Raw genomic sequence first — 228,120 nt, forward strand, 5'->3', positions numbered from 1 at the left:
GGATGTCACGGATGCGTCCGAGGCAGACGGCGTACACGCTGTCCTGACAATCAAGGATCTGGAAGCTGCCGGCATGGATATCTCTATGGCGGCGACGGTGTTGCAGAACCGAGATGGCAGCGAAGGGGCCAAGCCGTTGCGCCCCATGCTTGCGAAGGACCGTGTGCGTTTCGTCGGGGAACCTGTTGCGGTGGTGATCGCCGAGACGATGAACCAGGCGCGTGACGCCGCAGAGCTGATCATGTTCGAGGTAGACGATCTGCCCACCCATATGACGCTGGAGCGTGGCGGCGAGACGCTGCATCCAGAAGCGCCGGACAATATGGCATTCGACTGGGGCATGGGGGATGAGGAGGCCACGCAAAAGGCATTCGATGCGGCGGCAAAAACGGTCAGCCTGAACGTCGGAGACAACCGTATCATCGTCAACGCGATGGAGCCGCGCGGCTGTTATGCTGAATGGGCCGACGGCAAGGTGCATGTTTCCAACAACGGGCAGGGCGTTTGGGTGCACAAAGGCAACCTCAAACGCGTGTTCGGGCTAGATGACGACCACGTACAGGTGACCAACCCCGATACGGGCGGTGGTTTCGGCATGAAGGCCGCGGCCTATCCCGAATACTTCTCGGTTGCGCAGGCGGCGCGGGCCTTGGGGCGTCCGGTGCGCTGGATGTCGGACCGGACCGAAGCCATGCTCAGCGACAATGGCGGGCGCGATCTGACCTCGCTTGCGGAATTCGCCTTTGACGAAAACAACAAGATCACGGCCTACCGCGTCCGCACCAAATGCAACCTCGGGGCCTATAACAGCCAGTTCGGCCAGCCCATTCAGGCGCTCCTGTTCAGCAAGGTTTTGATGGGGGTCTATGATGTGCAGACCACGTGGCTGCAGGTCGAAGGCTATTACACCAATACCGTTCAGACCGACGCCTATCGCGGTGCTGGCCGGCCCGAAGCGATTTATGTGCTGGAGCGGCTGATGGACCGCGCAGCGCGCGAATTGGGTGTCGACCCGTGGGAGCTGCGGCGGATCAACTTTATCAAACCCGAACAGTTTCCCTATACCTCAGCCACGGGCGAGCAGTACGATGTAGGTGAATTCAACCGCTTGCTGACCCGCGTCGCGGTCGAGGCGGATCACGATGGCTTGGCCGCACGCAAGGCGGCGGATGCGGCAAAGGGGCTGCTGCGCGGGCAGGGGCTTTGCTATTACATCGAAAGCATTCTTGGCGATCCGGCAGAGGGGGCCAAGGTCGAGTTTAATGCCGATGGCACCGTGTTTATCTATGTCGGCACCCAGTCTAACGGGCAGGGGCATGAAACCGTCTATGCACAATTCCTGTCGGATCAGACGGGCATTCCGGCAGAGCTGATCCACGTCATTCAGGGCGATAGCGATCTGATCAAACAGGGCGGCGGCACTGGTGGGTCGCGCTCTGTCACCACGCAAAGCACGGCGACGCTGGCTACGGTGGCCAAGATGACCGATGCGTTTACCGCCTTTCTCTCTGAGGAAATGGGTGTGCCTGCGGCGCAGATTAGCTTTGACGACGAACGCTTTCGCGCAGACGGGTCGAACATGACGCCCACCATGCTGGAGGTCGCCGAGATGGCGCGCCAGAAGGGCCGCGACGATCTGCTGGTGCATCACGAACGCGCAACCCTACCGGGGCGCAGCTATCCCAACGGGGCGCATGTATCCGAGGTTGTGATTGACCCCGAAACAGGCGTTGTGACCGTGGACCGCTATACGGTGGTGGATGATTTCGGTAATCTGATCAACCCGATGCTGGCCGAAGGTCAGGTCCATGGCGGGGTGGTGCAGGGCATTGGCCAAGCCATTCAGGAACATGTCGTCTATGACGAAGACGGCCAACTGCTGACGGCCTCGTTCATGGATTATGCGATACCCCGCGCGGCGGACGTGCCGTTTGTGTCGTTCAACTCTGAACCCGTGCCGTCGACCGCAAACCTGATGGGGATGAAGGGCTGCGGCGAGGCGGGAACCGTCGGTGCATTGGCGGCCGTGTCGAACGCGGTACAAGATGCGTTGTGGGACCGTGGCGTGCGTCAGGCCGACATGCCGTTCACGCCGCATAAAGTGTGGACCTTGCTGAACAACAGCGCAATCGCAGCAGAATAAGCTTGGTTGCATCGGGGCGGGCCAGACGCCCCGATGCCTTCGTCTTAGGTGGCGATCTTCATCACGATACAGGTGGTCGAACCGGTTGCGTAAAGCTTGCCATCCTCGACCCCGCGAATTTCGCCATGCGCGACACCGGTGGAACGACCCACGTGATCGGTGGTGCCGATGCAGTCAATCTGCATGCCCAATGGGATCGAACGCAGAATGTTAATCTTGTATTCCAACGTCGTATAAACCGATCCGCGCGGAACTTTGGTCATTACGGCGCAGGCCATCGCGGAATCAAGCAAGGTACCGTACCAGCCACCATGCACGGTCCCCATGGGGTTGGTCACGTTGAACTCGGGCGTGCCGCGAAACACCGCGCGGCCCTCGGCCACGTCATGCAGCGCATAGCCCAGGGTGCCGCCAATGGGCGGGCCGGGATTGGTGCCGTCCAGAATTTTCTGCATGAACTCCAGCCCGCTAAGCGCAAGCGCTTCGGACTGGCTCAGTAGATCTTGGGGTGTTTCGGCAAGGCGTGGCATAAAAAAATCTCCGGCAGTTGCGTGCCGGAGAAGACTGTTCTGTTCTTGACCCAAGGGCAAGTTGTGCGGTGGTTTTACGCCACGTCGGACAGCGATGTTTGCGCCGTCACCCCAAGGGCACGACAGACGGCGCGGGTCAGTTCCGGCCGGTTGAGCGTGTAGAAGTGCAGATTCTCGACACCTTCCGACACCAGCTCGCTGCACATTTCGGTGCATAGCGCGGTGGACAGCAGGTCATGACGGTCATCGCGGATCGCGGCGGCATAGGCTTCGTCTAATGCTGCTGGCACGCTGGCCCCGCAGCGGGTGGCAAAGTTGCGCGCCGATTTCCAGTTTGTCACCGGCATGATGCCCGGCGTGATCGGTTTGGTGATGCCTGCTGCCGCGCAGGCATCGCGGAACCGCAGGAATGTTTCGGTCTCGAAAAAGAACTGGGTGATCGCCTCGTCCGCGCCCGCGTCGAACTTGCGCTTTAGCCATTCGACGTTTTGCGCCTGATCCGGGGATTCGGGATGCGGTTCGGGGTAGGCACCGACGCGCAGGGTAAACTTGCCGGTATTTGCAAGCGCCTCGATCAGTTCGACACTATCTGCAAAGCCGTCGGCATGGGGGGTAAAGGTCGCTGCACCGTTTTCGGGATCACCGCGCAGGGCGACAATATCGGTCACGCCGATCTCGGCAAAACTATTGGCGACTTCCAGCGTCTCGGCCTTGCTGGCACCCACGCACGTCAGGTGGGCGGCGACGGGCAGCCCGGAGGTGCGGCGCAAAACATGGGCCGAATCATGGGTCAGGTCACGGGTAGATCCGCCCGCACCGTAGGTGACGGAAAAGAAACGCGGAGCCAGCGGTGCCAAGGCCTGCGCCGTATCCCAAAGACGGAACGACGCGTCCACGGACTTGGGCGGGAAGACTTCGAATGAAACGGCGGGGCTGGTCATTTTTACGATCCTGTTTTTAGCTTTCAACTCTTGTCGCACAGATGTGGTTGTGAAACAAACTCATAACTTTCATCTTCAACATGAGGAACGCCTCATATGCATATTGAGTTCCGTCACCTGCGCACCATTCAGGCGATTCACGAGGCCGGCGGGCTGGCCCGCGCAGCAGAGACAATGAACATCACCCAATCAGCCTTGTCGCATCAGGTAAAGGGCTTGGAAGATCAGGCTGGCGTTGAACTTTTCGTGCGCCGTTCCAAACCGCTAAAGCTGTCGCCTGCGGGGTTGCGGTTGCTCAAGTTGGCGCAGCAGGTCTTGCCGCAGCTAGAAGCCGCACAGGCGGAATTCATGGGGTTGCGGGCGGGCAGCACAGGCCGGATGCATATCGCCATTGAATGTCACGCCTGTTTCGAATGGCTGTTCCCTGTGCTTGAACAATTCCGCAAAAGCTGGCCCGATGTGGATGTCGATATCCGCCCCGGGCTGGCCTTTGACGCTTTGCCTGCCTTGCTGCGCGAAGAGGTGGATCTGGTGGTCTCCTCTGATCCCGAAGACCTGCCGGGCGTGAAATTCGTCGAGCTGTTTGATTACAAGGCAGTCTTTGTCGCCTCCAGCACGCATCCCTTGGCGCAGAAGCCTTTCGTTGAGGCGGCGGATTTCAGGGGCGAGACGCTGATCACCTATCCGGTGGAACGCACACGTCTTGATGTGTTCAGCCAGTTGCTGATCCCCGCCAAAGTCGAACCGCTGGCGATCCGGCAGGTGGAGCTAACGGCGGTGATCCTGCTGCTGGTGGCATCAAACAGAGGCGTGTCGGTGCTGCCCGATTGGGTCGTGCGCGAAGTGAAATACAGCAATGATTACGTCACCCGCCCGCTGACCGAGAACGGCATCACCCGCAGGCTTTATGCGGCTGTTCGCGAGGATGATCTGGAGAAGCCGTTTATGACCAAGCTCTTGGGGTTGGCGGGCGAAGAGGCGCGAAAGCTGCAACGGGCCTAGTCGGCGCTGCCCTTAGCGGTGGAGCCGTGGGTCGAGCGCGAAGTCTTCTTGCACTACGTCGTCGTAATGACTGGCCGTCTTTTGCGCGTCAAAGATCAGGTTCCAGCTGTGGCGCGAAACGGTGGACGGGATCAGCACAAACAGGTGATCGCGTAGCAGCGCGTCGCCAAATCCCTTTTGCCCCGCACCATGGGCACCGGGCACCAGCCAGTTCGGGTTGGGGACATCCGCGGCTTGCACCACATGCACCGTCGCTGGGTCGATCACACGGCCTGATGTCAGCACGTGATGCGCGGTGTCCAGCGCCTTGAACCCCTTGTGCACGGCAACCTCGAGGATCGCGGTGGCAGGGTCTAGCGCGGTATAGACAGCCCGCACGCCGGGGCTGTTCCAGCGCCCGCCCACACGGTATGCGCCTTCGCCGCTATGCCAGGTAGGTGCATGCTGCCGTTGATCCAACCGCCAAAAACGCAGTGCGCCTGACCCGAGGGGCGGCGGCAAAGGCGTCAAGCGTAGACCCCGTACTCCATCCGGGTGAGGGCGTTTTCAACGGCTTCGGCCCCCGCGGCCGACGACAGCAGGTCAATCGGACGCCGGTTGTCCAAGCTGATGGCAGGGGCCAGCATCCACGCCTCGGCGGCATCTTGATCGCCTAGAACATCGGTCGCCTGCGCCAGCAGTTCGGCAAAGCGCCACGCTCGGCTGCTTTGCTCGATGGAGAGACGGTCCTTGCCCTTGTCGGCTTTCTTGCGCTGAAGCGTGCGCAGGCTCATACCGATCGCTTTGTTCAGCGCGTCGCCCGAGGACAGCACCGACACAGTATCGACCAGATGCAGCAGCGCCTTAGAAGAGATGCCTTTGACAATCACATCATGCGCCTCAAGCGAGTTGCGCACCGTCTGGTTGATCACCTTGCGCCCGCCCAGCAGGTGGAACGCACGCAGGGCACCATCTGCATCGACATCGATCAAGGGGATTGCATTTTTGTCGGATTGAAAGGCGGTCGCACCCATAGCTGCACTCCTTTTCGTCATGTGTCGTAAAATATATGACACGTGACGCCGTGTTTTTCAAGGGGGCAGGGGGTTGTTCGCCGTAGGTACAAAAGGGGGCAGGGGCGCGTGCGCCCCCGCCCGACTGGTGTTAGCCGACCTTAACGATGGCCTTGCCTTGGTTGCCGCCGGTCAACAGGTCCATAAAGGCTTGTGGGGCGTTTTCGAGGCCCTCGGTGATGTCCTCTTTCACCGCGATGGAGCCATCTGCCACTTTGGGGGCGACTTCCTTGAGGAAATTGGGGAAGTTGTTCCAGTGGTTTGAAATGATGAAGCCATTCACGCTGAGGAAGTTCACCAGGATCGTGCGCCACAGTTTCGGCGCGGTCAGCGCCTCTTCGGCAGCATTCGCGCCCAATCCACCGGCGTTATACCATGCGATCATACCGCAGATCGGAATACGCCCGTGCGGATTCATCATCGGGATAACGGCTTCAAGCACTTTGCCGCCGACGTTTTCAAAGTAGATGTCGATGCCTTTGGGGCAGGCGTCTTTAAGCGCGGCACGCAGCGATTTCGCGTCATCATAGGCGCGGTGGTCGATGCATTCATCAAAACCGAAGTGGTCTTTGGCCATGGCGCATTTGTCCGCGCCGCCCGCGATGCCCACAACACGCAGCCCGTGCGACTTGGCGATCTGGCCAACCATAGACCCGACGGGGCCGGTTGCAGCGGCGACGACAAGTGTTTCACCCTCCTTTGGGCGACCATATTCCATCAAACCTTGCCATCCGGTAAACCCGGGCATGCCCAAAACGCCAAGCGATGTGGTGATCGACACTTGATCAGGATCGACTTTGCGCAGCTGGTTGGCGGGCAGGACGCCGTGCGTGGCCCAGCCCAGCATACCGAACGCATGGTCACCCGGTTTGAAATCGGGGCTGTTAGAGGCAATGACCTCTCCGACCGAACCGCCCTCCATCGTGCCGCCGACCGGCACCGGCGCGGCATAGGATTTCGCGTCATCCATGCGGCCCCGCATGTAGGGGTCAAGCGACATGTATTTAATGCGGACCAGCACTTCGCCGTCGCCGGGTGTGGGCACAGGGCCCTCTTCGAGGCGGAAGTTATCGGCCGTCGGGGCCCCGTCAGGGCGCGATGCAAGCACAATTCGTTTCATCTGGTCGGACATTTTGCTTTCCTCCTTAGCAATGTTTCTGGCACGTTATATGTTAATCGAAGGCAGACAAGAGAACCGTGCGCGCCACGTTGCGTCAGATGATGCTGCCCCCTTGGCAAATGCCGTATGGGGGCTTATACGCACGGCCTGATCCATCAAAGGACACGGAAATATGGTTGGCAGTGCAAATCTAAACATCATGATCAAGGCGGCCCGCCGTGCGGGGCGCGGACTGGTCAAGGATTTCCGTGAGGTCGAGAACCTTCAGGTGTCCATGAAAGGTGCCGGCGACTTTGTCAGCCGCGCTGATATTCAGGCCGAACAGACGCTGAAAGCCGAACTGATGAGCGCGCGCCCGACCTATGGCTGGTTGGCCGAGGAAGGCGGCGGCGAAGAGGGGCAAGACCCCACACGCCGCTGGATCGTCGACCCGTTGGACGGCACCACCAACTTTTTGCACGGGCTGCCGCATTGGGCGGTCTCCATCGCGCTAGAGCATAAAGGCCAGATCGTTGCTGGCGTGGTATTCGACCCCGCCAAGGACGAGATGTTCTTTGCTGAAAAGGGTGCCGGTGCGTGGATGAACGAAGGACGTCTGCGCGTCTCGGGCCGTTCGCGTATGATTGAATCGATTTTTGCCACCGGACTGCCTTTTGCCGGTCGCGCAGATTTGCCAGATACCTTGCGTGATCTGGGCCGCATCCTGCCGGTCTGCGCCGGTGTGCGCCGTTGGGGCTCTGCCGCGCTGGATCTGGCCTATGTGGCCGCCGGTCGCTACGATGGCTACTGGGAGCGCCGGTTGAACAAATGGGATCTGGCAGCGGGCATGTTGATCGTGCGCGAAGCGGGCGGCATGGTCGAGCCGCTGAACCCCGAAGGCAACATTCTGGACGATGGTGAAATCGTCTGCGCCAACGAGGCGCTGTTCAGCGGATTTGCGAAAATCGCTCGCGGTTGATCCGGTTGCCGGGGGCATAATGCCTTCGGCGAGGATTTATACCATTTGGAAGCATCCGTCGGCTATTTGTCTGACGGGTGGTTTATGCCGTCGCTGTAGGGGATCGGTTCCTGCGTCCAGGGCGTGGCCCCTTCGATACACCCCAGATTGACCCCGCATTGCGCCGGGTCGGATCGTCGCTGGTGGTACATATAGATGCCGCAAATTTTACAGAAATAATGCTTCGCCGTATGGGTGCCCCAGGTGTAGAGCGTCAGATGTTCTGCGCCTTTGGTTACCTTGAGCGCACTGGTGATCGCCGTGACGGCCGGTGCCGCGCGGCGTCGGCAGAAGGAACAGGTGCAGCGCGCGGCAGAGGCCAGCCCCTCTGGCAAGGTGGCGGTCAGGGTGACGCTGCCGCAGTGACAGGTCGCGCTATGGGTGCTGGCGGTCATTTGCGTCTTACCTTTGGGATGCGGCTGGCACTGGCGGGATAGGTTGCTTGCGGATGCGGCGGGTGCCCATCGGTGGTCGACCAGAATCGCGGCCCACCCAACCGTAGCCAAAGCGGTATCGTAAGAACCATCCCCACGATAAACCCGCCAGCATGGGCCCAATAGGCCACGCCGCCGACGGTGGGGTCAGCCCCGACGCCGCCGATAAACTGCATCCCCAGCCACAGGCCCAGCATGATCCATGCGGGGATCGGGAAGATACGGAAGAACACAATAAAGATAATCAGGATGTCGACTTTGGCTTTGGGGTACAGCAAGAGGTAGCCGCCCATTACACCTGCAATCGCGCCCGATGCCCCGACTGTCGGGACCGGCGAATAGGGGGCAGAGATCACATGAGCCAGCGCCGACAGCAGGCCGCAGGCGAGGTAGAACAGCAAATAGCCGCCGTGGCCCATTTCGTCCTCTATGTTGTCGCCGAAGATGTAGAGAAACAGCATGTTACCGGCCAGATGCATCCATCCGCCGTGCAAGAACATAGAGGTGAAGATGCCGGTATAGCCGTCCCCCGTAGTGACGCGGCCGGGGATCAGCGCCCAGTCGAAAAAGAAGATGTTGAGCGCACGGTTGTCGCTGAACAGCCCGACATAGCTGAGGAAAACGCCAATATTCACCGCCATCAGCAGGTAGGTGACATAGGGCGTGCGGCCGGACGGGTTGTGATCGCGAATGGGGAACATGGGCTGACCCTTAGCCATTGCGCGGGTGTGGTCAAGGGCGGGCGTCGGAACGCCCGCCCTTGGGTCAGATCAGCCGGCTGCCCCCAACAGCTGCGCGTTCCCGCCAGAGGCGGTGGTGTCGACGCAGACGTGACGTTCTGCGCGGACGCGGGCGGTGTCAGGCAGTCCGCGCAGGAGCGGAATGATCGGCCCGTCGCGTTCAGACAGGGCCTGTTCCAGTTTGCGCGCGGTCGCCTCGTCGCCCCACCACAGTACACCACCATAGGCTGGTCCATCGGTCAGCGCCGTCGGGTCGATGCTGCCCGGAAGCGCGACCGCATTGCCGCCAAGGGCCGTGACCGCGCGGGCTTGCTCGGCTGCGGTGTCTTTGCCCGGGCCCATACACAGCAGCGCCGGACGCGGCAGGGTGCTGAGCCGGTTGGATTCGCCCGTGGGCCCCGGTAGGGTGATGGTTTCGAGGAAGGCTCCGCTGTGATCCGGCAGACGGGGCAGGTCGCTTTGTGTGCTGTCCCATGTTTCGTCTACCACCTTGAGGTCGGGCGCGCTGAAGCGGGGCAGGTAGTTCGGCCCGCCGGCTTTTGGCCCCGTGCCTGAAAGACCTTCGCCACCAAAGGGCTGGCTGCCGACGATCGCGCCGATCTGGTTGCGGTTGACGTAGATGTTGCCCGCCTCGATCCGTTCAGAGATATGTTGCACACGGTCGTCGATCCGTGTGTGCAGGCCAAAGGTCAGCCCATAGCCCGTCGCATTAATGGCATCGACGACCTTGTTCAACTCGGTCGCCTTGAAGGTGGCGATATGCAAAACGGGGCCGAAGATCTCGCGCTCCAGGTCGGCGATGCCCTTCACGCGGATCATTGTTGGCGCGATAAAAGTGCCAGCCGTCGGCGCGGTAAGCTCGGCGATAACCCGACCATCGGCGCGGGCGGCGTCGATATGCTCGGCGATGCCTTTTTGCGCGGTCTCATCGATCACCGGCCCGACATCGCTCGAGATGTCCCAAGGGTTGCCCATAACCAGTGCGTCCATCGCCCCTTCGAGCATTTCGATCACGTCTTCGGCGATGTCTTCCTGAATATAGAGGCAGCGCAGGGCAGAGCAGCGTTGCCCCGCCGATTGGAACGCGCTTTCGACAATGGATTGTACGGCCTGTTCGGGCAGGGCGGTGCTGTCGACGATCATGGCGTTCAGGCCGCCGGTTTCCGCAATCAAGATCGCGCCGGGATCGCAATGTTCGGCCATGGCAGAGCGGATGCGCAGCGCCGTGTTGGTCGAGCCGGTAAAGGCCACCCCGTTGATCCGCTTGTCCGAGGTCAAAGCCGCGCCGACCTCGCCGCCACCGGGCAGCAATTGCAACGCGTGGCGGGGGACGCCAGCGTCATGCAAAAGGGTTACCGCAAGGAAGGCGATCAGCGGTGTTTGTTCGGCTGGTTTGGCCAGCACCGCGTTGCCCGCAGCCAGTGCCGCGCTGACCTGCCCGCAGAAGATCGCCAGCGGGAAATTCCAAGGCGAGATGCAGGTGAAAAGGCCAGCGGGCGGCGTGTTGGTCGCTTGCTGTGCGTAGTAGCGCAGGAAATCCACCGCCTCGCGCAGTTCTGCCACGCAGTCGGGCAGGCCCTTGCCGGCCTCGCGCGACAGCAGGGCGAAAATCTCGCCGTAGTGCGATTCCAGCATGTCTGCCGCGCGTAACAGGACTTCGCGGCGTTCTTCTAGCGGGGCGTCCCACACGGCGGCGTTGTCCAGTGCTTTGGTCACGTCCGCCTCTGAGGCATTACGCACCGTGCCGGGGCTGCGACTGGAGGCAGCGGGGTTGATCAAGCGCACGGCTTTCTTGGGCTTTGCCTCACCGTTCAGGAGGGGCACTGCGGCCCAGCGGTGTGCCTTCCACGGGGCACGGGCAGATTCGATGACATCCAGCGTCGGCGTGTGCATCAGATCGAACCCTATCGAGTTCACGCGCGCAGGGGCGTAAAGTTCGGGGCCGGTCGGGATGTGCATGCCGCTTTCGGCAAGGCTGTCGAACGGATCAGCGGCGACGACCTCGGGGGCGACGTCTTCATCGACGATCTGGTTCACAAAGCTCGAGTTTGCGCCGTTTTCCAACAGGCGTCGCACAAGATAGGCCAGCAGATCGGCATGTGCGCCCACGGGGGCGTAGACGCGACAATGGGTACCGTGTTTCTCCATCACGATGTTGTGCAGAGTTTCGCCCATGCCGTGCAGACGTTGGAATTCGAACTTCGCTTTATCGTCGGCCATGTGCAGTACAGCAGCGACCGTATGGGCGTTATGGGTGGCGAACTGCGGATAAATCCGGTCGGTCATGTTCAGCAGTTTGCGTGCATTGGCGATATAGGACACATCGGTCGCGGCTTTTTGGGTGAAGACGGGGAAACCTTCGACGCCTTTGACCTGTGCGCGTTTGATCTCGGTGTCCCAATATGCCCCTTTGACAAGACGGACCATCAGCTTGCGGTCATGGCGGATCGCCATATCGTAGAGCGCGTCGATCACCACGCCTGCGCGAGGGCCATAGGCTTGTACCACGATGCCAAAGCCATCCCAACCCGACAGCGCGGGTTCGGACAGGACCTGTTCGATTACATCCAGCGACAGGCCCAGACGATCGGCTTCTTCGGCGTCGACGTTCAGGCCCATGTTGGCGGATTTCGCCAGCAGGGCAAGCGCCCGCAGGCGCGGGACCAGATCGCGCATGACAGAGGTCTCTTGCGCCACCTCATACCGCGGATGCAGCGCCGAGAGTTTGACTGAGATGCCGGGGTTCTTGCGGCTGTCTTTGTGAATGCAGGCGGTCGCGATGGCAGAGATCGCACGGCTATAGCTCAGGTGGTAGCGCTTGGCGTCGCTTTCGGTGCGGGCGGCTTCGCCCAGCATGTCGTAGCTATAGGTATAGCCCTTCTTCTCCATGCCCTTGGCGCGTTCCATTGCGGCATTGATGTTTTCGCCCAGAACGAACTGCCGGCCCATTTCCTTCATCGCGCGGCTGACAGCGGTGCGGATCACCGGTTCGCCCAGACGTTTGATAGCAGCCCGCAGGTGGCGCACGGGGCCGGGTTGGTCATCGTCCAGCACGCGGCCGGTCAGCATCAGCGCCCATGTCGACGCGTTCACCAATGGCGAGGTGGAGTGCCCCATGTGACGCCCCCAATCGGACGGCGCGATCTTGTCCTCGATCAGCGCGTCGATGGTTTCGGCATCGGGCACGCGCAGCAGGGCTTCGGCCAGACACATGAGCGCGACACCCTCGTCGGTAGACAGACCGTATTCGGCCAGAAATACTTCCATGATACCGGGGGAGGTGTGGCCCCGGATGTCACGCACGATCTGTGCAGCGTCTTTGGTGATCTTGACCCGTTCCTCTGGCGACAGATGCGCGTTGCGCACCAGTTCACGCAAGACGTTGTCTTGGTCGGTGTAGGTGCCTGCGTCGATCTGGTGGCGCAAAATAGGGGACGAATCGCGTGCCATTAGGTACTCCAATTAACAATTGCAGTAGAATAGCGCGTGAATAGTAGTATTAGTTCCTGATTCCGGCCAGATTGGTGGGTAAACCGCTTTATTATTGGGCCTTTTACGTGACAAACGACGACTTCAAAATGGACCGCTTCGACGCGGCGATTCTCTCGGTTCTGGCCGAGGACGGTCGCATCAGTATCACCGATCTCGCAAAACGGATCGGCCTGTCCAAATCCCCCACCCAAGCGCGGCTAAGGCGGCTGGAAGACAGCGGCATAATTCTGGGCTACCGGGCCCTTTTGGACCCGATACGCCTGGGACTGGATCACGTCGCATTTGTCGAGGTCCGTTTGGAAGACACCCGCGAAGTCGCTCTGCGGGCCTTCAACGAGGCCGTGTCCCGTGTGCCTGAAATCGAACAGGCGCATATGATCGCGGGCAATTTCGATTATCTGCTGAAAGTGCGCACGCGTGATATGGCGGCCTACCGTCGATTCCTGGGCGAAACAGTCACCACGCTGCCCTATGTCGCCAACACGTCGACCTATGTTGCGATGGAAGCGGTCAAAGAAATCATGCTTGCGGATAAGACCTGAACCATTCTCTTTCATGATGCGATCTGACGTTTGCACCGCCAAGACAGCATCTGACCATTTACACCGCCCGCAAGCTGGCTATTGTGCGCGTCGATGCGGGCGTGATGGAATGGTAGACATACCAGACTTAAAATCTGTTGGGCCTTGTGCCCGTGTGGGTTCGAGTCCCACCGCCCGCACCATCTTTTATTGCTAACCCACTAATAAGTGGCAATATTTTTTGATATAGCCAATTTCTATCCCCCCTGTAGTCCACCCTCGTGCAGTTGCATTAAGCGATGGCCGCTGGACAAACGCCTTGGCGATCAGCGATACCGAAGAGACGAATGTTAGAGCGGGGGCTAGTTACCTTCGATAGCAACTGTCTATTGTCGTTCTTTGAAGATTTAAAGTATCTAGCTGGCGCTAGAAGGCAACTAGATGTACCCAAAAGCGACATTTTTATTTCTTTCGTCGGGTTTGTAGATTTGAAGAAGCTAAATTCAAAAGCACGCAACTGGCTAAGGGTTAGAGCTCTTAATCAGAAACGGCGCAAAGCCAACCCTCAACAAAAGCGGCCTCTTAGCCCAAGCGCAAAGAAACAATACCACGCTCAATCGGTTCAGATATGGCAAGGCGGAGAACCTGAGAGGGCAATTTGCACAGCCAAGCCAGTGAGAGCGCCGGCACATCTCTCGTTTCAGAACAATGGTGCAAGGACGACAGAATTCCTCACACGCACACGAAGACACGGCATGTTGTCCAATAAGGCCCGGAATGAAAGCTTCGTGACACGCAGTTCCCCGAACTCGATGGCAAGAATCGCTGGCTATCTCGATTTTTCGAGCATTGCGCATATATCTACAGGAGCGGCGGTTGTGCTGACTGCGGATTATGAAAGGCTCTCTAGGTTGCTTGGCGAAGTCCCTCCAACGATTGATCTGCCGAAATGGTCGCCTCAGGTTGTCACCCGCCTGCATCAAATCGGATTTTTCAGCATTTTGGGGCACCTCCCTCAAATTGAAGCGCGCCTGGTTGAAGATGGGCCAACACTTACGATGCGGATTCTAAGCGCAACAAAAGCAGAAGGTTTTGAGCAGGTCGACAGCGCCCTTCAAGAGCTGTGCAAATTTCTGCTCGGAGACGATGGCTACACCGTTGCCGACCTAGACGACACCATCGTTAAAGTCCTGACTTCAATCAGCGAAGCTATTACAAACGTTACTCAACATGCCTACCCGTCAAACCATCAATATGAGCACGAACATGTGGAAAGGTTCTGGATCGCAGCTACGTCCAATCGGATTGATAAGACGTTAACCGTTGTTGTGTATGACCAAGGGGCATCAATTCCAGTGACCTACCCCAAGCTCAACCGTGTAGATAAGGTGCTGCGATTTTTAGAGCGCGCAATTCGTAGAAGGCCAGAGTTTGCATATCAAAACGATGGTGCTTACATCAGAGCGGCGATGAGGTATGGTGGTTCCAGGACCGACAAGCCATATAGAGGCAAGGGTTTTCCTCAGATGTATGAGATTTTGCAGTCCGTGGGTAAAGGAAGCTTGAGTGTGCGGAGCAGGGGTGGATGGTGTCGGCGCGCTCCCGATGGCCGGGTGCGGTCAGGGTCTCTTACATCATCTATTGGCGGAACGCTGATTGAGTGGAAAATTGACATGTCCGCAGAGCTGGCGGTAAAGGAACGATGATGATTGATATGGCAAGAGAGTTTAGCCCTTATCCTTCGGGGCGAGTGCCCGATGACGGCGAGTTCAACGGACAAAAGTTCCGGCGTGAGTACCTTATGCCCGCCATTGTGAAAATTCTAAATGGCGATATCGAAGACACTGAAATAGTAATCGATATCGACGGTGTTCGCGTCTTCGGATCATCGTTCCTTGAAGAAGCCTTTGGTGGCTTGGTTCGGGAAGATGAAATTGATTCTTTGCGCGCTATCCCTCTGCTGCGGATCAAGCGGACAAAGGCGGGCCTCCAGATGTACGAGGACGACATCAAGGATCACCTCACTACAGCTCTTGAGGCCGCCAAAGCCAAGCCACACTAACCAACGTGACCGAGGGCTTAATACTTACGATTTTTGGGGCCGCCGTTGGTTGGTTTCTTAATCAATACAAGGTGGTTGTCTCTGAGAACGCTAGCCTGATTAAATCCCATATCGCTGATATTGAAGGTTTCGCGGATGCCGCACAAGTTTATTGGCTAACTGAACCTGAGAATTTGCGGGATGAAAAAGTTCTTTCAGCGAAACTTAAGGCAAAACACGCGGCAATTTCTATCTTTCATGGTGAGGCCGAGAAGCGTTTAACCATTGAGCGACTGCGACAGTATCAAATGCTACAGCTCAGGTTGTTCAAGGTTTCGACGGGAGGGAGCTTTGAAACTGCGGGCCGAAAAATTGATCCAATTCGTGCCATTGAAGCCTACGAAATCAGCGCACAGCTGATCCACATATTGCGTTTTGCTGCGAAAGAACAAGTTTCACTTAGAGCGTTGCTCTCGACGCTCTATTATAAGGTGACGGGCAGACCGTAATAAGTTTACGCTTCGATAGCCTCTACGTGTTGAAGTTTTTGTCCGCTAACGTGATCGAGCAATCACCATAGGCGGTTCGCCTGGAAACGACGTCAGATCAAACCACTTAAACCGCCCTCCGTCCGCCTTGCGCACGCATGGAAATCTGTGAAGAGTTCAAACAGTTGCGATTACGACGGAAATCACAGATTTACACGTCCCGCCCCCCGTATGGGTACAACTAGCTTTGTTTATCTTTAATGATGCGTCTCGGACGACTTAAGTTGGAAGACGCGGATGTAGTAGTCCCGAGCCTCATCGGTAAACCCATACATCTCTATGTACTTGACTAAAGCGGCCTCTAACAGCTTGATGCGCTCAGATTCACCCATTCCGGTTGCCTCCCTTTGTTGCTCACGTTGAGTGTCAAAAGTTAATACGCAGTTAAAAATTCAATGTGAACCAGGACGTGCGGTATCGGTTTCGCCCAGCTAGGGCGACAAAATTCAGAGGTAGTAGGCTACGAAAAATGCGGCCAACCACAGAAGTCCGACAGCCGCTGCAAACGCGATGCGCTCGTACACCCATCGACGTGACTGCCGCTTTGTTTTTTCATCATCCTTAGCCTTAAGACGCAAATGGCCCGCTTCAATGCAATGGCAAGGGGGCTACGTTGAAGACTGCCGACTTACCAAATGCATATGCTATGTTGAGCCGAAGGGACTAGGTAACCGCTAGACTAGTTGATCCCATCGAATATCGTTAGGATCTGTTTGGCTAAGGTAGCCACTTCAAAGGGCTTGACGATAACGCCGAGCGCTCCTGCTTCGAATAGCTCCTTGTTTTTGTCGACGCCTGCCCGGGCGGTTACGAAGATAGCTGGTATTTTGGAGTAGCCCTCCAGGCTTCTAATATTCTCTAACGTTTCTACGCCGTTCATGTTCGGCATCATAACGTCCAACAGTAGGAGATCCGGCTTGAATGCTTCCACTGCGCTCATCGCTTCAATGCCGGAAGCGCAGCTCAGGACCTCGAATTCGCCTGAAATTTTTAATGAAAGTTCGACCAACTCTCGTATGTCGTCGTCATCTTCGACGTGGATCACCTTGATCATTAAACATCCTCGAAACCGGTTATTTGTTAAAACCCTTAGCGGTCTTCCAAGGCTGTAGATAGTGCGTTGCGGCAATTTTTCCAGACGACCTTTGCATATGCTTTGGGCAAGCATCCTCAATATAAAAACTCAAGCAGAATAACGACATAGGGCCAACATTCGAATTTGATGCATGGGAGTTTTTTGCTATGGCTGAATCTCGGGCTAATGTTGCGAAGCTGCGATTGAAGACGCTACCACCAGCGGAGGATCTGCTGGAAAAGACCTCACATCGAACCACTTGAATCTGGACCCGTCCGAATTCTTCTGGTCACCCATCACTATCTGGGCTTGGTTCACGCTATTGCGGATAAGCCCAGCGCGAAAAGCCCTCAAGTCGATCAGTGACCACGATTCCAAGCATGATTGATCAGCGCTTGAATGGCCGTAAAACATCCAGTCCCCGTTGCCGTTCACGATTTTGGAAAGCTCGGTCTGTCTGCCAGACGCTACAGCTGAGCGGACGGTGAACTGGTGGGGATACCGGCGAGCATAGCCAGGACGACGCACACGGGCCGCTACGCGCATGTCACGAGCATCCAGCATCATGAGGTCGGTAGCTTCCATGTGGTCAAATGGGTCTGGGGAGGTTTCCAAGAGGTGCCCGCCGATTAGCTGCTTTATCTCAGGCAGGAACCTGTCAGACCAGTTTCTGTTGGTGGCATAGCAATTCATCTTTCACAGTCTCCAATGCGGCCCCCACCGCGATGCCCGCGCCTCGTGATTGAAGCGCGGGCGAATGTGTATGATTCAAGATTCAGGTTAGCTTTCGCGTGGCTTAGCAGCGACGTATTCGGCGCGCTTACGCAGATAGTCAGCAACCGTTTTTCGTGCCTGAGTGTATTGTTCGCATTGAATCCCACCGGCGCTATCGATTTCGGCCCACTCAAGCATTGCTGCGGCGTCGCTATGGGAGGACGGGCAGCCATTCGCAATCTCTTCGCCGACGGCCTCTATCTCATCTTCTAACGAAGCAAACTCGCCAGCATCGTCGTCACCTTCAATTTTTGAAATGCTGACCCTTAGAGCTTTCCAGTGAGCGAGGCGGCTGGCAATTTTCTGATCAGGATCAGTGTAGAACTGTTCAACACCGGCTGCTTTTTCCAGCTTTTCCATATCGTCGAACATACCTTCAGCGATACATCCCATTGTCCCGAATAGTTCGGTATACCCAGCCTTCTGCAAATCCACAGAAATAGAGGTGTCGCTTGCGGCCATTCCCACACGCGCCAACGAATAAAGGCGGTTAATGCCTGTCACCAAGCGGCTGTCTGGCGTGTCAGGCAAATCAATGTCTAAAAACGAACGTGTCATGCGCTGGTTCCTTCTTCAAAATTCGTGCTGTCAAGCGCACCGGCAAGGACATCAGCGGCTTTCACGGATTGGCCGCAGAGAGTGTAAATCGCGTTGTGCAGGTGGCTGGATTCTGTTGTCTGATCGATCAAGATTTCCAGCCCTTGCAGCAACCCGTGCAGTACCGTCGCAGCATCCTGCATATCTTGGCGGGTTTTGAGTTCTTTCGTGGTCATGATGTAGTCCTTTCATTTGGGTTCAGATGGCTGTGTCGCCTACACCTGTCTTGCTTGCGCAGGGTGCTGTCTGCTTTGACAAACCACCGCATCCAGTGTGCTCGAAGAAAACGTCGGATAATTGGTGATACGAAAAGTTAAGCTGCTTGCGAAACCCGTCGATCACGAGAAGCAGGCACAATCTGACGTACCTGATCATTTTGTTGAGCTGCCCTTAAAGCCGCCCGCAGCACGCCAATTCGAGCATAGTCCGCCTGTGCCCAGCGCTCTTTGCCTTCGAGGGCTGCGATTGACTCTTGAATGCGAGACTCCTGGGGAGAAGCTTGCTCCTGCTTTTCCCGCAGCGCCTCCATAGTGCGGCTGTGCTTGGCATTGGCCCATGCGGCTTTCAGCGCCCGACGCATAATCACTCGAAAGCCGTATAGCGCCACGTTGGCCTTACGCACGATTTCCCAAGCTGCGGTCATAATGGCTTTGCGGTCGTATGTCATTTAGCGCCCCTTTATTGCATTTGGCTCCTATGTGAACTAATATGGGTCATATAAGATCCAATGTCAACCATATTGGGTCACAATAGAACTAAAATAGGTCACTTATATGCTTACAGGCTCACAAATCAGGATGGCTAGAGGCTACGCGCGACTCTCTGTTAAGGGGCTCGCGGACCTATCGGGCGTGGCTGAGTCGACTATCAAGCGCATGGAAATGGTCGAAGGCTCACCTTCGTCATCGGGCGCTAATCTTGAAAAAGTTCAGAAGGCTTTAGAGGATTGCGGGTTGCAGTTTTTAGAGAAGGGCGCATCCGCATTTGGCCCTGGCGTAGCTTCTGCCGCTGACAAAGAGTAATTTTTCAGGCCATCCATGGACGAGCGCATTTTGGGCGCGCGCTGCGATTTGTTATCCATTCTTGGATAGCCAATTACATTCTGCGCAAGTTGCCTTGGTCGGATGTTTGGTCATCTCTACCCGTTACTCCCTAAAGTCAGTACGACAACACCGGAGGAATGTAACACAACATTGGAAGCTAATTTCCTCCAATGTTTCGATACTTTTCTCCGGTGTTCTTCTAACGAGATGCGAGAAATGTGTTACGCATCAATAACTGAGGGCAGTGTCAGTCCCTGCTTATCCCATCAGTTTCTTAGTGAACTTCACAAGTCTTTCTGCTTGGAAGGCCACAGATTTCTTCCCGATGTCGCTCAGATCACCAGGTGTGCAGGAGTACCCATAAGGGTTTCCCCCGTCCTCAAACTTAATTGGATCGGCGTAGCCTGGTGGCACAATGATCGCCCCCCAGTGCATCGCAGTCGTGTAGACGGACTGAATCGTCATTTCCTGCCCACCCTGCGGATTCTGTGCGGATGTGGTCGCGGTGATAGTTTTGTTTGCTAGAGCGCCATTTTGCCATAGTGGCCCCAGAGTATCCACGAACTCACGGAACTGACTGGACGGCACCCCAAACCGGGTTGGCACAGAGACGAAATATCCGTCTGCCCATTCCATATCATCCGGCGTCGCTTCCGGTATGTCTTCCATATTTTCAAGCTGATCCCGCCAAGCATCTTGCCCGTTGACCACCTCGATTGGAGCCGTTTCTTTGCACCGACGCAACCTTACCTCGGCACCCGCAGCTTCGGCAGCACGGGCGGCTTCTAGTGCGACACCGTGATTGGTGCCATAAGTCGAATAAAATAGAACTGTGATCTTAGGCGTCATGTGGGTTCCCTTTCGCAGTTACCTCGTTGAAAACTGAAAGGTGTTCCGAATTGTTCCGCCGGTTACTCACCGAGACCGCTTTTAGCTGCTAGCCACAACAATCACGGGCGAATGCCCTGCGGCGCTTCTGGCGGGCTAATATGGTGCTTCTAGGCAGACCGACCCTCAGACCCTATGTTGTAGCCAAACCCAACAAGGATACTCATGATGCGACACCAGCTAAGTCAGTGGCTTCGGGACAAATCATATTCGGCACCGGCATCCACACCCTATTGGATAGCAGCAATCTATGCTGCCTGGATCTGGGCAGTCTGGTACTTTGATTGGGGCATACACCTCTGGTAACTAACCCTTGGGTAGGTAGGCTTCATATTCGATCCTGCATACGCTTTTCGCCTCATTCACTCCGGCTTGGATCTCGGCAACCATCGTGTCTGGCCCCAGCTCGCCCAGCGCCTCGTAGATGTTCCAAGTCAAGAATATCAGATATTCATCAAAAGAGTTGCAATGCTTGGCGATATCCTGCCCCGTAGGGTCAGCAGCCAAAGCTTCTGCGGCCTGACGGATAGCATCCACCCGATCAGGCCGCATTGGTCGTTCGAAAGGCTCTCTGCCTGAATGCCTCATTCTACTGAAGTACCAGATAGCGCCCGTACCACAGCGCTTTGCTCACCTTCTGAACCATAAGCGGGCATGACGGCTTTTTGTGCCAACAGAGCGGCTATAACACTACGCTCAAGGTCGTTAACGGCTTTCTTGGGTAGAGGCTTACCATTGCGGATTAGCTCGCCCAGCGCCGCAATTTTCTTACGAGCGCCTCGCTCACCCAGATATTTAGCAGCTTGTCCGGCGATAGCTGGTGCAATGAAAAGAGGGTTCCCTGTTGCGCCCGCTGCACCTGCTGCACCAGTAAAGCCGCCAAGCGGCAGTGCACCGGAGGTCGGAGCCAAGCGACCGATAAGCCGCAAAGCATTCTGAGTTGGTGTGCCGTCTGCGATATCCCGCATGGCTTGCAATTCAGTTTCATTGAACCCTCTTCGCAACTTCGGGTTTTCCAGCACCCTGCGTACATTCTGCCGGATTGCGTTAATTTCATTGCCTCCAGTTCCGGTAGTGGCAGCACGTCGAAGCCCTTTCGCAACCAAGCCGGTATCCTCAGCTTCGAACAGTTGAGACTTGTGAACACGGCGCGACTTTTCGCGAGCGCCTGTCAAAGCAGCCACGACCTCATTTGCTCTATTCGTTCCGGTAACATCTCCAGGCTGCAGCTGATCTAGATGATTATCAATCGCATCTTTCATCATCATGCCAAGGCGGCGCTCTCCTGCCTCGTTCGATCCTGCTACGTTGTCACCAATCCACTGCCTTGCTTCGTCTACCTCTGCGATGCTGGGCGGACGCTGTCGCATATCGCCAGCCAGTTCTTCTGCTGCAATGGCGGCTTTGGGGTTCATACGTCTAGTTGCGGGGCGCGTTCCAAATGCACTCTCAATGCCAGCGGCTAGAGCATCCGAAGATTTGGGGCTGAGTGTAGCACCAGATTCCCGTACGGCTTCATAGCCCGCGCTACTTTGCGCCTGTAGCTCATCAAGTGTGGGAGCCTTAGGGCTGGGCCGCATCGCACGACTGGCGGCAACTGGAGACATACCCCCTAGAAGCGACGCAACGAGATCAGCCGTATCGCTTTCGGGCGCTATTTCACGTGATGCTTGCCCCGCAATGCCCGATCCAAGCGCACTTGCGACCTCTCCACCAGCGACAGCGAGAGGTGCCTTGGCTCCGCGAAGCATGATACCTCCTGGTACCGCCATTGCACCCACTTCCGTGCCGACACGCCTACCAAACCGCTGGGCTGCATTCTGCGGCTGAATTTCTGAGATAGTTGGCGCGAGGATGTCTCGGAACGTGTCGCTACCGCCAATCGGATTTTCAATGGGCTGGAAGTCTGTCCCAATCAAGGCGTTCAGGCCCTCTTTGCCAGCATTAATAGCGCCGGTCATCAAGTCCACAGGGGCTCCGAAGATGCCAGCAATGCCTTCGTTGACACCGCTCATAGTCTGCTCTGTCATATTGGTTTTCGAGCGACGCGCTTTTTCACGCTTGGCCTTCTCTAATAAGGCTGCTTGCATCGCAGGATTACGCGCTCCTGCTTTTTGACTAGAAGCAGCTTGTGCCGCTGTACGATATGGCTCCAGCGCTTTCTCAATATCTTCGATTGCCATACCAGGGGGGAACTCCACGACACCCAGTCCTGGCACCTCAACGGCTATAGGCTGCGCAGGTGCTTGCCGTTGCAACTCAGCCTGTTCGCTCAGCGCTTTTCGACGCCGAGCGTTTGCCAATGCGCGTGCCCGTTCCCTATCACGAGTTCTTGCTGTTGATGTCGCCAAATCACTCATCGTACCGTCCCTTTTCCACTGCCAATTCTATCTCAAAATCCTTACTTCCCAAAGCTTTAACTTCACTATTCCACTTTGAGATGACCGCTTCACCGGGTCCGACTTCCCCCTGAGCAACCGCCTTACATCGGGTCTCAAACTGGTCGAATGTTTCGGCGCTCTGTCGCTCCACAAAAGCGCCAGCATGTGGACCAGTGACAATCGTGGCTTTCCAAATCTCACCCTCGACGCCGCCACTTTTGGCTTCGAAAACAGTTCGAAAGAACACGATAAGGTACTCCGAGCCGCCGGACTTCTGCTCCATAGCTTCGAGCCGTCTTTTGATATTCATTTGATTGCCTCCAGTGCGACGATGCGGCGCTCAATTTCTGTGGTTTCCAACGTGCGGCGAAACTGCTCAACCACTGCCATGACAGTCGCTGCCTCAAGCGGGGTGACGTCACCCTCTGCAATTGCTTTGAGGATGGCTCGCGCAGCCTTGGCTGCATCCTCTGCCGTTTCTATCTCTGGCAGGGCAAACGAAACCGGCGCATCCTTGCGGGCTGGTGCGATCCGGTCGAGGCATAGGCGCAGAGCAGTGACATCGCCTTCTAAAGCCTTGTCGATGGCTGCTTGTGTCAAAGCCTCCTGCTGGCCCTCTAGCATCGCCTCAATGGCCTGCGTGACCTTGTGGCGTGCGCCTCGTGGCCTGCCGGGATTTCCAGACGCAAAGGTGCCGTCCGGATTGCGCTCATCCGTTTTTGATCCGTTTTTACGGTCCTTCATGGGATTGCTCCTATGCGTCTTGCTGCTTCGATGGTTTCTGAATGGGGCCTTTGAACCTTGGCCACCTTCTCAGCACTTCCAGCACATGCCACTGGTGGCGTGCTAAATGGTTGAACGTTGTCTGCCGCAGGTTTGCCCGTGTAGTCTTTTTCTTTTCTCGTTTCAGTTTCGTCTAAGTGTTGTGTCGTCTTAGTGTCGTATGCCCCCACGGTGTGGGCAGGGTGGCGGCAGGGTGCCTCAAGGTAATACTGCAGAGAGGGAATGAGCGAGCACAGTTCGACCTTAACTGCGCGGTTTTGGCCGTTGAGTTGATCCGCCAGCGCTTCGTGTAAGTCGTCCTCGTAGTTGTGGCGCATCCCTGACAAGAAGGGCTTGAACACTTCGCGGAGCTTCGACCATTCCACACTTTCGGGCTTCCACCGCTGTGCGCGTTTGATTGCGCCGACTGTGAACTCTGCTGCTGACTCCAGTATCATTTCATCAGGCGCGTTGAGATCCGCATAGTCAGCCGCAATGGAGGCCATACGGCTAGCGTTTTCGGGGGCATTCTTCTTGAGAAACCAGCTATGAATTCGAACGAAGTCTTCATCTTCATCGAAAGATAGCAGGCCAATTTCGGCCATCTTGTGGATAGCAGAATCGAGCTCCGATACCGAAAGGTCAGCATCATCTGCCCAAACGGCCTTAGGATACCGAAAGAGGCCGATGTATCCACCCAGCGGCGTGAGGTGGGCACAAAGATACGCCCACCTTTCCTTATGGTTGAGCCGCCGCAGCTTCCGAGAGTGAGGCAGTGTGGTTTCAATTTGGGCGAAAGTTTTGGCCACTACACGCCCTCCCCATAGTGCAGGCCAGCGACTAGGCGGGCCTGGGTTGCGGTCAGGCCGTAGAGGCGCTGCAAACGGGCAATCTGGATTTTGAGGGCCATAATCACGCTGCACCCCCACCAATGCGACGGACATTGCCGTTGAGGAAATACACACCGAACTTGGCGCGGTCTGTCGCCGTGTCGTTTGAGTACATCTCCTTCGTGATCGGTACCCCGTAGTCACGGCGCAGGATACACACCCGGTCGGAGATGCGCACAGGGCTGGCGCAGTAGACGGGCTGCTGCATCAGGGCGTCGAGAATGATGCGGTTGCCCTTTGCAACGGTGATCACCTTTACGGTCCCGTTATCCTCAGCAATTTCATAGCGGGCAGGAGCAGTGCCGGTAGGCATATCGCTCCAGCGCTCTACGCGAAGCGCATTCGCCGGGGGACGGTCAGTCGGAATGAGGTTTTTGGTGATAATGCTCATACATACGGTCCTTGAATTTTGGACCAAGCGCAGCTAACATTCGAATAGTCCGCCAAGACTGTCGAATGATTAGCACCCCTGCTTGATCCTTTGGATTCGGCGGGGGTTTGCATTAGGCGGCTTGCTGTTGGGATGCGGCAATCGCGTTATCGACTTCGCTTTCCACCCAATACAGGCGGCTCCCGATTTTGATGGGTGCGGGAATGCGGTTTTCGTCGACATCCCGATAGATGGAGGACCGCGAGCGGCCGCCCATTTTGTCTGACAGTTGGTTCAGGTTGAGGTATTTCATGCTTCACCTTTTGTTGTCGTGGTGAAGCAAATTTGCGCTTTAGTTAGGGATGATCGTAGTCAGTTTAATTCGCCATCCCTGAGGGTATGTCCTAGGCGAGACAGGGCGCTCTTGGTTGCTGTAGCCTGCGGCGAGAAATCCGGAATTGCTCGCTTTCCCAACAACGCATCGATGACTGGGCTTCGAATTCCAATAAGGTAGCCGTGAGAAGCGTAATACTCTCTAAACGCTGTCTTTTCTCGGATCACCTTCCCAACTTGATTTTCGGATACCGGCATATTGAGTGCGGTATAGGCCGCCCAAATGGCCTGCGCGGCAGAAAATTTAGTATCGCTGAAGCGCGGCACGTTTAATGCTTTTTTCATCCATTCTGCCAATATGACAAAAAGGATGTCCCTCTCTCTCACGTTTCTCATTCCACCATCTGGGGGTGGGCCAGCAAGAGAATCCAATTTATCTGCGACAATCATTCTGATCGGCTCTGGAACTGGGTAGCCCAGAAGAATGTTCAATCTCGCGATAGTCAAAATGTACTCATGTGCTCGCTTTACGGATACAAACAACTCTCGAATTTTTGTCGCACCCTCGGCGGTCATTTCATAGCCGATCACTTCTTCACGGCCGTCCCCACGCCGCTGATGAACTGCTGTGAAAGCTGCGACCACCTCACTGAGTGCCGGGTCTAGTTCGGGAATACTAACCCGCCCATCTTTCGTGTAGTGACCTATCACTTCGGTAGCAAACTTCACCGCTTGAACTTGGTTATTCGACAAAGCTCGAGACTTCATGTTTGCACCCCTCTGCAACTCACATGCCGAACCCCCTTGCACTGCCTGTCAGCCTTTCTTTCGGCACATGCAGAGCCCGTAACTGTGCAGTAAGCCGTTTGCGCACCCATCCAGAATAAGACGCTTAGTATTCGTCTATCGAAACTGCTCATCGCAACGCCCCTCAATCCAGCTATGCACAACGCTCTGCCGCCAGCCAATGGCCCGAATGCCCAGCTTGGTGGCCTTCGGGAAATCATCCCGGTTCATCATCCGGTAAATCGTGGACCTGCTTAGACCTGTCACCTCCTGAACGTCTCGGCAGCGTAGAATTTTATCAGTCATCTTTATCTCTTTGTTTAATGAATGATGCCATTCGTAGCAGTAAATGGTTTCAACAAGATTTAAGGTACGGGAATCAGGCAATTTTTATCACCTCGCTGGCGTTCCTGCCTGTGACGTGATCCGCCCAGCGCGTCATTAAAGGGCGGCGACGTTCTAATAGGTCTGTTCGACGGTAGGAGCGCTCGACCTTGTTGCCGACCACGTGAGCCAGTGACGTTTCGACAACCACTTCCGGCATGTCGGTCGTCTCCACGCACCACGTTTTGAAGCTGGACCGGAAACCATGAGGGCGGGCCAGCAACTCTCTCCGCTCCATGTGACGGCTCATTGTTGCGTCCGAGATTACACCCTTACGAACGCTTGGAAATAGGAAGCCTTCCCGCGATAGGGGCTTAGCCAACTCAATGACCTGTAAGGCTTCGTCAGAAAGAGGCACCCGGAAATCGGTAACCAGCCCGTGCTGCCCTTTCATATTAGCCGCAGGGATAGTCCATACGTTCGCCTCAATTTGATCTAGGTGGCAAAAGCGTACTGGATACGAACGCACGGCAGTTAGGATCAGCAACCGCAGGGCAAGGTGTGTGGGCGTCTGCTCGGGCAGGCTCGCGTAGAAGGCTGGCACCTCAGGCCAAGGCATGTAGGGGATGTTCTTCGCTTTGTGGCGGGTCTTGCCTAACAGCGCGCTCGCTTTCATGGTTGCTTGCAAATCCACGTTGAGACCCATCGCCGCCGCATGTTTCAGAGTGATGTTCAGTCGGTTCATTGCTTTTTGAGCAGTGTCGGCTTTCTCATGCCAGATAGGGGCGAGAGCATTTTTGATATCCTGTTGGTCAATTTCCTCGACGGGAACCTTGCCAATTTTGGGCAGCACATGCAGTTCGAGTGGCGAGAACCAACGACCGGCTTTCCCATCAGCCTTAAGCTGTGACTTGCGGGCCTCGAACGCTTCAAGCGCGACAGCCTCTAGCGTGTGATCCTTTTTGGCGGCAAGCCGACGTTGCTTGTCGCGAACCTTGATCGGGTCTTTGCCGTCACGGACCACTGCGCGCCACTTCTCTGCTGTTTCTCGCGCTTCTTTCAGACTGACAGTTTGAAGATTTCCAATTCCCATCTCACGCCGCCGCCCGTGGATGGTGACGCGTAGCACCCATTGAGCGCCCCCGTCCTCACGCTTGACGAGCCACAGCCCGCCCCCGTCCGAGTACTTGCCCGGAGGGGCTGTTCTGACCTTGGCCGACGAAAGCTTATGAAGTGCTGGCAATTTCTATCCCCCTCGCAATCCACCCCTATATCTAGCATGACATGGGATCGAATGAAACAGGATGATACAATCAAGGTTAATAAAAACAGAAGGTTGGAAAAAAAATGGTACAGGATGACGCTAGATGATACGTCAGTTCAATGCCCACCGCCCGCACCACCCTGTAAATAATATATTTTACTTGCTTGCACGGCGAACTATATTCACACCGTAGCCGATTAAAGCGGTTTTTCGAGTGTGATGTGGGCCATTGTTGCCGTACGCCCAAGAATTATGGTAAGCGGCGAAAGTTAACGAGGAGTTCCCATTGGACGACGAAACGCAGCTACGCGCGACTATTCAGGATCATGCCGCCTATTTGCTGGGCTCGCATGATTTCCAACATGACATTGATATGCTCGCGGGCAGTGAAACGGTTGGGACGCTGCTGGAAACGGTGATGTTGGCCACCAACATGCGGTTTGCCGCTGTGGCACGTGTGACGGCGGACCGATGGGTGGCCTGTCGCACGGTGGACGAGGTGAATTTTGGCCTCTCGGCTGGGGACGAGATCGGGATCGATCAGACTTTTTGCCAGTCGGTACACGAAACCTCGGAAAAAGTCCTGTTTAACAATGTCGCAACGGATGATGTGTATCGTAATCACCCGATCGCGGCGCAGTTCGGCATCGTCAGCTATGCTTCTATTCCTATCAAACGCAGCGATGGGACTTTCTTTGGCACACTATGTGCGATCGACACCGAACCTCGCGACGTAAAGAACCCCCGCGTGGTTGCGATGCTTGAACTTTTCGCGGACACTATCGGCCGCAGTCTCGAGACTGAAGAACGTCTTGAGGCGCAAGAACAGCTGGTCGAACACGAGCGCCAGATGGCCAAGATGCAAGAGGAATTTGTCGCGGTTCTAGGGCACGACCTGCGCAATTCAGTTGCAGCAATGAATGCCGGCGTACGCCAGCTTGACCGCGAGCCACTGTCGGATAAAGCGCGAAAAATTCTGCCGTTGATGGGCTCCTCGATCCACCGCATGAGCGAGCTGATCGAGAACATCATGCTGCACGCCAAGGCACGGCTTGGCGGTGGTATCCGTATCTCGGCGACGCCTGACGCGCCCCTGTATGACGCGTTGCATCAGATCGTCGAAGAGGTGCGCGCCACTGTCCCCAATCATGAAGTGACGGTAGATTTGCAATTTGACCGACCTGTTAGCTGTGACGCCCCGCGTGTTGCGCAGGCGGTGTCGAACCTGTTGTCCAATGCCGTGCGCCACGCTGATCCCGGGACTGAAATCGCAGTATGCGGGCGCGTTAGTGATGCAGAGGTAGAGATTACCGTGTCAAATCATGGCCGGCCGATCCCTGACGGACTGCGGCAGAAGCTGTTCCAGCCCTATCAGCGCGGCGATGATACTGCCGGAGAGGGGTTGGGCCTTGGCCTCCATATCGCGTCGTCGATTGCGATAGCGCATAGCGGACAGGTCGATGTGACCTGTGAAAATGGCGTCACGACATTTATTTTCCGTCTGCCGTTGCTCGCCGCCTAAACAGGGCGCGGGTCGGGGCCGCTTTGGGAAATACGAAAAAAGGCCAGCGCACTGCGCTGGCCTTTGCCATTTTCAAAGTGTCGTGCGTAGGATCAGCTGCGCACACCTGCGAATTTCTCCGCCCATTCATCGCGCTGTTCATCCGTGATTTTTGCGAACAGGACTTCGGGCACTTCAAAGCCGTGACCGGGGGCCAACTGTGCCAATGCGGCGGGCACATCGTCGGGCCATGCTGCGTTTTCAACCTTCATGCTCTCTAGCATGCTTGCCGCGGCGGTGGGGATGAAGGGGGCAGAGAGCACGGCATAAAGCGGGATCAGGTTCAGCGCCAGACGCACCTGTGCCGCCGCTTTGTCAGGGTCCGTCTTAAAGGTCGTCCAAGGGGCCTGCGCCTGCAGGTATTCGTTGCCCGCGGCCCAGATCGCGCGCAATTCGGCGGCGGATTTACGGACCTCCATCGCCTCCATCGCGGTTTGATAGCGGGCAACACGTTCGGTCAGATCCGCGATCAGCGCATGTTCCTCGGGGCCGTATTCGCCCGCTGAGGGGACGTCTTCGCTGAACTTCGAGCGGCAGAATTTGGTGATGCGGCTGATAAAGTTGCCCAATACATCCGCCAGATCCTTGTTCACGGAAGACTGGAAATTCTCCCATGTGAATTCGGCGTCCGAGGTTTCGGGCGCGTGGGACAGCAGCCACCAGCGCCAGTAGTCCGCCGGCAGGATTTCAAGCGCCTGGTCCATGAACACACCGCGCCCACGCGAGGTCGAGAACTGGCCGCCGTCATAATTGAGGTAGTTGAAGGATTTGATGTAATCCACAAGCTTCCACGGCTCATTCGACCCCATGATCGTCGCGGGGAAGCTAAGCGTATGGAAGGGGACGTTGTCCTTGCCCATGAACTGGGTATAGCGCACGTCGTCCGCGCCCTTGTCGGTACGCCACCAGCGTTCCCAATCGGTGCCTTTTCCAGCGTCGACCCATTCCTGCGCGCAGGCGATGTATTCGATGGGCGCGTCGAACCAGACGTAGAACACCTTGCCCTCCATGCCCGGCCAATCAGTGTCGCCGCGTTTGACGGGCACACCCCAGTTCAGGTCGCGGGTGATGCCACGGTCCTGAAGACCGTCGCCATCATGCAGCCATTTCTTCGCGATAGAGGTGGTCAGCACGGGCCAGTCGGCCTTGCTGTTGATCCATGTATCCAGTTTGTCCTTCATCTGCGACTGGCGCAGAAACAGATGCTTGGTCGCGCGCATCTCGAGGTCGGTGGCACCGGACACGGTAGAACGCGGGTTGATCAGGTCCTCGGGGTCGAGCTGTTTGGTGCAGTTGTCACACTGGTCGCCGCGCGCGTCTTCAAAGCCGCAGTTAGGGCAGGTGCCTTCGACATAGCGGTCGGGCAGGAACCGCCCGTCGGTTTCGGAATAGATCTGCCGCTGTTCGACTTCTTCGATCAGGCCTTGGTCATACAGGGCTGCGGCGAAATGCTGGGTCAGCACCTTGTTTTGCGTGCTGGATGACCGGCCAAAGTGATCGAACGACAGGCCGAACCCGTCGGCGATGCGGGCCTGCACCTCGTGCATTTCCGCGCAGTATTCAGCGACCGGCTTGCCCGCCTTGGCCGCAGCCAGTTCCGCCGGCGTGCCGTGTTCATCCGTGGCGCACAGGAACAGCACTTCGTGGCCGCGCCCGCGCAGATAGCGAGCATAGAGGTCCGCGGGCAGTTGGCTGCCCACAAGATTACCCAGATGTTTGATCCCGTTGATATACGGGATGGCGGAGGTGATAAGGTGGCGCGTCATGACTTGGACCCCGAAACTGCTTTTGCACGTCTCTAGCGCAGCGGCGGGGCAAGGGCTAGGGGGCGTCGCGTTCGCGGCTGCGGCGCATCAGGCGCCCAATGGTGAAGGACGTGCGCGGCGCATAGACATAGGGGGTGCGTTTCGCCGCTGTGGGGCGCGCGCGCATGCGGGTCAGACCGAACAAGACCAGCAGACCATGCCCGACCGAGATCATGGTAAACAGCGCCGCGGGGCCAAAGCCTTCGATCAATACCGAGGCCAAATAGGGTGCAAAGATCGCCCCCACGGCAAACCAGAACATCAAGGCGGCTGACAGCTCTACCCGTTCGGAACTGCTGGCAAAGTCATGGGCGTGGGACGCCGCGACGGAATAAATCGGAAACGTTGTGAGGCCAAAGAAGGTCGCGGCAAGGAATACCGCCTGCGTGCCCATGCCAGCAGACATGACCGTCACCGCGCAACTTACCATCGACGCCGCCGACAACCAGATCAGCACCCAGCGGCGGTCGAATTTATCGGCCAGCCAGCCAACGGGAAATTGCGCCATCGCGCCCCCGAGCACGAAGGCTGACAGAAACCACGCGATCTGACCGGCGGTCAGCCCGACCTCTTGCCCGTAGATCGGCCCGACCATCCGGAAAGATGCGCTCGACAGCGCTGCGACGACCACCGCAGCGACGGCCAAGGGGGACCGCTGGATGGCCAGCTTGGGCCGCAACCGTCCCTTTTCAGGGGTTTCGGGTTGGGGCAGGCGTGTCAGCACCAGCGGGATCAGCGCGGCACAACACAAGATCGCCAACAGGTTATAAGACACATAGGATGCAGGTGCGAGCACGCCGATGATCATCTGTGCCGCCAGTGACCCGCTGGTGTCGACAACGCGGTAGGCCCCCATGGTACGGCCGCGCGTCTCATTGGTGACTTTGGCCTGCAACCAAGCCTCAACGACCGTGTAACACCCTGCAACGCAGAATCCCGAGGCGACCCGCATCAATGCCCAGGCATAGGGGTCCAGCACCATCATATGTGACAGCAGCCCGATCGCCCCTGTTGCGGTAAAGGCTGCAAAGGCGCGGCTGTGGCCGACACTGCCCAAAAGACGCGGTGCGCCCCAGCAACCCAGAAAGAACCCCACGAAATGCGCCGACCCCAACAGGCCGATCTGTTGGTTGGTAAAGCCCAGCTGGATGCCCGACAGCACGTCCAATGGCCCCACACCGCCCGACGACAACTGTAGCAAAATGACAGATAAAAAGAGAGCGGCGAAGGAAATGAGAAGGCGCATATTTTGCTACTCTGTTCTCTTTTGCAGGCGAAACCAACGGCCAAAACGATGTCTGTGCGACAATTTTCGTCATCGGGCCTTTGCGCGGCTCCCGTGCCTCTAAAATGACCTTGCGGTGGCAGTGCGGAACAGAAAGGTTAGGCGCAAAGCTAAACGAGGAATTCCGATGCAAAAGAACACACTTGGCCACACCGGTATCGAAGTGACAGATTTCTGTCTGGGCTCAATGACTTGGGGGACGCAGAACACCTCTGACGAAGGTCATGCCCAGATCGAACGCGCGCTTGATGCGGGGATAAATTTTATTGACACCGCCGAGATGTACCCCGTTAATCCGGTCAAAGCCGAAACCATTGGCCGCACCGAAGAGATCATCGGCGAGTGGATCGCAAAGACCGGGCGTCGCGATTTTGTGCTGGCGACGAAACACTCGGGCGCGGGGGCACCGGTACGCGACGGCGCGGGGATTTCATCTGACACGATCCGCAGCACGCTTGAGGCGTCATTGAAGCGGATGAACACCGATTACGTCGACCTTTATCAGTTTCACTGGCCCAACCGTGGCAGCTATATGTTCCGCAAGAACTGGGACTATGACCCCTCGTCGCAGAACCGCGCAGAGACGATGGCCCATATGGAAGACTGCATGGGCGCGCTGCAAGACGAAGTGACCCGCGGCACCATCCGCGCCTTCGGGCTGAGCAACGAAACCGCTTGGGGTCTGACCCAATGGGTGAATGCAGCGGAGCGGACAGGCGGCCCGCGTCCGGTCTCTGTGCAGAATGAATATTCGCTGTTGAACCGCATTGCCGATAGCGACGTGGCAGAGACATGCCACAACGAAGAGATTGGCATGCTGTCCTACTCTCCTTTGGGGGCAGGTCTGTTGACCGGCAAGTACCAGAGCGGCGCGATACCCGAAGGGTCGCGGATGGCGATCAACGGGGATTTGGGCGGGCGCAAGACAGACCGCGCGTTTGCTGCCGTAGAGGATTATTTGCAGATTGCGCAGAAACACGGGCTGGACCCGGTTCAGATGTCGATGGCGTTCGCGCGGCAACGGCCCTTTATGGCGTCGGTGATCTTTGGCGCGACGTCGCTTGACCAGCTTGACGTTATTCTGGGGGCCATTGACTTGCATCTTGATGACGAGGTGATGGCCGATCTGGATGCCGCCCACAAAGCCCATCCAATGCCCTTCTGAACCAACGCAGCCCCAGCCCCGATACCATAGGAGATTTCGATGCCGCCTACCATGAACAAGGACGTATTCATCACGTGTGGCGTATCGGGGTCTGGGTGCGGTCTGTTTGTCGGGCATGAAAGCCTCGGCCCAACGAAAAGGCCCGCTACATGAAGCGGGCGCTTTGGGCGTTGGCCCTGCTTGCCGGGTGCTCTGCTCCTGCGCCCGAAACGGCGAAAGGTCTGCGCGACACCAAGGCGCTGATCGGGGCCACCAGCCGCTATGATGCGGCTCGCTTCAAGGGGGCTTGGGTGGTGCGCGATAGCTTTGGCGACGGCGTGGCGCAGGTCGCCTTGGTCGAGACAACCAAAGGGCCGGCGTTCCAATTGTGCGCGCAGACAGGGTGCCCTGACGGCGGTACCCTTTGGCTGGCGCAGCAACAGGGGCAGGGGCGGTATGCGCTGTCCCTTGCTGACGGTACCACGCGTGCGCTTTGGGTACTTTGGGTCGACGAAGGGTTCCGCACGGCGGTGGTCGGAAATCCGGCTGGAGACTTCGGCTGGATTCTCGACCGCAGCGCCACGGGCGGCGCAGACCGGATCGCGGCAGCCCGCGAGATACTGGACTTTAACGGCTATGACACGGGTCAGCTTGGGATGCCGCGATGACCCCGATAGGCTGGCAGGAACAGGCGTGGGTGGCGGTGTCCTTTGGCCCGCGCATCACACGAGGGCTGGAATATGGGCATGGGTGATACGATGCCTGACCTGTGGGTCCTCGTGACGCTCGCCGCTGCGGTGTTCCAGACCGGGCGTTTCATGCTGCAGAAATATCTGGCCACCGCGACATTGTCGGCGGCGGGGGCGACGTTCTCAAGGTTCCTGTATTCCGCGCCATTTATCGTGCTGGGCCTTGCGGCCTATCTGATGCTCAGCGCGACGCCTTTGCCGGCCCTAGGTCCGGGGTTCTGGGTGCACGGGCTGATGGGGGGGATGGCGCAGATATTGGCGACCGTTTGCGTCGTGCTGTTGTTCAAACAGCGTAACTTTGCTGTCGGGATCACGTTCAAGAAAACCGAAGTTATCCTGACCGTGCTGGTCGGATGGGTCATTCTGGGCGAGGGCGTCAGCGCCACCGGCTTTGCCGCGATTGCCCTAGGCGTGGTGGGGTTGCTGCTGCTGTCCGGCGGTGCCGAGGCAAAAGGCTTTCACCTGCGCGACTTGCGCAACCGCGCGGCGGGGCTGGGGGTTGCATCCGGCGCGTTGTTCGCCGTTTCCGCTGTGTCCTACCGCGGGGCGTCGCTGGCGGTGATGACAGAGCAGCCTGTGCTGCGCGCGGGGGTGACCCTTGCGGCGGTGGTTATGATGCAATCGGTCATCATGGCCGTTTACCTGCGCCTGCGCGAGCCGGGTCAGATCCGCGATGTCTGGCGCGCGCGCCGTGTCGCGGTCTGGATCGGCCTCACGTCTATGGGTGGATCGCTGTGTTGGTTCATCGCCTTCACGCTGCAGAACGCGGCCTATGTCAAAGCCTTGGGGCAAGTGGAGCTTATCTTGAGTGTTGCGGCCACTACGCTGTTTTTCCGCGAAAAGATCAGCACCCGCGAAGCTGCGGGCATGGCTGTGCTGATTGCGTCGATCCTGATGCTGGTTGTGGTGGCCTAGGGGAAGCGCAGGGGGCGCTGCTTAGCTTGGCAACGGGCGGCCGCGCAGTCGCAAGAACAGGCTCTCTTCGTCGTTGTTCTTGAAATACGGCACGGACGCGGGCGGGTCAAGCTGCCGCGCGCGGGCCTCGACTTCGGCCAGCACCACCTCGGTGATGAAGGGCATGTCGAATTTGCGCGCGTCCGACAGGGCCACCCATTGCAGATGCGAAAGCTCGTCACAGGCGTCGTCGAAATTGTCCAGATCGGTAGCGATATCGTCGGCATCGACCAGAAAGAAACGCGCGTCAAAGCGGCGCGGACGGCCGGGAGGCGTCAGCGCGCGGAAAACAAATTGCAGCGGGGCCGCGTGGGGCAGGTAGCCGCGCTGTGCAAAGGTCAGCCAATCGGCAGGGGGCGTGCCCTCCCATGCGCCTTTTTGGCCAAGGATCAGGCCGGTCTCTTCCCAAAGCTCGCGGATCGCGGCCACCACCAAGGCATGTGCAAGGCTGCCATCGGCGTCTTCGGCCAGACGGTTCTGGCAGGTTTCATCCACCATGCTGGCCAGCGTCACCTGCGCATCGCCCAGATCGACAGCACCGCCCGGAAAGACGAATTTATTGGGCATGAAGGCCGCCGTCGCACCGCGTTGCCCCATCAGGATCCGCGGGGCGGTGTGCCGGTCGCGGATCACAATCATCGTGGCTGCGTTGCGGATTTTGCTTTTATCGATGGTCATCGCCTTGCCCCATGTCCTGTTTTTCTAGCGGGGCTTTTGGGGTCCCGGTCAGCTGGTGCTGCCGAACCCGCCCATGCGCTTTGCCCATTGGAAGCCAATCATGGCCCCTTTCATTCTAGGCAGAAGGTAGAGGGACAATCCGACGCAGCCAACCGAAAAGATTGTAAACAGCGTCAGCGGCTCGGGGCGCCAGACCACAAAGGCGATGTGCAGCCCCGGGGCCAGTAGGTGCCCGACAACGAGGATCGTCAGATAGGCCGGACCATCATCGGCGCGGTGGTGGAACAGCTCTTGGCCGCAGACGGTGCAGGTATCATTGACCTTCAGATAGCTTTTCAGCATCGGACCGGCCCCGCAGTTGGGGCATTTACGCCGCCAGCCGCGCAGCAGAGATTTCTTCATGCTGCGTTCATCGGTGTCTACGTGAGGCATATCTATGGTCTGGTCAGTCATCTTGGCTTCCTTGTTCGCATCCTACATGCGGCCAAAACGCCCCGAAATAAAGGGATCTTGGGGCAGTTGCGTCGCCATGTCGCAAAGCCCGTGCAGGGGTGCCCAAAACTTTTTCACATTTTTTGCGACGGAATGTCGGGCGGCTGTCGTTTGAACCGGTATCGCCACGCTGAAAACGGTGGGCGTTAGATAGATCACCAAAGGAAGAAACAGATGACAAAACGAGCAAATCTTCAGATCGCACTCTTGAGCGGCTTGATCGCATTGGGCGGCACGACACTGGTCGCGCAGAATGCGGATAAGGCAGAGGGCGGCAAGCAAAGCCACTTTGTCCAGTTGGACACCGACATGAACGGTGAAGTCACTGCCGAAGAAATGAAAGCCCAGGCTGCGGCACGTTTCGCTGCTGCTGACGCGGATGGCGACGGCTTCCTGACACAGGATGAACTGGCCGCCGCAGCCAAGGCACGCCACGCCGAGCGCAGCCAGCGCATGCTGGAGAAGCTGGACACCGACGGCAACGGGTCGCTGTCCGCGACCGAGCTTGAAGCCATGGGCGAAGGTAAAGGCGACCGGATGGCCAAGCGTCACGACAAGATGATGAAGCGCATGGACGCCGACAAAGACGGTAAGCTGTCGATGGAAGAAATGGGCGGACGTCACAACCCCGAGAAGATGATCGAAAAGCTGGACACCGACAAGAACGGATCGCTGAGCGCCGAGGAATTTGCCAAAGCCCGTATGGGTGGCAAGCATCATGGCAAGCGCGGCGGTCATGACGGCAAAGACGGGCACGGCAAACCCGGTAAACACATGAAGCACGACAAGTCTGATGACAGCGACGCGTCTGCAACGGAATAAGGCAAGCATGCGGGCGCGCTTGAATGGCGCGCCCGCAAACGCTACCATCCGGTTCGATGGATATGCTCGATACTTCTGACGCTGACAGTGCAGACGACCCCGAACGCGCCTTGCTGCACCGCTATGTGCAGGGGGATGCAGCGGCGGCGCGTCTGTTGACGGTACAGTTGACTCCGCGCATCTTTGGTCACGCCTTTCGTATGTTGGGCAACGCGGCAGAGGCCGAAGACGTGACCCAAGACGCGCTGATGCGCCTGTGGAAGATCGCACCGGACTGGCGCGACGGCGAGGCGAAGGTGACCACGTGGTTATACCGTGTAACCGCCAACCTGTGCACCGACCGCCTGCGCAGACGCGGCCGTGGTGTCCCGCTCGAGGATATCGCCGAACCCGCCGACCCGAGCGAAAGCGCAGAGGCACGGCTGCAGCGCACCGCGCGCGAGGATGCCTTGCAAGCGGCGCTGGACAGATTGCCCGAGCGGCAGCGGCAAGCGGTGGTGCTGCGCCACATAGACGGGTTGGCGAACCCCGAGATCGCGACCATTCTGGATGTCGGGGTCGAAGCGGTTGAAAGCCTGACCGCACGGGGCAAACGGGCATTGGCGAAACTTTTGGGCGCAAGACGTGACGCCTTGGGATACGATGATGACAAAACGTAATATGGATACGCTAGAGGCGCATTTCGAGGCGGCGCGGGCCACCCCGCCGCAGATGCCTGCGGGCATGATGGACCGTTTGATCGCCGATGCACTGGCGGCACAGCCTGTCCCCGCAATAGGGGGCTGGCGTGGTTTTTGGCGCGCCATTGGCGGCGCACCTGCCTTGGGCGGGTTGGTCGCGGCGACGGCTGTCGGGTTCTGGATCGGGGTCGCCCCGCCAAGCGGCCTGCCGGATATCGCGACGCAGATCATCACCGGCGGCGACGCTTACATCGTTGCCGATATGACGTCGCTGGACACCTACGCCTCAGAGCTGACGGCGTTCGGCTGGGACTTGGACGAGGGATAGAAAATGGCAGGCTTTGCATTCAAAAGCACGAAGACACTGCGATGGGCCTTGGGGCTGTCGCTGGGGGTGAACCTGCTGGTGCTGGGGCTGGTTGCGGGGGCGGCCTATCGCTTTGACGGGCCGCATGGTGGCGCGATGCGGCACATGCGCGACTATGGCACGCCCTACGTCATGGCGCTGCCCGAAGAACGCCGCCGCGCCGTCTTTGCCGATGCGCGCAAGGGGCGCGAGGATAAATCCGTTAGCCGTGCCGCACGCCGCGCATTGTACCAAGACGCACTGTCCGCCATCCGCGCAGAGCCCTTTGACCCCGCAGAAGCACGCCGCGTGCTGGACCTGCAACGCGACGCCACGCTGACCGTGCAGCAAACCGTTCAAAACGCGTGGTTAGCCGAGCTGGCCGAGATGTCAGCGACCGAGCGTGCAGCCTATGCCGATCGTGTCGAGGAAATGCTCAAGCGCGGCAAAAAAGGCAAACACGACGGCGCAAAGCCTCCGAAGGCCGGTCAATAAGCTGGCAACCGGCCCCGGTAGTCAGGGCTTGCCGTGCGGGATTGCGTGGCGCGGGCTTGCCAAATGCGCGCCCGGCGCGGTAGGCAAGGCGACCCTAACGAAAGTCGCGGCCCATGCTCTCTGAATTCACCAACCCAAACGAAGTTCTTGCCACTACGCGGGCCTCCTCTGGGCGGCGGGCCATTGGGTTGACGGCGCTTGGGATACTGGGGCTGTTCCTGATCTACGTCGCGTTCACGTCGTCGCCCGGTTTCGGGTGGCAGGTGTTTTTGCTGGCAATGGGGGGGCTGGCCCTTTGGATGGCCGACAAAATGCGCCGTGCCACCGCTGGCGCAATCGAGCTGACCCCGACCGAATTGCGCGACACCGACGGCACAGTGATTGCGCGGGTCGAGGATATTATCGGGCTGGATCGCGGTGTGTTTGCCTTCAAGCCGTCCAACGGCTTTTTGCTGCGGACCAAAGCAGGCACTGGCGGTGATCGGGTCTGGCGTCCTGGTCTGTGGTGGCGCATCGGTCGTCGCGTCGGCATTGGCGGCATGACACCCGGCAATCAGACCAAGTTCATGTCCGAGATCATTTCCGCCATGATGGCAGAGCGCTCTTGAGATAGAAAAAGGCCCGCAGGCAGATCGCCGCGGGCCTTATTCTTTGCTGTGCTGCCGGAATTTACGCCCCGTCTGAATAGAGAACCCAAGGGGCATAACGTGGGCGGGTAAAGACGAAGTTCTTTACCTCTTGCACCGGTAGTCCGATGTTGAAGGGTGGTGAAAACGATGTCCAGGTTTCGGTGATGGTGATATATTCCCCATCTTCGAGCTCGGGGATGCGGTTTGTCCAGCTGGTCACATCTGCCTGGGTCGCGTCCGTCAGATTGCCTCGGGCGCGTGACCAGTGCAGCAAGAAACGCTTGTTCGCTTGGTCATATTTTGCCGAGGTGATCCGCACCGTCGCCGGCCCGGAAGAGCGCGTCATATAATCCAGCAGATCCCGAACACCGTCCATATATGCGGTGTCCATTGGCAATGTCTCGCGCGAGATCATGTCGCCGATGGTATAGGCCGCTTTTTGGTTGGTGTAGTACTCCTGATAGGTCTGGAAAAAAGTGAACATCGCCAGATAGACCCAAAATACCATGGGCATGATGATAACGGCCTCGATCGAGGCGCTACCGTCTTGGTCGCGCAGAAAACGCGCCAGTACACGGCGTTTGAAATAAGAGGTAACCATTAGCTTGGCTCCTGAACAAAGGAGGATACGGCGTACATGCTGCCTTGACCGGCGCCGTCGGTCTCGAACTTGAAGCCCATGGCGCTGCCCGGCAGCATCGGGTCGAATTTAACGCAGGCCCGCAGCAGCATCAGCTGGTGCTGCGCCCCAAGGCTAAAACCACGCTCGGGCTCGACGGGCATCGATTTATCGACGCAGTCGGGCGCTGCATTCATAGCGGCAAAGTTGCGCGGATCGACCAGGACCATTTCAAGGCGCAACGTATCTTTGCAGTCGCCGATATAGCCGACACTGTCGCAGATCATCGTCTTGATCAAGTCGTGGGTGACCGTCGCGCGGGTGTTCAGCCGGATATACCGCACCGCAGTCTCGAGCCCACGGTTCAGGTGGAACTGGCGCAGCGAATATAGGCTGACCTCGACCGAGGCGAGGAACATGCCAAAGATCAGCGGAAAGAGAATGACAAATTCGATCAGAACAACCGCGCCTTCCTCGCCCCGGCGGAACCGGCACAGCGCTTGTGAAATGCGGGCGATCATTGGGTCAGCCTCAGCTGGTTGATCTGGCGGGCAATGGCGCGAAAGGCCTCGGAAAGCTCGACCCCTTCCACTCGGAAGAAGTGACTGGGCGAGGACGCGCAGTTTTGCATCGCGGGGACATCGTCGTCATGTACCTCAAAGCCGATGGTCCAGATCACAATGCGCTTTGCTTTGGCCGCATCACAGATGTTCGACAGCAAGGTATTGCCCAGCGATTTGTTGTACTTTTGATAATAGAAGTAACTCCAATAGCGATAGTCTACCTCATTGCGGAGGTACCACCACAGATTGTATTTATTCCAGTGAACATATTCGCTTTCGCTGTCGTAATAGTTGCTGCGGATGCGGAAGGAATTATCATTCGCACCGTCGGTCATCAGAATGACGGTCTTGAGGGTCTCTGGGTCATCATAGCTGGCAGGTCGGTTGTAAAATTGGCCGTCCACATGGCCAGCGTTCACCAGCGCGTTGTTGATGTCACGGAACGATGGATCCAGCATCGTCGCCGCCCATTTCATCCCGAGGAAAATCGACGTACCCGCGCGTGGTACAAGTTGGTTGATCTGGCTCTTTAGTGTAAGGCTGTTTTGCGAGAAAGGGGCGATGCGTTCATAGCTGTAGCGTGGACAGATCGTGTCGTCGCGGTAGTTGTTGCGACCGTCATAGTTCCACTGGAAATGCTGCATCTGGTCGTGCGTCGTGCTGGTATTCAGCGCGGCCGAGTTGAATTCATCGTCGGCGAATTCCAGGCAGTGAGAGTAATCGTGTTTCTTGTTCACACGCATGCGATCCAGGATCATAGGACCTGCGTTGACCTGTTCGGAGTAGGGGATCATCGAAACAGAGATCAGGTCTTCGTTCTCTGTTTTCAGCACCGTGTCCAAGAAAATCCCGGCGGCGTTTTTCAGCTCGCTCAGGCGGTTGTTAAGAGCCATCGACCCCGAGATATCGAGCACGAGAGAGACTTCGACCTTCGCAACGCGTTCTTCGGCCTGACTGTGCGCGGGCACATTGAGTGTCGGGAAGCCGAAGCGACCGATGAACTGCGTGTCCATCTCCTTGGACGCGTCAATGGTCACGGTGCGATAGTTCAACCCGTCGTCAACCACGACATTTGAAAGAAAATCGGTCATACCGGATTTTGCAAAATAGTCTGCAACCACGGCTTTGGGGTCGCGCATCTGGTCCAGATCGGCGGCGGCTAGAACGGCACGGTCAGAGACGGCTTGCAGGCGCGAACGTTCCATTTCGTGGCGCATGAAGTCAAGTTGAATGCCGCCCACGGCGACCATCATCATGATCATAAATAGCGCGAGGATTGTGACCAGCCCATCGTCCTCACGGGCAAACCGCGAAAGGCGATTGCGCAATGGGAGGGCGACCCAAGTATTCACGGTATTTTTGACCGTCATGTCCACGTCCTTTTTGGTGCGATCCCTGCGACAAGAGGCGTATAGGCGGATCGGCGTTGACGACAGATATGCGGGCTGAAGGTGGCTGAAATAGGGCGAAATACGTTTAAAAAAGTGTATACTGAAGCCGTTTTGAGGGCACATACCGGCACGACAGGCCAGCTGAATGCCATGGTTGAGCGCCTTATCTGGATTGATCCGCGGTCAATGAGGCTAAGACACCACGAATAAAAGTTTTCAAACTGATTAAAATATGTGCAAAAACTTTGGAAATTGGTGATTTGCAGCTTTGCTTGGCGCAGGTGCTATGTTCAATAGGCGAGGCGATGAACTGGCCCGGTTAAGGGTCGCAGAGCCAAATTAGGAGCGTAGAATGAACCCCGGAACCGAACCGAGCTTTCGCGATAGTGTCGACATCATGTTTAACCGGGCGGTTGCCCTGATGGACCTTTCGCCGGGTCTTGAGGAAAAGATTCGCGTGTGTAACGCGACCTATACGGTACGTTTCGGGGTGCGGTTGCGCGGGGGTATCCAGACCTTCACCGGCTACCGCTCTGTTCACTCCGAGCATATGGAGCCGGTCAAGGGCGGCATCCGCTACAGCCCCGGCGTGAACCAGAACGAAGTGGAAGCGCTGGCGGCGTTGATGACCTATAAATGCGCGCTGGTCGAAGCGCCGTTTGGGGGCTCCAAAGGTGGGTTGTGCATTGATCCGCGCGACTATGATGAACACGAGCTGGAACTGATTACCCGTCGTTTTGCCTATGAGCTGATCAAACGCGACATGATCAACCCGGCGCAAAACGTACCCGCCCCCGACATGGGCACCGGCGAGCGCGAGATGGCTTGGATCGCGGACCAGTACAAACGTATGAACACCACGGATATCAACGGGGTAGCCTGTGTGACGGGCAAGCCGATCAACGCAGGCGGCATCCACGGCCGCACTGAAGCGACGGGCCGCGGCGTACAATATGCGCTGCATGCGTTCTTCCGTGATCCTCAGGGCATGGCAAAAGCGGGCCTGGGCGGTGAGCTGGACGGGAAACGCGTCGTCGTGCAGGGCTTGGGCAACGTAGGCTATCATGCCGCCAAGTTCCTGAGCGAAGAGGATGGCTGCAAGATCACCGCGATCATTGAACGTGATGGCGCGTTGTTCGATGACCGTGGTCTTGATGTGGAAGAGGTGCACCGCTGGATTTCCATGCACGGCACGATCAAGGGCTATCCCGATGCGCCCCTTGAGGAAGATGGTGCCAAGCTGCTGGAAGCGGAATGTGACATCCTGATCCCTGCGGCGATGGAAGGGGTGATCAATCTGACCAACGCGCATAGCATCAAGGCCCCGCTGATCGTCGAAGCCGCCAACGGCCCTGTAACCGCCGGTGCCGATGATATCCTGCGTGCAAAAGGCGTGGTGATCATCCCTGACATGTACGCCAACGCTGGCGGTGTGACGGTATCCTATTTCGAATGGGTCAAGAACCTGAGCCACATCCGCTTTGGCCGGATGCAGCGGCGCAACGAGGAAAGCCGGCACCAGCTGCTGGTGGACGAGCTGGAACGTCTGAGCGCCGATAGCGGTGTCGGCTGGCAATTGAGCCCGAACTTCAAAGACAAGTATCTGCGAGGTGCAGGGGAGCTTGAGCTGGTCCGCTCCGGTCTTTACGATACGATGAGCGACGCCTACCGGTCGATGGCGGAAGTCTGGCACAGCCGCGATGATGTCGACGACCTGCGCACCGCCGCCTATCTGGTCAGCATCGGCAAAGTCGCTGCCAGTTACCGCGCCAAGGGGCTGTAAGCCACGCGCGGCCAGGTGCTCGCCACGAAAAGTTCCCCGAGGGCCGCTGTGAGGGTGGCCTTCGGCAAAGACGCGCCAGACTGTTCGGATGCGCGCTGCGGAAAACCGCTCGGATACTTGTATTCCACCCGGCGCTGGCTAGGTTTTTACGCAATAGGCAGCCCGCCACCCCTCGAGAGCGCCATTTCTATTGGTCGTGCGCAGGGGAACTGAGGTGGTATCGCCAACAACATTAGGAGATGTGACGATGAAATTTGGTAAACTTATGATCGCCGCGGCGCTGGCCGCTTCCAGTGCACCAGCCTTTGCCGCAACGAGCGCGGAGACCGATTGTCAGTATCAGGCGGATGTCGTCCAGGCTGTGCGCCAGGCGCGCATCGACCGCGTGAAAGAGCGTGAGGTACCGGACCACATTGCGTCCCAGAATCCGCAGTGGCCGGATCGCTACGACGCCGTTGTGCCGCTGGTTGCGCCTTGGGTGTATGAGATGAAAATGCGTGACGTGAAAAAAAATGACCTGTCTGCTGCTTGGAACGAGATGTGTCTAGGCCAGTGACGGGGCCGGAGCGCGATCCATAGTGCTGACGCATCTGTTGGGGCGGTGACAAGGGGGCCAGCCCCCATCGCCCTGACGGGCGATCCCCTCGGCGTTTATTTGGCAAAATGAAGCCGGCATTGGAGGCTTTGGGTTCTGGACTTTGACCCTCGCGACCCAATATAAAACCGTATGAGCCTGCCCCCTGGATTTTTGGATGAACTGCGCAGCCGTGCCAGCCTGTCACAGGTGGTAGGGCGCAAAGTGTTGTGGGATGCGCGCAAGTCCAATCAGGGCAAGGGCGACATGTGGGCTCCGTGCCCGTTTCATCAGGAAAAATCAGCCAGCTTCCACGTCGATGACCGCAAGGGATTCTACTATTGCTTCGGATGCCATGCCAAAGGGGATGCGATCTCTTTTGTGCGCGAGACCGAGAATGTAAGCTTTATGGAGGCGGTCGAGATTTTGGCGCGTGAGGCAGGAATGCCCATGCCCAAACAGGACCCGCGCGCGCAGGAAAAAGCCGACAAGCGAACCCAGTTGGCCGAGGTAATGGAACTGGCCGTGCAGTATTTTCGGCTGCAGCTGCGCACGGGGGCGGCCAGTGCTGCGCGCGATTATCTGGCAGGCCGCGGTCTGACGCCGCAGGCGCTGGAGCAGTGGGAAATCGGATTTGCGCCGGATCAGTGGCAGGGACTTTGGGATCATCTAAAGGCCAAGAATGTCGAGGACGCGCTGATAATGGGGGCAGGGCTGGCGAAGCCTTCGTCCAAAGGTGGGCGGCCCTATGATACGTTTCGGGGCCGGATCATGTATCCCATCCGCGATGCGCGGGGGCGGGCGATTGCCTTTGGCGGGCGGGCGATGGACCCCAATGACAACGCCAAATATCTGAACTCCCCGGAGACAGAGCTTTTTGATAAGGGCCGCAGCCTATACAACGTGCGCGATGCCCGGACAGCTGCAGGGCAGGGCAAGCCGTTGGTCGTCGCCGAAGGGTATATGGACGTGATTGCGCTGGTGCAGGCCGGATTTGGTGCGGCCGTTGCCCCCTTGGGAACGGCGATCACCGAGAGTCAGCTACAGATGTTGTGGCGCATCTCGCCCGAGCCGATCATCACGCTGGATGGTGACACGGCCGGCCAGCGGGCGGCCATGCGGTTGATCGATCTGGCGCTGCCGTTATTGGAGGCGGGCCAATCCTTGCGCTTTGCCGTGATGCCCGATGGAAAGGATCCCGACGATCTGCTGCGGGCCCATGGCGCACCCGCCTTGCAAAAGCTGCTGGATAACGCCATGCCGATGGTGCGGCTGTTGTGGCAGCGCGAGACAGATGGCCGCGTTTTCGACAGCCCTGAACGCAAGGCCGGCCTGGACAAGGCGTTGCGCGAAAAAATCATGATGATCAAAGATCCTTCGATTCGCAGCCACTATGGCCAAGAGATCAAGGATTTACGCTGGCAGCTGTTCCGCCCGCAAAAGGCCAAGAAAGACTTTAGCCCTGTGGCGCGTGCGTCCGGTGGGGGCAAGTGGGCACCCCCACCGCAAGGTCCGTCGCCAAGTGCGAAATCCTCTATTCTGGTGACTGCAGCCGGTCTAGGCGCGACAGAGCATCTGCGCGAAGCGGTGATTTTGATGGCTTTGCTAAACTGCCCGCAACTGGTTGAAGAATTTGAAAACGGCTTGGCCACAATGCGCTGTCAGGACTACGACCACGGGCGTATTCGGGACTTGATGCTGCGCCATGTGCATCAGGACCCTGCGGTGTTGCGCGAAAAGATTTACGACGCCCTTGGCGAGTACGCACTTGAAAATATGCTGGCGCAGCGCCACGTAGCCATCACGCCCTGCATCCGAAGCCCCGGCAACCTTGAGAAGACGCGTATGACCGTCGCCGAGGAGCTGGGGAAGCTGGAAGCCGTGCGTGGACTGGATGAAGAGATCGCCGATGCGGTCGAGGATATGACCGGCATGGCCGACGAGGGGCTGACATGGCGGTTGGGCGAAGCGGCGCGCAATGCCGATCGTGCGCAACGTAGCGGGCAGGAAGATACCGCTGAATACGACATCGCTGAAAACGGTGCCCACATCAGCCGGGACGAACGCAGCGCATTTGATGCTTTGCTGGGGTCGATCCTGAAGGGTGGCACGAAAGAGAAAAAATGAACCCGGCGTGGCTTTTTCGCCGGGATGTCTAACAAAATACAGGGTAACGGGTTTAAGAATCACCCAGAACCCCGCATGATTCGAATAACCGAATCACGTCACGTGATTCGCACCCATTCGCTGGAGGAAATTTCATGGCCGCCAAAGACACGAACGAAGACGCGAAGTCTGACGACCAGGATGCCGGCCATTCGCTTGATATGAGCCAAGCCGCCGTCAAAAAGATGATCGGCGAAGCCCGTGAAAAAGGCTATATTACCTACGATCAGCTCAACACCGTTCTGCCGCCCGATCAAGTAAGTTCGGAGCAGATCGAGGACGTGATGTCGATGTTGTCCGAAATGGGCATCAACGTGATCGAAGACGAAGAAGCCGAAGAAGAAGACGCCAAGGGTGGCACCGAAGTTGCCACCACGGAAAGCACGCGTGATGTGGCGCTGTCCGCTGGCACGTCCGAAAAGCTGGACCGCACGGACGACCCCGTACGCATGTACCTGCGGGAAATGGGGTCCGTCGAACTGCTCAGCCGTGAGGGCGAGATCGCCATCGCCAAGCGGATCGAGGCAGGCCGCAATACAATGATCGCGGGGCTGTGTGAAAGCCCGCTGACCTTCCAGGCGATCACGATCTGGCGCGACGAACTTTTGTCCGAAGACATTCTGCTGCGCGACGTGATCGACCTTGAGGCGACATTCGGCACCCAGATGGGCGACGAAGAAGAAACGACTCCGGTCGTGCCTGTCGGCGGCACCGAAACAAAGCCTGCGGAAAGCACCAGCGAAGTCGATGCAGATGGCAATCCGATCTCGAATGATGACGACGACGAGGATGAAGACGAACAGGCGAACATGTCGCTGGCCGCGATGGAAGCCGCGCTCAAGCCACAGGTGCTTGAGGCGTTGGACATCATCGCCGACGATTACGTCAAGCTGAGCCAGATTCAGGACAGCCGTATTTCGGCGACCCTGAACGAGGATGGCACCTTTTCGAAGGCCGATGAGGAAGAATACCAGCGCGTCCGGTCCGAGATCGTGCTGCTGGTCAACGATCTGCACTTGCACAACAACCGTATCGAAGCCCTGATTGACCAGCTGTACGGCATCAACCGCCGTATCATGCAGATCGACAGCGCGATGGTGAAGCTTGCTGACCAAGCGCGCATCAACCGCAAGGAGTTCGTCGACAGCTATCGTGGCTACGAACTGGACCCCAACTGGATGGAGCGGATGGCCGAAAAGTCCGGTCGCGGTTGGCAGATGTTCATTGAACGCTCATCTGAAAAGGTTGACGAGCTGCGCACGGATATGGCGCAGGTTGGTCAATATGTCGGTCTTGATATCTCTGAATTCCGCCGCATTGTGCAGCAGGTTCAGAAGGGCGAAAAAGAGGCCCGTCAGGCCAAGAAAGAAATGGTCGAGGCAAACCTGCGCCTCGTGATTTCGATCGCTAAAAAATACACCAACCGCGGCTTGCAGTTCCTTGATCTTATTCAGGAAGGTAACATCGGTCTGATGAAGGCCGTGGACAAGTTTGAGTACCGTCGCGGCTATAAATTCAGTACCTATGCGACATGGTGGATCCGGCAAGCGATCACGCGGTCCATTGCGGATCAGGCCCGCACCATCCGTATCCCAGTGCATATGATCGAAACGATCAACAAGCTGGTCCGGACCGGTCGTCAGATGCTGCACGAAATCGGCCGCGAGCCGACGCCGGAAGAGCTGGCAGAGAAGCTGCAGATGCCATTGGAGAAGGTCCGCAAGGTGATGAAAATCGCCAAGGAGCCTATCTCCCTTGAAACGCCAATCGGCGATGAGGAAGACAGCCAGCTTGGCGACTTCATCGAAGATAAGAATGCCGTGCTGCCATTGGACAGCGCCATTCAGGAAAACCTCAAGGAAACCACGACACGGGTGCTGGCATCGCTGACCCCGCGCGAAGAACGTGTTTTGCGGATGCGTTTCGGCATCGGCATGAACACCGACCATACGCTTGAAGAGGTCGGTCAGCAGTTCAGCGTGACGCGTGAACGTATCCGGCAGATCGAGGCGAAGGCGCTGCGCAAGCTCAAGCACCCAAGCCGGTCGCGCAAGCTACGGTCGTTCCTCGATCAGTAAGCTGTTCAATCGCAAACAATATAGAAGGCGGGTGTTTCGGCATCCGCCTTTTTTCATGCGGTTAGGCCATACTCTCAAAGCTGTGAATTTAAATCCACGCCGCGCACCCTATCTGTGTCCTAGCCGCCAAACAGGAACCGCCATGAAACGTCTCGCCCTCGTCGCCATTTTGTCCACGATGCCAATGGCCGCTGTCGCGCAGCCCTTTACGGCGGTGAACCGGTTGCAGGTTATTTCGCTGTCGGGCACGGCCTTTGAGGTGATCGAGGATCATGGAGAGGGCGCGCGCGGCCTGTGGTGTGCCGCTGCCGAATATGCCGAAGACCAGCTGAGTGCACGGACAGCAGACCAGATCTACCTCAAGTCGCCGCGAGGTCCCTCGGCCAGCGGCGCTGGTCGCGTCGGTGCCGTCTTTACACTGAATGACGCCGAGTTATCCGAGGCCGCATTCAAATCTTATTCAGTCTCGGTCCGCAACGCGGGGCAGACCCTGCCGGTTGGCCACGCAATCCAGTTCTGCAAGGACTACATCCTTGAGCTGAAAGACTTTTGATGAACAGGAATGACATTATGAAAACCTTCAAAACAGCGCTTCTGATGGCCTCTTTGGTCGCGGGACCTGCTCTTGCGCAGGGCTATGTGCCAAATGAACGGCTGACCTACACGCCGACGGAAAATGGTGTGCGTATCAGCGGTAGCACGGGCTTTGGTGCGCGGGGGCACTGGTGTGCGGCCGCGGGTTACGCTGGGGACCAGATGGGAGCCGCGGATCGTCAGACGCTTTATGTCAGCGAACCGCGCGCGCGTGGTTTTGGCGGCGATGGTGGCGTGACCTTCACGCTCGATCCGACAGGGCTGACACCGTCGCCGGTGGTGATACTGGGCGGATCGCTGACCAAGGCCGGATCGGCGATGACCATCAGCCACGGCATTACGCTGTGTGGTGGTTTGCAATCGCCCGGCAGGTAAGGCTAGCCTGACGCCAAGGCGATAGCCCAAGCGGAAGGCAGGCAGGATGAACAGCGAACTTACAGTCCACACACGCGGGCAGGGGCTGTACGAAATAACCAGCGATGTGATTCAGGCGCTTTCGGGTCAGCGGTCCGACGGGCTGCTGACGTTGTTCGTGCGACATACCTCTGCCTCACTGCTGATCCAGGAAAATGCCGATCCCGACGTGCAACGCGACCTATTTGCATATTTTGCACAGCTGGTGCCGCCTGCCAATGATCCCTCGATGTCCTATCTCCGGCATACGCTGGAAGGACCAGATGACATGCCCGCGCATATCAAGGCGGCAGTGATGCCCGTCACGCTTAGCATCCCTGTGGTCGCAGGGCGCATGGTGCTTGGAACATGGCAGGGCATCTACCTGTTCGAACACCGCGACGCGCCTCATAGCAGGCGCATCGCGGTACATTTCGCCTGAGCTTAGCCCACCGGCATCAGATGGATTTCGCGGACCGCTGCATGGGGCGGTGCCTGCAGCGCGTGCAGTACGGCAGATGCAACATCCTCGGGTTTCAGCTTATCAGGCTTGGCCTCGTCAAAGAACGGCGTGTCGACCATTCCCGGAGAAACGACCATGCAGCGCCCGCCCCATTCGGCCATTTCGTCGGCAAGGTTGCCAGCAAAACCATGGATGAAGAATTTAGTCGCGCCATAAATTGACCCCTTGATGTGGCGGCGTCCCGCGGCTGATCCGGTTACGACATATTGCCCTGTCGTTTTGCGCAGGTAGGGCATCGCAGCATGGGCGGTATAAAGCGCACCCATCACGTTCAGATCGACCATCGCCTTCCAATCATCGGGGTCGCCCTTTTCGGTCCCGCCGGGTGAGGTGCCGCGTCCCGCATTTGCGAACACCGCGTCAATCTGACCGAACTTCTGCGCAAGGCGGCTCATGGCCTGTTCCTGATCGTCATAGCTGGTCGCGTCTCCGGTCAGCACCAGCGCCTGATCCCCGATGTCACGTGCGAGGTTTTTCAGCTTATCCTCACTGCGGGCAAAAAGCCCTACGTTCCATCCTGCCTTGGCTGCAGCCTGTGCGGTGGCCGCGCCGATCCCGCTGGAGGCCCCTGTGATAAATAGCGTTTTGGTCATGTCGTTTTCCCTTCAGATTTATCCTGTTCCAGGCCTAACGCCTGGGCACAGGCGAAGTTCACGCCAGTTTCGCTCAATACAACATATAGACGGCCATTTCGCCCCTACCCAAAACCTCGCGTTGGTCCTATAGTTTTGGGGAGTGGGGTCGTTTGGACCCCTATTGAACAGGTTTAAGATAAAGGGGACCGGCCATGCGCTGCCCGTTTTGCGGAAATATCGACACCCAAGTAAAAGACAGCCGCCCGGCCGAGGATCACGTTTCAATCCGCCGCCGCCGTTTCTGTCCCGCCTGCGGGGGCCGGTTTACAACCTATGAACGGGTGCAACTGCGCGATCTGGTGGTCGTTAAAACCTCTGGCAAGCGCGAGGATTTCGACCGCGACAAGCTGGAACGTTCTATCCGCATTTCCATGCAGAAACGCCCGATTGATCCCGAACGTATCGATCAGATGATCAGCGGCATTGTGCGCCGTCTTGAAAGCATGGGTGAAACAGATGTCGGGTCGAAACAGATCGGCGAGATCGTGATGGAGGCCTTGGCCCGCATCGATACTGTCGCCTATGTGCGGTTTGCCAGCGTCTACAAGAACTTTCAGGCGGCAGATGATTTCGATAAGTTCGTGCAGGAACTGCGGCCCGATACCCCTGCGGACGAATAAGTATGTCTGACGACGCGCGCTTTATGGCGCTGGCCTTGTCGCTGGGCCGGCGCGGGCAGGGGGCTGTCTGGCCCAACCCCGCCGTGGGCTGCGTCATTGTGCAACAAGGCCGCATCGTCGGACGGGGATGGACCCAGCCGGGCGGCAGACCCCACGCCGAACCCGAAGCCCTGCGGCAAGCGGGGCCGGCGGCCAAGGGCGCGACGGTCTATGTCACGCTCGAACCCTGCGCCCATACCGGCAAGACCCCGCCCTGCGCCGATGCGCTTGTGGCAGCTGATGTCGCGCGCGTTGTGATCGCCTGCACAGACAGCGACCCGCGCGTCAGCGGCAAGGGCATTGCGATCTTGCAAGCGGCGGGCATCTCGGTTGACGTGGGCGTGCTCGCGCATGAAGCCCGCGCCGATCACATGGGCTTTTTCCTGCGTATCAATGCAGGCCGTCCGATGGTGTCGCTTAAACTCGCCAGCAGCTTTGATGGTCGTATCGCCACCGCGACAGGTGAAAGCCAGTGGATTACAGCCCCGCCCGCACGCCGTGCGGTACATGCGATGCGCAGCCGGCATGACGCGGTCATGGTGGGCGGCGGCACGGCGCGACAGGATGATCCCAGCCTGACCGTGCGCGACCTTGGCGTCACCCGACAGCCAACACGGATCGTTGTGTCCAATGGCCTGGACATACCCCTTGGCGGCGCATTGGCAAAAACGGCAGGCGACATCCCTTTGATCCTTTGCCACGGCTCCAAAGCGCCGACAGAGCTGATCGAGGCCTGGAAAAGCCTAGGCGCCACGTTGATCGCCTGTGCTAGCAGGATGGGCCAGATCGATGCCGATGATATGCTCCAGCAACTCGGTCAGCACGGTCTGACACGCATCTTTTGCGAAGGCGGCGGTGGGCTCGCCGCAACGCTGTTGCAGGCTGGTTTGGTGGATCAGTTGATCGGGTTCACAGCAGGGCTCACGCTCGGGGCTGACGGGCTGCCAGCCATCGCGGCGCTACAGCTGCGACACCTTGCACAAGCCCCGCGGTTCACCCTGACGGAAACGGCGCGCATCGGCCCCGACCTCCTCCACATCTGGGCCCGCGCCGACGCGCCGGCCTAGACCGCTTCCAAATGGTTCAAACTCCCGGGGGTACGGGGGCTGGCCCCCGTAGCGCTACCCGCGCCGCCACAGATGCGCCTGTGTGGCGAACACCCCTTGCAGCTTGGCCAGCAGACGGTTCGTCACCCCGCGCCGTGGCACGTCGCCCGCTGCCAGCCGCTCTACCACGACCTCGACAGGGCATGCTGTGCCGGTACGCGGATCGAAATAGCGCGGATAATCAATGAGCGCTGCATGCACCACCCCTTCGAGGGTGACACCGGCCCCCCGTCGGGTGGGGATCGCGCCACGGTCCTCGGTCAGGCCCCAGCCGGCATAGAAAGGAGCCCCGAGGGTCACCACCTTGATGCCGCGCAACAGGGCCTCGAACCCTAGAAGGGACGTCATGGTCCAGACCTCGTCCACATGCGCCAACAGCGCAACGGGATCAGCGTGGGTCAATACGCGGTCGGCCAGCCCTTCGGCATCGATGGCACCGGGACGCAGACCGGCCTCTACGTCGGGGTGCGGCTTATACAGGATCACCGCGTCGGGATGTGCGGCACGTGCGCAGGTGAGCAGCGCCAAATTCGTCGACACATCCCCCGTGCCGGTCAGGATAGAGGCATCGTTCTCGACTTGCCCGGGCACCAAAATACGCCGTCCGGCAGGCAGGTCGGCGGGCATGATATCGCCGCCAAGGTTATACTTGCTGAGCCCCGCATCGCGTAGCGCAGCGATCAGCCGCGTGGCGCGGCGGGACTGGTCAGAGCGCAATTTAGCGCGGGCGACGATGTGGTTTTCCAGCCGGCTGGGTTTGCGGGGATCATAGTAGATACCCAAATCGTCACAGACCAGCGACAGCGGTGGCACCAGATCCGCCCCCAAGCCCCGTGACCGCAAGAACCCGTCCTCTACGCGGACCGCACCAGCGTGATCCTTTGTCGCCTTGGAGGCCCAGACCATCCACGGCTTGCCCGCCGCACGCGCCGCGTCGGGATTGTTTCGATAGGTGACAGGTGACCAGCGGCCAAAAAAACGCTGGAGCGGCTGGCGTTTCCACAACCTCATATCCGAGGCGACCCAGCCGCGATGGTCTTCGCGCCAAGCGCGGGTCTGAGCGGCCATCGCCTCTATCGCGGTTTCAATGTCACACAGGCAATCGCGGTGAGGGTCATACCACTTGGGATACAGGATCATCGTCCCTGCAAACAGCTGCGCACGGGTCAGCACCCGTTGGCGGCGCTGTACGGGGAATTCGTCCTCGGTCAGGCCCCAGCCTGCATAGAAGGGTTGCCCGAACACCCGTGGTTTATGGCCTGCGAAAATCGCCTCGAACCCCATTTGAGAAGAGACGGTATAAACGCGCACGGCCCCTTCGAACAGCGTCCAAGGGCTGATCGGGGCGGTCAGCAGGGTGATGCGGTCATTGGCGTCTTCGGGGCCAAAGTGGCCAGAGCGAAAGCCCGCCGCGGTTTCGGGGTGGGTCTTGATGATGATCCGCGCGCCGGGGTTTTCCTGCTGTGCAAAGACAAGCATTTCGAGAAACCGCGACCGGTCCGCCCCCGACGCCGCGACAGAGGCGTCCCCAAGAGTTTGGTCGATCACCAGCACATATCCCGGATCGGGGGCGGGGTGGGTTGGATCAAAGCCGCTGTATTTGGTCAGATGCGCTTCGGCTATCCGGTGGATGGCACCGCGGGCGCGGTCGAGCAGAGCTGTATCATCGAGCGGATGCGCGGTCAGGATCTCTTCGAGGTCAGAGGGCTGTTTGGGGTCAAAGTGCAACCCTTTATGGTCTACCAGTAACCCCAGTGGCGGCTCGCCCGCCCGGCCGGGAAACAGCGACCGGAGCAATGCGTCTTCGACGCGCACCACAGGCAGATCACGCTTTGCGGCCACGGCCAGCCCACGGTGGGCTGTGCCCGCGTTGCCCCAGACAGCGATGGCGTCACCTACGCGCGGCATTCCCAGATGCAGGCTATAGCCCGACAGCTGCAGAATGCGCCGTACCCTGCGGTTGGTGATGAACCCGCCGTTAAACACAAAAAGCCGCCGGTCCTTTGCAGGGCCGGCGGCGGGAGTATCGTATATTTCAGGCCCTAAAGCCATCTTTGCAGATCAGTTGCTCGACGCGAGCGACGAGAGGCTGTTGACCGAGCTGGCCGACCCCGTGATCGAGGAGATGACTTTGCTCCATTGTGTGAAGGGCGCTTCGGTGACGTAGAGCGTATCGCCGTCGCGGATCACGAAGTCACGTGCCATGAACATGCCGTTGGGCTTGGTCAAGTCCAGCACATAAATCATGCGCTGTGCGCCTTGCAGATCGTTGCGCCCCAAGACCTGTGCCACGACAGGTTCGGGTTCGTTGCGGAAGACGAAAACACCTGTGGGGTCTGCGGTGCCTGCGTTCAGGCCGCCGACTTGGGCGATGCCTTCGAGAGCCGACAGGTTCTTAGTTTCAAAGGGGACTTTTTGTTGTGCACCTGTAGCACCAAGCGCCACAAAGGACCGCGTGTCTTCCTCGATCAGGATGCGATCACCGCCGCGCAGTGCAATGTCGAGCTCGGGGTGGTTGTACAGGTCTTCCAGCCAGATTTTGCCCTTTTGGTTGCCCCGCAGTACCGTCACCTGCGCGATTTGCGGCGTGATGGTCACGCCGCCGGCACGTGCCAGCATGGTGGCGAGGGTGCGGGTCGGGCGTTCAATGGCATAAACGCCCTGCGCGCCGACAGATCCCACAAGCGACACCGTCGCCCCATCACCGGCCAGACGGCGCACCTGTACCTGCGGGTCGGGAGTCTGCTCTGACAGTTTGTTGGTGATGATACGGCGGATCGCTTCGGGAGAGTTGCCAGCGGCCTTGATCCGACCCGCGTAGGGCACGAAGATAAAGCCAGAGCCGTCAACCTGCACTTCTTCCAGCACGGTGGCGTTTGCGCCCTGTGCCGCTAGCAAGCCGTCGTCGACGTTTTCCCAGATTGTCAGCCCCAGCGTATCACCCGGATTAATCGTGTCCGACCCAAGCTGGCCTGCGTGAATAAACCCCGAATTAAATCCAAGCGCCGGTGCGACAGCCGTCGCACGGGTCACACGGTCATTAACGGCAACGACGAAAGCGTCACCTTGCTTTTGGACCGATCCTGCATAGATTTGACGTTTGTTCGGACCAACCTGCGGAAGACCACACGAAGATACCACGGCCATAGCCGCCAATAATGCGATGGGACGCGCCCACCTGAAGGGTACGGATTTCACTGCCCGGTCTCCTCGACCTATTCTTACTCTGCCTCGAAATCGCCGATTATTTCGACGTAATTATCATCGGCTTAGCGCAGTTTGGATCGAAAAGCTACTGTTGCGGCAAAAATCTGTCAGGTGACGGCTCGCAACTGTTGCCGTGGTGCCGCGGTCCCCAGTTCCAGCGCGTCATAAGGGTCTTCGGGGGAAAGCATCATATCAACGACCTGACGCAGAAGCTGAGTGCGCGCGCGGGCGGCATAAAATCCGCCGGGCACCTGCGAGGTTTCTAGCAAATACCGGCGATAGTCCTTGTAGGCCTTGTTGTCCGGGCGGGATGCGGCGGCAAAGAAATCGGTCAAGGGCTGGTTGGATACGAATTCGGGCTTTGCATAGACGGCGCTGCCAAATACCTTGAGAGGTATACCACGCCAGAGCACCTGTTGCCCCGCGGTCGAGTTCACGGTGATCGCCGTGCGCGCATCATTCAGAAGCTGTGCCAGTTTGCCGCCCCGCACGAAATGCACGCGGTCGGCTACGCCCAGATCACGTGCGACGCGCTTTACCACACGGCGCAAGGGGGCGCGGCCGTCTTCCAACGGATGGGCTTTGACGACAAGATGGTGGTGGCGTGGTGCGCCTTTGGCAAATCCCTCGAGCACGACGGTCAGAAAATCGGTCATCGTCTCGAACGGGGAATGTTCCTGAAACGAGCTGTCGTGCTCCAGTTGTAAAAGCGCGAGATGATATGGAAACCCGCCAAGCCGGATGCGCAGTGTCGCAATCAGCCGGTCCAGTGCCAGCGCAGGCATCAATAGCAACCTTTTGAGGTAAAGTTGGAACTCCTTGATCACTGGCAAGCTGCGGTGCGGGCGAAAGTTGCGATACGCGCCGTTTCGAAACAGCACAAACCAGTGATACAGCGCCCCGTAAAAAACATGTTGGCGCATATCGCCCCAGTGGCCGGGGGGGAGGGGGGCCTCCATATCCGAATTGGCCAGTGCGACCTGCATCTGTTCGATCGACATCTCCATTAACCGAGAATTGCCGTTCGATCCGCCCCGTTCATAAGTGACCCAATAGGGGCGCATGTACCCTTCTTCAAAGACATGCACGGTCAGCCCGCGTGCCTTGGCTTGGGCCACGGCTTGGGCGTGGATCGGACGGGTGTCGCCGTATAGCACGATATCTGTGACACCTTTGTCGGCGAGCAGCGCAACAAAGGTGTCTTTCCACGTGTCAGCCGTACCGCGAAACGGAATATAGCTGCGCGGGTGGAACCAGAAGGCCCGATCGCCTGCATTGAACCCCACGCGCCAGACCTGCGCACCCGCCAGACGAAGCATCTTGCCCAGTCGGTTAAAGAAGGGGCCATGCGGCCCTTGCAGGAAAAGGAAGACCCGGTCACGGGGTGCTGCGGCGTTCATGGTTAGCTTTCAGTTTACCTTGTTCATCACACAGACAAACACCTGATACCGGCGAAAATGTGGCGTGTCTGTGGACTTGTCATGCTGATGGCAGAGGTCTACTTCGGTAGCGATCACTATAGAAGAGGCACGCGCATGTTTACAGGTATTATCACGGATATCGGAAAGATCTCCAAGCTCGAACAGCAGGGGGATCTGCGTGCACGGATCGAAACGGGCTATGATACCGACGGTATAGACATGGGCGCGTCGATCGCGAGCGACGGCGTCTGTCTGACGGTCGTCGATCTGGGTCCCGATTGGTACGAGGTGCAGATCAGCGCGGAGACCGTGGACAAGACCAACCTTGGCGCATGGGAGGTCGGGCGGAGGCTAAATCTTGAACGCGCTCTGAAGGTCGGTGACGAATTGGGCGGGCATATTGTGTCGGGCCATGTCGACGGCGTCGCCGAAGTGGTGGCGCTGCGCGACGAGGGCGACAGCACCCGTGTGACCCTGCGCGCGCCCAAAGATCTTGCCAGGTTCATTGCGCCCAAAGGATCGGTCGCATTGAATGGTACATCGCTGACCGTGAACGAGGTCGATGGCTGTGATTTCGGGATCAACTTCATCCCCCACACCAAAGAGGTCACGACCTGGGGCGATGTTGCCGTGGGGGACCGGATCAACCTCGAGATCGACACATTGGCACGCTATGTGGCGCGGTTGGCAGAGATGTCCTGATTGCCGCTGCTCTGCTTGCACGCACGAACGGCGGGCGAATCCCTTTGCTTGGCAGGGGACTTAAGCATGTTTTGTCGCCGATAGCGCTGCACGTGCAGGGCAGGGGGCTGGCGCGGCGGGTTGCTCTTACAGCGATGAACGCAGGGCACAGCGCTGGCTGATGGTGCGGATTTGAGTTTATTTGGCAAAATGAAGCACGGGCGGGGGCTGCCCCGCTCTGGCAAAGACGCGTGGGGTGGGGTATGTGCCTTGGCAACAAAGAGTGAGGTGAGCCCATGCAATTTGAAACGCCCGGACCCGTCGAGGCTGAATTGGCGGATACCATCGCGCCCATCGAAGAGATCATCGAAGAAGCCCGTCAGGGGCGTATGTTCGTGTTGGTCGATCACGAGGACCGCGAGAACGAAGGCGATCTGGTGATCCCGGCGCAGTTTGCGGACGCTGATGCGATCAACTTTATGGCCACCCACGGGCGGGGTTTGATCTGTCTGCCAATGACTGAAGAACGCGTCAATACTTTGGGTCTGCCAATGATGGCGGTGAATAACTCTGCCCGTCACGAGACGGCTTTTACCGTGTCGATCGAGGCGCGTGAGGGCGTGACCACCGGGATCTCGGCTGCGGATCGGGCGCTGACGGTCAAAGTCGCCATAGACGAAGACAAAGGTGCCGTTGATATCGCCACACCGGGGCACGTGTTTCCGTTGCGGGCACGCGACGGCGGGGTCTTGGTGCGGGCTGGACATACCGAGGCGGCCGTCGATATTTCGCGTCTGGCGGGTCTGCATCCGTCGGGCGTAATTTGCGAGATTATGAAGGAAGACGGCACCATGGCGCGCCTGCCTGATCTTGTCGCCTTCTGCCAGCAACATAAGATGAAAATCGGGACGATCAGCGATCTGATCGCCTATCGCCACAAACATGACAACCTGCTGGTTGAACGTGACAGCCGAACTGTGACCTCCGCTTATGGCGGCGACTGGAAGATGCAGATTTTCACCGACGAGATCAGCGGCACCGATCACGTTGCGCTGTCAAAGGGCGATATCACTACGGATGAGCCTGTTCTGGTCCGGACCCACGCGATCAATGCGCTTGAAGATATCTTGGGCCTTGGCCCAAGCCCTGCTGATGAATTGCCCCGTGCAATGCAGATTATCGCTGACGAAGGACGCGGTGCGGTATTGCTGTTCCGCGACCCCGATCCGCGTTTGCGGTTCGAATACGAAGAGGACGACCGTCCCCGTACCGTCAAACGGACCGGCCTGGGGTCGCAGATCATGGCGAGCCTTGGCCTGCACAAGCTGATCTTGCTGACCGACAACCCCGATACCCGTTATCTGGGGCTGGACGCCTATGACCTTAGCATCGTGGGCACGCGCCCGATCACGCAGGAGTAAGTGCAATGGCTGCTGGAAATCACACCACGCTGACGACCCCGAAATTCGAGACGCCTGTTAAGGTTTTGATCGTCATTTCGCCCTATTACTCGGATATCGCCGAAGGGCTGTTGAAAGGGGCCAAAGCTGAACTTGAGGCTGCAGGGGCCGCGTGGGACGTGGTGGAAATGCCCGGCGCGCTTGAGATACCGACCGCCATCGGCATCTCTGACCGCAAAAGCAATTTTGACGGCTATGTTGCCCTCGGTTGCGTGATCCGTGGCGAGACGACGCATTACGAGACCGTGTGCAACGATAGCAGCCGCGCGTTGCAGTTGATGGGGTTGCAGGGGATCTGCATCGGCAACGGCATCCTGACGGTTGAAAATCATGAACAGGCCGCCGTGCGCGCCGATCCTGATGGGCAAAACAAGGGCGGTGGCGCTGCAGCTGCGGCCTTGCATCTGATCGCGCTGAGCCGTAAGTGGGGCGACATTCGTAAAGATATCGGTTTCAAGCCCCGCTCGGATGAATATCTGATGGCGGGCAACAATGACGGACCCAAGACAGCATGACATCCTCCGCCGGCCTTTCGGGCAATCAAAAACGCAAGATGAAATCAGCTTCGCGGCTTTATGCCGTGCAGGCCTTGTTCCAGATGGAACATTCCTCGCAGAGCTTTGACACGGTTCGCAAAGAGTTCCTCGAGCACCGCTTTGGCGCGACCTATGACGGTCAGGAAATGATTGACGGCGACATTCGGCATTTTGCGGAATTGCTTGAGACTGCCGTGAACTATCAGGCGGCGATTGACCAGATGACGGACCGTGCCTTGGTTGCCAAATGGGCCATCGCGCGCATTGACCCTACGTTGCGTGCGCTCTTTCGCGCCGCCGGCGCTGAACTACGCGAGCAGGAAACCCCGCCCAAAGTCGTGATCAATGAATATGTCGATGTGGCCCGTGCCTTCTTTGAAGGCGGCGACGAGCCAAAGTTCGTGAATGCCGTTCTGGATCACATGGCCCGCGAGGCGCGCCCCGAAGCATTCTGATCTGGTCGTACTGTTTGGTCGGTGCGAACCGGCAGCCTGCGACGTTTACCTGTAAGAAAGTGTGACGGGACCACCGCTGCCGTTCTGTTGTATATTCCCGAGGACCTGTATGTACAGGTGGGCGCCAGATAAACGAACCAGGGCTCGAACAGAGCCAGCTCCCTCGGATTTGCTTAAGGCCACTGGAATGTAACTTTTACAAACAGGGCAGAACCCATCACCCCCGTTAAGTAGGCGCGACGATGGCCTGCGACAAGGGGTATCTTAGCTTGCGTCGGCGTTTTCCACAAAGCGATAGCGGGTCAGCTCTTCGGGCAGCAGCAGATAGATCTCATCGGGGGGGGTAACCAGCGCGTGTTGCATAACCAACGGGTCGATTCCCATCTGATCCAGATAGGTCATGACCTCTCCCTGACCGCGCTGGATGTCTCCGACAGCGACAAAGGCGGGCAGCAGGGTGCTTTCGCCGAAAAAGTGCTGATGCACCCCGACAGAAGCATCGTCTGGCACATCGCGGCTGGTGCCTGCGGCCAATAGATAGGGACAGGCGGAATAGCAGATATCGCCGCTGCGCAGTGCCGTTGTTAGATCGGTATCGCGAAAATACCGCCCCAGACGCAGCGCATCGCTGACCGAGCCACCGGGGGAGTTCAGGATGACCCCGTCGGGTTGGGGCTTAAGCGCGGTGATCTGTTTTTCGATCCGTTCGGCATCGCCCGCCATAATGCCGCCTTCCAGCAACACCCGCGCCCCACCTTCGACGACCGTGAGGGTCAGGCGCTTGGGCAGGGGAGCCTCAGGCATGGGGCGGCCGCCGGGGCGGGCGCGGTCGGGCTGAAAGCGGCGGGTCTGGTCACCAGGTCGTGTCGGCTCTGTCAGACCTGGTGCGCGGGGGGCGAAGCCGGGCAAACGTAACCCGTCGCCAAGATCGCCCCAGAACAACATACCGGCCAGTCCAAGCTGAAGCATGAGGACGCCGCCAAGGACTCGGGCGGCGGGTGGACGCTTTGGAGAGTCGCGCAGCGGTTTCATGTGGTCTTGGACGGTGTCGACGTGACCGTGGTGTCCGCTGCGATATCAGGCGTTTGGATGGCATCGGACGCATTCGCATCCGGTGTGGGGGTGTCCACGATTGGCACACCCTTCATTGCTGCATCCATGTCGCGCATTGCCAGCACGGCGGCACGTAGTTCGGCCAACGTCAGTGTTTCTTCGATGGCGGCGCCCTCGCGGCCTTCGCGGATCGCTCCTTGGGTGATCGCAAGGATAAAGACCAGCACGGCGGGCAGCAGATCAATCGCGATGGCACCGGCCCAGGAGGGGATAAAGTTACGCGCATATTTAATGACGGCATCCGCGCTGGAAATTGGCGTATAAGTCGTCTCTGTCGGTGGGGCCATGGCCAACACGTCTTGAGCCGCGCGTTCTAGCGTCGCGGCACGTTGGGCCAGCACCTCGAGCACGGCAGTGATGGTAGAGGCCTGATTGCCGCGAACCTCGACGCTGCTGCCGTCCAGCTCGGGCAGAACGACTGAAGCCGACAAATCCTGCGCGGCACGTTCGACAAGCGGGGCCACAGACAGTTGGCGCAATCGTGTGATCAGCCCCGCAAGCCGTACAGCCTGCTCCGAAAACTCAACCGATCGCGCTTCAACGGGCCCGGGTTCAACAGTAAGGGCACGCATCCGGCTTAGGATCTGGTTGCCCTCGACAAAGGCGTCGCTCACCAGTGGCGTCTGGGTGGCGATCTGAGCTTCCAGCCCCGACAGCTCTGCCGATTTCTGGCGCAGCACGCGAAACACAGCGCCCCGACCGGCCAGCCCTGACAGCCCGCCGGTGGCCTCTTGTTCGCTTAGATCCTCGAAGCTTTGCCGCACGCGGGCCACGTCCCGTTCGAGCCCTTGGGCCGAAAGGGTGATCTCGTGCGCGCGCTCCAGCGATCCTTGGTAATCCTGTACGGTTTCGGCCAGATGTTGTTCCACCGCGGCTGAGCCAGCAAGGGCGGCTGCGTTCAGCCAGCTCGACATGGCGATAATCGCCACGGCCCCGAGCGACATCGCTCCCAGCAGACCGACCCGTGCCCGGGCACTGCGCACTGCCGGAAACAGGCGCAGCATATAGGACCAGAATACAAAAATGCCGACGGACACTGCCGCAGAATATGCGATGGCTGCAAACGCTGACATCGCGCCGTTATCATCCAACAAAGAGGACACCCCAAGATAGGTGTAGATGCCCGATGCCACAGCCAACACCCCAAGCGCTGTGCCCGAAAACGTATCAAGCCAGCCCAGATGCCCTTCAAGCTCGCGGGCGTAGCGGATGCCGCGCTGCTGATGTGTCGAATTTTCGCCGTCGCGCGCCATATAACCACCTTGTTTTCTTTTGAACTAGATAGGTTGCAGACTGAAGATTACCAAGCGCTTGCTTGATGTTCATGAATTGTTCATATTGCGGTCATGACCCAGACCACCCTGATGACCGCCCCATCCTTGCAACCCGGACAGCTCATTGCCCGTGGCGTGACGCGCCAGCTTGCGGCGCTTGGCTTTGCCAGCGTGGAAGAACTGGTGCCGACACGTGGGCTGCGCGTAGATGTCATGGCACTCGGACCCAAAGGGGAAATCTGGATCGTTGAATGTAAGTCCAGCCGCGCCGATTTCATGTCGGACAGCAAATGGGATGGCTATCTGGAATGGGCGGACAGGTTCTTTTGGGCCGTGGATGCCGATTTCGACATTGACCTTTTACCCGAAGATACCGGTCTGTTTGTCGGCGACAGCTACGGTGCTGAGCTGCTGCGCATGGGCCCTGAAAAGCGACTTGCAGCGGCGCGCCGTAAGAAAATGACGCATCTCTTCGCTACGCACGCCGCACGGCGGTTGCATTTGTTGCGCGACCCCCATGCGATGCCGCAATGGGGATAGCGCGATCCACCATTCCAAATGGAAAATATCCCGGGGGAACCGCGCCCCAGCGCGGTGGGGGCTGGCCCCTGCCGGAAGGTGCAGTTTAGCTTAACGCTTGGCTTTGGCTGCCTTGCCCGCGCGATGCGCTGCGGCCATGATCTCTTCCGCGATTTCAACCGCTTCGTCCGGGGTGAAGTCCATCGGAATTTCAATCCCGCCTTCTGCTTCGATGAACAGCCGTACCATGCCCTTATCGGTCGGACCGATCTGCAGGTTGGCTTCAATGTCGCGTTCTGTGTCAATGCCCATGAGGTTTCTCCGAAACTGTGTCAGATCCCGTACCGCGCAACGATGCAAATGGCAAGTTTCTGCGTTTTCTGCGATGTGCGGACAAATCTGATTTTGCGGCACTTAGGGGCTTGCATTCCTTTTTCATGGGCGCTAGATCGACCGCAGTGCCGCCTTAGCTCAGTTGGTTAGAGCGCCTGATTGTGGATCAGGAGGTCCCTGGTTCGAGACCAGGAGGTGGTACCACTACCCCCCCCCAAAAAAAATCCGATATCGCCTTTAGCACGCCTATCAGCTCATATGCTGAGTCCGACGTTCTAAAGCATCACGGTCGCCAAGGGGTTTCGAGGACTATTTAATCGCTACACTTTGACGCAGTTCGCCAGTCATTCTGTCGAAGATCAGAATCACATCGTCTTTCGTCACGACAGCATACCAGTCGGGGCCTTGGGTGAACGTCACTGCTTTTGCGCCATCGGGCAGAGTAACAGACGTCGGTAAATCAGGGCTCTTGTTCGAGAAGCGGATGACAAGTAGCCCGATCACGACTAGAAGGCCGAAAATCATTGTGGCGGTCAGCACCGTCACCAGCCGCCGCAGGAATTTGATGTTCGGGGGCTCGGAAGGATCAGTCATGTCGCACCGTCAAATTAAGTTTACCATCACGGACAACCCGCCACCCCGCCTTGATAAGGCGCTTGCGCGGGATGTGCCAGAGGATGCGAACCTGTCGCGCACTCGGCTTGGGCGTTTGCTTGAGCAAGGGGCCGTGCGGGTGGATGGGCAGGTCGTGACCGACCCGCGCAGCCGCGCCGACGAAGGCCAAGAAATTACCGTGGATGTGGAAGAGGCCGAAGACAGCCATATCCTTGCCGAAGAAATCCCGTTGGACGTGGTTTTTGAAGATGCAGATCTGATTGTGATCAACAAGCCCGCTGGCATGGTCGTGCACCCCGCTCCGGGCAGCCCCTCCGGCACACTGGTAAATGCGCTGCTGGCCCATTGCGGTGATGAACTTTCTGGGGTGGGCGGTATGAAGCGCCCCGGCATTGTGCACCGGATCGACAAGGATACCTCGGGCCTGTTGGTGGTCGCCAAATCCGACGCAGCGCACCACGGCCTGGCCAAACAGTTCGAAAAACACACAGTGGAGCGCTATTATCAAGCGTTGGTCTACGGTGTGCCAGACGCCAATGATCCGCGTTTGCGGGGGGTGAAGGGAGCCAATTTTGAGCCCGGCAATATCCTTAAGCTCACGACGCAGTTGGCCCGTCACCGCACCGACCGACAACGGCAGGCGGTGTTTTTCCAAGGGGGGCGTCACGCAGTTACCCGTGCACGCACTGTGGCGCGCCTTGGATCGCCCGAGGTGTTGGCGCTAATGGAGTGTTGGCTAGAGACGGGGCGCACGCACCAAATCCGGGTTCATATGGCCCATGCCGGTCATGCGCTGGTGGGTGATCCGACCTATGGCGGTAAACGCAAGCTCGCCAAAGGCGCGGTTTCTGACGCTGCAGCCGACGCCATCCGCAGCTTTCCGCGACAAGCGCTGCACGCGGCGGTTCTGGGGTTCGATCACCCTGTGACAGGGGACTACGTTCGGTTCGAAGCCCCGCTGCCGGCTGACCTGACCAACCTGCTAGAGGCCGTGGGCTACAGCACAAGCTGATGCACAGTTGTGTGAACGACCTGTAGCATAACGCTAATTTAAGGTTTTTTGGGCCCAATACGCCCTTTCACGCGTTAGGCTGTACACTTGAAACAGAGCGGGGCGCTCTCCATATCTATGCTAATCCAAATAACATGGGCCCCGGAAATTGGGGAAAGGGACAAAGATGGCTAATTATGCAAATCTGCCAGCACCAACACCGGAAGGCGGATTAAACCGCTACATGCAGGAAATCCGCAAGTTTCCCCTGTTGGAACCAGAAGAAGAGTACATGCTCGCCAAACGCTGGGTGGAAGAGCAAGATACCAAAGCAGCACACCGTATGGTCACCTCCCACCTACGGCTCGCGGCGAAAATTGCCATGGGGTATCGTGGCTACGGCCTGCCTCAGGCCGAGGTGATTTCAGAAGCGAATGTCGGCTTGATGCAGGCTGTTAAACGGTTCGACCCTGAAAAGGGCTTCCGCCTCGCGACATATGCGATGTGGTGGATTCGTGCGTCTATTCAGGAATATATCCTGCGCTCGTGGTCTTTGGTCAAATTGGGTACCACATCGGGTCAAAAGAAATTGTTCTTTAACCTGCGTAAGGCCAAGAATCGCATCGGCGCGTTAGAAGAGGGGGATTTGCACCCCGATAATGTCACCCGCATTGCCACCGACCTTGGCGTAACCGAGACCGAAGTGATCTCTATGAACCGACGTATGTCGGGCGGTGATGCGTCGTTGAATGCCACGGTCGGCTCTGAGGGCGAGGGGACGATGCAGTGGCAGGACTGGTTGGAGGATGAAGACGCTGACCAGGCCACCGATTACGAAGAACGTGACGAGCTGGAAACCCGCCGTGAAATGCTGGCCGAGGCGCTGGATGTTTTGAATGATCGCGAAAAGGATATTTTGACCCAGCGGCGTCTGTCCGACAAGACGGTCACGCTGGAAGATCTGAGCAGCCAGTATGACGTCAGCCGCGAGCGTATCCGCCAGATCGAGGTGCGCGCATTTGAAAAGTTGCAAAAACGTATGCGTGACCTTGCCCGCGAAAAAGGTCTCATGGCGACAGCTTGATCCGGAATATGCGTGTTTTATCAATCCCCGCAAAGCGTTCGCTTTGTGGGGATTTTTTTTGGTCAGTCATGGCCGTTCCCTTCCGTGTCCAAAGCCCGCAAACCGAGGCATTCGCTATCGGGGGTTGCACCGTTTCCCCGCTGACCTACCTATAAGGGGTAATCCAGAAGGGGATGATCATGGCCGGAGGTTGGGCAAAGGATGGTGCTGTCAGCGAACAGATCGAAGCGTCGATCAATGACGAGCTGGCCCGCCTGAAATCACGAAAGTCACACCAAGGCGAAAGCCGTACCCATTGTGCAGAATGCGAAGAACCAATCCCCGAGGCGCGCCGCCAAGCGCTACCGGGCGTCAAGCTTTGCATTGATTGTGTGCGCGAACGCGACGGAATTGCGCAAGCACGTGGCGGTATCAACAGGCGCGGCAGCAAAGACAGCCAACTGAAATAGCCAAACGCAAAACGGGGCGCTGCAGATGCAGCGCCCCGTTTATATTCCAAATGGTCTTAAATCCTCGCCGAAGGCAGTAAACTTTTGTGCCTACCGCCAAGATCAGTCCTCCATAGCTTCCAATTCATCGATAAAGCCCGAAATCATCGACAGGCCCTTATCCCAGAACGCGGGGTCAGAGGCGTCCAGCCCGAAGGGGGCCAGAAGCTCCTTGTGATGCTTCGACCCACCGGCTTTCAGCATGTCGAAATACTTGTCCTCGAACCCGGGCTCGCCTTCCTCGTACACAGCATAAAGCGCGTTCACCAAGCCGTCGCCAAAGGCGTAGGCATAGACATAAAAGGGCGAGTGCACAAAGTGGGGGATGTATGCCCAGAAGGTCTCATAGCCGTCCATATACTCGAACACCGGCCCAAGGCTTTCGGCCTGTACCGACATCCACAGGGCATTGATGTCATCGGGCGTCAGCTCTCCGCCACGACGGGCATCGTGCAGTTTGCATTCGAAGTCATAGAACGCAATCTGGCGCACGACCGTGTTGATCATGTCTTCGACTTTGCCGGCCAGTAGAACTTTGCGTTCGGCCTTGGTCTTGGCACCGTCCAGCATCTTGCGGAAGGTCAGCATTTCGCCGAACACCGACGCCGTTTCGGCCAAGGTCAGCGGCGTGGAGGATAGCATTTCACCCTGACCGGCGGCCAACACTTGGTGAACCCCGTGACCCAGTTCGTGTGCCAGTGTCATCACATCGCGCGGTTTGCCCAGATAGTTTAGCATCACATAAGGGTGCACGTCGGTCACGGTGGGGTGCGCAAAAGCACCAGGCGCCTTACCCGGTTTTACGCCCGCGTCGATCCAACCATCAGAGAAGAAGGGGGCCGCGATTTCGCCCATACGGGGATCAAAAGCGTTATAGGCATCCATGACCGTCTTTTCAGCCTGCTCCCAGCTGACGGTTTTAGGGTCGTCCATCGGCAGCGGCGCGTTGCGATCCCAGACCTGCATGGTGTCGAGCCCAAGCCACTTGCGCTTTAGCTCGTAGTAACGGTGGCTGAGCTTGGGGTAGGCGTTGACGACGGCATTGCGCAGCGCTTCGACCACCTCGGGTTCGACGTGGTTCGACAGGTGGCGACCGGTTTGCGGTGTGGGCATGCCACGCCAGCGGTCGATGACCTCTTTCTCTTTGGCTTGCGTGTTATGCACGCGGGCAAAGGTGCGGATATTGGCCTGAAACACATCCGCCAGTTCGCGCGCCGCCGCTTCGCGTAGGTCACGCGATGGGTCAGTCAGCAGGTTCAGCACGCCTTCGATGTTCAGCGGCTCGTCGTTCACCTCGAACTCAAGCCCCGCGATGGTTTCGTCAAACAGGCGTTCCCATGCGTCGCCGACGACGCCCAGATCATGCAGGAATTTCTCCATCTCGTCGGAAAGCTGGTAATCTTTCATGGCGCGGATACGGTCAAACACGGGTTTATAGCGCGCCAGATCGGCCTTTTGGCTCAGCAGATTGGCAAGGTGATCATCCTCCAGCCGGTTCAGTTCCAGCGTGAAGAACACCAGCGGCGTGGTGAAGTTGGTGATCTTTTCCTGCGCGTCCGACATGAACTTGGCACGGCTGGAATCTGTGGTCATCTGGTAGTAGCGCAGGCCCGCGTAGGACATGATACGCCCGGCGATCTGGTTGATTTTCTCGTTGCGCAGCACGCAATCCAGCAGCTCGTTCGCATCCAGATCCGCCAGCTTGCCTTCGTAATCTTCGGCAAAGCTGCGGCAGGCTTCTTCCAGCCAGTCCAGATCACGCTTGAGCTCGGGGGCGTCTTCACCGCTGTAAAGATCGTCAAGATTCCATTCGGGCAGCTTGCCGAAGGCAGAGGCCCCGGAACCGGCGTTGGCATCAAGGACGGGGACGGGCAGTTGAAACATGAGAAACCTCTTTTTGACGTTAATTCTACCTAAGCACGGGTCCACGGCAAAGCAAGGCGATGGCAGGGTGGATCAACCGTAAATCCGCAGCATTTCTTCAAGATCGGCCAAGGTGTTGGCTTCCTGAAGCGGCTTGTCCTGCCGCCACCGCAGCATCCGTGGAAAGCGCAGGGCGACGCCTGATTTGTGCCGTGTGCTGCGCTGAATACCCTCGAACGCGATTTCGAACACGTGGTGCGGGGTGACTTTGCGCACAGGGCCAAACCGCTCGAGGGTATTTTTGCGGACCCAAGCCGTGATCTTGCGAAACTCGGCATCCGTCAGGCCGCTATAGGCTTTGGTAAAGGGCACCAGATCATTGCCGTTCCAGACCGCAAAGGTGAAGTCTGTGAACAGGTTGGCGCGTCGGCCGGACCCCGACTGGGCATAGATCATCACGGCGTCGATGGTCAGCGGGTCCAGCTTCCATTTCCACCAATCGCCCTTCTTGCGCCCCGCCAGATAGGGGCTATCCGCACGCTTCAGCATGACCCCTTCGGCTTGCGCATCGCGTGCAGTGCCGCGTTGATCGGCCAGCGTGTCCCATGTGGCAAAGCTCAGCTGCGGCGACAGGCGGATCGGTGCGTCGTCGGGCAGGGCGGCACAGGCTTGCTCTAGCAGCGCACGACGGTCGGCAAAGGGGCGTTCTCGGATATCCTCGCCTTGCCATTCCAGCAGATCATAGGCGTGCAGCACGACGGGGGCTTCCGCCAGTAGCTTCTTGGGCACGGTCTTGCGCCCGATACGGGCTTGCAGTGCGTTGAAGGATGACGGTGCAGGCTGACCAATGGGCCAAACGAGTAATTCGCCATCCAGAACCGTGCCATCGGGCATGAAATCCACTGCGCGGGCAAGTTCCGGAAAACGGTCAGTCATCAGCTCTTCGCCGCGCGACCACACGAAATATTCGCCGTCGCGCAGGATCAATTGGCCGCGGATACCGTCCCACTTCCATTCTGCGCGCCAGTCTTGCGGGTCACCCAGCTCTTGCGGTTCGGCTTCCAGCCCGTAGGCCAGATAGAAGGGATAGGGCCGTGACGCGTCGGCAGAGGCATCTTCGGCTTCGACGAGCGTGTGCCATGTGGTGTCGTCGGGATGCCAGTTCCCCATCAGACGATGCGCCAGCTCGGGTTCGGGTTTGCCCGTGGCACGGGCGAGGGCGCGGGTCATCAGCTTTTGGCTGACGCCCACACGAAAACCACCGGTGATGAGCTTGTTAAAAATAAAACGCTCGGTTCCGCCCAGTGTTGTCCATGCGTCCAGCACAAAGGCTTTGCGGGCCTCTTCATCCTGCGTGTAAATTTCGCGCAGGGCCGTGATCCAGGTAGACAGCGATTGGTCATCTTGCGTCGGGTTGGGGGGCAGCACCAGCGTGATCGTCTCGGCCAGATCGCCAACGATGCTATAGCTTTCCTCGAACAACCACAGTGGAATCCCCGCACGCTCAGCGGCCCATTCGCGCAGCTTGGTTGTGGTGACGGCGCGTTTGGGTCGGCGGCCGGAAAACAGCGCAATGGTCCATAGGCGATCATCATCCGGCGCGGCGCTAAAGTAATCGGCAAGAGCGGCCACTTTGACCGTCGTCTTGGTGCTTTGGTCGATGGCGTTGAACAGGGCTGCAAAACGTTTCATTCGTTCGCGTCCTTATCAAGGGACTCGCCTTCGAACTGGGTGGGCACCACCTGCGCCTGCCAGCCACTGTCTGCCAGATAGCGGCTAAAGACATCCGTATAACCATGTGTGACGTATATATTTTCTGCCTCGGTCGCCTTGATCGCCGACAACAGTCCATCCCAGTCCGCATGGTCCGAAATGATAAAACCACGATCACCCGCACGGCGTCGACGTACACCCCGCACGGCCATCCATCCGCTGGCAAAGGCGGTTTCCTGCGGGCCGAATTTTTTCGACCACGCGCTGCCCAAAGCGCCGGGTGGGGCCAGCACAATCGCACCGGCGTGGTCCTTGGGGTTCAGGTCGGCATCGGCGAGGATCGTGTCGGGTAGGGTGATCCCTTGATCGCGTAGCACGCGGTTGGTGTTTTCAGTCGCGGTGTGGGTGAGGATAGGGCCTACGTCGGGGTCGAGCATCGATAGCAAACGTTGCGCTTTGCCCAAGGCGTAGGCCCCCAGAAACGCCGTCTTGCCCTGCGCCGCGCATCCCGCCCACCAGGCGTTGATCTCTGCCGCAACGGTAGATTGATCGGCCCAGCGAAACACCGGCAGGCCGAAGGTGCTTTCCGTAATGAAGTGATGACATTTCACCGGCTCGAATGGGTCGGACAGCCCGTCATCCACCACCTTGTAATCGCCCGAGGCGACCCAGACCTCGCCGTCTACTTCAACGCGTATTTGGGCCGAGCCGGGGACGTGGCCAGCGGGATGAAACGACACCTGAGCCCCGCCGATCTGCCGCACCTCGCCGTAGGTGATGCCCTCGGCGGTGATGTCACCCAATCTGTGTCGCATGACGGGCAGGGCGATGTCCGTGGCAAGGTAACGGTTCATGCCCCAGCGGGCGTGATCTGAATGCCCGTGGGTAATTAACGCACGGTCCACGGGGCGCCACGGGTCGATATAGAAATCACCCGCGGGGCAGTAGATGCCGTTTTCATTGAACGTGAGGACAGGTTGCTTGGCCATGCGCATAAGCTAGCGGGGTGAAGCAGTTTGAACAGGGGGAGCACAGAAAACTCGACCGATGTTCGATGTATACTGTTTATTTGTAGGTACTTATTGAGCGAAGTTAAGAAACGGCGCGACGCTATTTCTTGGCGTTTCCAAAGAACAGAGCCGCCATTTCCTCCACCGCGTTGTCGCGGATAGCTGGGGTTTCCATCAAGACTTCGTGCTCTGCGCCGTCGATGATATGCAGCTTGCCGCCCTTCCAAGTTTCCATCCGCGCATGGATACGATCCTTGTGGACGATCCGCTCGTTCGATCCGAGAAACGTGGCGCAAGGCAGGCTAGGGGCAGCACGCAGTGACAGATGTTTGGTTTCAGTCAAAGCTTCGCGCAGCCAGATAAAGCTTGGCCCGCCCAGCGATAGGTCGGGGTGCGCGTTGATCTGAGTGCGCATCATTTCGTACATCTCGGGGTCGGTCGTCAGCATGTTGCCTTCGAACGGCGCAGTCGAGACGTAGGACGCCGCCTGCGTCCCCATCGGCAAACGATACCCCTGACCAATACGCGGCATCAGCTGGCTTAGCCCCGCAGCCACCAGACGCATATGCGGCGCGATATGGATGCCCCACATCGGCGCGGTAAAGGCGGCGGCCTGCACCGACAGACCTTCCATACAGGCGCGCAGGCCGATGGCCCCCCCCATGGAGTGGGCCAGCAGGAAATACGGGCGCGGCAGCTGCAGGGCGCGGGCCGTCCGCATCATCGCTGCCACATCTTTTTGATAGTCAGAGAACACATCGACATGGCCGATGTTGCGGTCGGAGATCAGCCGATCCGACAGACCTTGCCCTCGCCAATCAATCGCAATGACCGCCAGCCCTTTTTTGGCCAGAGCGCTTGCGGTCATCGCATATTTTTCCACGTATTCGGTGCGGCCGGGGAAAAGCAGCACTGTGCCTTTTGCCCCATCCAGCGGCCAATGCGCGACGCGCAGCTTCTTACCGTCCGATGTCTCGGCCCAATGCGCCTGACCCGTCTCGGGGAGGGGCGCGATGTCGGTGAAAAAGGGCGCGGTTTCCAACATATCAGGAGAGAACAGCCGCCAGCTTCATCGCCATACCCATGTCGCCATCAATCTTGAGCTTGCCGCTCATGAAGGCACCGGTCGGGTTCGTGTCGCCGGACAGGATTGCCTCGAAAGTTTCAGCGTCTGCAGAGAGAGTTACGTCTGCTTCTTCATCCCCTGCGCGGGCACCGGTTGAATCCATCATCACAGCGCCTTCGCCTTCGATGTCGAACTTGGCAGTCCCGTCAAAGTCAGCGCCTGCCAATTTTTCATTCAGTACTGTTACAGCTTGGTTCACGATATCGCTCATCATAGGCCCTTTTCTTGGCAAATGGTGCCGACACGTCTGGAATTGTGGCGGCAGCCTGTTACATTCACTGTTGTTATGGGCAACTGCATCGTCAACCTCAAACATACCGTCGCGGCACTTGGTCTCTGGGTGTTGCTCGGGGGTATAAGTTTCGCACAAATGTCGCCCCCGATCGCGGCGGATTTGTTGCAGGATTTGCGCAATGCCCCCGCGGCAGAGGCGGCGGGAATCGAACGTGATGTGCAGCGCGCTTGGGCGCGGTCCGGGTCGGCGGCGATGGATCTGCTGTATTCCCGTGGTCGCGATGCCATGTCAGAGGGGGACACCACCTTGGCGATCGCCCATCTGACGGCTCTGACGGATCACGCCCCTGATTTTGCCGAAGGCTACCATGCCCGCGCGCAGGCGTATTTCGCCGCGGGTCTCTATGGCCCTGCAATCGATGATCTGGAAACCACGCTTGCCTTGAATCCGCAGCAGTATAACGCCATTTTCGGTCTGGGAGCGATCCTGCAGGAGTTTGGCGACCTACATGCGGCTGCCGATCTCTATCGCCGAGTGTTAAGCATTAACCCTCACCATGATAACGCGCAAAGGGCGCTGGACGGGCTGCGGCGCGACGGCATTGGGCGCACGCTTTAACGATCTAAGGAATTTCTGGTGGCAGGTGACAGCAGGATCGTGGCCGTTTTAGGCCCGACCAATACAGGCAAGACGACCTATGCAATCGAACGGATGTTGGCGCATCGCACAGGGATCATCGGACTTCCCCTGCGGTTGTTGGCGCGCGAAGTCTATGATCGCATCGTCGCCCTTAGGGGGCCATCCGTCGTGGCGCTGGTCACGGGGGAAGAACGGATCGTGCCGCCGCGCACCCAATATTGGGTCTGCACGGTCGAGGCGATGCCCGAAGGCATAGGCGCTGATCTGGTTGCGGTCGATGAAATCCAGCTGTGTGCCGATCCTGAACGGGGGCATGTTTTTACCGACCGGCTTTTGCGTGCACGAGGACTGCACGAGACGTTGTTTATGGGGTCCGATACAATGCGCGGGTCCATCGCGGCGCTGGTACCAGAGGCGGAATTCATTCGGCGCGAGAGAATGTCGGAATTAATTTATTCTGGTCAGAAAAAGATAAGTCGAATGCGGCCACGCAGTGCGATTGTCGGGTTTTCGGTTGAGAATGTATATGCCATTGCAGAGCTGATCCGTCGTCAAAAAGGCGGTGCGGCGGTGGTGATGGGGGCGCTCAGCCCCCGCACGCGCAATGCTCAGGTGGCAATGTACCAAAATGGCGAAGTCGACTATCTGGTGGCCACAGATGCCATCGGGATGGGGCTAAACCTTGATGTGGACCATGTCGCTTTTTCCGCGTTGAGCAAGTTTGACGGGCGGCGTATGCGACCGTTGGCCCCCAACGAGCTTGCGCAGATCGCAGGGCGGGCAGGGCGAGGGTTCAAAAGCGGGACCTTCGGTGTGACCGGTGATGCGCCCCCATTTGACGATGGTGTAGCGCGGGCGATCATGGACCACAGCTTTACGCCGCAGAAAAAGCTGAACTGGCGAAACCCGGCGCTGCAATTTGGATCGATCGACCGCTTGATCCAGACGCTTGAGGTGTCGCCTGACAATGAACGGCTGTTCAGAGCGCGCGAGGCTGACGACCTGCGTGCGCTGAAGAACATGGCCGTTGATGCCGAAATCGCGGCGCGCTGCACTGACGGCCCTTCGGTCCGATTGCTGTGGGATGTTTGCCGGATTCCCGATTTTCGTGGTATAGGCCATGCCGAGCATGCCAACCTGCTTGAGCAGATTTTCAACTACTTGCATCAGCGTGACACCATCCCCGACGATTGGCTTGCGCGACAAATTAAGCGCATTGATCGAACCGATGGCGACATTGATGCGTTATCCAAACGATTGGCGTTTATTCGAACGTGGACCTACGTAACACAGCGCAAAGGTTGGACAGGTGACGAAAGTCATTGGCGACACGAAGCACGTGTCGTAGAAGACAGACTGTCGGACGCGCTGCACGAGCGTCTGACCCAAAGATTTGTAGATCGGCGCACATCCGTGCTTTTGCGCCGGCTAGGACAGAAGGAAGCCATGGTGGCCGAAGTAAACGAGACCGGTGAAGTAACCGTTGAAGGCGAATTTGTTGGCAAGCTGGACGGGTTCCGCTTTCGCCAAGACAAAGGCGCAGGCGTTGCCGAAGATAAAACGATCAAAACTGCATCGTTGCAGGCGCTGGCTCCTCAGTTCCATTTGCGGGCGGATCGCTTCTATAACGCCCCCGACACAGAGATCGATTTCACAGAGCAGGGCGGCCTTATGTGGGGCAGTTCCGCTGTGGGCAAGCTGGTCTCGGGCTCTGATCCGCTAAAACCCGGTGTCGAGGTATTCGTTGACGACGTCGCGGGCCCCGAGGTCGCGCAAAAAGTGCAGCGCCGTTTGCAGCACTTCATTGACCGCAAAGTTGCAGCGTTGTTCGAGCCGCTGATCGCCATCTCTAAGGACGAGGCGCTGACCGGTCTGGCGCGGGGCTTTGCCTTCCGTATGGTCGAAAACTTTGGCATTCTACCGCGCGCTGATGTGGCTGACGAGGTTAAGGCGCTGGACCAGGATGCACGGGGTGCTTTGCGCAAACACGGTCTGCGTTTCGGGCAGTTCACCATCTTTATGCCCTTGCTGCTCAAGCCTGCTCCGACGCGGCTACGTCTGGTGCTTTGGTCAATCACTAAAGGATTGAACGAATTTCCGGAATCGCCTCCTCCCGGTCTGGTAACGATCCCTGTGGATACCAGTGCGCCCGAAGGGGCTGCGACAATGGCAGGGTACCGCAACGCTGGTGAACGCGCGATCCGCATTGATATGCTGGAACGTCTTGCTGACATGTTGCGGTCGGAAGATTCGCGCGGCGGGTTTGAGGCCAAAGCCGATATGCTGTCGATCACCGGCATGACGCTCGAACAGTTCGCCACGTTGATGGAAGGGCTTGGATACAAGGCCGAGAAATCCGAACGAACAAAGGTCAAGGCTGTCGATACGGTCGTGCCGCATGACGGCGCACCAATGGCCGCTGACAAAGGTGCCGATGCAGATACGCCGGTGATGGATGTGGCTGCCGAGCAGCCCGCCGGTGGGATCATCGAAGACCCTGCCGCGGCGCAAGCGGATGATATCGTACCCGCGACTGCGGACATGCCCGATGACGGCATTGCCCCTTTGGTCGAAGAGCTGGCCGAGACGCCCGAAGTCGACGATCACATCCCCGATGTGCCTGCCGAAGAGACACCACAAGGCACTGCGCCTGATGCAGAGATCGCCGGTGCCGAGCTCGAGACATTCTATGTCTTCACATGGGGCCGTGCCCCGCGTGCGAATGCGCAGGGGCAGCGTCGCGGTGGCGGTGATCGTCCGCAGGGCAAAGGGAAACCCGGACCCCGTGGCAAAAAGGGTGCGCCGCGCGGTGACAAGGGCGGGAAGCCGCAAAAGTTCAGCAGCAAGCCCGCACGCGCCGAAAAGCCGATTGATCCTGACAACCCATTCGCCGCTGCGCTGATGGGACTGAAAGACAACAAGTAATTGTCGCAGGCGGCGACAAAGCTGCGGCTTGATAAATGGCTGTGGCATGCGCGGTTCTATAAAACGCGCTCTCTGGCGGCCTCTCGCGTTCAAGCGGGGGCCGTCAGGGTCAACGGCAGCATTGCGCAGAAACGCGCAACGCTGATCGTCGTCGGAGACGTGCTGACCTTTCCCATGGGCGACGACGTGCGGGTCATCCAGATCGACGCGATCGGTATTCGCCGCGGTCCAGCCCCCGAGGCGCAGACGCTTTACACAGATCTGTCCCCGCCGGTTCCCCGATCCGAGAAAAAACAACCTGAAAATCCAGCATTCGAGGGAAAAGGGCGCCCTAGTAAGCGCGATCGCCGTGTGCTTGATCTTTCTCGGGCGCGCCACCTTGAATGATACGCTATGCTGACGTATCTCGTGGGTTAAACCTGCCATAAAAGATGATGTTATGACCTATATCGTTAACGATGCCTGTATCTCCTGCAAATACACCGACTGCGTTGAAGTATGTCCGGTGGATTGCTTTTATGAAGGCGAGAACATGCTGGTCATTCATCCCGATGAATGTATCGATTGCGGCGTTTGCGAGCCTGAATGCCCTGCGGATGCGATCCGCCCCGACACAGAGCCAGACATGGAAAAGTGGGTTGAATTCAACCGCAAATACTCCGAACTTTGGCCAGTGATCATCACCAAGAAAGACCCACTGCCCGAGGCAGAGGAACGCGACGGTGAAGAGGGCAAGCTGGAGAAATACTTCTCTGAGGCACCCGGCGAAGGCGGCTAAGCGATTCGGCCTCTGGTCACGGGACGCGGGTGATGAAATCTGTCGCCAACCCCCAATAAACGCTGGATTAGCGTGTATTTGATCGAATATGCTTCGCCACCGCTTTCGGGGCATCGAAATTTGTGATATACGTTATCTCAAATGATGATACCCATGCGCCAAATACCAACCGTTTTGCACAGGTTGAATAAGGACATCTAAAGTTATGAAATGAGGCTGACGGCTCTTTGGGCCGGTCGGTTTTTGTTGTCGTGACTGTATATTTACCCATGCGGGCCGTCCCCGCGCCCAAGGAGCCACTTTATGAGCAAGTCGAAGAAGCTAGATTTTCGTCCGAATGAATTCGTTGTGTATCCGGCACATGGCGTTGGCCAGATCGTTTCGGTCGAAGAGCAGGAAGTTGCAGGCATCTCGCTGGAGCTGTTTGTGATCTCGTTCGAGAAAGACAAGATGACGCTGCGGGTGCCAACGCATAAGGCGACTGAAATCGGTATGCGCGCCCTGAGCAGCCCTGATGTGATTAGCCACGCGATGAAAACGCTTAAGGGTAAGGCAAAGGTCAAGCGGGCCATGTGGTCGCGGCGTGCTCAGGAATATGAGCAAAAGATCAACTCTGGCGATCTGATCGCGATTGCCGAGGTGGTGCGCGACCTGCACCGCACCGATGATCAACGCGAGCAAAGCTATTCCGAGCGCCAGCTGTATGAAGCAGCGCTAGAGCGTCTGACCCGCGAAGTTGCTGCTGTTGCCGGTGGCGATGAGCTGGCCGCGTCCAAGCAGGTTGGTGACGTTCTAGAAAGCCGTGTCGCCGCGGCTTGATCGACGACACTGGTATCAATTTAGCCGCGCCTGATGATGTATCGGGCGCGGCTTTTTTTTTATGTCATGAGCAGGCGGTAGGTGGGTGTTACGAGCTGCGCTTATCCTCTTGATCGATACGCTTTAAGAACGCGGTTTCCAGATCCTTTTGCAGCTCTTTAGCGCGCGCGACATAGGCCTTGTTCTCGCTTGGCGGGACATCAGGGCGCCATAGCGCGGCGAGCTCGCGCACAGAGGCACGGTCATGCGAATAGAACATCCGCTGCGCCTCAGCGGCCTCGTAGTCGGACAGACCGAGGTTCTCGAGCACATAGCGCCCCGCACGCAGCGAGCTGTCGAACATCTCGCGGACGATGTCATTCGCGCCGGCCTGGTACTGTTGGTATACATCGGTCCGATCATGGGCGCGGGTCACAATGTGCAAGTCGGGGCATTCCTTACGGGCATAGGCAATCAGTTGGAGCGCCGATTTGGGGTCGTCCAATGCGACGACAAGGACCTTGGCGTCGCGCAGGCCGGCCTTGCGCAGGATATCCGCGCGGGTGGGGTCGCCCAGAAACGCCTTGAAGCCAAAGCGTCGCATGACGGCGATGGTTTCAGGGTTATGGTCCAAGACGACGGTGCGAAAGCCGCTGGCCTGCACGAGCCGGTTCACGATCTGGCCGAACCGTCCGACACCGGCGATGATCACGGTGCCTTGCTCGTCGATTTCATCGGCTACAATCGGGCCGGATTTCTTGTCCATTCGTTTGCTGATCTGATCGTAAAGGATGAACAAAAGCGGCGTGATCAGCATCGATAGTGCAACCACTAGCAGCAGGGTTTCAGCCACATCATTTGGAATAACCCCTGTGGCTACCGAGAAACTGACCAAAACAAACCCGAACTCACCCGCCTGTGCCAGGCCTAGTGCAAAGAGCCAACGATCGCGGCCATGCAGTTTGAATAGGGTGCCCAACCCGTACAGGATGACCCCTTTTACCAGAATAACGAGCAGCGCCATGCCTATGATGATGGTGGTGTCGGCGAAAAGTAAGTCGAAATTAATGCCCGCGCCGACAGTGATAAAGAACAACCCCAGCAGCAGCCCCTTGAAGGGTTCAAGGTCGGTTTCAAGCTCGTGTCGGAATTCGCTGCTGGCCAGAACCACCCCCGCGAGAAAGGCCCCAAGGGCCGGGGACAGGCCCACCAGCATCATCAAGAAAGAGATACCTACGACGATCAGCAGCGCCAAGGCGGTGTACATCTCTCGCAGGTTGGCTGCGTGAATAAAGCGAAAGACAGGTCGGGTGAAAAACACGCCAGTGATGATGATCCCTGCAATTGCCCCTAGGGTCACCAGTGTAATGCCCCACCCCGGCAACCCTTGCACAAGCGAGATCGCTGCCTGCGCGGTTTCGGCACCATGACCGGCTGCCGCCGGCCCGTGTCCCGCGGCAGCGTCTGCCCCATGGGCTGCATCCTCTGGGTTGACCGATATCGATCCGTCGGGCTGCATTTGTGCGGGAAGCTGCGCAACGAGCAGGGGCAGGAAGGCGAGGATCGGAATAACCGCGATATCCTGCGTTAACAGGACCGAGAACACCGACCGGCCGCCAGCAGTCTGCATCAGCCCCTTTTCCGACAGGGTTTGCAGCACGATCGCTGTCGATGACAGTGACAGCGTCAGGCCAATCGCAATTGCTACCCCTAGGGGCTGGTCATAGGCCATGGCGATGCCCATCAAGGCCGCAGCGCTTAGCACGACCTGCATGCCACCAAGCCCCAGCAATCGATGCCGCATGTTCCACAAGGCGCGGGGTTCTAGCTCTAGCCCGATGAGGAACAACATCATCACAACGCCAAATTCGGCGAAATGCTGAAGGTCTTTGGTCTCTGACCCCACGAGCCCAAAGGCTGGCCCGATTAGAATGCCCGCCGCAAGGTATCCCAGCACCGACCCCAGCCCCAAACGGGACGCGATCGGGACCGCTATCACCGCCGCGGCGAGATAGATCGAGGCTTGGAACAAGAAACCTTCCATAAGGGGCAAACTTTCATTTTTGTCGGGCTGGTCCCGAACGGGTCAATCAGATGGGCAGCGGCCCGTCTCGTTTAGGCTGATCCATAACAATCTGGCTATGCACTTTTGCGACAGCGGGATGGGGCAGCAGCACTTCATGGATCAGGTGGTTTAGGCTAGACAGGTCTGTACAGTAGACGCGTAGCAAATAATCCGCATCCCCGGTCATCGTCCAGGCGCTAACGATTTCAGCGTGGGTCGTTACAAGCTGCGCGAAGCTGACTGAATGTTCGGGTTGATGAGTGCCTAGATGCACCTGCACAAATCCTTGGACCATAAGTTCCAGTTTTTGAGGGTCGAGTTGCGCGGTATAGTTTTGAATATATCCTTCGGATTCAAGGCGTTGCCGCCGTCGGCCTGCCTGGGAAGGCGATAGATCCAACGTCTCTCCGAGCTCTTGCGCCGTGAGGTGGGCGTTACGCTGCAACGAAGCCAAAAGGCGTTTATCTGTCTCATCCAATGCCATGCGAGATTATTACATAGATCGGAGAAACAATGCGTCAACCCCGCGTCAAATGTCGGTAGGATCCATTTTCAAACGGCTTAAGCGCGAGATGCTGCGGAATTTATACGGATATTCAAAAGTGCATGAATGACTTAGATCCCACGCGTACTGATCAATTTTAAGGCAGCGTAAGGTTTCGTTTGTTAGAGAAGATGCAGCACCCGATTTGTCACGGTCCATGGAAGTGACAAAAGGGGGGCAGCGGCGCACGCGCTATCCGCGCGGCATCTTCAGTACAACGTCGCGCCCACGTCGATTATAGCGCAGCTCGCTTTCGCCGATCGCAGAGACGCGGCCACCGTCCAAACGATCCCCTACTGCGACTTTCTGATAGCGCCCGTTGCTAAGCCGGATCAGTGCGCGCCGACTGGAAGGTTTGCCGTAAACCCCGATCAGATTGATTGTACGAAGTTTAATCGCATTCTTCACGGTTGCTTGCTTTGAAACCGAAGTTTTGGACGGCACGGCCGGCTTGACCACCTGCGGCGTCACCGTTTTTGCGGCACTGGCGACAGTGACCGGCATCGGTTGCGCGCGCTCGGCACGGCGCACGAGGCGGGAAAAATTGGCCGGGCGCAGGTCGGGGCGTTTGGAAATATCGGTCGCATATCTAGTGGCGTTGTTGACCGGTTCCTGAGGAAGCGCAGCCTTGAGCGCCTCGGCCGCCGCCTTTGCTGCAGCGTCAACTTCGGCCTGTTGGGCGGCGGCTGCGGCTTTGATCACCTGAGCAGACCGTACCGTTGGGCGGAGTGCGGCGAGCTCATTCCGGATCGCGCTGTCAGCTTCAGAACTATCCGGGTCTGAACTATCCGAGTTTGTGCTTTCTAGGTTGGTTGTTTCTGGATTGCTGCTGTCGGTCGCTTCAGGGGGCTCTTCTGGGCGCAATTTAGGCCTGAACTTGGGCGGAGCGGAAGCGACAGACGCCTCAATCACTTCAGCGGCCTTAGGTGCGTCAGGCCGCGCTAAGGTGGCAGGGGGAACGCGGGCCGGCCGGCCTGCAAAGACAATCACCCCATCTGCATTCAACGTGCCGTTTTCGCTTGGAATGACCAAACCGCGATCATCCAGCTTGAACGTTGTGCCTGCGGTCGCGGGCGGTGCCGATATGATGTCGACAACATCGCCGCCGAACGACGCTAGCTTGGGCAAAGCCATCGCTTTATTCGAGGTGCTGACCGGATCAAGACCCCGTGCGAGCACGTTATCCAAGCTCAACATCGCAGGAACCTGAGGTGTTTTGGGCGCAAGGGCCCAGATGCCCGTGGTGGCGTATTTTGCCTCGATTTCCTGCGCGGTCATTTCTGTCGGTTGAAGGTTCTGTGGCGCAGACGTCTCATCAAGAACCGGGTCGCTTTCATCGCGCTGCGGCGTGGCGAGTGCTGCGACCGTCGTATCGTTCGCTTGTTTTGTCGGCGCAGGGGGGGCTACATCGCGCTTTGTGCTCTGCTCTATCTTAGGTACCGCGGTAGGAGCCGCCGATGTCGTCTGCGTGGTGTCACGGGTGCCGAAGATTCGCGAAAGGGTTAGCCCGTCGTCAAGAAACACGGAGGCCCATGCCGCAACGCCCGCCAAAAACACCAGCAAAGCTGCCGTTAAAGCCAATGCCAGAAAGCGGGGCTTGCCGCCGACAGTTTGGTCGTTGCGTGCCCCGAAGACAGTCATCCGGTCGGCTTCATTTACGTCTTTGGCGCGCGTTTTTCCGGTAACCGCAGGCGCGCTCGCGCGCGTTGGTCTGGACGGTGGCGGTACAGGGAGAGACCTAAGGCGTTTTAAAAACGCAAAGGGCGAGGCTTTGGTCTCGTGGGCTGGCTTTGCGCCGGTCAAAGAACTGCTATCAGGGACGGGGCCGCCGGCGTTTTCGAGGGGTTGCACGTGGCCGCGGCCGACCGCGGCTGCCACCCGTGGTGCGCTTCGGCGGCTGGAAAAATCTGCAGTGGCTTTCGTTGCAGCAGGGGCCGCAGGTGTCGACTTCGACGGCGCAGTTGTCGGCGCGCCGAGGGCAGGGGGGACTTTGCTCTCGACTGAGACTGTAGAGGTTTTGCCACCTGAGATCGCCGGTGCTTTCGCGGTGGCCGACGGTTTCGCCAACGGCGGCGTGACCGATTGGGCGACGGGCTGCGCATCCGGTGCGGCCGTTCCCACAGAGGTATTGCTGGTCTGCTGACGCGTCCCTTCGGGGGCAGCCGAGGCCTTCGGCGCTGGTTTTTCGGCTTTGGGAGGGAGGGTCGTTGCCTCGGCTTCGGCTTGGATTATCGGCGCAGTCAGCCCCAGATCGGTCTTTGGAGGCGCGACAGAGATTTCAGCGATAGGGTCAGATTGCGATTGTTTTTCCTCGGGCGGCGCAACATCGCCCAAAATAACGAGAGGCTGTGTATCTGGCTCCACTTCTTCGCCCGGTTTTAGCCATTGGAAGGCGGTGCCTGTCGGCCCGAAAAACGCCTCGCCCTTGAAGTCATGATCGTCAGCCTGCGCAACGAAACTGACGGGATGAAACCGGTGCTCCGTCGCGAACGCTTCAGCCTCGATCAAGGTTTCGCGCGCGACGGCGGCAATGTGGGTGAGGGGGCCATCGTTGCGTGTGTCAAAGACCAGATCCGTAACGGCATAGGGCGTGGCCCCGTCCAGTGCACGCTTGGCTGCTTCGCGTCGCGCCTGACCGTCCAGCCCAGCTGTATCGATCGACATGAACTTGATCTGATCGTTGGGGATCAGAACCTTGCTGCGCAGGCCGCTTGGTTCAAGCGCGGTTGCGGTGGCACGCAGGGTCGCCAGTTCGGCGGCCATATCTTCGGCGTCGACCGCGACCTCGCCAATCTGCCGCCAGCCGTTAGGGACGCGGTGCAGCAGGCGAATTCCTTGAAAGGAGAGAGACAGTGCAAAGTTAGGCTTCATGGATACGCTTTTATTAGAGGCTTGGAGGCGGTGGAACATTCAGGACAGCAATAGATTGCCATTACCACGTGGATTGCCAGCAAAACAGTGTGTCGGTTCAGAGCAAAGGAATAGAGCAGTAGTTTGCTCATGAAAAGAGTCGAGCTCACAGGGGGCTTGCAGCGATCTGGGCGGAAGGCCACACAGGAGCCCAGCGGATATTACCAGAAAAAGGGTCAACAATATGCGAATGTTAAATATCAGAGTTTTCAAATTTGCGGCAATTCTTTGCGTGGGTTTCGCGTCTGGTGCGCTGGCGCAGCAAGCCCCACAAGGGATCACTGTAAGCGGCGAGGGTGTCGTTTCGCTTGCCCCGGATACGGCCACGATCCGCTTAGGGGTAAGCGAGCGCGCCGCGTCTGCCGCGGAAGCAATGGCACAAACATCCGAAAAAGTTCGTGGAATTTTAAATCAATTGGATTCACTAAAAATTGCTGGCCTCGACCGTCAGACAAGCGGGCTCTACCTGCGTCCAGTCTACGATAATGGGTCTCGCAACGACACGACGCCGGTACAAGTCTCGGGGTATGAAGCGGGGAACACGGTGAGTGTGACAGTGCCCGATCTTAGTAAACTGGGGCAGCTGTTGGATGCCGTGGTGGCCGAAGGTGCGAATGACTTTAATGGTTTGCAATTCGGGTTGCAGGATAACCAAGCCGCGCTGGAGCAGGCTCGTAAAGATGCCGTTTCAGATGCTATGGCGCGGGCGCAACAGCTTGCCGATGCCGCCGGGGTTAAACTTGGCAAAGTGGTGAGCATGTCGGAAACCAGCCAAGGTTTCCGTCCAATGGAGATGCGCAGCGCGCAGATGAAAAGCATGGATATGCCCATCGAAACCGGTGAGGTCGACGTTAGCGCGCAGGTGTCATTGCAGTTTGAAATCGCCGGTGCAGACTAACCGTGTGAGATAGATCAAGCGCGTACCCTAGGGTGCTTTGGTTAAGGCAAACCCCGCCAGCATTACGCTTTGGCGGGGTTTTTTGTGGTTAAGCGGTTGCTATGGACAAGGCTTGATCAAGGTCGGCGATCAGGTCTGCCGCATCCTCTGTCCCGATCGACACCCGCACGACATTTGCCCCGGCACCCGCGGCTTCCTGCTGTTCAGCACTCAATTGGCGGTGCGTGGTCGAGGCGGAGTGAATGATCAGCGACCGCGTGTCACCGAGGTTGGCGACGTGGCTAAAGATTTCCAGCGCGTTCACCAGTTTGACGCAAGCATCGTACCCGCCTTTGACAGCAAAGGTGAACAAACCACCGGCCCCTTTGGGGCACACTTTTTTCGCACGTTCGAAATAGGGAGATGATTGCAGCCCTGCATAGGTGACATAGTCAACCCGGTCATCGTTCTCGAGCCAAGTCGCGATTTTCTGTGCGTTTTCAACATGGCGTTCCATCCGTAACGACAACGTCTCAGTGCCCATAAGTGTATAATGGGCAGCCTGGGGGTTCATTGTCATCCCAAGGTCGCGTAACCCGATGGCAATGCCATGAAAGGTAAAGGCCAGCCCACCAAATGTCTCGTGGAAGTTGAGCCCGTGGTAGGCTGGCTCGGGCTGGCTAAGCGACGGGAACTTGTCATTCGCCGACCAGTCAAATTTGCCCGAGTCGACGATGCAGCCTCCAGTAACTGTTCCGTTGCCGGTGAGGTATTTGGTCGTAGAATGGACCACGAGCGTCGCCCCAAGTTCGATCGGACGACACAGGTATGGCGTCGCCGTTGTGTTATCGATGATCAGCGGTACCCCCGCATCGTCTGCAACGTCTGCAATTGCCCGTACGTCCATAATGTAGCCGCCCGGGTTCGCGATCGCCTCGCCAAAGATGGCGCGTGTATCGTCGTCAACCGCGTCTTTGACGGCATCGATATCATCAAAATCCACGAACTTGCAGGACCAGCCGAAACGTTTGATCGTCTGGCTGAACTGCGTCACCGTGCCGCCATACAGCCGGGTCGACGCAATGATATTCTTACCCGGCCCCATGAGCGGAAATAGCGCCATGATCTGAGCTGCATGCCCTGAAGAGCAACAAACAGCCCCGACGCCTCCCTCAAGCGTCGCGATCCGTTCTTGCAAGACCGCCACGGTCGGGTTCGTCAGGCGGGAATAGATGAACCCCACCTCTTGCAAGTTGAACAATGCTGCTGCGTGGTCAGCATCTCGAAACACATAGGCTGTCGTTTGATAGATCGGCGTCTGTCGCGCACCGGTCGCCGGATCAGGTTTGGCCCCTGCATGTATCTGCAAGGTATCGAAACCATAATTGCTGCTATCTGTCATCGGTATTCTCCCTAAAATCGTCTGCAATATGGTTAGGTGAACCGATGTAGGCGCACAAGCCGTAGGTCGCAGGGACACCGGCTATGATGCTTCTGGATGGCGTGGGGTTAACTTGTGATTGAGCTCATCGAAGCCAATAGCCGTTTGATTTCAGGCGATTCCGAATGGCTTGTTCTTTGCGCGGAAGGTTCGTCTGGTCAAATAGGGCCCGTGCTTTACGGCCGCGTCCATTATAGACCATCCGTTTAATCGGCTCAGATCCTTTAAGAACTTTTTTAAGCTTATTTGGTGCCGCAATCTTTTCTAATAGATCAACGACATAATCTGGTTCGCGCGCATAGAGCAGGGGGATAAAACGATAGTGGCAGCTGACGGAGCCATCTATCATCCCATCTGGCAAAGTGTCTCGTCCTCCCCCAAGCGCGTGGATCACTAGCGGTAAAGCAACCTGATCGAGCCAGGGGTCAAAGGACTGCGCGCAGAGCTCTGTCGGCGGATCATCCCGAATTGCCAAAGCGTATTCGAGAAACTTTGCACCAAATTCATGGGGGCAGCGGTAGAAGAAGAATCCCGCGTTAAAATATAGATAGCGCTGCCAGTAATCATCGGGTTGGCTGTGGTCGAGACTGCTATCGAAATCTAGATCAAATTTATCATAAAGGGACTTCCACAGGCCCCCATACTGGGGCCCGTAAAGCTGAGGAACGGGCCACGTGTTGGTGCGCCGCATAGAGGCCATCGGACGTTCAAAATTGAACGGAACAGAGGCGAGATCCCCTGTAAGCAGTGTGTCTGTGTCAAAGAACACAAACGGCTCCGCGGCGGGAAGTGCGCTGAGCATTTCGATCTTGTTGCCATAGGGATAGGCGTCTCCGAAGTGACGCGTTTCAAAGGGAACAATATTTGCGCCGAGTTGATGCAGCGCAGAAATTATCTCTGGGTTCTTGATCCGTGGGTCAGTGGACCATAATGGACCCGGTTGCGGTTCCATTACATAAAGTTTGCCCTTAAAATTAGGGCTATTGTGACGCAGCGAAGCAGCAAAAAGAAGCGCTTCATACGCAAGTCGCCCGTGTTGGCCGACAATAGCAATATTGAATACTTGATCCGGTTCGGAAGCTTGGGCCACGCGCACACCCCTATTTCTGCGACAGCAAACTCGATAGCTAACGTGTGTCACAGATACGTGCTACAATACAACGCATCAAAGGAATATGCCGCTATACTTCAGGATATAAGCTGAGGAAAAAGTGGTGGGCGACCCTGGAATCGAACCAGGCGTGCGTCTCCGCGAGGGAGTTACAGTCCCCTGCCACACCTTGCGGCCTGTCGCCCACTTTAACCCTGTGCATTGCACCGGATGTGAAGGCGTGATTACAAGCGGGCAGTATTAGCGTCAAGGCGAAAACCTGTGAAAATCGCAGTGAATTTTACCTTGGGATAAAAGATAGAAGGTTCGGCGATGAAAAAACCTAAGTGGGTTGTACAAAAAGAGCAGGAAAAGAAGGCGGATGCGAACCAAACAGTTTGGTTGTTCGGGCTTCATGCGGTGCGTGATGCGCTAGAAAACCCTAAGCGAGAAAAAATAAAATTGATGGTGACCCCCAACGCGCAAATCAAGTTGGAAGAGGCAATCGTCAAAGCCGGCATTGAGCCTGAGGTCGTTGATCCCCGGAAATTCCGTCCTCCGCTCGATCCAGGCTCGGTCCATCAGGGTGCCGTGCTGGAAGTAAAGCCACTAAGCTGGGGCTCGCTGAAGGATGTCTGCATTGGTGCGGAGGCCCCGCGGGTATTGTTGCTTGATCGGGTGACAGACCCCCATAACGTCGGCGCAATTCTGCGTTCAGCAGAGGTATTGGGCGCATCCGCCGTCGTTGGGATGCGCCACCATGCAGCGCCCGAAACCGGTGCCCTCGCGAAAACTGCGAGCGGGGCACTTGAGCGACAGCCCTACTTGCGCGTTCGGAACTTGGCCGACGCGATAAAAGAGCTGCAGTCCATGGGGTATCTCGTTCTTGGGCTAGATGGCGAAGCCGAAGCAACGGTTGAATCCGCACTCGAAGGGAAGCGAGACCGTCCCGTTGCGCTTGTTCTTGGGGCAGAGGGGCCGGGTTTGCGCGAGAAAACCAAAGAAACGGTGGACGCCTTGGTGCGCATCGACGCCACGGGCGGGTTTGGCTCTCTAAATGTCTCGAACGCTGCTGCGATCGCGCTGTATGCGTCGCGCGACCATAGCTAAGCGTTTCGCGGTATACTTTACCAAGATTGCCACTTGCGGTTCTTGCGGGAGAATAGCGGCCTCAAATTTTGAGCGCTGGATAGCATGAGCTTTCCTGCGCTCAAAGTGGATTCCCACTCTACGAAAAAAAACGAGTTCCAACGTATTAGGCTCCTGTCTCGTCCTGTCAGCCAAAACAAACCAAGGCTGGCATGTCTTAATTGCAGTCGCGTTATGGTCGCGTCCATAACCATTTCATAAAACTAAGGACGTTAAAAAAATAGGTAACATGGACTGCGAAAATCCCGGCTGGAGCGGCAACTATGAAGAGTGCGCTTAAATCAATTTTTGGCGTTGCTGTAGTACATGGCGAAAAACGGCTGATGCCTTCATACTTTGTTCACGGATATGTCAGAAGCTCTTTGAATGAAGCAAATCATTCTTATTTGTTTTTTCATGACGGCAGGCCTGGAACTCCTGCTGATCACCTAACTGTCCCTCGTTCCGTACCTTGCGCCCTCACGTTTGACGTGAAGGGCGCTTTTTTTGTGGGCGTTTAAAGTTTAGTAAGACCTATGCCATACACAGATACTCAGCTGACGAAGATTTTTAAGAATACCAAACGCATTGCTGTTGTTGGGGCCTCAATGACCCCGTTGCGGCCAAGCAATTATGTTGCGCAGTATTTGATATCGAAGGGATACGATATCATTCCGGTCAATCCAGCGCACGCGGGACTGACACTATTTGATACGACTGTCTTGGCAGGAATGTCAGACATAGTAGGGCAAGTCGATATGGTCGATATATTCCGACGGTCCGAAGCGGTTCCTGAGATTGTCGATGAAGCATTGGAGGTATTTCCAGATCTTGGCACTATCTGGATGCAAATTGGGGTTCAGCATCCTGTCGCTGCGGCGAAAGCTGAAGCAAAGGGTGTAGCTGTGATTCAGAATAGATGCCCGAAAATCGAGTTTCAGAGGCTGTTTAATTGAGGCTCGCCGGTGCTCGTTGCTATCAAAAAGATTGCCTTAGGCCGTGATGACATAATGTAGCGGCCCTACATCATCAAGTTTCGTGCGCGTCAGCGAGAGTCCTTTTCAGCCAGACCACTTTGGTGTTGGCGGCGGGTCAGTTCGGCGAATACGTCAGACAGCGCCACATCTCGCGACGCGAGCATAACGAGGAGGTGATACAGTACATCCGCTGCCTCTGAAGTCAGCTTTGCTTTGTCATTCTTAACGGCTTCGATAATTGCTTCGACGGCCTCTTCGCCGAACTTTTCGGCGCACTTCTCGGGCCCTTTGGCGAGCAATTGGGCGGTCCAGCTGCTTGTGGGATCCGAATGCTTTCGAGACTGGATCGTCGCAAATAAATCTTCGAGCATCATGAGAGCCTCATAGGAATACCGGCGTCGGACATATGTTGTTTAGCCTGAGCGACTGTGAACTCGCCGAAGTGAAAAATTGATGCTGCAAGGACTGCAGAAGCGCCGCCCTTGGTTACGCCATCAACCAGATGATCCAATGTACCCACCCCGCCGGAAGCGATCACCGGAACTGAAACTGCATCTGAGATGGCTCGCGTCAACGGAATATTAAATCCTTGCTTGGTACCGTCTCGGTCCATGGAGGTAAGAAGAATCTCTCCCGCACCTTTTTCTGCGACGGTCCTTGCAAACTCAACGGCATCGATGCCCGTGGCCCTGCGACCGCCATGGGTAAATATTTCCCACTTTCCGGGAGCGACAGTTTTCGCATCGATCGCGCATACGATACATTGACTGCCAAACTGATCGGCAGCATGCGCAATGACATCCGGGTCGGCCACTGCGGCAGAATTAAAGCTGACTTTGTCGGCCCCTGCTAAGAGCAGCGCACGCACATCTGCGACAGCGCGGACACCACCGCCAACTGTTAGCGGGATGTAGCAGTGTTCGGCAGTACGCGTCACGAGATCGAACATTGTGCCGCGGTTTTCGTGAGTTGCATGAATATCAAGAAAGCAAAGTTCATCGGCCCCCGCGGCGTCATACGCGATTGCTGCGTCCACGGGATCACCTGCATCGCGAAGACCAACGAAATTAACGCCTTTGACAACGCGACCATCAGCGACATCAAGGCAAGGAATGATACGGGTCTTTAGCATGTGATCTTTCTCGCGACGGGGGCGGGCGAAAGCGGTTGGACGGCTGTCCGCCCACCACAAACCACCCGAGAATTTGAAACCAGTTGGAAGCTTAGGCAAGCGCCTTCAATGCTTCGGGTAGGTTGATTGCACCATCATAAAGCGCCCGGCCGGAAATGGCACCGGAAATCACGCCGGTTTTTTTCAGCGCTTGAAGATCCGCAAGAGAGCTTACGCCGCCGGAGGCGATGACGGGAATGTTTACAGCGCGGGCCAATGCGGCGGTCGCATCGATATTAGGGCCTCCCATGGCACCATCCCGCATGATGTCCGTATAAATAATCGCCGCGACGCCAGCATCTTCGAACGATTTAGCGAGATCTGTAACCATTACATCGGTTTCTTCAGCCCAACCTTTCGTCGCCACGCGACCGTTTCTCGCATCAATACCAACGGCAACCTTGCCGGGAAAGGCGCGGGCCGCTTCGCGTACCAGTGCGGGATTTTCGACAGCTACAGTACCTAAAATTACGCGTGCTAGGCCTTTATCCAACCAAGCTTCGATGGTCGCCATATCGCGGATTCCACCGCCAAGCTGGGCGGGAACCTTGCAGGATTTTAATATGGCTTCGACTGGAGCAGCATTAACCGGCGTGCCAGCGAAAGCGCCGTTCAGGTCCACAAGATGAAGCCAAGTGCAACCAGCATCCACAAACGACTGTGCCTGAGCCGCGGGGTCATCGTTGAAAACAGTAGATTTTTCCATGTCGCCGTGCACAAGACGCACGGCTTGCCCATCTTTGAGGTCGATAGCGGGGTAGAGGATCATAGCGTTGCCCTTGGCTTTGGGGGAGTTGGCTTCAATTGCCATGCTGCGCGCTCTATTGCAACGCAACAGAGGTGTCCCCTACGTCAAGCTTGCCTGAATCGTCATAATCGCTTCAATCTACGGTCATATCGGGAGGATATATGATGAAAATGACAATTTTTGCGGCAATTGCAAGCTTGGGATTTGCAGGCGCGGCGATGGCAGCGGATCCAGCGGTCGGCGTTTGGCAGACTCAACCGGATGACGGGGCATATGCACATGTCAAGATGGTCCCGTGTGGTAGCGCGGTTTGCGGGACGATCCAGCGGACGTTCAATGCGTCTGGAGAGTACAAATCCGAGAATATTGGCAAGCAGCTGGTTATCGACATGAAGCCCGACGGTAGCGGTAAATACGCCGGCAAAGTCTGGCGGCCTTCAAATAATAAAATATACATCGGCAAGATGGCGGTCGCGGGCAACAGCCTAAAGCTTTCCGGCTGTGTAGCTGGCGGATTGTTATGCTCTAAGCAGGATTGGCAGCGGATTAAATAACCCATTGGGCGTACTGTAATCTAGCTAAATTTGCACGAATCGGGGCGCGGGTGTAGGATGCACTCGCGCCTTGGTTTTTTGGTGCGTTGCTAAAAAGCTGTAAGGCATGTGTCGCTTGGGGGAGTGATACGATGTTTTTATTAAAATATATTTACTGTGCTGCTATTTTTGCAGTTTCTTCGACCACTGTTTTTGCTGATGTCGTCGAAGGTGTTTGGAAATCCACACCGGATGTTAACGGATTAGTCGTTCATGTACGCGCAAAGCCCTGTGGGCCAGCGCTGTGTGGGACAGTTGAACGTGCCAAAGACCGGCGTGGATATGACAAACGCTCGACCGCGGTTGGTAAGCGGGTATTCTGGGATATGAAACCGCAGCCTGATGGCAGCTATGTCGGCACATTGCTGGGAACCTCTGCCTCGGAAATGCGCAAGGCGACGATGCTCGTCCATGGCAATGCAATGCGGCTACAGACCTGTATCGGCGATGCGTGCAACGAGATGATCTGGACGCGCCTCCGATAGAAGGCATCCCCGTTGTTAGGGGCGCCAATTCAAGAAATTTGCGATCATGCGAAGACCGGTCGTCTGGCTCTTTTCAGGATGGAATTGCATGCCGATCATGGTGTCGCGACCAATGACTGCGGTGACGTCGCCTGCGTAATCGACATGGGCCAGACGTTCTGAATTATGACGCACGTCCATATGATAACTATGTACAAAATAGGTATGATCGCCAGTCTTTATACCATCAAAAACAGGGTGGGGGTGGTCGATGATCAAATCATTCCAGCCCATGTGCGGCACCTTTAAAGCAGGGTCGCGCGGCGTGATTTTGGTCACTTCACCTTCAATCCAATCGAGCCCTGCCGTATCCTCATATTCGCGGCCCATGGATGCCATCAACTGCATGCCGACACAAATGCCGAGGAAAGGCCGCCCCTTCTCTACGGCCGCTTCGATCATAGCGGCATAGATCCCGCTTTGACCCTTCAAAGCTGCCATGCACGACGGAAACGCACCATCACCCGGCAGCACAATACGGTCAGCGCGGGCAACAACATCGGCATCCGCGGTAACGATAACATCACCTGCATCACATTCCCGCGCCATCCGTTGGAAGGCTTTGTGAGCCGAGTGAAGGTTGCCCGACTCGTAGTCAATAATAGCTGTTAACATCGTCAAAGCGCACCTTTGGTAGATGGTATATCGGTCGCTTTACGCGGATCCGTCTCAACTGCGTCGCGCAACGCGCGGGCAACAGACTTGAATACAGCCTCTGCGATGTGATGGCTATTAATGCCGTGCAGCATGTCGATGTGGAGCGTGATGCCGCCATGGGTGCTGAGTGCTTGGAAGAATTCACGTACCAGTTCGGTATCAAAATTACCAATTTTCGCGGTGGGCAGATCAACGTTCCAGATCAAAAAGGGACGCGCTGAAAGGTCCAGCGCCGTGCGGATTAACGCGTCATCCATTGGCAACAGACAAGCACCGTACCGACGAATTCCGCGCTTATCGCCAAGGGCAGTGCTAAGGGCCTGCCCAAGTGTGATCCCCACATCTTCCACTGTGTGGTGGTCATCAATATGCAAATCACCTTTCGCGGAGATTTTCATGTCGATCAACGAATGGCGTGCCAGTTGGTCGAGCATATGGTCAAAGAAACCAATTCCGGTTTCATTGGCATAGGAACCCGTTCCGTCTAGGTTAATCTCGACACTGATTTCGGTTTCAGCAGTGGAGCGATTGATGGTGGTCTTGCGCACGTGAGTATCCTTGTCTTTCGGTATCTTATAGCAGTGCAAACCGTCGCGCCAAGTCTAAGCGTCTTTCGTCAGGTCTGGGTTAATCAGCGATTGCGGCGATACCCGCCTTATGTCAGCTTGGGCCTGTCGCAAATAGTCGAAAGTCTCCCCATGTCCACCTGCGTGTTCATTCAGATTCGGTGTCGGCCGGGCACAACCTATCGCGTTGCCGAAGAGGTCGCACTGCGGGAAATACACTCCGAGCTATATTCAACATCTGGCGATTTTGATCTTTTGATGAAGCTATACATTCCGTCGGGCAAAGACATCGGCGTCTATATCAATGATAACCTTCTGGACATCGACGGTATCGAACGCTCGCTCACGACGATGACGTTCAAAGCGTTTTGAAGCTTCTGATCTCGACTGCTGTCGTCTGGTCTGTATTGTCCGGTGCCGTGCTGGCCCTTACCTATGAGGGCGAGGAAGCTGCAGCCTTGCGTTGCGCAAATATGATTGCCCATACGGCGGTCACATTGGCCCGGGCAGAGATGATCGGTGAGCACGAAAAGACAGTTATGCTCGGCGTCACCGTTCTGATCCTAGAAAGGCATGTGAGCGGAACGCGCGGGCAGAAAAAGACGGCCATGACCATTTTGCGCGACCGTCGCACGATCGATCAGACGCTCGAAGACTATCGCAAGCATGCCGCGCATTGTTTGGTTCAGTTCCCGATCAACTGAACCTTAAGCCGCTGCGCATTTCGTTGCATAGCGCGATTCGGCGCGCGACAGCGCCCGTTCAAAGGTCTTTTTGACCCGCTGAGTTCGGTTCGCATTCGGTGGGATGGGGGTGCCGACTGACAGGCTGATGGATTTACCGTTGGCGTCACCTTGGGCCAAACTCAATGCGTCCATTTTCGCCTGTAACCCTGTTTCCATCCGGTTCCATTCAGGCAAGTTCGGATCGCGCGTAATACACAGAAATGCACCGTTGCCTTCGTACGACATGAGCAGATGAGGACAGGTGATAAGGTCAGACAACGTCTCGGCCAGGCTGGTTAAAATATGGACGTAGTCATGGCGGGATATTTGGTCGAACAGGCGCTCAGCATCATCAATAGAGACGCAAAATACCTGATATTTGTCCAATTCACTGCGTTCAAGCTGGGTGATGTAATTGCCAAGTGAAAACGATAGAATAAGCCGGCCCACATTCGCCAGATAGAGTTTATCGGCGAGTTTTATATCCGGTGGAGTCAGCGTATCGACTTCTGATAAGTCGCTGGCATCAATGCGTTTTATCGTTTTTGAGGAAACCAGCAAACGCTCTGCCACACGAATCCTGTTATAGATATCTTTAAGGTTGAAAGGCTTTGCGATGTAGTCGTTTGCACCTGCGGCAAAGGCTTTTTCGATCGAAATGGAATCAGTCTTCGCTGTCAGCATCAAGATCGGCTTATTTTCATATCCTGGAAGGGTTCGTATCCTGCCGCAAAGCTCAATGCCGTCCATTTCAGGCATATCAACGTCTAACAAAAGGCAGTCAAATGGCACTTTTGCAGCATCGATCATCTCGAGTGCTGCTGGGCCTGAAGGGGCTGTGTGCAGATCGTTCAAGTCCGCCTGTTCAAACATTGCAGGAAGAAGCTCAAGGATGAATGGATCGTCATCAACGGCTAAAATTTTCACATTGGTCTCCTTCCGAGAATTGCATCGACGTTTCGAAGCAACCTACGTCAAACTCCCTTAACGTTAGTAAACAAAACCGGCAACAATATGACTTTTTGCAAATTTCGCCTTGTGCGGGAGATATGCGCTTTTGATCAGAAAAGGTGAATAGAGATCTTTTGCAATCGGAAAAACATTGCAGAATAGTTGCCGTAAAATCGGCTTATTTTTGGTCCAATGATAGGAAAATACCTAGCCTATCGGATACATCTCATGAAAATTACTGCCCTGCCAGTTTCACTTGCAATTGTCGCTCTGATTTCAGGGTGTGCCTCGTCCACAGTAGGTTTTGGGGGGCAAATAGGGACCCCAGGTACGGCCATGAGCTTTCAGGAAACTCATGAGAGCGATGCTGCAATGCTCGAACAGACCGCAGCACTTGAAGCCTTGATGCGCGATATTGTGCGCAGCTCTACCGTGAAGCATGCAGCAATTGGCGCCGCGATGGGGTGCGGCATTTTCGTACTTGCCACGGCTAACGCGTCAGGATGTATACGGGCTGCTACGGCCGGTGGCGTAGTCGGCGCGGTTAGCGGGAACCTGGCGGGAAAGCGCGAAGTCGCTCGACGCATGGAGTTGGTATCACCCAATGAACTCGTGCGTGGCATCCGTAGCTCGAACGAGAAGTTGGATCAAATCACGACCAATCTACCGCAGTTGCTTTCACGACAAGAAAAGACCGTCGCGACACTGGCACAGCGTAGGTCTTTAGGCGAACTGTCGCAGGGCGAATACAGCGCGCAAGTGGCATCTATTCGCACCCGTAGGGCGGAACTTGCCGAGGCGCTAACCTTATCCTCAAAACAGGCCAAGCTGGCGCAAAATAATCTAGCCGACGCTGCAGCCCATGGCCAAACAGGCCTAGAGTGGCACATACGCGCCATCGAGCAGTTGGAGCGTGAGGCACTGTCGGCGCGCTCAACGATTTCTTTACTGTGATAAATCGCGTTAGGTGTACCCGCTAGGGCGTGATCCCGTGCGGCATAACGTCATGCCTAGGAATAGGTATCCCAGCTGAAAAACTCTTTCAGAGCCCCATTGTTCTACTAATGTTATCCGCGGCATTTTGCGCTGCCCGTCAAACGCTCCAAGATTTGATTGGGAATAGCTTCAGTGACTTTGCTGTCAAATCCTCGGTTGCGTGGCCTATCGGATCAATTTCGGGCTAGGGGGGGCGTAGAAGTAGCGCGTCGGCTTCAGCCGCTTGCGATAGATTCGTCGTTTTCTAAGCTTCTAAACAGCCGAACTAAAGGAGGCGGCAGGGTCGGCGCTATGTACATTTGAATCTGGTGCCCGCGGGCTTGCATTTTAGCCGAAGCATTTCAGGTCCTCCATTTAATAGACTACCGTTGAAATATGAATGACTAAAGAAGATTTAAGGAAGGAGGCGTCTATAGCTGAAAAAGTCGGGTCGATGTTCCGGCAATTCAGCCCAAAGCGGCAGTGTTTTTTTGAGGTTAACCCAAACAGCAAAAGGCCACCCGAGGGTGACCTTGCTGTACTGCTGGGTAAGCAGTAACCCAGATGGAGCGGGCGAGGCGATTCGAACGCCCGACCCTAACCTTGGCAAGGTTATGCTCTACCCCTGAGCTACGCCCGCATCATCTGGTAAGGCTTGGAATACCTATAGCAGCGGTGAGCCGCAAGCAGAAAAATGAGTTTTTTTTAAAATTAATTTAGCGAAGCTTTCACAGATATATCTTGAGCGATAATTCTCGGGCATCCGGGGCGTAACTACATCTGATGATTGTTTTTTTGTCGCTGAGGGGCGCCAAGCATTGATCAAAAAAAAAGGCCCCAACCGCCGTTGGAGCCTTTCGCTTATAGGTGCCAATTAATGGCTGGGTTGCTTATCCCATTCGTCCTGTTTGGGAAGAATTTCGAAGGTATGCTCTGGTGGTGGGCTTGGTAGCGTCCATTCAAGCGTATCCGCATATTCATTCCATGGGTTGGCAGCAGGGCTGCGTGCGCCACGAGTCAGGGTGTAGAACATAACACCGAAGAAGAATATGAAAGATGCAAAGCTGAGAAACGCGCCAATCGAGGACCAAAGGTTCCAGTAAGCGAATGCTTCAGGATAATCGATGTAACGACGCGGCATACCTTGGCGGCCCAAGAAGTGCTGTGGGAAGAAGGTAAGGTTTGCACCGATAAACATCGCCCAGAAGTGAAGCTTGCCAGCCCATTCTGGATACATGCGACCAGTAAACTTAGGCAGGTAGAAATAGATACCAGCAAAGATCGCGAAGACGGCACCCAGGCTCATGACATAGTGGAAGTGTGCAACCACATAGTATGTGTCGTGGTAATAGCGGTCGACCGCTGCTTGGGAGAGGACGATACCTGTCACACCGCCAACGGTGAAAAGGAACAGGAACCCGAAAGCCCACAGCATAGGCGTCTTGAACTCAACCGATCCGCCCCACATGGTTGCGATCCAGCTGAAGACTTTAACGCCGGTCGGCACAGCGATGACCATTGTTGCCAGCATGAAATAGGCTTGTTGGTTCAGGGACAGGCCAACGGTGTACATGTGGTGTGCCCAGACGACGAAGCCGAGTGCGCCAATTGCAATGATCGCCCAAACCATTGGAAGATAGCCGAAAATAGGCTTGCGGCTAAAGGTTGCGATGACGTGACTGATAATGCCGAACCCTGGAAGGATGATGATATACACTTCGGGGTGACCGAAAAACCACAGGATGTGCTGGTACAGAACCGGATCGCCACCGCCGGCGGGATCAAAGAACGCGAAACCGAAGTTGCGGTCCATGAGCAGCATGGTGATGGCACCGGCTAGAACGGGCAGGGATAGCAGAATGAGCCAGCTTGTTACAAAGATCGACCAGCTGAACAACGGCACCTTGAACAGAGTCATGCCGGGGGCACGCATATTCAAGAAGGTTGTGATCATGTTAATGGCACCAAGAATTGAAGACGCGCCCGATACGTGGACAGCGAAGATCGCGAAATCCATCGACATACCGCCTTCACGAACAGACAGTGGTGGGTACAGAACCCAGCCCACGCCAGATCCAAGCTGACCGCTGCCACCTGGCGTCAATACCGAACACACCGCGAGGGTTGTGCCGCCGACATAGAGCCAGAAAGACAGGTTGTTCATCCGCGGGAACGCCATGTCCGGTGCACCAATTTGCAATGGCATCAGGTAGTTACCGAAACCACCGAACAAAGCTGGAATGACGACAAAGAACATCATCAAGATGCCGTGCGCCGTGATCAACACGTTCCAGAGGTGCCCGTTTGGCGTACAGGTCGCAGCGCTATCAGCGATAAACCGCGCGCCTTCCATACACATATACTGCACCCCTGGGTGCATAAGCTCCAAGCGCATATATATGGTGAAGCAAACTGAGATAAAGCCAACGAGGGCTGAAACGATCAGGTACAAAAGCCCGATGTCTTTGTGGTTTGTGGACATGAACCAGCGCGTGAAAAAACCGCGCTCGTCGTGATGGTCTTGCCCGTGAATGGCTGCGTCTGCCATGCGGTGCCTCCTGAGATTGGGTTGTCAACTCACGCTCCGGCAGGGAACGCGCATTGAATTAAAGATCGTTCTAGTGCGGCTTGTCAGTATGGGCAATGGCCGCGTTTGACGCAGGGCAGGAAAAAAGACTGATCTATTGATGGTATCACTGGGGCATATGGATCTGCGCACGTGGTTCGGAGAGTGTGCATTTGCCTCAAGCTGGGTATTATTATCAGAGACATACATTGTAGTAATGAAGGAAGGTTGAACGTTGGGAGAATTTCACGTCCCCAGCTATGGCTTGGAAAAACCCAAAAAGGAGCCCAGTATCTCCAAAGTTAGGTCAGGCTAGATCGGGAAAGATGCTGGCGAACTGCTTTTTCAGCGCGATGTCAACGTCTTCCATTGCAACCGGAAGTCCGAGATCAACGAGTGATGTCACACCGTGTTGTTGAATGCCGCATGGAACAATTCCTGAAAAATGCGCGAGATTTGGATCAACATTTATACTGATTCCGTGAAAACTGATCCATTTTCGTAACCGAATGCCAATCGCTGCAATTTTGTCTTCACGAACATCCCCGGTCGAACTCAGGGGGTTATCGTGGCGCTCTACCCAGACGCCGACACGCCCTTCTTTGATTTCTCCGCTGACAGTAAAGCTTTTAAGCGTTTCGATGACCCAGCTTTCAAGGTCTTGTACAAAACGTCTCACGTCTCGGCCGCGCTTACCCACATCTAGCATTACGTAGACAACGCGTTGGCCTGGGCCGTGGTAGGTGTACTGTCCGCCGCGCCTTGTTTCAAATACCGGAAACCGTGTTGGATCGGTCAGGTCTTCAATCTTGGCAGAAGTGCCGGCTGAATATAACGGGGGGTGCTCTACGAGCCAGATGCACTCGTCAGCGCGATTCGCGGCGATAAGGGAGGCGCGTTCCTCCATCCACGCTTCAGCTTCGCGGAAATCAACAAGCTCGTTGGATGTGATCCATTCAACCATTCTAAATGCACCGGCTATGAAGGGATGGCCGTGCGCTCATTATGCGGCACTCATTTCTTGAACAACCTTTTCTAGAATTTGCACATAGTTATCGACACCCTGCGCACCGGTAACCAAGTATTTTCCGGCGAAAATCATCGACGGGACGCCTGAGATACCCTGTGATGTCCAGACCGATTGCCGCTCGCGAACGCGTTCAACGTGGCTCTTGTCCTCCAGAACCTGCCGCGCTTCATCACGGTCCAGTCCAACCTGAGCTGCAACGTCGACAAGCACTGCAGGGTCAGAGACATCCAAGCCTGCGGTGAAATGTGCTTCGAACAGAGCGAGCTTCAGTGGATGCTGAAGGTTTTGATCTTGTGCCCAATCCAGCAATTGGTGGGCGGCAAAACTATTGACGATGCGGCTCTCCGTATCAAATTGAAAATCAATCTCAAGTTCAGTGCCGATTTGAATAAGATGGGCACGATTCTGAGCGGACTGCTCGGGCGATGCACCATATTTCTCGGCAATATGCTCCGTCAGGTTTTGACCCTCTGGGCCCATTTGCGGGTTCAGCTCGAACGGATGCCAACGGATGAAAGCACCGATGTTCAAGGCAGCTAACGCCTGTTCTAGCTGACGGTAGCCGACAATACACCAAGGACACATGACATCAGAGACGATATCGATCTGAAGGGCAGGGGTGGTTGCGCTCGCTTGGGTCATATCTCTTCCTTGTTTCATATCCTCCCTTAAGTTTACGCCCTCGCGCTGATTTTCAAGTCGTGCTGCCTAATTGAATGGTAAAACACATGAATCTGAACAAGCCCTTAAGCCAGCGCATTTTAGCTCTTCACTTTGCGAAAAACTTTGTCTAAACGATCCCCACAAACCATGGCGTGCGGTCGTGGCGGAATGGTAGACGCGCAGCGTTGAGGTCGCTGTGGGGTAACACCCGTGAGAGTTCGAGTCTCTCCGACCGCACCACTGGTTTGATTTTCCATCATATTCACCACAGACGAAAACTTCCGGGACGCGGACGACCCGAATTGTCCTTATGTGTCAAACGCTTGCACCAAGTCGTTTCTCAGGTCATCAATGCTTTCGATACCGACCGACAGTCGTAGCAATCCCTCTGGTATCCCGGTGTGTGGCTCGATTGTGTGGCGATGCTCGACCAGGCTTTCTACACCACCGAGCGAGGTTGCCCGGTGAAAGACAGTTAGCTTGCTGATGACCGTAAGCGCGGCCTCTGCACCACCTTTGACCACACACGATAAAAGCGAACCAAATCCGCCGGTCATTTGAGTTTGCGCCAGCTCATAGCCATTATGGGATGGAAGGCCTGGATACAATACGGTTTCGATTTTCGGATGATCCTGCAGGAACGCGGCTAATTTCGCCGCATTGGAAGACATCTCTCTAACGCGAAGGGGGAGCGTACGCATGCCCCGGACCAGAAGCCATGCTTCGAATGGGCCGATGACCGCGCCGGCATCATGACGGTCGATCTTAATATCCTCCCATACGCGCCCGGTCACGTTATTGGTTGCTAATACGCCAGCCAATACGTCCGAGTGTCCGTTGATCCCTTTGGTGGCCGAGTGCATTACGATGTCAGCGCCGTGGCGCAGCGGCTGTTGCAATACTGGCGTTGCGGCGGTGCTATCAACCACAAGCAACCCGCCGACGGCGTGAACCCCATCAGCGGCAGCCTGTATGTCAACCACACGAAGCCAAGGATTCGACGGCGTCTCAATCAATGCGAGTGTTGGCTTGAAGCTCGCGCAAGTCTGTGTAAATGCAACAGTATCTGAGGCTTCGACCTCGCGTACTTCAATGTCACGGCGGGTGCAGAAGTCGCGTATCCATTTTGTTGTGCCCCAATAGATCTGGCTTTGTACCAATACGCGGCCACCATTAGGCACCGTCCGAAACGCAGCCGCCAGCGCTGCCATACCTGATGGAAACAAAAGGGTTTCCTTTGCCCCTTCTAACTGTGCCAGTACGTTCTCCGCGACGCGCACAATATCACTCTGATCGCGCAGGTAGATATTATCCGGACGTAGCGGCTGGTATGCTGCGTCCCGCAGATATGTCGTGGCCATTGGCAGTGCTGGGACGACACCGCCGGTTTGAACATCAATGGCACCCGCCGCTTGGGCAGCGATTGTAGCGGGGCTTAAACGAGACGTATCAGACATTTCTTAACGATTCCCTAATGGTACAGTTCTTTCAATTTACGGCACCTTTGCCCGCCGCGACAAAAACTGCCAGCCCGGAAAGCGATAATCTGACCGCTTCTTCATTTTGCCGGTAAACTCCCGCCGGAGGCGCCTATGGTCAAGGCGCGCTTTTGATCTAGAAATGGCGTCATAGGGGTTCAGACTTGTTCTTTACCCCCCCGCGGTCTATCCCGCGGCTACATCAAAACACCCCAAAACAAAGGTATCACCACATGATTCCCCGTTATTCCCGCCCCGAGATGGTTGCGATCTGGTCCCCTGAAGCCAAGTTCCGCATCTGGTACGAGATCGAGGCGCATGCCTGTGATGCCATGGCTGACCTTGGGGTGATCCCGCGCGAAAACGCTGAAGCAGTCTGGAAAGCCAAAGATGTCGAATTTGATGTGGCGCGGATTGACGAGATCGAAGCCGTTACAAAACACGACGTTATCGCATTTCTGACCCATTTGGCAGAGCATGTAGGCAGCGACGAGGCGCGGTTCGTGCACCAGGGGATGACCTCTTCTGACGTTTTGGATACTTGCTTTAACGTACAATTAACCCGTGCCGCCGATATTCTGATTGATGACATGGGGTTGCTGCTGGCCGCGCTGAAACGCCGTGCCATGGAACATAAGAATACACTGCGCGTCGGGCGGAGCCATGGTATCCACGCCGAACCAACGACGATGGGCCTTACCTTTGCGCGATTCTATGCAGAGATGGACCGCAACCTGACGCGCCTGAAAACGGCCCGATCCGAGATCGCGACCGGTGCCATCTCGGGCGCGGTTGGCACATTCGCGAATATCGATCCGCGTGTTGAAGAGCATGTGTGCGAAAAGCTCGGCCTGGCGCCCGAGCCGGTGAGCACGCAGATTATCCCTCGCGACCGCCATGCCGCGTTCTTTGCCGCCCTCGGCGTGATCGCCAGCTCGATTGAAAACGTCGCGACCGAAGTGCGCCACATGCAGCGTACCGAAGTCCTTGAAGGGGCGGAGTTCTTTTCGGCGGGGCAGAAGGGCTCCTCTGCCATGCCGCATAAGAAGAACCCTGTGTTGACCGAGAATCTGACGGGTCTGGCCCGCACGATCCGCATGGCCGTAATTCCTGCGATGGAAAACGTTACCATGTGGCACGAGCGCGATATTTCGCATTCCAGCGTAGAGCGGGCGATCGGGCCGGACACTACGATAACACTCGACTTCGCACTTCACCGTTTGACCGGCGTGATCGACAATATGCTGATCTATCCCGATAACATGCTGGCCAACATGAACAAATTCAGCGGTTTGGTGATGTCTCAACGAGTTTTGCTTGCTCTGACGCAGGCCGGCGTTAGTCGCGAAGACAGCTATAAGCTCGTGCAGCGTAACGCGATGAAGGTTTGGGAGGACGGAAAGGACTTCAAAACCGAGTTGTTGGCGGATGGCGAGGTTTTGGCTGCGCTAAGTGCTGAGGAAATCGAAGAAAAGTTCGACCTCGGCTACCATACGAAGCATGTCGACACGATTTTTAAGCGCGTTTTCAAAGACTGATCAATCGCCGACTTCAAAATCTGCATCGCTAATGCGATGCAGATTTTTTTGATTAAAAGGGTGCACACTTTAGCCCTATCGCTCTCGCTATCGTGACGCTACGCTTGAAGCTAATACTTTACCTGTGGTCCAGATCGGCTACCATCTGCGGTGTGATTAGTTCAGGAGCGTTTGAGTATGCGTGTTATGTTTGCGTCCATCCTGTCATTGGTGTTGCCGATTGCAGCCTTTGCGGCGGGCTCCGGTAATACGTCTCCGCCAAAGCCTGTCGTGAAATGTGAAGACGGGCAGGTGTATGAAAAGAAATCCAAAACGTGCGTCGATGCAAAAGACAGTCGCCTGACGCCGGACGACCGATATCAAGCTGTACGTGTACTGGCCTATGCCGGGGCCTATGAGGACGCGCACGTCGTGCTTGCCGCTATGCCAGAATATGACGACCGGCGTCTTACCTATATGGGTTTCACCACCCGCAAGATGGGCGATCTATCGGGTAGCATGACATTTTACGCACGCGCTATTGAAGCCAATCCTGCGAACATTCTTGCACGGTCCTATCTTGGGCAGGCGCTGGTTGAGCAAGGGAATATCCCCGCCGCGCTAACTGAGCTGCGTGCTATTCGTGCGCATGGCGGGGCAGGGACGTGGGCCGAAGCCTCCTTGCGCACTGCTATCTCTACCGGTCAGACATTCAGCTATTGAAATCGCTTTCCACCCAGCTTTGCATTGCCTGCCGGGTGAAACTCGCTTGTTGCGCGGTGCCCTGCACGGTATGAACGGCAGGCCCCGCCCCTTTGGGGCGCTTTTCCTTGCAGGCAGACGCGCATGGCCAGTCCTAAATACGCTTCATATGTTCCGCTTCAACGACGCATTGCTCACTACGTAACCAATGCGTTTATAGTCGGTGTTATCCGTTTAGCATTGTTGCTACCCTATGAGGCGCGGTTGGCTTTCGTTGGTTGGGTTGTTCAGCGGGTTATCGGTCCGGTGGCGGGATATAGGGCGCGCGCGCTAGAAAACCTAGCCATGATCTGGCCGCAGATTCCCAGCGAAAGACGTGAAGAGATTGCTTCAAAATGTCTGAATAATGTCGGGCGCAGCTTCATAGAAAACTACTCTGCGCATGACTTTCCTAAACGCATGGCGAAAAACACACCGATTGGGCCAGGCGTCACTGCGCTAGTGGCGGCCGCTAAAAGCGGCAAGCCCGTTATTCTCGTGACCGGACACTACGGTAACTACGAGGCGACGCGCGCGTGTCTTGTGGCGCGGGGGTATGACGTTGGCGGCCTCTATCGAAATATGAAAAACCTCTACTTCAACGCGCACTACGTCCAGACGATGGAAGCATTCGGCGGGCCGGTTTTTCCTCAAGGGCGCCGCGGTACCGCAGGTTTTGTGCGTCACCTAAAGGAAGGGGGGCAATTGGTGCTGTTGTTCGATCAGCATGTATTTGGTGCGCCGATGCTGGATTTTCTGGGTGTTCCCGCAAATACTGCGCTTTCTGCCGCCGAGCTTGCGCTACGCTATGATGCTTTGCTGGTCCCGTTTTACGGCATTCGCCAACCGGATGGCGTGTCGTTCGAGACGGTTCTTGAGGCTCCAGTCCCGCACAGCGACGCGGCTACGATGACGCAAGCCTTGAACGACAGCCTCACAGCGCGTGTAGAGGCGGATCCGGAGCAATGGTTTTGGGTACATCGGCGCTGGCGCAATCGGGATAAGTAGATCCAATTTGTCGATATTCTAACGGCGTCTCGCGCCTATTACCTGATGCGCGCTGCAGCGACGATCGCTCCGGCATTGCTGCGCTGGACCAGAACAACACTCGGCATGTCTCCGGTGACGGTTGCCGTGAGGGACAGCGGTGCCTGCCCGTTCCATTGATCAAGGGCCTGCCAATCGGCGACAATATTGCGGTTCTCGAACGTATGGCCTGCATTTTCGCCGCGTTTGATTTGCGTCGCTGCGATGGGGTGATACCGCAGCAAAAACACGTCAAATGGACCCGCCGCGCCGGACAGCGTCTGTGCTTTGATTTCAAGCGTGTCGCCGTCACGTGCTATCCTCAGGTCAACTTGGGCGGCATCGGACTTATGCTTATTGATGGCTTCCATCAGCTCAACCGGCTTGGCTCCGACAACATCTGTCTTGCCGTTCACAATCATCTCGGGCGTATAGATAGATGTGCGTCCCCCTGTCATCGCATAGGCGCGTTGACGTTCGGCGTGGGCAGGCGCACCGAAGGGATCTTTCCAGCCAATGTAATCCCAATAGTCCACATGAAACGCCAGAGCAATCACGTCCTCTCGTTCGGATAACGCCGCAAACATCTCGTCCGCGGGCGGGCAGGAAGAGCATCCCTGCGACGTAAAGAGTTCGACCACAACAGGACGGTCTTGTGCAAAAGCAGGTGCGACGGACAGCAAGCTGGTGACAATGAGGGACGTGAGCAGGCGGGGCATCGCAGGGTACTTTCGGTTTGGATGCTCAATTCGTAGACTGGGCGTATTGCAATTACCACTCAACCTTTGTTGAGGCGCTGAAACGTTATGGTGCGATGTGAAAAATGCCATACTCCAGTACACAACGGTATACAAAAGCGGCCGAAACGTGTGTTTGCAGTTGAAACGACCTGCGCAATAAGGCATTTAGACCCCAAGTCACCGACCTTTTTTAACCCATAAAGGGAGCCATCCATGACCATTATCGTTGGCCAGGACACCGCCAAAACCCGCAAAACACTTTCTGCGGGCAGCCAATCCATCGCTTATTATTCGATTCCTGCAGCGCAGGAAGCCGGTCTGGGTGATTTCTCGAACTTGCCCGCCGCGCTAAAGGTGGTGCTTGAGAACATGCTGCGTTTCGAGGATGGTAAAACCGTCACCGTCGACGACATCAAAGCATTCGCCGAATGGGGTGCCAAGGGCGGCCAGAACCCTCGCGAGATCGCGTATCGTCCCGCCCGCGTGCTGATGCAGGATTTCACCGGCGTACCCGCGGTTGTTGACCTTGCTGCGATGCGTGACGGGCTGGTGGCCTTGGGCGGCGACGCCGACAAGATCAACCCGCTAAACCCTGTTGATCTGGTTATTGACCACTCGGTTATGATCGACGAATTTGGCAACCCACGCGCGTTCCAGATGAACGTCGACCGCGAATATGAACGCAACATCGAACGCTATACCTTCCTGAAGTGGGGTCAAAAAGCGTTTAACAACTTCCGCGTCGTTCCCCCAGGCACCGGCATCTGCCACCAGGTGAACCTTGAATATCTGGCGCAAACAGTCTGGACCGACACGGACCAAGACGGCGTCGAAGTCGCATATCCTGACACGCTCGTCGGGACCGACAGCCACACCACCATGGTTAACGGTATGGCCGTTCTTGGCTGGGGCGTTGGCGGTATCGAAGCCGAAGCCGCGATGCTGGGTCAGCCGATTTCGATGCTGATTCCGGAAGTTATCGGCTTTGAGCTGACCGGTGCCATGATGGAAGGCACCACCGGGACCGATCTGGTGTTGAAAGTCGTAGAAATGCTGCGCGAAAAAGGCGTAGTGAGCAAATTCGTCGAATTCTACGGCGCTGGCCTTGATACGCTGCCATTGGCCGACCGTGCCACGATTGCCAACATGGCCCCCGAATACGGCGCGACCTGTGGCTTCTTCCCGATCGATGCCGAAACCCTGCGCTACATGCGGACAACCGGCCGCGACGAAGACCGCATCGCGCTGGTCGAAGCATATGCCAAAGAGAACGGCATGTGGCGTGACGAAAACTATGCGCCTATCTACACTGACACGCTGTCGCTGGATATGGGCACCATCGTACCTGCGATCTCGGGGCCCAAGCGTCCACAAGACTACATCGCACTCACGTCAGCACACACTGCATTTGCAGAATACGTCAAAGGCGTGCGCGAGGGTAAAGACACCTCTGCCAATTCGGAAATCCGTTGGGAAGGTGAGGGCGGCCAGCCTGAACCCCGCGACATTCCCGGGGACGAAGGCAACCACAAACGTGGCTACGTCCAGACCGAAGATGGCAACTATCAACTGCATGATGGCTCGATCGTCATTGCGTCGATTACATCCTGCACCAACACCTCCAACCCTTATGTGATGATCGGTGCCGGTCTGGTTGCACGTAAGGCACGCGCCTTGGGTCTGACCCGCAAGCCTTGGGTTAAAACTTCGCTCGCCCCCGGTAGCCAAGTGGTGTCCGCCTACCTTGAGGCCGCAAACCTCCAAGAGGATCTGGATGCGATCGGTTTTAACCTTGTCGGCTATGGTTGCACCACCTGTATCGGGAACTCCGGACCGCTTGAGGCTCCGATCAGCAAGGCGATCAACGATTACGATCTGATCGGGACGTCGGTCTTGTCGGGTAACCGGAACTTCGAAGGCCGGATTTCGCCTGACGTACGTGCCAACTATCTGGCGTCGCCTCCCCTGGTTGTGGCCTACGCGCTGGTCGGTGACATGAATGTCGATCTGGCCAACAGCCCGTTGGGGCAGGACAAGGACGGCAATGACGTCTACCTGAAAGACATCTGGCCAACGTCCAAGGAAGTCGCTGATCTGGTCGAGCAGACCGTGACCCGCGAAGCCTTCCAGGAAAAATATGCCGACGTCTTCAAGGGCGACGAAAAGTGGCAGTCCGTCGAAACCACCGACGCCAAGACCTACGACTGGCCACCGCAATCGACCTACGTTCAGAACCCGCCTTACTTTCAGGGCATGTCGCCAGAGCCAGGCGTGATCACAAACATCGAAAACGCCAAAGTTCTGGCCGTTCTGGGTGACATGATCACAACCGACCACATCTCGCCTGCTGGTTCCTTCAAGGAAACCACACCTGCGGGTCAGTATCTGGTTGAACGTCAGGTGCCTGTACGTGAATTCAACTCGTACGGTAGCCGTCGCGGTAACCACGAAGTCATGATGCGCGGCACTTTTGCCAACATCCGGATCAAGAACGAGATGCTGGATGGCGTCGAAGGTGGTTATACCAAAGGCCCCGATGGCGAACAGACGTCGATCTTTGATGCAGCGATGGCGCATCAGGAAAACGGCACGCCGCTGGTGATCTTCGGTGGCGAGCAATACGGTGCAGGTTCGTCACGTGATTGGGCGGCCAAGGGTACGGCTCTGCTGGGCGTCAAAGCTGTTATCGCAGAGAACTTTGAACGTATTCACCGGTCTAACCTTGTTGGCATGGGTGTCATCCCGTTCGAATTCACCAACGGTGACACGCGCAAAAGCTTGGGTCTGACGGGCGAAGAAACCGTATCAATCAGCGGTCTCGACACCATCAAGCCACTGCAAGAAGTGCCGTGCACGATCACCATAGCAGACGGTTCGGTCAAAGAGATCATGATCAAGTGCCGCATCGATACCGCGATCGAGATCGAATACATCGAACATGGTGGCGTTCTGCATTACGTACTGCGCAACCTCGCGAAATCGGCCTGATCGCAGGCCACGGGCCGCCGCGTGCGACCCTAGAAAAACGCCCGCCAAGTTTCAGCTTGGCGGGCGTTTTGCGTATCAAGCCCACGCCATCACGGCAAAGTTCCGCTGTCATGCGTGAAATGACGCACTTCGACGCGTTTTGCGGTTCACAATCCTGATTTTGCCCAACAGACTGTTTGCCGAAAGCAGGCGATTTCCGCTATGCATAAGCTAATAATAAACTCGTTTTCTGACGTTGCGGTCGCGCGCTCTAAGTCTCACCCAACGACACGTCGTACCATGAGTACAGGGAGCACCGCATGGCGCATTTTCATTCAGACAATTTTAAGACGTTCCTGCGCGCCTCTACGGCTGCGGCGGCTTTGGTCTGGGGAGGATACACGGCCGGCTTCGCCGCGACGCTTGATATCACGGGCATCGACGCGGCCTCCGACCTCTACGAGACGGTCTCAGGCGGATCACTGCTGCGCGAGGAAACTGCCGAAGACGCTGATCCGACCACCCAAGAACTGCTGGCTGCCGCTCAGGCTGATTACGCTCGGTTGCTGGCTGTGCTTTACGACAAAGGGTATTTCGCAGCTGTCATCAAGATTACCCTCGACGGTGTAGATGCTTCTGCCATTGCGCCGGTGACACCGCCGAAACAGATCAACCGTGCTGTGATCGATATCGAGACGGGGCGAAAGTTCAGCTTTTCAAAGGCAGAGATCGCTCCTGTGGCACCGGAAACTGAACTGCCGGAACAGTTTGCAGCGGGAGAAACTGCAAGTCTGGGCGTGATGAAGGAAGCCGTTGCCGCTGGCATAGAGGGGTGGCGCGATCAAGGTCATGCCAAGGCCGAGCTGGCAGAGCAACAGCTGACAGCCCGTGTTCCTGACGCGACTTTGGCCGCAACGCTTCGACTGCGCCCGGGCCCACGGCTTCGGTTTGGTGAGCTGGCCGTAAAGGGCCAAAGCGACGTGACCCTGCGCCGGATCAAAAAGATCGCAGGCTTACCAACGGGAGAGGTGTATTCGCAAGAGCAGCTTGATCTCGCGGCAACGCGGCTGCGGCGCACGGGTGCTTTCAGCTCAGTCGCCATGATCGAGGCCGATCAGATTACAGCGCCAGACGTGCTGCCGATCACCGTGCAGGTGACTGACGCACCCAAGCGTCGCTTTGGTTTCGGCGCCGAACTTTCATCGCTCGATGGTCTAAGCGTTAGCTCCTATTGGCTGCATCGCAACTTGCTTGGCGGGGCCGAAAGGCTGCGCGTCGAGGGGGAGGTATCCGGTATCGGTGGCGATTCAGGCGGTACCGATTATCGCCTCGGTACGCGTTTTGAACGCCCCGCGACATTTAACGCCGACACAAATTTCTACGCGCTGGCTGAAATCGAACAACTGGACGAGGTGAATTATTTCTCGCGTCAACTCGACCTCGAGGCCGGCGTCGAACGCATCGCCAGCGAGGAACGGACCTACAGCCTAGGTGTCGGCCTACGCACCGCGCAAACCCGTGATGCCTTTGGCGAGAACGAATATACGTTGCTGACCCTGCCGCTAAGCGCGGAGCATGATTATCGCGATAACCGGCTGGATGCCAAAGACGGATATTATGCCAAAGCCAGCGTGACGCCATTTGTTGCGCTGGCCGGGTCGGATAACGGCGTGCGCAGCTATATCGATGTGCGCGGCTATAAAACCTTTGGCACCACTCGGCCGGTCACCTTCGCGCTGCGCGGTCAGTTGGGGTCGGTCTACGGCCCGACGCTGTCGGAATCGCCGGCAGACTACCTGTTCTATTCGGGCGGCGGGGGCACAGTGCGGGGGCAACCTTATCAATCGCTCGGCGTGGATTTGGCCAGTGGTGACACCGTGGGCGGGCGCAGCTTTGCGGGCCTATCCGCAGAGGCACGCTGGCAGGTCCGCGACAAAATCGGCGTCGTTGCATTTGCCGATGCGGGCTATATCGGCGCGGAAGAGTTCTATGACGGGTCAGGGACATGGCAGTCTGGGGCGGGCCTTGGCCTGCGCTATGCGACAGGCATCGGTCCGATCCGCGTCGACCTCGCGGTACCCGTTTCAGGTCCCGAGACAGATGAGAATTTTCAAGTTTATATCGGTATTGGACAATCGTTTTGATCCACTTCATGCGCCACTTTTTAGTTTCCGCCCTGATCTTTGTCAGCACTGTCGCCACGGCACAGGAGGATGACAAAGGGTTCCTGACTCGCACCATCCAAGATGCCCTGAGCGGGGCAGGCCGCACGGTCAGCATCGACGGTTTTGCCGGTGCGCTGAGTTCGCGTGCGCGTTTTGACCGGATGACGATCGCTGATGAACAAGGGGTCTGGCTGACACTGGAAGAGGTCGAACTGGACTGGAATCGCTCTGCCTTGCTGCGCGGGCGGCTAGAGGTGCAGGCACTGACGGCAAAGCGGTTGAACGTGCCGCGGCTGCCTGTCTCGGAGGAAGAAGCGCTTCCCGATCCGGAAGCCAAGCCCTTTAGCTTTCCTGCAATCCCTGATCTGCCCGTCGCCATCGACGTGGCGGATTTTTCAGTCGACGAGATCAACCTGGGCGCGCCGATTTTGGGCGAGCCGGCACAGCTGACTGTGCAGGCGACCGCGCTGTTGAACGATGATACCGCGAATGTCGATATTCTTGCTGCACGGACTGATGGCAAGAAGGGTGAGTTCAAGATTATCGCGGACCTTAATCGTAACGATAGCTTGCTGGAAATGGCCGTGACCCTCTCTGAGGAAGCCAAGGGCATTATCTCGCGCACGCTGAAGCTGCCGGATGAACCCTCGGTTGATCTTGTTATCGCGGGTCGGGGGCCATTGTCGGACTTTGAAACGGATATTGACCTTTCTACCGATGGCGAACAGCGTCTGGACGGTCAGGTTATCGTGGCGGCACAAGGGGATAACACCACGCCGGACCGCCGCATTCGGGCCGATCTGAGGGGCGACGTGACCGCGTTGATCCTGTCGCAATACCGCGAATTCTTTGGCACCGATGTGGCGTTGACCCTCGACGCGCTGGTTCGCGCCGAGGGTGGGGTCGATGTCAGCGACTTCGCTCTCAAGGCGCAGTCAGCCGAGCTGCAAGGCAAGATCACGCTGAACAGTGACAATTGGCCCAGCCTGATCGACATAACCGGGACCGTCGCCAGCGCCGACGGGAGCCTTGTTCTGCTGCCTGTTGCAGGCGGCAATACTTATGTGCGCCGTGTTGCGCTGGACGTGAACTATGACGTGCAAGATGGCGACGCGATCAATGCTATGTTCGACGTCAGCGAGCTTGCCACCGAAGCGCTCGCTGCGGAATCGACCCAAGTGACATTGGATGGCACCCTGCAAGGCGATGCGGGATCGGTCGGCGAATTCATGGGCGACCTCGGGTTTTCGGCGCAGGGGCTGTCGCTGACCAATGGTGCCGTCTCCGAAGCTGTCGGCAAGTCCTTGAGCGGACGCACGACAATCGCCTACACCGAAGGCACACCGGTTCAGATTTCCGATCTTGATCTGTCGGGCACAAACTACGGTCTGACGGGGGACGTAACGATCAGCGGCCCAGGCGAAAGCTTTTTGACCCAGTTGAACGCACGGCTGGAAGCCACTGACATTAGTCGATTTTCCGCTCTTGCCGGACGCGAGATGGACGGTGCGGCGAATGTCGACATCGTCGGCCAGATCACGCCTCTGGATGGGACGTTTGATCTGAATATCTCTGGCCTGACACAGGATTTGAAGGTCGGCATCGAACAGGCCGATGCCTTGCTTGTTGGGGATACAACGCTCAGCCTTGGCGCGTCGCGGGATGAGACGGGTACATTTGTCCGCGATCTGATGCTTGAGAACGACGCGCTGACCGCCAGCGGGGGTGTTGAATTGCGAAGCGATAATTCGCAGGCACGCATTGAGGCAAAGCTGAATGATATCGCGGTTGTGCTGCCGCAATATTCGGGCCCGATCACGATCAAGGCCGAGGCCGACCAAGACAGCCGCGGCTGGACAGTCGATGCAGTGACAGACGGCCCTTACGGAGCGCAACTAACAGCAAAAGGGCTCGCGACAGGCGAAAATGCTTTGCTCAATTTCACAGCTGATGTACCCGAGCTGCGCGATTTTGTACCCGAAGCCCCCGTGGAAGGTCCGGTTTCCTTGGCCGGTGTGCTGCGCCAATCGCCGGACGGGTGGCAAGTGGACACCAAAGCGACTGCGCCCGAGGATGTTACCGCCACGGTCGAGGGGTTACTGACGCCGCTTGATCTAGACTTCACCGCGTCAATCCCGCGGGTAGAGGCGTTTACCCCTCAGGTGACAGGCGCGGTCGAGGCATCGGGGACGCTCAAGCAATTAGACGAAGGCTTCCAGATCAATGCCAAAGCCAGCGGTCCTTACGCGGCGAAGGTCGCCGTTCAAGGTATGTTAACACCTATGGTTGATATCTCTTTCGACGCATCGGTCCCGAATCTTCAAGCGGTGGTACCGCAAGTGAACGGGCCACTTGCTGCGACCGGGACCGTGCGCCAGACGGAAAAGGGGTTTTTTGTCGATACCAGCGCGACCGGCCCATATGGTGCGCGCGCCATGGTTGAAGGATTGGCTACAGGCCCCGAGATGTCACTGACCTTTGACGTGTCGGTGCCAAATGTGCAGCCCTTGGTGCCGGGCGTGTCCGGCCCGCTTGCGGCGAAGGGAACGGTACGGCAAACGCCGGCCGGCATCGTCGTGAACACCAACGCGACTGGTCCCTATGCAGCACGTGCTTCGGTGCGGGGGGTGGTCACGGGGGATGCGCCTGCGTTGACCTACGATGTCACGATCCCCAATCTTGGGGCAGTGGTGCCGAAACTCTCCGGTCCGCTGAATGTGACAGGCACCGCCGAACAGGAAAACGCAGGCTGGCGGGTAAATACCAATGCCGCCGGTCCCGCTGGCACCCGCGCCACAATTGCCGGGCTCGTTGGGAATGACGGAAACCTGAACCTTGATGTGAACGGGAACGTGCCACTTGGGCTGTCGGCCCCCTTTATCGCACCACGCATCTTGCAGGGCCAAGCCCGGTTTGACCTGACGGTAAGCGGTCCTCCTGCGCTTGCGTCTGTCACGGGGACATTGCAAACCTCTGACGCGTCACTATCGGCACCCAACCTTCGGGTGTCATTGCAAAATATTGCTGCGGATGTTCGTTTGGCCAATAACCGTGCGCAAATCGATCTGACCGCTCGCGGTGCCGATGGTGGGCAGGTCAAGGTCGGAGGGGCGGTGACCCTGACGGGCTCGCTGCCAGCTGACATCCAAATCGGTCTGAATAGTCTCGTGCTGATCGACCCGTCGCTCTACCGAACGTCGCTAGATGGCAATCTTCGACTGTCAGGTCCCCTCGCGGGCGGGGCAAGTATCAGCGGCCGAATTGACGTGGGCGAGACCGAAGTGAGCGTGCCGTCGACCGGTATGACGAGCATCGGGGATATTCCGCAGATCGACTTTATTGGTGCACCTGCCGATGTCATCGCTACCCGTCGCAAGGCCGGGCTGACCGGTGCAGATGCTGGAACGGATCCGGCGGCCAGCGACGACAGTGGGCCTGGGTTCGGCCTGAATATCCAAATTAACGCGCCGCGCCGTATCTTTGTGCGGGGCCGCGGGCTGGATGCTGAATTGGGGGGCAGCCTGTTGTTGACGGGAACGACCAACCAAATCATCTCGGCCGGTCGGTTTGATCTGATCCGTGGGCGGCTTGATATTCTTGGCAAGCGGTTCGAGCTGGACGAGGGGTCCGTGCGCTTTCAAGGCGATTTGGTTCCCTATCTTCGGTTTGCCACATCGACCTCCACCAACACCGGAGAGGTCCGCATTATCATCGAGGGAAAAGCCACATCGCCCAAAGTGTCGTTTGAATCGACCCCTGATTCACCCCAAGATGAGGTGCTGGCGCAGTTGCTGTTTGGGCGCAACATTTCGGAGATTTCGGCGTTTCAAGCTCTGCAATTGGCCAGTGCCGTTGCGACACTGGCCGGACGGGGAGGCGCAGGGATCGTTGCTAACTTGCGCACAGGCTTCGGGCTAGATGATCTGGATGTGACCACCACTGACAGCGGGGCCACGGCCGTGCGCGCAGGGAAATACATCTCGGAAAATGTCTATACGGATGTCACCGCCGCCTCGGATGGGACGGCTGATGTGTCTATTAACCTCGATCTAACCAAAAACTTGACGGCCAAGGGAACGGTGGGGTCCGACGGGAATACCGGGATCGGTATTTTCTTTGAAAAAGATTATTGATCTGATCCGCGAGGCTGCAAAGACAGGGATAATGCCGAAGGGGGCCAGCCCCCGCCTCGGCGTGGCCGAGGCACCCCCGGGATTTGATCCATTTGGAAGAGCTTAGCCTGCTACCCGACGCGCGGCGTGAAACGGCCGTAGCGGCCCTGATCGTACATCAAGCCAGAAGCGTCTTCGTCGGTTTCATACGCAGCGTGGGTGACTTGGCCAAGGATGATCGAATGGTCGCCCGCCGGGTGGACGGCGTAGGTGTCGCAGTGAAAGCTTGCAAGACAGCCTGACAGCGTGGGGGCACCGTTGGGGCCTGTTGACCAGTCGAATGCGCCAAAGGCATCGCCGGACACAGCAAAAGCATCCGCAAGAGCGCGTTGGCCTGCGTCCAAGATATGCACGGCGAACTGCGCAGCCTGTGCAAACGCGTCATGGCGTTTGGAGCTGAGCGCGGGGGACCATTGCACCAACGGTGGGTCAAGCGAAACTGAGGAGAATGAATTCGCGGTCATCCCCAAGGGGCCATCGGCGGTCTGAGCCGTGATGATCGTCACACCTGTGCCAAACCGGCCAAAAGCGCGGCGCAGTTCGACTGTTGCGTCGGGCAGGGGAATGAAGTGATGCATATTGTCAGCCATATCGCAGCGGTGCCACGCGACGCTGGATTTGTCCAGACGGCAAACCCCCGTGCCTCGGCCGCCGATAATAGCGGTTTGGTGGAACCGAACCGCCCCCAACGTGTTGTCCCTTCACTGAGAGGCGTGACCGTAACATACCGGAATGCCTGTCGGAAAAGGGGTGCTGGGACATGACGTTCCATCCACCGCCAACAGGCACCCGAATGCCGACGCTCACGACTGATACAGGCGGTTTTCCCGCCGGAAGGATAGATTATGACACTGAATCGTTTTGCACCCCTCAAGCTGACTGTAGCTGCACTTGTAACCGGCGCTGCGTTGTCCACGCCTGCCTTGGCAGATGACGGCGAGACTGTGGACCACACTGAAGTCGGCTCGCTGAGCTGTGACGTTAGCGATGGCACTGGCTTTATTTTCGGTTCTACCCGTGAACTGACCTGTACCTTCAACCCCGTGCAGGAAGGTCTGGCAGACGAGACATATGTCGGCGATATCAAGCGCTACGGCATCGATATCGGCAAGACCCAGAACGGCCAAATGTCCTGGCTTGTTCTGGCACCGACTGAATCCGAATATTACGAGGGTGGTCTGAACGGCGATTATCAGGGCGTATCAGCAGAGGCGACCTTTGGCGTCGGGCTCGGGGCCAATGTGATGGTTGGTGGTTCTGAAGATACACTGGCGTTGCAGCCGATTAGCTTGAATACCCAAAATGGTGTGAACTTTGCTATCGGTGTGGGTGAAATCACCTTGCAACGTGTCGAAGGCTAAATTCGATATCTAGCTAATTTGTGACGTAAGGGGCACCGCGTGGTGCCCCTTTTCCGTTGTCGCTTCCTAGCGGTCCATTCTGTTTGCGATCAAATCGTCGACGACTTCTGGTTCTGCAAGGGTCGAGGTATCGCCAAGCGCGCCATAGTCGTTTTCTGCAATCTTGCGCAGGATACGGCGCATGATCTTACCCGAACGTGTTTTGGGCAGCCCAGGCGCCCACTGGATCACATCTGGTGATGCAATAGGCCCAATCTCGGAACGAACCCAGTTTCGCAATTCGGTTCGCAGCGCGTCACTCGGGCTTTCGCCGCTCATCAGGGATACGTAGCAATAAATGCCCTGACCTTTGATATCATGAGGAAAGCCGACAACTGCGGCCTCGGCTACCTTCGGGTGTGCGACAAGCGCGCTTTCCACCTCTGCCGTCCCCATACGGTGGCCAGAAACGTTGATCACATCATCCACGCGGCCGGTGATCCAATAGTCGCCGTCCGCGTCGCGCCGACATCCATCGCCGGTAAAGTAATAGCCTTTGTAGTCGCTGAAATAGGTCTGCTCGAACCGTTCATGATCGCCCCAAATTGTGCGCATCTGGCCGGGCCAGCTGTCGGCAATACACAAAACACCCTCGACATCATTCCCGTCAATCTTGGCACCCGATGTCGGTTCAAGGACAACCGGTCTGATCCCAAAGAACGGTTTCATCGCAGCGCCGGGCTTGGTTGCATGTGCCCCCGGTAGCGGGGTCATAAGGTGCCCCCCGGTTTCGGTCTGCCACCACGTATCGACGATGGGGCAATTCCCTTTGCCAACCACATCATTGTACCAGTTCCAGGCTTCGGGGTTTATTGGTTCACCTACAGTGCCCAACAGCTTCAGGCTGCTCAGGTCGCATCCATCTACGAATGCGCGGCCTTTGCCCATCAACGCACGAATGGCGGTCGGCGCGGTGTAAAATTGATTGACCTTGTGCTTTTCGCAGATCTGCCAGAACCGGCTTGCGTCGGGGTAGGTGGGCACACCTTCAAACATCAAGGTGGTCGCTCCGTTGGCGAGTGGCCCATAGACGATATAGCTATGGCCCGTCACCCAACCCACATCCGCGGTACACCAATAGACGTCACCGTCATGGTAATCAAAGGTCACCTCGTGGGTTAAGGCAGCATAGACAAGATAGCCGCCCGTGGTATGCACAACGCCTTTGGGCTGGCCGGTCGAGCCGGAGGTATAGAGAATGAACAACGGGTCTTCCGCGTTCATCGCTTCTGGCGCGCAGCTGTCGGACGCCTCTTTGGCCAGTGCTGTATAATCCACATCTCGCGTGTCGTTCCACGCAACATCGCCGCCGGTCCGACGCACCACCAGACATTTGACCGACGCGTCGCAGGACGCCAGCGCCTTGTCGGCGTTGGCCTTCAGCGGGGTCGCCTTGCCACCGCGCGGCGCAAAATCTGCGGTGATGACGATCTTTGCGTCCGAACCTTGCACTCGTGCTGCCAACGCATCAGGAGAGAACCCGGCAAACACGATTGAGTGGATCGCACCAATGCGCGCGCAGGCCAGCATGGCATAGGCGGCCTCGGGGATCATCGGCATATAGATGATCACACGGTCGCCTTTACCTACGCCCATGTCGCGCAGGATATTCGCCATTTTGCACGTCTGGCTGTGCAGGGCGCGATAGCTGATGTGCTGCGCCTCTTCTTTAGGGCTGTCGGGTTCCCAGATGATCGCGGTCTGATCACCGCGCGTTTCAAGGTGGCGGTCGATACAGTTGGCGCTAACGTTCAGCGCGCCATCGGCGAACCAGTTGATCTTGACCTGCCCAAAAGTGAAATCGACGTCTTTGACCTTGGTGAACGGTGTCATCCAGTCAACGCGCTGCGCCTGTTCTTTCCAGAACCCCTCGGGGTCCGAGATAGAGGCATCATACATCGCATCATATTTGGCGGCGTTCACATGGGCCGCGTCTGCAATTTTGTCAGACGGCGGATAGGTTTGTGTGGCGACGTTGGACATGGTTCCTCCCTCAGAACTCTGTTCGTTTACTGCCGCACAGACGCTTGCGCGCGGCGGCTCTCCCTCGGCAGATCATAACGCGAAGTGAAAAGAAGGAAATAAGCATATGTAAACATGCGGTTTGTCTGTAAATATTTTTCCGTATTCCGCATAAATCAGTAAATTTCACCTCTCGCGATGCAAATTCCCTAGCAAACTTGGCCGATTGCCTGTCAACGGGTGCGAATGAGGCGCAGGCCGTGCTTCCAAATGGCCTGAAATCCTCGCCGAAGGCTCCTGCAACCGCGTCAGGGCCCCGTCTTGGGGGGTTGGCAGGCCGCCCCCCTGAAGGTAGTATTTCGCCCAAGCGGGCCAGCAACAGTCCGCATAAGGGAGATATCAATGAACAATCTACTAAATGGCGCAGCTGTCTGCGCCCTGACCTTTGCATTTGCCTCGCAAGCGGCCGCAACGGAATGGAATGCCTCTGTCTGGGGTAAACGTCGCGCCTTTACAGAGCACGTTGAAAAGATCGCCGAGCTTGTCTCGGAAAAGACAGATGGCGAATTCACCATCAATGTAAGCTATGGCGGTCTGTCCAAGAACTCCGACAACCTTGATGGTATTTCGATCGGCGCCTTCGAGATGGCTCAATTCTGCGCGGGCTACCACGCGGATAAGAACCGCGCGATCACCGTGCTAGAGCTGCCATTCCTCGGCGTTCAGAACCTCGAAGAAGAAGTCGCTGTATCCCGTGCCGTTTATGCGCACCCCGCCGTGGCCAAGGAAATGGCGCAGTGGAATGCCAGAATGCTGATGACCTCGCCGATGCCACAGTACAACCTTGTGGGCACGGGCGAAGCGCGCGACACGCTGGAATCATTCGAAGGCATGCGCGTACGTGCAACAGGCGGTTTGGGCAAAGCCTTTGAAGCCGTTGGCGCTGTTCCGACCTCCGTTACCTCTTCCGAAGCGTATAACGCGATGGAATCTGGTGTTGTCGATACAGTGGCTTTCGCACAGCACGCACACCTCAGCTTTGGTACGATCAACAAGGCTGACTGGTGGACGGCGAACCTGAACCCCGGGACTGTGAACTGCCCTGTCGTGGTCAACATCGACGCCTATGATGCCTTGTCCGACGCAGAAAAAGAAGCGCTGGACGGTTCTGTTGACGAGGCGCTGGATCACTATCTGGCGAACTACGGCGAGCTGCTGGGCCGCTGGGATACCGTGCTGGAAGAAAAAGGCGTGGAAAAAGTTATGTTCTCGCCCGAAGTGCTGGCCGAGTTCAAAGCCACAGCTGCCGACCCTGCACGTGAAGCCTGGATCAAAGACATGGAAGCCCAAGGCATCCCTGGCCAAGAGCTGTACGATCTGGTTATCAAAACACTCGAAGAAAAACGCGCGTCTAACTAAGCCGCACGGTGAAGAGGGCCTGTTTTTCAGGCCCTCTTTGTTTCCAATATCTCCCTCCCACTCATTTGAAAGGAAAGCATCATGGCCGGTTCCTCCGCCGTGCTCGAAGACGGCAGTCTGCTTAGCCGTATCGACAAAGGGCTGTTACGCCTTGAAACCGTGTTTGCCCTTGTCTCCGGAATTGCCGTCTTCATGCTGATGGTGCTTGCCGTCTGGTCGGTCGGCGGGCGTAAGTTCTTTGCCTCGCCGCTTCCTGGCTATGTCGACTGGATCGAATTCGCCATGCCGCTGATCGCGATCATGGGCATTTCCTATACCCAGCGAAACGGGGGCCATGTACGCATGGATATCCTGATCGGCCAGCTTAAAGGCCGCGCGTTATGGGCCGCTGAGACGTTCTCGGTTCTGTTGATTTTTATCCTGATGATCGCTCTTATCTGGGGGTCGTGGGCGCATTTCCAGCGGAGCTTCGATTTTGCCGCCCCCCTGTGGAGCCGCGATAGCTCTATCGATATCGGGCTTCCGATCTGGCCTGCGAAACTGATCGTGCCGATGGCGTTCTCTGTTCTGGCATTGCGGTTGTTGCTGCAAATCTGGGGATATGGACGCGCATTCGTACTGGGGTTGGAAAGCCCAGTTGCCGTACCTTTGGTACAATCCGCAGCCGAACAGGCCATGGCGGAAGCTGAACATCTAGACGGGCGGGACTGATAATGGACCCTATTGAAATTGGCCTTTGGGTCTCGGGCGGGCTGCTGCTTATGGTGGTGCTCGGTATGCGTGTGGCATTTGCCGCGGCGATGGCAGGCTTGATCGGCCTGATCTGGATTTTTTGGTCCAAGAAAGGGATGCAATGGTCCGAACTGGACTGGGCGCTGACCGTTGCGATCAAAACAGCGGGGCAGGTGCCGCATTCCAAAGTGTCTAGCCAGACGCTGAGCCTGATCCCGACCTTCATCCTGATCGGGTTTTTGGCCTATTATGCCGGTCTGACCCGCGCCCTTTTCGAAGCGGCAAAGCGCTGGATCGCTTGGTTGCCAGGGGGGCTTGCTGTTTCTACCGTCTTTGCGACGGCTGGCTTTGCGGCCGTCTCTGGTGCGTCCGTCGCCACTGCAGCCGTGTTCGCGCGCATTGCGATCCCGGAGATGCTGTCGATCGGGTATAACAAGAAATTCGCTGCAGGCGTTGTCGCGGCAGGGGGCACATTGGCATCGCTGATCCCGCCGTCTGCAATCCTCGTGATCTATGCAATCATCGTTGAACAAGACGTTGGCAAACTGCTTTTGGCGGGTTTCATCCCCGGTGCATTTTCGGCCATTGTCTATGCGATCCTGATCGTTGGTATCGCCACGATCTGGAAGAACGTCGGTCCTCCTGTCACCGGTTTTACGTGGAAACAGCGCTTCGCCTCGCTTCCCGCGGCCATGCCGATCTTTGCGGTTGTGATCATCATTATCTTCTTCGTCTACAACCCGTTCGGCGACGCGTGGGGTACCCCGACCGAAGGTGGGGCAGTGGGCGCGTTTATTGTCTTCCTGATGGCGCTGTATCGCGGCATGCGGTGGGCTGAGCTGAAGGATGCTTTGCTCGAGACAGCCAAACTGACCGTGATGATTTTTACCATCATCTGGGGCGTGCTGATCTATGTGCGGTTCTTGGGCTTTGCCGATCTGCCCGGCGCGTTTGCCGACTGGATTTCGGGGCTCGAGGCGTCGCCAGTCCTGATCCTCGTTTGCATCCTGTTGGCCTATGCGGTCTTGGGCATGTTCATGGATGCCATCGGCATGCTGTTGCTCACGCTTCCGGTTGTCTACCCCGCCGTCATGGCGCTCAACGGGGGCGAGTTCGTCTCTGCTGCGGATAGCGCTTTTGGCATGTCGGGTCCGATGTGTGCGATCTGGTTCGGGATTTTGGTGGTGAAGATGGCAGAGTTCTGTCTGATCACACCGCCTATTGGCCTGAACTGTTTCGTCGTCGCCGGTGTGCGCCCTGATCTTAGCGTTCAGGACGTGTTCAAAGGAGTAACGCCGTTCTTTATCGCGGATGCTGTGACGATTGCGCTGCTCGTGGCGTTCCCGTCTATCGTGCTTTGGCTGCCGTCACTCGCTGGCTGACATCGCCGCTTGATCCCTCATATCATCGGGTTTGACCTGCTCTGCGGACAGGAAACTCCCGATGGTATGAAGGGGTTCAAAGTTCTCGCAGACCACTTTGAACACCACAAGAAAGGGCACCGCGACCAACGCGCCGGGGATGCCCCATAACCACCCCCAGAAAACCACAGTAAGGAACACGGCCACTGTGTTCATCTCAAGGCGACGGCCTACCAGCCACGGGGTGATGATCTGACCTTCAACCAGGGTCAGGGTCAGATAGCCGATTGGGGCGAGCATCGCATAACCGACGGTATCAAACGTCACGAGCGAGAATCCAGCAACCAGCAAGACACCCGCGAACCCGCCGATATAAGGCAGGAAGTTCAGCATGAATGCCGCAATGCCCCAGATATACGCGGACGGCAGCCCTAGGATGGTCAGGTAGGTCCCCACGAGGATCCCAAGAATCGCGTTAATCGTGGCGATGGTAAGCAGATAGCGAGACACGCGTTTTTCCACTGCATAAACTGTATGCAATGCGCGTTTCTTTTCCTTCAAAGTCGGCATGGCCTGTACAAGTTTTAGGTAAAATAGCTCTCCGGACCCCAAAAGGAACAGCGCTAGAATAAGGATCACAGCCAGCGAAGCCCCGGTCTTGCTTACGGTATCCATCGCGGTATCAAGCAGGCCAGGCTGGCGCACGACCACCTCTTGCGGCGTGGTAGCGGTGTCGGTGCCCAGCTTTTGAACCTCTTCGGATGCAGAGCGCATCGTCTCAACAGCACTACTGACCCCGCTGAGCTTTATCTGGATTTCGCGGCCCATCTGGGGGATTTCATCGCTCCAGATCGCGACGGTACCGGCAGATAGAAGGACTACGGCCGCAATCACCAGCGTTGTCGCGGTCACCAGTAGAAATGCCGACACCGGATGTGGCACACCGACGCGATGTAGGCCTCGCCCGACGGGCGATAGGGTCAGGGCAAGTAAAAATCCCAAAACAATAGGAAGTATCAGATCCTTGGCGAAATAGGCTGTGACGAATAGGGAAATCAAGACTATCAGCTGAAGCGAGCGCCGAATTGAAGGCAAATATTCCAAGTAAAGCTCCAGACGCTAATGCATTTCAAGGCTAACGCACAAGCCGGCGGAAAAGTTCATGTGCTGCCGAGTTTAAGTTATTTCCCACCGCCGCACGCCCCTCGCCGTACGCTTGCAGATGTGGTGAAATCGAACGGGGTTGAACAAGCAAAAGTATGAGACCAGGGAAAATTATGAACAGGTATATTCACTCGATGTTAATTCTTGATGCCTACGCACAGGGGTATATTGCGTGCTGGCCCCTTTTTGGGCGCTGCTGATGGGGCGGTCAGCGATCTTGGCGCTTGGTCTAATCGGGCTGGTGCTCGGGCTGTTTGTCGTATCCCTGCTGATAGGACCGTCGACGGCATCGGTGGGCGACAGCACGAACGCGCTGATAACGGGGCAAGGCGGGCCCCTTTCCGTCGTCATGCGCGAAATCAGGCTTCCTCGCGCGCTTTTAGGGGTGTTGATCGGCGGCTCTCTGGGCCTATCCGGTGCTGCGATGCAGGGCTACCTGCGTAATCCGTTGGCTGACCCGGGATTGATCGGCGTGTCGGGGTCTGCGGCTTTGGGTGCTGTGCTGGCCATCCAGACGGGGCTGGCGGCCATCGCGGCATTGGCGCTGCCCGTCATGGCGCTTGGCGGTGCTTTGTTGGGCGTGCTGCTCGTGGTATTGCTGGCGGGCCCGCGGGGCACATCACTAGCGCTCATTCTAGCCGGTATCGCAATATCCGCTTTTGCCGCCGTCTTGACGTCGTTAGTGCTCAACCTGTCGCCGAACCCTTATGCGGCGAATGAGATCGTGTTCTGGATGATGGGGTCATTGGCGGACCGGTCAATGACCCATGTCTGGATTGCGCTGCCCTTCCTGCTGGGGGGCGGCCTTCTGTTGGGGTCCCTTGGGCGCGGGCTGGATGCGCTAACCTTGGGCGAAGATGCGGCAGAAGCGATGGGGATTAACCTTTTAAGGCTACGGCTGACTGTGATCCTTGGCACGGCGGCGGTCGTGGGTGCCTCTACCGCCGTTGCGGGCGCGATCGGATTTGTCGGGCTGGTCATGCCGCATCTGCTGCGCGGATTCGTCGGTTCACGACCCGGGGCTTTGCTGTGGGCTGCGACGCTCGGGGGTGCGGCGATGATCCTTGCCTCGGATATTCTGGTCCGACTTGTGGTGCCGGACCGTGATCTCAAGCTCGGCGTCGTGACTGCATTGGTCGGCGCGCCGCTATTCCTCCATCTAATATACCGCACGCGGAAGGAAGGGGTATGATGCTGCTTTCATTGCATAACCTATCGGTCAAAAGGGGGCGTAAAAGGGTTATATCCGAAGTTGACCTGACGCTCGGCCAAGGCGAGGTGGTGGGGTTGGTTGGCCCGAACGGCGCAGGCAAGACGACATTGATGCGCGCTGCATTGGGGCTTATCCCCGCCGACGGGCAAAGCTCACTTGCGGCTCTTTCCGCCCGGGCGCGGGGGAAAGCTGTCGCATGGATGCCTCAATCGCGCGAAATTGCATGGTCGGTGACGGTCGAAACCGTCATCCGTTTGGGTCGCACACCCCATTTACGTGCAGGGCAAAAGCAGCGGCCAGAAGATCAGGCAGCGGTTGACCGCGCGATAGAGCAGATGGGATTGGACCGGTTTCGTGATCGCCCCGCGACGCAACTATCTGGCGGTGAACAAGCGCGGGTGCTGATCGCCCGTAGCCTTGCCCAAGAGGCCCCGCTGCTGATCGCGGATGAACCGACCGCGGGACTTGACCCGGCCCATCAAATTGCCGCGATGCGCAGCTTTACCCAAGCAGCGGCACAGGGGCGTGGTGTGTTGGTATCGCTTCATGATCTAGGGTTGGCCGCACGACATTGCACAAGGTTAATCGTGCTACATAACGGGAAAATCGCCGCGGATGGGCTGCCCCAAGACACGCTGACCCCGAGCATCGTCAAAACCGTCTTCGGCATCACTGCCTTTAGCCAGATCACCGACAAAGGTTTTGTGTTTCAAGCGCTTGACCTGACGTCTTAGCCTTCGATCTTCGTGTCGACACCGGGGATATCTACAGCAATCACGCCCAAGGACCGCGCTGTTGTCAGCGCCAGCACGGGGCTGTCGGGTCCTGCGGTGCTCACTTGATACGCCCGCATTGCGCTGCGGGTCGCGTCATCTAGTTGCGATGAAATGGCCCCGCCATAGAACCCCCGCGCCTCTAGCGCGCGTTGCAGTGTGGCGATCACGTCTGGTGTAAGTGCGCTGGTGCAGGGGGTTTCGAACCAGTTGTCCACCCGCGGGCTGACAATCTTTTGGCGCGTTTCCGTGCGGTAGATCGGCAGTGACTGAATTTCACCGGTGGAACTGATTTGCGCTGCCTGCACCTGAACTTGTTCGGTCACCGTCTCGATCACGGCTGGGGATACGGTCCGACCCCAACAGCTGCCCGGTGCCGCCCCTGCCGGGCCGTTCGTCGTCGCCTCGCGGACGCCGGGTTCGGGCAGGTCTGATTCCTCAGGGGGGGCACCACAGGCGCTTAGAGATGCCAGAACCGTGAATATGCAGGCAAATTGAGCTAAATGTGATCGTCGAAAATACTGCACAGCCGGGCCTTGCGGGTCATAGGGTCCGCCGCACGCTAGCGGGTTTTCGCAGCAATGCCTAGCTGATAGGCCGACCGCAATCTGAATAATGCGGCAATGCCGTAGGTGGGGTGAAAAGGGGGCTGGCGAAGCCGCGAGCTGCTGGGTACACATGTCGAAATTCTAAAATCGAAGGGGCAGTTAGATGGCCAAGATCACTTATGTAGAACACAATGGCACGGAACATATCGTAGATGTGGCCAATGGGCTGACCGTCATGGAAGGGGCCCGCGACAACAATATCCCTGGGATCGAAGCCGACTGCGGCGGTGCCTGCGCGTGTTCTACGTGCCATGTCTATGTGGACCCCGATTGGGTCGAAAAAGTACCTGCGAAGGATGACATGGAAGAAGATATGCTCGATTTTGCGTTCGAGCCAGACCCCGCCACGTCGCGTCTGACCTGCCAGATCAAGGTGACCGACGCCTTGGACGGCCTGCGCGTCAAAATGCCCGAAAAGCAGATCTGATGCGGATGTTGGCGCGATACATCCTGTCGCGCTTTCTGCCCATTCTGGTGGCGGGTTCCATCAGCGCGGTTCCTGTGTTTGCCGACGTGATAGCCCGCGCCAGTTTCGGCAACCCGACGACACGGTATGATCACGGTGTTTTGGGCGACGCGGTCGAATGGGGCAGCCTCACGTTCGTACTGACTGACGGCACCACACGGCGTGTCATCCTGCCACAATCTCTTGTATTCGAAGACACATCGCCGCGTCTTGCTGATCTGGACGGCAACGGCAGTCCCGAAGTTATCGTGGTCGAAAGCAGCCAAACCCAAGGTGCGCGGCTAGCGGTCTATGACGCATCGGGACGGGTTGCGCACACCCCCCATATCGGGCGCAAGAACCGGTGGTTGGCCCCAATCGGCGCGGCGGATTTTACGGGCGACGGACGGCTGGAAATTGCGATCGTCGTTACCCCGCACCTGTCAGGCTCCGTGCAACTGCTTTCCTACCAGAACAGCAGACTTAGCGTTATTGCGACGGCTGAGGGCTATACCAACCACCGCATTGGCGACGCGGAAATCGCAGGGGGAATCCGCACCTGCGGCCCGCAGCCCGAGCTGATCCTTGCCCAAATGCCATGGCACCGCGCATCGCCCGCACAGATGGTGGCCTTGCAGCTAAATGGCAAAGCACTCAGCCCGCATAGCTTTAGTGCACCCTTTACAGCTAAAAATGTGGCAGCCGCCCAAGCCTGCGCGCGTAACCCACGTTAGGCACAGACCAGTTTCCAAATGGTTAAAAATCCTGGGGGTCCGGGGGCTAGCCCCCGGTTAAGCCAGCGAGATGCGCCAGTAGCCCGCTGTCAGGACAGCGCGCGCCAGCCGATATCACGGCGATAGAACCCGTCTGGCCAGTCGATCGCCTCGACCATTTCATAGGCACGCGCTTGGGCCTCGGCCAAGGTGTCGCCCCGTGCGGTGACATTCAGAACCCGCCCGCCGACAGCCGTAATGGCACCGTCCTGCGTGGCTGTGCCGGCGTGAAACACCATGTTGCGGCTGTCTTCGGGTAGGGCGTCCAGCCCTTTGATAACGCTGCCCTTATCATAGTTTCCGGGGTAGCCTCGGGCGGCCATAACAACGGTGACGGCGTGATCTTCGGCCCAGTTCACGCGTGCCTCGTTTAGGCGGCCTTCGGCGGCGGCGTGCATCAGATCAAAGGCCTGCGCACCTAGGCGCATCATCAGTACCTGACATTCGGGGTCGCCGAAGCGGGCGTTATATTCTACCAATCTCGGTGCACCATCCTTGATCATCAACCCCGCGTACAGCACGCCTTGGTAGGGTGTCCCACGCTTGGCCATTTCGGCCATTGTGGGGCGGATAATTTCCGCTAGGGCGCGTTCGGCGATCTCGTCGGTCAAAACGGGTGCGGGGGAGTAGGCACCCATACCGCCCGTGTTCGGCCCAGTATCGCCGTCGCCCACACGTTTGTGGTCTTGCGCTGTGCCGATGGGCAGCACGGTGTCGCCGTCGCACAGCACGAAAAACGACGCTTCTTCGCCGTCCATGAACTCTTCGATCACCACCTCGGCTCCCGCGTCGCCGAATGTTCCATCAAACATTGTATCGACTGCGGCAAGGGCTTCGTCATCGGTTTCGGCGATGATGACGCCTTTGCCCGCTGCAAGGCCATCTGCCTTTATCACAATCGGGGCAGGGTGGTCGGCCAAATAGGCCCGCGCCGAAGCCGCGTCGGTAAAGTGGCCGTAGGCTGCGGTGGGGGCGTTTGCGGCGTCGCAGATCTCTTTTGTGAAGGCTTTGGAGGCTTCCAGCGTCGCGGCTGCTTTCGACGGTCCAAAGACCAGCACGCCTGCAGCACGCAGATCATCGCCAACGCCTGCAGCAAGAGGCGCTTCTGGCCCGATAATGACGAAATCAATATTGTTTTCATCGACAAAACCGACCACTGCCGCGCCGTCGTTGATGTCGAAAGTGGCGCAGTCTGCGATGGCGGCGATCCCGGCATTTCCCGGTGCTACGATCAGCTTGTCGCATTTAGGGTTTTGCAATACGGCCCAGGCTAGACTGTGTTCGCGCCCGCCGCTGCCCAGAATGAGGATGTTCATGGTTGCACTCCCTTGGCCTTGGTTGCTGCGCGTTCTAAGCTGGGACTGAGCCCGACACAAGATAAAGACGGAAAGACACCGCTGATGGATCTGATCGACGACCCGCGCGAGGGGGAGAACAGCCCCGAATTCACCGTAACCGAGCTTTCGGGTGCGATTAAACGCGTGATCGAGGGCGAATTTGGCCATGTGCGGATTCGCGGTGAGGTGGGCCGCGTCAGCCGCCCGCGGTCGGGGCATATCTATCTGGACCTAAAAGATGACAGTTCGGTTATTTCCGGCGTGATCTGGAAAGGGGTTTCGGCTCGCCTTGAGACCCAGCCCGAAGAGGGGATGGAGGTGATCGCCACAGGCCGCATCACCACGTTCGGCGGGCAGTCGAAGTACCAGATTGTGATCGAGGATATTAAACCGGCGGGCATGGGCGCGCTGATGGCATTGCTGGAAAAACGCAAGGCAGCGCTGGCGGCAGAGGGGCTGTTTGCGCCCGAACGCAAACGCCCGCTACCCTATCTTCCAGAGGTGATCGGGGTGGTAACGTCGCCCTCGGGTGCGGTGATCCGCGACATTTTACACCGTCTGCGCGACCGGTTTCCGCGCAAGGTGTTGATCTGGCCCGTGGCCGTACAAGGGGCGAAATGCGCCCCCGAGGTCGCCCGCGCCATTGAGGGTTTCAACGCGCTAACCCCAGGCGGGGCGTTGCCGCGTCCCGACCTCTTGATCGTGGCGCGTGGGGGCGGCTCGGTCGAGGATCTATGGGGTTTCAACGAAGAGATCGTCGCGCGGGCGGCAGCTGCGTCGGATATCCCGCTGATCTCTGCGGTCGGGCATGAAACTGATACAACGCTGATCGACTTTGTCTCTGACATGCGGGCGCCAACGCCCACGGCTGCGGCCGAGCTGGCCGTGCCCGTGCGACACGAGCTTGTCGCCTTACTGGACGGACAAGAGGCGCGGATGACCCAAGCGCTGAGCCAGGGCCTTTCTCGGCGCGATCAGCGTCTGCGCGATATGGCGCGCGCGTTGCCGCGCCCTGACAGCCTGCTTGATGGCCCGCGACAGCGGCTGGACATGCGCGGCGCACGTTTGGGGCCCGCGCTGACCGCCGGCGTTCAAAAACGCAAAGTGCGTTTATCTGATATCTCCGGTGCGCTGCGTCCAGCGACCCTGCGGCGTACCCTTCAGGCAGAGCAACGCAGGCTGGCCGCCCTGACCGAACGCTTCCGCCCCGAGGCCTTGGGGCGTGAGCAAAAGCGCCGTCTTGAGGGTTTGATCGCCCGCTTTCGTCCCGATGCGCTGGTACAGGACCGGAAGAGAAAAGAGGAAGCCTTTCAATTACTTGCTCAGCGTCTTTCAGATGCGGGGCAGCGCCAGACCCAAGGGTGGCACAAGCAGCTGGCCGGCCTTGACCGTGTGCACGAAACGCTAAGTTATAAGTCCACCCTCGCACGTGGTTATGCGGTGGTACGGGGCGACGGCGGTGTTGTGACCACCAAACAAGCGGCACAGGATGCGTCCGCGCTCGAGATCGAATTTGTCGATGGTACCCTGAAAATCGGCGGTGGTGCCGCGCCCAAAAAGGCAACTAAAAAACCGCCAGAGCAGGGCAGCCTGTTTTAAGGGATCAAACCCCCACCTTTGGCCCGAGACAGGTAAAATCCTGCCCGCTATTCTGCGCCTCGTATAATTCGGTTGTGGCGGGATCTTCTTCGAACTGCGCGATCAGGCCAGCTGCCCCTTCGCGAAAACGCCAGCACTGTGGAGTGGGACGTTCGTCATAGGTAAAGCAGATCTTGCCATCATCTTCGTACCAGCTGCCGGATTTGCATTCTCCATCCAGAAATGACCATTCGACGCGGCGGTTGTGTAGATACCGCTCCGCGCCATAGGTCTCTCCGTTCTGTGCATAAAACAGAGTTTTGCCACGAGTATAGGCATCAAACTCATCCGCTGACATCGTCGACTGCGCGGCCAGAGGGGAGGCGGATGCTAGGGCAAGTATCAGTGCAAATTGCTTCATTGCTGCAGCGTGCCAGAAACCCTACGCGTTATCTAGTCCTGATCGCTTAGAGGCTGCCACCGGGCCACTCGGATGTCCATCACCCGACGCCAAAGCGGTGGTACAAGGGCTAGAACAGCCATCACCGGCAGGGATCGCGGAAGCATAGGCATGGTGCCCGGTATCAGGTCGAGTGCTGGAAAAGCGCGCAAAGGCCGCATATGGTGGTCGGAATGGCGCGGCGCGTTCAACATCATCGCCGAGGAATACCATGCGGGCGCATTCCAGCTGTGCTGCGGTCCCACGGGTTCGGTTTTGCCATCCTCTTTGACGGTGCGACGCAGGCCATAGTGCTGCACATAGTCAGACAGCAGCAGTTGAAATTGGGCATAGGCCGCTACGGCCAGCATCGCGACGATCCCGCGCCAGCCGGCCAGCGCAAAGCTGGCGGCGAGCGTAAGTATCGCCCCCAAGATATATATGACATAGGGGTGTGTCAGCACATGCCGCTTGCCGCGCCGTTGGCGGCTATCAGCATGTAAGCCGGCCATAAACTCCCCGCGCAGAGCACGCAGGGCATAGGCATAAAATCCCTCGCGCAATCGGGCCGAATTGGGGTCGCTGTCCGTAGCTACATGGATGTGATGCACGCGCAGATGGGCAGAGACGTGATGCCCATGCAGCAGGCTGCAATAGATCGCAGTGCCGATCCGTCTGGGCCATTTCGTCGAGGCGTGGATCAGCTCATGCGCATTGGAGTTCGAGATCTGGCCAAAAAACAGACCAAGCCCGATATAGATCAGTACCTTGTCCGTCGTACTCAAAATGGGGTTTTCCGCCAGCGCCCAAACGCCAAGCGGTAGTAGGATGAAATGCACCGCTGCAAGCACCAGGCTGAGCGCGCGACCCGTATGGGCCAGGGTTGGCAGTCTGCGCGACAGCCGGTCGAGGAAGAAGACCACCACAGTGATCGAAAACAGGGCGAATAGCGGCCAGGGACCACCCCGCAGACAGGCGACGATCAAAAGTATCGCTGGGGTCAGGCTGGCAATGCTATACCAGAACATAGGGCGGCTCCGCTGGGGTAGCTATTTCATATCCACTAAATCACGCGCGAAAAAGAGCATCTGCTACCGCAGCCACCGCGTAAAGCGCTGCGGATTGGTCGCTTTTTACCTGCGCAAGCCGCTACGGCTTTGGTAGCGTGACGTCAAAGCGATACGAGAGGGCAGATCGATGGCGTTGGATGATCACGAAACGGCGGATGCAAACGCGCCGCGAAAAGGCGTCTGGAAATCCGGCAAGGGGAAGGGGCGCAGCCACCCCAAGGGGCGTCAGTTGCAAGATGGTCCATGGGAAGACGTCCGTGGCTTGCTGGGTGACAAGCCGCGTCGTTCAGACCTGCTGATTGAATATTTGCATCTTATTCAAGATAAATACGGGCATCTTTCTGCCGCGCATCTGCGGGCTTTGGCTGAAGAAATGCGCATGAGCATGGCGGAAGTTTACGAAGTCGCAACCTTTTATGCCCACTTTGACGTGGTGAAGGAGGGGGAAACACCACCGCCCGCGCTCACCATTAGGGTCTGCGATTCGCTATCATGCGAACTCGCCGGGGCGCAGGCGCTGAAGGCCGCGCTAGAGGATGGGTTGGATGCGTCAGCGGTACGCGTCCTACGCGCGCCTTGTATGGGGCGTTGCGATACCGCGCCGGGGCTGGAGATCGGGCATAACTTTGTCGACCACGCGACGTTGGACAAGGTGAAACAGGTTATCGTGGCAGGCGACACCCATGTGCATGTGCCTGACTACGAAGGCTTTGACGCCTATGCCGCCGGCGGGGGGTATGAAACGCTCAAGAAACTGCGTCGGGATGGCGATTGGGAGGCAGTCCAAGAAAGCCTATTGGAGGCCGGATTGCGCGGGCTCGGTGGTGCCGGTTTCCCATCCGGTAAGAAATGGGGTTTTGTCCGTGACAACGCTGGACCACGCTATTTGGCCGTCAACGGCGACGAAGGCGAGCCGGGCACATTCAAGGACCGTTGGTATCTGGAACGGGTACCGCATCTGTTCCTCGAAGGGATGCTGATCGCCGCTTGGGCCGTCGAGGCAGAAAAAGTGTTCTTATACATGCGGGACGAATATCCGCAGGTACTTGCGCTGCTTCGCAAGGAAATTACGGCGCTGGAGGATGCTGGGATTGTCGCTGCGGGATATATCGACCTGCGGCGTGGAGCGGGGGCTTATATCTGCGGTGAAGAATCCGCCATGATCGAAAGCATCGAAGGCAAGCGCGGGCTGCCGCGTCATCGTCCGCCCTATGTGGCGCAAGTGGGCATTTTTGGTCGCCCGACATTGGTGCACAATGTCGAAACACTGCATTGGGTCGCACGTATCTGTCGCGAAGGGCCCCAGGTGCTGAACAGCACGGAAAAAAATGGGCGCAAGGGGCTGCGAAGCTATTCAGTGTCGGGCCGCGTGGCAAAACCTGGTATGTATGAATTGCCCGCTGGCTCAACCATCACGGATGTGATCGAAGCTGCCGGTGGCATGGCCGACGGGCATCGGTTCAAGGCCTACCAACCGGGCGGCCCGTCATCGGGGCTGCTTCCCGCCTCTATGAATGACATCCCGCTCGACTTTGATACGTTGCAGCCGCATGGGTCGTTTATTGGGTCCGCCGCAGTCGTGGTGCTGTCGGACCGTGACAGTGCAAAAGGTGCTGCGTTGAATATGCTGCGCTTTTTCGAGGATGAAAGCTGCGGTCAATGCACGCCCTGTCGCGTTGGCTGCGAAAAAGCGGTGAAGCTGATGCAGGCAGATCAATGGGATAAGCCGCTACTTGAGGAATTGTCGACCGCCATGGTCGACGCGTCCATCTGCGGTCTGGGGCAGGCCGCGCCGAACCCGATCCGCATGGTTATCAAACACTTTTCCCACGAAGTTTGATCACGCAGCACGGCGGCCCGCTTGACCTCGCCAGCCAAGCAGGCCGCTAGTTCTGTACCACCAGACAGCTGCACCCCGTGGTCCGCATCCTGTCACACAGGCGCTGGGCACCGGTGCGTGTGTCGCTGCCATATTGCCCGAAAAAGAACCCCTTTCGGCGCGAAACGCGGTTTTTCTTAAATATAAAGCCCAGTCGCTTCCCCTTGATCGCGCTGCGGCAACTTGCGGTTTGGGCGTTGGCCTTGTCGCGCGCACGCGCTTTGCTGGTCCCGAACGACACCTGAACTCCCCAGGGTTTGATCGCCGGAGCAGGGGGCGTGACCCTAAGCGCGGTGACGCGGCGGTTACGTGCCATCTCGTAGCAGGCAGGCAAGAACGGTTGGGTTTTGGACAATCGGAAGTCGGGGGTCTTAGGCGGGCCGTCGCGCCATTGCTCTGCCGTCAGGCCGGTGATGATCGGAACATAGGCGATGGTTTCGGGCGCGAGCCCCTTGCCTTCCAGAAACCCTTCGGCGCGCCGCTCGCCACCGTTATAGCCGATCGCGGCCAGACCTTCGTTGCCGTATTTCTGTTTCATTTCAGAGAGGTATTGTGCCGAATGCTCTAGCGCATCGGCGGGGTTATACGGGTCTTTCAGCCCCCGCAGTGCCGCGGTTGAAGGGATGAATTGCGCGATCCCACGCGCATTGGCGTGGCTCAGCGCGTTTTGATCAAACCGACTTTCCTGCCAGATCAACCGCGCAAAAAAGCCGCTGTCCAGCTGATGCCGATCCGAAAAAACCTTGATCGCGTTGCAGGTGTCATACACAAAATGCGCAGGCCGAATGCAATGGGCGTGGCCCCATTTGGTGCTGGAGCAGTACCGCCGATCCGGTTCGGCCTGTGCCGTTCCCGCCACCACTATCATACAGAGCATCCATAAAAATCGCATAGGGACTTGGTGTGCGACATGCTCTGCGCTGTCAATTGCTGTTGTCGCCCTTCCATCCTGTCTATTGAGCCTATAGATCATGGAAAACGCCTGACAATCCGGAGAGCGCGCTTGGCCTTTTTTCAAAAGCTGAAATCCAAAATGTTCAAATCCTCGTCCAAGATTGACGAGGGGCTTGAGGCGATTATCGAAGACGGCGGGGCCACGGATACACCCGAAACCATCGACGAAGTTCCTGTGGATCAGGTGATGGACGCCCCCGAAGCCGCTGCCGAGGCCCTGCCCGAAGCGGTAGATGATGAGCCCGCACCCTTGCCTGCGGATGAAGAAGACACGCCTGCGTCCGTGCCGCTGCGCGAGACGATGACCCCAGTGGCCCCCGATCTGGAGCCAGCGCTGCAACAGCCGGCACCGGTTAAGCCAGGCCTGATGGGCCGGTTGATGGGTCGCAGTGCCGCAGCCCCCGTGGTGCGGCGCGTGCTGGACGACGAAATGCTGGAGCAGCTGGAAGAGCTGCTGATTTCGACAGACATGGGTGTGGATACCGCGTTGCGCGTCACCGCGAACATGGCCGAGGGCCGGTTCGGCAAGCGGCTTTCTGTCGACGAGATCAAACGCTTGCTGGCGACAGAGGTCGCGCGGATCATGGACCCGATCGCGAAACCTTTGCCGATTTATGCCAAGACGCCGCAGGTTGTGCTGGTGGTGGGCGTGAACGGTTCTGGCAAAACGACCACAATTGGCAAGCTTGCGAGTCAGTTCAAGGCTGCAGGCAAGAACGTGGTCATCGCAGCGGGTGATACGTTTCGGGCCGCCGCGGTCGAACAGTTGCAGGTCTGGGGTGAACGCGCCGATGTGCCTGTGCTGACGGCGGCGCAGGGCTCCGATCCGGCAAGTCTAGCGTTTGATGCGATGACACAGGCCGAACGTACCGGGGCGGACCTGCTGCTGATCGATACGGCCGGGCGGCTGCAAAATCGTGGCGACCTGATGGAGGAACTGGCCAAGATCGTGCGCGTGATCCGCAAGAAAGACCCAAGCGCGCCGCATAACACGCTGTTGGTGTTGGACGCGACGACGGGACAGAATGCCTTGAACCAAGTCAAGGTTTTTCAAGAGATTTCAGACGTTTCCGGTCTGGTCATGACCAAGCTTGACGGCACCGCTAAGGGCGGCGTTCTGGTGGCACTTGCAGATAAGTTCGGGTTGCCGATCCACGCGATTGGTGTGGGCGAGCAGATTGACGACCTGCAGCCTTTTGATCCGCAAGAATTTGCAGATGCTTTGTTGGGGTTGGACCCGCAGTGACGCACCATAAAGGGTCGGCAAAATGACCGAATGGATCACCCAGATCGAAGGCACCGAAGCGGGCCACCAAGCAGCGCTTTGGTTGGCGTTGGCCGCGGCGCTTTTGCATGCGGTGTTTGGCGCATTGCAAAAAGGGCGGCATGACCCGTGGCTGACCCGCGGCGCGATCGACTTTTCCTATTGCCTAATGGCAGCGCCATTCGCGCTTTTTGTCGTGCCCTGGCCCGAGCCGCATATGTGGGTCATTTTTGCCGGCGCATGGGCAATTCACATTGTTTACAAGCTGTTGCAGGCTTGGGCCTATACCAAAGGGGCTTATACTGTCGTTTATCCGGTGGTGCGGGGGACGGGGCCTTTGTTCACGGTCATTGGTGCCTATCTGATTTTCGAAGAGAGCTTTACCGGCGTACAGTGGTTGGGTGTTGGCGTGCTCGTCGCGGGGATCTTTGGGCTGGCGCTTTACAACTTTGTGTACCTCGTGTCCGAACGCGATACGCTGAATGCGGCCTTGGGGCTTGCTGTTCTAACAGGGCTGTTTGTCGCGCTGTACACGACCTTTGACGCATACGGCATCCGCGCGACAGGGGATCCGTTTACCTTTCTGGCGTGGTTTTTCATGATCGACGGTCTGGTGATGCCCGTGATCGCCGCCCGACGCTGGCTGCGCATGGACGACCGTCCCGACCTTGGTCCGCTGATGACCCGCGGCGTTGCGGGGGGCTTTGTCGCGTTCTTCAGCTTTGGGTCGATCATGCTGGCAACGCGCCTGGACAAAGTGGGCGAGGCCGCAGTGCTGCGCGAAACGTCGACCGTGTTTGCGGCGCTGATCGGCTGGTTGGTGCTGAAAGAAACCGTAGGCCCGCGCCGCATTGCCCTAATGGCGCTGATCGCGCTTGGGGCGGTGATCGTGGAAATGGGCGGATAACTGGAGAGCAAGATGAGCACGACACGCGAGATTAACCCCTTTGTCAAATCGGCGCTGGAATACGGGCCGGTGCTGATATTCTTTGTCGCCTATCTGCGCTTCAAGGACGAAACGTTCACCCTTTGGGGGACCGACTACAGCGGCTTTATTGTTGTCACGGCGGCCTTTGTACCGCTGTTGATCCTGGCGACGGGGGCGCTTTGGGCGCTGACGGGCAAGATCAGCCGGATGCAGGTCACCACAGTTATTTTGGTGACGCTGTTTGGCGGGCTCTCGGTCTGGCTGAACGACGAACGGTTCTTTAAGATGAAACCTACTGCGATCTACCTTCTGTTCGCGGTGCTGCTGGCGATCGGCTTGGCGCGCGGGCAATCGTATTTGAAATACGTGATGGAAGAGATGATGCCCCTGAACGACGCTGGCTGGATGATCCTGACCAAACGGCTGATGCTCTGTTTCTTTGGTCTGGCGCTCGCGAACGAGCTGATCTGGCGTTTCACCAGCACCGAGACATGGGTTTATTTCAAAACCTTCGGGCTGACGGCAGCGGTGTTTGTGTTTTTCATGACGCAAGGGCGGTTGTTTCAGACCTATGGTCTTGAGAAGGACGAAAGCTGAAGAGGGGGCCAACCCCCGCTGCCCCAAGTGGGGCAGCACCCCCGGGATTTTTTGCCATTTGGAAGGCGACTGCCAAGGGATCTTGCTGTTGTAGTTGACGGGAGCGGGCGAGGGGCGTAGCAGATGGCATGTGGCGATTTGATACCGGATTGCGGGCCACGGGCAGAGGAATCTGCCAAATTCCGCTAAAAGGTCAGGATGAAAGCCCCCTTTCGCTTGACCGCGTCTGGGGTTTTTTTACGCCTGCTGCGCAGCAGGTCAGGAAGGATAAAAGCATGAGCGACAATTGGAAACCACGGACCAAGGCTGTGCACAGTGGCACGCGCCGCAGCCAGTATAACGAAGTCTCTGAGGCAGTGTTCCTGACCCAAGGGTTCGTCTATGAGAGCGCCGAGCAGGCCGAGGCGCGGTTCCAGTCGCTGGGTGACGACGAATTCATCTATGCACGCTACGGCAACCCGACCGTGCGCATGTTCGAAGACCGTATTTCCGACCTGTTGGGATATGAGGATTGTTTCGCCTGTACCTCTGGTATGGCTGCGGTCAGCGGTGCGCTAACGTCGCTTTTGAAGGCAGGTGATCATGTGGTCGCTGCACGGGCGCTCTTTGGGTCGTGCCTGTATGTGCTTGAGGATATCTTGGCGCGTTTCGGGGTCGAGGTCACCTTGATTGACGGTACGGATAATGCTGCATGGGATGCCGCTATCCGCCCTGACACGACCATGGTTTTCTTCGAGAGCATTTCGAACCCCACGTTGGAAGTCGTCGATATGCGCCATGTGGTGAAGGCGGCGCATGCCGTAGGCGCGCTGGTGCTGGTGGATGACGCGATGGCGACGCCGGTGTTTTCCTATGCCAAGGAATGTGGCGCGGATATCGCGATCATCTCGACCACGAAACATGTAGACGGGCAGGGGCGTATGCTGGGCGGCGCAATCTGCGGTCCCAAAGAGCTGATCCGCGGCCCCGTCGAGGCTTATATGAAGCATACCGGTGGCGCGATGAATCCGTTCACCGCCTGGACACATCTTAAGGCGCTTGAAACGATCGACCTGCGGGTGCGGGCCCAAGCCGACGCCGCTTGGAAGATCGCTGACGCGTTGAACGGACACCCCAAACTCAGCGCGGTGCGCTATCCAACCCATGCCAGCCATCCGCAGCACGCGCTGGCTATGTCTCATGCGCCGTCAGCGGGTACTGTTTTCGCGGTAGAGGTCAAAGGTGGCAAGGAGGCTTGTTTTGCCTTTCTTAACGCGCTCGAAATCATCACCATTTCGAACAACTTTGCTGATGCAAAATCCATCGCGACCCATCCGGCGACGACAACACACCAGCGCCTGCCAGACGACCAGAAAACAACCCTAGGGATTACACCGGGTCTTGTGCGCTTGTCAGCGGGGCTTGAGGACGTGGATGATCTGATCGCCGACATCCGTCAGGCTTTGGACACATTGAAGTGATGCAGCAGGGGCTTTACCCGTTCCGTTGGACGGAACATTGGTAAAGCCCCCGTTTTCGCTTATATAGGGGATATCTTGCGAAAGGGCCCTGCCATGAATATCGCCGCGACAGTGATACCGGACCGTGATGACGCGGTTGCAGCACTTGATACGTTGCGGGCCTGGGCGCGCAAGGCCGATGCGATCGAGATAGAAGCGCTAGATCCGTCGCTCGCCAAATTGTTGCAGAACGTCGAAAGCTATCCGCAATTCAACCGAGACTATCCCGGTGATTTTGCGGTCGGCGATAATTATAAAGCGACGTTGCCGGATTTGCAGAACGGCCCGTCCAGTCTGATCCGCGGTGCGAAACAGCAAATCCAGCATGTTGGGATTTCAAATTTTCGCCTGCCAATGCGGTTCCACACACGTGACGGCGGCGATCTGACACTCGAGACCTCGGTCACCGGGTCGGTCAGTCTGGAGGCGGATAAAAAGGGCATCAACATGTCCCGCATTATGCGCAGTTTCTACAAGCACGCGGATGAGGTGTTCAGCTTTGAGGTGATGGAAGCCGCGCTGGACGACTATAAATCCGACCTCGAGAGCTATGACGCGCGTATCCAAATGCGGTTCTCCTTTCCGGTAAAAATCGGAAGCTTGCGGTCCGGTCTTTCGGGATATCAGTATTACGACATCGCGCTGGAACTGGTCGAGGCAGGCGGCGCGCGCAAGAAGATCATTCACCTTGATTACGTCTATTCCTCGACCTGCCCGTGTTCGCTGGAACTGTCCGAACATGCGCGTGCCACGCGGGGGCAGCTGGCCACGCCGCACTCGCAACGATCGGTTGCGCGTATTTCCGTTGAAGTGAATTGCAATGAAACCTGCCTGTGGTTCGAAGACCTGATCGACCTCGCGCGTCGTGCTGTTCCCACAGAGACGCAAGTGATGGTGAAACGTGAGGATGAACAGGCCTTTGCCGAGCTGAATGCAGCCAATCCGATTTTTGTCGAAGACGCAGCGCGGCTGTTTTGTGAACAGCTACAGGCTGAACCTCGGGTGGGCGATTTTCGCGTCGTGGCCAGCCATCAAGAAAGCCTGCACAGTCATGACGCCATTTCGATGCTCACGCAGGGGGAAACCTTCGCCGCGCAGAGCATTGATCCAAAACTGTTCAGCACGCTGTTCCACGTCGGCTGAGTCTGCGCCACATCGTCCGATGCTACGCTCCCTTTTGTAGGGCTATTTTGCCGATATTCTCACATTGCGCGGTTTATGCGCAGCTGCTCGCCGTGTTTGCGCGAAACATGGGCGCAGTCATGCTGCGATGCGGCATGTTCGGGATGCTGCTATGCAGAAACGTCGGTTCTCATCCCCCACTGCTTCGCTATATTGAGAGGCAGAACAAGGTAACCGGCAGAAATGCCAAGGTAAATCGAGAGTTTAGTATGGCTTATAACAACACAATTTCGCACAGCAATGTCCCGACCATCAAAGCGCCTTTCGCCGTCATTGGCGGATTTTTCGCAGCGATCTGGACGGGGTTGGTCAATATGGGCGCAAACTCGGGTCGCATGCGCCAGGTTACGTTCCTGCAATCGAAAACGGACGAAGAGCTGTCGGCAATGGGCATCAAGCGTGATGAAATCGTGCACCATGTCTTCCGCGATACATTCTACGTCTGAACGTCTTTCAGTTTGATTTTGAACGGCCCGAGTGTGACTTGCTCGGGTCGTTTTGCGTTTTACGATAGGGCGTGTCCTTGACACCGACGCGCCACCGCGCCAACGCTGCGCAGATGTTGGATTTGCGCCCTGTTGGATACGTCATCGGCCTGTTGGTGTCGGTGCTTGGCATTGCGATGATCGTGCCGATGTTGGTCGATATTGCCGAAGGGCGCGGCCACTGGCCCGTCTTCGTAGAGGCGGGTCTAATCACGATGCTGGGCGGCAGTATGATCGCGCTGGCCTGCGCCAATGGCGTCAAGGAAGGGCTGACTATCCAGCAGACCTTTTTGCTGACCACAGCGGTCTGGTTGATGCTGCCGCTGTTCGGCGCACTGCCGTTTATGCTGGGCGCGACCGAAGCACGTTTCGTCGATGCTGTCTTCGAGGCCATGTCGGGCATGACCACCACCGGATCGACGGTATTTACCGGATTGGATGATCTGCCCAAAGGGTTGCTGCTGTGGCGTGCAATTCTGCAGTGGCTCGGCGGGATTGGTATCATTGTTGTCGCGATGGTTTTCCTGCCCGAGCTGCGGGTTGGTGGTATGCAGATTTTCAAATCCGAAGCCTTTGACACCTTTGGTAAAATTTTGCCACGCGCCGGTCAGATCGCCAGCCAGATTTCGGTCATCTATGTATGGCTTACTTTTGCCTGTGCCCTGACGTATTTAACCTTGGGGATGAACGTCTTTGACGCCACGGTTCATGCGCTCACAACCGTGTCCACGGGCGGGTTTTCGAACTATGACGCGTCTTTTGGGACATTCGCTGGCAATGCGGAATACGCGGCGTCGATCTTCATGGTGCTCGCGGCGTTACCGTTCGTGCGCTATGTGCAATTGTTGAACGGCAACCCGCTGGCGCTCCACCGTGATCCGCAGGTGCGGGGGTTCTTGATGACGATTGCTGTCTTGGTCGGGCTGATCTTTATCTCGATCCAGTCCGTGTTTCCGCAGCACTGGGAGCAATCCCTGCGCGAAGCATTGTTCAACATCACGTCGATCATTTCGGGCACAGGGTTTGCGTCGGTCGATTATATGACCTGGGGCTCGTTTCCCGTTGCGCTGTTCTTTTTCACCGGCTTGATCGGGGGTTGCGCGGGGTCGACGGCCTGTTCGATCAAGATCTTCCGATATCAGTTGTTGTTCGCGTCAATCCGCGCCCAGTTGCAGCGCATCCGCTCGCCCCACGGCATCTTTACCCCGCGCTATGATGGCCGCCCTATCAGTGGCGATGTCATGATTTCGGTCATGTCTTTCTTTATGTTCTTCACGCTGACGCTGGGGCTGGTTGCCGTGGCGCTGAGCATGACCGGACTGGATTTTGTGACCTCGGTATCGGGGGCGGGGGCCGCGTTGGGGAACATCGGGCCGGGTTTGGGCGACATTATCGGCCCCGCTGGCAATTTTAGCACGCTAAACGATACGGCCAAGTGGATCCTTACGGCCGCGATGCTGGTCGGACGGCTGGAACTTATGGCGGTCTACGTTATTCTGACATTCAAATTTTGGAGAGCATAATGAGCGATACACAAACCCGTCCCTTGGGGGCCCAGATTTCTCATATGCTCAAGGCCCGCGGGGTAGAGGTAATCTTTGGCATCCCCGGCGTGCACAACCAAGAAATGTATCGCGGCATCGAAGAGGCAGGGCTGACCCATGTTCTTGCACGGCACGAACAGGGAGCCGGCTTTATGGCCGACGGCTATGCCCGTGCGACGGGCAAGCCTGGGGTCGCGTACGTTATTACCGGTCCGGGTCTGTGCAACGTGATGACGCCAATGGGGCAGGCCTATAGCGATTCCGTGCCGGTGCTGGTGCTGTCCTCGTGTCTGGACGAGACGGCGGCACGTAAGGGGCAGTTGCACCAGATGAAAGACCAGCGCGCCGCGGCTGAAACCGTCTGCGACTGGTCCGAGGTGGCGTTGACCGCGCCTGCGGCGTACCAATTGATCGACCGTGCCTTGACCGAATTCGCCTCCGCTCGGGCGCGATCCAAACACATCTCTGTGCCGATCCATCTGCTGGAGGCCGAAGCCGCGCCCGCAAAGCCTATGTCGGTCAGCGCAACACGACCCGCCGGCGATCCCGCCCAAATCAAAGCGCTGGCGCAAAAGCTGCAGGCCGCGCAAAAGCCGTTGTTCATTTTTGGCGGCGGCGCTGTAGGCGTGCAGAACACCGACGCGCTACTGGCCCGCTGGCAGGCAGCGAGCATGACCACCTATGCGGGTCGCGGCATCGTATCGCCTGACGCACCATTGCACTTCGGGGCCTGCCTTGCGCGGGAAAGCAGCGTGGATGTGATCGCGCAGGCAGATCTGGTGATCGCAGTCGGCACCGAGCTGGCAGAGGTGGATATGTGGCGCCCTGAATTGGGACACTCGGGCGAACTGGTACGGATTGATATTGATCCTTCCGTTCTGGCCGACCCGCAGGCGGCGGGCTTTGTAATCCTTGGGGATACGGCGCAGGTGATGTCCGCGCTGGATGCCGCCTTGCCCGCAACCGGGACCGCAAAAGGGTGGACTGCCGCCGAGGTCGCTAAGTGGTGCAAGCGCTGGCGTTCCGAGGTGGATATGGAGCGTCCGGGCATCCTCGCCGTGGTTGACGCCGTTAAGGCCGCCACGCCCGAGGGTACGATGGTCTATTCCGACATGACGCAATTCGCCTATGCCGCAACCGAAGTATGGGAGATGGACCGCCCCGGCCACTGGCACCACCCCTACGGCTTTGGCACCTTGGGCTATGCCACGCCTGCGGCGATTGGCGGGGCCATCGGACGACCCGGGCTGCCGACACTGGCGATCATCGGCGACTACGGTTTTCAATACACGGTGCAGGAACTTGGCGCAGCGGTAGAGCTGGGCCTGCCATTGCCCATCATCCTTTGGGACAACGGCAAATTGGGCGAGATCGAAGACAGCATGACCCGTGCGCAGATCGCGCCGAATGCCGTGATCGCCCACAATCCCGATTTTTGTAAACTGGCAGAGGCCTACGGCGCGAATGCTGTCGCCCCAAAATCATTGGCAGAGCTGCCCGAGGTTCTGGCCAAAGCCTTCAGGGCAGATCGTCCGACGTTGATCTATCTGACGCCGCAAACCGCGGTCTGATCTGTCTTTGCGTCTAAGGCAGCGATTGCAGCTTGGCCCCGGTCTCCGGCATAACGCCGGGGGCCGGGGTTTTCTTTATTCCCAGCAGCTGACCAGAACGGTCATGCCCTTGGCTTTTTCGCGCAGGTCGTGCGGCTTGATCGCGGTGCTGGCAACGGTTGTGTCCACGCTGACCCCAGCTTTTTGCGCGAGGTCCGCAATGACCTTGGCTTCTACGGCAAAAGCGACATCTTCGGGCAGTTCGCGTGCGCCATCCGCACGGGGCAGCAGCATCCCCAGCACGCGTCCGTCGCTATCAAGGATCGGGCCGCCTGCGTCGCCACTGCGGGCAGAAAGCGCGAGGCGGGCGATGTTCTCCTCGCCCTGTAGCCCGCGCACATCGGCCAGCGTGCCGTAGGTTACGGTGGCAGAGCCAAGCACGCCCTCATAGGGGAAGCCGGCAACAGCAATTTCAGACTGCAACCGCGGTGGTACAGTGTTGAACTTGGCCACATCCAGCGGTGAAAGTGCGACGCGGGGTTTCAATAAGCTGATGCCGCTGGCCGTATCATCGATCAACACCTCAAGCTCTGTCTCGTCGTCCAACGTCAGGCGGCCACAGCTTTGAACGGCCTCAGAGGTCGTCGCCACCGTCCCCCGCCCGTCAATGAAGAAGCCGGAGCGCGAGATCTTTGGCGACCTAATTTGCAGACCGGAAACAAGGTCAACAGCCTGACGATCACCAGACCCTGCAGTCGCATCCAACGTGCCAGACAGGCGGGTAAAGGATTTCGTCATCTCGGTGATCACGCGGCGACGGCGGTCTTCGTCACCGGCGGGCCAGATCAGGGTAAAGCCTTTGATCTCGCCATTCTCGAGCGACACCTGCGTCTGGCTGACGATACGCCCGTCTTCGCCGATCAGTTCAAAGCTGTTGGATTTACGGTCACGTGGGCCTTCTTCGGGCACGATTTCAAGGGTTTGCATGATGTCATACAAACCAAAGAGGGTGTCCTGATCGCCAGCCTGACTGATCAGCAGAACCCGCGCATCAATGTCGCCGGTGCCGTTGTAATGGGCAAAGGGGGGCTCGAACCGGTCAAAGGTGACCACCTTGGTTGGCATCACCATTTCGATGCCAGCTTCGGTGTTGCGCACGGTCTGCAACCCCAGCCCTTCTAGCACGGCATTATATTGGCCTAGCAGAGCCGCCCGTTGCAAAGTGGTCAGCACGCCAGTCGCGTCATAGCCGTTGGCCTCTTGCCAATCGGCCATAGACCCGCGGGTGCCCCGCCCGAAGGCACCGTCAATCGCGGCATTATAAAAGCCGGCCCACTTCAGCGCGATCTGTAGCTGTTCGCGGGCGTCGCTATCCAGATCACGCTCATTGGCGCGAGCCTCTGACAAAGTTTCGTCCTTGGGTGGCTCTGGTAGGACGGGCACCTGCGTGGTCTCGGCCTCTGCAGCGAGGGCTTCTTCTAGGTCCAGCGCTTCGCCGGCGGGGGGCAGGGTGGTCTGTGTGATCTCTTGGTCCGTCTGCGTCTCGTTCGGGGCGGCGGGCTCAATCGGAGAGATCAGCGGAATGTTCAGGACATTCGCACCGACGGGCCAGAATTGCTGTTGGAATTTATCAGAGAGCTGAATGAAGCTGTCGCGCGGAATCACCCCGTCCTGACGGTAGCGGCGCAGCAGGAGTTCTGCATCGTCGCGCACGTAGGGACCAACCGCGATTCCATACCAGCCGCTTCCCAAGGCAAATCCGTTCACATCCTCAAGGCTTGCGCTGTAGGCACGCGCACGCTCGGTCGCCGCTGCCAGATTAGGCTGGGCTTCTACCTGTATCCAAACCACATCATCGGCAGACTGTGCAAAGGCGAACGGGGCGATAAACAAGGCGGTGATCAGGGCCGCAAACAGTCGCGTCATAGGTATGGGTGCTCTCAAGGATTTAAACTTGCAGTAGATAAGCAGGAACGCGCGCAAAATACCATGCTTGAGACAGCGCAAATCATCACAAAGCTGCCAATTGACCCGACCGCGACAGCGCCTTAGGAAAGGCGCGCAGCAGCAAAGGCAAAATCTTATGTCCGACCCGGTCCAGCGCCCCCGTTCATTTCAGGAAATCATCCTCGCCCTACAGTCCTATTGGGCGCGACAGGGCTGTGCGATTCTGCAACCCTACGACATGGAAGTCGGCGCAGGCACGTTCCACCCGGCGACGACCCTGCGCGCGCTTGGCACCAACCCATGGGCCGCAGCTTATGTGCAGCCGTCGCGTCGTCCGACCGATGGGCGATATGGTGAAAACCCCAACCGCTTGCAGCACTACTATCAGTTTCAGGCGCTGATCAAACCCAGCCCGCCCAATTTGCAAGAGCTGTACCTTGGCTCGCTCGAGGCCATCGGGATCGACATGGCGCTGCACGACATCCGCTTTGTCGAAGACGACTGGGAAAGCCCGACATTGGGCGCGTGGGGTCTGGGCTGGGAAGTCTGGTGCGACGGCATGGAAGTGTCGCAGTTCACCTATTTCCAGCAGGTCGGCGGTCACGACTGCCATCCTGTATCGGGAGAGCTGACCTACGGGCTTGAGCGTCTGGCGATGTATGTTCTGGGGGTCGATCACGTGATGGATATGCCGTTCAACAGCCCCGACGCGCCGATCCCGCTGACCTATGGCGATGTGTTCAAGCAGACCGAAGAGGAATACGCCCGCTGGAACTTTGATGTCGCCAATACCGACGTGCTGCTGGACCACTTTGTCGAGGCTGAAAACGAGTGCAAGGCGATCCTTGCGCATGATGCGCTTGACCCCAAGACCGGCAAGCGCATCGTCATGGCGCACCCCGCCTATGACCAATGCATCAAGGCCAGCCACATCTTTAACCTGCTGGATGCGCGCGGCGTAATTTCGGTGACAGAGCGTCAGGCCTATATCGGACGCGTGCGTACCCTTGCCAAAGCCTGCGCTGACGCGTTTGTTCAGACACGGGCCGGCGGCTGGTCGGAAGATGCGGCATGAACGGTAAGATCGTAGGAGGCGTCATCTTGGTTGCAGCAGCCATTGCAGGTCTCGCGCTTTATTATTTGCAGGTCTACGGATATTATCACGAGGTCGACGCGCCGGACGAAGGCGTGTTGCTGGTGTCGGTCAATTCGAACACCTCCGAGCCGATCTTGACCGATAATTTTCGCGCCATCGACGCCGACAGCTCACCCATCCGCTATCGCGCGTGTTTTGAAACCTCGCTGAGCCTCGCGATGCTGACCGAGACTTATGTCGTCAGCGACGAAATCACGCCGCGCAACGCGCCGGGGTGGTTTCATTGCTTCGACGCCAAAGCCATTGCCGCAGAGATAGAGGAAGGCACCGCGCTGACCTTTCTGGGCCAGAAGAACATTAATTACGGCGTGGACCGCATCGTCGCGATCACCTCGGACGGGCGCGGCTATGTCTGGCACGAACTGAACGACTGTGGCGACAAATCCTATGACGGCACCGTGGTGGGCGAAGCCTGCCCGGAACGCCCTGCCGATTGACCCTCACGCGGATCACCGGCCCTTTGACATAAGCGCTGTTTGCGCGACACATAATTAACCGCACCCAAGCGACACGCGGCCCCGAAAGGTACGAACCCATGCCCGACCTCCTGATAGAGCTTTTCTCGGAAGAAATTCCCGCCCGTATGCAGGCGCGCGCGGCGGATGATCTTAAGAAACTGGTGACGAACGGTTTGGTGGATGCGGGTCTGACCTATGCCTCTGCCGCCGCCTTTTCGACACCCCGGCGCCTAACGCTGACGATCGAGGGGATGCTGGACGCCAGCCCGTCGCTGGTCGAGGAACGCAAAGGCCCCAAGGCCGACGCGCCTGAAAAAGCCATCGAAGGGTTTTTGCGCGGCGCGGGGCTGACCCGCGACCAGCTGGAAGAGCGCGACACCCCCAAGGGCAAGATCCTGTTTGCCATGATCAGCAAGCCGGGCCGCCCCGCAGCCGAGATCGTGGCGGAAGTGCTGGAAACCACTATTCGCACCTTCCCATGGCCCAAATCCATGCGGTGGGGCAGTGGCACGTTGCGGTGGGTGCGTCCGCTGCATTCGATCCTGTGCATCCTGTCGGCCGAGGATGGCGCGCAGACCGTGCCCTTGACCATCGACGGGATTACCGCAGGCGATACCACGCGCGGGCACCGCTTTCTGGCCCCCGATACACTCACCGTCAGCAACTTTGAAGATTACAGCGCCAAGCTGAAACGCGCCTTTGTCGTGCTCGACCCGGCAGAGCGGCGCGATACGATCTGGAACGACGCGACCAATATGGCCTTTGCCAACGGGCTTGAGGTCGTCGAGGATGCGGGGCTTTTGGCAGAGGTCGCAGGGCTGGTAGAATATCCCGTCGTGCTGATGGGGCAGATTGGCGAGGATTTCCTTGGCCTGCCACCGGAGGTGCTGCAAACCTCGATGAAAGAGCACCAGAAGTTCTTTTCCGTGCGCAACCCCAAGACGGGCCGCATCGAACGCTTTGTCACCGTCGCCAACCGTACCACCGCCGATGATGGCGCGACCATTCTGGCGGGGAACGAAAAAGTGCTCTCCGCACGTCTGTCGGACGCCAAGTTCTTCTGGGAAAACGATCTGCGCATCGCGCAATCGGATGCAGGGATGCAGACATGGGTGGACCGTCTGTCCAATGTGACCTTCCACAACAAGCTGGGCACACAGGCCGAGCTGATCTCGCGCATGGAGGCACTGGCCGGAGAGCTCGCCCCGATGGTCGGGGCCGATGCTGATGAGGCCCGCGCCGGCGCCCGTTTCGCCAAGGCCGATCTGTCGTCCGAAATGGTCTATGAATTCCCTGAACTTCAGGGGCTTATGGGCAGCTACTATGCCAAAGCCGCCGGCAAATCCGACGCCATCGCCGCCGCCGCCCAAGACCACTATGCGCCGCTTGGCCCCTCCGACGACGTGCCAACCGCGCCCGTGTCCATCGCCGTGGCGCTAGCCGAAAAGATCGACAAGCTGACGGGCTTCTGGGCGATTGACGAAAAACCGACGGGGAGCAAAGACCCGTTTGCGCTGCGTAGGGCGGCGTTGGGGGTTATTCGGATTTTGGTTGAGAATGATATGCGAATTGATCTTCTAAAGCATGTTCAAGAATCCGGCGAGGGTATTGTGCTCGACGTTGTCGCGACAAAACACAAAATAGAAGACCAAAATGAAGCTGTTCAAGAGGCACGCAAGCAGCTTTCGAGAGCTCGTTCTACCACTAACCACAACGCAAGTGCGATTAGTGCCGCTGAAAGCGCCCTAAAGACTCTACATCAGACCAATGACAATCTTATAAATGAAGTAAGATTAGTACGTGAAAATATTGCAACCGTTCCATCTGACCTCCTCTCCTTCCTCCACGATCGTCTCAAGGTCTACCTCAAGGACCAAGGCGTACGTCATGACATCATCGACGCCTGCATTGCGATGGACGGCAACGACGACCTGACCTTGCTGGTCAAACGCGCCAAGGCGCTGAGCGAGACGCTGAAAACCGACGACGGGGAAAACCTGATTCAGGGGTTCAAGCGCGCCAACAATATTCTCAGCCAGGCCGAGGATGCGGATGGGGTGGAATACTCCTTCGGGGCGGATATCAAGTTTGCCGAGACGGAAGAAGAGCGCGCCCTGTTTGCCGCCCTTGATACCGCAGAGGCGCAGATCAAACCGGCGATGGAGGCTCAGGACTTTGGCACGGCCATGTCCGCGATGGCGTTCTTGCGTGGGCCGATTGATGCGTTCTTTGATGCGGTGCAGGTGAACTCTGACAACGCGACGATCCGGCGCAATCGTTTGAACCTGCTCAGCCGTATCCGCACGATCTGTAGCTCGGTTGCGGATCTAACGAAGATCGACGGGTAACGCAGCAGACCCGACACGATGGCAAGGCGATCACGCCTTGCCAGACCACGGTGAAAGCCTATGCTGCGCAGGAACCAAAAGGTGCCGCAGTGCAGAATATCGCCATGACAACCCTTGTGACCCAAACGGCCCCCATCGCGAATGATACCCACGGTGGGCGGGCGAAATGTTTGCAGCGTCTAGTCCGTCTTGATCTGCCGGTGCCGCGCACCGTGGCGCTGCCCTTTGGTGCCGTGCTTGATATCGCGCAGGGGCAGATCCCTGATCTGCAAGCGGTCGCCGATGAATTCCCCCAAGACGCGTTGCTGTGCGTGCGCCCCTCTAGCCAGGACCCCGACTGGGGCGGGCCGGGGGCGGTGATGAACATCGGCATGAACGACGCGCGTTATGCCTATTATTGCGAACGCATGGGCGAGGGGCCCGCATCGGCTCTGTATACCCGTTTCGTGCAATCCTATGCCGTCAATGTGGCACGGCTGGACCCTGATATGTTTGATGACGTCGAAGGGGACGGGCGCGAGGCGCTGCTGCAATCCTTGCGTGCCTACGAGCTTGAGACCGAAGAAAGCTTCCCCCAAGACCGCGTGACGCAACTGACCGCCGTGCTCAGTTCGATGGCGCGGGCGTGGGAAGGCACCTCGGCGCGGCTGCTGCGACAGGCCAAAGGCGCGCCAGCGGATGCGGGGCTTGGTCTGATCGTGCAAGAGATGGTGTTCGGTGTGGGCACCGGCATCTGCGGGTCGGGCGTGTTGCAGCTGGTCGACAGCACCACCGGCCTGCCACAGATCACCGGACGCTACCTGAGCCAGTCGCAGGGGCGCGACGCGTTGCAGGACACGGCCGATGCGCTGTATCTAACGCGTGATCCACGCGGGCCATCGCTTGAGGAACACGCCCCCGAAGCGTTCGAGATGCTCAAACAGCACGCCGCGCTGATGCGGGTGCGGCTGCGCGCTGAAATGCAGGTGGAATTCGTCATCTCGGACGGAGAGCTCTTTATCCTCGACGGGGTGCGCGTATCGCGGTCGTCACGGGCGGCGGTGCGGATTGCCGTGGCGCTGGCGGACGAAGGGATTATCCCGCGCGAAGAGGCGCTGATGCGCGTCCAGCCCCGCACGCTGACAGAGCTGTTGCACCGACAGGTTGACCCCCGCGTGAAACGCGACGTGATCGGGCGCGGCATTGCTGCCAGCCCCGGCGCTGCCACGGGCAAGATCGTATTCAACGCCAATGACGCCCAAGCCAGCGCCGCACGCGGCGAAAAATGTATTCTGGTGCGCCGCGAAACCTCGCCCGAGGATATTCGCGGGATGCATGCGGCCCAAGCCGTGTTGACCGAACGCGGCGGCATCACCAGCCACGCGGCGGTGATCGGGCGCGGCATGGGCCTGCCGTGCGTTGTTGGCGCATCCTCTATGCGGTTTGATCTGGTCAAAGGGTTGATCACGGCCTCGGACGGGCGGATGTTCAAGGCGGGTGACGAAATTACGCTCGATGGCACCTCGGGCGAGGTGCTTTGTGGGGCCGCGGACATGCTAGAGCCGCTGCTGGACGCGACCTTTCAAAAGCTCATGTCCTGGGCCAAGGACGCAGCGGACATCGGTATTCGTGCCAATGCCGACACACCCGCCGACGCGCAGACCGCACGGAACTTTGATGCGCAGGGGATCGGGCTTTGCCGGACAGAGCATATGTTCTTTGACCCCAGCCGCCTTACGGTAATGCGCGAGATGATTTTTGCCGACACCAGCGAAGGCCGTCGTGCGGTGCTGGAACGCCTTTTGCCAATGCAACGCGAGGATTTCATCCAGCTGTTCCGCATCATGCAGGGGCAGCCGGTGTGCATCCGTCTGTTCGATCCGCCCTTGCACGAATTCCTGCCCACAAGCCGCACCGGCCAACGCGATCTGGCTGAAGCCTTGGATTTGCCGCTGTCGGATGTGACCCGCCGGATCGAGGCGATGACAGAATACAACCCGATGCTTGGCCTACGCGGCGTGCGTCTTGGCGTGACCGTGCCCGAAATCTACGAGATGCAGGCCCGCGCGATCTTTGAGGCCACGATCGAAGCCAGTCGCGACGGCGAACCTGTCGTGCCCGAGATCATGATCCCGCTGGTGTCGGCCAAGCGCGAGGTGGAGCTGATCAAGGCCAGCGTCGACAAGATCGCAATGGCGGTGAAATCCGAACGCGGCGCTACCTTCACCTACCGGCTGGGGGTGATGGTCGAAACGCCACGTGCCGCGCTGCGCGCCGGAGAGATTTCGCCCCACTGTTCGTTCCTCAGTTTCGGGACGAACGATCTGACGCAAATGACCTACGGGCTTAGCCGCGATGACGCGGGACGGTTCATGTCGACCTACGTTCAGCAGGGCGTCTTCCCCGAAGATCCGTTCCACATGCTAGATCGTGACGGCGTCGGAGAGCTGCTTCAGCTGGGGGCCGCGCGGGGGCGGGCAGCACAACCTGGGATTACGCTATCGATCTGCGGAGAGCACGGCGGCAACCCCGAATCGATAGATTTTTGCCGCGCAGCGGGATTCGATTATGTTTCTTGCTCACCTTTTCGTGTTCCGGTTGCCAGACTCGCCGCGGCGCAATTGGCAATCGCAGACAAGATAAAGTAGTTCTTGGCGTCTACTCGCCTATATATAGGGTCTGTCCGCGGGTTCCCGCGCAACCGGTTTCAGCAGGGTTTACGCCCGTGACCATCTTGGGTACGCGGCGCTGTCCGAAACTACTTGCGAGGCGCTCAATGCGTTCTTTTCAGAAAATCTCCTCCTGCGCTCTGTTGGCGCTGTCTTTGCTTACTCCTGCTGTGGCCTCCGCTAGCCCGCAACAGGCCAAAGCACTGGCTGACATCGAGGCCAAAGGGCTGAGGTCTGTCGGGTCGGAACGTCTGGAAAGCATGATCGCATCCGCCAACGCTGCCAGCGATGTTGAATTCACCCGCGCGTGGTTGTCCGAGCAGCCCAAAGCGTCCGGCGGGGAGCAATGGCGCTGTCTGGCAGAAGCGCTTTACTTCGAAGCACGTGGCGAGACAGTCAAAGGTCAGTTCGCTGTGGCCGAAGTCATCATGAACCGCGTGAAGTCTTCGCAATTTCCCGGATCGCTTTGCAGTGTGATCAACCAAGGGACCGGCCGCAAATACCAGTGCCAGTTTACCTACACTTGTGATGGCAACGCCGAAGTGATCGCCGAGCCGCGCGCCTACACGCAGGTCGGAAAAGTTGCCCGCGCCGTTCTGGATGGCAAGGCACCTTCGCTGACGGGCGGTGCCACCTACTATCACACCACAGCCGTGAGCCCCCGTTGGTCCCGCGTGTTTACGCGCACCACCAAGATCGGCGTGCATATGTTCTACCGTGATGGTGTCCAGACCGCGTCCAACTAAGCGCCGTTTCTGTCGCCTTTGATGGCTGGTCAGCCGTGTCTGGCTTTGGTACATCCGGGCGAACGGTCTAGGATCGTGTGCAGGTGAGACAAGCAGAGGCCAGATCCTATGACGAGTGACACGCGGCTTGCCTTTGCGCACCCATCCGAACGAGCGGCAGCGACGGCGGGGCCTGAACCACTAGACCGGATTTCCCTGCGCGATCATATTGTTGCGGTCGAGATCGGGGCCTTTCAGGCCGAACGCGGTGTCACACAACGCATCTGTTTTAATATCGTCGTAGAAGTCCAGCCGTTGACCGGCCCTGTAGATGACGACGTGGATCGCATTCTGTCCTATGACCGCGTGACCGAGGCCATCGCCTACGAGCTTTCAGACGAACGGCTGAACCTGCTTGAAACCTTGGCCGAACGGGTCGCGGATCGTATCTTGCTGGAGCGACAAGCGATGCGGGTTTTTGTCCGTATTGAAAAGCTGGACCGTGGCCCTGGTGCTTTGGGCGTTGAAATCGTGCGTGCGCGGGATGATGCACCTGGCAGTCAGCCCGACGCGCAAGAGGTCCCGCATCCAGAACTGGTTTATCTAAGCAACGAAGCTATCGCGTCGCCCTTCTTGGCGGGCTGGCTGGATCAATTGCATCAGATGGGGCGCCCCCTGATCCTGTGCGTCGGGGCGTCAGATGCCACTGCGCCGCAGCTTGCACATAAGATGGCGCAGCGCCGCATTGATTTGCTGGCGATTGAGCAAAACGCTTGGGTGCTGGCGTCAAAGGATGACCGCTGCGTCGTTGTCGCCACCCGGACAGAGCTCGATTGGGCGATGAAGAACGGGCAAACCAGTGTGTGGGCTCCGTCAAAGATCGTGTTGGACAGCGTCGATACCCCGTCCGTACAGCCACGCGATGCCGTGGCACTGGCTGCATGGTTTGCCGCCAGTTTTGACGCGACAGAGATGCTGGTGATCGGGGCCAGTTTGCCCGCCAAAGCGTCGGTGCCGTTGCGCGCCGTTGCTGTGGACCAAGACAGGTTGTGAGCAATGACCGACTATTTCAGACCTCTCGTCCAGATTGGCCCTGCGCGGCCTGATGCTGCGGTGCCGCTTGCGGGGGGGTGGGGCTGGTTCACCCATGCAGAGGTTCTGTCCCGCAGCGCGTCGTCCCGCGTCGTGCCCGCGGCCAACATTCCTGCAAGCGTCTTGGCCCGGCTGACCGCAGCCCGTACCGAGATCGCCAGTCTGTCGCTGGACCGCCCTCGTATCATGGGTATTCTGAACACCACACCCGATAGCTTTTCTGACGGTGGCCAGCATGCTGCCGTGCCTGACGCGGTCCGAGCAGGGCAGGCGATGGTGACAGCAGGTGCTGATATTTTGGATATTGGTGGCGAATCTACGCGCCCCGGTGCCGATTTCGTGCTCGTATCCGAAGAGATAACGCGCACAGCGCCCGTTATCGCCGCGTTGCGGGGCGCAGGGCTGCGCACGCCGATCTCCATCGACACGCGCAAGTCAGCTGTGGCCGAAGCTGCGGTTAGCGCCGGTGCCAATCTCGTGAATGATGTATCGGGGTTTACCTTTGATCCCGCGCTTGGCCCCCTTTGCCAGACGCTCGGGCTGCCGGTCTGTGTCATGCACGCCCAGGGCGACCCAGCGACGATGCATCTGGACCCGCGCTATGACAATGTGCTGCTGGATGTCTACGACGCGCTGGAACGGCAGATCGCCGTGCTGGAGGCGTCGGGCATCCCCCGCAGTGCTATTCTGGCAGACCCTGGCATCGGATTTGGCAAAACCCAAGAGCACAATCTGGCGCTTTTGGCGCGGCTGAGCCTGTTTCACGCCTTGGGGACGCCAATTTTGTTGGGGGTATCGCGCAAACGGTTCATCGGGACGATCGGCAATGCGCCGCAAGCGCAGGACCGCGCGCCGGGGTCAATCGCCGTGGCGCTTGCAGGATTAGGGCAGGGTGTGCAAATGATCCGTGTGCATGACGTCAAAGACACCCGCCAAGCGGTTGCTTTGTGGCATGCCGCCTATTTTGGGAGCATTTTATGACAAAGTTATTTGGAACTGATGGTATTCGCGGACGGGCAAATGTTTACCCGATGACAGCCGAGGTCGCATTAAAAATCGGGGCCGCTGTCGGGCGCTATTTCAGCGCAGGCCGCGACGGGGTGCGCCGCGTTGTTATCGGCAAGGACACACGCCTGTCGGGCTATATGTTTGAAAACGCGCTGACGGCCGGGCTGACATCCTCGGGGATGAACGTTCTTTTGTTGGGGCCGGTGCCGACGCCGGCTGTGGGGCTGCTGACGCGGTCCATGCGGGCCGATCTAGGGGTCATGATTTCGGCCAGTCACAATCCGGCGACGGATAATGGTATCAAGTTTTTCGGCCCCGACGGGTTCAAGCTGAGCGATGCAGTAGAGGCAGAGATCGAAGCCCTGATCGCGGGTGGCGTAGAGATGAACCCTGCCGGCAAAATCGGCCGTGCTAAACGGATCGACGATGGACGTTTCCGGTATGTAGAGCGGGTCAAATCCTCGTTTCCACGCCAGATGCGTCTGGACGGCTTAAAGGTTGTAATCGACTGCGCGAACGGGGCCGCGCACCGCGTCGCGCCCGAAACCCTGTGGGAACTGGGGGCTGAGGTGATCGAGATCGGCGTCTCGCCGAACGGCTTCAACATCAACGAGAATTGTGGATCAACCCACCCCGAACGCGCTGCAGCGGCGGTGGTGGAGCACCGTGCCCATGTGGGCATTTGTCTGGACGGTGACGCGGACCGCGTGATCCTGATCGACGAGACTGGCAAGGTCGGTGACGGGGATCAATTCATGGCTCTCATGGCGTCCCGATGGGCGGCCGAAGACCGGCTGGCCAATAATGCCTTGGTCGCCACCGTGATGAGCAACCTTGGCCTTGAACACTTTCTGCAAGGCAAGGGGCTGCGGCTCGAGCGGACCTCGGTCGGGGATCGCTATGTCGTCGAGCGTATGCGTGAAGGCGGGTTCAATCTGGGCGGCGAACAGTCGGGACACATTGTCATGACTGACCACGCTACCACCGGCGACGGGCTGATGGCAGGGCTGCAGTTTCTGGCAGAGATGATCCGGTCGGAAAAGACCTCGTCCGAGTTGCTGAATAACTTTGAACCCGTGCCGCAACTCCTTAAAAACGTAAGGTTTTCTGCCGGTCAGGTGCCGCTAGAAGACGCTCAGGTGCAAGGGGCCATCGCACAGGCCGAGGCAGATCTGGCCGGTCAGGGGCGTTTGCTGATCCGCAAATCCGGCACCGAGCCGCTGGTTCGTGTCATGGCCGAGCATGAGGATGCAGGGCTGATGAAGCGGGCAGTCGATTCCGTCGTGGATGCTGTAACGGCAGCTGTCGCACCTTGAGTTGAGAGCGAGGCCGCTGGCGGGGAAACCTGCTTGGCGGCCTGGGCTCTGCTTTTGCTGGTGTTACATCGTGGGCGTCTGCGGGATGCCTTCGGCGAGGATTTTAGGCCATTTGGAAATCAGGGACGCGCGCGCGTCAGCAGGCGGCGGAAGGCTCCGTATTGGCTGAGTGCGACGCCCGCAAGGATCAGAACCATCGCATAAAGCAGCGAGGGTGGCAGCGGTTCGTTCAGCACAAGCGCGCCGAGGCAGACGGACCAGATAGGGACTTGGTAGTTCACCAGTGACATGAAGACCGGTCCCGCGCTGCGTATGACCACGACGCGTAGGAAGTTCGCAGCGGCGGTGGGGAGGAGCCCCAGAAACGCCAGCGCAGCGAGGATCGGGGGCGACGGGCGGGGCGGCAGCCCCTCGATAGTCAGGGCCATCGGGATGGTAATGAAAGTGGCGATGATCAGCAGGATCGTGGCGAGCCCGATGGCGTCGATCGCGGGCAGGCGGCGGATGATGATAGAGCTTGTGGCGTAGCATCCCGCCGCGGCCAAGCAGGCCAGTCGCCCTTGGGTTTCAAGCGCGGTGCCTGTGCTTTCAAAAGCCTGCGCACCGATCAGGATGACGACGCCGAGAAACCCTAATGAAAACCCGATTGCCTTGCGCGGGCTCATTGCTTCACCCGGGACAAAGAAATGGGCCAACGGAAGGATGATTAGGGCGGTTGCGGCCATCGTGACCCCCGCAAACCCCGACGTCACGTATTGCTGTCCCCAAGCGAGCAAGCTGAACGGCACCGCAGAGCTGGCGGCCCCAATGAAGATCACTGCGGCGAGGTCTGCGCGGGTCGGAGGCGTGGTAAACAGGCGGAACCCGCGTAGGCCCCAGATCGGGATCATCACAGTGGCGGCGAGCCCCACACGGGTGGCGGCGATCCAAAACGGGGGCATTTCAGTCAGCGCGATTTCCGTCACCAGAAATGTGCCGCCCCAGATGAAAGCCAGAAGCAGGATCAGCAGCCAGCTGGATTTGGTGATGGTGGGCACATCTGACATGCAGTTTCCTTGGTCAACGAACAGCGCCCAATCTGTGACAGTCGGCTCGTCAGAAGAAAAGGCCCGGTGCGAGACCGGGCCTTTTCATGTCGCTTAAGAAGCGATTAGTTCTTGGATTTGTCGACCATTTTGCCAGCAGAGATCCAAGGCATCATTTCGCGCAGCTTGCCGCCGACGACTTCGATCTGGTGCTCGTCATTGGCGCGACGCGAGGATTTCAGCGTGGGCTGACCAACCGAGTTCTCCAGCATAAAGTCGCGTACGAACTTGCCCGACTGGATATCGCTCAGCACGGCTTTCATGCGGGCTTTGGTCTCGTCGTAGGGCAGGATGCGCGGGCCGGAGACATATTGGCCGTATTCCGCGGTATTCGAGATCGAGTAATCCATGTTGGCGATGCCGCCTTCATAGATCAGGTCCACGATCAGCTTGGTTTCATGCAAGCATTCGAAATACGCCATTTCGGGCTCGTAGCCGGCTTCGACCAGTGTTTCAAAGCCCATGCGGATCAGCTCAACGATGCCGCCGCACAGAACAGCCTGTTCGCCGAACAGGTCGGTTTCGCATTCTTCGCGGAAGTTGGTTTCGATGATGCCGGACCGACCGCCACCGATGGCAGAGCAGTAGGACAGGCCGATTTCCAGCGCTTTGCCGGTGGCATCCGTGTCTACCGCCACGAGGCAAGGCACGCCGCCGCCTTTGGTGTATTCACCGCGCACGGTGTGACCGGGGCCTTTAGGGGCCATCATGATGACGTCGATGCCTTCTTTGGGCTCGATCAGGCCGAAGTGAACGTTCAGGCCGTGGGCGAATGCGATGGCGGCGCCTTCGCGGATGTTGTCGTGAACGTATTTCTTGTAGGTTTCGGCCTGCAATTCGTCGGGCATGGTGAACATGATGACGTCAGCCCAGGCTGCGGCTTCGGCAATCTCCATAACTTTCAGGCCTTCGCCTTCGGCTTTGGCTTTCGACGCGGACCCTTCGCGCAGAGCTACGACGAGGTTTTTCGCACCGGAGTCACGCAGGTTCAGCGCGTGGGCGTGGCCTTGGGAGCCATAGCCGAGGATGGCGACTTTCTTGTCCTTGATCAGGTTTACGTCGCAGTCACGGTCGTAATAAACGCGCATTGGGGCGTCCTTTCGGGTTCGTTAAAATCTGAGGTGACCATATCGAAGCTGACGCGAGATGCCATTGCCGGATTATGAGTTTATTTGGCAAAATGAAGATGGTAATGCGCGTTAAGTTTAAAAAATGGAAAAATCATGCTTGATGACATGGATCGTCGCATTCTACGCCATTGGCAGGCGGATGCGGGGCTGACACCAGCGGAATTGGCGGACCTGACAGGGCTGACGGCGGGCAAGGTATCGCGCCGTATCGTGCGCATGCAGGAGGCAGGTGTCGTGCAAGGGGTGGCGGCTGTCGTGGACTGGGCAGCCTTGGGATATACTGTCGAGGTGTCTTTGCGGATCACGCTGGACAAGACGCAGGGCAACGCCTTTGACCGCTTTCTTGACGAGGCGCGAAAGCTGCCCGAGGTGATCGAGATCCAGACCTTTCTGGGACGGGTGGATGTTCGCTTATCGGTGATTGCGCGGGATATGGCGCATTACCAGCAGATTTACCGCGCGGGTATTCTGACCCTGCCGCATATCGCGGATATCGAGGCGCTTATGCATGTGGCGCGGATCAAGTCAGACGAGGCTTTGCCGCTATGATTTCGCTGGATGAGGTAGACCACCGGCTGATCCGATCGCTTGCACGGGATGCGACCCAAAGTGCGGGGGCCTTGGGCCGCCATCTGGGCCTGTCGCAGCCTGCCACATGGCGGCGGATCAAACGGTTGGAGGAGGCAGGCATTCTGCGCGGCAAGCGGCTGAGATTGAACCGCGAAGCCTTGGGGTTTGGCGTGACCGTCTTTCTTGGCGTCAAGCTTGCCACCAAAGGCCGTGTGAGCCTTGAGGATTTCGAACGCGCGGTCAGCGCCATTCCCGAGGTGCAAACCGTGGAGCACGTCTTGGGGCTTTATGACTATCGCTTGCGGGTCGTCGCGCGTGATCTGGCAGACTTTGAACGGGTTCTGCGACGCAGGATTATGACGTTGCCGGGGGCGGGTGCGGTCGAGGCAAACGTGCTGCTCAGCGAGGAACGACTGACCGGGCCTTTGGGTCTGTGACTTTGCCCCACGAGGAGCTATGTTCGCGCGAAACCATCAGGAGGATATCATGCCCGCTTTGCTAAATTCAGTTGACCCGGAAGGGCTTGAAGAGTTTTCGGTCGTGTTCACCGACCGGTCCTTGAACCATATGAGCGCCGTGTTTCAAGAGGTCATGCGTGACATCAGCACTCTGCTCAAGGACGTATACAACGCCGATGCCGTGGCAGTGATCCCCGGGGGCGGCACCTACGGGATGGAGGCCGTCGCGCGTCAGTTTGCGCGGGGTGCAGATGTGCTGGTCGTGCGCAATGGCTGGTTCTCCTACCGCTGGAGCCAGATTATCGAAAGCGGCGATCTGACCGGCAATGCGACAGTGATGAAAGCGCAGATGCAAGGCAACAGCACGCCGTCGCCGTTCGCGCCATGCCCCATCGACGACGTGGTAAAAGCCATTGAGACCCACAAACCTCAGGTGGTATTTGCGCCGCATGTTGAAACCAGCGCCGGTGTTATCCTGCCGGACGACTACATCAAGCAGATGGCAGAGGCGGCCCATGCCGTTGGCGCGCTCGTAGTGCTCGATTGCATCGCGTCGGGCTGCGCATGGGTGGATATGAAGGCGCTTGGCGTCGATGTGTTGCTTTCTGCACCGCAAAAGGGCTGGAGCGCATCCCCCTCTGCCGGCCTGATTATGATGTCGGACCGTGCGGTTGCGCGAATGGCAGAGACCAAGTCTGACAGTTTTGCGATTGATCTGGGCAAGTGGCACAGCATCATGAGGGCCTATGAAGACGGCGGCCATGCCTATCATGCCACCATGCCGACCGATGCGCTGCGCCTGTTTCGCGATACAATGCTGGAAACCAAATCCTATGGTTTCGACCGGCTGAAGGAGGCACAGTGGCGTCTGGGGGATTCTGTTCGCAAGATGCTGGCCGACAAGGGCGTCGTCTCTGTCGCGGCGGAGGGGTTTGCCGCGCCGGGTGTGGTTGTCAGCTATACCTCGGATCCATCGGTGCAAAATGGCAAGGCCTTTGCCGCCGAAGGGATGCAGATTGCTGCTGGCGTGCCGCTGATGTGTGACGAGCCAGAGAATTTTCAGACGTTCCGGCTGGGGTTGTTCGGACTGGACAAGCTTTACGATGTGGATGCGACGCTCGCGCGTTTGGCTGCTGTGGTTGATAAGGTTCTGTAAATAAAGCTATGTGGCAGGTTATTCTTGCCGCATACCGAGCCCCATCTCCATCAACATGCGCCGGACAGGCGGCAGCGCATAAAGCGCGCTCAACCCTTTGGCACGAGCGTCGCGGGCCAAGGGCGTTTTCGCCTGACTTGCGCGGTTCAACAGATCAATGCCACGCAGGCGCAGCTGGATATCGCCAAAACGGGCCTTGTGGTAGGCGTCCAGCATCGGCTGGCTTCCCAGATCGTCGCGGTATTTTTGGGACAGCTCCAGCAGCGTCGCGATGTCTTGTAGCGACATGTTCAACCCCTGTGCGCCGATGGGGGGCATGACGTGTGCAGCTTCGGCGATCAGGGCAATGCGTTCCCCCGACAGCCGCGCCGCGTGTTGTCTGATGATCGGCCAGATAGCGCGCTGTGATGCTAATGTAAGCGGGCCAAGCACCTGCGCGCTGCGCTCTGTTGCGGCGAGGGAGAAGGCATCGGCGTCTAGCGCCATCCGGGCGAGCGATGCCGCGCCGTCATCCATCCACACCACCGCAGAGCAGGGCAGGCCGTCGCGGTCGGGCAGGGGCACGAGGGTGAAGGGCCCGCCGCTGCGGTGCACTTCGGTTGATACGTTTTCATGAGGGGTCGGGTGTGTGACTGCAAAGGCGAGCGCCTTTTGACCATAGCTTTGGCGGGTTACCTCTATGCCGGCTGCGTCTCGCATCGGACTGTCGCGCCCATCAGCGGCAACCACCAGTTTGGCCGATATCTTAGTGCCATCGTCGAGCCCTACGCGTGCCCCGGTGGTGCGCGTGAATAATGACGTCGTCGCTGTTCCGGGGCGAAAATCGACATTCGGTAGGGCGGTTAAACGCTCTAACAAAGCACGCCGCAGCAGCCAGTTCGGAAAATTCCAGCCAAAGGGTTGATCCGAAATATCAGCAGCATCAAATGCGCGACTGGTCAGCGGTGCGTCGCCATCCCCGCCGGCGTCAATAATGCGCATGACCTGCAAGGGTGCTGCATGATCCGACAGATGCGCCCATATCCCTGCCGCCTCGAGCACGCGGCGGGCTGGCTGCAACATCGCAGTAGAGCGCATATCGGCCCCCTGCGCCGTGCCATCGGTCACTGGGGGCGTCGGGTCGACGCAGACCACATTGAACCCTGCGCTGCCGAAGGCTGCCGCCGCTGTCAAACCGGCAATGCCGCCGCCCGAAATCAAAATGTCACATGTCATGGTCATCAGTTAGTCCGTAATTTTTGCAAGAAAAGCTGAAAGATCATCGGTGTGAAAGTGAATATGCGGCGCGGGCTCTGCTCTTTCTGCGACGTGCACCGTGCCCATCCCCATTTCGTGCGGGGCGATCAGGTTGCGCGGGTCGTCTTCGAACATGAAGGCGGACGATGGGGTCAACGCATCGGTGGCGAATATCAGATCATAGGCGGCGCGTTCGGGTTTGGGTAAATATTGAGCGTGCTCAACGCCATAGACAGCATCAAACAACCCCGACAATCCCCGTGCGGCAATGACCTTCTCGGCGTAGGGGGCTGTCCCGTTGGTATAGATAATCCGACGCCCCGGCAGTGCGGCGATCCGCGCCGCAAGCAGCGGATCAGGTACCAGCGCGTCAAAGGTAATCTCGTGTACCTCATGCAGATACGGGCCAGGATCAAGGTCGTGTTCGCGCATCAGCCCCGCCAAAGTCGTGCCATAGGTGTGCCAGTAGTGCTTGCGCAGATGATCCGCGCGCCGTCGGTCTACGTTCAGCGCGGTCATTACCCAGTCGGTCATGCGCTGTTCGATTTGGTCAAACAGGCGCGCCGACGGCGGATAGAGCGTGTTATCAAGGTCGAACACCCAAGTGTTCACGTGAGAGAAATCGGTATTTTTCATAAGGACTTGCTACGCCGCCTGAGGGTACTGTGCAAGATCACGGGGTTGCGCAATTGGACGCGGGGGCTAAGGTGCCGGAGCCTTTTGAAAGAGAACCCATGACGACGCCACGCTCCGGACCCACTGACGCCTATTCGATGATCTTGGACGCGATTGATGTGGGCACCTATCGACCCGGCGATCGCTTGGTAGAAAGCGAACTGGCCGAACGGTTTGGCGTGTCCCGAACGCCGGTTCGCGAAGCATTACAACGGCTTGAGACGCAATCTTTGCTGGCGCGGGACGGCCGCAGTTTGATCGTTGCATCGCTGGATCACAACCAGATGGCCGAGCTTTACGTTGTGCGCGGAGAGCTGGAGGGGCTCGCCGCGCGGCTTGCAGCGCGTCATGCAACGACTGAAGAAGTCCGCGTGCTGCGTGAAATGGTCGAGGAAGACGATGCATTGCGCGACAACCCGGCCGCGCTGGCACGGGCAAACAGGCGGTTTCACAAACAAATTCATCTGGCGTCCCACAACCGATATCTCGTGCAGCAACTTGATCTGGTGCATCGGTCCATGGCCCTGATGGCGACGTCATCATTGGCGGTGGACGGACGCGGCGCAATTGCACAGGATGAACATGATCGCATTGTGCAGATGATTGAACAGCGCGACGAAGACGGTGCGGACGAAGCCTTGCGGACGCATATCTCGGTCGCGTTTATGACGCGGCTGAAGCAAGAGGCCGCGCAACGCAAGGAGGAGGGTTAAGGGGGGCGAGCCGATCTGGTTTGCATCCCATTGTCGGATTTGTGGCTGACGCCATGTTCGGTTTTGTCCCAATAGAACGGCATGACCACGAATTCATAAAGTGCCTTATAGGCCGCGAATGACCCTAGAATAAAATAGAACGGCAACGTTATTGCCCACGGAATAAGGTGCCGGTGCTGAGACCCGGATACGGCCGTCATTGCGATGGCAATACTAAGAATTTCGGCAAACACGAAAAACCCAAATAGGCTATAGAATGCTTCAGGCCCAAGGGTGGTTTCAACAGGATGTGATGCACCGAAAAGCGGAAGGCAGAAGGTCCAGAGAAATGGGGCGAAGATAAACTGGCAAAATGTCGCGAGGAACAGCGTTTGCACGCCAAGGAAGCGGATGATCCCCACGTCTCGGATCAGTTGGAGCGGCGCGCGGCTGTGTACGACCCATGTGATCAAGAAGCCTTTCAGCCAGCGCGACCGTTGCTTGATCCAGGGCCATGCGCGAAAGTTGGCTTCTTCGTAGGTGACCGTTGGTAACAGGTCGGTTCGGTACCCATGCCGCGCAAGCCGCACCCCGAGGTCGGCGTCTTCGGTGACATTATGGGAATCCCAGCCACATAGCTTTTCCAGGATAGGACGTCGGAAGAAAAGCGTCGTGCCGCCTAACGGGATGATCAGCCCCAGATGCGCGACGCCCGGAAGAATAACGCGCCACCAAGAAGCATATTCCAGCGCGAAACAGCGCGAGATCCAATTGGTCCGCGCGTTGTAATAGTCCAGTACCCCTTGGACGCAGGCGACATTTGGTGGGGCGTGCTCAAAATGTTGTACCACGCGGTCAAGCTGGTCGACTTCGGGCGCATCTTCGGCGTCCCATACGCCGATGATGCTGCCGTTGCAAAAATCCAGTGCATAGTTCAGTGCGCGCGGCTTGGTGCGCAGCTTTCCTGCTTGAGGGACTTCGATCACATCGAACCAAAAAGGCAGCCTGGTGCGCGCAATCGTATCACGGGTCATCTGATCGCCTTCTTCCAACACCAAAACGACTTGAAGCAATGCCTTGGGGTAGGTCAGTTGACCAAGCCGCGCAATCAAAGCGCCCGCAATTTCCTCTTCGTGCAGAAGGGGCACAAGAACGGATACTTTGGGGCGTCTTGCAGGCACTGGCGGCGGGGCGGGATCCGACGCATGTGGGGTGTTCCCCCATAAGCACCGTGCAACGAAAGATGACAGCCGCAGGGTCATGATCATGGCGCTGCAACACAACGCCAAGGCGACAAATGCGGTGAACGTCCATGCCGGTAGCGCTATAAACAGGAGGGCTGCGGCACCGCCTACAGTGCAGGCCCAAAGACGTCGCCCTGGACCGGCAATGCGCCAAGTACGGCAGCTTTGATCCGCAGGGACACGAGTCGCAGCGCGCCTCGCTAAAACAGGTCCATAAAGTGCTGTGATCCGTCGATCAATCTGGGCGGGTTCTGCAAGCACGGGGACAATATCAAGGTCGACATCACCGAAGGCTTCCCCTTCGATCTCGCTCAGCCGATCTGGCCTGCTTGTTGCTAAAAAGAGAGTTTTACCCAAGCATCGCCACGGCACGATCTTGTGCCGTAGACATTCTTCGGCTGTTAGATGGCGCGCGAGGGTTGCTTTGGGCGGGTCGGTGTCAAGATCAACCTGCTGGATCTGATGTTGGAGTACCAGCGCCTTGGTCACCTCGCTGCGCGAGACGAGGCCTTGGGCAACGAGTATATCCCCAAGGGGCGCATCAAGGGTTTGCTGCGCTTCGAGGGCATGAACCAAAGCGGCCTGATCGATCAGGCCGGCGTCAACCAATATCCGGCCCAAGGGCCGATACCGCCCGCGTACACGCGCGGGTTTTGGTGATTTCAGCTCTAGCCCAAGGTTGCTCATCGGTCGAATCCCTTCCTTTCGGAATAATTCGACCGTGGCAGAGTTACCTTAATGCGGCGTTAATTGCGGGTGAAGGAAGCGCCCGCGCCCTTGCAGCTTAGCTGGCCCGTTCCGCCATGGCCGTGGCGAAACGTTCGAATAGATAAAAACTGTCTTGCGGGCCGGGGCTGGCTTCGGGGTGGTGCTGGACGGACCAAACCGGACGCCCCTCCATCCGAATGCCGCAGTTGGATCCGTCAAACAGCGATTGATGCGTTTCCACGATACCGCTTGGCAAGCTTTGCGCATCAACGGCGAACCCGTGGTTCATCGAGGTAATTTCAACTTTCCCCGTATCGATATCTTTGACCGGGTGGTTCGCCCCGTGATGGCCGTGGCTCATCTTGACCGTCTGACCGCCCAACGCGAGCGCTAGCATCTGGTGACCAAGGCAGATGCCGAAAACCGGAAGCTGCGTTTTTTCAAGAACTTCCTTGATCATCGGCACGGCATAAACGCCGGTTGCAGCGGGGTCGCCAGGGCCGTTCGACAGGAAAACGCCATCGGGATTATGAGCCATTACATCTTCATATGTTGCAGATGCGGGCAGGACCGTGACATCACAGCCAGCCGAAGCGAGGCAACGCAGGATGTTGCGTTTGGCACCATAGTCGATCGCAACAACTTTATGTGGCGCATTCTCCTGCTCGGTATAGCCCTCTGGCCAGGCCCAACGCATTTCATTCCAGCGGTAGGATTGCTTACAGCTGACGTCCTTGGCCAGATCCATGCCTTCCAGACCGGCGAACGCGCGGGCAGCTGCGACCAGAGCTTCGACATCAAAGATGCCGTCCGGGTTGTGTGCCAGTGCCGCATGGGGCGCGCCTTGCTGACGGATTGCCCGAGTCAGGCGACGTGTATCAATGCCACCGATGGCGATACGCCCGCGGGACGCCAACCAGTCGGACAGCGGCTGTACGGAGCGCCAGCTGCTTGGGTCCGTAGGCATCCACTTTACGACCATACCCGCCGCTACCGGATCGCCGGTTTCGTCGTCTTCGGGGGTGGTGCCAGTGTTGCCGATATGGGGGAAGGTGAACGTCACGATTTGCCCCGCATAAGACGGGTCGGTCATGATTTCCTGATAGCCGGTCATTGCTGTATTAAAGCAAAGCTCGGCCACGGTTTCGCCCGTTGCGCCAAAGCCCATGCCGTAGAAAAGCGATCCGTCCGCTAGCGCCAGGCAGGCAGTCGGACGAGGTGATGTGGTCGCGGTCATGTGGGGGGCCTCCAGCGGCAGGTATATGGAGTTAAACGGTGGCAACCTAAGGCGGCGTGCTGCCGGGGTCAATAGGGTGTCTAAAATGAAATATGCATATTTAACAATGACTTAGCGGTCCTGTGTGGCATTGCCTGCGCGGCGCAATATGTCTATGTTGCACGGCTTAATTCCCCTTAGGGTCAAAAGGACGATGGTAATGGTACTGCGGACTCGCATCTCGGAAGCACTAAAACAGGCAATGAAGGACAAGGCGGCCAAGCGCCTTTCGACCTTGCGGCTGATCAACGCGGCGATCAAGGACAAAGACATCGCGGCGCGCGCTGATGAAGGCGATACTGGTGTTGGCGACGCAGAAGTGCTCGCGATTTTAGGCAAAATGGCGAAACAACGTATGGAATCGGTACGCGCCTATGAAGAGGGTGGCCGGCTTGACCTAGCCGACCGCGAGCGCGAAGAGATCGGCGTAATCGAAGAGTTCTTGCCGCGCCAACTGACCGAAGAAGAAAGCACTAAAGCGGTGGATGACGCGATCGCCGAAGTGGGCGCGACCTCGATCCGTGACATGGGCAAGGTGATCGGCTTGCTCAAGGGGAAGTACACGGGACAAATGGATTTTGGCGCGGTTGGGCCCAAAGTTAAAGAGCGTCTGAGCTAACGCTCAACGGAGCAATGAACGGTTCAGCTCGTCGTAAAGGGTGATCCGTTCTTCCTCGCTCAGGAATGCGCCTATTTCGACCTCACGTCCCATCCCGCGCAGGGTCACATAATGGGGTACGGGGCCGTCTTTTTCATATTTAGTGACGACGGCCCAATGGCGATTACATTGCCACTCCTTGACGTCCCCTCCGGCTGTGTGATGCGATAAATGGGCGGTGTGGTGGTCGAGTGTAAACACTTCTTCAATCTTTCTGGCCTTATGGTTGCGCTGTAGCGCCCAGTAAATGCCTGCCACGGCGGCCAGAATGAAAGGAAGCAATCCCCATAACAACACCGTCCCCAGGAGGGACAGTACAGGGATCAGAATCAGGATAAAGGTTGTCAGGATAAAACTGGCAAAGCCCTTTGCCGACAGGGATTGATGCGGCCGCAGGGTTAGAATCTGCGTCGGGGCGTTGGGTGGTGATCTCCATTCATAGGGCATTAGGACGTCCATCCGCGGCGCTGGTTGGGAATATCTGGCTTGGCATATAGCGGACAATCAGGGCCAAGCGACACAGCATAGACACGCTTGGCCCCTCAATCGGTTATTCTAGTTCGACCAGCAGATCCTTGGCGTCGATCTGGCCACCTGGGGTGACATGCACCGCTTTGACCACTGCATCACGGTCCGCATGAATCCCGGTTTCCATCTTCATGGCTTCGATGGTGAGCAGCAGGTCACCTGATTTGACCTTTTGCCCCACAGTCGCCCCGACAGAGGCCACAACCCCTGGCATTGGTGCGCCGATGTGATTGACGTTGCCGATCTCGGCCTTCGGTCGCTGGGCCGTCGTCGCTTTGACCAGGCGGTTGGGCACACGCACCACGCGCGGCTGACCGTTCAGCTCGAAAAAGACTTTGACGTCGCCGTCTTCATTGGTCTCGCTCAGCGCTTGCAGGCGGATCTCAAGCGTCTTGCCCGGGTCGATCTCCGCGGTGATTTCTTCGCCGGGCTCCATCCCGTAGAAGAAGGTGCGCGTCGGCAGCACACGGACGGGACCATATGTTCGGTGACGCCCCATGTAATCCAGAAAAACCTTCGGATACATGAGGTACCCCGACAGGTCGTCGTCTTCGACCTGAGCCCCTTCTAGCAGGTCGCGCAGCTCCTTGCGCGTTGCCTCTAGGTCCGTGGGGGGCAGATGGGCACCGGGACGTGCTGTATTAGGTTTTTCGCCCTTTAGAATCTTGTCGGCAATCGCGGCTGGGAACCCGCCGGGGGGTTGGCCCAAATTGCCGCGCATCATATCGATCACACTGTCCGGAAAGGACATTTCCGCCTTGGGGTCTTCGACCTGCATGCGGGTTAACCCTTGGGATACCATCATCAACGCCATATCGCCCACAACTTTGGAAGACGGGGTGACTTTGACAATATCGCCAAACATCTGGTTCACTTCGGCATAGGTTTTGGCAACCTCGGGCCACCTGTCGTCCAGCCCCATTGACGCGGCTTGCGCCTTGAGGTTGGTGAACTGACCACCGGGCATCTCGTGCAAATATACCTCGGAGGAGGGGGCCTGCATGCCTGTCTCAAAGGCTGCATATTCCTTGCGTACATCTTCCCAATAGTTCGAGATTTCGCGCACCGCGTCCATCGACAAACCTGTGTCGCGATCTGTGTGCTTCAGCGCCTCGACAACCGACCCGAGTGTCGCCTGAGAGGTGTTCCCCGATAGCGCATCCATCGCGCAATCTACTGCATCGACACCCGCTTCTGACGCCGCCATGATGGTCGCGATGGCCGTGCCTGCGGTGTCATGGGTATGGAAGTGTATCGGCAGTCCGACCTCGGATTTCAGCGCTTTAATCAACGCTCTGGCGGCATTTGGTTTAAGCACACCGGCCATGTCTTTGAGACCTAAAATATGTGCGCCGGCCGCCTTCAGTTCTTTGCCCATGGCGACATAGTATTTTAAGTCGTATTTGGCGCGGTCCGGGTCGAAAATATCACCAGTATAACAGACCGTACCCTCACAAATCTTGTTGTTCTCGATCACCGAGTCCATCGCGACACGCATATTCTCAACCCAGTTCAGGCTATCAAAAACGCGAAATACATCTACGCCTTCGGTCGCGGCAACGCGGACAAATTCCTGTACCACATTGTCGGGGTAGTTGGTGTAACCAACGCCATTCGATCCCCGCAGCAGCATCTGGGTCATCACGTTGGGCAAGGCCGCGCGCAGGTCGCGCAGGCGTTGCCACGGACATTCCTGCAAAAACCGGTAGGCCACGTCAAAGGTGGCACCACCCCAACATTCCATAGAAAAAAGTCGTGGAAGATTAGCAGCATAGGCCGGGGCAACCTTGATCATATCATGGCTGCGCATCCGCGTGGCGAGCAAAGACTGGTGGCCGTCGCGCATGGTGGTATCGGTGATAAGCAACTGCCGCTGTTGTTCCATCCAGTCGGCGACAGCCTGAGGGCCCTTCTGCTCGAGCAAATTGCGTGTGCCCATCATGGGTTCGGCGCGGGCAGCAGGGGGTTGTGGCGCGCGCACTGCTGCAGCGGGGCGCTCGAACCCTTCTGTCTCGGGGTGCCCGTTCACCGTGATGTCGGCGATATAGGTCAACACTTTTGTCGCCCGGTCGCGTCTCTTTTCAAACGTGAACAGCTCTGGCGTTTGGTCGATAAATTTAGTGTGGTAGCTGTTGTCGAGGAAGGTCGGATGTTTCAGCAGGTTTTCGACAAATGCAATATTCGTAGACACGCCCCTGATGCGGAATTCGCGTAGGGCGCGGTCCATGCGGGCGATCGCCTGCTCTGGCGTTTGCGCTTTGGCGGTGACTTTGACCAACAGGCTGTCGTAATACCGCGTGATAACGCCGCCGGAGTAGGCCGTGCCGCCATCAAGGCGGATGCCCATACCGGTCGCCTCGCGAAAGGCGGTGATGCGACCATAATCAGGGATAAAATTATTTTGCGGGTCTTCCGTGGTGATCCGTGTCTGTAGGGCATGGCCGTTCAGCTGGACATCCGCCTGGGTCGCCTTCCCTGTCGCCTCGGCGATGGTCTTGCCCTCGGCGATCAGGATCTGGGCTTGTACGATGTCGATGCCGGTGACTTCCTCGGTCACGGTGTGTTCAACCTGAACCCTCGGATTTACCTCGATAAAATAGAACTTACCGTCGTCCATATCCATGAGGAATTCGACGGTGCCCGCACATTCATAGTTCACATGAGCGCAGATTTTTCGGCCCAATTCGCAAATCTCGGCACGTTGTTCGTCGCTGAGGTAGGGGGCGGGTGCGCGTTCTACAACCTTTTGGTTGCGGCGCTGAACCGAACAATCTCGTTCAAATAGATGGTAGATTTCGCCGTGGCTGTCGCCAAGAATCTGCACTTCGACGTGGCGCGCCTTGAGGATCATCTTTTCCAGATATCCTTCGCCGTTTCCAAAGGCAGCTTCGGCCTCGCGCCGCCCTTCTAAAACTTTTTCTTTAAGCTCGCTTTCGTTGTCGATGGGGCGCATCCCGCGTCCACCCCCCCCCCAAGATGCCTTGAGCATGAGCGGATAGCCAACTTCTGCAGCCTGTTTCCGCACGAGCTCCATGTCGTCGCCCAATACATCCGTCGCGGGCACGACCGGCACACCGGCTTCCATGGCGACACGGCGCGCACTGGCCTTGTCACCCAAAGCGCGCATCGTTTCAGCCCGAGGACCGATGAAGGTAATGCCATTTTGCGCGCAAGCATCTACAAAATCGGGATTTTCTGACAAGAGCCCATAGCCGGGATGAATCGCATCCGCCCCAGAGGCTTTTGCGACACGAATAATTTCATCAATGCTAAGATAAGCGGCAACGGGCCCTAATCCGGCTCCGATCCGGTAGGCTTCGTCCGCTTTAAATCGGTGCAGCCCCAGCTTATCTTCCTCGGCGAACACCGCGACCGTCTTTTTTCCCATCTCGTTGGCCGCACGCATAATTCGAATGGCGATTTCGCCGCGGTTCGCGATTAGAATTTTCTTAAATTCGGTCATATATAGGCCTTCCTGCTGGCAAGAAATCTTCGTTTTCAAGCATGTAGCGTGATCTGTAACGCTGCGCTGCGGCATTGTTGCGTCTGAATGACGTTACGTGCAAGCAGAAGTTTTTTTGATTTGCTTGGATTTTTTACCCTTTGGAAAGATGTTGGCTGGTACGAAGGGGGAGGTCCAAACGCGGCAACCGATAGAAGGAGGAGCGGACAGGTAAGATACAGATCACATCTTCGCCCTAGAACGCATTCAGCGAAGAATTTGTTAGAATTGCACCAAGAACATTTTGCGAACGCGTCTTTTATTTAGCGGTTTTGCACGATAGATTGGCGGCATGAATGATTTCGACGAAATGGCCGCCTTTGAGGGCGCTTCCTTATCATCGCGCGCTATGGCTGCGCGTCCGCAACCCTATCTAGACGGGTTAAACCCTGCGCAGCGCGCCGCGGTAGAGCAGATGGACGGCCCCGTCTTGATGCTGGCCGGTGCGGGGACGGGCAAGACCAAGGCGTTAACAGCGCGGATCGTGCATCTGATGAATACCGGACGTGCCAGGCCGAATGAAATTCTTGCCGTGACCTTTACCAACAAGGCCGCGCGAGAGATGAAAAACCGCGTCGGACATATGCTGGGGCAAAGTATCGAAGGGATGCCTTGGCTCGGCACTTTTCACGCGATCTGCGTTAAGCTGTTGCGTCGTCATGCTGAATTGGTGGGGCTTAAATCGAATTTTACCATTCTGGATACGGATGACCAGCTGCGCTTGCTCAAGCAGTTGATCAAGGCGGAAGGCATTGATGACAAGCGTTGGCCCGCGCGGCTACTTGCGGGGGTGATTGATGGTTGGAAAAACCGGGCTCTGACACCTGACAAGATTTCTGCGGCCGATGCGGGGGCTTACAACCACCGCGGCTCAGAGCTGTATGCGCAGTATCAGGCACGATTGAAGGACCTGAATGCCTGTGATTTTGGTGATTTGCTATTGCATATGGTCACCATTTTTCAGCAGCACGAAGATGTGTTGGGGCAATACCAGCGCTGGTTCAAATTCATATTGGTGGACGAATATCAGGATACCAACGTCGCCCAGTATATGTGGCTTCGCCTGCTTGCATCCGACCACAAGAATATCTGCTGCGTTGGGGATGACGACCAGTCGATCTATGGCTGGCGTGGGGCCGAAGTGGGTAACATCCTACGGTTCGAAAAGGATTTTCCCGGGGCGCATGTCGTCCGGCTTGAGCAGAATTATCGTTCAACACCGCATATTCTCGCCGCTGCATCAGGCGTGATTGCTGGAAACGAGGGGCGTTTGGGCAAGACGTTGTGGACGGAATCCCGTGAGGGGGAAAAAGTTCGTTTGATCGGACATTGGGATGGTGAGGAAGAGGCGCGCTGGATCGGTGATGAAATCGAAGCATTGCAACGTGGAACCAGAGCGCTGGACCCTTATACGCTGGATGATATGGCAATTCTCGTGCGGGCCTCACACCAGATGCGGGCTTTTGAAGACCGTTTTTTGACCATTGGGCTACCATACCGCGTGATTGGCGGCCCGCGGTTCTATGAGCGGTTAGAGATTCGCGACGCAATGGCTTATTTCCGAGTGGTGACATCACCGGATGACGATCTCGCGTTCGAGAGAATCGTTAATACCCCGAAACGTGGTTTGGGCGACAAGGCGCAGCAGAATATTCAGAAAACAGCGCGGGAGAATGGTGTTAACCTCGTTGAAGGAGCACGCATTCTGTTGGCGAATGGGGGCATCGGTGGGCGCGGCGCGGCGCAGCTGCGCTTGCTTATTGATGGTATTGAACGGTGGTCTGAACTGGCAAGGGGCCCTCGGCTGCAAGTTGTGGTCGAAGATGATAGCGTGATCGACGAGGGCGCGCCGCAGTTTCACAATGAATATGGCCCGCCCGAAGTAAGCCATATCGAACTGGCGCAGATCATATTGGATGAAAGCGGCTATACCGGTTTTTGGCAGAACGACAAAACGCCAGAGGCACCCGGGCGGCTTGAGAACCTGAAAGAGCTGGTTAAGGCGCTGGAGCAGTTCGAGAATCTACAGGGTTTTCTGGAACACGTCAGCCTGATCATGGACAATGAAAGTGACGATGGTGGCGCAAAGGTGTCGATCATGACGTTGCACGCGGCCAAAGGGCTGGAATTTCCGGCTGTTTTTCTGCCCGGTTGGGAAGATGGGCTTTTCCCGTCGCAGCGGTCTATGGATGAATCCGGCCTTAAAGGCTTGGAGGAAGAGCGCCGGCTTGCTTATGTTGGGATCACGCGGGCGGAGCAGCTGTGCACGATTTCATTCGCGGCCAATCGGCGCGTGTTCGGACAGTGGCAAAGCGCCATGCCGTCGCGGTTTATTGATGAACTTCCCGAAGTGCACGTTGATGTGCTGACACCGCCTGGTTTGTATGGCGGCGGGTATGGTGCCGCGATGCCCAAATCGAATCTGCACGAAAAGGCGGCCGAGGCGAATGTTTATAACTCGCCGGGATGGCGCAGGTTGCAGACGCGCAGCCAGGGGCGTGGGACCAGCCAACCCGCCGAGGTCCGCAATATGACAATCGATATGTCTGCCGTTAGCAGCTTTGCCATGGAGGAACGGGTTTTCCACCAAAAGTTTGGCTATGGTAAAGTTATTGGAATCGAAGGGGATAAGCTTGAGATCGCCTTTGACAAGGCGGGCGTCAAAAAGGTCGTTTCGCGCTACCTGAGCACGTCAGACGACGTTCCGTTTTGAACGGAGCGTTGACGCCTTAATGAAATATCAAAGTTTGAATGCAAGAACGGCGGTGCTTTGGGAGGAAAGCACCGCCGTCTTTATCTACGTCCCCAATCCAATCGGGAGGAAAGGGGGAAGGGGACGTTAGTGAAAGCCGCCGGTCTCAGGGAGGAGGAGGAGACCCGAAGCTTTCTACAGGCACACAACAGGGAGGGTGCGTGTGCCCGATCCGGTATCAGTTAAGCAGCGTTGCGCGCTGTTTCCAGTGCGATGCCGCGAATTTGCGAGCGGCCCATGCCCAAGTCGTTCAGCTCGCGGTTTGACAGAGAGCTGAGTTCGTTGAAGGTCGAGCGGTATACCCGGCGTTGTTTGCGGCGAGTCTCAAATGTGGACATCAGCGCGGCAAAACGGTCTGCCAGGGTCGGTGCGGTTGTGGTGTTCAAGTAGGCCATCGGAGTACCTCGTCTTGTTTCGTCTGAGTTCGTTATCATTCGTCTTGTGTTGGTTATGTAGGAAAATGCTGCAGCTGCACAACAGCCAGATCGGCAATGCTGCTATGCAGAAAGTGCATAGGGGAAGGTGACGTAACGTCCTGAACGGGAACAAAAATAACCACAGCGCAAACGCTTGGATCCGGAATTGCGATGATGTGAAAAAAATGGCGACGATACCAGGGAGGAGGAGGGTATCGCCGCCGAAAACAAACACATCCGGGAGGAGGATGGATGGTTTGGTCTTAAACTTGGAGCGCAGTATCTGCGTTCCTGAAGTCTTTTTGACCTATTTGCTGCGCCTGCACAATTATCTAATCGTGCAATGCTGCTATGCAGCGAAAACATGGGGTGAATGCGTAATTATTGGGCGGAAAATGTTCGTTTTGCTTGGGTCCTGTGCGGGATTTGAACGCAGGGTTGCGATTTGGCCAGAAACTGCCATGTCAAAGGCAGTCTCTAAAGGAAAACGCCATGCCACTCTCTAAATCCGATGTTGAAACAGCTCTGGCGCGCGTGAAGTTGCCGGACGGTAAGTCGATACTCGATCACGACCTTATTCGCGCTTTGACTGTTGAGGGCGATGTAGTGCGGTTTGTTATAGAGGCGCCGAATGCGCAGATCGCGGCGCAGATGGCCCCCTTGCGTGACGCGGCGGAGGCGGTCGTGCGCGAGATTGATGGCGTCAGTTCCGTCACGGTTGCTTTGACCGCCCACGGCCCTGCGCCCAAACAGGCGGCACCCAGCCTCAAGATTGGCGGACATCCGAAGGCGCAGGATGGCCCGATGAAGCCGGCCGGCGTGCAGCGTATTCTGGCCATCGGGTCTGGCAAGGGCGGTGTCGGTAAATCCACCGTCAGTTCCAACCTCGCCGTGGCGTTGGCGCGGGCAGGGCGCAAGGTCGGTCTGCTCGATGCCGATATCTATGGTCCCAGCCAGCCGCGGATGATGGGCGTAAACAAGCGCCCAGCGTCGCCGGACGGCAAGACGATCATTCCGCTGCATGCTCACGGGGTAACCTTGATGTCTATCGGCTTTATGATGGAAGAGGGTAAAGCGGTCGTTTGGCGTGGCCCTATGTTGATGGGCGCGCTGCAGCAAATGCTTGGGCAGGTGGAGTGGGGCGAGCTTGACGTGTTGCTCGTCGATTTGCCGCCGGGGACAGGGGATGTGCAACTGACCCTTTGCACTAAATCCGAGCTGTCCGGCGCGATTGTGGTGTCGACACCGCAGGATGTAGCTTTGATTGATGCGCGCAAGGCGATTGATATGTTCAATACCCTAAAGACACCCGTGCTGGGTTTGATTGAAAATATGTCACTGTTTGTCTGTCCTGATTGCGGGTCGCAGCATGAGATTTTTGGCCATGGTGGTGTTGCCGCAGAAGCAGTCAAAATGGATGTACCGCTATTGGGGAGTCTGCCTATCGATCTGGACACGCGCCTCTCGGGCGATAGTGGCACGCCGGTCGCGGCGGGTGATGGTCCGATGGCGCAGGCCTATGCACGTATCGCTGAAGGTTTAATTAAAGGCGGGATGGCTTAGAGCGGCCCACATCTCCCTCTGTCTTAGAGTTTAACGCCGCGCATGTATTTTGTGCGGCGTTTCTGTATCTGACGCGAGCGCCGATAAATCCGAGCTTTGAGAGTGTATGGGAATTGCCATGGGAAATCATGGGAGCCCGCTCAGCTTCTTGTGCTGGATTGGCAAGATGATTCGGCGGAAATTGGCCGCCTGCGGCGCGGAATCCCCAGTTTGCGGAACAAAGCTAAATATTTGGTGTATAAATTGCAGAACAGGTGGCGAACCTGGCCTGTGGATAACTCTGTGGTCAAAAAATGTTGGGAAATTGTGGGAAAATTTGGCGCGTTCATTTTTCGTCAATATATAGTGGTTGCACGCCATAGCTTACCGATATGAGCCAGAAATGCGCCCGATATTCTCCCCACATGTTGTTTTACAACCCTGTGTAAAACCAAATTTAGTGTGTAATTCTCAAAAAACTTATAGACGCCCATTAATTCCCATGGCATCCCTAGTGCATCGGATGAGAACGGGACACGGGGCACCAAACGACCCCAACGACCAAATAAAACTCTAGCAGGTTCATACAGGCACCTCGCTTTCATCAGACCAAGAGATCCGGCGCGCGAGCGAGCAGACATCCCCCCAGGTGGCGCGCGCAGTCGGACTTCCCCGCCAAGGCGGGACGGGCGGCGGGTTGATCAGTGGCAGCAGATCAACCCGCCGTTTCTACATCTACCGTCGGGGGCAAAAGTTTAAGGCGCATCAGCGTCACAGGCAGGGACACACACGTGAGCCGCAGGTTCAGAGGCGAAAGCCAACACAAGGTCGATACGAAGGGGCGGGTGTCTATCCCAGCCTCTTTTCGTCGTGTGTTGGAAGCCGGTGATCCGAATTGGCAGAACGGTGGCACGCCCGAGCTGGTAATCGTCTATGGCGACAGCCGCCGCAGCTATCTTGAATGCTATACCATGCAAGCCATCGACGAGGTCGATGACAAGATCGACGCCCTCCCACGTGGATCGATGCAGCGTAAGATGTTGCAGCGCCTGTTCCACGGTCAGTCCTTTCCGACCTCGGTCGATGAAACGGGCCGTTTGGTGCTGCCAGCGAAGCTGCGCAACAAAATTGATCTGGAAAACGAAGCATTCTTTATCGCCGCCGGTGATACCTTCCAGATCTGGAAGCCCGAAACCTACGAGACCGAAGAAAAGGCCCGCGAAGAGGAATGGCTGGACGAGCTGCCAGAAGACTTTGATCCGATGGCCTTCCTGGACGGCAAGCCGGAGGCTTGATCGATATGAGCGGACCCAGCGATACCCCTTCCGCCCCCCATACTCCGGTTCTGCTGCGCCCCTTGCTGGCGGCGGTGGCCCCTGTGTCGGGGCGTTGGCTGGATGGCACCTTCGGCGCGGGCGGCTATACCCGTGGACTGCTGGACGCAGGTGCTGCGCAGGTGGTGGCCGTGGACCGTGATCCGCTCGCGTTTGAAATGGCGCAGGCCTGGGCCGGTGACTATGGCGACCGGATCATCATGCAGCGCGGCGTGTTTTCCAAAATGGACGACTATGCACAGGATCTGGACGGGATCGTGCTGGATCTGGGCGTGTCCTCCATGCAGCTTGATCTGGCAGAACGCGGGTTCTCTTTCATGCGTGACGGGCCGCTTGATATGAGGATGAGCCAGGACGGCCCCCCTGCGGCGGATATCGTCAACGAGGCCGAGGAAGAGGTGATCGCCAATATCCTGTTCCAATACGGTGAAGAACGCGCCAGCCGTCGCATCGCCAAAGCGATCGTACGTGCCCGCGAAGAGGCCCCGATCACCACAACGCTGGCGCTTGCAGGGTTGGTCGAAAGCTGTTTGCCGCGCTCGAAACCCGGCCAGTCGCATCCTGCGACCCGCAGCTTTCAGGCGCTGCGCATTGCGGTGAACAATGAATATGGCGAGCTGTTCAACGGGTTGATGGCGGCGGAACGTGCGTTGAAACCCGGTGGCCAGCTGGCCGTCGTGACCTTCCACTCGGTCGAAGACCGTATGGTCAAACGCTTCCTGACAGCGCGTGCGGGGGCAGGGGGCAACGCCAACCGCTTTGCGCCCGAAATTGAAGCACCCGCGCCGCAGTTCAAGATCCTCAAGCGCAAGGCCATCGGGCCCGACGCGCAAGAGCTGGAAGAGAACCCGCGCAGCCGCTCGGCCAAGCTGCGCGTCGCAATTCGCACTGATGCGCCTGCGGGCAGCATCGATGCCAAGACACTCGGCATGCCTATGGTCAGGGGATTAACCGTATGAGAACCGTGCTTTACATCCTAACCACCTTTTCGGTGATCGGGCTGGCCTTCTGGGCCTACCGCGAGAATTACGCGACCCAGCAAGCCCTGAGTGATGCCGATGACCTGCGCTATGAAATCCGCGAAGCCTACAGCCGTCTGGCCGTGCTCAAGGCGGAATGGGCCTATCAGAACCGCCCCGACCGTCTGCGCGATCTGGCAGAGCTGAACTTTGACCGGCTGAATCTCTTGCCGCTGCATCCTGACCAGTTCGGATCTATCGATCAGGTGAGCTACCCGCCGCTGCCAGAACTGCCGCTGTTCGAGATCACCGACGGCGTTGACGTATCCTCGATGGAGGCTCCCGAATGATCCGCACCCCACTGCGCCCGCTGGCCCGTATTCTTGAAGCCCGTCAAAAGGGCGAAAACCCCGACGCGATCGAGCGCGAAAACAAGCGTATCCGCCACGAGCAGATGCGCGACGCCTCGCGGCAACGCGCCGAGGGGCGATTGCTGGTTCTGGGGGTCTTCTTCTTCTGCGCCTTCACCGTTGTGGGCGCGCGTATGGGGGTCATGGCGACCACCGACCCGACAGAGCCGCGCGCGGCGGCCCCCGGTTCCGTGATCTCGGCCACCCGCGCCGATATTGTGGATCGCAATGGCAATCTGCTGGCGACCAATTTTGAGACACATGCGCTTTATGCGCAGCCGCACCACATGATCGACCCGCAGGGGGCCGTGAAAAAGCTGATGGCCGTGTTTCCTGACCTGAACGAAGAACGCCTGCTGCGCGACTTTACCGGCAAGCGCAAGTTCTTGTGGATCAAGAAGAAAATCAGCCCTGAGCAGATGCAGGCCGTGCATGATATCGGCGAGCCGGGCTTGCTGTTCGCGCCGCGTGATATGCGCCTTTACCCCAATGGGTCGCTTGCCGCGCATATCATGGGCGGGGCCAGCTATGGCCGCGAGGGCGTTCATGCCGCCGAGGTGATCGGCGTCGCGGGAGCAGAGAAATACTTTGACGATTATCTGCGCGATCCGGCCAATGGCAACAAGCCGCTGGAACTGTCGATCGACATGACCGTACAGGCCGCGTCCGAGCGTATTCTTTATGGCGGCATGAAGCTGATGAACGCCAAGGGGGCGACCTCGGTCCTGATGGATGTGCACACGGGCGAGGTGATCAGCGCCGTATCATTGCCCTCTTTCGACCCCAACGACCGGCCTCATGCCGCCGTCACGGGCGATGCGTCCGACAGCCCGCTGTTCAACCGGTCGGTGCAAGGCGTCTACGAGCTGGGTTCTGTCTTCAAGATTTTCACCGCGGCACAGGCGATCGACCTTGGCATTGCCACGGCGGATACGGTGATCGACACCTCTGGCCCGATGAAGGTCGGCGGCTTCCGCATCGGCGAATTCCGCGGCAAGAACTATGGCAAGCAGACGGTGACGGGGATCATCGTGCACAGCTCCAACCGCGGGACAGGGCGGCTTGCGCTTGAGATCGGCGCGGAGCGTCAGCAGGAGTTCCTGAAAAACCTCGGTTTTTTTGAACCAACCGCGTTCGAGATCGTCGAAGCCTCTGGCGGCAAGCCTTTGCTGCCGCAGCGCTGGCAAGAGCTGAGCACCGTAACCGTCTCCTATGGCCACGGCCTGTCCTCCAGCCCGATGCATCTGGCGGCGGGCTATTCTGCCATCGCCAATGGCGGGCACAAGGTCACCCCGACGTTGCGCAAGCAGTCTGGCCCCGTGGTCGGCCCGCGTGTGATGTCTGAACGCGCGGCGGCGGATGCCCGCGCAATGCTGCGTGCCGTGGTGACCGAAGGCACGGCCAGCTTTGCCGAAGTGCCCGGCTACCAGATCGGCGGCAAGACCGGTACGGCGGATAAACCCGGCCCCCGGGGTGGCTATCTTGAGGATACGGTCATCGCGACCTTTGCCAGTATGTTCCCGGCGCATGACCCCAAATACGTGCTGATCGTCACGCTGGACGAACCTGTCGAGACCTCGGGCGACAAACCGCGCCGCACCGCCGGTTGGACAGCCGTGCCCGTGGCTGCGGAAATGGTCCGTCGCGTCGCCCCCCTGCTGGGTCTGCGACCAACTGTTGAACCGGACAGCCTCGCTGATATAACGCTCTCCAGCAGCAACTAATATAAAGAGCGTCCCTATGGGCACACAGGCCGTCCCGTTATCCTCCCTTGGTCTGACCGCGAAAGGGGGGGGCAACCCGCCCGTTACAGGTATCAGTGTCGACAGCCGTCAGGTCCAGCCCGGCACCCTGTTCGCCGCCATACCCGGCAGCAAGGTCCACGGGGCCGAGTTTATCCAATATGCACTTCGCATGGGCGCGGTGGCCGTGCTGACCGACGCCGCAGGGGCCGCGCTGGCCGCTGACGCGCTGGCACAGGCCAAGGTGGCGGTTGTTGTCACTGATGCCCCCCGCGAGGCGCTGTCGCGCGCGGCAGCCCTATGGTTCGGTGCACAGCCCGAGGTTATGATCGCCGTCACGGGCACCAATGGGAAAACCTCTGTCAGCACCTTCGTGCGGCAAATCTGGATCGAAATGGGACTAGCCGCCGTCAACCTTGGCACCACCGGTGTAGAGGGCGCATGGGCAGCACCGCTGGCCCATACCACACCCGAACCGATCACCCTGCACCGCACTTTGGCAGAGGCCGCCTCCAACGGCATCACTCACGCCGCGATGGAGGCCTCGAGTCACGGGCTCGACCAGCGCAGGCTGGACGGTGTGACGCTCAAGGCGGCGGGGTTCACGAATTTCACCCAAGACCACCTGGACTATCACGAGACCTTCGACACCTATTTCGACGCCAAGGCCGGTCTGTTCTCGCGCGTGCTGCCGGAAGACGGTACCGCGGTGATCAATATCGACGATGCCAAAGGCGTGGATATGGTTGCCATCGCACGGGCTCGGGGGTGCGAGACAATCACGGTTGGGCGCGACGGTGGCGATTTGAACCTGTCGGGTCAGCGTTTTGATGCCACGGGGCAAGACCTGCGGTTTAGCTATCGCGGCAAGACCTATCAGAAACGGCTGAACCTCATTGGCGGATTTCAGGCCGACAACGTCTTGCTTGCAGCGGCGCTGGTGATCGCTTGCGGCGGCACCCCTGCGCATGTGTTTGATACATTGCCACATCTGACCACCGTGCGCGGCCGCATGCAGCTTGCCGCGACCCGCGATAATGGCGGGGCGGTATTTGTGGATTATGCCCACACCCCCGACGCCATCGCCACAGCACTTCAGGCGATGCGCCCGCATGTGATGGGGCGTCTGGTGGCGATCGTGGGGGCAGGCGGCGACCGTGACCGCGCCAAGCGTCCGCTGATGGGGCAAGCCGCTGCGTCCCATGCAGATATGGTGTTTGTGACCGATGACAATCCGCGCTCCGAAGATCCCGCAAGCATCCGTCATGCCGTGATGCAAGGTGCCCCCGACGCCACCGAAGTCGGCGACCGCGCCGAAGCGATTTTGCGCGGCATCGACGCGATTGGCGCAGGCGACGCGCTGCTGATCGCGGGCAAAGGACATGAAACCGGACAAACCATCGGGGATGATGTGCTCCCCTTTGATGATGTGGAACAAGCCAGTGTCGCTGTCGCGGCGCTGGATGGGAGACTGGCATGAGCTTATGGACAGCAAAAGAGGCTGAACGCGCCACAGGTGGCCGAGCCATCGGCGCATGGTCTTGCGACGGCGTGTCGATTGATACCCGCACCATTGCACCAGGCGATCTGTTTGTTGCGCTGAAGGATGTGCGCGACGGGCATGACTTTGTCGCCATGGCGCTGGACAAAGGGGCAGGGGCTGCATTGGTGACCCATGTGCCCGAGGGCGTGGCCGAAGATGCGCCGTTGCTGGTCGTCGATGATGTGCTCAAGGCGCTCGAGGCGCTTGGCGCAGCCGCGCGTGCCCGCACGCAGGCAAAGGTCGTCGCGGTGACAGGCAGCGTCGGCAAAACCTCGACCAAGGAAATGCTGCTCGCGATCTTTGCGGACCAAGGGCGCGCGCATGCCTCTGTCGACAGCTATAACAATCACTGGGGTGTGCCGCTGACGCTCGCGCGGATGCCTGCCGATACGGAATACGCCGTGATCGAGATCGGCATGAACCACCCCGGAGAAATCTCTCCGCTGGCACAAATGGCGAAGCCTGACGTTGCCATGATCACCACCGTCGCCGCCGTCCACCTGGAGGCATTTGCGAATGTCGCCGAGATCGCCGTGGAAAAAGCCGCGGTGTTCGACGGGCTGCAGCCGGGTGGCGTTGCCGTGATCAACGCCGATATCGAACATGCCGCGATCCTGATGGCCAAGGCCGTGGATCGTCGCCTGCGCGAGGTCGAATTCGGCGAACATGGCTATCAGTACAAACTGCTGGATGTGCAGGTGCAAGGCGATACCACGGTGGTGCGCGCCGACGCCGACGGCACACCGCTGCTGTTCAAGATCGGCACACCGGGACGGCATTTTGCGATGAACGCTTTGGGCGCTTTGGCCTGCGCGCAGGCGATGGGGGCTGATCTGGCTCTTGCTGCCGCGTCGCTGGGACGTTGGACCCCGTATAAAGGCCGCGGCGTGCGCGAAGTGATCCATCTGGATATTGTGGACACCCATCTGACGCTGAACCTCATTGACGATAGCTATAACGCGAACCCCACCTCGATGGCTGCCGCCCTAGAGGTGCTGGCCGCTGCCGACGTGACCCATGACATCGGACGGGTCAGCAAGGGCAGGCGTATTGCCTATCTGGGCGACATGAAAGAACTCGGTCCTGACGAGATCGCGCTACATGCCGGTCTGGCGCATCTGGAGGCGACTAAAACGCTGGATGTGGTCCACTGCGTCGGTCCGCTGATGAAGTCCTTGTACGATTTGCTGCCCGCGCATCAACGCGGGGAATGGGCCGAAACCGCAGCCGAGCTGTTGCCGGGGCTGTCGGGGCATCTGGACAGTGGCGATGTTGTGCTCGCTAAAGGGTCCTTGTCCATGAAACTAGGGCTGATCGTTGACGCGATCCGCAAAATGGGCCATCCGGTCCCGAATGAACGACGGGGCTGAGCCCACTAGATTTTGAGTTAGGACGCGTACGATGCTCTATTGGTTGACCCTCCTGTCGGATGGCGGCGATTTCTTTAACCTTTTCCGCTATATCACCTTCCGTGCCGGTGGGGCCTTTCTGACCGCGCTGATTTTCGGCTTTCTGTTCGGCAAACCGTTGATCGCGGTGCTGCGCAAACGGCAGGGCAAAGGGCAACCAATCCGTGATGACGGCCCAGAAGGGCATTTCGTCAAGGCGGGCACGCCGACCATGGGCGGATTGCTGATTGTCGGCGCGTTGCTGACCTCGACGCTGCTTTGGGCGCGGCTGGACAACCCGTTCGTCTGGATGGTGCTGCTGGTCACGATGGCCTTTGCCGCCATCGGTTTCGCTGATGATTACGCCAAGGTCAGCAAGCAAACGACCGCAGGTGTTTCGAGCCGGATGCGCCTGTTGCTGGGCTTTATCATCGCGGGCAGTGCGGCCTATTGGGCGGCGCAGTTCCACCCCGAAGAGCTGCAAAACCAGCTGGCCCTTCCCGTATTCAAAAACACGCTGATCAACCTTGGTTATCTTTTCGTGCCCTTCTCGATCATCGTGATCGTAGGCGCGGCGAATGCGGTGAACCTGACCGACGGGCTTGACGGGCTGGCCATCATGCCGGTGATGATTGCCGCAGGGGCGCTTGGCGTGATTGCCTATGCCGTGGGGCGCGTCGATTTCACCGAGTATCTGGACGTGCACTATGTACCGGGCACAGGCGAGATATTGGTGTTTACCGCCGGTATCTTTGGCGGGGGTCTGGGGTTCTTATGGTACAACGCGCCCCCCGCTGCGGTCTTCATGGGCGACACCGGTTCATTGGCCCTCGGCGGGGCCTTGGGGGCCATTGCGGTCGCCACGAAACACGAACTGGTGCTGGCGATTGTCGGCGGTCTGTTCGTGGTCGAAGCCCTGTCGGTGATCATTCAGGTTCTGTATTTCAAGCGCACGGGCAAACGCGTTTTCCTGATGGCACCAATCCATCACCACTACGAGAAAAAGGGCTGGGCCGAGCCGCAGATCGTCATCCGCTTTTGGATCATTTCGTTGATCCTGGCGATGATCGGTCTGGCGACGCTCAAGGTTCGCTAAGCCGATATCGGAATTGATGAAAACAGGAAGGCGCGCTGCAGAAATGTGGCGCGTTTTGCTTTTGGAGGAAGGGGGGCCAGCCCCCCCCAGCCGTTCTGGTTCGTGTGGTCGATGTTGACCATCTTCCCCCCGGTAGAGGCGGGGGGAAGGAAACTGCTATTGGAGCGACTTAATCCTTCAGCCATTTATTATAAAATGCAGTTGCTTCATTTTGATAATAGCGATGAACGTGTTGCGCATCCTTCTTTTCCTCGGCCTTAGAAAGCTCAACCCGTTGAGCATAATAGCGACCATTTTCTGACAAGCGCTGCATAATGTGTTTGGGCACATCCTCTCTCGTAGATCGCAATTTCTGTATGTAGACGCCGGTCATCACATAGGGTCTGCGCTTATCCGACGTTCCGTAAGTATCGACCTGAGCCAACCATAAGGCCTCTGGAAGCAGCTTACCCCAGTGTTTGTCGAGAATAGTATTCACCACGCTCTCGGCTTCAAACGGCAGGACCGGGAAAAGAGTTCCGATATATGCGCGTGCATTACCAAATGTGAAACGTGCCGCAAGCTCGTGCCAGGAAACACACGCATTGTTTATAACAATCGGTGTTCCGTTTCCAGCAAGAGAGGTTGGCATCGGAATGTAATTATTGTCGAACATTGCCATTGCCGCCGATGACTTAACTCTATCCAAAGGTTCTTTGTGAACTGGTTCAAAATCATCTCTTCCAGACCAGTCTGCGTAGTCCTTTATGGCGCTACCAACATAGAGATCAGCTTTGGCAACCGGATCGTCCCAATCGACGCCATCAAGTGAATGAAAATAACTAAACTGCATTACTCTTAAAAGATTGTTATCGTCTGTCCGTCCTATACCGATTGCGATGTCTACTATCAGACGGCGGTCCAAACCTTCACTATCAGTGAACTCATAAGTCCAGCGCCAGCCGTCAGCATCGCCACAGTGTGTCGCAAACAACAGCAGGTCATATGGAAAGTGATCGACCATATCTGAAATGGAGCTGACTTCCGCGCCTTCTCCACGATATCCACGAACGAAAACCCGTTTCTTTGGCAAAACCTTGGTGGCAGCATCAATCTCAGGCGCCGGAGTTTTCTCAGGGTCCACCAAAACTGCTACATTTACACCTCTGCTGTCGCTCTGTTCGGCCGCAAATCCATTCATCACAGAAACGCCGCAATCGGGGTAGTTGAAAATGTGTGTTGAAGGGTGGGAAGGAAATCCTATGCCAAATGGAAGTTTCTTAGTAAAAAATGTTAAAGACGCTCCGTTGGGAAATTTGACACCGCCACATAGGTTAAAAAGGTCAGTTTGAAGGTTTAGGCGCTGTTTCCCGTTTTCGGAGGAATAGAGCTGCTCAAGGATCGGCTCCGCCACCTCAGTATCTACCTCCGGGATAATCGTGAGTGAGGCTCCAAGGGAATATGCATAGTTCGAGGCGATTATTTCCGATATTTTATCACCAGCTTCACACACGACGTGATGCTTGCTATGCCCGATGATCGTAGCCGTTGCAGGACCATTGTCTTCAAATTCGATAAGGCGCCCTTCGTAAAGCGCTTTAAGCAGGCCAACCCCAATGTTTTCCCGCCCCCATTTAAGGCGTTCATTATTGAGGATGTCTGTCGAGGCAAGACTGTCAACGTCTGCATGATCACGCACCTGAACAATGCCATTTGGCAGTTTATCCGACATAGCTGCAACCTGATCATCCGAAAGACCGGATAAGATTACGTCGTTTGCTTTGATCCGAGCCAGAGCATTGTTTCGACGCGCTATCTCGGCCTGGGCATCTGGCCTCTTCAACCTCGGTCCGTCCATAACCGACAGATAATGAAATCGTTTAGCAACGGCCGAGGTCAGTCGAGCCGCCAAATATGCATCATCTGAGATGATAGCGGTGTTCATCAATTTTGGCGCGCGAAGTGTCATGGCTGGCTGGTTTCCTAGTTTCGTATTATTTTATCGACTATCTTGGCTGGTTTGCGTCGACCCAGAAGAGCATTATAATAGATAAAATATTGGCTCTTTCAGATGTCACACATCGGGCAACACAATGAATTTGCTGGAGTTAAGGTAAACGATATACTTACGAGAACGACAGCACATCGCGAATATACACCAACCCCTTAGCTGTCCCTATTTTCATTGCAGGCGTTTGACGCTCGGCCTTAGGCTTCCCGCCTTCAGCCGACTCCAGGAGCATATAGTTGTAGTAAAATCTAAAAATTGTGGCGACCTTTTCAATCATTCGCGGATCATAGAAGGCGTTCACATACCAAGTTGTTTCGCCAGAAGTTGGCCGCGCGCCTCGATCAAACGCTTTAATACGCCTGCGCACCAGAGCAAAATACTTGTCAACTGGTGCCATGGATGATCTTGAAAGAAGGATGGCGAGATCACCAAAAGAAAGATCCCCGCGATCCGTCAAAAGTCGGATGATTTGCTCAGGCTCTTCTTTCCTGTGGTATTTCCAGTCATAGCCATTGCTTGAGAGATCTTGTCCTCTTTGGCCTGAATAGACTGCTCCATACTTTGCAAGTAGTCGAGCGGCTACGAGGCGAGTCATGTCCGTTTCGAGACCATAAGCTGATCCGGCAATATCCATAAGTTTTTGATGAGCAGAAACATCTAACTGCCTTACCGCTTCTCCTTCATTGGTCAGAGTCACTCGCCTCCTGTTTCCCAATCCCTTTGTGAAACGGACATCGGCAACATGTGCCTTTCCAGCCATAACGTCGTTGGCAAATAGCATATTGGCAATATGTGCGAGGCCGCTGTCGCCATCCACGCAAAGAAGCAACTGCCGATAGTCGGAGCCAATCAACTTTTTTACCATCATAATATGGGCAGCTTGGAAAATGTCGCCGCGAACCCGCGAACCTTCCCCTGGTAGGTCAAAGGTATTGCCCGAAAGAGCTTTTTCTCCCTTGGTAAGCAGGTTGTTCACACCGCGCAAAACTGAATCTCGATATTCACCATAAGCCCAAACTCTTCCGTGAAGTCGCCAGGCCCTTGGAAGATCGAAATCATCGACTTGATACATCTCACGCTCGATATCGACAGCATCTGTTCCAGGATCAAAATCGGTTGTCGCAGCGATTACATAACCAGTTTGTTTGTCCACAGTGACGGCGTGGTGGACCGGGACGTTCAAAACTCGATGAGCATGACGCCAGTTGGCCAGAATGGTCTGGACATCAAAGGCAACAACCCTGTTTCGACCGGCAAACCCTTTTCGCAGGTTTCGATCTTTGCGTGCAGAGAAGTCCCTGCATTGATGATACAGGAAATCAATGCGCCTATAAAGACGATCGGCAGGGACCCCAGAAATCTCCATAATGCGCCTGAGCGGCACATTGTTGACCAGAAGCCGAAGGATCTCGCCGGTTTCCTTTGTTTCACGATGTCGTCGCTTTGGCGACCCAATCGAAAAGGTCTTTTTACAAGACTTGCACTGAAAGCGCGGGTCGCCTTTCGGAGTTTTCCCGTGCACTCGATAGGCTGAAGGCATGAGACTTTGAGGAACGCCATGTGAAAGACAAGCCTCATTCGGGTATCGTTCCCTATCTGTTCCCCTATTCAGCGTCCTGAGGCGTGCGTATTCTTCTACCAATGCAGTATTGGATTTGAGTCGAGAACTCTTCCCGCACTCATTGCAGTAGTAGGATCGATTTTCGCTTGAACCTTTGATTTGCCCTCGCGCATGGCCCGCGTTCACTGAATGCAGAATCGGCGGCAATGTGAAGGAGGAACAGAGAGCGTTTCTGCATGCGTTCACGGAGAATCCACCCACGGTCCGTGGGGCGAGCTTCTGACTGATTGCTCCTCTCGAAGAATTCTTCGAGAGTTTCTCTGCGTATTTAAGGTCATTGGATTTTATAGCCATAAGGCATATCAATGCCTTATGGCCTCCCAGTGTCAACGTTAGATGTCAGCGAACCACATAAATCAGAACGGCTGGGCCAGCCCCCACGCGGCCCTTGGCCGCTTCCCACGGAGTTTATTTGGCAAAATGAAGCGGGGCGGGGTTAGAAGATCGACCAGCCCATTTCGCGGGCGAGCCGCGCCATGGCTTGGGTGCCCTTTTTCGAATTGCCATAGCGGTTGAGGCCCGGCGACCAGACCGCGATGCTGGCGCGACCGGGGACAATGGCGAGGATGCCACCGCCGACGCCGGATTTCGCTGGAAGCCCCACACGGTAGGCAAAGTCGCCCGACCCGTCATAGTGCCCACAGGTTAGCATCAGCGCGTTCAGCCGTCGAATGCGTGCCGGCAGAATCATGCGCGGCAGCTTGTCGGTTTCGATCAGGAACCGTCCGGCCATTGCCAGTTGCCGCGCGGACATATCAATAGCGCAGTGGTGGAAATAAGTGCCGAGCGTCTTTTCAGGTGCATTGTTCAGATTGCCGCAGGATGCCAGAAAATGCGCCAGCGCAAAGTTGCGGTGACCGTGAGCGGTTTCGGATGCCGCGACTTTTTCATTGATGTGGATGTCATCATCGCTGGCGGCTGCGCGCACGAACTGCAGGATCTCTGCCAGCGTCTCGCGCGGTTCGCGCCCCGTCAGCACCTCGTCAGTGGTGACAATCGCGCCGGCATTGATAAAGGGATTGCGCGGCCGGCCCTGCTCCGCCTCGAGCTGCACGATAGAGTTGAACGCCCGTCCCGACGGTTCGCGCCCCACGCGTTTCCACAATTGGTCGCCGGATCTGCCAAGGGCGATGGCGAGCGTGAAGATCTTAGTGATGGATTGCACCGAGAACGGTGTATCCACGTCTCCGGCGGTGAAGACTTCGCCATCCGCCGTGGTCACGACGATCGCAAATTGCGCGGGATCGACAGAAGCCAACTGCGGGATATAGGCTGCCACATCACCCCAGTCATCCGTGGCGCGCATGTCAGCGTTGAGCTGGGCTAAAATCTCTGGCAGATGGGGCATTAAGGGCTCCGAACGTTTCAGGGTCATCGCTAACAGGAGAGCAGGCATGATACCAGTTCAAGGTTTGACCGGCGCAAAAGTCGCCATTCTGGGGCTCGGGCGGTCGGGCTTGTCTGCGGCCCGCGCGCTGGCGGCAGGGGGGGCGGTGCCGGTTTGTTGGGACGATAACCCCGCAGCGCGTGGCGCGGCGCAAGCAGAAGGGTTCGATTGTGTTGACCTTGGCCAATCGGGTGCCTTTGACGATATCGCGCGGTTGATCGTCTCGCCCGGTATCCCGCATCTGTACCCCGCGCCCAACCCCGTCATCGTGGCCGCACAAGAGGCCGGCGTCGCGGTCGACAACGATATCGGGCTGTTCTTTCAAAGCTTTGCGACTTTGGCCTGGGACAACTTTGATGTCGTACCCAAGATCATTGCGATCACCGGATCGAACGGCAAATCAACCACATCGGCGTTGGTGCATCACATCCTCAAGCATGCAGGGCGACCGACACAGCTGGCCGGTAACATCGGACGCGGCGTGCTGGACATCGAACCCGCGATTGATGGCGAGGTCGTGGTGCTGGAATTGTCGAGCTACCAGACCGATTTGGCGCGTAACCTGACCCCGGATGTCGCCGTGTTCACGAACCTAAGCCCGGATCATCTGGACCGGCATGCCGGCATGGGCGGCTATTTCGCGGCCAAACGTCGGCTGTTTGCCGAAGGGGGTCCAGACCGCGCCGTCATCGGTGTGGACGAACCCGAAGGGCGTTTTCTTGCAGGACAGCTGAGCGAAGGAGCTGCCGACGACAGGGTGATCCGCGTTTCGGTTGATCGCAAGCTCACCGGGCTTGGCTGGCAGGTCTTTGCGCGCAAGGGCTTCTTGTCGGAGTATCGCAATGGCAAACAAGTGGCGTCGATCGATCTGCGCGGTGTAACCGGACTGCCCGGCGCGCATAACCACCAAAACGCCTGCGCCGCCTATGCCGCGTGCCGCACGCTGGGGTTCGCGCCCAAGATTATCGAGGCGGCGTTCCATTCGTTTGGCGGCCTGCCGCATCGCAGCCAGACCGTGGGCGAGGCGGGTGGTGTTCGCTTTGTCAACGACAGCAAGGCCACCAATGTGGACAGCGCCGTCAAGGCGCTGGCGGCGTTCCAGAATATACGTTGGATTTGCGGTGGGCTGGAGAAAGAGGGGGGCTTGGGCAGCTTGTCAGCGCCCATTGAGACCGTTCGCAAAGCCTATGTTATCGGGCGCGAGGCGGCGCAGTTCGCCATGAAGCTGGGCGTAGAGGCAGAGGTCTGCGGCACGATGGAGGTCGCAGTCGCGCGCGCTGTCGAAGAGGCAGAGGCGGGAGACGTCGTGTTGCTGGCCCCTGCGGCGGCAAGCTTTGATCAGTACGACAGTTTCGAACGACGCGGAGAGGACTTTGTCGCGCAGGTGCAAAAGCATCTGGCAGACGGGTAAGCGCGTCCTTGATGACGGGAAAGAGGGGGGCGCTGCCCCCGCCGCCTTTGGGGGCTCCCCCGGGATTTGGGGCCACTTGGAAATTACTGTTTCTGCGCGATATGGGCGGCGCAGGCCATCGCCGAGGACCATGCCCACTGGAAGTTATAGCCGCCCAGCCAACCGGTCACGTCGACGGCCTCGCCAATGAAGTAGAGACCGGGGCGTATTTTTGCCTCCATCGTTTTGGACGATAGAGCATCGGTGTCGATCCCGCCAAGGGTGACTTCGGCGGTGCGGTAGCCTTCGGTGCCCGAAGGGGTCATCGTCCAGTTCGACAGCGCGTCAATCAACGCGGTGAGCTTTGCGTCCGACCAATCTGCGAGGTTGCCGCCCAAATCCATGATGCCCGCAAGGTGATCGACCAGCCGCGCGGGCAGGTGATGGGCGAGTTCGGTCGTGAGGTTGCGGCGGCCATAGCTTTGGCGTTGCGCGCGCAGTTTGCTCAGCAGATCAATGTCGGGCAGCAGGTTGACCGTGATCGGTGCGCCTTCAGTCCAGTAGCTGGAGGCTTGAAGGATCGCAGGGCCGGAAAGGCCACGGTGGGTAAACAGCAAGGCTTCGTCAAACGCGGGGCCTTGGGCGGTCACACGCGCAGGCGTTGCGGTGCCGGATATCGGGGCAAAGCGTGCGTCGGTGAAAGTAAAGGGGACCAGCCCTGCGCGGGTGTCGGTCACGGGAATGCCCATCTGCGCCGCGATCTCGTAGGCGCGACCAGTCGCGCCCATCTTGGGAATAGATTTCCCGCCTGAAGCAACGACAAGATTGCGCGCGGTGATCGGCGTTGTGCCGTCGGGCGTGTGCAAGGTCATACTGTAGCCGGCATCCGTCGCGGCGATATCGGTTAGCGTGCTGAGCAACTGCAAATCCACACCAGCCTTTTGCATTAGTCCGCGCAGCATGGCGACGATCTCTTTGGCGGAGGTGTCGCAGAAGAGCTGGCCGAGGGTTTTCTCGTGCCATGCGATGCCATGCGCGTCGACCAGTTCGATGAAATCCCACTGGGTATAGCGTGCAAGGGCTGATTTAGCGAAATGGGGATTGGCGCAGATGAAGGCTTGGGGCGTGCAGTGCATATTGGTAAAGTTACAGCGCCCGCCGCCCGAGATGCGGATTTTCTCGCCCGGTGCTTTGGCATGGTCCACGACCAACACCGACCCGCCCGCGTGGGCCGCGCACATCATGCCTGCGGCCCCTGCGCCTAAAATGACCGTATCATATTGCATGGTCCCGCCTTTGCCTGAGCAGGGCAGGTCGGTCAAGTGGATGTGAGCGGGGTGGCAATCACGCGGATGAGCATTACCTCCGGCAGTAACGAAGCAATTACAGGAGAGACCCGATGAACGTACTAGACGCAGGCAACGCATTTCCGAAACTAACCGTGGCAGAGCTGCAGGGCGGGATGCTGACCCTTGGCACCCCACGGGGCGAATTTGACTGGCAATTGGTGGTCGTCTACCGCGGGCTGCACTGCCCGATCTGCAAAACCTATCTCAAGACGCTGGACGGGTTGGTCGCGGACTTTAACGAGGCTGGCGTAGACGTCGTGGCGGTGTCGGGCGACCCGAAAAATAAAGCGCGCGAGATGGCGCAAGAGCAAGACCTGTCCCTGACTGTGGGCTATGATTTGAGCATCGCGCAAATGCAGGATCTTGGGCTGTATGTCTCCGACCCGCGTAGCCCGCTCGAGACCGACCAGCCCTTCGCCGAGCCGGGCGTCTTTGTCGTCAACGCTGATGGCAATATCCAGATTCTCGATATCTCGAACGCGCCATTCGCAAGGCCTGACCTGGAAGGGCTGCTGAAGGGTATCAAGTTCGTGCGTGACAATGACTATCCGATCCGCGGCACACACGCGGGCGCATAGGCAGCTTTGCGCGGGGCTGGTTAAAACAGACTAGCCCCGCGTGACCTTTCGCGCTACACTGCAAGTTAGACCCCGAAAAGGGGCGGAACGAGGCAGTGTAAGGCAGGTCCCATGACAGAAATGGTCTATGGTGCGGTTCCCGTTCGGGATGGCGAACCGATTCTTCCAAAATGGTGGCGTACGATCGACAAATGGGCGATGTCTTGCATCCTCCTGTTGTTTGCCGTGGGCATGTTGCTAGGGCTGGCCGCGTCGCCGCCCTTGGCCGCGAAAAACGGGTTTGACTCGTTCCATTATGTACAGCGGCAGGCCGTCTTTGGCGTGCTGGCTGTGATCGCGATGGTGCTGACGTCAATGATGACACCGATTATGGTCCGTCGCTTGGCGATTGTCGGCTTTCTTCTTTCTTTTGTCGCGCTGGCCCTGCTGCCGTTCTTTGGAACGGATTTCGGCAAGGGTGCTGTGCGCTGGTATTCGATGGGTTTTGCGTCCTTCCAGCCGTCAGAATTCCTCAAGCCCGGCTTTGTGGTCGTCGCGGCGTGGATGATGGCGGCGGCGCTCGAGATCAACGGCCCTCCGGGCAAGACGTGGTCCTTTGCCTTGTGTATTTCTATCGTGTTGATGCTGGCGCTACAGCCCGACTTTGGGCAGGCGTGTCTGGTGCTGTTCGGCTGGGGCGTGATGTATTTTGTGGCAGGTGCCCCTTTGGTGCTGCTGGTCGGTATGGCTGGCCTCGTCGTACTGGCAGGCACTTTTGCCTATTCCAATTCAGAACACTTTGCCCGCCGGATTGACGGCTTCTTGTCGCCCGATATCGACCCGCGCACGCAGCTTGGCTATGCCACGGATGCGATCCGCGAAGGCGGTTTGTTCGGTGTTGGTGTGGGCGAGGGGCAGGTGAAATGGTCGCTGCCCGATGCGCATACCGATTTCATCATTGCCGTTGCGGCCGAAGAATACGGGCTGATCCTCGTGATGTGTGTTATCGCGCTTTATGCCGTGATCGTTGTGCGGTCGCTGCTGCGTCTGGTGCGCGAGCGGGATCCCTTTGTGCGTCTGGCAGGCACCGGACTGGCGTGTATGTTCGGCGTGCAGGCGATGATCAATATGGGCGTTGCCGTGCGGCTGCTGCCGGCCAAGGGTATGACATTGCCGTTTGTCAGCTATGGCGGGTCGTCGGTGATTGCATCGGGTATCGCCGTGGGCATGTTGCTGGCGTTTACACGGTCGCGGCCGCAGGGCCAGATTTCTGACCTACTTGGACGAGGTCGCGCCCGATGAGCGCCCCGCTGCTGGTGATCGCGGCGGGTGGCACGGGCGGGCATATGTTCCCCGCGCAGGCGCTGGCCGAAGTCATGTTGGCCCGCGGCTGGCGGGTAAAGCTGTCGACGGACGCGCGCGGTGCGCGCTACACAAGCGGCTTTCCCGACGCGGTCGAGATCCAGCAGGTCAACAGCGCAACTTTCGCGCGCGGCGGGCTCGTGGCCAAGGCGATTGCGCCGTTTCGAATTATGGGCGGTGTGATTGGCGGCGTCTTTGGGATGCTGCGCGATAAACCTGATGTGGTTGTCGGCTTTGGGGGCTATCCGTCGATCCCCGCTCTGGCCGCGGCATGGGTGCTGCGCAAACCACGCATGATCCATGAACAAAACGGCGTCTTGGGGCGGGTCAATAATCTGTTCGCCAAACGCGTCGATGCGGTGGCGTGCGGGACATGGCCGACCACGCTTCCCGACGGGGTAAGCGCGCAACATACTGGCAATCCGGTGCGTGCAACCGTGCTGGAACGGGCCGGTGCCGGTTATATCGCGCCCGGTGATTATCCGATGGAGCTGTTAGTGATGGGCGGCAGCCAGGGCGCGCGGATCCTCAGCGAGGTCATCCCCCCCGCCATCGCCGATCTGCCGCTGGATCTATTGCGCAATATCCGCGTGAGCCATCAGGCACGCGACGAAGACGGTGAACGCGTCGCGGCTTTCTATGCCGAAAATGGTATCAGCGCAGATGTGCAGCCGTTTTTCCACGATGTGCCGCGCCGCATGTCCGAAGCGCAGCTGGTGATCAGCCGCGCGGGCGCGTCCAGCGTCGCCGATATCTCTATTATCGGGCGGCCCTCTATCCTGATCCCCTATGCGGCTGCCACAGGCGATCACCAATCCGCGAATGCCCGCGGGCTTGTCGACGCCGGTGCCGCGATCATGGTGCCCGAAAACATGGCAAACCCCGACAGCCTGCGCGCCCAAATTGAAATGGTGCTGACCCACGCCGATGGCGCGTTGCAGATGTCACGCGCCGCCCTATCTGTCGCCAAACCAGACGCCGCAGAAGAACTCGCCCAGATGGTGGAAGCCCTGGCAACCGAAGGAAAGAAACGATGAACGCAGCCACGAAGCTTCCGACTGATGTGGGCCCGATCCATTTCGTAGGCATCGGCGGTATCGGCATGTCAGGCATTGCCGAAGTGTTGTTGAACCACGGCTATCGCGTGCAGGGGTCTGATCTGAAGTCGACCAAGATCACAGACCGTCTGGTGGATCTTGGCGCGACTGTTTTCGAGGGTCAGCAGGCCGCGAACATCGAAGGGGCCGCGGTTATTGTGATCTCTTCCGCGATCAAACCGGGCAACCCCGAACTTGATGCGGCACGGGTGGCAGGGCTGCCGATCGTGCGCCGCGCAGAGATGCTGGCAGAGCTGATGCGCTTGAAATCCAACATCGCCGTTGCCGGAACCCACGGCAAGACAACCACGACAACGATGGTGGCCGAACTGCTGGTCAAAGGTGGCATCGACCCGACTGTCGTGAATGGCGGGATCATCCACGCCTATGGCTCGAATGCACGTATGGGGCAGGGCGAATGGATGGTGGTCGAAGCGGATGAATCCGACGGCACCTTTAACCGTTTGCCGGCGACCATTGCGATCGTGACCAACATCGACCCTGAACATATGGAGCATTGGGGCGACTTTGATACCCTGCGCAAAGGGTTTCTGGACTTCGTATCAAACATTCCGTTCTACGGGCTGGCGGTTTGCTGCATTGACCACCCCGAAGTGCAAGCGCTGGTGGGCAAGATCACCGACCGCCGCGTGATGACCTATGGCTTTAACACGCAAGCCGATGTGCGCGCGATCAACCTCCACTACAAGGCGGGCGTGGCGCATTTCGATATCGTGTTTCAGGCCGAAGGGATCACAATCAAGGATTGTAGCTTGCCCATGCCGGGGGATCACAACGTATCCAACGCAATGGCGGCGGTTGCCGTGTCCAGACACCTTGGCATGAAAGCCGAAGAAATCCGTGCCGCACTGGCGGGCTTTGGCGGTGTGAACCGGCGCTTTACCAAAGTGGGCGAAGTCGACGGTGTGACAATTATCGATGACTACGGTCACCACCCGGTTGAAATCACCGCTGTGCTAAAGGCTGCGCGCCAGGCCACCGAAGGGCGCGTCATCGCCGTGCACCAGCCACACCGCTACAGCCGCTTGCACCACCATTTTGAAGAATTCTGTGCCTGCTTTAACGATGCCGATGTGGTTGGCATCGCCGAGGTCTATGCCGCAGGCGAAGACCCCATTGAAGGGGCAGGGCGCGACGATCTGGTTGCAGGGCTGATCCGTCACGGCCACCGCGATGCCCGCGCCGTCCAAAGCGAGGAAGATCTAGCGCGGCTTGTGCGCGAGAAGGCAGGTCCGGGGGATATGGTTGTTTGCCTCGGGGCGGGCACCATCAGCACATGGGCCAACGCCTTGCCTGACGCGCTGGCTGCGTTAAAGAAGGAAGCCGTGTAAATGGCACCGACCCCTGTATATGGGGGCCGGTTATGACCTTGCTTTGGGCTTGCATCCTGTGGGTTTTTTGCTCGGCCACGGTGGCGACGCTGCCGATGCGTCTTCAATATATTCCCGGTATCTTACTGCTGATTGCCGCACCTGTGCTGATCGTTCTGATCGGCCTTCAGGAGGGCTGGCTGTTCACCTTGCTCGCACTTGCTGCCTTTGTGTCCATGTTCCGCAATCCCTTGCGCTTTTTGCTGGCCAAGCTGCGCGGACAAAACCCCGAGGTACCCAAATGAGTATATCCCTGGTTCTTGCCTGTTTCTGGGCCGTCGTCGCGAATGTGCTGGCGATGACGCCCAGTTCTGACCAGCACTGGCGCAGCGCCTATGTGCTGATTGCCGTGGGTATCCCCGTACTGGGCTATGTCACGGTGCAGCACGGCCCTTGGGTCGGAATGCTGGTACTTGCGGCGGGCTGTTCGGTGCTGCGCTGGCCCGTGATCTATCTGATGCGTTGGCTGCGCGGTGCTGCTGTGCGGGATGCCGCAGAATGAATCTGACGTTGGTCATTCTTATCAGCATTCTCGTTGTTTGGATGCTGGCCTCTGGTTGGTGTGGGCTGGCGCGGCGCTATGGCGGCTTTGTGCTGGTCTTGCTGACTGGATTGGCGCTGAACTGGGCGTGGATGATCTGGGGCTTAAGCGCAAAACCATTCGAGCGACCGGTGTTCATGGCCCAAGCCGCGGCCACAGGATATGCGGTCTGCGCGTTCCTTGTCGGCTGGGTGGCCGGTCGCCTGACACGGGCCCTGCGTGCAAACCGCCTTGATTGACGCGCCAGCGGTCCACCTGCCTTTTGGCCGCGTGGAAAATTGACCTCCCCGCCAAAGAAAGCTACGCGAAGCCCATGACAGATATTTCCTTTCCCGATATGCGCGGCAAGCTGACGCAAAACCGTCCCTTGGCTGATCTGACGTGGCTGCGTGTGGGCGGCCCTGCCGATTATTTCTACCAGCCTGCGGATGCGGATGATCTGGCGGCGTTCCTGAAGGCGTTGCCGCGCGATGTGGTTGTCATGCCAATGGGCGTCGGGTCGAATGTGATCGTGCGCGACGGCGGCTTGCGCGCTGTGGTGATCCGATTGGGGCGTGGGTTCAACACCATCAGCTGCGAGGATGGTACCGTCACCGCGGGCGCAGCCGCGCTGGACGCCCATGTCGCGCGCAAGGCGGCGGACGCGGGGCTTGATCTGACGTTTCTGCGCACAATCCCAGGGAGCATTGGCGGTGCGGTGCGGATGAACGCGGGCTGCTATGGCACCTATACCGCTGATTATTTCGTCAGCGCAGAGGCGATCACCCGCGACGGCGAACAGGTCACGCTTGGGCCTGATGACTTGAAATTTGCCTATCGCCAGTCCGCGTTGCCTGACGGATGTGTCATCACCTCGGCCACGTTTGCGCCGCCCCAGGGCGATGCCGATGCGCTACATGCGCGGATGGAAGAGCAGCTGCGCAAACGCGACGAAACCCAACCCACCAAGGATCGCAGCGCAGGATCGACCTTTCGCAATCCGGCAGGATTCTCCAGCACGGGGCAGGCCGACGACCGCCACGATCTAAAAGCGTGGAAGGTGATTGATGATGCAGGGTTGCGCGGTGCCACCTTGGGCGGTGCGCAGATGAGCCCGAAACATCCCAACTTCTTGATCAATACCGGGTCCGCGACGGCGGCCGACCTCGAGGCATTAGGCGAGTTGGTGCGAAAAAAGGTTTACGATTCCAGCGGGATTACGCTAGAGTGGGAAATTATGCGGATCGGCGAAAAATAATCGTTCGAGCGTCGTGATTTAGGGTCCGTAAGTGACCCGACACAGAATAAATAAGGGTCGCAACAGGCCCATTTAAAAAGGCAGATTGAGTGGGATTGTCGAGCAGGACACCCCCGAGAGTTGCAGTATTGTTGGGTGGCCCCTCCGCTGAGCGCGAGGTGTCTCTTTCAACAGGGCGCGCGTGCGCAGCGGCTTTGCGGGACCGGAGTTTCGAAGTCATCGAGGTCGATTGCGGCCCCGATCTTTGTGCTGACTTGGTCGCGGCCAAGCCTGATGTTGTTCTGAACTGTCTGCACGGTCGCTGGGGCGAAGACGGTTGCGTTCAGGGGATCCTTGAATGGATGGGGCTGCCTTACACGCACTCCGGCGTGCTGGCCTCTGCACTGGCGATGGACAAGCAGCGCAGCAAAGAAGTCTTCCGTGCCGCAGGCCTGCCCGTTGTTGAAAGCGTGATCGTTCCGGCCTCTACCGTGCGCGGGTCGCATGTGATGGAGCCGCCCTACGTTGTGAAGCCGAACAACGAAGGCTCGTCCGTTGGCGTTTATCTGGTCGAGGTCGAAAACAACGGCCCGCCGCAGTTGGACGACGCCATGCCCGCCGAGGTGATGGTCGAGAAATTTGTCGCAGGCCGCGAGTTGACCACCACCGTGATGGGGCAGCGGGCGCTCACCGTGACCGATATCCAGACCACCGGCTGGTATGATTACGACGCGAAATACAAAGCCGGCGGATCAACCCATGTGGTGCCGGCCGACATCCCGCACGGGATTTTCGAACTTTGCATGGATTACGCCCTGCGCGCGCATAACGCGCTTGGCTGTCGTGGTGTCAGCCGCACAGATTTTCGCTGGGATGAAAGCAGGGGCGCTGCGGGGTTGTTCCTGCTCGAGACCAACACACAACCCGGCATGACGCCAACGTCGCTGTCGCCCGAACAGGCGCAGTCGGTTGGCATTTCCTTTGGCGAGCTTTGCGCCTGGATGATCGAGGACGCGTCATGCAATCGTTGATCAAACGCGTCAAACCCGCCAAGCTGGCCAAGGCAGATCCCGCACCGTCCCGTTGGGCGTGGCGGATGCAGCGCTTGATGCTGACGCCGACCTTTCGTTTCGGGTTACGATTTGGCGTGCCGTTTTGTCTCGCGTTGACGGCGGGCACCATCTACCTGTCGGACGAGGCGCGGCGCGGCCAACTCGCCGATATCTATGCCAACGCCCGCACCAGCATCCAGCAACGCCCCGAATTCATGGTCAAGCTGATGGCGATTGATGGTGTCGAAGGCGTTTTGGCCGCTGACGTGCGCGCTGCTGTGCCTGTCGAATTTCCAACCAGTTCTTTCGATCTTGATCTGCCTGCATTGCGGCAGGCGATCACCGATCTTCCAGGCGTCAAGCAGGCATCGCTGCGGGTGAAACCGGGCGGCGTGTTGCAGGTGTCGGTACAGCCACGGGTGCCGGTCGCTGTTTGGCGCAGTCAGGACGGGCTGCTGCTGATCGACGCCGAGGGCAGCCCCATCGGCCAGCTTGTATCGCGCGCTGACCGCACGGATCTGCCCCTTGTGGTGGGCGAGGCGGCGAACATACGCGTGAGCGAAGCGCTTGAATTAATCCGCGCGGCGGCTCCGTTGGGGGAGAGGCTGCGCGGTTTGGTACGCATGGGGGAGCGCCGTTGGGACGTCGTTCTTGACCGTGAGCAGCGCATCCTTCTGCCCGAAACACAGGCCGTTCAGGCGCTGGAACGGGTGATCGCGCTGGAAGGCGCGGAAGAGGTGCTAAGCCGCGATGTGGCGCGGGTAGATATGCGGTTGGCGCAACGGCCGACCGTGCAAATGAACAAAGAAGCCACACAAGAATTGTGGCGCATCAGGCAGATTTCGGGACAGTGAAAACATGATGGACCTATACGATAGTCAGCGATCCATGCGCCACATGCGTAAGCTTGCGATGCAACGCGGCGTGGTGGCTATTCTGGATGTGGGCAGTTCTAAGATTGCCTGCCTTGTCTTGCGTTTCGACGGGACGGGCCGCATGTCCGAAGAGGGCGAGATCGGGTCGCTTGCCGGGCAGTCGGGCTTTCGGGTAATCGGGGCCGCTACCACACGGTCGCGCGGGGTCCGCTTTGGCGAGATTTGCGCCATGCAGGAAACAGAACGCGCTGTGCGCACCGCGCTGCAGGCGGCTCAGAAAATGGCGAACATCCGCGTGGATCACGTGATTGCCTGTTTCTCGGGTGCCGAGCCGCGCAGCTATGGTCTGGACGCCACGCTTGAACTTGAAGGGCAGGTCGTATCGGAGCAGGACGTCGCGCAGGTTCTGGCCAATTGCGATGTCCCGGAATACGGCGAAGGCCGCGAGGTCTTGCACGCGCAGCCCGTGAACTTTGCGCTGGATAACCGGTCGGGTCTGTCCGATCCGCGCGGACAATTGGGCAATTCGCTGTCGGTCGATATGCATATGCTGACCGTCGATGCCGCTGCAGTTCAACACCTTGCCCATTGCATCAAACGGTGCGACCTTGAACTGGCGGGCATCGCGTCCTCTGGCTATGTGTCGGGGATCTCATCGCTGGTCGAAGACGAACAAGAACTGGGGGCGGCCTGCATTGATTTGGGCGGCGGATCGACCTCTGTGTCGATCTTCATCCGCAAGCACATGATTTTTGCCGATAGCGTCCGTATGGGCGGCGACCACATCACCTCTGATATCTCTATGGGATTGCAGGTGCCGACGGCCAACGCCGAGCGGATCAAGACGTTCTATGGTGGGGTGCATGCGACAGGCATGGATGACCGCGAGATGATCGATATCGGTGGGGATACCGGTGACTATGAACACGACCGCCGTACCGTCAGCCGCGCAGAGCTGATCGGCATTATGCGCCCGCGTGTCGAAGAAATTCTCGAAGAGGTCCGCGCCCGTCTGGATGCGGCGGGATTTGATCACCTCCCAAGCCAGCAGATCGTGCTGACGGGTGGGGGAAGTCAAATTCCGGGCCTTGATGGGCTGGCCAGCAAGATCTTGGGCCAGCAGGTCCGTTTGGGCCGCCCGTTGCGCGTCCACGGCCTGCCACAGGCTGCAACCGGACCCGGTTTCGCCTCTGCCGTGGGGTTGGCATTATTCGCCGCGCACCCGCAGGACGAGTGGTGGGATTTCGACATTCCTGCCGACCGGTATCCGGCCCGATCGTTGAAGCGCGCTGTCAAGTGGTTCCGCGACAACTGGTAACCCCCAGATGCGGTGCGCGCGTCGAAATCATGAGAAAACCGGCAAAAAAACGCCCATATAATGTGTCAAAACCGTGTTTTCTAGGTGACGCAAGGGCGTTATCCCTATACAACAAGGGGAATTGCACAAAAAATGCTCCGTAAGCGAGCTAAACAATACAGGCGGACGGCTCATGACCCTCAATCTTTCAATGCCCGGACAGGGCGACCTGAAACCCCGCATCACAGTGTTTGGTGTTGGCGGGGCAGGCGGCAACGCCGTGAACAACATGATCGAAAAAGAACTCGATGGTGTTGATTTCGTGGTTGCCAACACGGACGCGCAAGCGTTGCAACAAGCCAAGGCAGAGAACCGCGTTCAGCTGGGCATCAAAGTAACCGAAGGTCTGGGTGCTGGCGCACGGGCGTCGGTCGGTGCTGCTGCTGCGGAAGAAAGCATTGAACAGATTGTGGATCACCTGGCCGGCGCTCACATGTGCTTTATCACGGCAGGTATGGGCGGGGGCACCGGGACAGGTGCTGCGCCAATCATCGCCCAAGCCGCACGCGAGCTGGGTGTCCTGACCGTAGGCGTCGTGACCAAGCCGTTTCAGTTCGAAGGCATCAAGCGGATGCGCCAAGCCGAGGATGGCATCGAGGCGCTGCAAAAAGTTGTCGACACACTGATCATCATTCCCAACCAGAACCTGTTCCGTCTGGCGAATGAAAAAACCACCTTTACCGAAGCCTTCTCGCTTGCCGATGACGTGCTGTATCAAGGCGTCAAAGGCGTGACAGATCTGATGGTCCGTCCCGGCTTGATCAACCTCGACTTTGCTGACGTTCGCGCCGTGATGGACGAAATGGGCAAGGCGATGATGGGTACCGGCGAGGCCGAGGGCGAAGATCGCGCCATCCAGGCTGCCGAGAAGGCCATCGCGAACCCTCTGCTGGACGAAATCAGCCTGCGCGGTGCCAAGGGCGTTCTGATCAACATCACCGGCGGCCACGACCTGACCTTGTTCGAACTGGACGAGGCGGCGAACCGTATCCGCGAAGAAGTCGACCCAGACGCCAACATCATCGTCGGGTCCACGCTCGACACCGAACTGGGTGGCGTTATGCGCGTGAGCGTTGTTGCGACAGGTATCGATGCGGTTGACGTGAACACAGAAATGCCTGTGCCACGCCGTTCGATGTCGCAGCCGTTGCCTGCTAAATCGCTTGAGGTTGAACAAGCCCCAGCCGCCGAGGCACCTGCACCTGTTGCTGCCCAAGCGGAATACGAAGAAGAGCCGCAGCAGCAGTTGTTCCAGGAAGATCAGTCGTCCCAGCACGGTGGTTTCTCTGACAACCGCTATGACGACAACGCGTCCAACGCCGATGATCTTCCACCCCCTGCTTACCGTCCCGAGGTTGCGTCTTTTCAGCCGCGCCACGAAGAGGTGAATGTCGACACGCAACAGCAAGAAGCATTTGTCGCGCCACGCGCGTCTGCACCGGGCACCCCATCGCCCGAAGCTTTGGCCCGCCTGCGCGCGGCCGCTCAGAAAGCGTCGCCAACCCAACAGCAACAACCGCAACGCCAGCCTCAGGCACAGCCCCAGCAGCAGCGTCAGCAACCCGCCGCGGCAGATCAGGGCGAGAAGCGTTTCGGGATCAATTCGTTGATCAACCGCATGACCGGCCACGGCGAGGCGGAAACCCAACAGCAGCGCCCCGCACGCCAGCAGCCGCCGGTCCAGACCCGCGCGTCCTCCGCCGCGCCACAGCCGCGCGATCTGCAAGATGAAGATCAAGAGCGGATCGAGATCCCCGCGTTCCTGCGTCGTCAGGCGAACTAAGAAACGGCAAGACGTCCTCGTATGCGTCTAAAAGGCCACCCTTCGGGGTGGTCTTTTTTGTTAGCGGTACAACTTCGGGTGTGCTGCGATGCAGAAAATGCGGTAATGTTGGTTCATAAATCGCAGATCGCTCATCACGCTTTGGCAAGCCCGCGACTTGTTTGAAACGTAGAATATCTATTTTTAACAGTATTTTACGGTAGGTTGGCGGATATTAACCGTCAATTGTGACAGTCATGTTTCAGACGGTAGCAATCATTGAATTGAGCAATCGGAACGGCCCAGATAGGACAGAGTTCAACTTAGACAGATGATCTTTGGACAGTGAGTATTAATCGTGCAGACAACCATCAAGACAGCGATCAGCTTTAGCGGCACCGGCCTTCATTCGGGCCGTCCCGCAACTGTGACGATCCGTCCTGCTGGTGTACATCACGGGATCTGGTTCTCACGCAGCGACGTGGATGTGGGTGATCGCTTGATCCCTGCGCGTTGGGATGCGGTAAACCGTTCGCCGCTCTGTACCAAGCTCGAGAATGCGACAGGCCTGCAGGTCTCGACTGTCGAGCATCTGATGGCGGCGCTGGCCGGTTGCGGTATCCACAACGCATTGATTGAAATCGACGGCCCCGAAGTGCCGATCCTTGATGGGTCTGCCGCGCCGTTCGTGCGTGGTATCATGCAGCGCGGTGTGCGCATGCTGGCGGCCCCTGTACGAGCATTTGAGGTGCTTAAGACCGTCACTGTAACGGACGGCGAAGCATCGGCCACCATCTCGCCTGCGGACACGCTGAAGATCGACTTTGTCATCGATTTTGCAGACGCTGCAATCGGCCATCAGGAAAAGTCGCTGGTGATGAACAACGGCAGCTTCGCGCGTGAACTTTGCGACAGCCGTACTTTCTGCCGTCAGGCGGATGTGGATGCGATGCAAGCCAACGGTCTGGCCTTGGGTGGTAACGCCGGTGAGAACGCGGTCGTATTTGATGGCGACCAGGTGCTCAGCCCGGGCGGTCTGCGCCATTCGGACGAACCTGTACGTCACAAGATGCTGGATGCCTTGGGCGATCTGGCGCTGGCAGGTGCGCCGCTTATTGGTCACTATACCGGTGTTCGCGCGGGTCACAGCCTGACCAACACGCTGCTGCGTGCGCTGTTCACGACTCCCGGCGCAGTACGCATGGTACAATGCGACGCGCAGATGGCGTCGCGTCTGCCGGGCTTTGGCCTTGAGTGGGATGAAATTCCCGCCGTTGCCTGAAATCGTGATCGCAGTGACGCAGGTCAGGGCATTAACGATGGTTGAAACTCCGGTGGTGCTTGGGTAATCCTTTGTTTACGATTTGGCCGGTCGACAGCTGCCCTTGCGAGGGACTACCGAATGGTCGTTTTGTTGCGCGAAACCTTGTGCTAGTCACGGGCAAAGGCGTATCGTGAAACGTGACGCAGAGTTTAAAGCGAGGGTGAAACGCATGACGGGTACGATGTCGCGCAAGCGGGTGGTCGGTGCGGTGCTTTTGGCGGGCGTTCTTGGCGCGTGCGGTGGTGCTCAGGATACGGGTCGGACGACCAACAGCTTCTTCAACCCTCAGGAAATCCCGCTTGAAACCTATTCGGCTGAGCAGATTTTTGAACGCGGCGAATTCGAACTAAACCGTAAACGCCCTGCCGAAGCGGCTGAATACTTTTCGGAGATCGAACGCCTGTATCCCTATTCCGAATGGGCCAAACGCGCGTTAATCATGCAGGCTTTTGCCTTCCATCAGGATCAAGACTACCCCAGCAGCCGGTCTGCCGCGCAGCGCTATATCGATTTCTTTCCCGATGACGATGACGCGTCCTATGCCCACTATCTGCTGGCGCTCAGCTATTATGACCAGATCGACGAAGTTGGCCGCGACCAGGGCCTGACTTTTCAGGCGCTTCAAGCGCTGCGCCGCGTGATCGAAGATTACCCCGACAGCGAATATGCACGGTCTGCGGTGCTAAAATTCGATCTGGCCTTTGACCATCTGGCGGGCAAGGAAATGGAAGTCGGGCGCTATTATCTGCGCCGCGAGCATTACACCGCGTCGATCAACCGCTTCCGCGTTGTCGTCGAGGATTTCCAGACCACCACCCACACCGCCGAGGCGCTGCACCGTCTGGTAGAGGCGTATCTGTCGCTGGGTCTCACGGACGAGGCGCAGACTGCAGGTGCCATTCTGGGGCATAACTACCAGTCCACTGAATGGTACGAGGCGAGCTATAAGCTGCTGACCGGTCAGGGCCTCGAAATGAAGTCCTTTGGGGATAACTGGCTTACCGCGATTTACCGCCAAACGATCAAGGGCGAATGGATCTGACCACGCGCCTCTTTACGGCCTTCACGGATAGTGACCCATGCTACGCGGCCTAGATATTTCGGATATGCTGATCATCGACCGGCTGGAACTTGCGTTTCAGCCGGGTTTGAACGTTCTGACCGGCGAAACAGGGGCCGGTAAATCAATCTTGCTTGATAGTCTCGGGTTTGTGCTGGGCTGGCGCGGGCGCGCCGATCTGGTGCGTCAGGGCGCGTCTCAGGGCGAGGTCACGGCATGGTTCGACCTGCCCGAAGGCCACGCAGCCCACGCGGTGCTGGAAGAGGCGGGCCTGCCCGGCGGGGCAGAGCTGATCTTGCGCCGTATCAACGGGTCCGACGGGCGTAAAACGGCTTGGGTCAACGATCGCCGCTGCTCGGGCGAGGTGCTGCGCGCCCTGTCCGAGACGTTGGTCGAGTTGCACGGACAGCATGACGACCGCGGGCTGCTTGACCCCAAGGGCCACCGCGCCATTCTGGATGAATTTGCGGGCACGGCTGCGCTGCGGGCCAAGGTGCGTCAGGCGTGGTCTGCATTGGCTGCTGCGCGCAAGGCTGCCAAACAGGCCGCCGCCGAACGCGAGGCCATTGCCGCCGAAGAAGAATACCTGCGCCACGCCGTGGCAGAGCTGGACAAGTTGGACCCGCAAGCGGGCGAGGAAGAGCAGCTCGACGCGCGCCGCCGTCTGATGCAAAGCGCCGAAAAGATCCGCAGCGATGTGGTCAACGCCTACGAGATGATGGGACAGGGCGGCGCAGAGACCCAGTTAGGCGACGCCCTGCGCTGGCTTGACGGCGTCGCCCACAAAGCCGATGGCACGCTAGAGGCCCCGATGGCCGCGCTGTCACGTGCTATGGTCGAACTAGACGAAGCGATGGAGGGCGTGGTTGCCGCGATCGACACGATGTCGTTCAACCCGATCGAGCTCGAGGAAGCCGAAGAACGACTGTTCGCCATCCGCGGCATGGCCCGCAAGCACGAGGTACAGGCCGATGAGCTGGCGGGCTTTGCCGACACGCTGCGCGGCAAGCTGGATGCACTAGACGCGGGCGAGGCAGCACAGGCCGGCCTTGAGAAAGCTGTGCGTGACGCCCAAGCCGCCTATGACGCCGCCGCTGACGCACTGACCGATGCACGCCAAAAGAAAGCAGGCAAGCTGGACAAAGCCGTCGCCGCTGAGCTTGCCCCGCTAAAGATGGAACGCGCGGTATTTGCTACCCAGATCACAGCCGAGGCACCGGGCCCCGAGGGGCGTGACGCGGTGTCCTTCACCGTCGCCACCAACCCCGGCGCGCCAGCGGGGCCATTGGGCAAGATCGCATCGGGCGGGGAGCTAAGCCGCTTTCTGCTCGCGCTCAAGGTGTGTCTGGCCAAGGGACAAACCGGCCTGACGATGATCTTTGACGAAATCGACCGTGGTGTTGGCGGGGCAACCGCCGACGCAGTGGGGCGGCGTCTGGCGGCGCTGTCGCAGGGCGGTCAGGTGCTTGTTGTCACCCACTCGCCGCAGGTGGCCGCTTTGGGCGCACACCACTGGCGTGTGTCCAAGGCCGTGTCCAAAGGCATGACTTTGTCGACAGTCACGCCGCTCTCGGCCCCCGAACGGGTGGACGAGGTCGCGCGTATGCTGGCCGGAGACACAATCACCGACGCCGCCCGCGCGGCCGCACGCGAGCTTTTGGGCGAAGAATTCGCCACCTAGGAGCCGCGTCTTGATTGCAGGGGTTTTAACGCAGGCGGCTCTGTCCTAGACATGGGGAAACCCTGACAGCAAAGCCGCCATGCCTTTGAAACCGCGCCCCTTTCTGAACCAGCAATATGACACGCTGTGCAGCCATGCGCGCTTTGGCTGGGGCGTGCTGCGTGAAAAGGGGCCGGGCAAAGTTACCTTTTGGTTTATCGCGCTGGTGATCGGTATGTGCGCAGGCTTTGCTGCGCTGTTTTTTCGAAAAGGAATCAACGCGTTACAGGCGTTTCTTTATGGCACCGAAGATGTTCAGCGTTTGCACAGCTATATTGGCAGCCTCGACTGGTATTGGGTCGTTTTGATACCGACAATCGGCGGGCTTACCGTTGGGCTTATCCTGCATAATTTCACCCGCGATGCCCGTGCGCGCAGTGTGGGCGATGTGATCCTTGGCGCTGCACTACACGAAGGGCGTGTGGAGACGCGGGCAGGGATCGCGTCCGCCTTGGCCTCGCTGATCACGCTCAGCACCGGCGGGTCGTCGGGGCGAGAAGGGCCGGTTGTTCACCTTGCTGGCGTGATCGCGACGTTGGTCAGTCGCCGGATCAACGCAAGCGGTATCACTGGGCGCGACCTGTTGGGCTGCGCTGTGGCGGCAGCTGTATCGGCCAGCTTTAACGCGCCAATTGCAGGGGCGCTTTTTGCGCTAGAGATCGTGTTGCGCCACTTTGCCGTACATGCCTTTGCACCCATCGTCATCGCCTCCGCCGCAGGGACGGTGATTAACCGGCTAGAGTTCGGCGGTCTGACCGAATTTGTCCTGCCCACCGTGGGCGACATGTCGTTCTACGCGGAACTGCCGGCGTTTTTGCTGCTCGGGCTGACCTGCGGCGTGGTCGCGGTATTCTTGATGCGCGGCATCTTTTGGGCCGAGGATATCGGCAATTTCATTCAGGCCCGCAGCAAGTTGCCACGGTATCTGCGTCCCGCCGTGGCGGGTGCGATCCTTGGCGTAATCGCGCTGTGGTTCCCCCATATCATCGGCGTCGGATACGAAACGACAACCCGCGCCCTGAGCGGCGATATGATCCTGCACGAGGCGGTCGTTTTTGCCGTGCTCAAGATCATCGCCGTGTCGATCACACTTGGGGGGCGCATGGGCGGCGGTGTGTTCTCGCCCTCGCTGATGCTGGGCGCGTTGACGGGGCTGGCGTTTGGGTTGATCGCCACGGGCGTATTCCCCACGATGTCGGGGGCGACATCGCTTTATGCGTTGGCGGGAATGGGGGCGGTGGCGGCAGCCGTTCTGGGCGCGCCGATTTCTACGACGTTGATTGTGTTCGAACTGACAGGTGACTGGCAGACGGGTCTTGCGGTCATGGTCGCTGTCAGCATGTCGACAGCGCTGGCGTCACGTCTGGTGCACCGCAGCTTTTTTCTCACCCAGATGGAACGCCGCGGTATTCACCTTGCGGCTGGTCCACAGGCCTATTTGCTGGGCATGTTCATGGTCGGCCGCATCATGCGCCGTCCCGACGACCTGCGCGCCGCGAACGAAGAAACCTGCTGGGATCTGATCGGCGAAGGGACCTATATTGACGGCACCGCCACACTAGAGGCCGCCATGCCGATTTTCGAGCAGACCGGTGCTGCTTTTATTCCGGTGGTCACGCTGAAACCCGAATCGCCGCCCGAACTGCTGGGCGCGTTGTTCCATGTCGATGCCCTCAAGGCCTATAACCGCGCCCTGGCCGAAACCGCCGCCGAAGAACATTCTTAATTGTTGCTACTTTCAGCACAGTAGGCCGTGCGAAATATGATTGTCGTAAAATATTGAAATACGGCTGAATTGCGGCAGGAATTTGGCTTTGCTGGGACGGTCCCCGTGAACTACACTCTTAAGTATAGTTTTGGGGGATTTGAACATGCTTGGATTGACTTTACTGCCGGCGCTCGCGCTTTTTGGAATGGCAGGGCTGATGGGCAGCGACGACGGTGATGATGACATATCGGAGGACATCGAAGACGTGTCAGAGCCAAATGTCACATCCCCGCAGATTGTACTGCAACAGGGCACCAATGGGCCTGACCTGGTCACCGGCACGGGGGAAAATGATGACATCGATGCCTTTGGCGGGGACGACACGGTAAACGGCTTTGGTGGGGATGATACCGTCCAGGGCGGTGCGGGCAACGACATGCTGCACCTTGGCGGTGGCGATAACCTTGGCAATGGCGAAGAGGGCCGCGATACCGTCAACGGTGGCCCCGGCAGTGATACGCTTTTGGGCGGCAATGGTGCGGACAGCCTGACCGGTTTCGGCGGCGACGATGATCTGTCCGGCGGGCAGGGCAGCGACATGCTGCGCGGTGGCGTGGGCGACGATCTGCTGAACGGGAATAACGGAAGCGATACACTCGACGGCGGTGCCGACGATGACACCCTGATCGGTGGCAGCGGTGACGACAGCTTGGCCGGTTTCGGAGGCGCGGATTCCCTCGTTGGCGGGCTCGGGTCCGACAATCTGGATGGCGGGGCCGATGATGACACGCTTTTGGGCGGCGGGCTGATAGACACGCTCTTTGGCGGTTCCGGCAATGATGTTCTGCGCGGTGGCACCAACAATGATCTGGTTAATGGTGGGTCGGGCAATGACGACGCCATGGGCAACTTTGGCGCGGATACAGTGCTGGGGGGCCGAGGCAACGACACGCTGAGCGGTGGCGAAGGCTTTGACTACATCGAAGGGAATGACGGTGACGACATCCTGATGGGCAACGCGGGCAACGACGGGCTCAGCGGCGGCGCGGGCAACGATACCCTTATGGGCGGCGTTGGCAGCGATACGCTCAGCGGATTGGCTGGCGATGATGTGCTCGACGGGCAGGGCGGCAACGACCTGCTGAACGGCAACATCGGGAACGACACGTTGATGGGGGGCGGGTTGAACGACACGCTCAATGGCAATGGCGGCGACGATGTGATTAGCGGCGGCACCCAAAGTGATCTGATCAATGGTGGCAGCGGCAATGATGACCTGTCGGGCGATGCAGGGGCCGATACGATCAACGCCGGCCCTGGCGATGACACGCTGTCGGGCGGCGAAGGGCCGGACAAGTTGGCGGGCAACAAGGGTGACGACCAGATCGATGGTGATGCGGGGAATGACGCATTGTTCGGCGGTATGGGTGATGACACGTTGAACGGCGGGGCGGGGAATGATTTCCTTATCTCGGGGCTGGGTGCTGACAGCATCGACGGCGGTGCCGGTGATGACGTGATCCGTGCGTTTGACTTCAACCTCGACGGCAATGTGTCAGGCGATACGGATACGATGGCCGATGTGGTGCTGGGAGGCGACGGCGACGACACCATCAGCGCCAACGACGGCGATACGGTAACAGGGGGTGACGGGGCTGATGTAATCAACGCCATCGGCTATGATCAGATTGGAAAGGCACCGGTGATCGTGACCGATTTCAACCTTGCCGAAGACGGTCTGTACCTGCAAGAAACCCAAGGATCGCCCGCCAGCTTCGCACCCGGGGACGGGATGTTCGAAATCCGCGCCGCGGCCAATGGCACCGACAGTGAACTTGTGGTCAACGGCAATGTCGTGGTGATCGTGCAAAATACCAGCGCCGCCGATCTCAGCGCGGACACAAGCTGGTTGCTGAACGCATAAGAGGGGCCGCAGCCCCCCTTACCTCAACCTTGAAATTTTGGGGCCCTCGCGGGGGCCCCTAGATTTGCTCTACCGCGACCTCGGGCAACTGGTAGAACGCCAGATGGTCTTTGATCTCGGCCACGGCGTTGTTCGGATCCTCATAGGACCATGCAACGTTGTCGAGCGTCCGGCTTTTGGTCACGACCGAGAAGTAATGCGCATCGCCCTTGTGCGGGCAGTGGGTGGTCTTGTCGGTCTTGTCGAGAAACGCCATCGCGATATCCGAACGGGGGATATAGATCACCGCGTCGTGGTCGCCTTCGCGCAGTTCAAGCGCATTACGTGTCTCGGCCAATACCGCACCGCCTGCGCGCACTGTCCATGTCCCGTTTGACTTCAAAATCTTGATATGGTCTGCCATTGCTGACCGTCCTCCCTGAATGAACTGATTTATATCGCGCTCAAACCGGCGCTGTTGCCGCATCCAACCACAGTTTCGCAACCGGTGATAGCTGCGGTCCGATCTTTTCCGCAACGTCGCGGTGATAGGCGTTCAGCCAGTCCCGCGCATCCATGCTCAGCAGGTCGGGCACGATCAACCGCGTATCAATGGGGGCAAAGCTCAGCGTTTCCCACGCCAGCATGGCGCGGTGCGCGTCCCCGCCCAGCATGTCACCCGCAGGCCGTACCACCGCAAGGTTTTCCAGCCGGATGCCAAAGGCGCCCTCGCGGTAATAGCCGGGCTCGATGCTCAGGATCATACCGTCGGACAGGGGCACCGTGCTTAGTTTGCTGAGCCGTTGCGGCCCTTCGTGGACGCTCAGATAGGCTCCGACGCCATGGCCCAGCCCATGATCGAAATCCTGCCCTGCCATCCAAAGGGGCAATCGGCCCACGGCCTCGATATCGCGGCCAGCCAACCCTTGGGGCCAGCGCAGACGACTCATGGCGATCAAACCGTTGAGCACACGGGTAAACCCTTCTTTCGCCTCGGCCGGGGGCGTGCCGATGGCAATGGTGCGGGTGATGTCGGTGGTGCCGTCCAGATATTGGCCACCGGAGTCCAACACCAGCAGATGCCCGTCTTGCAGAACGCTATCGGTGTCTTCGGTCACGCGGTAATGCATGATCGCGCCATTGGGGCCGGTACCGGCGATGGTCTCAAAGCTGATCTCTTGCAGCGCCGGATCGCGGCGGCGCGCGGTCTCGAGCTTGGTGACAACCTGTGTTTCCGTCACGCTGCCCGCTGGCTGTGCATCGAGCCAGGCCAGCACCTCGACCAAGGCCGCGCCATCGCGCAGGTGCGCGGCGATAGATCCGTTGATCTCGGCCTCGTTCTTGCGGGCCTTGGGCAGAGCGCAGGGGTCATCGCCCCACACGATCTTGTCGCCCAAAGCATCCGCGACAGCCACCGGCACAGTCGCTTTCTCGGCCAGAACGGCACCAGATAGGTTGGCGAGAGCCGCCAGAAACGCCTCTGGTGCGTGAATGGTCACGTGCTGGCCCAGATGCGCCTCCAGCCCCTCAAGCTTGGCGGGGGCGACGAATAGGTCGACATGACCGGCAGCGTGCAGCACAGCAAAGCCATGCACGACCGGATTGCGCGCAATATCGGACCCACGAATGTTCAGCAGCCAGCATAGGCTGTCGGGCAGGGTGATCACTGCGGCCCCACGGCCCTTGTCGCGCAGCCCTTCGGACAGCCGTGCGATCTTATCGTCATGGGCTTCGCCCGCATAGTCGATTGGGTGGATCTTGGCGGGGTTCATGGGCGGGGTGGGCTGGTCTTCCCAGATACGGTCGACCAGATTATCGGTGCGGCGCAACGTGATGCCGCTGCCTTCCAGAGCTGTTTCTAACTGCTCGATCTGTCCGGCGGCATGCAGCCACGGATCAAAACCGACAACGCCGCCCTGAGGCAGCTCTGTACGCAGCCAATCTGCCAGCGATACCTCGGGCCATGCGACCGGCGTATAGACATCCGCCACCTGCGCCTTGACCTGCGTGCGATAGCGCCCGTCGATGAACACGCCCGCCACATCCCGCAAGGCGGCACAGAAGCCAGCCGATCCGGTGAACCCTGTCAGCCACTTCAGGCGGTCATCGCGGGGGGCAACATATTCGCCCTGATGGGCATCGGCGCGGGGCACTAGAAACCCGTCAAGCGCGTCGGTTTGCAGCTCTTCGCGCAGCGCGGCCAGCCGTGGCGGCCCTTGTTCCGGCCGCGAGGTCACCTCGAACGATTGAAACATGTCCCCACCCCATTCTTCATTTTGCTCTTAAAACTCCCCGCGGAGCGTCCTTGACCCTCAGCTTGCGCGGCGCATGCCCATGACACGGGCGCGTTTGCGCGGATCGGTGTCGAAAAGGGCGGCCAGCTGCTCTGTCATGGCACCGGCCAACTGGTCCACATCCGTGATCGTGACGGCGCGGTCATAATAGCGGGTCACGTCGTGGCCGATGCCGATGGCCAGCAGCTCGACGGCCTTGCGCTTTTCGACCATCGCGATCACGTCGCGCAGGTGTTTTTCCAGATAGTTGGCGGGGTTCACCGACAGGGTGCTGTCATCTACGGGCGCGCCGTCGCTGATCACCATCAAGATCTTGCGGGACTCGTGCCGTGCGATCATCCGGCGGTGGGCCCATTCCAGCGCCTCGCCGTCGATGTTCTCTTTCAGCAGGCCTTCCTTCATCATCAGCCCCAGATTGGGCCGCGTACGCCGCCAGGGGGCGTCTGCGGATTTATAGATGATGTGGCGCAAATCATTCAGACGACCCGGCTGTACCGGACGGCCATCGTTCAACCATGCCTCACGGGCTTGGCCACCTTTCCAGGCGCGGGTGGTAAAGCCCAAAATCTCGACTTTGACGTTGCAGCGCTCCAGCGTGCGGGCCAAAACATCGGCGCAAATCGCGGCGATAGAGATCGGACGCCCGCGCATCGAGCCGGAGTTATCGAGCAGCAGCGTCACGCAGGTATCGCGGAATTCGGTGTCCTGTTCGACCTTGAACGACAGTGGCGTCGTGGGGTTGGCCACGACACGGGCCAGACGACCGGCATCCAGCGTGCCTTCTTCGAGATCAAATTCCCACGACCGGTTTTGCTGCGCCTGCAAGCGGCGCTGCAGCTTGTTCGCCAGTCGGCTCACCGCGCCCTTCAATGGTTCAAGTTGCTGGTCGAGATAAGCGCGCAACCGTTCAAGCTCTGCCGGTTCGGCCAAATCCGCCGCACCGATCACCTCGTCGTGGTCGGTCTGGTACACCAGATAATTCGGGTCCGCATCCGATGCCTGCGGCGGAGCGGGAGGCTCCATCGGGGCGTCGCCATCGGGCATCTCGGCTTCTTCGCCAAGCTCTTGATCGGCGGTGTCATCCATCGACACCTGCGCTTGGGATTCATCTTGCTGTTGTTCTTGCGACTGTTCGGGAGAGGCTTCCGCCTCGTCCTCGTCCTGTTCGTCTTGACCGGTGCTATCGGGCTCTTGCTCTTCTTCGGTGCCTTCTTCCTCGGCACTGTCCTGATCATCGTCGCCTTGGTCGGGGTCATCACCTAGCTGGTCGCCGTAGCCCAGATCGACGATCATCTTGCGCGCAAAGCGGGCAAAGGCCGCCTGATCATCAAGCGTGTCGTTCAGCGTCTCAAGCGTGCCGCCGGCCTGATCCTCGATATAACCGCGCCACAGGTCCATTGCGTTGGCGGCACCGGCAGGCATATCGCGCCCCGTCGCCAGATGGCGCACTAGATAGCCTGCTGCCGTCGCCAAAGGCACGTCAGAGGGTTGCTTGGCCTGATCGTACCCTTTGCGCAGGGAGTCGTATTTGATCTTCGCGTCGATGTTGCCGGCGGTGCCGGGCATGTCACGTGCGCCCACGGCTTCGCAGCGGGCGGTTTCCATCGCCTCATATAGGTCGCGGGCCATGTCACCGGCGGGCATATATTTCGAATGGGTCTGGCCGTTATGGTAGCGCCGGTTCAGCGCGAGCGCGTCGGCGGTGCCACGGGCAAGCAGGACTTCCTCGCGGGTCATGCGGCGGCTGACCTGTGGCAAGCGCATTGAATCGCCGCTCAGACCCGATGGATCGACGGAGTAGCTCACCGTTAGATCGGGATCCTTCGACATGACCTTGGTCGCTTCGGCCAAAGCCTTTTTGAACGCGTCGGCGGGGTTATCTGATTGTTTGCTCATGTCATTCTCCCATCCGAGTGCGGCCGACCTGCGGCTTTGGTCACCGCGGCCACACGAAAAGGGGCGCTGCGGTCAGGCTGTTGTCCACCGACCCTAGGTGCCGGTGGACGTCTTTTTCGTCACCCCTCCTGCCAACGCGGGCACAGGGGGGATGGTGGCTTAGCCAAGGCTCAGGCTTGCGGCGGATTCTGGCAGCTCTTCGTCGAACAGGCGCTGATAAAACTCGGCGACGGTCTGGCGTTCAAGTTCATCACATTTGTTGAGGAACGACAGGCGGAAGGCATAGCCCACATCGCGGAAGATCTCGGCGTTCTGGGCCCAGGCAATCACGGTACGCGGGGACATGACGGTCGACAGTTCGCCGTTCATAAAGGCGGTCCGCGTCAGGTCGGCGACGGTGACCATCTGCTTGATCGTCTTGCGGCCCTTGTCCGTGTTGTAATGCGGGTTCTTGGACAAAACGATCTGCGTTTCCGCATCGATGCTGAGATAGTTCAATGTGGCAACCAGCGACCAACGGTCCATCTGACCTTGGTTGATCTGCTGCGTACCGTGGTAAAGGCCCGTGGTATCGCCCAGACCAACAGTGTTGGCGGTTGCGAAGATGCGGAAATAGGGGTGGGGTTCGATCACTTTGTTCTGGTCAAGCAGCGTCAGCTTGCCGTCAACTTCCAGCACGCGCTGGATCACGAACATCACGTCGGCACGGCCCGCATCATATTCGTCGAACACAATCGCAGTCGGGTTGCGCAGCGCCCAAGGCAGGATGCCTTCCTGGAAATCGGTAACCTGCTTGCCGTCTTTCAGCTTGATCGCATCCTTACCGATCAGGTCGATCCGGCTGATGTGACTATCAAGGTTGACCCGTACACAAGGCCAGTTCAGCAGGCTTGCCACCTGTTCGATGTGGGTGGATTTACCCGTCCCGTGGTAGCCCTGAACCATCACGCGACGGTTGTGGTTGAAGCCCGCGAGGATCGCCATCGTGGTGTCAGGGTCGAATTTATAGGTGCTGTCCAGATCGGGAACGCGGCTTGTGCGTTCGTCAAAGCCGTGCACGACCATGTCGGTGTCGATGCCAAAGACTTCGCGAACGGAGATCTCTTTGGTGGGTTTGGTTGTGAGGTCCAATGAGGTCTCGGCCATATTCTGTACGTCCTTCATGCTTCTGTCCTGCGCACCGCCTGCGGATCAGGGGGTGGCGTCCACGGCAACATATCTTTCCTGAGCGTGAGGGAAAGGGGCAATTCGCACCTGCGGCAAAGTCGCAAAGACCTGCGGGGGACGAAAAAGGGGCGGCGCATCTGTCTACACCGCCCCGTCTGTCTGGCTATGGCACGCGCTTCACGCGGTGGCCGATGCCCTCGGCCGGCCGGAATGGTGCTGCATCAGTCCTTGAAGTTGCGACTGCCCTTGAGCTGGTCCCAGGCCCAGACGACCAGCTGCAACTGCTCTTCCTGACTGCGATCACCGCCGTTCATATCGGGGTGCAGTACCTTGATAAGCGCCTTATACGCCTTGCGCACTTCTGGCTTGCTCCAGGTGTCCTTGGCCTCGAGGATTTCCAGAGCGCGCCGTTCTGTGGGGGGCAGGCGGCGTCCGGCGGCAGGCCCCTTGCCGGGGTTCTGCGTCGCGTTTTTGCCCAAGACCTGATGCGGGTCTTCGATGCCCAAACGCGCCCAAGCCCGTGCTTCGGGATCGCCAAGCGGCTTGGTGGTGCGTTCCCACACTTTGTCCTTGGATTGCTGGGCGTTTAATTCTGCCTCTGTGGTGCCGTCAAAGAAGTTCCACTTGAGGTTATATTCGCGCACGTGCTGCTGGCAGAACCAGAAATAGTCATCCAGCACGTCAGGTGCTTTTGGCGCACGGTATTTGCCGGCTTCCTCGCAGCCTTCGTGCGAACAGACGCGTTGTGATGTCTCGGACGCGCCGGACATCCCGCGACGGCCGCGGGGATTTTTCTTTTTCGAAGACGACACAGACATGTCGAATCCAAAGGGATCACTTTTGGGCATGATATGGACCTTTCCGACTCAGGCCGGTCAGTTTAGACCTTGGGCTCAAAGATTGAAGGGGGCTAAGCTAAAAAATGTCAGTGACACAAGAAATTGCCGACCGGCTGGAAGAGGCGTTTGCACCGTCGGAATTAAGCGTCGTTGACGATAGTGAAAGCCACCGTGGGCATGGCGGCTTCCGCGAGGGGGGTGAAAGTCATTTTAATGTGAAAATTCGGTCCGCCCATTTCAAGGGGCTGTCCCGGGTTGCGCGTCATCGCGCTGTGCATGATGCGCTTGGTCCCGACTTGATCGGCCGCATTCACGCACTGGCGCTGGATCTCGACGTCTGACAGGGGCCCCTTAGTCCGGGGTCTTATCGACCTTGGACGCGGGGACGTCTTCGGGGGCAGGGGCGTCTTTGGTTTCATCCGAAGCCTTCGCAGCTTTTTCGTCCACGGACTTTGTCTGGGGATCGCCGGCGGGTTTTTCCTCGGAAGTGTCGATTGATTTTGTCTGGCTGTCAGTCTCGACTTGCGTCTTTGCCGCTAGCTTTTCGGCCTCGGGCTTGCTTTCCGCAGGGACTTCGACCGTGCTTGCTTTGCGTCGCGACGCCAGTGCGTTCAGCATTGTCGGAGCAACCGCCGCCGTTTCTTCATCCTCGTCGGTTTCACCGTGCTGATCCTCGAAATAGCTTTCGTCCTCTGCGTTGTCCGTGTTCGCGTCCAAAGCAGTGGCTTCGGGCTCTTCCATCGTATCTGACGGAGGAGGGAGCAGTTCAGTAGGGGCCGTGTCCGGCGCTTCCTCGCGTAGGCGGCGAAACACCAGTACATTGCGCCATTCCGTCGTGCTGCCGGTCAGCCCCACCCGTTCAGTCGATGGCAGAGTCTCTGCCCGCTGATATTCCCAACCGTAACCTGAAAGACCATTCATAAGCTCCTGAAGCGCATGGGAAAACCGCGCTTCAGCACCTTTGATGTTCTTGACCTTCAGCCCTTTGGTGGGGGCGGGTACAACTTTGTATTCATAGCGTGGCATGTGGGCTGGCTTTCGGGTCAAAAGAGGTCAAACAAGAGGGCGCGGATCAGCGTTTCAGCCCGATTTTACGGCCAGCCTGTTCAGGGTAGGGCAACGTCGCGTGGGCCGATCTCATCGCTTCTAGCCGGGCCATAATATCGGCGGGCATCGGGGCCACACGGGGGCCCGACTGATCGATATGCAGCGTCAGCGCTTCGCCGGTGGCCGCCAGCCAACCGTCTTCGTGCCAGAGCTGCGTAAACGAATGGAAACGCTTTTCATCAAAGTCGAGCAGTTGGAACGTGCAATAGGTTGACGCGCCCTCGTGCAACTCGCGCAGATAACAGACGTGGAATTCGGCCACATAAGTGGTGTGACCTGTCTTTTGATACTCTGGTCCGAACCCGATCTGATGGTAGGCATCATCGACCGCGTTATCCATCAACACCGAATAATAAGCCATGTTCAAATGGCCGTTAAAGTCGATCCATTCGGGCTGTACAAGGCGCGGCGATGACCGGAAGGGCGTATCCATAAAAGACCTTTCAAAGCGTGTCAGAGGGTGAGCGTGGCGAGAAAAGGGCCGGGGCTTTGGTAAACCCCGGCCCGACGCCTTAGCCGTTCAGCTTTTGTGCAACGATCTGGTTCACCGCTTTGGGGTTCGCCTTACCGCCAGTGGCCTTCATCGTTTGCCCGACGAACCAGCCCGCCAGTTTCGGATTCTCGCGCGCTTTGGCAACCTGATCGGGGTTCGCGGCGATGATCTCGTCTACGGCGGCTTCGATGGCACTGGTGTCTGTGACCTGCTTCATCCCGCGTTCTTCGACGATCACGGCAGGGTCACCACCTTCGGTATAGACGATTTCAAACAGGTCCTTGGCGATCTTGCCGGAAATCGCATCAGACGCGATCAGGTCGATAACGCCGCCCAGCTGGGCAGGGCTGACGGGGCTGTCGGTGATGGCTTTCTCGTCTTTCTTGAGGCGGCCGAAAAGTTCGTTGATCACCCAGTTCGCCGTCATCTTGCCGTCTCGGCCCTGTGCGGTCGCCTCGAAGTAGCCCGCGCTGTCCAGATCTGAGGTCAGAACCGACGCATCATAGTCGCTGAGGCCAAAGTCATTGATAAAGCGCGCTTTCTTGGCGTCGGGCAGTTCGGGCAGGTTGGCACCGATGTCATCAACCCACGCCTGTTCGATGACCAGTGGCAGCAGATCGGGGTCGGGGAAGTAGCGGTAGTCATGCGCCTCTTCTTTGGAGCGCATGGAGCGGGTTTCCTGCTTGTCCGGATCAAACAGACGGGTTTCCTGCACCACTTCGCCGCCGGCTTCGACGATGGCGATCTGGCGCTTTGCTTCGACGTCGATCGCTTGTTGGATGAACCGCATGGAGTTCATGTTCTTGATTTCGCAGCGCGTCCCGAGGTGGCTAAAGTCCTGCGTCGCCTGATATTTCTCGTATTGGCCGGGCAGGCAGATTGACACGTTCACATCCGCACGCATCGCGCCAGATTGCATATCGCCATTGCACGTACCGAGATACCGCAAGATCTGGCGCAGCTTGGTCAGATAGGCAGCAGCCTCTTCGGGGCCGCGAATGTCGGGCTTGCTGACGATTTCCATCAGCGCGACACCGGTGCGGTTCAGGTCCACAAAGGACATGTTCGGGTCCATGTCGTGAATCGATTTGCCCGCGTCCTGTTCCAAGTGAATTCGTTCCACGCGCACCAGACGCGCTGTATTGTCGCCGAGCTCTACCAGCACTTCGCCTTCGCCCACGATGGGGTGGTACAGCTGCGAAATCTGATAGCCCTGCGGCAGATCGGGGTAGAAGTAGTTCTTGCGGTCAAAGGCGCTGTGCAGATTGATCTCGGCCTTGAGGCCCAGACCCGTGCGCACGGCCTGTTCGACACAGAATTCATTGATGGTGGGCAGCATGCCGGGCATGGCCGCATCCACAAAAGATACGTTGTTGTTGGGCTCTGCGCCGAATTTCGTCGAAGCGGCGGAAAAGAGTTTCGCGTTCGACATGACCTGCGCGTGCACCTCCATCCCGATGACCAGTTCCCAGTCATGTTTGGCACCCGCAATGGTGCGCACTTTGGGGGTGTCATAGGTCAGGTCAAGCATGGGGGCACCTTTGGCGTCAGAAACAGAACGCCTTGGTCATAAGACAGGGGGCGGGGTGCTGCAAGAGGGGGGCAGCGCCAATGCGTGTGCTGATCCGCTTTGGATGTTGGCGTTAGGCGGTCATTGCCTGCGGTCCATTGCTGGTGAACACGATGCGTTGCCCCGATGCGAGTTCGGAGCGAAACAGGCTGTTGATCACTTGCATCGCATCATCGCGGCCAGAGGCGGCGAATTTATGCGGCGACCGGATGCGCAGGTTATTGTTGAACCCGTGGGCCGCGTGGGCCCAGATCATCGGGTGGAGCTCGGTCAGATGTGCACGGATGATCCAATCGGTGCAGGCCCCAATTTGGGCGCGGATATTGTCGGCGCGTTCATCCCCGCCGCCGCCAAAGCTGGGCATATTGGCGCAATAGGCCGCCAGCAGGTTCGCACAATACGCGGTCGAATGATGGGCTAGAATATCGCGCAGCCCGTCGATGAAATAATCAACGTCCAGATTGGCGCATGCCGTGTCATCCGCGCAGATGGCGTCAAACATAACCCAGGTATAGCCACCGGCACCCCAGACATTCTGCACACGTGCGGCGGTGCGGCGCGCCTCAAGCTCAAGCTCGGTATAGCCACCGTGGTGGCGCGGCAACATGTGGTTGCCCAAGGCGCGCATCGGGCGCGGGTTGAGCGGGTTGAGCAGAATGAGCTGTTCGTAGCTTTCGCGCAGCCCGCCTTGGTGGTGAAGCGGGCCGCTGACATGAGCACAACGGGTCGCCGCCACCAGCGCGCTGGTGGGATGCTGTTCGATGAACGGCGCGATTATCTCTCCGGCGCGCTCAAAGTGGGCGATGCAGGCGTCGCGGTTGCGTTGGGGCAGCACGGTGCTTTCGCCCTTGCCGCGCCAGGCCCAGCCGATGTCGATATGGGCCTGGGCGACGACACAGGCGACGACATAGTCGTCTTGATGCGCGTCCAGCACATGTTCGAAATCCTCGATTCCGCTGAGCAGTGCTTTGGCAAAGCCGCTGTCGACGTCTTCGATCGCGTGTTCCGTCGCCATCACAACATCAGCGCGCGCACCAAGGGCCATCAGCTCGGCCACAGGCATAGAGCCGGGGGTAAGGGTGTTGTCTGCGTCAGCGCGGCGAATTGCCTTGGACAGACCAGCCCAGTTTTCCTGCCGCACTAGCTTTTGCCCGAGCTGGTGGTTTTCATCGCATAGCCGGTCTTCGGCGGTGGGATCGGGGCAGTCGATGCAAAGCATCTCTTGCGGTGACGCGGGGACAGTGTCGGCACGCGCAGGAGCAGAGGGGGCAGGCGTTTCTTGATTCTGCGGATGGGGCTCGCGGCGACGCGGTGCACAACCAAGGTCGCCTGTTTCCAACAGCAGTGTTGGCATGCTTTTGCGTTTGAATAATTTCTTGAGGTGCAGCATCGGTTGTCCAGTCTTGGGTAAGCCCGTCTTCTGCTGATGAAACTGGCGGGATATTTGGGCACCAAGATGGCATCGCGGTGGTCAGTCTGGGATTTTCCTATCGCGGAAATGCAATTTAAGGCTGAATAATGCCTGATTGTTCAAAGACTGGAGACGATGGCACCGAACGCGCTATGTTGTGCGCGAATACGAGTGAGGGGACACATGTCTGTAAAGAATAGTGCACGCCGCAAAAGACTGCGACGCGATGGCTCGCCGCGCGTGATTCTGGGGTCTGCTGCGATCGCGCTTTGCCTGTGGGGGGGCGTGACGCTGCCCGCTGTCGCCGAGACGGTGAACGTTCTGCGCCCGATCGCGCGCGGCGCGGTCAGTGACCCTGCGCCGGCTACGGCCCCGACGGCCCCGCCGATCGAACCCGCACCTGCGCTGACCGGGGAGGACGGCGGGTCCAAGCCTGACCTCACCACTGCGGCGCCGATCACCCTTTACGATGTCTCTCCGCCTGCGCGCAGCGCGGTGATCCCGCGCACAAGGTGGCAACACCGGCGCGGTCACGCGATCTGGACCCGAACAGCGCTGTCAGCGCTCAAGTCTCATGGCAAGCCCTTGGTTGATATGGTGCCCGCCGATGTCGAAGAATGGTGCCCTGCCTATCCCACCGCCTCGGACGCGGATCGTCGCGCGTTCTGGGTCGGGTTTATGTCGGCCCTCGCAAAACACGAAAGCACCTATAAGGCGCGCGCCGTCGGTGGCGGCGGGCTTTGGTATGGGTTGCTACAGATTTTACCTGCCACGGCACGCGGCTATGGGTGCAATGCTGGCACGGGCGCTAGTCTGCAAAACGGCGGCGCGAACCTGAGCTGCGCCATACGGATCATGGCGGTGACGGTGCCCCGCGACGGTGTGATCTATGGGCGCGGCGGAAAAGGCGTGGCCGCCGATTGGGGGCCCATGCGCAGCCCCGCAAAGCGCAATGACATGGCGGGCTGGTTGAAACGGCAGACCTATTGCAAACCGCTAGACGCTGTGCGCCCGAAAGCCCGTCCCTAAGTTGGATCAATGCAAGCGGGGTAGGCAAGGTGCCCGCATGCGGGACACCTCAGTTTTCGTCACGCGCCGCGGATACGCGACAGCATCTCGGTGGTGTCGCGCGACAGACCAGACTGTGACAGGATGCGGTCCAGCTCTGCCTTGATCATCGCTTGGCGGTCGCTGTCATACCGCTTCCACGTCTGGAACGCCGAACACATGCGCGCGGTGGTTTGCGGGTTCACCGGATCAAGCTTTATCAGCCAGTCCGCCAGCAAACGGTAGCCTGCGCCCGAAGCATGGTGAAAGCCCGCGTGATGCGCGGCAAAGGCCCCCAGCACAGCGCGGAACCGATTGGGGTTCTTCCAGTTGAAGTCGGGGTGTTTGGTCAGCGTTTCGACGACTTCGTGGGCGTCTTCGGGGTCGGCTTCTATCACTTGCAGGCCAAACCATTTGTCCATGACCAGCCGGTCCGCTTTCCATTGTCCCTCGAACGCGTCGACGGCTTTGTTGCCGCGACCGGCGCGGATCAGGTTGGCCAGCGCGGAAAGCTGCTGGGTCATATTGTCAGCCGCGTCATACTGTTCTTGCGCCAGTGCGCCGTCGTCATTGCGCGTCAGCAGGGACAGCGCAGCATTGGACAGCGCCCGCTTGCCCGCTTGTTTCGCGTTGGGTTCAAACGGAGCGTCGACCGTGTGACGGCGATAGAGCGTCGGCAGCAGATCGGCAAAAGCCTCTGCCATCGTGGCGCGGGTTGCCTCGGTGGCGGCATAGATAATGTCGGGGTCGGGGGTGTCGCCCGCCTCTGACAAAGCGCGCGCCAGATCGGATTGCGACGGCAGGCCCAACATCAGCGCACGATACGCCGGATCAAGAGTTTCATCACCGATCACCGCACGGATACCGGCCAGCCAGTCCTTGTTGGGGGCCTTGCCCTCGCGGATCATCCCTAGCAGCGAGCCATAGGCCAGCATGCGCCCCTGTTCCCAGCGGTTAAAGGGGTCGGTGTCATGGGCCAGCAGATGCGCACGATCTGCGTCCGACAGGTCTTGGGTCAGGATCACGGGCGCGGAAAAGCCGCGTAGCACAGATGCGACGGGCCGCGTCCCCAGACCGTCAAAGACAAAGCTCTGTTCGGCCTGTGTCATCTCGAGCACCGTTGTTTCCTCGACCTCGTCGCCGTCTTGACCGATCAGCCCGACGGCAATCGGCAGCACATGAGGCTGCGGATCAGCTGTGGCATCGCTGGCCGGCGTGTGCTGCTTAAAGTGCAGCGTCAACGTGCCGTGGTCCCAGCTTTCGGTGACGGACAACAGCGGTGTGCCGGCTTGGGAATACCAGCGCTTGAACTGCGCCAGATCGCGGCCAGTGGTGTCTTCAAATACTTGCAGCCAATCTTCTATGGTGCAGGCTTGCCCGTCGTGACGGTCAAAATAGAGGTCGAGCGCTTTTGAGTAGGCCTCATCACCGACCAGCAGCTTGAGCATGCCAATCACCTCGGCCCCTTTTTCATAGACCGTGGCGGTGTAGAAGTTGTTGATCTCTTGAAAGCTTTCGGGCCGCACGGGGTGGGCCAGCGGGCCTTGGTCTTCGGGAAACTGACGGGCGCGCAGATCGATCACATCGCCAATCCGTTTTACCGCAGCCGAGCGCATGTCAGAGGTGAATTGGCTGTCGCGGTAAACGGTCAGCCCTTCCTTGAGGCACAGCTGGAACCAATCGCGGCAGGTGATCCGGTTGCCGGTCCAGTTGTGGAAGTATTCATGCGCGATGATCGCCTCGATCCGTTCAAAGTTCATATCGGTCGAGGTTTCGGGACTGGCCAGCACGGCAGAGGAGTTGAAGATGTTCAGCCCCTTATTCTCCATTGCGCCCATGTTGAAATCATCCACGGCGACGATGTTGAACAGATCAAGATCGTATTCACGGCCATAGACGTCTTCGTCCCACTTCATGCTGTCTTTCAGCGCCTGCATGCCAAAGGCGCATTTGCCCTCGTCACCGGGGCGCACATAAAGGTTCAGGTCGACGGCGCGGCCCGATTTCGTGGTGAAACTGCCGGGATGCGCCACCAGATCTCCCGCGACGAGTGCAAAGAGGTAAGCGGGCTTGGGCCACGGGTCATGCCATTCAGCTGTGTCGGTACCGCTGCTGACGGGGTTGCCGTTGGACAGTAAAACGGGGTGCGGGCCGTTGATGGTGACAGTAAAGACCGCCATCACATCGGGGCGGTCGGGATAATAGGTGATCTTGCGAAAGCCTTCGGCCTCGCATTGGGTGCAATACATGCCGTTCGACATATAAAGCCCCTCAAGCGCGGTATTGCCCTGCGGGTCGATCTCCACCTCGGCTTCCCAGATAAACGGGGCGTCGGGCACGTCGCAGGTCAGTCCTTGCGGGGTCACTTCGGGCGATACCGGCGCGCCATCAATCGAAGCAGTGACAAGCGACAGGTTTTCGCCATGCAGGAAGAATGTGCGATCACTGGCATCGGGGTTGGGGCGGAAGGCAATCCGGCTTTTGACGCGGGTCTTGCGCGGGTCCAGATCGAAATGCAGCGCGACATGGTCGATGATGAAGCCGTAGGGGGTATAGTCGGCCAAGTATATCGTCTGGGGGGCAGCGTCGCGCATGTATTTTCCTTCTGTTTGGAACCGAATGTCCAATGTCCAAGTTAGTCCTGCACAATGGCGCCTGCAAGGTCGCCACCCGATAAGATCAACCTACACCGACCCATCGGAGGGCACCATGTCTGCACCCGACACAAACATTGAGAAGCAAGAGAAACAGCACAAGCCTGCGCTGCTTGGCGTAAAGGGGGCGATCATCTTCGGCGTCGTCATCACCGCAATTCTCGGATTTATTCTGATCGGTAATGGCCGCGAAGACCATCAGCCCGCGGCAGAGGAAGCGACGCAAGGTATCACCACCGATAGCACCGTGCCTGCCGTGACCGACGCCGAACTCAACGGCGCATCGCAAGCTGATGATACAAACGCCGCGCCGGTTGATCCCGTCGCACCGGGAACGAACGAAAGCAACTGAGTTTCCGCGACGCTTAATTAACGATTGAAAATTTAACGATTTGGACGGCAGACTTTGGCAACAAGGTCTGCCGTTTTTTATGCGTGCCGCATTGCGAACGAGGGAAGTGCCATGGCGAAAATGCGCAAAAGGTCAGAGTTGCCAACAAAGATCTGCCAGCGTTGCGGCCTGCCCTTTAGCTGGCGACGCAAGTGGGTACGTGATTGGGAAGCGGTGAAATACTGCTCTGAGAGGTGTCGGAAGGCGGGGGTATCTGCGGCCGAGCGGTAAGGTATCGCCGCATTGGTAATATCTTATTACCAATAAATGTTGCCCCACGCTGGCATACCTTCTAAGCCTGTTGTCAAAGCGATACCCATGCGAGCAACAGGAGCTAAGAGATGACACAGCGTAGCGATAAGAACGGCCTTCAGGTTGCAGCCGAACTGGTGGAATTTATCGAAGGCTCGGCGCTGCTCGGCACTGGCATTGATGCGGGCACATTCTGGGCGGGGCTAAGCGATCTCGTGCATGATCTGGGCCCAAAGAATCGCGCCTTGTTGCAGACGCGTGAAGAGATGCAGGCCAAGATCGATGTTTGGCACAAAGACCGCGCCGGCCAGAACCATGACGCCGACGCCTATAACGCCTTTCTGCGTGAGATAGGGTATCTCGTGCCCGAAGGCCCCGCATTCGAGATTGATACCCAAGGTGTCGATCCCGAAATCGCGCAGGTCCCCGGACCGCAGCTGGTCGTTCCTATTACCAACGCCCGCTTTGCCCTGAACGCCGCCAACGCGCGGTGGGGCAGCCTATATGACGCGTATTACGGCACGGATGCGCTAGGGGATTTGCCGAAGGGCAAGGGCTATGACGCAGAGCGTGGCGCGCGGGTTGTGGTGCAGGCCAAGGCGTTTCTGGATGAAGCAGCCCCGCTTGCCTCTGGCAGCCATACGGATGTGACCGGATACGCCGTCGGAGACGGGGCACTGACACCTGCGTTGAAAGATGCGGCGCAGTTTATCGGCTACCGCGGGGATGCGGCTGCGCCTGACGCAATCTTGCTGCGCAACAACGGCTTGCACATCGAAATTCAGATCGACGCTACGCATAACATCGGCAAAACCGATCCGGCGGGCGTGGCTGATGTGCTGCTGGAATCCGCGATGTCTACGATCATGGATTGCGAAGATAGCGTTGCCGCCGTGGATGCCGAAGACAAGGTTGTCGCCTATGGCAACTGGTTGGGCCTGATGAAGGGCGACCTGTCCGAGACGTTCGAAAAGGGTGGCCAGCAGGTGACGCGCGAGATGAACGGCGATCGCGACTACACCGCCCCGGACGGCAGTACGCTGACGCTTAAGGGGCGGTCGTTGATGCTGGTACGCAACGTGGGTCACCTGATGACGAACCCCGCCATTCTGGACCGCGACGGGCGCGAGATTGGCGAAGGGCTGATGGACGCGATGGTCACAACAGTGCTCGCGATGCACGATCTGCAAAAGACTGACGGTATGCGCAACTCGGTCGCGGGCTCGGTCTATGTGGTTAAACCCAAGATGCACGGGCCCGAGGAAGTCGCCTTTGCGGATGAGATATTTACCCGGGTAGAGACCGCGCTGGGGCTGCCGGCCAATACCGTCAAGCTGGGCATCATGGATGAAGAGCGCCGCACATCGGTCAACCTTGCCGAGTGTATCCGCGCAGCCAAGTCCCGCGTTGCTTTTATCAATACTGGTTTCCTCGACCGCACGGGCGACGAAATTCACACCTCCATGGAGGCAGGGCCGATGGTGCCCAAGGGCGAGATGAAAAACGCCCCCTGGATCAGCGCCTATGAGGATCGTAACGTTGATATCGGTCTGGCCTGCGGCCTGCAGGGGCGCGCGCAGATCGGCAAGGGGATGTGGGCCATGCCTGATTTGATGGAAGCCATGCTGGACGCCAAGATCGGCCATCCCAAAGCAGGCGCAAACTGTGCCTGGGTGCCATCGCCCACGGCTGCGACGTTGCACGCAATGCACTATCATACCGTCAATGTGCTGGCGCGTCAGAACGAGATTAAACGGGGCGGTGCCCGTGGGACGCTGGAAGACCTGCTGACGATCCCCGTACTTGCGGGGCGCAACCTGTCTGACGCCGATATCGCACAGGAGGTCGAGAACAACGCGCAGGGCATTCTGGGCTACGTCGTGCGTTGGATTGATCAGGGCGTTGGCTGTTCAAAAGTGCCGGACATCCACGACGTCGGCCTCATGGAAGACCGCGCGACCTGCCGCATCTCGGCACAGGCATTGGCGAATTGGCTGCATCACGGCGTGATTTCCGAGGATCAGGTGACCACAGCGCTGAAAAAGATGGCTGGGGTGGTGGACCGGCAGAACGTGGGCGATCCGCTGTACCAACCCATGGCCCCCGGCTTTGACGGAGTTGCCTTTCAGGCCGCTTGCGATCTGGTGCTGAAAGGGCGCGTGCAGCCGTCGGGCTATACCGAACCTGTCCTGCACGCCCGCCGGTTGGAGCTGAAAGCCGCACAAGGCTGAACGTGTCTTACCGGAAGAGGCGAGGGGCCAAGCCCCTCGTGCTCCCCGGAGTTTACTTAGCAAAATGAAGCAAAGATGAGGATAGAATGACAGTCACATTAGAGCAGGCGCGGATCATGATCGCCGAAACGTTTAAAAAGGGCCACGAGCTGGGTCTAAAGCCCTTGTCGGCAGTGGTGCTGGACGCAGGCGGCCACGTGCAGGCTTTCGAGCGTGAAGACGGCGCGGCCCCTGGCCGGTTCGGCATCGCCCACGGCAAAGCCTATGGCGCGGTGATGTTGGGTATGGCCGGGCGGGCGCAGATGGCGCGGGCCGAGCAGCAAGCCTATTTCATGGCGGCGGTGAATGGTGTCTATGGCGGGGCCGTGGTGCCTGTACCGGGCGGTTTGCTGCTGCGCGACGCGGCGGGCGTTGTGATCGGCGCGCTGGGCGTGACCGGGGATACATCGGACAATGATGTGTTGGCTGCGCTGGCCGGCATTGCCGCTGCGGGGCTGATTGGCGAGGAATAGCAGCGGGCTTTGGGGTGTTGAGGTCGGATTGAGGACGCGGTAGGCTTTGAGTGAAATCAAAATCTGAGGCTGAATATGGCGCGTCCTGTTGTTGGTATTGTCGGAAACACCAGCCTGTTGAATGACCAATACCCGATCCACGCGGCCGGCACGATGAACACCATCGCGGTGGCGCAGGTGTCTGGCTGTTTGCCGTTGATCATTCCCAGCGATCCGTCCTTGGTGTCGGTCGACGAGTTGCTTGAAAGCTGCGACGGCTTCTTGCTGACCGGCGGGCGACCCAATGTGCACCCCGAAGAATACGGTGAGTCCGCGACAGAGGCACATGGCACCTTTGACCGTGCCCGCGACGCCATTGCCCTTGGGCTTGTGCGCGCCTGTGTCGAGAGGGGGCAGCCGTTCTTTGGCGTGTGCCGTGGGTTCCAAGAGGTTAATGTGGCCATGGGCGGGACGCTCTATCCTGAGATTCGAGAATTGCCGGGACGGATGAACCACCGTATGCCGCCCGATGGCACGATGGAGCAGAAGTTCGAGCTGCGCCACGATGTGACTTTTACCCAAGGCGGCGTGTTTCACGAGGTGTTGGGAGCCCCGAAG

At 58.2% G+C, this 228,120-nt stretch carries 209 protein-coding genes, 5 tRNA genes and 1 other RNA gene (2 of these 215 running past the window's edge); 121 read left to right on the forward strand and 94 right to left on the reverse strand.

Annotated features, from left to right (window positions below; translation table 11 throughout):
* Positions 1-2,143, forward strand: partial view of a xanthine dehydrogenase family protein molybdopterin-binding subunit gene (locus GLP52_RS01140; protein ID WP_237272625.1) — the 3' portion only. Its footprint begins 155 nt before the window's first position; only the last 2,143 of its 2,298 coding nucleotides appear in the window; its start codon lies beyond the left edge, outside the window; its stop codon occupies positions 2,141-2,143.
* A 44-nt stretch (positions 2,144-2,187) separates the two neighbouring features.
* Here GLP52_RS01140 and GLP52_RS01145 read toward each other — a convergent pair whose 3' ends face one another.
* Together GLP52_RS01145 and metF are read right to left on the reverse strand one after the other, a co-directional pair.
* A complete protein-coding gene (locus tag GLP52_RS01145) occupies positions 2,188-2,673 on the reverse strand; it encodes a PaaI family thioesterase (protein WP_237271369.1) in 486 nt (161 codons plus the stop codon).
* A 74-nt stretch (positions 2,674-2,747) separates the two neighbouring features.
* Positions 2,748-3,614, reverse strand: a complete 867-nt coding sequence (metF, locus tag GLP52_RS01150) for a methylenetetrahydrofolate reductase [NAD(P)H] (RefSeq protein ID WP_237271370.1) — start codon at positions 3,612-3,614, stop codon at positions 2,748-2,750.
* A 96-nt stretch (positions 3,615-3,710) separates the two neighbouring features.
* Here metF and GLP52_RS01155 point away from each other — a divergent pair, with 96 nt between their 5' ends.
* The gene (locus GLP52_RS01155; RefSeq protein ID WP_237271371.1) at positions 3,711-4,616 is read left to right on the forward strand and encodes a LysR family transcriptional regulator; all 906 of its coding nucleotides are present in this window, start codon (positions 3,711-3,713) and stop codon (positions 4,614-4,616) included.
* A 12-nt stretch (positions 4,617-4,628) separates the two neighbouring features.
* Here the strand turns inward: GLP52_RS01155 and GLP52_RS01160 are convergent, their stop codons facing one another.
* From GLP52_RS01160 to GLP52_RS01170, 3 genes are all read right to left on the reverse strand, one after another.
* Positions 4,629-5,126: an RES family NAD+ phosphorylase gene (locus tag GLP52_RS01160; protein WP_093732392.1), complete on the reverse strand. Its 498-nt coding sequence runs from the start codon at positions 5,124-5,126 to the stop codon at positions 4,629-4,631.
* On the reverse strand, positions 5,123-5,629 hold the full coding sequence (gene parS, locus GLP52_RS01165; RefSeq protein WP_093732393.1) for a type II RES/Xre toxin-antitoxin system antitoxin: 507 nt from the start codon (positions 5,627-5,629) through the stop codon (positions 5,123-5,125). Before parS ends, GLP52_RS01160 begins: the two co-directional genes overlap by 4 nt.
* A 130-nt stretch (positions 5,630-5,759) precedes the next feature.
* Positions 5,760-6,800, reverse strand: a complete 1,041-nt coding sequence (locus tag GLP52_RS01170) for an NADP-dependent oxidoreductase (protein ID WP_237271372.1) — start codon at positions 6,798-6,800, stop codon at positions 5,760-5,762.
* Between the two features lie 160 nt (positions 6,801-6,960).
* On the opposite strand from GLP52_RS01170, the gene GLP52_RS01175 reads away from it, so the two are divergent.
* Positions 6,961-7,746, forward strand: a complete 786-nt coding sequence (locus tag GLP52_RS01175; RefSeq protein WP_093732395.1) for an inositol monophosphatase family protein — start codon at positions 6,961-6,963, stop codon at positions 7,744-7,746.
* Between the two features lie 62 nt (positions 7,747-7,808).
* Here the strand turns inward: GLP52_RS01175 and GLP52_RS01180 are convergent, their stop codons facing one another.
* The 3 genes from GLP52_RS01180 to putA all read right to left on the reverse strand — a co-directional run bounded on the left by GLP52_RS01180 (position 7,809) and on the right by putA (position 12,409).
* Complete coding sequence (locus tag GLP52_RS01180) at positions 7,809-8,180, reverse strand: GFA family protein (protein WP_093732396.1); 372 nt, start codon at positions 8,178-8,180, stop codon at positions 7,809-7,811.
* Positions 8,177-8,920: a rhomboid family intramembrane serine protease gene (locus GLP52_RS01185; RefSeq protein WP_093732397.1), complete on the reverse strand. Its 744-nt coding sequence runs from the start codon at positions 8,918-8,920 to the stop codon at positions 8,177-8,179. The genes GLP52_RS01180 and GLP52_RS01185 overlap by 4 nt, the downstream gene beginning before the upstream one ends.
* A 69-nt stretch (positions 8,921-8,989) precedes the next feature.
* Positions 8,990-12,409: a bifunctional proline dehydrogenase/L-glutamate gamma-semialdehyde dehydrogenase PutA gene (gene putA, locus GLP52_RS01190; RefSeq protein ID WP_237273317.1), complete on the reverse strand. Its 3,420-nt coding sequence runs from the start codon at positions 12,407-12,409 to the stop codon at positions 8,990-8,992.
* 128 nt (positions 12,410-12,537) lie between these two features.
* Here putA and GLP52_RS01195 point away from each other — a divergent pair, with 128 nt between their 5' ends.
* From GLP52_RS01195 to GLP52_RS01215, 5 genes are all read left to right on the forward strand, one after another.
* On the forward strand, positions 12,538-12,993 hold the full coding sequence (locus GLP52_RS01195; protein ID WP_093732526.1) for an Lrp/AsnC family transcriptional regulator: 456 nt from the start codon (positions 12,538-12,540) through the stop codon (positions 12,991-12,993).
* 95 nt (positions 12,994-13,088) lie between these two features.
* Positions 13,089-13,175: transfer RNA gene (locus GLP52_RS01200), tRNA-Leu, on the forward strand.
* Positions 13,176-13,784: 609 nt separating this feature from the next.
* A complete protein-coding gene (locus tag GLP52_RS01205) occupies positions 13,785-14,678 on the forward strand; it encodes a hypothetical protein (protein ID WP_237273318.1) in 894 nt (297 codons plus the stop codon).
* A complete protein-coding gene (locus GLP52_RS01210; protein WP_237273319.1) occupies positions 14,675-15,034 on the forward strand; it encodes an STAS-like domain-containing protein in 360 nt (119 codons plus the stop codon). The genes GLP52_RS01205 and GLP52_RS01210 overlap by 4 nt, the downstream gene beginning before the upstream one ends.
* A 5-nt stretch (positions 15,035-15,039) precedes the next feature.
* Positions 15,040-15,522 (forward strand): hypothetical protein, encoded by a 483-nt coding sequence (locus GLP52_RS01215; protein WP_237273320.1) that lies wholly within the window; start codon positions 15,040-15,042, stop codon positions 15,520-15,522.
* Positions 15,523-16,240: 718 nt separating this feature from the next.
* Here GLP52_RS01215 and GLP52_RS01220 read toward each other — a convergent pair.
* The 4 genes from GLP52_RS01220 to GLP52_RS01235 form a co-directional block, all read right to left on the reverse strand.
* Complete coding sequence (locus GLP52_RS01220) at positions 16,241-16,615, reverse strand: response regulator (protein WP_237273321.1); 375 nt, start codon at positions 16,613-16,615, stop codon at positions 16,241-16,243.
* 801 nt (positions 16,616-17,416) lie between these two features.
* Positions 17,417-17,968: a hypothetical protein gene (locus tag GLP52_RS01225; RefSeq protein ID WP_237273322.1), complete on the reverse strand. Its 552-nt coding sequence runs from the start codon at positions 17,966-17,968 to the stop codon at positions 17,417-17,419.
* The gene (locus GLP52_RS01230) at positions 17,965-18,183 is read right to left on the reverse strand and encodes a hypothetical protein (RefSeq protein WP_237273323.1); all 219 of its coding nucleotides are present in this window, start codon (positions 18,181-18,183) and stop codon (positions 17,965-17,967) included. The genes GLP52_RS01225 and GLP52_RS01230 overlap by 4 nt, the downstream gene beginning before the upstream one ends.
* A gap of 137 nt (positions 18,184-18,320) precedes the next feature.
* The gene (locus tag GLP52_RS01235) at positions 18,321-18,674 is read right to left on the reverse strand and encodes a hypothetical protein (protein ID WP_237273324.1); all 354 of its coding nucleotides are present in this window, start codon (positions 18,672-18,674) and stop codon (positions 18,321-18,323) included.
* A gap of 184 nt (positions 18,675-18,858) precedes the next feature.
* On the opposite strand from GLP52_RS01235, the gene GLP52_RS01240 reads away from it, so the two are divergent.
* The gene (locus GLP52_RS01240; RefSeq protein WP_237273325.1) at positions 18,859-19,029 is read left to right on the forward strand and encodes a hypothetical protein; all 171 of its coding nucleotides are present in this window, start codon (positions 18,859-18,861) and stop codon (positions 19,027-19,029) included.
* Between the two features lie 279 nt (positions 19,030-19,308).
* Here the strand turns inward: GLP52_RS01240 and GLP52_RS01245 are convergent, their stop codons facing one another.
* The 11 genes from GLP52_RS01245 to GLP52_RS01295 all read right to left on the reverse strand — a co-directional run bounded on the left by GLP52_RS01245 (position 19,309) and on the right by GLP52_RS01295 (position 27,027).
* The gene (locus GLP52_RS01245) at positions 19,309-19,899 is read right to left on the reverse strand and encodes an NAD(P)H-dependent oxidoreductase (protein WP_237273326.1); all 591 of its coding nucleotides are present in this window, start codon (positions 19,897-19,899) and stop codon (positions 19,309-19,311) included.
* Between the two features lie 345 nt (positions 19,900-20,244).
* Positions 20,245-20,490 (reverse strand): hypothetical protein, encoded by a 246-nt coding sequence (locus tag GLP52_RS01250; protein WP_237273327.1) that lies wholly within the window; start codon positions 20,488-20,490, stop codon positions 20,245-20,247.
* 32 nt (positions 20,491-20,522) lie between these two features.
* Positions 20,523-22,121 carry a hypothetical protein gene (locus GLP52_RS01255; RefSeq protein WP_237273328.1) on the reverse strand — a complete coding sequence of 533 codons (1,599 nt, stop codon included), beginning with the start codon at positions 22,119-22,121 and terminating at the stop codon, positions 20,523-20,525.
* 169 nt (positions 22,122-22,290) lie between these two features.
* A complete protein-coding gene (locus GLP52_RS01260) occupies positions 22,291-22,629 on the reverse strand; it encodes a hypothetical protein (protein ID WP_237273329.1) in 339 nt (112 codons plus the stop codon).
* Positions 22,626-23,063: a DUF5681 domain-containing protein gene (locus GLP52_RS01265; protein WP_237273330.1), complete on the reverse strand. Its 438-nt coding sequence runs from the start codon at positions 23,061-23,063 to the stop codon at positions 22,626-22,628. The genes GLP52_RS01260 and GLP52_RS01265 overlap by 4 nt, the downstream gene beginning before the upstream one ends.
* Complete coding sequence (locus GLP52_RS01270; protein ID WP_237273331.1) at positions 23,060-23,890, reverse strand: hypothetical protein; 831 nt, start codon at positions 23,888-23,890, stop codon at positions 23,060-23,062. Before GLP52_RS01270 ends, GLP52_RS01265 begins: the two co-directional genes overlap by 4 nt.
* A 103-nt stretch (positions 23,891-23,993) precedes the next feature.
* Positions 23,994-24,362: a hypothetical protein gene (locus GLP52_RS01275; protein WP_237273332.1), complete on the reverse strand. Its 369-nt coding sequence runs from the start codon at positions 24,360-24,362 to the stop codon at positions 23,994-23,996.
* A 112-nt stretch (positions 24,363-24,474) separates the two neighbouring features.
* Positions 24,475-24,654 (reverse strand): helix-turn-helix transcriptional regulator, encoded by a 180-nt coding sequence (locus GLP52_RS01280; protein WP_237273333.1) that lies wholly within the window; start codon positions 24,652-24,654, stop codon positions 24,475-24,477.
* Between the two features lie 59 nt (positions 24,655-24,713).
* Complete coding sequence (locus GLP52_RS01285) at positions 24,714-25,442, reverse strand: hypothetical protein (RefSeq protein WP_237273334.1); 729 nt, start codon at positions 25,440-25,442, stop codon at positions 24,714-24,716.
* Between the two features lie 135 nt (positions 25,443-25,577).
* Positions 25,578-25,766, reverse strand: a complete 189-nt coding sequence (locus GLP52_RS01290; RefSeq protein ID WP_237273335.1) for a helix-turn-helix transcriptional regulator — start codon at positions 25,764-25,766, stop codon at positions 25,578-25,580.
* A gap of 73 nt (positions 25,767-25,839) precedes the next feature.
* A complete protein-coding gene (locus GLP52_RS01295; protein ID WP_237273336.1) occupies positions 25,840-27,027 on the reverse strand; it encodes a tyrosine-type recombinase/integrase in 1,188 nt (395 codons plus the stop codon).
* A 307-nt stretch (positions 27,028-27,334) separates the two neighbouring features.
* Between GLP52_RS01295 and GLP52_RS01300 the strand changes: the two genes are divergently transcribed.
* A complete protein-coding gene (locus GLP52_RS01300; RefSeq protein WP_237271374.1) occupies positions 27,335-28,570 on the forward strand; it encodes a GAF domain-containing sensor histidine kinase in 1,236 nt (411 codons plus the stop codon).
* 92 nt (positions 28,571-28,662) lie between these two features.
* On the opposite strand, the gene metG is transcribed toward GLP52_RS01300, so the two are convergent.
* Together metG and GLP52_RS01310 are read right to left on the reverse strand one after the other, a co-directional pair.
* A complete protein-coding gene (gene metG / locus GLP52_RS01305) occupies positions 28,663-30,375 on the reverse strand; it encodes a methionine--tRNA ligase (protein WP_237271375.1) in 1,713 nt (570 codons plus the stop codon).
* A 55-nt stretch (positions 30,376-30,430) separates the two neighbouring features.
* Positions 30,431-31,660 (reverse strand): MFS transporter, encoded by a 1,230-nt coding sequence (locus GLP52_RS01310; protein WP_093732401.1) that lies wholly within the window; start codon positions 31,658-31,660, stop codon positions 30,431-30,433.
* A 166-nt stretch (positions 31,661-31,826) separates the two neighbouring features.
* Here GLP52_RS01310 and GLP52_RS01315 point away from each other — a divergent pair, with 166 nt between their 5' ends.
* The 3 genes from GLP52_RS01315 to GLP52_RS01325 all read left to right on the forward strand — a co-directional run bounded on the left by GLP52_RS01315 (position 31,827) and on the right by GLP52_RS01325 (position 34,507).
* Complete coding sequence (locus tag GLP52_RS01315) at positions 31,827-32,864, forward strand: aldo/keto reductase (protein ID WP_237271376.1); 1,038 nt, start codon at positions 31,827-31,829, stop codon at positions 32,862-32,864.
* Positions 32,865-33,013: 149 nt separating this feature from the next.
* Positions 33,014-33,511: a lipocalin family protein gene (locus GLP52_RS01320; protein ID WP_093732403.1), complete on the forward strand. Its 498-nt coding sequence runs from the start codon at positions 33,014-33,016 to the stop codon at positions 33,509-33,511.
* Between the two features lie 78 nt (positions 33,512-33,589).
* Positions 33,590-34,507: a DMT family transporter gene (locus GLP52_RS01325; RefSeq protein WP_237271377.1), complete on the forward strand. Its 918-nt coding sequence runs from the start codon at positions 33,590-33,592 to the stop codon at positions 34,505-34,507.
* A 21-nt stretch (positions 34,508-34,528) separates the two neighbouring features.
* Here the strand turns inward: GLP52_RS01325 and GLP52_RS01330 are convergent, their stop codons facing one another.
* Complete coding sequence (locus GLP52_RS01330) at positions 34,529-35,224, reverse strand: NUDIX hydrolase (RefSeq protein WP_237271378.1); 696 nt, start codon at positions 35,222-35,224, stop codon at positions 34,529-34,531.
* Between the two features lie 48 nt (positions 35,225-35,272).
* On the reverse strand, positions 35,273-35,677 hold the full coding sequence (locus tag GLP52_RS01335; protein WP_093732405.1) for a DUF983 domain-containing protein: 405 nt from the start codon (positions 35,675-35,677) through the stop codon (positions 35,273-35,275).
* Positions 35,678-35,890: 213 nt separating this feature from the next.
* Here GLP52_RS01335 and GLP52_RS01340 point away from each other — a divergent pair, with 213 nt between their 5' ends.
* From GLP52_RS01340 to GLP52_RS01360, 5 genes are all read left to right on the forward strand, one after another.
* Positions 35,891-36,538 carry an EF-hand domain-containing protein gene (locus GLP52_RS01340; protein WP_237271379.1) on the forward strand — a complete coding sequence of 216 codons (648 nt, stop codon included), beginning with the start codon at positions 35,891-35,893 and terminating at the stop codon, positions 36,536-36,538.
* 62 nt (positions 36,539-36,600) lie between these two features.
* On the forward strand, positions 36,601-37,197 hold the full coding sequence (locus tag GLP52_RS01345) for an RNA polymerase sigma factor (RefSeq protein WP_237272626.1): 597 nt from the start codon (positions 36,601-36,603) through the stop codon (positions 37,195-37,197).
* Positions 37,184-37,546 carry a hypothetical protein gene (locus GLP52_RS01350; RefSeq protein ID WP_237271380.1) on the forward strand — a complete coding sequence of 121 codons (363 nt, stop codon included), beginning with the start codon at positions 37,184-37,186 and terminating at the stop codon, positions 37,544-37,546. Before GLP52_RS01345 ends, GLP52_RS01350 begins: the two co-directional genes overlap by 14 nt.
* 3 nt (positions 37,547-37,549) lie before the next feature.
* Complete coding sequence (locus tag GLP52_RS01355) at positions 37,550-38,059, forward strand: periplasmic heavy metal sensor (protein ID WP_093732409.1); 510 nt, start codon at positions 37,550-37,552, stop codon at positions 38,057-38,059.
* Between the two features lie 113 nt (positions 38,060-38,172).
* Positions 38,173-38,667, forward strand: a complete 495-nt coding sequence (locus tag GLP52_RS01360) for a hypothetical protein (protein ID WP_093732410.1) — start codon at positions 38,173-38,175, stop codon at positions 38,665-38,667.
* Positions 38,668-38,728: 61 nt separating this feature from the next.
* On the opposite strand, the gene GLP52_RS01365 is transcribed toward GLP52_RS01360, so the two are convergent.
* The 3 genes from GLP52_RS01365 to GLP52_RS01375 are packed head-to-tail and all read right to left on the reverse strand — an operon-like array spanning position 38,729 to position 41,240.
* Positions 38,729-39,289, reverse strand: a complete 561-nt coding sequence (locus GLP52_RS01365; protein ID WP_237271381.1) for a TadE/TadG family type IV pilus assembly protein — start codon at positions 39,287-39,289, stop codon at positions 38,729-38,731.
* Positions 39,289-39,828, reverse strand: coding sequence for a TadE/TadG family type IV pilus assembly protein (locus GLP52_RS01370; RefSeq protein ID WP_093732412.1), 540 nt, complete (start codon positions 39,826-39,828; stop codon positions 39,289-39,291). Before GLP52_RS01370 ends, GLP52_RS01365 begins: the two co-directional genes overlap by 1 nt.
* Positions 39,825-41,240, reverse strand: coding sequence for a TadE/TadG family type IV pilus assembly protein (locus GLP52_RS01375; protein WP_237271382.1), 1,416 nt, complete (start codon positions 41,238-41,240; stop codon positions 39,825-39,827). The genes GLP52_RS01370 and GLP52_RS01375 overlap by 4 nt, the downstream gene beginning before the upstream one ends.
* Positions 41,241-41,613: 373 nt before the next feature.
* Between GLP52_RS01375 and GLP52_RS01380 the strand changes: the two genes are divergently transcribed.
* The 7 genes from GLP52_RS01380 to GLP52_RS01410 all read left to right on the forward strand — a co-directional run bounded on the left by GLP52_RS01380 (position 41,614) and on the right by GLP52_RS01410 (position 49,291).
* Positions 41,614-43,044, forward strand: coding sequence for a Glu/Leu/Phe/Val family dehydrogenase (locus tag GLP52_RS01380; RefSeq protein ID WP_093732414.1), 1,431 nt, complete (start codon positions 41,614-41,616; stop codon positions 43,042-43,044).
* A gap of 247 nt (positions 43,045-43,291) precedes the next feature.
* On the forward strand, positions 43,292-43,600 hold the full coding sequence (locus tag GLP52_RS01385) for a hypothetical protein (RefSeq protein WP_093732415.1): 309 nt from the start codon (positions 43,292-43,294) through the stop codon (positions 43,598-43,600).
* A gap of 171 nt (positions 43,601-43,771) precedes the next feature.
* Positions 43,772-45,745 carry a DNA primase gene (dnaG, locus tag GLP52_RS01390; protein ID WP_237271383.1) on the forward strand — a complete coding sequence of 658 codons (1,974 nt, stop codon included), beginning with the start codon at positions 43,772-43,774 and terminating at the stop codon, positions 45,743-45,745.
* A 134-nt stretch (positions 45,746-45,879) separates the two neighbouring features.
* Positions 45,880-47,862, forward strand: coding sequence for an RNA polymerase sigma factor RpoD (gene rpoD / locus GLP52_RS01395; protein ID WP_237271384.1), 1,983 nt, complete (start codon positions 45,880-45,882; stop codon positions 47,860-47,862).
* Positions 47,863-48,004: 142 nt separating this feature from the next.
* Positions 48,005-48,415 (forward strand): hypothetical protein, encoded by a 411-nt coding sequence (locus GLP52_RS01400; RefSeq protein WP_237271385.1) that lies wholly within the window; start codon positions 48,005-48,007, stop codon positions 48,413-48,415.
* A 17-nt stretch (positions 48,416-48,432) separates the two neighbouring features.
* Positions 48,433-48,831: a hypothetical protein gene (locus GLP52_RS01405; protein ID WP_093732528.1), complete on the forward strand. Its 399-nt coding sequence runs from the start codon at positions 48,433-48,435 to the stop codon at positions 48,829-48,831.
* A 46-nt stretch (positions 48,832-48,877) separates the two neighbouring features.
* Positions 48,878-49,291 carry a secondary thiamine-phosphate synthase enzyme YjbQ gene (locus tag GLP52_RS01410; protein ID WP_237271386.1) on the forward strand — a complete coding sequence of 138 codons (414 nt, stop codon included), beginning with the start codon at positions 48,878-48,880 and terminating at the stop codon, positions 49,289-49,291.
* 2 nt (positions 49,292-49,293) lie between these two features.
* Here the strand turns inward: GLP52_RS01410 and GLP52_RS01415 are convergent, their stop codons facing one another.
* Entirely contained in the window at positions 49,294-49,965 is a 672-nt protein-coding gene (locus tag GLP52_RS01415; protein WP_093732420.1) for an SDR family oxidoreductase, read from the reverse strand.
* 194 nt (positions 49,966-50,159) lie between these two features.
* Here GLP52_RS01415 and nrdR point away from each other — a divergent pair, with 194 nt between their 5' ends.
* Both nrdR and ribD read left to right on the forward strand, forming a co-directional pair.
* The gene (gene nrdR / locus GLP52_RS01420) at positions 50,160-50,627 is read left to right on the forward strand and encodes a transcriptional regulator NrdR (protein ID WP_005849229.1); all 468 of its coding nucleotides are present in this window, start codon (positions 50,160-50,162) and stop codon (positions 50,625-50,627) included.
* A gap of 2 nt (positions 50,628-50,629) precedes the next feature.
* The gene (gene ribD / locus GLP52_RS01425; RefSeq protein ID WP_093732421.1) at positions 50,630-51,733 is read left to right on the forward strand and encodes a bifunctional diaminohydroxyphosphoribosylaminopyrimidine deaminase/5-amino-6-(5-phosphoribosylamino)uracil reductase RibD; all 1,104 of its coding nucleotides are present in this window, start codon (positions 50,630-50,632) and stop codon (positions 51,731-51,733) included.
* A 54-nt stretch (positions 51,734-51,787) separates the two neighbouring features.
* Here ribD and GLP52_RS01430 read toward each other — a convergent pair whose 3' ends face one another.
* The 3 genes from GLP52_RS01430 to GLP52_RS01440 form a co-directional block, all read right to left on the reverse strand.
* Positions 51,788-53,824: a capsular polysaccharide biosynthesis protein gene (locus tag GLP52_RS01430; protein ID WP_237271387.1), complete on the reverse strand. Its 2,037-nt coding sequence runs from the start codon at positions 53,822-53,824 to the stop codon at positions 51,788-51,790.
* Between the two features lie 9 nt (positions 53,825-53,833).
* A complete protein-coding gene (locus tag GLP52_RS01435) occupies positions 53,834-54,919 on the reverse strand; it encodes a polysaccharide biosynthesis/export family protein (protein WP_237272627.1) in 1,086 nt (361 codons plus the stop codon).
* A gap of 167 nt (positions 54,920-55,086) precedes the next feature.
* The gene (locus GLP52_RS01440; RefSeq protein WP_237271388.1) at positions 55,087-56,379 is read right to left on the reverse strand and encodes a capsule biosynthesis protein; all 1,293 of its coding nucleotides are present in this window, start codon (positions 56,377-56,379) and stop codon (positions 55,087-55,089) included.
* Positions 56,380-56,514: 135 nt separating this feature from the next.
* On the opposite strand from GLP52_RS01440, the gene GLP52_RS01445 reads away from it, so the two are divergent.
* The 4 genes from GLP52_RS01445 (at position 56,515) to nusB (ending at position 59,532) form a co-directional block, all read left to right on the forward strand.
* The gene (locus GLP52_RS01445) at positions 56,515-57,102 is read left to right on the forward strand and encodes a riboflavin synthase (protein ID WP_237271389.1); all 588 of its coding nucleotides are present in this window, start codon (positions 56,515-56,517) and stop codon (positions 57,100-57,102) included.
* A 275-nt stretch (positions 57,103-57,377) separates the two neighbouring features.
* A complete protein-coding gene (gene ribB, locus GLP52_RS01450) occupies positions 57,378-58,502 on the forward strand; it encodes a 3,4-dihydroxy-2-butanone-4-phosphate synthase (protein WP_237271390.1) in 1,125 nt (374 codons plus the stop codon).
* 5 nt (positions 58,503-58,507) lie between these two features.
* A complete protein-coding gene (locus tag GLP52_RS01455; RefSeq protein WP_093732427.1) occupies positions 58,508-59,056 on the forward strand; it encodes a 6,7-dimethyl-8-ribityllumazine synthase in 549 nt (182 codons plus the stop codon).
* Complete coding sequence (nusB, locus tag GLP52_RS01460) at positions 59,053-59,532, forward strand: transcription antitermination factor NusB (protein ID WP_093732428.1); 480 nt, start codon at positions 59,053-59,055, stop codon at positions 59,530-59,532. The genes GLP52_RS01455 and nusB overlap by 4 nt, the downstream gene beginning before the upstream one ends.
* Before the next feature lie 63 nt (positions 59,533-59,595).
* Here nusB and ssrS read toward each other — a convergent pair.
* The 3 genes from ssrS to GLP52_RS01470 form a co-directional block, all read right to left on the reverse strand.
* Positions 59,596-59,749, reverse strand: a non-coding RNA gene (ssrS, locus tag GLP52_RS19635) — 6S RNA.
* A gap of 47 nt (positions 59,750-59,796) precedes the next feature.
* Positions 59,797-60,564, reverse strand: coding sequence for a hypothetical protein (locus tag GLP52_RS01465; protein ID WP_093732429.1), 768 nt, complete (start codon positions 60,562-60,564; stop codon positions 59,797-59,799).
* Entirely contained in the window at positions 60,561-61,898 is a 1,338-nt protein-coding gene (locus GLP52_RS01470) for a hypothetical protein (protein WP_237271391.1), read from the reverse strand. The genes GLP52_RS01465 and GLP52_RS01470 overlap by 4 nt, the downstream gene beginning before the upstream one ends.
* 93 nt (positions 61,899-61,991) lie before the next feature.
* On the opposite strand from GLP52_RS01470, the gene GLP52_RS01475 reads away from it, so the two are divergent.
* Positions 61,992-62,459, forward strand: a complete 468-nt coding sequence (locus GLP52_RS01475; protein WP_093732430.1) for an MmcB family DNA repair protein — start codon at positions 61,992-61,994, stop codon at positions 62,457-62,459.
* A 90-nt stretch (positions 62,460-62,549) separates the two neighbouring features.
* On the opposite strand, the gene GLP52_RS01480 is transcribed toward GLP52_RS01475, so the two are convergent.
* Positions 62,550-62,750 carry a DUF6324 family protein gene (locus GLP52_RS01480; protein WP_093732431.1) on the reverse strand — a complete coding sequence of 67 codons (201 nt, stop codon included), beginning with the start codon at positions 62,748-62,750 and terminating at the stop codon, positions 62,550-62,552.
* A 148-nt stretch (positions 62,751-62,898) separates the two neighbouring features.
* On the opposite strand from GLP52_RS01480, the gene GLP52_RS01485 reads away from it, so the two are divergent.
* Positions 62,899-62,975: transfer RNA gene (locus GLP52_RS01485), tRNA-His, on the forward strand.
* A gap of 105 nt (positions 62,976-63,080) precedes the next feature.
* Here GLP52_RS01485 and GLP52_RS01490 read toward each other — a convergent pair.
* A complete protein-coding gene (locus GLP52_RS01490; protein ID WP_093732432.1) occupies positions 63,081-63,365 on the reverse strand; it encodes a DUF6476 family protein in 285 nt (94 codons plus the stop codon).
* Between GLP52_RS01490 and GLP52_RS01495 the strand changes: the two genes are divergently transcribed.
* The 3 genes from GLP52_RS01495 (at position 63,364) to GLP52_RS01505 (ending at position 65,910) form a co-directional block, all read left to right on the forward strand.
* Positions 63,364-64,398, forward strand: coding sequence for an RluA family pseudouridine synthase (locus tag GLP52_RS01495; protein ID WP_237271392.1), 1,035 nt, complete (start codon positions 63,364-63,366; stop codon positions 64,396-64,398). The two genes, GLP52_RS01490 and GLP52_RS01495, sit on opposite strands and share 2 nt — an antisense overlap.
* Before the next feature lie 166 nt (positions 64,399-64,564).
* Entirely contained in the window at positions 64,565-65,461 is an 897-nt protein-coding gene (rpoH, locus tag GLP52_RS01500; protein WP_093732434.1) for an RNA polymerase sigma factor RpoH, read from the forward strand.
* 179 nt (positions 65,462-65,640) lie between these two features.
* Positions 65,641-65,910: a DksA/TraR family C4-type zinc finger protein gene (locus GLP52_RS01505; protein WP_138922878.1), complete on the forward strand. Its 270-nt coding sequence runs from the start codon at positions 65,641-65,643 to the stop codon at positions 65,908-65,910.
* A gap of 102 nt (positions 65,911-66,012) precedes the next feature.
* On the opposite strand, the gene GLP52_RS01510 is transcribed toward GLP52_RS01505, so the two are convergent.
* The 5 genes from GLP52_RS01510 to GLP52_RS01530 form a co-directional block, all read right to left on the reverse strand.
* Positions 66,013-67,833, reverse strand: a complete 1,821-nt coding sequence (locus GLP52_RS01510; RefSeq protein ID WP_237271393.1) for a M3 family oligoendopeptidase — start codon at positions 67,831-67,833, stop codon at positions 66,013-66,015.
* Positions 67,834-67,905: 72 nt separating this feature from the next.
* A complete protein-coding gene (locus tag GLP52_RS01515) occupies positions 67,906-69,504 on the reverse strand; it encodes an ATP-dependent DNA ligase (RefSeq protein WP_237271394.1) in 1,599 nt (532 codons plus the stop codon).
* A complete protein-coding gene (locus GLP52_RS01520) occupies positions 69,501-70,520 on the reverse strand; it encodes a ligase-associated DNA damage response exonuclease (protein WP_237271395.1) in 1,020 nt (339 codons plus the stop codon). The genes GLP52_RS01515 and GLP52_RS01520 overlap by 4 nt, the downstream gene beginning before the upstream one ends.
* 115 nt (positions 70,521-70,635) lie before the next feature.
* Complete coding sequence (locus tag GLP52_RS01525) at positions 70,636-71,580, reverse strand: alpha/beta fold hydrolase (protein WP_093732439.1); 945 nt, start codon at positions 71,578-71,580, stop codon at positions 70,636-70,638.
* Between the two features lies 1 nt (position 71,581).
* Complete coding sequence (locus tag GLP52_RS01530) at positions 71,582-71,872, reverse strand: SCP2 sterol-binding domain-containing protein (protein WP_093732440.1); 291 nt, start codon at positions 71,870-71,872, stop codon at positions 71,582-71,584.
* A 75-nt stretch (positions 71,873-71,947) separates the two neighbouring features.
* On the opposite strand from GLP52_RS01530, the gene GLP52_RS01535 reads away from it, so the two are divergent.
* The 5 genes from GLP52_RS01535 to GLP52_RS01555 all read left to right on the forward strand — a co-directional run bounded on the left by GLP52_RS01535 (position 71,948) and on the right by GLP52_RS01555 (position 77,057).
* On the forward strand, positions 71,948-72,514 hold the full coding sequence (locus tag GLP52_RS01535; RefSeq protein ID WP_237272628.1) for a tetratricopeptide repeat protein: 567 nt from the start codon (positions 71,948-71,950) through the stop codon (positions 72,512-72,514).
* 18 nt (positions 72,515-72,532) lie between these two features.
* Positions 72,533-75,460, forward strand: a complete 2,928-nt coding sequence (locus tag GLP52_RS01540; RefSeq protein WP_237273337.1) for a helicase-related protein — start codon at positions 72,533-72,535, stop codon at positions 75,458-75,460.
* Positions 75,461-75,847: an RNA-binding S4 domain-containing protein gene (locus GLP52_RS01545; protein WP_093732441.1), complete on the forward strand. Its 387-nt coding sequence runs from the start codon at positions 75,461-75,463 to the stop codon at positions 75,845-75,847.
* Between the two features lie 52 nt (positions 75,848-75,899).
* Complete coding sequence (fdxA, locus tag GLP52_RS01550; RefSeq protein WP_093732442.1) at positions 75,900-76,238, forward strand: ferredoxin FdxA; 339 nt, start codon at positions 75,900-75,902, stop codon at positions 76,236-76,238.
* Positions 76,239-76,541: 303 nt separating this feature from the next.
* The gene (locus tag GLP52_RS01555; protein ID WP_237271397.1) at positions 76,542-77,057 is read left to right on the forward strand and encodes a CarD family transcriptional regulator; all 516 of its coding nucleotides are present in this window, start codon (positions 76,542-76,544) and stop codon (positions 77,055-77,057) included.
* An 88-nt stretch (positions 77,058-77,145) separates the two neighbouring features.
* Here the strand turns inward: GLP52_RS01555 and GLP52_RS01560 are convergent, their stop codons facing one another.
* The 3 genes from GLP52_RS01560 to GLP52_RS01570 form a co-directional block, all read right to left on the reverse strand.
* Positions 77,146-79,080, reverse strand: coding sequence for a cation:proton antiporter domain-containing protein (locus GLP52_RS01560; RefSeq protein ID WP_237271398.1), 1,935 nt, complete (start codon positions 79,078-79,080; stop codon positions 77,146-77,148).
* Between the two features lie 46 nt (positions 79,081-79,126).
* Positions 79,127-79,585, reverse strand: coding sequence for an Lrp/AsnC family transcriptional regulator (locus GLP52_RS01565; protein WP_093732445.1), 459 nt, complete (start codon positions 79,583-79,585; stop codon positions 79,127-79,129).
* Between the two features lie 252 nt (positions 79,586-79,837).
* Entirely contained in the window at positions 79,838-82,555 is a 2,718-nt protein-coding gene (locus tag GLP52_RS01570) for a hypothetical protein (RefSeq protein ID WP_237273338.1), read from the reverse strand.
* A gap of 190 nt (positions 82,556-82,745) precedes the next feature.
* Here GLP52_RS01570 and GLP52_RS01575 point away from each other — a divergent pair, with 190 nt between their 5' ends.
* A complete protein-coding gene (locus GLP52_RS01575) occupies positions 82,746-83,453 on the forward strand; it encodes an SIMPL domain-containing protein (RefSeq protein ID WP_237273339.1) in 708 nt (235 codons plus the stop codon).
* Positions 83,454-83,541: 88 nt separating this feature from the next.
* On the opposite strand, the gene GLP52_RS01580 is transcribed toward GLP52_RS01575, so the two are convergent.
* From GLP52_RS01580 to GLP52_RS01590, 3 genes are all read right to left on the reverse strand, one after another.
* Positions 83,542-84,834, reverse strand: coding sequence for an O-acetylhomoserine aminocarboxypropyltransferase/cysteine synthase family protein (locus tag GLP52_RS01580; RefSeq protein ID WP_237271401.1), 1,293 nt, complete (start codon positions 84,832-84,834; stop codon positions 83,542-83,544).
* Between the two features lie 124 nt (positions 84,835-84,958).
* A complete protein-coding gene (locus tag GLP52_RS01585; protein WP_237271402.1) occupies positions 84,959-85,963 on the reverse strand; it encodes a hypothetical protein in 1,005 nt (334 codons plus the stop codon).
* Between the two features lie 122 nt (positions 85,964-86,085).
* Positions 86,086-86,169: transfer RNA gene (locus tag GLP52_RS01590), tRNA-Tyr, on the reverse strand.
* Between the two features lie 127 nt (positions 86,170-86,296).
* On the opposite strand from GLP52_RS01590, the gene rlmB reads away from it, so the two are divergent.
* Together rlmB and GLP52_RS01600 are read left to right on the forward strand one after the other, a co-directional pair.
* Positions 86,297-87,073: a 23S rRNA (guanosine(2251)-2'-O)-methyltransferase RlmB gene (gene rlmB, locus GLP52_RS01595; RefSeq protein WP_093732449.1), complete on the forward strand. Its 777-nt coding sequence runs from the start codon at positions 86,297-86,299 to the stop codon at positions 87,071-87,073.
* Positions 87,074-87,627: 554 nt separating this feature from the next.
* Positions 87,628-88,047, forward strand: coding sequence for a CoA-binding protein (locus tag GLP52_RS01600; RefSeq protein WP_093732450.1), 420 nt, complete (start codon positions 87,628-87,630; stop codon positions 88,045-88,047).
* A gap of 89 nt (positions 88,048-88,136) precedes the next feature.
* On the opposite strand, the gene GLP52_RS01605 is transcribed toward GLP52_RS01600, so the two are convergent.
* From GLP52_RS01605 to hisA, 3 genes are all read right to left on the reverse strand, one after another.
* Positions 88,137-88,442, reverse strand: coding sequence for a phosphoribosyl-ATP diphosphatase (locus GLP52_RS01605; protein ID WP_093732451.1), 306 nt, complete (start codon positions 88,440-88,442; stop codon positions 88,137-88,139).
* Positions 88,439-89,200, reverse strand: coding sequence for an imidazole glycerol phosphate synthase subunit HisF (gene hisF, locus GLP52_RS01610; protein WP_093732452.1), 762 nt, complete (start codon positions 89,198-89,200; stop codon positions 88,439-88,441). Before hisF ends, GLP52_RS01605 begins: the two co-directional genes overlap by 4 nt.
* A 91-nt stretch (positions 89,201-89,291) precedes the next feature.
* A complete protein-coding gene (gene hisA, locus GLP52_RS01615) occupies positions 89,292-90,008 on the reverse strand; it encodes a 1-(5-phosphoribosyl)-5-[(5-phosphoribosylamino)methylideneamino]imidazole-4-carboxamide isomerase (protein ID WP_237272629.1) in 717 nt (238 codons plus the stop codon).
* A gap of 143 nt (positions 90,009-90,151) precedes the next feature.
* Between hisA and GLP52_RS01620 the strand changes: the two genes are divergently transcribed.
* Positions 90,152-90,541, forward strand: a complete 390-nt coding sequence (locus tag GLP52_RS01620) for a DUF2147 domain-containing protein (RefSeq protein WP_093732453.1) — start codon at positions 90,152-90,154, stop codon at positions 90,539-90,541.
* A 131-nt stretch (positions 90,542-90,672) separates the two neighbouring features.
* Positions 90,673-91,065 carry a DUF2147 domain-containing protein gene (locus GLP52_RS01625; protein WP_237271403.1) on the forward strand — a complete coding sequence of 131 codons (393 nt, stop codon included), beginning with the start codon at positions 90,673-90,675 and terminating at the stop codon, positions 91,063-91,065.
* A gap of 15 nt (positions 91,066-91,080) precedes the next feature.
* Here the strand turns inward: GLP52_RS01625 and hisH are convergent, their stop codons facing one another.
* Both hisH and hisB read right to left on the reverse strand, forming a co-directional pair.
* Positions 91,081-91,719, reverse strand: coding sequence for an imidazole glycerol phosphate synthase subunit HisH (gene hisH, locus GLP52_RS01630; protein WP_237271404.1), 639 nt, complete (start codon positions 91,717-91,719; stop codon positions 91,081-91,083).
* A 2-nt stretch (positions 91,720-91,721) separates the two neighbouring features.
* Entirely contained in the window at positions 91,722-92,309 is a 588-nt protein-coding gene (gene hisB / locus GLP52_RS01635) for an imidazoleglycerol-phosphate dehydratase HisB (RefSeq protein WP_093732456.1), read from the reverse strand.
* Between the two features lie 150 nt (positions 92,310-92,459).
* On the opposite strand from hisB, the gene GLP52_RS01640 reads away from it, so the two are divergent.
* Positions 92,460-92,699: an Lrp/AsnC ligand binding domain-containing protein gene (locus GLP52_RS01640; protein ID WP_093732457.1), complete on the forward strand. Its 240-nt coding sequence runs from the start codon at positions 92,460-92,462 to the stop codon at positions 92,697-92,699.
* Entirely contained in the window at positions 92,696-93,031 is a 336-nt protein-coding gene (locus tag GLP52_RS01645) for a hypothetical protein (RefSeq protein ID WP_093732458.1), read from the forward strand. The genes GLP52_RS01640 and GLP52_RS01645 overlap by 4 nt, the downstream gene beginning before the upstream one ends.
* Positions 93,032-93,034: 3 nt before the next feature.
* On the opposite strand, the gene GLP52_RS01650 is transcribed toward GLP52_RS01645, so the two are convergent.
* The gene (locus tag GLP52_RS01650) at positions 93,035-93,979 is read right to left on the reverse strand and encodes a response regulator (RefSeq protein ID WP_093732459.1); all 945 of its coding nucleotides are present in this window, start codon (positions 93,977-93,979) and stop codon (positions 93,035-93,037) included.
* Positions 93,980-94,339: 360 nt separating this feature from the next.
* On the opposite strand from GLP52_RS01650, the gene GLP52_RS01655 reads away from it, so the two are divergent.
* Positions 94,340-94,957: a hypothetical protein gene (locus GLP52_RS01655; RefSeq protein ID WP_237273340.1), complete on the forward strand. Its 618-nt coding sequence runs from the start codon at positions 94,340-94,342 to the stop codon at positions 94,955-94,957.
* 586 nt (positions 94,958-95,543) lie between these two features.
* On the opposite strand, the gene GLP52_RS01660 is transcribed toward GLP52_RS01655, so the two are convergent.
* The 4 genes from GLP52_RS01660 to GLP52_RS01675 all read right to left on the reverse strand — a co-directional run bounded on the left by GLP52_RS01660 (position 95,544) and on the right by GLP52_RS01675 (position 99,216).
* Positions 95,544-95,618: transfer RNA gene (locus GLP52_RS01660), tRNA-Gly, on the reverse strand.
* Between the two features lie 234 nt (positions 95,619-95,852).
* Positions 95,853-97,526 (reverse strand): cytochrome c oxidase subunit I, encoded by a 1,674-nt coding sequence (ctaD, locus tag GLP52_RS01665; RefSeq protein WP_093732461.1) that lies wholly within the window; start codon positions 97,524-97,526, stop codon positions 95,853-95,855.
* 325 nt (positions 97,527-97,851) lie between these two features.
* A complete protein-coding gene (gene lipB / locus GLP52_RS01670; RefSeq protein ID WP_093732462.1) occupies positions 97,852-98,508 on the reverse strand; it encodes a lipoyl(octanoyl) transferase LipB in 657 nt (218 codons plus the stop codon).
* Between the two features lie 39 nt (positions 98,509-98,547).
* A complete protein-coding gene (locus GLP52_RS01675) occupies positions 98,548-99,216 on the reverse strand; it encodes a DsbA family oxidoreductase (RefSeq protein WP_093732463.1) in 669 nt (222 codons plus the stop codon).
* A 175-nt stretch (positions 99,217-99,391) separates the two neighbouring features.
* Between GLP52_RS01675 and GLP52_RS01680 the strand changes: the two genes are divergently transcribed.
* Positions 99,392-99,477, forward strand: a tRNA-Leu gene (locus GLP52_RS01680).
* 68 nt (positions 99,478-99,545) lie between these two features.
* Here GLP52_RS01680 and GLP52_RS01685 read toward each other — a convergent pair.
* Positions 99,546-100,694 (reverse strand): trans-sulfuration enzyme family protein, encoded by a 1,149-nt coding sequence (locus GLP52_RS01685; protein ID WP_093732464.1) that lies wholly within the window; start codon positions 100,692-100,694, stop codon positions 99,546-99,548.
* A gap of 254 nt (positions 100,695-100,948) precedes the next feature.
* Here GLP52_RS01685 and purB point away from each other — a divergent pair, with 254 nt between their 5' ends.
* The 3 genes from purB (at position 100,949) to GLP52_RS01700 (ending at position 103,981) form a co-directional block, all read left to right on the forward strand.
* On the forward strand, positions 100,949-102,253 hold the full coding sequence (purB, locus tag GLP52_RS01690) for an adenylosuccinate lyase (RefSeq protein WP_093732465.1): 1,305 nt from the start codon (positions 100,949-100,951) through the stop codon (positions 102,251-102,253).
* Between the two features lie 177 nt (positions 102,254-102,430).
* The gene (locus GLP52_RS01695; RefSeq protein WP_237271405.1) at positions 102,431-102,955 is read left to right on the forward strand and encodes a tetratricopeptide repeat protein; all 525 of its coding nucleotides are present in this window, start codon (positions 102,431-102,433) and stop codon (positions 102,953-102,955) included.
* A gap of 123 nt (positions 102,956-103,078) precedes the next feature.
* Positions 103,079-103,981 (forward strand): lysophospholipid acyltransferase family protein, encoded by a 903-nt coding sequence (locus GLP52_RS01700; RefSeq protein ID WP_237271406.1) that lies wholly within the window; start codon positions 103,079-103,081, stop codon positions 103,979-103,981.
* Between the two features lie 38 nt (positions 103,982-104,019).
* On the opposite strand, the gene GLP52_RS01705 is transcribed toward GLP52_RS01700, so the two are convergent.
* The gene (locus GLP52_RS01705) at positions 104,020-104,718 is read right to left on the reverse strand and encodes a DUF1223 domain-containing protein (RefSeq protein WP_237271407.1); all 699 of its coding nucleotides are present in this window, start codon (positions 104,716-104,718) and stop codon (positions 104,020-104,022) included.
* A gap of 234 nt (positions 104,719-104,952) precedes the next feature.
* On the opposite strand from GLP52_RS01705, the gene acnA reads away from it, so the two are divergent.
* From acnA to GLP52_RS01720, 3 genes are all read left to right on the forward strand, one after another.
* Positions 104,953-107,727, forward strand: a complete 2,775-nt coding sequence (gene acnA, locus GLP52_RS01710) for an aconitate hydratase AcnA (RefSeq protein ID WP_237271408.1) — start codon at positions 104,953-104,955, stop codon at positions 107,725-107,727.
* 299 nt (positions 107,728-108,026) lie between these two features.
* Positions 108,027-109,850, forward strand: a complete 1,824-nt coding sequence (locus GLP52_RS01715; RefSeq protein WP_237271409.1) for an autotransporter assembly complex protein TamA — start codon at positions 108,027-108,029, stop codon at positions 109,848-109,850.
* 8 nt (positions 109,851-109,858) lie between these two features.
* Positions 109,859-114,004: a translocation/assembly module TamB domain-containing protein gene (locus GLP52_RS01720; protein ID WP_237271410.1), complete on the forward strand. Its 4,146-nt coding sequence runs from the start codon at positions 109,859-109,861 to the stop codon at positions 114,002-114,004.
* Positions 114,005-114,114: 110 nt separating this feature from the next.
* Here GLP52_RS01720 and GLP52_RS01725 read toward each other — a convergent pair whose 3' ends face one another.
* Positions 114,115-114,633, reverse strand: coding sequence for a flavin reductase family protein (locus GLP52_RS01725; protein WP_093732534.1), 519 nt, complete (start codon positions 114,631-114,633; stop codon positions 114,115-114,117).
* Positions 114,634-114,888: 255 nt separating this feature from the next.
* On the opposite strand from GLP52_RS01725, the gene GLP52_RS01730 reads away from it, so the two are divergent.
* Entirely contained in the window at positions 114,889-115,404 is a 516-nt protein-coding gene (locus GLP52_RS01730) for a DUF992 domain-containing protein (RefSeq protein WP_093732471.1), read from the forward strand.
* A gap of 66 nt (positions 115,405-115,470) precedes the next feature.
* Here the strand turns inward: GLP52_RS01730 and acs are convergent, their stop codons facing one another.
* The gene (acs, locus tag GLP52_RS01735) at positions 115,471-117,426 is read right to left on the reverse strand and encodes an acetate--CoA ligase (protein WP_237271411.1); all 1,956 of its coding nucleotides are present in this window, start codon (positions 117,424-117,426) and stop codon (positions 115,471-115,473) included.
* Positions 117,427-117,807: 381 nt separating this feature from the next.
* Here acs and dctP point away from each other — a divergent pair, with 381 nt between their 5' ends.
* From dctP to GLP52_RS01750, 3 genes are all read left to right on the forward strand, one after another.
* Positions 117,808-118,824 (forward strand): TRAP transporter substrate-binding protein DctP, encoded by a 1,017-nt coding sequence (gene dctP, locus GLP52_RS01740; RefSeq protein ID WP_237271412.1) that lies wholly within the window; start codon positions 117,808-117,810, stop codon positions 118,822-118,824.
* Between the two features lie 81 nt (positions 118,825-118,905).
* A complete protein-coding gene (locus GLP52_RS01745) occupies positions 118,906-119,535 on the forward strand; it encodes a TRAP transporter small permease subunit (protein WP_093732474.1) in 630 nt (209 codons plus the stop codon).
* Positions 119,536-119,537: 2 nt separating this feature from the next.
* Entirely contained in the window at positions 119,538-120,938 is a 1,401-nt protein-coding gene (locus GLP52_RS01750; RefSeq protein WP_093732475.1) for a TRAP transporter large permease, read from the forward strand.
* Here the strand turns inward: GLP52_RS01750 and GLP52_RS01755 are convergent.
* Positions 120,924-121,976 carry an AI-2E family transporter gene (locus tag GLP52_RS01755; protein WP_237271413.1) on the reverse strand — a complete coding sequence of 351 codons (1,053 nt, stop codon included), beginning with the start codon at positions 121,974-121,976 and terminating at the stop codon, positions 120,924-120,926. The genes GLP52_RS01750 and GLP52_RS01755 overlap by 15 nt on opposite strands.
* A gap of 304 nt (positions 121,977-122,280) precedes the next feature.
* Here GLP52_RS01755 and GLP52_RS01760 point away from each other — a divergent pair, with 304 nt between their 5' ends.
* Entirely contained in the window at positions 122,281-123,273 is a 993-nt protein-coding gene (locus GLP52_RS01760) for a FecCD family ABC transporter permease (RefSeq protein WP_237273585.1), read from the forward strand.
* Positions 123,270-124,028: an ABC transporter ATP-binding protein gene (locus GLP52_RS01765; protein WP_093732477.1), complete on the forward strand. Its 759-nt coding sequence runs from the start codon at positions 123,270-123,272 to the stop codon at positions 124,026-124,028. The genes GLP52_RS01760 and GLP52_RS01765 overlap by 4 nt, the downstream gene beginning before the upstream one ends.
* Here the strand turns inward: GLP52_RS01765 and GLP52_RS01770 are convergent.
* Positions 124,025-124,594: a peptidoglycan-binding domain-containing protein gene (locus GLP52_RS01770; protein WP_237271414.1), complete on the reverse strand. Its 570-nt coding sequence runs from the start codon at positions 124,592-124,594 to the stop codon at positions 124,025-124,027. The two genes, GLP52_RS01765 and GLP52_RS01770, sit on opposite strands and share 4 nt — an antisense overlap.
* Before the next feature lie 184 nt (positions 124,595-124,778).
* Here GLP52_RS01770 and GLP52_RS01775 point away from each other — a divergent pair, with 184 nt between their 5' ends.
* Together GLP52_RS01775 and GLP52_RS01780 are read left to right on the forward strand one after the other, a co-directional pair.
* Positions 124,779-125,102 (forward strand): 2Fe-2S iron-sulfur cluster-binding protein, encoded by a 324-nt coding sequence (locus GLP52_RS01775; protein ID WP_093732479.1) that lies wholly within the window; start codon positions 124,779-124,781, stop codon positions 125,100-125,102.
* A 5-nt stretch (positions 125,103-125,107) separates the two neighbouring features.
* Positions 125,108-125,854, forward strand: a complete 747-nt coding sequence (locus GLP52_RS01780; RefSeq protein ID WP_237273341.1) for an FG-GAP repeat domain-containing protein — start codon at positions 125,108-125,110, stop codon at positions 125,852-125,854.
* An 89-nt stretch (positions 125,855-125,943) separates the two neighbouring features.
* Here GLP52_RS01780 and purD read toward each other — a convergent pair whose 3' ends face one another.
* Positions 125,944-127,209: a phosphoribosylamine--glycine ligase gene (gene purD / locus GLP52_RS01785; RefSeq protein WP_237271416.1), complete on the reverse strand. Its 1,266-nt coding sequence runs from the start codon at positions 127,207-127,209 to the stop codon at positions 125,944-125,946.
* An 84-nt stretch (positions 127,210-127,293) separates the two neighbouring features.
* Here purD and xseA point away from each other — a divergent pair, with 84 nt between their 5' ends.
* Positions 127,294-128,829 carry an exodeoxyribonuclease VII large subunit gene (gene xseA, locus GLP52_RS01790; protein ID WP_093732482.1) on the forward strand — a complete coding sequence of 512 codons (1,536 nt, stop codon included), beginning with the start codon at positions 127,294-127,296 and terminating at the stop codon, positions 128,827-128,829.
* A gap of 4 nt (positions 128,830-128,833) precedes the next feature.
* On the opposite strand, the gene GLP52_RS01795 is transcribed toward xseA, so the two are convergent.
* Both GLP52_RS01795 and GLP52_RS01800 read right to left on the reverse strand, forming a co-directional pair.
* Positions 128,834-129,229 (reverse strand): hypothetical protein, encoded by a 396-nt coding sequence (locus GLP52_RS01795; protein WP_093732483.1) that lies wholly within the window; start codon positions 129,227-129,229, stop codon positions 128,834-128,836.
* A gap of 32 nt (positions 129,230-129,261) precedes the next feature.
* Complete coding sequence (locus GLP52_RS01800; protein WP_093732484.1) at positions 129,262-130,275, reverse strand: alkane 1-monooxygenase; 1,014 nt, start codon at positions 130,273-130,275, stop codon at positions 129,262-129,264.
* Positions 130,276-130,444: 169 nt separating this feature from the next.
* Between GLP52_RS01800 and GLP52_RS01805 the strand changes: the two genes are divergently transcribed.
* A complete protein-coding gene (locus GLP52_RS01805; RefSeq protein WP_093732485.1) occupies positions 130,445-132,157 on the forward strand; it encodes an NAD(P)H-dependent oxidoreductase subunit E in 1,713 nt (570 codons plus the stop codon).
* Between the two features lie 46 nt (positions 132,158-132,203).
* Here the strand turns inward: GLP52_RS01805 and GLP52_RS01810 are convergent, their stop codons facing one another.
* Complete coding sequence (locus GLP52_RS01810; protein ID WP_237273342.1) at positions 132,204-133,088, reverse strand: lytic transglycosylase domain-containing protein; 885 nt, start codon at positions 133,086-133,088, stop codon at positions 132,204-132,206.
* 111 nt (positions 133,089-133,199) lie between these two features.
* On the opposite strand from GLP52_RS01810, the gene ftsY reads away from it, so the two are divergent.
* The 8 genes from ftsY to GLP52_RS01850 all read left to right on the forward strand — a co-directional run bounded on the left by ftsY (position 133,200) and on the right by GLP52_RS01850 (position 142,220).
* Positions 133,200-134,396 carry a signal recognition particle-docking protein FtsY gene (ftsY, locus tag GLP52_RS01815; RefSeq protein WP_237271418.1) on the forward strand — a complete coding sequence of 399 codons (1,197 nt, stop codon included), beginning with the start codon at positions 133,200-133,202 and terminating at the stop codon, positions 134,394-134,396.
* A 22-nt stretch (positions 134,397-134,418) separates the two neighbouring features.
* Entirely contained in the window at positions 134,419-135,321 is a 903-nt protein-coding gene (locus GLP52_RS01820; protein ID WP_093732488.1) for a DMT family transporter, read from the forward strand.
* A 12-nt stretch (positions 135,322-135,333) separates the two neighbouring features.
* Entirely contained in the window at positions 135,334-135,939 is a 606-nt protein-coding gene (locus GLP52_RS01825; protein WP_093732489.1) for an inner membrane-spanning protein YciB, read from the forward strand.
* A 275-nt stretch (positions 135,940-136,214) separates the two neighbouring features.
* Positions 136,215-137,399: an aminotransferase class V-fold PLP-dependent enzyme gene (locus tag GLP52_RS01830; protein ID WP_237271419.1), complete on the forward strand. Its 1,185-nt coding sequence runs from the start codon at positions 136,215-136,217 to the stop codon at positions 137,397-137,399.
* A gap of 93 nt (positions 137,400-137,492) precedes the next feature.
* Positions 137,493-138,581 (forward strand): GTP cyclohydrolase FolE2, encoded by a 1,089-nt coding sequence (gene folE2, locus GLP52_RS01835; protein WP_093732491.1) that lies wholly within the window; start codon positions 137,493-137,495, stop codon positions 138,579-138,581.
* A 248-nt stretch (positions 138,582-138,829) separates the two neighbouring features.
* Positions 138,830-139,066 carry a hypothetical protein gene (locus GLP52_RS01840; protein WP_093732492.1) on the forward strand — a complete coding sequence of 79 codons (237 nt, stop codon included), beginning with the start codon at positions 138,830-138,832 and terminating at the stop codon, positions 139,064-139,066.
* 113 nt (positions 139,067-139,179) lie between these two features.
* On the forward strand, positions 139,180-140,628 hold the full coding sequence (locus tag GLP52_RS01845) for a TrkH family potassium uptake protein (RefSeq protein ID WP_208596027.1): 1,449 nt from the start codon (positions 139,180-139,182) through the stop codon (positions 140,626-140,628).
* Positions 140,629-140,672: 44 nt separating this feature from the next.
* Positions 140,673-142,220, forward strand: coding sequence for a 5-guanidino-2-oxopentanoate decarboxylase (locus GLP52_RS01850; protein ID WP_237272631.1), 1,548 nt, complete (start codon positions 140,673-140,675; stop codon positions 142,218-142,220).
* Positions 142,221-142,295: 75 nt separating this feature from the next.
* Here the strand turns inward: GLP52_RS01850 and GLP52_RS01855 are convergent, their stop codons facing one another.
* Positions 142,296-144,125, reverse strand: a complete 1,830-nt coding sequence (locus GLP52_RS01855; RefSeq protein ID WP_093732495.1) for a serine protease — start codon at positions 144,123-144,125, stop codon at positions 142,296-142,298.
* A gap of 157 nt (positions 144,126-144,282) precedes the next feature.
* Here GLP52_RS01855 and GLP52_RS01860 point away from each other — a divergent pair, with 157 nt between their 5' ends.
* The 8 genes from GLP52_RS01860 to glmM all read left to right on the forward strand — a co-directional run bounded on the left by GLP52_RS01860 (position 144,283) and on the right by glmM (position 154,897).
* Positions 144,283-145,221: a glycine--tRNA ligase subunit alpha gene (locus GLP52_RS01860; RefSeq protein ID WP_237271420.1), complete on the forward strand. Its 939-nt coding sequence runs from the start codon at positions 144,283-144,285 to the stop codon at positions 145,219-145,221.
* A complete protein-coding gene (locus GLP52_RS01865) occupies positions 145,218-145,739 on the forward strand; it encodes a DUF6446 family protein (RefSeq protein ID WP_093732497.1) in 522 nt (173 codons plus the stop codon). The genes GLP52_RS01860 and GLP52_RS01865 overlap by 4 nt, the downstream gene beginning before the upstream one ends.
* A 98-nt stretch (positions 145,740-145,837) precedes the next feature.
* Complete coding sequence (glyS, locus tag GLP52_RS01870; protein WP_237271421.1) at positions 145,838-148,108, forward strand: glycine--tRNA ligase subunit beta; 2,271 nt, start codon at positions 145,838-145,840, stop codon at positions 148,106-148,108.
* Positions 148,109-148,212: 104 nt separating this feature from the next.
* The gene (locus GLP52_RS01875) at positions 148,213-150,735 is read left to right on the forward strand and encodes a putative PEP-binding protein (protein WP_237271422.1); all 2,523 of its coding nucleotides are present in this window, start codon (positions 148,213-148,215) and stop codon (positions 150,733-150,735) included.
* 128 nt (positions 150,736-150,863) lie between these two features.
* Positions 150,864-151,502 (forward strand): cell wall hydrolase, encoded by a 639-nt coding sequence (locus GLP52_RS01880; protein ID WP_138922938.1) that lies wholly within the window; start codon positions 150,864-150,866, stop codon positions 151,500-151,502.
* A 108-nt stretch (positions 151,503-151,610) separates the two neighbouring features.
* On the forward strand, positions 151,611-152,534 hold the full coding sequence (locus GLP52_RS01885; RefSeq protein WP_093732501.1) for a dihydroneopterin aldolase: 924 nt from the start codon (positions 151,611-151,613) through the stop codon (positions 152,532-152,534).
* A 3-nt stretch (positions 152,535-152,537) separates the two neighbouring features.
* Positions 152,538-153,554 carry a dihydropteroate synthase gene (gene folP, locus GLP52_RS01890; RefSeq protein WP_237271423.1) on the forward strand — a complete coding sequence of 339 codons (1,017 nt, stop codon included), beginning with the start codon at positions 152,538-152,540 and terminating at the stop codon, positions 153,552-153,554.
* Positions 153,551-154,897, forward strand: coding sequence for a phosphoglucosamine mutase (glmM, locus tag GLP52_RS01895; RefSeq protein WP_237271424.1), 1,347 nt, complete (start codon positions 153,551-153,553; stop codon positions 154,895-154,897). The genes folP and glmM overlap by 4 nt, the downstream gene beginning before the upstream one ends.
* Before the next feature lie 119 nt (positions 154,898-155,016).
* Here the strand turns inward: glmM and GLP52_RS01900 are convergent, their stop codons facing one another.
* Both GLP52_RS01900 and ilvC read right to left on the reverse strand, forming a co-directional pair.
* A complete protein-coding gene (locus tag GLP52_RS01900) occupies positions 155,017-155,943 on the reverse strand; it encodes a DMT family transporter (protein ID WP_237273343.1) in 927 nt (308 codons plus the stop codon).
* 104 nt (positions 155,944-156,047) lie between these two features.
* Positions 156,048-157,070 (reverse strand): ketol-acid reductoisomerase, encoded by a 1,023-nt coding sequence (gene ilvC, locus GLP52_RS01905; RefSeq protein ID WP_093732505.1) that lies wholly within the window; start codon positions 157,068-157,070, stop codon positions 156,048-156,050.
* Between the two features lie 135 nt (positions 157,071-157,205).
* On the opposite strand from ilvC, the gene GLP52_RS01910 reads away from it, so the two are divergent.
* The 3 genes from GLP52_RS01910 to GLP52_RS01920 are packed head-to-tail and all read left to right on the forward strand — an operon-like array spanning position 157,206 to position 159,296.
* Complete coding sequence (locus GLP52_RS01910) at positions 157,206-157,661, forward strand: Lrp/AsnC family transcriptional regulator (RefSeq protein WP_093732506.1); 456 nt, start codon at positions 157,206-157,208, stop codon at positions 157,659-157,661.
* Positions 157,658-158,119, forward strand: coding sequence for an Lrp/AsnC family transcriptional regulator (locus GLP52_RS01915; protein WP_093732507.1), 462 nt, complete (start codon positions 157,658-157,660; stop codon positions 158,117-158,119). The genes GLP52_RS01910 and GLP52_RS01915 overlap by 4 nt, the downstream gene beginning before the upstream one ends.
* A gap of 49 nt (positions 158,120-158,168) precedes the next feature.
* Positions 158,169-159,296: an aminotransferase class V-fold PLP-dependent enzyme gene (locus GLP52_RS01920; protein WP_237271426.1), complete on the forward strand. Its 1,128-nt coding sequence runs from the start codon at positions 158,169-158,171 to the stop codon at positions 159,294-159,296.
* 18 nt (positions 159,297-159,314) lie between these two features.
* On the opposite strand, the gene GLP52_RS01925 is transcribed toward GLP52_RS01920, so the two are convergent.
* Complete coding sequence (locus GLP52_RS01925; RefSeq protein ID WP_237271427.1) at positions 159,315-160,517, reverse strand: UbiH/UbiF family hydroxylase; 1,203 nt, start codon at positions 160,515-160,517, stop codon at positions 159,315-159,317.
* 3 nt (positions 160,518-160,520) lie between these two features.
* Complete coding sequence (locus tag GLP52_RS01930; protein WP_093732509.1) at positions 160,521-161,168, reverse strand: pyrimidine 5'-nucleotidase; 648 nt, start codon at positions 161,166-161,168, stop codon at positions 160,521-160,523.
* Between the two features lie 98 nt (positions 161,169-161,266).
* Between GLP52_RS01930 and GLP52_RS01935 the strand changes: the two genes are divergently transcribed.
* Positions 161,267-161,920 (forward strand): GntR family transcriptional regulator, encoded by a 654-nt coding sequence (locus tag GLP52_RS01935; RefSeq protein ID WP_093732510.1) that lies wholly within the window; start codon positions 161,267-161,269, stop codon positions 161,918-161,920.
* Here GLP52_RS01935 and GLP52_RS01940 read toward each other — a convergent pair.
* Positions 161,917-163,830: a glycosyltransferase family 2 protein gene (locus GLP52_RS01940; protein ID WP_093732511.1), complete on the reverse strand. Its 1,914-nt coding sequence runs from the start codon at positions 163,828-163,830 to the stop codon at positions 161,917-161,919. The two genes, GLP52_RS01935 and GLP52_RS01940, sit on opposite strands and share 4 nt — an antisense overlap.
* A 97-nt stretch (positions 163,831-163,927) precedes the next feature.
* The gene (gene carA / locus GLP52_RS01945) at positions 163,928-165,088 is read right to left on the reverse strand and encodes a glutamine-hydrolyzing carbamoyl-phosphate synthase small subunit (RefSeq protein WP_093732512.1); all 1,161 of its coding nucleotides are present in this window, start codon (positions 165,086-165,088) and stop codon (positions 163,928-163,930) included.
* Positions 165,089-165,287: 199 nt separating this feature from the next.
* Between carA and GLP52_RS01950 the strand changes: the two genes are divergently transcribed.
* Positions 165,288-165,746 (forward strand): GatB/YqeY domain-containing protein, encoded by a 459-nt coding sequence (locus tag GLP52_RS01950; RefSeq protein WP_093732513.1) that lies wholly within the window; start codon positions 165,288-165,290, stop codon positions 165,744-165,746.
* 3 nt (positions 165,747-165,749) lie between these two features.
* Here GLP52_RS01950 and GLP52_RS01955 read toward each other — a convergent pair whose 3' ends face one another.
* Together GLP52_RS01955 and GLP52_RS01960 are read right to left on the reverse strand one after the other, a co-directional pair.
* Positions 165,750-166,232 (reverse strand): DUF2244 domain-containing protein, encoded by a 483-nt coding sequence (locus GLP52_RS01955; protein WP_093732514.1) that lies wholly within the window; start codon positions 166,230-166,232, stop codon positions 165,750-165,752.
* Between the two features lie 103 nt (positions 166,233-166,335).
* Positions 166,336-169,776 carry a pyruvate carboxylase gene (locus GLP52_RS01960; RefSeq protein ID WP_237271428.1) on the reverse strand — a complete coding sequence of 1,147 codons (3,441 nt, stop codon included), beginning with the start codon at positions 169,774-169,776 and terminating at the stop codon, positions 166,336-166,338.
* Positions 169,777-170,107: 331 nt separating this feature from the next.
* Between GLP52_RS01960 and GLP52_RS01965 the strand changes: the two genes are divergently transcribed.
* Positions 170,108-172,528, forward strand: coding sequence for an ATP-dependent helicase (locus tag GLP52_RS01965; protein WP_093732516.1), 2,421 nt, complete (start codon positions 170,108-170,110; stop codon positions 172,526-172,528).
* Between the two features lie 221 nt (positions 172,529-172,749).
* Here the strand turns inward: GLP52_RS01965 and GLP52_RS01970 are convergent, their stop codons facing one another.
* Complete coding sequence (locus GLP52_RS01970; RefSeq protein WP_093732517.1) at positions 172,750-172,962, reverse strand: DUF1127 domain-containing protein; 213 nt, start codon at positions 172,960-172,962, stop codon at positions 172,750-172,752.
* A 513-nt stretch (positions 172,963-173,475) separates the two neighbouring features.
* On the opposite strand from GLP52_RS01970, the gene GLP52_RS01975 reads away from it, so the two are divergent.
* From GLP52_RS01975 to mraY, 8 genes are all read left to right on the forward strand, one after another.
* Entirely contained in the window at positions 173,476-174,546 is a 1,071-nt protein-coding gene (locus tag GLP52_RS01975; protein ID WP_237271429.1) for an Mrp/NBP35 family ATP-binding protein, read from the forward strand.
* Between the two features lie 770 nt (positions 174,547-175,316).
* A complete protein-coding gene (gene mraZ / locus GLP52_RS01980) occupies positions 175,317-175,820 on the forward strand; it encodes a division/cell wall cluster transcriptional repressor MraZ (protein WP_093732519.1) in 504 nt (167 codons plus the stop codon).
* Positions 175,821-175,825: 5 nt separating this feature from the next.
* Entirely contained in the window at positions 175,826-176,818 is a 993-nt protein-coding gene (rsmH, locus tag GLP52_RS01985) for a 16S rRNA (cytosine(1402)-N(4))-methyltransferase RsmH (RefSeq protein ID WP_237271430.1), read from the forward strand.
* Positions 176,815-177,168, forward strand: coding sequence for a cell division protein FtsL (gene ftsL, locus GLP52_RS01990; protein ID WP_005854161.1), 354 nt, complete (start codon positions 176,815-176,817; stop codon positions 177,166-177,168). The genes rsmH and ftsL overlap by 4 nt, the downstream gene beginning before the upstream one ends.
* Positions 177,165-178,952: a peptidoglycan D,D-transpeptidase FtsI family protein gene (locus GLP52_RS01995; RefSeq protein ID WP_093732521.1), complete on the forward strand. Its 1,788-nt coding sequence runs from the start codon at positions 177,165-177,167 to the stop codon at positions 178,950-178,952. Before ftsL ends, GLP52_RS01995 begins: the two co-directional genes overlap by 4 nt.
* A 16-nt stretch (positions 178,953-178,968) precedes the next feature.
* A complete protein-coding gene (locus GLP52_RS02000; RefSeq protein ID WP_237271431.1) occupies positions 178,969-180,450 on the forward strand; it encodes a UDP-N-acetylmuramoyl-L-alanyl-D-glutamate--2,6-diaminopimelate ligase in 1,482 nt (493 codons plus the stop codon).
* Positions 180,447-181,883, forward strand: coding sequence for a UDP-N-acetylmuramoyl-tripeptide--D-alanyl-D-alanine ligase (locus GLP52_RS02005; protein WP_237271432.1), 1,437 nt, complete (start codon positions 180,447-180,449; stop codon positions 181,881-181,883). The genes GLP52_RS02000 and GLP52_RS02005 overlap by 4 nt, the downstream gene beginning before the upstream one ends.
* A 31-nt stretch (positions 181,884-181,914) precedes the next feature.
* Positions 181,915-182,997, forward strand: coding sequence for a phospho-N-acetylmuramoyl-pentapeptide-transferase (mraY, locus tag GLP52_RS02010; RefSeq protein WP_093732524.1), 1,083 nt, complete (start codon positions 181,915-181,917; stop codon positions 182,995-182,997).
* A gap of 169 nt (positions 182,998-183,166) precedes the next feature.
* Here mraY and GLP52_RS02015 read toward each other — a convergent pair whose 3' ends face one another.
* From GLP52_RS02015 to GLP52_RS02025, 3 genes are all read right to left on the reverse strand, one after another.
* Positions 183,167-184,945, reverse strand: coding sequence for a hypothetical protein (locus GLP52_RS02015; protein ID WP_237271433.1), 1,779 nt, complete (start codon positions 184,943-184,945; stop codon positions 183,167-183,169).
* Positions 184,946-185,102: 157 nt separating this feature from the next.
* On the reverse strand, positions 185,103-186,353 hold the full coding sequence (locus GLP52_RS02020; RefSeq protein WP_237271434.1) for a hypothetical protein: 1,251 nt from the start codon (positions 186,351-186,353) through the stop codon (positions 185,103-185,105).
* Positions 186,354-187,044: 691 nt separating this feature from the next.
* Positions 187,045-187,956 (reverse strand): glutaminase, encoded by a 912-nt coding sequence (locus GLP52_RS02025; RefSeq protein WP_237271435.1) that lies wholly within the window; start codon positions 187,954-187,956, stop codon positions 187,045-187,047.
* Positions 187,957-188,002: 46 nt separating this feature from the next.
* Between GLP52_RS02025 and murD the strand changes: the two genes are divergently transcribed.
* Positions 188,003-189,406: a UDP-N-acetylmuramoyl-L-alanine--D-glutamate ligase gene (murD, locus tag GLP52_RS02030; protein WP_237271436.1), complete on the forward strand. Its 1,404-nt coding sequence runs from the start codon at positions 188,003-188,005 to the stop codon at positions 189,404-189,406.
* Between the two features lie 83 nt (positions 189,407-189,489).
* Here the strand turns inward: murD and GLP52_RS02035 are convergent, their stop codons facing one another.
* Positions 189,490-190,671 (reverse strand): NAD(P)/FAD-dependent oxidoreductase, encoded by a 1,182-nt coding sequence (locus GLP52_RS02035; protein WP_237271437.1) that lies wholly within the window; start codon positions 190,669-190,671, stop codon positions 189,490-189,492.
* Between the two features lie 113 nt (positions 190,672-190,784).
* On the opposite strand from GLP52_RS02035, the gene GLP52_RS02040 reads away from it, so the two are divergent.
* The 17 genes from GLP52_RS02040 to GLP52_RS02130 all read left to right on the forward strand — a co-directional run bounded on the left by GLP52_RS02040 (position 190,785) and on the right by GLP52_RS02130 (position 209,680).
* Positions 190,785-191,312 (forward strand): redoxin domain-containing protein, encoded by a 528-nt coding sequence (locus GLP52_RS02040; RefSeq protein WP_093732685.1) that lies wholly within the window; start codon positions 190,785-190,787, stop codon positions 191,310-191,312.
* Between the two features lie 111 nt (positions 191,313-191,423).
* Positions 191,424-192,593 carry a putative lipid II flippase FtsW gene (gene ftsW / locus GLP52_RS02045; RefSeq protein WP_093732684.1) on the forward strand — a complete coding sequence of 390 codons (1,170 nt, stop codon included), beginning with the start codon at positions 191,424-191,426 and terminating at the stop codon, positions 192,591-192,593.
* Complete coding sequence (locus tag GLP52_RS02050) at positions 192,590-193,690, forward strand: UDP-N-acetylglucosamine--N-acetylmuramyl-(pentapeptide) pyrophosphoryl-undecaprenol N-acetylglucosamine transferase (RefSeq protein WP_237273344.1); 1,101 nt, start codon at positions 192,590-192,592, stop codon at positions 193,688-193,690. Before ftsW ends, GLP52_RS02050 begins: the two co-directional genes overlap by 4 nt.
* Positions 193,687-195,102 (forward strand): UDP-N-acetylmuramate--L-alanine ligase, encoded by a 1,416-nt coding sequence (murC, locus tag GLP52_RS02055; RefSeq protein ID WP_138922968.1) that lies wholly within the window; start codon positions 193,687-193,689, stop codon positions 195,100-195,102. The genes GLP52_RS02050 and murC overlap by 4 nt, the downstream gene beginning before the upstream one ends.
* Positions 195,103-195,134: 32 nt before the next feature.
* The gene (locus GLP52_RS02060; RefSeq protein WP_093732681.1) at positions 195,135-195,386 is read left to right on the forward strand and encodes a DUF2484 family protein; all 252 of its coding nucleotides are present in this window, start codon (positions 195,135-195,137) and stop codon (positions 195,384-195,386) included.
* Positions 195,383-195,643, forward strand: coding sequence for a DUF2484 family protein (locus GLP52_RS02065; protein ID WP_237271439.1), 261 nt, complete (start codon positions 195,383-195,385; stop codon positions 195,641-195,643). The genes GLP52_RS02060 and GLP52_RS02065 overlap by 4 nt, the downstream gene beginning before the upstream one ends.
* A complete protein-coding gene (locus GLP52_RS02070) occupies positions 195,640-195,921 on the forward strand; it encodes a hypothetical protein (RefSeq protein WP_237271440.1) in 282 nt (93 codons plus the stop codon). Before GLP52_RS02065 ends, GLP52_RS02070 begins: the two co-directional genes overlap by 4 nt.
* 74 nt (positions 195,922-195,995) lie before the next feature.
* Positions 195,996-196,919 (forward strand): UDP-N-acetylmuramate dehydrogenase, encoded by a 924-nt coding sequence (murB, locus tag GLP52_RS02075; RefSeq protein WP_237273345.1) that lies wholly within the window; start codon positions 195,996-195,998, stop codon positions 196,917-196,919.
* A gap of 89 nt (positions 196,920-197,008) precedes the next feature.
* On the forward strand, positions 197,009-197,929 hold the full coding sequence (locus GLP52_RS02080; RefSeq protein ID WP_237271442.1) for a D-alanine--D-alanine ligase: 921 nt from the start codon (positions 197,009-197,011) through the stop codon (positions 197,927-197,929).
* Positions 197,917-198,804 carry a cell division protein FtsQ/DivIB gene (locus GLP52_RS02085; RefSeq protein WP_237271443.1) on the forward strand — a complete coding sequence of 296 codons (888 nt, stop codon included), beginning with the start codon at positions 197,917-197,919 and terminating at the stop codon, positions 198,802-198,804. Before GLP52_RS02080 ends, GLP52_RS02085 begins: the two co-directional genes overlap by 13 nt.
* Before the next feature lie 4 nt (positions 198,805-198,808).
* Positions 198,809-200,143 (forward strand): cell division protein FtsA, encoded by a 1,335-nt coding sequence (gene ftsA / locus GLP52_RS02090; RefSeq protein WP_093732675.1) that lies wholly within the window; start codon positions 198,809-198,811, stop codon positions 200,141-200,143.
* Between the two features lie 172 nt (positions 200,144-200,315).
* Positions 200,316-201,965 carry a cell division protein FtsZ gene (gene ftsZ / locus GLP52_RS02095; RefSeq protein ID WP_237271444.1) on the forward strand — a complete coding sequence of 550 codons (1,650 nt, stop codon included), beginning with the start codon at positions 200,316-200,318 and terminating at the stop codon, positions 201,963-201,965.
* Between the two features lie 337 nt (positions 201,966-202,302).
* Positions 202,303-203,226, forward strand: coding sequence for a UDP-3-O-acyl-N-acetylglucosamine deacetylase (lpxC, locus tag GLP52_RS02100; RefSeq protein ID WP_093732673.1), 924 nt, complete (start codon positions 202,303-202,305; stop codon positions 203,224-203,226).
* A gap of 211 nt (positions 203,227-203,437) precedes the next feature.
* The gene (locus GLP52_RS02105) at positions 203,438-204,310 is read left to right on the forward strand and encodes an outer membrane protein assembly factor BamD (RefSeq protein WP_093732672.1); all 873 of its coding nucleotides are present in this window, start codon (positions 203,438-203,440) and stop codon (positions 204,308-204,310) included.
* 37 nt (positions 204,311-204,347) lie between these two features.
* A complete protein-coding gene (gene recN / locus GLP52_RS02110) occupies positions 204,348-206,009 on the forward strand; it encodes a DNA repair protein RecN (protein WP_237271445.1) in 1,662 nt (553 codons plus the stop codon).
* Between the two features lie 79 nt (positions 206,010-206,088).
* Complete coding sequence (locus tag GLP52_RS02115; RefSeq protein WP_237271446.1) at positions 206,089-207,774, forward strand: chloride channel protein; 1,686 nt, start codon at positions 206,089-206,091, stop codon at positions 207,772-207,774.
* Between the two features lie 145 nt (positions 207,775-207,919).
* Positions 207,920-209,680 carry a calcium-binding protein gene (locus GLP52_RS02130; protein WP_272903340.1) on the forward strand — a complete coding sequence of 587 codons (1,761 nt, stop codon included), beginning with the start codon at positions 207,920-207,922 and terminating at the stop codon, positions 209,678-209,680.
* Positions 209,681-209,738: 58 nt separating this feature from the next.
* Here the strand turns inward: GLP52_RS02130 and GLP52_RS02135 are convergent, their stop codons facing one another.
* The 5 genes from GLP52_RS02135 to GLP52_RS02155 form a co-directional block, all read right to left on the reverse strand.
* Entirely contained in the window at positions 209,739-210,083 is a 345-nt protein-coding gene (locus GLP52_RS02135) for a DUF427 domain-containing protein (RefSeq protein ID WP_093732669.1), read from the reverse strand.
* Positions 210,084-210,123: 40 nt separating this feature from the next.
* Positions 210,124-211,914, reverse strand: a complete 1,791-nt coding sequence (locus tag GLP52_RS02140; RefSeq protein ID WP_237271447.1) for an aminopeptidase P family protein — start codon at positions 211,912-211,914, stop codon at positions 210,124-210,126.
* A gap of 57 nt (positions 211,915-211,971) precedes the next feature.
* Complete coding sequence (cobT, locus tag GLP52_RS02145) at positions 211,972-213,849, reverse strand: cobaltochelatase subunit CobT (protein WP_093732667.1); 1,878 nt, start codon at positions 213,847-213,849, stop codon at positions 211,972-211,974.
* Between the two features lie 159 nt (positions 213,850-214,008).
* Entirely contained in the window at positions 214,009-215,013 is a 1,005-nt protein-coding gene (cobS, locus tag GLP52_RS02150) for a cobaltochelatase subunit CobS (protein ID WP_414718557.1), read from the reverse strand.
* A gap of 224 nt (positions 215,014-215,237) precedes the next feature.
* Positions 215,238-215,864 carry a J domain-containing protein gene (locus GLP52_RS02155; RefSeq protein ID WP_093732666.1) on the reverse strand — a complete coding sequence of 209 codons (627 nt, stop codon included), beginning with the start codon at positions 215,862-215,864 and terminating at the stop codon, positions 215,238-215,240.
* A gap of 74 nt (positions 215,865-215,938) precedes the next feature.
* On the opposite strand from GLP52_RS02155, the gene GLP52_RS02160 reads away from it, so the two are divergent.
* The gene (locus tag GLP52_RS02160) at positions 215,939-216,196 is read left to right on the forward strand and encodes a BolA family protein (RefSeq protein WP_093732665.1); all 258 of its coding nucleotides are present in this window, start codon (positions 215,939-215,941) and stop codon (positions 216,194-216,196) included.
* 10 nt (positions 216,197-216,206) lie between these two features.
* On the opposite strand, the gene GLP52_RS19580 is transcribed toward GLP52_RS02160, so the two are convergent.
* The 4 genes from GLP52_RS19580 to GLP52_RS02180 all read right to left on the reverse strand — a co-directional run bounded on the left by GLP52_RS19580 (position 216,207) and on the right by GLP52_RS02180 (position 220,379).
* Positions 216,207-216,881, reverse strand: coding sequence for a hypothetical protein (locus tag GLP52_RS19580; RefSeq protein ID WP_336885916.1), 675 nt, complete (start codon positions 216,879-216,881; stop codon positions 216,207-216,209).
* Between the two features lie 46 nt (positions 216,882-216,927).
* Positions 216,928-217,395 carry a thioesterase family protein gene (locus tag GLP52_RS02170; protein WP_237271448.1) on the reverse strand — a complete coding sequence of 156 codons (468 nt, stop codon included), beginning with the start codon at positions 217,393-217,395 and terminating at the stop codon, positions 216,928-216,930.
* A 79-nt stretch (positions 217,396-217,474) separates the two neighbouring features.
* Positions 217,475-218,986: an Asp-tRNA(Asn)/Glu-tRNA(Gln) amidotransferase subunit GatB gene (gene gatB / locus GLP52_RS02175; RefSeq protein WP_237271449.1), complete on the reverse strand. Its 1,512-nt coding sequence runs from the start codon at positions 218,984-218,986 to the stop codon at positions 217,475-217,477.
* Positions 218,987-219,098: 112 nt separating this feature from the next.
* The gene (locus tag GLP52_RS02180; RefSeq protein WP_237271450.1) at positions 219,099-220,379 is read right to left on the reverse strand and encodes a hypothetical protein; all 1,281 of its coding nucleotides are present in this window, start codon (positions 220,377-220,379) and stop codon (positions 219,099-219,101) included.
* A 240-nt stretch (positions 220,380-220,619) separates the two neighbouring features.
* Here GLP52_RS02180 and GLP52_RS02185 point away from each other — a divergent pair, with 240 nt between their 5' ends.
* Positions 220,620-221,465 carry a transglycosylase SLT domain-containing protein gene (locus GLP52_RS02185; RefSeq protein ID WP_237271451.1) on the forward strand — a complete coding sequence of 282 codons (846 nt, stop codon included), beginning with the start codon at positions 220,620-220,622 and terminating at the stop codon, positions 221,463-221,465.
* A 59-nt stretch (positions 221,466-221,524) separates the two neighbouring features.
* Here the strand turns inward: GLP52_RS02185 and pepN are convergent, their stop codons facing one another.
* Positions 221,525-224,077 carry an aminopeptidase N gene (gene pepN, locus GLP52_RS02190; protein WP_237271452.1) on the reverse strand — a complete coding sequence of 851 codons (2,553 nt, stop codon included), beginning with the start codon at positions 224,075-224,077 and terminating at the stop codon, positions 221,525-221,527.
* Positions 224,078-224,192: 115 nt separating this feature from the next.
* Between pepN and GLP52_RS02195 the strand changes: the two genes are divergently transcribed.
* The 5 genes from GLP52_RS02195 to GLP52_RS02215 form a co-directional block, all read left to right on the forward strand.
* Complete coding sequence (locus GLP52_RS02195; protein WP_237271453.1) at positions 224,193-224,489, forward strand: hypothetical protein; 297 nt, start codon at positions 224,193-224,195, stop codon at positions 224,487-224,489.
* A 120-nt stretch (positions 224,490-224,609) separates the two neighbouring features.
* Entirely contained in the window at positions 224,610-224,759 is a 150-nt protein-coding gene (locus GLP52_RS02200) for a DUF2256 domain-containing protein (RefSeq protein WP_336885927.1), read from the forward strand.
* A gap of 110 nt (positions 224,760-224,869) precedes the next feature.
* Positions 224,870-227,011 (forward strand): malate synthase G, encoded by a 2,142-nt coding sequence (locus GLP52_RS02205; protein ID WP_237273346.1) that lies wholly within the window; start codon positions 224,870-224,872, stop codon positions 227,009-227,011.
* 86 nt (positions 227,012-227,097) lie between these two features.
* Positions 227,098-227,523: a GlcG/HbpS family heme-binding protein gene (locus GLP52_RS02210; protein ID WP_237271456.1), complete on the forward strand. Its 426-nt coding sequence runs from the start codon at positions 227,098-227,100 to the stop codon at positions 227,521-227,523.
* 75 nt (positions 227,524-227,598) lie between these two features.
* Positions 227,599-228,120 carry the 5' portion of a gamma-glutamyl-gamma-aminobutyrate hydrolase family protein gene (locus GLP52_RS02215; protein ID WP_093732655.1) on the forward strand. 255 nt of this gene lie beyond the right edge of the window, so the window shows 522 of its 777 coding nt (coding positions 1-522); its start codon is at positions 227,599-227,601; its stop codon lies off the right edge, out of view.

It is taken from the genome of Sulfitobacter sp. M22, from assembly GCF_021736025.1.
Classification (GTDB): Bacteria; Pseudomonadota; Alphaproteobacteria; order Rhodobacterales; family Rhodobacteraceae; genus Sulfitobacter; species Sulfitobacter litoralis.

Bases quoted from the DNA above. Each gene is read 5' to 3' on its own strand.
- GLP52_RS01475 (WP_093732430.1), top strand. From the start codon at position 61,992: ATGACCCAGACCACCCTGATGACCGCCCCATCCTTGCAACCCGGACAG.
- murC (WP_138922968.1), top strand. From the start codon at position 193,687: ATGAACGCAGCCACGAAGCTTCCGACTGATGTGGGCCCGATCCATTTC.
- GLP52_RS01675 (WP_093732463.1), bottom strand. From the start codon at position 99,216: ATGACCCAAGCGAGCGCAACCACCCCTGCCCTTCAGATCGATATCGTC.
- folP (WP_237271423.1), top strand. From the start codon at position 152,538: ATGACCGACTATTTCAGACCTCTCGTCCAGATTGGCCCTGCGCGGCCT.
- GLP52_RS01780 (WP_237273341.1), top strand. From the start codon at position 125,108: ATGTTGGCGCGATACATCCTGTCGCGCTTTCTGCCCATTCTGGTGGCG.
- GLP52_RS02135 (WP_093732669.1), bottom strand. From the start codon at position 210,083: ATGGCAGACCATATCAAGATTTTGAAGTCAAACGGGACATGGACAGTG.
- dnaG (WP_237271383.1), top strand. From the start codon at position 43,772: ATGAGCCTGCCCCCTGGATTTTTGGATGAACTGCGCAGCCGTGCCAGC.
- GLP52_RS01760 (WP_237273585.1), top strand. From the start codon at position 122,281: ATGGGGCGGTCAGCGATCTTGGCGCTTGGTCTAATCGGGCTGGTGCTC.
- GLP52_RS01715 (WP_237271409.1), top strand. From the start codon at position 108,027: ATGGCGCATTTTCATTCAGACAATTTTAAGACGTTCCTGCGCGCCTCT.
- GLP52_RS01220 (WP_237273321.1), bottom strand. From the start codon at position 16,615: ATGATCAAGGTGATCCACGTCGAAGATGACGACGACATACGAGAGTTG.
- GLP52_RS01720 (WP_237271410.1), top strand. From the start codon at position 109,859: ATGCGCCACTTTTTAGTTTCCGCCCTGATCTTTGTCAGCACTGTCGCC.
- dctP (WP_237271412.1), top strand. From the start codon at position 117,808: ATGAACAATCTACTAAATGGCGCAGCTGTCTGCGCCCTGACCTTTGCA.
- GLP52_RS01180 (WP_093732396.1), bottom strand. From the start codon at position 8,180: ATGACCGCCAGCACCCATAGCGCGACCTGTCACTGCGGCAGCGTCACC.
- putA (WP_237273317.1), bottom strand. From the start codon at position 12,409: ATGGCACGCGATTCGTCCCCTATTTTGCGCCACCAGATCGACGCAGGC.
- GLP52_RS01965 (WP_093732516.1), top strand. From the start codon at position 170,108: ATGAATGATTTCGACGAAATGGCCGCCTTTGAGGGCGCTTCCTTATCA.
- cobT (WP_093732667.1), bottom strand. From the start codon at position 213,849: ATGAGCAAACAATCAGATAACCCCGCCGACGCGTTCAAAAAGGCTTTG.
- GLP52_RS01285 (WP_237273334.1), bottom strand. From the start codon at position 25,442: ATGAAGTCTCGAGCTTTGTCGAATAACCAAGTTCAAGCGGTGAAGTTT.
- GLP52_RS01245 (WP_237273326.1), bottom strand. From the start codon at position 19,899: ATGACGCCTAAGATCACAGTTCTATTTTATTCGACTTATGGCACCAAT.
- GLP52_RS02015 (WP_237271433.1), bottom strand. From the start codon at position 184,945: ATGACACTTCGCGCGCCAAAATTGATGAACACCGCTATCATCTCAGAT.
- GLP52_RS01810 (WP_237273342.1), bottom strand. From the start codon at position 133,088: ATGCGATTTTTATGGATGCTCTGTATGATAGTGGTGGCGGGAACGGCA.
- GLP52_RS02000 (WP_237271431.1), top strand. From the start codon at position 178,969: ATGGGCACACAGGCCGTCCCGTTATCCTCCCTTGGTCTGACCGCGAAA.
- GLP52_RS01445 (WP_237271389.1), top strand. From the start codon at position 56,515: ATGTTTACAGGTATTATCACGGATATCGGAAAGATCTCCAAGCTCGAA.
- GLP52_RS01950 (WP_093732513.1), top strand. From the start codon at position 165,288: ATGGTACTGCGGACTCGCATCTCGGAAGCACTAAAACAGGCAATGAAG.
- GLP52_RS01570 (WP_237273338.1), bottom strand. From the start codon at position 82,555: ATGTTCCACCGCCTCCAAGCCTCTAATAAAAGCGTATCCATGAAGCCT.
- GLP52_RS01275 (WP_237273332.1), bottom strand. From the start codon at position 24,362: ATGAGCATTATCACCAAAAACCTCATTCCGACTGACCGTCCCCCGGCG.
- metF (WP_237271370.1), bottom strand. From the start codon at position 3,614: ATGACCAGCCCCGCCGTTTCATTCGAAGTCTTCCCGCCCAAGTCCGTG.
- GLP52_RS02035 (WP_237271437.1), bottom strand. From the start codon at position 190,671: ATGCAATATGATACGGTCATTTTAGGCGCAGGGGCCGCAGGCATGATG.
- ctaD (WP_093732461.1), bottom strand. From the start codon at position 97,526: ATGGCAGACGCAGCCATTCACGGGCAAGACCATCACGACGAGCGCGGT.
- GLP52_RS01505 (WP_138922878.1), top strand. From the start codon at position 65,641: ATGGCCGGAGGTTGGGCAAAGGATGGTGCTGTCAGCGAACAGATCGAA.
- GLP52_RS01325 (WP_237271377.1), top strand. From the start codon at position 33,590: ATGGGTGATACGATGCCTGACCTGTGGGTCCTCGTGACGCTCGCCGCT.
- GLP52_RS01775 (WP_093732479.1), top strand. From the start codon at position 124,779: ATGGCCAAGATCACTTATGTAGAACACAATGGCACGGAACATATCGTA.
- rlmB (WP_093732449.1), top strand. From the start codon at position 86,297: ATGAAAAAACCTAAGTGGGTTGTACAAAAAGAGCAGGAAAAGAAGGCG.
- GLP52_RS01605 (WP_093732451.1), bottom strand. From the start codon at position 88,442: ATGATGCTCGAAGATTTATTTGCGACGATCCAGTCTCGAAAGCATTCG.
- ftsL (WP_005854161.1), top strand. From the start codon at position 176,815: ATGAGAACCGTGCTTTACATCCTAACCACCTTTTCGGTGATCGGGCTG.
- GLP52_RS01465 (WP_093732429.1), bottom strand. From the start codon at position 60,564: ATGAAACCGCTGCGCGACTCTCCAAAGCGTCCACCCGCCGCCCGAGTC.
- GLP52_RS02160 (WP_093732665.1), top strand. From the start codon at position 215,939: ATGTCAGTGACACAAGAAATTGCCGACCGGCTGGAAGAGGCGTTTGCA.
- GLP52_RS01725 (WP_093732534.1), bottom strand. From the start codon at position 114,633: ATGGCTGACAATATGCATCACTTCATTCCCCTGCCCGACGCAACAGTC.
- GLP52_RS01745 (WP_093732474.1), top strand. From the start codon at position 118,906: ATGGCCGGTTCCTCCGCCGTGCTCGAAGACGGCAGTCTGCTTAGCCGT.
- GLP52_RS01825 (WP_093732489.1), top strand. From the start codon at position 135,334: ATGAGCACGACACGCGAGATTAACCCCTTTGTCAAATCGGCGCTGGAA.
- GLP52_RS01580 (WP_237271401.1), bottom strand. From the start codon at position 84,834: ATGACAGATAGCAGCAATTATGGTTTCGATACCTTGCAGATACATGCA.
- GLP52_RS01370 (WP_093732412.1), bottom strand. From the start codon at position 39,828: ATGATCGCCCGCATTTCACAAGCGCTGTGCCGGTTCCGCCGGGGCGAG.
- GLP52_RS02210 (WP_237271456.1), top strand. From the start codon at position 227,098: ATGACAGTCACATTAGAGCAGGCGCGGATCATGATCGCCGAAACGTTT.
- parS (WP_093732393.1), bottom strand. From the start codon at position 5,629: ATGGGTGCGACCGCCTTTCAATCCGACAAAAATGCAATCCCCTTGATC.
- GLP52_RS02140 (WP_237271447.1), bottom strand. From the start codon at position 211,914: ATGTTTCAATCGTTCGAGGTGACCTCGCGGCCGGAACAAGGGCCGCCA.
- GLP52_RS01805 (WP_093732485.1), top strand. From the start codon at position 130,445: ATGGCGTTGGATGATCACGAAACGGCGGATGCAAACGCGCCGCGAAAA.
- GLP52_RS01915 (WP_093732507.1), top strand. From the start codon at position 157,658: ATGATTTCGCTGGATGAGGTAGACCACCGGCTGATCCGATCGCTTGCA.
- lipB (WP_093732462.1), bottom strand. From the start codon at position 98,508: ATGGTTGAATGGATCACATCCAACGAGCTTGTTGATTTCCGCGAAGCT.
- GLP52_RS02115 (WP_237271446.1), top strand. From the start codon at position 206,089: ATGCCTTTGAAACCGCGCCCCTTTCTGAACCAGCAATATGACACGCTG.
- GLP52_RS02205 (WP_237273346.1), top strand. From the start codon at position 224,870: ATGACACAGCGTAGCGATAAGAACGGCCTTCAGGTTGCAGCCGAACTG.
- GLP52_RS01415 (WP_093732420.1), bottom strand. From the start codon at position 49,965: ATGACCAAAACGCTATTTATCACAGGGGCCTCCAGCGGGATCGGCGCG.
- GLP52_RS01845 (WP_208596027.1), top strand. From the start codon at position 139,180: ATGTTGGATTTGCGCCCTGTTGGATACGTCATCGGCCTGTTGGTGTCG.
- GLP52_RS01145 (WP_237271369.1), bottom strand. From the start codon at position 2,673: ATGCCACGCCTTGCCGAAACACCCCAAGATCTACTGAGCCAGTCCGAA.
- hisH (WP_237271404.1), bottom strand. From the start codon at position 91,719: ATGTTAACAGCTATTATTGACTACGAGTCGGGCAACCTTCACTCGGCT.
- GLP52_RS01930 (WP_093732509.1), bottom strand. From the start codon at position 161,168: ATGAAAAATACCGATTTCTCTCACGTGAACACTTGGGTGTTCGACCTT.
- GLP52_RS01250 (WP_237273327.1), bottom strand. From the start codon at position 20,490: ATGCGGCCTGATCGGGTGGATGCTATCCGTCAGGCCGCAGAAGCTTTG.
- GLP52_RS01695 (WP_237271405.1), top strand. From the start codon at position 102,431: ATGCGTGTTATGTTTGCGTCCATCCTGTCATTGGTGTTGCCGATTGCA.
- GLP52_RS02005 (WP_237271432.1), top strand. From the start codon at position 180,447: ATGAGCTTATGGACAGCAAAAGAGGCTGAACGCGCCACAGGTGGCCGA.
- GLP52_RS01730 (WP_093732471.1), top strand. From the start codon at position 114,889: ATGACACTGAATCGTTTTGCACCCCTCAAGCTGACTGTAGCTGCACTT.
- GLP52_RS02050 (WP_237273344.1), top strand. From the start codon at position 192,590: ATGAGCGCCCCGCTGCTGGTGATCGCGGCGGGTGGCACGGGCGGGCAT.
- hisF (WP_093732452.1), bottom strand. From the start codon at position 89,200: ATGCTAAAGACCCGTATCATTCCTTGCCTTGATGTCGCTGATGGTCGC.
- GLP52_RS01575 (WP_237273339.1), top strand. From the start codon at position 82,746: ATGTTAAATATCAGAGTTTTCAAATTTGCGGCAATTCTTTGCGTGGGT.
- GLP52_RS01435 (WP_237272627.1), bottom strand. From the start codon at position 54,919: ATGGCCGTGGTATCTTCGTGTGGTCTTCCGCAGGTTGGTCCGAACAAA.
- GLP52_RS01155 (WP_237271371.1), top strand. From the start codon at position 3,711: ATGCATATTGAGTTCCGTCACCTGCGCACCATTCAGGCGATTCACGAG.
- xseA (WP_093732482.1), top strand. From the start codon at position 127,294: ATGGATCTGATCGACGACCCGCGCGAGGGGGAGAACAGCCCCGAATTC.
- GLP52_RS01925 (WP_237271427.1), bottom strand. From the start codon at position 160,517: ATGACCATGACATGTGACATTTTGATTTCGGGCGGCGGCATTGCCGGT.
- GLP52_RS01330 (WP_237271378.1), bottom strand. From the start codon at position 35,224: ATGACCATCGATAAAAGCAAAATCCGCAACGCAGCCACGATGATTGTG.
- GLP52_RS02155 (WP_093732666.1), bottom strand. From the start codon at position 215,864: ATGCCCAAAAGTGATCCCTTTGGATTCGACATGTCTGTGTCGTCTTCG.
- GLP52_RS01195 (WP_093732526.1), top strand. From the start codon at position 12,538: ATGGACCGCTTCGACGCGGCGATTCTCTCGGTTCTGGCCGAGGACGGT.
- cobS (WP_414718557.1), bottom strand. From the start codon at position 215,013: ATGAAGGACGTACAGAATATGGCCGAGACCTCATTGGACCTCACAACC.
- folE2 (WP_093732491.1), top strand. From the start codon at position 137,493: ATGAATATCGCCGCGACAGTGATACCGGACCGTGATGACGCGGTTGCA.
- GLP52_RS01255 (WP_237273328.1), bottom strand. From the start codon at position 22,121: ATGGCAATCGAAGATATTGAGAAAGCGCTGGAGCCATATCGTACAGCG.
- GLP52_RS01345 (WP_237272626.1), top strand. From the start codon at position 36,601: ATGCTCGATACTTCTGACGCTGACAGTGCAGACGACCCCGAACGCGCC.
- GLP52_RS01555 (WP_237271397.1), top strand. From the start codon at position 76,542: ATGAGCAAGTCGAAGAAGCTAGATTTTCGTCCGAATGAATTCGTTGTG.
- GLP52_RS02105 (WP_093732672.1), top strand. From the start codon at position 203,438: ATGACGGGTACGATGTCGCGCAAGCGGGTGGTCGGTGCGGTGCTTTTG.
- GLP52_RS01350 (WP_237271380.1), top strand. From the start codon at position 37,184: ATGACAAAACGTAATATGGATACGCTAGAGGCGCATTTCGAGGCGGCG.
- GLP52_RS01375 (WP_237271382.1), bottom strand. From the start codon at position 41,240: ATGACGGTCAAAAATACCGTGAATACTTGGGTCGCCCTCCCATTGCGC.
- nrdR (WP_005849229.1), top strand. From the start codon at position 50,160: ATGCGCTGCCCGTTTTGCGGAAATATCGACACCCAAGTAAAAGACAGC.
- GLP52_RS01955 (WP_093732514.1), bottom strand. From the start codon at position 166,232: ATGCCCTATGAATGGAGATCACCACCCAACGCCCCGACGCAGATTCTA.
- GLP52_RS01655 (WP_237273340.1), top strand. From the start codon at position 94,340: ATGAGCTTTCAGGAAACTCATGAGAGCGATGCTGCAATGCTCGAACAG.
- GLP52_RS01625 (WP_237271403.1), top strand. From the start codon at position 90,673: ATGTTTTTATTAAAATATATTTACTGTGCTGCTATTTTTGCAGTTTCT.
- GLP52_RS01410 (WP_237271386.1), top strand. From the start codon at position 48,878: ATGAACAGCGAACTTACAGTCCACACACGCGGGCAGGGGCTGTACGAA.
- ilvC (WP_093732505.1), bottom strand. From the start codon at position 157,070: ATGCGCGTTTATTACGACCGTGACTGCGACGTAAACCTGATCAAGGAC.
- recN (WP_237271445.1), top strand. From the start codon at position 204,348: ATGCTACGCGGCCTAGATATTTCGGATATGCTGATCATCGACCGGCTG.
- GLP52_RS01225 (WP_237273322.1), bottom strand. From the start codon at position 17,968: ATGACACGTTCGTTTTTAGACATTGATTTGCCTGACACGCCAGACAGC.
- acnA (WP_237271408.1), top strand. From the start codon at position 104,953: ATGACCATTATCGTTGGCCAGGACACCGCCAAAACCCGCAAAACACTT.
- purB (WP_093732465.1), top strand. From the start codon at position 100,949: ATGATTCCCCGTTATTCCCGCCCCGAGATGGTTGCGATCTGGTCCCCT.
- GLP52_RS01860 (WP_237271420.1), top strand. From the start codon at position 144,283: ATGTCCGACCCGGTCCAGCGCCCCCGTTCATTTCAGGAAATCATCCTC.
- GLP52_RS02180 (WP_237271450.1), bottom strand. From the start codon at position 220,379: ATGCCAACACTGCTGTTGGAAACAGGCGACCTTGGTTGTGCACCGCGT.
- GLP52_RS01360 (WP_093732410.1), top strand. From the start codon at position 38,173: ATGCTCTCTGAATTCACCAACCCAAACGAAGTTCTTGCCACTACGCGG.
- GLP52_RS01405 (WP_093732528.1), top strand. From the start codon at position 48,433: ATGAAAACCTTCAAAACAGCGCTTCTGATGGCCTCTTTGGTCGCGGGA.
- GLP52_RS01280 (WP_237273333.1), bottom strand. From the start codon at position 24,654: ATGAAATACCTCAACCTGAACCAACTGTCAGACAAAATGGGCGGCCGC.
- GLP52_RS01795 (WP_093732483.1), bottom strand. From the start codon at position 129,229: ATGAAGCAATTTGCACTGATACTTGCCCTAGCATCCGCCTCCCCTCTG.
- GLP52_RS01490 (WP_093732432.1), bottom strand. From the start codon at position 63,365: ATGACTGATCCTTCCGAGCCCCCGAACATCAAATTCCTGCGGCGGCTG.
- GLP52_RS01470 (WP_237271391.1), bottom strand. From the start codon at position 61,898: ATGGCGCGCGACGGCGAAAATTCGACACATCAGCAGCGCGGCATCCGC.
- GLP52_RS01520 (WP_237271395.1), bottom strand. From the start codon at position 70,520: ATGCGCATGGCCAAGCAACCTGTCCTCACGTTCAATGAAAACGGCATC.
- GLP52_RS01935 (WP_093732510.1), top strand. From the start codon at position 161,267: ATGACGACGCCACGCTCCGGACCCACTGACGCCTATTCGATGATCTTG.
- GLP52_RS01385 (WP_093732415.1), top strand. From the start codon at position 43,292: ATGAAATTTGGTAAACTTATGATCGCCGCGGCGCTGGCCGCTTCCAGT.
- GLP52_RS01960 (WP_237271428.1), bottom strand. From the start codon at position 169,776: ATGACCGAATTTAAGAAAATTCTAATCGCGAACCGCGGCGAAATCGCC.
- hisA (WP_237272629.1), bottom strand. From the start codon at position 90,008: ATGATCCTCTACCCCGCTATCGACCTCAAAGATGGGCAAGCCGTGCGT.
- GLP52_RS01940 (WP_093732511.1), bottom strand. From the start codon at position 163,830: ATGAGCAACCTTGGGCTAGAGCTGAAATCACCAAAACCCGCGCGTGTA.
- GLP52_RS01185 (WP_093732397.1), bottom strand. From the start codon at position 8,920: ATGTTCCCCATTCGCGATCACAACCCGTCCGGCCGCACGCCCTATGTC.
- glyS (WP_237271421.1), top strand. From the start codon at position 145,838: ATGCCCGACCTCCTGATAGAGCTTTTCTCGGAAGAAATTCCCGCCCGT.
- GLP52_RS01380 (WP_093732414.1), top strand. From the start codon at position 41,614: ATGAACCCCGGAACCGAACCGAGCTTTCGCGATAGTGTCGACATCATG.
- GLP52_RS01620 (WP_093732453.1), top strand. From the start codon at position 90,152: ATGAAAATGACAATTTTTGCGGCAATTGCAAGCTTGGGATTTGCAGGC.
- GLP52_RS01335 (WP_093732405.1), bottom strand. From the start codon at position 35,677: ATGACTGACCAGACCATAGATATGCCTCACGTAGACACCGATGAACGC.
- GLP52_RS19580 (WP_336885916.1), bottom strand. From the start codon at position 216,881: ATGCCACGCTATGAATACAAAGTTGTACCCGCCCCCACCAAAGGGCTG.
- GLP52_RS01495 (WP_237271392.1), top strand. From the start codon at position 63,364: ATGTCGCACCGTCAAATTAAGTTTACCATCACGGACAACCCGCCACCC.
- nusB (WP_093732428.1), top strand. From the start codon at position 59,053: ATGACATCCTCCGCCGGCCTTTCGGGCAATCAAAAACGCAAGATGAAA.
- GLP52_RS01440 (WP_237271388.1), bottom strand. From the start codon at position 56,379: ATGAACGCCGCAGCACCCCGTGACCGGGTCTTCCTTTTCCTGCAAGGG.
- GLP52_RS02060 (WP_093732681.1), top strand. From the start codon at position 195,135: ATGACCTTGCTTTGGGCTTGCATCCTGTGGGTTTTTTGCTCGGCCACG.
- GLP52_RS01170 (WP_237271372.1), bottom strand. From the start codon at position 6,800: ATGTCCGACCAGATGAAACGAATTGTGCTTGCATCGCGCCCTGACGGG.
- GLP52_RS02195 (WP_237271453.1), top strand. From the start codon at position 224,193: ATGTCTGCACCCGACACAAACATTGAGAAGCAAGAGAAACAGCACAAG.
- GLP52_RS02040 (WP_093732685.1), top strand. From the start codon at position 190,785: ATGAACGTACTAGACGCAGGCAACGCATTTCCGAAACTAACCGTGGCA.
- glmM (WP_237271424.1), top strand. From the start codon at position 153,551: ATGACAAAGTTATTTGGAACTGATGGTATTCGCGGACGGGCAAATGTT.
- ftsZ (WP_237271444.1), top strand. From the start codon at position 200,316: ATGACCCTCAATCTTTCAATGCCCGGACAGGGCGACCTGAAACCCCGC.
- ribB (WP_237271390.1), top strand. From the start codon at position 57,378: ATGCAATTTGAAACGCCCGGACCCGTCGAGGCTGAATTGGCGGATACC.
- GLP52_RS01600 (WP_093732450.1), top strand. From the start codon at position 87,628: ATGCCATACACAGATACTCAGCTGACGAAGATTTTTAAGAATACCAAA.
- GLP52_RS02065 (WP_237271439.1), top strand. From the start codon at position 195,383: ATGAGTATATCCCTGGTTCTTGCCTGTTTCTGGGCCGTCGTCGCGAAT.
- GLP52_RS01510 (WP_237271393.1), bottom strand. From the start codon at position 67,833: ATGTTTCAACTGCCCGTCCCCGTCCTTGATGCCAACGCCGGTTCCGGG.
- GLP52_RS01365 (WP_237271381.1), bottom strand. From the start codon at position 39,289: ATGGTTACCTCTTATTTCAAACGCCGTGTACTGGCGCGTTTTCTGCGC.
- GLP52_RS01235 (WP_237273324.1), bottom strand. From the start codon at position 18,674: ATGACATACGACCGCAAAGCCATTATGACCGCAGCTTGGGAAATCGTG.
- GLP52_RS01995 (WP_093732521.1), top strand. From the start codon at position 177,165: ATGATCCGCACCCCACTGCGCCCGCTGGCCCGTATTCTTGAAGCCCGT.
- GLP52_RS01210 (WP_237273319.1), top strand. From the start codon at position 14,675: ATGATGATTGATATGGCAAGAGAGTTTAGCCCTTATCCTTCGGGGCGA.
- GLP52_RS01535 (WP_237272628.1), top strand. From the start codon at position 71,948: ATGGGCAACTGCATCGTCAACCTCAAACATACCGTCGCGGCACTTGGT.
- mraY (WP_093732524.1), top strand. From the start codon at position 181,915: ATGCTCTATTGGTTGACCCTCCTGTCGGATGGCGGCGATTTCTTTAAC.
- GLP52_RS02170 (WP_237271448.1), bottom strand. From the start codon at position 217,395: ATGGATACGCCCTTCCGGTCATCGCCGCGCCTTGTACAGCCCGAATGG.
- GLP52_RS02020 (WP_237271434.1), bottom strand. From the start codon at position 186,353: ATGGAGATTTCTGGGGTCCCTGCCGATCGTCTTTATAGGCGCATTGAT.
- GLP52_RS01880 (WP_138922938.1), top strand. From the start codon at position 150,864: ATGCGTTCTTTTCAGAAAATCTCCTCCTGCGCTCTGTTGGCGCTGTCT.
- GLP52_RS01765 (WP_093732477.1), top strand. From the start codon at position 123,270: ATGATGCTGCTTTCATTGCATAACCTATCGGTCAAAAGGGGGCGTAAA.
- GLP52_RS01865 (WP_093732497.1), top strand. From the start codon at position 145,218: ATGAACGGTAAGATCGTAGGAGGCGTCATCTTGGTTGCAGCAGCCATT.
- GLP52_RS01750 (WP_093732475.1), top strand. From the start codon at position 119,538: ATGGACCCTATTGAAATTGGCCTTTGGGTCTCGGGCGGGCTGCTGCTT.
- GLP52_RS01685 (WP_093732464.1), bottom strand. From the start codon at position 100,694: ATGTCTGATACGTCTCGTTTAAGCCCCGCTACAATCGCTGCCCAAGCG.
- GLP52_RS01320 (WP_093732403.1), top strand. From the start codon at position 33,014: ATGAAGCGGGCGCTTTGGGCGTTGGCCCTGCTTGCCGGGTGCTCTGCT.
- GLP52_RS01830 (WP_237271419.1), top strand. From the start codon at position 136,215: ATGAGCGACAATTGGAAACCACGGACCAAGGCTGTGCACAGTGGCACG.
- GLP52_RS02185 (WP_237271451.1), top strand. From the start codon at position 220,620: ATGTCTGTAAAGAATAGTGCACGCCGCAAAAGACTGCGACGCGATGGC.
- ftsA (WP_093732675.1), top strand. From the start codon at position 198,809: ATGATGGACCTATACGATAGTCAGCGATCCATGCGCCACATGCGTAAG.
- GLP52_RS01850 (WP_237272631.1), top strand. From the start codon at position 140,673: ATGCTCAAGGCCCGCGGGGTAGAGGTAATCTTTGGCATCCCCGGCGTG.
- rpoD (WP_237271384.1), top strand. From the start codon at position 45,880: ATGGCCGCCAAAGACACGAACGAAGACGCGAAGTCTGACGACCAGGAT.
- purD (WP_237271416.1), bottom strand. From the start codon at position 127,209: ATGAACATCCTCATTCTGGGCAGCGGCGGGCGCGAACACAGTCTAGCC.
- murD (WP_237271436.1), top strand. From the start codon at position 188,003: ATGATACCAGTTCAAGGTTTGACCGGCGCAAAAGTCGCCATTCTGGGG.
- carA (WP_093732512.1), bottom strand. From the start codon at position 165,088: ATGACCGCGACCACATCACCTCGTCCGACTGCCTGCCTGGCGCTAGCG.
- GLP52_RS01230 (WP_237273323.1), bottom strand. From the start codon at position 18,183: ATGACCACGAAAGAACTCAAAACCCGCCAAGATATGCAGGATGCTGCG.
- GLP52_RS01840 (WP_093732492.1), top strand. From the start codon at position 138,830: ATGGCTTATAACAACACAATTTCGCACAGCAATGTCCCGACCATCAAA.
- ftsW (WP_093732684.1), top strand. From the start codon at position 191,424: ATGACAGAAATGGTCTATGGTGCGGTTCCCGTTCGGGATGGCGAACCG.
- GLP52_RS01205 (WP_237273318.1), top strand. From the start codon at position 13,785: ATGGCAAGAATCGCTGGCTATCTCGATTTTTCGAGCATTGCGCATATA.
- GLP52_RS01700 (WP_237271406.1), top strand. From the start codon at position 103,079: ATGGCCAGTCCTAAATACGCTTCATATGTTCCGCTTCAACGACGCATT.
- GLP52_RS01400 (WP_237271385.1), top strand. From the start codon at position 48,005: ATGAAACGTCTCGCCCTCGTCGCCATTTTGTCCACGATGCCAATGGCC.
- GLP52_RS01315 (WP_237271376.1), top strand. From the start codon at position 31,827: ATGCAAAAGAACACACTTGGCCACACCGGTATCGAAGTGACAGATTTC.
- GLP52_RS02200 (WP_336885927.1), top strand. From the start codon at position 224,610: ATGCGCAAAAGGTCAGAGTTGCCAACAAAGATCTGCCAGCGTTGCGGC.
- GLP52_RS01820 (WP_093732488.1), top strand. From the start codon at position 134,419: ATGACCGAATGGATCACCCAGATCGAAGGCACCGAAGCGGGCCACCAA.
- GLP52_RS01800 (WP_093732484.1), bottom strand. From the start codon at position 130,275: ATGTTCTGGTATAGCATTGCCAGCCTGACCCCAGCGATACTTTTGATC.
- GLP52_RS01310 (WP_093732401.1), bottom strand. From the start codon at position 31,660: ATGCGCCTTCTCATTTCCTTCGCCGCTCTCTTTTTATCTGTCATTTTG.
- ribD (WP_093732421.1), top strand. From the start codon at position 50,630: ATGTCTGACGACGCGCGCTTTATGGCGCTGGCCTTGTCGCTGGGCCGG.
- GLP52_RS01705 (WP_237271407.1), bottom strand. From the start codon at position 104,718: ATGCCCCGCCTGCTCACGTCCCTCATTGTCACCAGCTTGCTGTCCGTC.
- GLP52_RS01855 (WP_093732495.1), bottom strand. From the start codon at position 144,125: ATGACGCGACTGTTTGCGGCCCTGATCACCGCCTTGTTTATCGCCCCG.
- rpoH (WP_093732434.1), top strand. From the start codon at position 64,565: ATGGCTAATTATGCAAATCTGCCAGCACCAACACCGGAAGGCGGATTA.
- GLP52_RS01970 (WP_093732517.1), bottom strand. From the start codon at position 172,962: ATGGCCTACTTGAACACCACAACCGCACCGACCCTGGCAGACCGTTTT.
- GLP52_RS01175 (WP_093732395.1), top strand. From the start codon at position 6,961: ATGGTTGGCAGTGCAAATCTAAACATCATGATCAAGGCGGCCCGCCGT.
- GLP52_RS01560 (WP_237271398.1), bottom strand. From the start codon at position 79,080: ATGGAAGGTTTCTTGTTCCAAGCCTCGATCTATCTCGCCGCGGCGGTG.
- gatB (WP_237271449.1), bottom strand. From the start codon at position 218,986: ATGCTTGACCTGACCTATGACACCCCCAAAGTGCGCACCATTGCGGGT.
- GLP52_RS01885 (WP_093732501.1), top strand. From the start codon at position 151,611: ATGACGAGTGACACGCGGCTTGCCTTTGCGCACCCATCCGAACGAGCG.
- GLP52_RS02085 (WP_237271443.1), top strand. From the start codon at position 197,917: ATGCAATCGTTGATCAAACGCGTCAAACCCGCCAAGCTGGCCAAGGCA.
- pepN (WP_237271452.1), bottom strand. From the start codon at position 224,077: ATGCGCGACGCTGCCCCCCAGACGATATACTTGGCCGACTATACCCCC.
- GLP52_RS01290 (WP_237273335.1), bottom strand. From the start codon at position 25,766: ATGACTGATAAAATTCTACGCTGCCGAGACGTTCAGGAGGTGACAGGT.
- GLP52_RS01530 (WP_093732440.1), bottom strand. From the start codon at position 71,872: ATGAGCGATATCGTGAACCAAGCTGTAACAGTACTGAATGAAAAATTG.
- GLP52_RS01455 (WP_093732427.1), top strand. From the start codon at position 58,508: ATGGCTGCTGGAAATCACACCACGCTGACGACCCCGAAATTCGAGACG.
- murB (WP_237273345.1), top strand. From the start codon at position 195,996: ATGACAGATATTTCCTTTCCCGATATGCGCGGCAAGCTGACGCAAAAC.
- rsmH (WP_237271430.1), top strand. From the start codon at position 175,826: ATGAGCGGACCCAGCGATACCCCTTCCGCCCCCCATACTCCGGTTCTG.
- GLP52_RS01515 (WP_237271394.1), bottom strand. From the start codon at position 69,504: ATGAAACGTTTTGCAGCCCTGTTCAACGCCATCGACCAAAGCACCAAG.
- GLP52_RS01260 (WP_237273329.1), bottom strand. From the start codon at position 22,629: ATGAATATCAAAAGACGGCTCGAAGCTATGGAGCAGAAGTCCGGCGGC.
- GLP52_RS02130 (WP_272903340.1), top strand. From the start codon at position 207,920: ATGCTTGGATTGACTTTACTGCCGGCGCTCGCGCTTTTTGGAATGGCA.
- GLP52_RS02070 (WP_237271440.1), top strand. From the start codon at position 195,640: ATGAATCTGACGTTGGTCATTCTTATCAGCATTCTCGTTGTTTGGATG.
- GLP52_RS01920 (WP_237271426.1), top strand. From the start codon at position 158,169: ATGCCCGCTTTGCTAAATTCAGTTGACCCGGAAGGGCTTGAAGAGTTT.
- acs (WP_237271411.1), bottom strand. From the start codon at position 117,426: ATGTCCAACGTCGCCACACAAACCTATCCGCCGTCTGACAAAATTGCA.
- GLP52_RS01565 (WP_093732445.1), bottom strand. From the start codon at position 79,585: ATGGCATTGGATGAGACAGATAAACGCCTTTTGGCTTCGTTGCAGCGT.
- fdxA (WP_093732442.1), top strand. From the start codon at position 75,900: ATGACCTATATCGTTAACGATGCCTGTATCTCCTGCAAATACACCGAC.
- GLP52_RS02025 (WP_237271435.1), bottom strand. From the start codon at position 187,956: ATGCCCCATCTGCCAGAGATTTTAGCCCAGCTCAACGCTGACATGCGC.
- GLP52_RS01340 (WP_237271379.1), top strand. From the start codon at position 35,891: ATGACAAAACGAGCAAATCTTCAGATCGCACTCTTGAGCGGCTTGATC.
- GLP52_RS01355 (WP_093732409.1), top strand. From the start codon at position 37,550: ATGGCAGGCTTTGCATTCAAAAGCACGAAGACACTGCGATGGGCCTTG.
- GLP52_RS01430 (WP_237271387.1), bottom strand. From the start codon at position 53,824: ATGGCTTTAGGGCCTGAAATATACGATACTCCCGCCGCCGGCCCTGCA.
- GLP52_RS01525 (WP_093732439.1), bottom strand. From the start codon at position 71,580: ATGTTGGAAACCGCGCCCTTTTTCACCGACATCGCGCCCCTCCCCGAG.
- metG (WP_237271375.1), bottom strand. From the start codon at position 30,375: ATGACGCGCCACCTTATCACCTCCGCCATCCCGTATATCAACGGGATC.
- GLP52_RS01480 (WP_093732431.1), bottom strand. From the start codon at position 62,750: ATGGGCATTGACACAGAACGCGACATTGAAGCCAACCTGCAGATCGGT.
- GLP52_RS01910 (WP_093732506.1), top strand. From the start codon at position 157,206: ATGCTTGATGACATGGATCGTCGCATTCTACGCCATTGGCAGGCGGAT.
- GLP52_RS01900 (WP_237273343.1), bottom strand. From the start codon at position 155,943: ATGTCAGATGTGCCCACCATCACCAAATCCAGCTGGCTGCTGATCCTG.
- GLP52_RS01875 (WP_237271422.1), top strand. From the start codon at position 148,213: ATGACAACCCTTGTGACCCAAACGGCCCCCATCGCGAATGATACCCAC.
- GLP52_RS01975 (WP_237271429.1), top strand. From the start codon at position 173,476: ATGCCACTCTCTAAATCCGATGTTGAAACAGCTCTGGCGCGCGTGAAG.
- GLP52_RS01265 (WP_237273330.1), bottom strand. From the start codon at position 23,063: ATGAAGGACCGTAAAAACGGATCAAAAACGGATGAGCGCAATCCGGAC.
- GLP52_RS01640 (WP_093732457.1), top strand. From the start codon at position 92,460: ATGTCCACCTGCGTGTTCATTCAGATTCGGTGTCGGCCGGGCACAACC.